Here is a 163725-nt window from a genome sequence, read left to right on the forward strand (position 1 = left end):
TTCCGCCGCTGACCGATCCCGAAGGCACGCCCGTCGGCGCGGTCTATGGCTATACGACGATGCTGTGGAAGCTGGCGCAGGACCTCGACGATGCCGACGGGCCGACGCACCTTGCGGTGATTCTCGACAAGGCGTCGCGTTCGTTCCGGCACGACCTGTTCCCCGAATACAAGGCGAACCGCCCCCCGCCGCCGGAGGACCTCGTTCCCCAGTTCCCGCTGATCCGCGATGCGACCCGCGCCTTCAGCCTGCCCTGCATCGAGGAAGAGATGCTGGAGGCCGACGACCTCATCGCCAGTTATGCCCGCGCCGCGACCCGCAAGGGCTGGGACGTGACGATCGTGTCTTCGGACAAGGACCTGATGCAGCTGGTCGGCAAGTGCGGGGATGCCGATGACGGGGTCGATGGCGGCTGTGTCGACATGCTCGACACCATGAAGAACGCGCGCATCGACATTCCAGAGGTGCAGGAAAAGTTCGGCGTCCTGCCCGAACAGCTGGGCGACGTGCTGGCGCTCATGGGTGACAGCGTCGACAACATTCCCGGCGTGCGCGGCATCGGCCCGAAGACGGCATCGAAGCTGATCAACGAATACGGCACGTTGGAAGCCGTGCTAACCGCCGCGCCGGACATGAAGAAGTCCAAGATGAAGGAAAACCTCATCGAGCATGCGGAGATGGCGCGTCTGTCCCGTGAACTCGTGCAGCTGAAGGAGGATTGCGATCTTCCCATGGAGCTGGAGGACTTCGCGCTCGACGGCATCCCGCCCGATCCGCTGGCGGCGTTCCTGTCGAAGCACGGATTTACCTCGCTGTTGAAGCGTTTGGGCAATGGCGCGGGCAGCCCTGCGCGTCCGACCGAACTCGATCCTGCCAAGGCCGAAAACGCCGCTGCCGACGCGGTCGAGGGCGCGACGCGCCAGCCACTGCCCGAATGGCCGAAGATTGATCTCGACGCGTATGAATGCGTGCAGAGCGTAGAACGCCTCGATGCATGGATCGAACGCGCCTTTGCCGCCCACGCGGTGGCCATCGATACCGAGACCAGCTCGCTCGACGCGATGCGTGCCGAACTCGCCGGTGTTTCGCTGGCGCTTGGCCCCAACGATGCCTGCTACATCCCGCTGGGCCACGGCAGCGACGACATGTTCGCCGAAAAGCCCGAGCAGATCGCGCTGGATGTGGCGCTCGAAAAGCTCAAGCCCCTGCTGGAAAGCGATGCGGTCCTCAAGGTCGGGCAGAACATCAAGTACGACATCAACGTGCTGGCCCGTCATGGCATCGCGATGGGTCCGGTTGAGGACACGATGATCCTGTCCTTCGACCTCGACGCCGGTCGCGGCGGAGGCGGGATCGGGCAGGCGCACGGCATGGATTCGCTGGCCGAAACGCACCTTGGACATACCACCCTGACGTTCAAGGACATCTGCGGAACCGGCAAGAAGCAGATCCCGTTCAGCGCCGTCCCGCTCGACAAGGCGACGCGCTATGCGGCCGAGGACGCGGACGTGACCTGGCGCTTGTGGAAAGTGCTGCGCCAGCGCGTGGCCGACGAAGGCGCGACGCGCATCTACGAGCGGGTGGACCGTCCGCTTATCCCCGTTGTCGCGGGGATGGAGCGCGAGGGCATCAAGGTCGACCGCGAGTTCCTGTCGGGGCTCTCCTCCGAATTCGGCGGCCAGATCGATGCGCTCGAAAAGCAGATCCACGAAATGGCCGGAGAGCCGTTCACCGTCGGCAGCCCGAAGCAGCTTGGCGAAATCCTTTTCGACAAGATGGGCTACAAGGGCGGCAAGAAGGGCAAGAGCGGGCAGTATTCGACCGACCAGTCGGTGCTCGAAGGATTGGCCTCGCAAGGCGTGGACCTGGCCGCGCGCGTGCTCGACTGGCGCCAGCTGTCCAAGCTGCGTTCGACCTACACCGAGGCATTGCAAGAGGCGATCAACCCGCGCACGGGCCGCGTGCACACCAGCTACAGCCTTGTCGGCGCGCAGACCGGGCGGCTTTCGTCCACCGATCCGAACCTGCAGAACATCCCGATCCGCACCGAAACCGGCCGCCGCATCCGCGAGGCTTTCGTGGCCGAGGAAGGAAATGTCCTGCTGGCCGCCGACTATAGCCAGATCGAACTGCGGCTGGCCGCGCACATGGCCGACGTCCCGCCGCTGAAAGAAGCATTCGCGAACGGTGAGGACATTCACGCGCGAACCGCACTGGAAATGTATGGCGAGGTCACGCGCGACACCCGTGCACAGGCCAAGACGATCAACTTCGCGATCCTCTATGGCATTTCGCGCTGGGGCCTTGCCGGGCGGCTGGGCACCGATGCCGACGAGGCGCAGGGCATGATCGACCGCTATTTCGAACGCTTCCCCGGCATCCAGCGCTATATCGTCGCCACGCTCGAGAAAGTGCGCGAGTGCGGGTATTCCGAAACGCTGTTCGGGCGCAAGACGCACTTCCGCAACATCAATTCGAAGAACCAGGCAGAGCGGCAGGGCGCCGAACGCGCCGCGATCAACGCGCCGATCCAGGGCACCAGCGCCGACATCATCAAGCGCGCCATGGCCCGCATGATGCCGGCGCTGCGCGATGCGGGGCTGAATGACGTGCGGATGCTTTTGCAGGTCCACGACGAACTCGTCTTCGAACTTCCCGAAGGCGACGTTGCCGCCGCCAGCCCGATCATCGAACGGGTCATGGCAGAGGCCGCGCTGCCGTCCGTCACTCTCGACGTGCCGCTGGGCATCGATATCGGCACGGGCAAGTCGTGGGGCGAGGCGCACTAAGGGGCGTGCTCCGCCGGCAAGCCGATTGACGCCGCGTCGATTGTGCCGGACAGAAGGGCGGGGCCTGTTGTAGCCTGCAAGACGGGCGTGTGGACGGTAAACACTAGAATGCCATCGCAATTTCTCAGCATGTTGCGGTCCGACGAGACCGGAGGCACGCGCCAGCGCCGTGCGCCGATCCTGCTTGTCCTGACGCTGACGGCGATCGGCCTTGTCGGCAGCCTCCTGCTCGTCTGGTCCACCATCGCGAGCGAACGGGCAGAGCGTGCGCAGGTCGAGCGCACGAACGAGATCATGATCGCGCTTCGCGACATCGACCGTGCTGCGATCAATGCCGAAGCGGGTCAGCGCGGCTATTTCATCACGCTCGACAAGCGATACCTCGCCACATACGAGTTCGGTCGCGCGCTTTACCCCCGCTCGATGGACAAGGTGAAGGCCGAGGTCGAGGCCGCCGGCATGCTCCCGCGGCAGAAAGAGCTGCTCTCTCTGATCGAGCAGCGCGCCGACACCAAGTTCGACGAGCTGGCCAAGACGGTGGCCATGATCGATCGCGGCGAAATCCGCGACGCGCAGCAGCGTATTCTTTCCGACGAAGGCCGCATCGCGATGGAGCGGCTGAGGAATTCGCTCTCCGAAATGGAAGCGCTTGAGCAAGGCATTCTCGCTTCGGCCACGCAGGAAGCGTCGGCGGCGGAAGACCGCGTGCTGCCGCTGCTTTCGATCACGCTGCTGCTGACGCTCGGCTCGCTGGGGCTGGGCCTGTGGTCCACCGTGCGCGCCACTCATGCCGAGGCGCAGGCCGCGCAGGCTGCGGAACTGGCCGAAGCGCGCGACAGGGCGGACCTTCTGGCGCACGAACTGAACCACCGGGTGAAGAACCTGTTTGCCGTCATTCTCGCCATCGTGAGGATGAGCGCGCGTGACAAGCCCGAGGCAAAACCTGTCGTCGACAGCATTTCGGCCCGCATCCACGCCCTGCTCGACGCGCACGAGGCGACGCAGGGCAAGGGCACCGACGGGACGGCGCGGATGCGCGTACTGGTCGACAAGGTGCTCGCGCCCTATTCGGACGAGGGCAACAAGTTCGAGGTATCGGGCCCCGATGTCGAACTGACCCCGCGCGAGGCGACGCCGCTGGGCCTGGTGCTCCACGAACTGGCGACGAACGCGGTCAAGTATGGCGCGTGGTCGAACGTGGGCGGCATAATCGCCATCGACTGGACTTACGAAGGCGCGGGCGATGATCGCGCCTTGCAGATCCGCTGGCGCGAAACCTCGCCTTCGCCCCAGGCGCCGACCGACCGGCAGGGCTTCGGCTCGATGCTGATGCAGTCGAGTGCCCGCCAGTTGAGCGGCAAGATCGATCGCAAGTTCGACGATCAGGGCATGACCGTGGACATCCGCTTTCCGCATACGACGGCAGGCACGATCGCCTGAAGCGGGCCGGATCGCCTGTCCTTCGGGCCAGGGGGCGTTGAATGTTGCAGTGCAGCATCGTAGGTTCGCCGACATGCAAGCGATTCAGGACCTGCTCGCCGAAACCCCCGCGTGGATGATCGACGCCGCGATTGCGCTGGGTGCAGCCGCCCTCGCTATCGTGGCCGCGCTGGCCATCCACCGGATCATCTTCAGGATACTGCGCCGGTTCGCGAAGGGCAGCGACAGCAGCACCGACGACCTCCTCGTACGCAAGCTGACGCGACCTTCGCGCTATGGCCTCATCGCGCTTGGCCTCGTGCTGGCGGCGCGGGAAATTCCGTTGCTCGAAACGGTGTGGGAGCGGTTGGCAGGCTTCGTCATGCCCGCGCTGGTGGGCTGGATCGCGCTCGCCATCTTGCATGCCTTTATTCACGCGATGACGATTCGGGCCGATATCTCGGTCGCCGACAACCAGCGCGCGCGGCGCAAGCGGACGCGGCTGGCGATCTTTTCGCGCATTGGCACGGCGCTGATCATCTTTGTCACGGTCGGGCTGATGCTCCTTTCGATCCCCGGGGTGCGGGACATTGGCGTGACGCTGATGGCGTCGGCAGGCCTGGCCGGTCTTGCCGTCGGCGCGGCGGCGCAGCCTGCGCTGAAATCGTTGATCGCGGGGCTGCAGATGGCGCTTACCGAACCGATCGCCATCGACGACGTCGTGATCGTCGACGGCGAATGGGGCCGGATCGAGGATATCAAGACGACTTACGTGGTCGTGAAGATTTGGGACGAACGTCGCCTTGTCGTGCCGACGACCAAGTTTTTGGAAGAAACCTTCCAGAACTGGACCAAGCGCGGATCGCAGCTTCTCGGCTCGGTCATGCTTTACGTCGATCCGGCGACCGACGTTGGCCCGATCCGTGCCGAGTTCGAGCGCCAGATCGCCAGCCACGAACTGTTCGACGGGCGCGTGCAGAACGTGCAGGTCACCGACCTCAAGCCCGATTCCATGGAAGTGCGCCTGCTGGTCAGCGCCGTCGCCGCGCAGGAGCTTTGGGACCTGCGCGTCGCGATCCGCGAGACGATGATGGACTGGCTCCGTCGCGAAGTGCCCGAGGCCATCGCCAGCCAGCGCCTGCGCGCAACCGAGCCGGTGCAGATCGAAGGCGCCCGGGACTTCCCCCAAGGCTGATATGAAAAGGCCCGCCGTGATGGCGGGCCTTTTGTCTACTCGTGCTTGTTGTCGCGGGTTGGGCTCAGCATCCCCGGTGTCACGAACCCGATCGGGTTCACTTCGGCTGCACGCCGTTTCAGCTCGCCGCGCATCTTGGCGTATTCGGTTTCCATGTGGTCGGTGACCGTGGGGCGCGAATCCTTCAGCGCATCGTCGAAATCGGCCTTGTTTACCGAAGAGACGGAAGACCCTTCGCGCCGGATGGCGTTGAGGCCTGCGCGGCGCACTACGTCTTCAAGGTCAGCACCGGTGTAACGCTCGGTCTGCTTGGCGATGGCGGCCAGATCGACATCTTCGGCCAAGGGCATTGCCGAGGTATGGATCTTGAGGATGTGCAGCCGACCCGGCTCGTTCGGTGCGCCGACATAGACCAGCTCGTCGAAACGGCCCGGTCGCAGCAGCGCGGGATCGACCAGCGTGGGCCGGTTGGTGGCTCCGATAACGACGATCGACTGCAGTTCCTCCAGCCCGTCCATTTCGGCAAGGATCGTGTTGACCACGCGCGCGGTAACCTGCGGCTCGTTACCGCTGGATCCGCGAGCAGGGACAAGGCTGTCGATCTCGTCGATGAAGACGACGCAGGGCGCGACCTGTCTGGCGCGGGCGAAGAGCTTGGAAATCTGCTGCTCGCTCTCGCCGTACCACTTGGACAGAAGGTCGGACGACTTCATCGAGATGAAGTTCGCCTCCGCTTCCTTGGCGACGGCCTTGGCCAACAGCGTCTTGCCGGTGCCTGGCGGGCCATAGAGCAGGAAGCCCTTGGCCGGACGGATGCCCAGACGCTTGAACGCATCGGGGTTCTTCAGCGGCAGTTCCACGCCCTCGCGCAGCATCTCGGTCGCATCGTCGAGGCCGCCGATGTCGGACCAGCCGACCGACGGGGCCTGCACCATGACTTCGCGCATGGCGCTGGGCTGAATGCGTTTTGACGCAGAGATGAAGTCGTCGCGGATGACTTTCAGGTCATCCAGCACCTCGGGCGGAATCGTGCGGGCATCGAGATCGATGCGCGGCATGATTCGGCGCACCGCGTCGATCGCGGCCTCGCGCGCAAGGGCGGCGAGGTCGGCGCCGACGAAACCGTGCGTCGTGCGCGCCAGTTCCTTTAGGTCCACGTCCTCGTCCAGCGGCATGCCGCGGGTGTGGATGGCAAGGATTTCGCGGCGGCCCTTCTCGTCCGGTACGCCGACGATGATCTCGCGGTCGAAGCGGCCGGGGCGGCGTAGAGCCTCGTCAATGGCGTCGGGCCGGTTGGTGGCCGCGATGACGACGAGGTTTGACCGCGCCTGGAGTCCGTCCATTAGCGTCAGAAGTTGTGCGACGAGGCGCTTTTCCGCCTCACCCTGCACGTTCTGGCGCTTGGGCGCTATCGAATCGATCTCGTCGATGAACACGATCGACGGACTGTTCTTCTCCGCCTCTTCGAACACCTCACGAAGCCGCTTTTCGGATTCGCCATAGGCCGAACCCATGATCTCGGGTCCGTTGATCAGGAAGAAGTTCGCGTCCGATTCGTTGGCGACCGCCTGGGCCAAGCGGGTCTTGCCGGTGCCCGGCGGGCCGTGCAGCAGGACGCCCTTCGGCGGATCGACGCCGAGGCGAGTGAACAGTTCGGGGTAACGCAGTGGCAGTTCGACCATCTCGCGAAGCTGTTGGATGGTCTCGCTCATTCCGCCGACGTCGTCGTAGTTGACTGATGCGCGCGCATCGCGCGGTTCCTCGAACTCGGCCTTCAGCTCGACTTCGGTATTTTCGTCGATGTGAACGATGCCCTTGGGGCTGGTCGACACGACGGACAGGCGGATTTGCGTCAGCGCATAGGCGGGCGCGTTGAACATGCGTGCGATTTCGGGCGGCATGTCCTGCACGCGCTGCTGCCCGCGCGTCGCGACAAGGTCGCCGGCAGTCAGCGGGCGGCCAAAGAAGTTGCGGCGCAGTGCCTCTGCCGGGCCCTGCAGGCGCATCTCGCGCTGGGCCGGGGCAAAGACGACTCGCGTGGCGGGGCGCGATTCGGCCTTGCGGACTACGACATGCTCGCCAGACCCGACTTCGGCGTTGCCGCGTTCAAGCCCGTCGAGCCGGATCACGTCCAGTCCCTCGTCTTCGGGATAAGGCAGGAGAGCGCGGGCCGGCGTCGTGCGCTTGCCCTCGACCTCGATCACGTCGCCTTCGGTAATACCCAACGTGGCCATCGCGGTGCGGGGGATACGGGCGATGCCGTGGCCCGATTCCTCCTGCTTTGCGGCTGCGACCTGCAGCTTGACCTCGTTTTCGATCGCAGCGCCTGCGTCGGCCATGAATTCGTCCTCGTCCTGTCTGGTACAGTGTCAAAGGACGAGATGGGGAGTGGTTCCGCCGTATGCAAACAGGCGTGACAGCATGCCTCGCGGATTCGAGACAAAAAAAGGCCCGGGCGGAAAGACCGACCGGGCCGTGTAAGTTTGGGAGAGGATGCCTGTAAGGCCCCCTCTGAATGCGGTTTCGGGCGGCATCTCGCAAGTGCGAAAAGGTGAAGTATGTTTGCGAAAAATGCAACCTACGATATAAATCCATGTTTTAAAGGGTAAATTACGGATGTGATCAAAATCTGTTTGTAGTGATAGTATGAATCTGCCAGGCAAATTGTGCGACGCAGCATCAAGGTTCGGTCGGGCGGGCGCATCCCCTGAGGGTCGCCTTGCCGAGCCGCAGGGTTGCGGCGAAGGGGTAGCTGCGATCGGACATTCCGTCGGAACACGGCTCTTCCGTAACGGAAAGCGTCAGTGCCTCACCCTCCAGCGTTCCCGACAGGGCAAGCTCGTCGCGCTCGGTCTGCTCGCGCTGGATCTCGATCTGCCGGCCTTCCTGATCTTCGGGAGTCATGTAGCGCAATTTCCCTTCGCTGACGTGAATGGCCCAGAACGGTTCTGTGCCGAGCACGCGAAACGACTGCGGGAAGCGCGATTCGCCCGTTAGTGGGGTGGCCGCTGCGTTTGGCGCGGGGGTAGGTTCGCTCTCCGATCCGGTTGGCTGGGGCTCGGGATCGGCGCCGCACCCCGCGATGGACAGGGCAAGGCACGCGGCGAAGAAGGGCTTGGTCGAGGTCATGGCCAAGGGGCTACCAGATGGGGAACGCAACGGCGAGCGGCCTGTTCTCGCGTGAATAGAGCCATTGCCTGCCCGCGCGGCCTCTGGCACCGGTGCCCGCCTTACCCGAACTTCAGGACGGAAAGCCCTACATGACCGACAATTCTTGGCGGATGCCGCCCGAATGGCACGCGCAGGACTGGATCTGGATCGGCTTTCCGCATGATGCGTCGGAATGGTCGGGCGTGATCGACCAGGCACAGGAGGAAATCGCCGCTTTCGCCAACGCCGTGGCGGAGACGGGGCAGGAAGTGCGCCTTCTGGTCCGCGACGGCGCGAACGAGATGCGCGCGCGCCAGTTGACGAGTGCAGCGGTCAAGCTGGAACGGCGGGTCTATGGCGATGTATGGCTGCGCGATACCGGCCCGCTGGTGCTGTCCGACGGCGCGGGCAATCGCTCGGCACGCCGGTTCGGCTTCAACGGTTGGGGCGGCAAGTACCTGATGGACGGCGACCAGACCGTGGGTGCGGAACTTGCCCGCGATGCCGGACTGCCGCTGGAAACGTCGGACTGGATCCTCGAAGGCGGAGCGATCGACGGGGATGGCACGGGGCTGGTCGTCACGACCGAACAGTGCCTGCTCAATACCAATCGCAATCCGCAGATGTCGCGCGATGATATCGAAGGCCGGCTTGCCGCCGATCTCGGCATGGAACGCGTCGTCTGGCTGGGTGAAGGGCTGCTCAACGATCACACCGATGGCCATGTCGACAATCTTGCCCGATTCGTTGCCGAAGGGACGCTGGCGCTGCCGGTGCCGACCGGACCGGACGATGCCAACCGCGCGATCTATGCCGATGCGCGTGAGAGGGCGAGGGCGGCGGGTCTGAAAGTCGTCGACGTGCCTTCGCCCGGCCTCGTCACCTCGGGCGATTTCGTCGAGCCTGCCAGCTACATGAACTTCGCGATCACTACGCACATCGTAGTCGTGCCGACTTACGGTACGGTGCACGACGCGGACGGGGTAGCGGCAGTCGACGCACTGTTCCCCGACAGGCGCGCGGTTGGCATTCCGGCACGGGCGGTTCTGGCCGGCGGCGGCAGCTTCCATTGCGCCAGCCAGCAGATGCCGTCAGTCTGACCCGGCCTCGGGGTTCTTCTGAACCGCGAGTTCGGCGAGCGCCTGCCCCATCTGTTCGGTGCCATAGGGCTTAACGATCATCGGGACGTGTTGGAACCGCTCGGGCATTACATCCTCGCCGCCATAACCGGATGCAAAGATGAAGGGGATGCCCGCGTTCATCAGCTTTTCCGCCGTCGGTGAAGAGTTCTCGCGCCCCAGGTTGAAGTCGAGCACGGCAAGATCGATCTGCCGCTCTTCCAGCACCTTTGCCGCATTGCCGTTGTTCGCAGCAAGGTAGACTTCAGCCGCGCCCAGTTCACGCAGCGAATCTTCCGCATCGAGAGCGATCAGTGCGCTGTCCTCGACCAGCAGGACATGTTTTCCGGTAATCAGGGCTTCGCCTCCTGCCTTGTTGGCGGGGACCGCCTTGTGAATTTCCTTGCCGCGCGATCGGACGACATAGCGCCCCGGAATTACGAACCGTCCTTCGAAACCGGCAGTCTTGTAGAACGTCTGCGCTTCACCGCCGAGTTCGTGGGGAATCGAATTGTCGATCACGGTCGTGCCGAAGCCGCGCCGCTTGGGCGGCATCACGGCAGGGCCGCCGATCTCGCGCCAGTCGATCGTCAGCGCGCCGTCTTCGCCCACGTCCCAATTGACGTCGACCGAGCCGCTGTCGCTCAGCGCGCCGTACTTGGCCGCGTTGGTGACGAGTTCGTGGATGACGAGAGCCAGCACAGTGAACGCATCGGGCATGATCGCGATGTCGGGCCCGTTCATGCGGACCGACTGGCGCTCTTCCTGAAAATAGGCCTTTGCCTCGGTAGCGATCAGGTCTTCCAGCCGCGCCGGCCCCCACTGGTCGGCAGTAAGCTGGTCATGCGCGCGGGCCAGTGACTGGATGCGCGAATCGAGGGTGTTGATGAAGGCGCCCACGTCGTCCACCTCGCGGCTGGTCTGCCCGACGAGCGCGCGGATCAGCGCGAGGATGTTGCGGACGCGGTGATTGAGCTCGCTGATGAGCAGCTTCTGCTGCTCGCTCGCGCGGCGGCGGTCTTCGCTCGCCGCCTCGGTCAGGCGCAGGACGACTTCGAGAAGCGTCGAACGCAGGGTATCGGCCACCCGCATCTCGGCTTCCGAGAACGGGACAGCTTCGCCGCGGACAAGTTCGGACCATTCCTCAAAGCTCTTGCGCGGGGTCAGGCGCGCGCCGTTGGGACCGTACTCGATCTCCTTTTCCTGGTTCCCCGCCCAGCGCACCGAGCGCAGGCGTTCGCCGCGGAAAAGGACGACGTAGTCGCGCGGGCGGCGCGAAATCGGCACCGCAAGAAGACCCGCGGCGCGCGAGCTGTATTCCTCTGCTTCGGGCAGGATCTCGCTGATCCGGTTGGTCGTGAAGATCTGGCTTGCCTCACCCCGGTTGAGGACATTGGCAAGGCGGCGGAACTGATCCTCGTTCGGGGTCAGTCCGCTCAGCGAGATCTTGTCCTCGACGAAGACGCCGACACCGTCTGCGGGGATCGCGTCGAGTACGAGGTCGCCCATCCACTGCGCGTCGGTCAGCCTGTCGGTGTCTCGCGCAGCGGCGGCCATAAGGCGGTCCGCGACGCGGCGGGCCTTTTCCTCGTAGGCGTTTATTTCCGACCGCAACCGGCTTTCGAGGACGAGCGAGAACATCTGGCCGAACAGTTCGGCCGCGCTACGCTCGGCAAAGCTGGGCAGCCGAGGGCTGTAGTGGTGGCATGCGAAAAGGCCCCACAGCTTGCCGTCGATGATGATCGAGATCGACAGCGAAGCGCGCACGCCCATGTTCTTCAGGTATTCGACATGGATCGGTGATACGGCGCGGAACAGAGAGAGCGAGAGGTCCAGCGGCTCGGTCTGGGTGACCGGTTCGATCGCCTTGGGCTCGTCGTTTACATCGGCGATGATGCGAAAGACATTGCGAAGGTAAAGCTGGCGCGCCTGTTTCGGGATATCGGAGGCGGGAAAGTTGAGACCAAGGAAGCTGTCGATCCCCGGCTCAAGCGCCTCTGCCACGACTTCGCCTGATCCGGTGTGGCCGAAGCGATAGACCATCACTCGGTCGAAGCCTGTCAGAAGGCGGACCTGCCGCGCGCCTTCGCGCAGTATGTTCTCAATCGTTTCGGTCGACTGGATGCGCGTTATCATGCTGCGAACGAGCGAAGAAACCTCGATCTCGTCGCCGCGGGCAGTTTCGCACTCAATAATGATCGAGCGGCCCGAGAAGTGGATCGCGACGTCGAACGACTTGGCGTCGGAGATCAGCTTTACCGAGAACAACCGTTCTACCGCATCGTCACCACGAAGGCTGCCAACGCGGGCGCGAAGCGAGTTGAGTGCATGCGGCAGGAAAATGTCATGCAACGGACGGCCCAGAAGGCCAATCGGCTCGATACCCAGATAGGGTTCGGTATTGGCCGCGCGCTGGATCATCCAGTCCGCGCCGACCGCAATCAGGAAGCCGATGGGTTGAATATTGCCGGGAATATGGATCGGTTCACGATCGCAATTGGTCAGGTCAACCGCGTCCATGCCCGTTTCGGGTCGGTTCAACGAAGGTCCTCCGTCATCGCGACCGCACCCCTGCGGAATGCGCGGAACGTATCTATAGCCGCGTCGGTGACTTCGTCCAGCCAGTCGGCGCCCGTGCAGGCATCGTCGAATGCTGCGCAAAACGATTGCCAGTTGCCGCCCATGTCGGGATCGGGCGAAAGGTAGCGGCGCGGCGTGCCTGCGGGAAGCCGATCGGACAGAACCCTGCCGCCAAGGCGCGAGCCTTCGAGCACATATTGCACGCCCCATGCCGTGACCGGGGTGACTGAAAAGGCGATCATTGGCGCAGGCAGCGGAATGCCGAGCGCGGCGAGATCGTCGGCAAGACGCGGATAGCGCGGATGCCAACCCTGCCAGCCGAGGCCCGTTACGCGCAATTCAAGACGCGGCAGCGCCATGGCATGTGCGGTCAGGAAAGCGCGGTAATGGTCGATATTCTCAAGATCGAACGGCGCGAAAGCCGCCTCTGTCGCCTCGTGCTCTTCGCGCGTGCGGTCGCGCAGCACGAAGCGCGCGGTGCGTCCGCGATTCTCAAGCTCTGTCACAATGGCTTCGGCGTCTGCCGCGCTTTCGCGGGCAGGCGCCGTGTTGCGATACTGGGTTTGGGTAAACTGCGACCCGTCCATCAATAGACGTACTTTCTGATCAGTCGGAGAGGAGGACTTTTTCGATCCTCGCAACAGGCTCGCCCGTCAGCGTCTTTGCCTCTTCGGCAACGAGCACGGCTTCAAGCGACTTGTGATAGTGGCGGCGCATTTCACCCAGCGTTTTGGGATCGGCGGCAATGGCCAGCTTGTCGATCTTGCCCTGCAGGACGGCCTGATTGAGATATTCCGCAACGGCGGCCGCATGGGCCAATTCGTTGAGATCCGTGCTGCCCTTGCGTTGGCCGATATCGTCCTGGTGACGCACGCCTGCGCTGTAGTTCGTGCCCTCCACGTCGGGACGGTCGATAGCGGTCAGGGAGGGCGAGTTGGGCGAACCGTCGTTGCGCATCAGGGTGAAGCTGGCGCCATCGACGATGGCGAGATGAGCCTTGTGCGGCAGTCGCATGAGTCGTCCTTTTCGGATTGTTCGCGTTATCGTTCCCTTTGGCAACGCGTGAAGCGGTGTAAGTGTCCCGCTGGGCGTAAAATTCGATGTTAAGTTGCCAAATCTGCCGCAGGGCGGTGCAACACCGGGGCAAGTCCGTTCAAATCACTTGCAACTCTGCCACGAAAAGGGCCGCCGGACCCGTGTCCGGCGGCCCTGTTTTTCGAGCCTTGGATGGCGCGGAGGCTTAGAAGCCGCCCATGCCGCCCATGCCGCCCATGCCGCCCATGTCGGGCATCGCCATGGCGGGCTTGTCTTCCGGAATGTCGCTGATCGCGGCTTCCGTGGTGATCAGCAGGCCGGCAACCGAGGCCGCGTCCTGCAGGGCGGTGCGAACGACCTTGGTCGGGTCGATCACGCCGGCAGCGACGAGGTTTTCGTAAGTGTCGGTGGCAGCGTTGAAGCCCTGCGTTTCATCGTTTTCGCGCAGCAGGTTGCCCGAGACGACCGCACCGTCGAAGCCGGCGTTGGTCGCGATCTGGCGAACCGGGGCCATGATGGCCTGGCGGATGATGTCGACACCGCGAGTCTGGTCGTCGTTGTCGCCCTTCAGGCCTTCGAGAGCCTTGGTGGCATAGAGCAGGGCCGTGCCGCCGCCCGGGACGATGCCTTCTTCGACGGCTGCGCGGGTTGCGTGCAGGGCGTCGTCGACGCGGTCCTTGCGCTCCTTCACTTCGACTTCCGAAGCACCGCCGACCTTGATGACTGCAACACCGCCAGCAAGCTTGGCGAGACGTTCCTGCAGCTTTTCACGGTCGTAGTCCGACGTGGTCGATTCGATCTGCGCGCGGATCTGTTCGACGCGGGCCTTGATGGCTTCTGCGTCGCCGGCACCGTCGACGATCGTGGTGTTGTCCTTGTCGATGGTGACGCGCTTGGCCTGGCCGAGCATGTTCAGCGAAACGTTCTCGAGCTTGATGCCGAGGTCTTCGCTGATCATTTCGCCGTTGGTCAGGATCGAGATGTCCTGCAGCATGGCCTTGCGGCGATCGCCGAAGCCCGGAGCCTTGACGGCAGCGATCTTCAGGCCGCCACGCAGCTTGTTGACGACGAGAGTGGCGAGCGCTTCGCCTTCGATGTCTTCCGCGATGATGAGAAGCGGACGGCCCGACTGCACGACGGCTTCCAGGATCGGGAGCATCGGCTGAAGGTTGGTGAGCTTCTTTTCGTGGATCAGGATGTACGGATCATCCAGTTCGACGGTCATCTTCTCTGCGTTGGTGACGAAATAGGGCGACAGGTAGCCGCGGTCGAACTGCATGCCTTCGACAACGTCGAGTTCGAATTCGAGACCCTTCGCCTCTTCGACGGTGATCACGCCTTCCTTGCCGACCTTTTCCATGGCTTCGGCGATCTTTTCGCCGACTTCCTTGTCGCCATTGGCCGAAATCACACCGACCTGGGCGATTTCCGAAGTGCCGGAAACGTCCTTCGAACGACCCTGCAGGTTCTCGACGACCTTGGTAACGGCGAGATCGATGCCGCGCTTCAGGTCCATCGGGTTCATGCCGGCGGCAACCGACTTCATGCCTTCGCGCACGATGGCCTGGGCCAGCACGGTGGCGGTGGTGGTGCCGTCACCGGCAGCGTCGTTCGCCTTCGAGGCGACTTCGCGCAACATCTGCGCGCCCATGTTCTCGAACTTGTCCTTCAGTTCGATTTCCTTGGCGACGGTGACGCCGTCCTTGGTGATGCGGGGTGCGCCGAAGCTCTTGTCGATCACGACGTTGCGGCCCTTGGGGCCCAGCGTGACCTTCACGGCGTTGGCGAGGGTGTCGACACCCTTCAGGATGCGTTCGCGTGCGTCACGCGAGAATTTCACGTCCTTGGCAGCCATTGTTTTCTCTCCTCTTGGGAATTTAGTGAGTCAGAAGGTTCGCGAAAATGCTCAGGCCATGACGCCGAGCAGGTCGCTTTCCTTCATGATGAGCAGGTCCTTGCCGTCGACCTTGACTTCGGTGCCCGACCACTTTCCGAAAAGGACGCGGTCGCCTTCCTTGACGTCGAGCGGGGTGACGGTGCCGTTTTCCGAACGGGTGCCGGTGCCGACTGCCACGATACGCCCCTCAGAGGGCTTTTCCTTGGCGCTGTCGGGGATGATGATCCCACCGGCGGTCTTTTCTTCGGCTTCGATGCGTTCGACCAGTACGCGGTCGTGCAGCGGACGGAATGCCATGATGATGACCTCTTCCAATTAAAGGGTTGGTTATTGCGATTGGCACTCCCGCGTGGAGAGTGCCAGCGGGGCTGGATATGGTCGGGGTGAACGTGGTCGTCAAGCGGCGTTCATCAAGTTTTTTTGAGACGGGCCGTGGTCTGCTTGCAGCCGGGCGTTCGTGGCGGATCTATCGCCCGCCACTGACAAGCCCGAGACTCTCGCGCCGGTGCCAGCGCCAGCCCAGTAGGGCCGAGGTGACGATCAGCCCGACGGCAAGACCGATCCAGACGCCCAGTCCGCCCAATTCGGTGTGGAAGCCCAGATAGTAGGCCGTTCCGAACCCGAAGATCCAATAGCCGATCACGGCAAGGATGAAGGGCACCCGCGTATCGGACAGACCGCGCAGGAGCCCTGCCAGAACCACTTGCGCGCCGTCGAACAACTGGAACGCGGCGGCGACGACCAGATAAGTTACCGCAAGCGGCACGACATCCGCATTGGCGGGCGCGTCGACATCGAAGAACAACGACAGCAGCACCTTGGGAATACCGATCATCGCCGCCGCGAACAGCCCGGCAAAACCGATCACGACCCAGACGACCGCCAGCCCGGCGCGGTGTATGCCCTCTCTCGATCCGGCGCCGTTGTGCAGTCCGACACGGATCGTAGCCGCCGTCGCGATGCCCATCGGCACCTGAAACGCCAGCGCGCCCAGTTGCAAGGCCACGGTATGCGCCGCCAGTTCCAGCATTCCGATCGCGCCCATCAGGTATGCGGCGCCGGAAAACAGCCCGCCCTCGGCCAGAGTGATCGCTCCGATCGGCAGGCCGACGCGCCACAATTCGTGCAATCGCTGCCAGTCGGGCCGCCACAGGCGCCCGAACAGGTAGTGTCGCCGCATCCTCCGGTCCGACTGGATGATCGCGACATAGGCGGCCAGCACGACCAGAGACGTGATTACGCTGGCAATCGCCGCGCCCTTCAGGCCAAGCGCCGGAAAGCCCCAGTTGCCGAAGATCAGAAGCCAGTTGCCGATGAAGTTCACGATCAGGGCCAGAACCGTCACCCAGGTCGCGATCACGGCACGGTCCATCGTCGATACGAAGATTCGCAAGGCTGCGGCCGCCAGCACCGGGATCGCCGCAGGGGACAGCCAGCGCAGGTACTCGCCCGCCATCGCGGCAATCTGTTCGCTCTGCCCGGTCAGCAGCATGAACTGTTCGGCAAGGTTGGACCCCGCCATTACCGCGATGCCCGCCAGAACCGACAGCCAAAGCGCCATGCGGAAAGACCGCCGCACTTCGCGAACCGCGTGGCGGCCCCGTCCCAGCGCGGTGGCGGCCATCGGGGCGACCGCGCTGATGAGCCCCATCGTGCACCACAGCATCAGGCCATAACTGGATACCGCCAGTGTGCTGGCTGCCAGTTCCTGTGTCCCGATCCGCGCGATGAACAGCACGTCGATGGTATAGACCGCCATCTGCAACAGGTTCGCCGCCGCCAGCGGCACGGCCAGTCGCGCCGTCGCGCCGAATTCGGCGCGCAGCGAAGCCGCATCGTGGCGAGTCGGGGAGAGGGCTGCGTCAGTCATAAAGCCGGCCCGGTTAGGCGAGGTCGGTGACGGGGGAAAGACAAATCGATTACGCTGCTTCTTTGCGCACATGGGACAAGGCAAGCGGGCAACACACCGGTCGCAGAACGCCCCTGACGGGCAGCGCCAGCGAAAGTCATGCGGCCAACCGACGTCGTCGGTTTAGATATCTGGAACCTGTTCGCGTGATCTTGCGGAACGTCATGCGCTTCATGAGGGTTTGAGAGTGAATGACCCGTTTCGCACTCATCCCGCTCTTGTCCGGTATCGTCCTTCTGGCCACTCCGGCGCAGGCCGACGAAATCTTCATCGGAGCCTACGCGCACGCCGTAGACACGCCCTTCACCTTCGAGACCGGTGAGGGTGGCGTCGACGGCGTAATCGGATATCGCTTCGACCGGATCGGGGCGCTGGACTTCGTCGGCAAGCCCGCTCCCTACGTGCTGGGCTCGGTAAACAGCGACGGCGGTACGAACTTCGCCGCAGTGGGCCTCAGCTGGAAGATCGGCAAAGGGCCGGTCTACGTGCGCCCCGCTGTCGGCATCGCCATCCACGACGGGCCGGAAGAAAAAATCGCGCCCGACGGCCGCCATCTCGAACTCGGCAGCCGTGTCCTTTTCGAACCCGAAATCGCCATCGGGACCCGGATCGACGAACGCTTCTCGATCGAGGCAAGCTGGATGCACGTCAGCCACGCGCGCCTGTTCAATTCGGGCCAGAACCCGGGAATCGACATGATGGGCGTGCGCCTTAACTACCGGCTCTGACCGGTCACTCGATCGTTAGTCGCGCGATCCAGTTGTCGCCTTCGGGTTCGTCGAAACGGTCGATCCGCGAATAGGGCGGGCCGACGGGAATGGCCTGTCCGTCGCGGGTGTGGAGGATAATGCGTTTCTGACCGTTTAGCGCAGAACTTGTTGCAGGCGCCGGGGGCGCGGGCGGTGCAGGCTGTACCATCACCACAGGTGCCGCCAAGAGCGCCACGAAAGAACCGCTGACGGGCCTGATAAGCCTGTGCATCCCATTCCCCTCGATTCTTTGGCGATGAGGCTATCACGCCCGCGCGGCGCGGCCTCTGGGCCGAAAGTGCAACGCGGCGGTGCATTTCGCCGACGCTATCCACGGCTTTGCCCCCTTTGCTGGGCGCAGGCGGTTTTCCTGCGGCCCCAAGGTCTGGCAAAGGCTCGTGCATGGCAGAGCCATCAGACGCCCCCTATTTCGACCCGTTCGACCAACACAACGACTTCGAGCGCGTGGACTATCCCGACTTCACGCCCGAACCGGTGGTCTTCGGCCCCGCGCCGGACGAGGCGACGCTGCTCGAAAGGCTACATTCCGTCTTCGGCTTCCGCGCCTTTCGCGGCGTGCAGCAGCAGGTGCTGGACCGCGTGCTGTCCGGCCAGTCGACGCTGGCCGTCATGCCGACGGGCGCGGGCAAGTCGCTGACCTACCAGTTGCCCGCAACGATGGTGGACGGCACTTGCGTCGTCATCAGCCCGCTGATCGCGTTGATGCACGACCAGTTGCGCAGCGCAGAAGCAAACGGCATCCGCGCCGCGACGCTGACCAGCGCGGACGAGAACCGCGCCGAAACCGTCGCCCGCCTTCGCGCCGGAGAGCTGGACCTGCTCTACGTCGCGCCCGAACGCGCCAGCCAGTCGCATTTCCGCGAGCTGCTGGGCCAATGCCGCATCGCGCTTTTCGCGATCGACGAGGCGCACTGCGTTTCCGAATGGGGGCACGACTTCCGCCCCGACTATCGCCTGCTGCGCCCACTGATGGAGCTGTTCCCCGGCGTACCGCGGCTGGCCCTGACCGCGACGGCGGACGCGCATACCCGCTCCGACATCCTGGCCCAGCTCGGCATTCCCGAAGAGGGCATGATCGTCGCGGGCTTTGACCGGCCCAACATCCGCTATGTCATCGGCGCCCGCGAAGGGCTGACGCAGCAGCTTCGCCGGCTGCTGGCGGCCAATCCCGGCCCTGGCATCATCTATGCCCCGACCCGTGCCGCGACCGAGCGGTTGGCCGAGGCCCTTTCCGACGGCAAGCGCGAGGTGCGCGCCTATCACGCAGGCCTGCCGCCCGAAGTCCGTGCGGCGAACCAGTCCGCCTTCGTGGCTTCCGAAGACATGGTGATGTGCGCCACGGTCGCCTTCGGCATGGGCATCGACAAGCCCGACGTGCGTTTCGTCGCCCACGCCGGCCTGCCCAAGTCGATCGAGGCCTATTATCAGGAAACCGGCCGCGCCGGCCGCGACGGCGATCCCGCCAGCGCCCACCTGTTCTGGGGTGCGGACGACTTCGCCCGCGCGCGGATGCGGGTGCAGGAAGTGGACGAGGCGCGCCAGCAGGGCGAACGCGCGCGGCTGTCCGCGCTGGGCGCGCTGGTCGAAACGGCCGGCTGCCGCCGCGCGATCTTGCTGCGCCATTTCGGCGAGAGCCCGCCCGAAACTTGCGGCAATTGCGACAACTGCCTCGAGCCGCCGAAATCGGTCGACGCAACGGTGACCGCGCAGAAATACCTCTCCGCCGTGGCGCGAACGCGGCAAATGTACGGGGCGGGCTATGTCGAGAGTATCCTGACGGGCCAGTCCAGCGAACGCGCCAACAGCCAAGGCCACGATACCCTGTCTGTGTTCGGCATCGTCGAGGGCGAGGAAGCGGCGCTTCTCAAACCCGTTCAGCGCGCGCTGCTGGTGCGCGGGGCGCTGCTTCCGACCGAGCATGGCGGGCTGATGCTGGGGCCCGAGGCGCGCACCTATCTCAAGGGTGAATTGTCGCTCGATCTCGTCCTCCCGCCCAAGCGTGAGCGGGGGCGGGGCCGCAAGGGCAGCGGGCAGGCGCTCAACCCCGTGGGCGATCCGCTGTTCGATGCGCTGCGCGTGCTGCGCCGCGACCTCGCAAAGGAAGGCGGGGTTCCGCCCTATGTCATCTTCCACGATGCGGTGCTGCGCGACATGGCAGGCTTCAAGCCGCAGACCCGCGCGGCGCTGGCCGATCTTCCCGGCATCGGGGCCAAGAAGCTCGACGCCTACGGCGACCAGTTCCTGACGGTGATCCGCCAACATTCCTGATTTGTTTGCGGGTTCCTCGTTTCTGATATAAAAGTGATATCATATTTATATCAGAACGGGGGAATCATATGGAACTCAAATCAATGGAAGCCAGCCACGAGACCGGTGCCAGCACCGCGAGTGGCTACCCGGTCCTGCTCATTATTCTGCTCGGCCTTGTGGCCATCGTCTGGGGCCTGTTCGGCAGTTACGAACCGATGCTCGTGCCGATCATCGTCGGCGCACTCGTGCTCGCGTTCTTCTCGTCCGGTTTCTATATGCTGCAGCCGAACCAGGCCGCGGTCATCACGCTGTTCGGCTCCTATCGCGGGACGGATCGCAGTCATGGCCTGCGCTGGGTCTGGCCGTGGATGGGGCGCAAGAAGATATCGGCGCGTGCGAACAACATCCATTCGGACCGCATCAAGATCAACGACTTGCGCGGCAACCCGATAGAGATCGCTTGCAATGTCGTGTGGCGCGTGCGCGATACGGCGCAGGCCAGCTTTGACGTCGACGACTATCGCGAATTCGTGAACATCCAGATCGAGGCGGGCCTGCGCACTGTCGGTTCGCGCCACCCCTATGATGACATCGAGGAAGGCGAGACGACGCTGCGCGGTGATGGCGACCAGGTGAACGCCGAACTGCTGACCGAGCTGAACGAGCGTCTGAAGGTAGCCGGTATCGTGGTGGACGAGGCGGGGCTTACCCACCTTGCCTATGCGCCCGAAATTGCCGGCGCCATGTTGCGCCGCCAGCAGGCCGAGGCAGTCATCGCCGCGCGGGCCAAGCTGGTTCTGGGTGCGGTCTCGATGGTGGAAATGGCGCTGGCCAAGCTGTCCGAAGACGGCATCGTGCATCTCGACGACGAACGCCGTGCGGCAATGGTCTCCAACCTGATGGTCGTGCTTTGCGGTGAACGCGACACGCAGCCGATCGTCAACACCGGCACGCTCTACAACCATTAAGAGCAACCGGTGCCTGCGACACGCAAACCCTTTGCCCTGCGGCTCGATCCGGCGCTCCATGCCGAGATCGAACGTATGGCCGCGCGCGACCTGCGTTCGGTCAACGCCGAGATCGAGTTTCTCTTGCGAGAGGCTCTTTCCCGTCGCGGGGTGAAGGTGGGGGTGAGCGAGCAGCCACGCCGTGGCCGCCCGCCCAAGGTTGATTAGGAAGAAGGCAACTGCGCCTCTTCCCGTGTCTTCCAGAGAGAATAGGCAACACCGCTCGCAATAAGCGCAAACGTGACGCCGAGGCTGATCGCCGGCGGGAACTTGGCCCCGCCCAGCAGGAAATCGGCCACGAAGATCTTGCCGCCGATGAACACCAGGACGGCCGCCAGCGCATACTTCAGGTACGTGAAGCGATCGATCATCGCCGCCAGCGCGAAATAAAGGGCGCGCAGGCCCAGAATGGCCATGATATTCGACGTATAGACGATGAACGTGTCGGTCGTGATCGCGAAAATCGCGGGCACGGAGTCCACGGCAAAGACAAGGTCAGCCAGGTTGATGACGACTAGGGCCAGAAACAGCGGCGTTGCGGCTCGCACCATTTTGCCGTTCGCATCGGGCACTTTCACGAAGAACTTTTGCGCGTGCAGTTCCTTTGTCACGCGCATGTGGCGGCTGATCCAGCGCACGGCAGGGTTGTTGCCGATGTCGGGATCATGGTCGGACGTGAAGAACATCTTGATGCCCGTGAACACCAGGAACGCGGCAAAGATGTAAAGCACCCAGTACGCTTCCTGCACCAGCGCCGCCCCGCCCGCGATCATCAACCCGCGCAGGACGATTACCGCCATGATGCCCCACAACAGGGCGCGGTACTGGTATTTCGCAGGGATGGCAAAGAAGGTGAAGATCAGGCTGATGACGAAGACGTTGTCGATCGACAGCGCCTTTTCGATGAAGAAGCCGGTGTAGTACTGCATCCCCGCCTCGCCGCCCTTGGCGAACCAGACCCACACCCCGAACAGCAACGCGATGCCGATGTAGAAGGCAGTGAGCTTCAGCGATTCGCCGATGCCCATCTCCCGGTCCTCCTTGTGCAGGATGCCAAGGTCAAAGGCGGTCAGCGCCGCGACGATGCCGAGGAAGGCGAGCCAGAACCACGCCGGTGTGCCGAGCCAGTCGGCGAAGAGGAATTCCATCTATTCGCTCCCTGTCAGTGTGCAGGCATGGCGCGAATGAACGCGGAACGGGCGGATAGCCGCGCTAGGCGGTGGCGCAGCGCGGACTTCATCAGCGTAAGGCGGGCGATTTCCTGCCGGTCTTTACGTTGGCGCTGGGCGCGGCGAAGCTGATCGTCGAGCTTCTGCAAACGCTCGAGCAGGCGGAAAAGGTGGTCGGACATGTATGTTCCCTTTCGAAACGGTGGTCGTTCGATCGGGTAAGGGAGCGATGGTCCGGTTGGGTTTGCGGCGCTTCGAAGAAGGCCCGGACTGGCATCGGTCTTACCCGATGCGGTCCGACATCACGTGGCGTTCGCTGGCCATTGAGCCAGGGACGCCGCGCCAGAGGGGCCCGGTCCCGCGTTTCCGAAAATGGGGGCAAAGCGGGCCGATTGCAAGCGGCAGATTGCTACAAGATGTGCCCGGTCCGGTCGCGCTTGGTGTCGAGATAGCGCGCATTGTGGGGATTGGCGGGCAACTGGTGCGGCACACGCTCTGCAACGGTGACGCCCACGGCTTCCAGCGCATCGACCTTGGCAGGGTTGTTTGTCATCAGCCGAATCGCGGGAATGCCCATCAGCTCCAGCATCCGTGCCGCGACCGGAAAATCACGTGCCTCGGTCGGCAGGCCGAGCCGGTTGTTGGCATCGACCGTGTCGAATCCCTGATCCTGAAGGCGATAGGCGCGCAGCTTGTTTATAAGCCCGATCCCGCGCCCTTCCTGCCGCAGGTAGAGGAGGACGCCGTATCCGCCCTTTGCCGACTCGTCGGCCATGGCGTGAAGCGCAGCATCGAGCTGCGGGCCGCAGTCGCACTTGAGGCTGGTGAGTACGTCGCCGGTCAGACATTCGGAATGGAGCCGGACGAGCGGAGTGCGATCCGTACGCTGTTCACCCACGATCAGCGCGACGTGTTCGCGAAGGTCGTCAGGTGCGCGGAAAGCCACGATCTCGCAAGCCTCGGCGGCAGCGGTTGGCAGGTTCGCGCGGGTCTGGATGGTCAGACGGTGCGGGTCCTGAAATGCCGTCAGGTCCGCGACGTCGCAATCGACCGCGCCTTCCGCCGGTGCCGGATCGACCAGGAAGCACGGAAGCAGCCCCGCAAGCCTTGCCAGCGTCATCGCTGCTTTCGCTGCCTCGCCCGCCATCATTGGCTCGGCAACGAACGGGCCTGCCAGCGGATGAGCCAAGTCCTGTGAAGGATCGGCCAGAGCGCGGGCGAGGGGGAGCGTGAAAGGCTCTGCCGCGCGGATCAGGACGGGCGCATCGGGCACGGCGGCTTCGCGCTGGTTGGCCAGCTTCAGCGTCGCGGCGCGGGCGGCGGATATCAGCAGGCGCGGTGCGACGGTGTTACCGCTTTCGAAGCCGGTTTCGGGGTTCAGCAGGGTCAGCACTCCGTCCGGCCCGGCCAGCCGGATCGGCCAGCCGTGGCGCAGCGCGTCGATCGCCTGCGCCGCGCGGCGGGGGTTGCCCGTGCTCACCCGTTCACACTCATAGGTCGAACTCGGTGATCAGCGGCACGTGGTCCGAAGGCTGTTCCCACTTGCGGGTTTCTTCGACGATGCGGTGCGAAACGGATTGCGCGGCCAGATCGGGCGAGGCCCACATGTGGTCCAGCCTGCGACCCTGGTCCTTCTGACGCCAGTAGGAGCGGTAGGACCACCACGAATAGTTTCGTTCGGGCGCGGGAATGTGCTTGCGCCCCAGATCGACCCAGCCGTGCGCATCGCCCAGCTTGCCAAGCGTTTCCACTTCCAGCGGAGTGTGGCTGACGACTTTCAGCAGCGCCTTGTGATCGTAGACGTCGCATTCGAGCGGCGCGATGTTGAAGTCGCCGACCAGCAGCGTCGGACGGTCAATCTTTTCCGACCAGCGCGTCATGCGTCCAAGGAAGTCGAGCTTCTGCCCGAACTTGGGATTCACCTCGCGGTCGGCGACATCGCCACCTGCGGGGATATAGACGTTCTCGAGTATCATGCCCTTGCCCGGGCCGCCCAGTTCGACGCCGACATGGCGAGCCTCACCATTGTCCTGCCAGTCGTGGCGACTGAACTCGGTAAAGGGAATCCGGCTGACCGTGGCGACGCCGTGATAGCCTTTCTGGCCGTGCACCGCGCGGTAGGTATATCCCAGCTTCTCGAAGGCCTCGTACGGAAACAGGTGCTCTGCACACTTGATCTCCTGCAGGCAGAGGACGTCGGGCGCCTGCTCCGTCAGGACACGAGCGACTTGCTCCATCCGAAGGCGGACCGAATTGATGTTCCAGGTAGCGATAGAAACCATGGCAATGGCAAATAGAGCGCCGCGCCCCAAAGTCCACCGTGTGCGCCACCCAAAAACGGAAAAACCCCCGACCCGGGGGCAATGGGTCGAGGGCTTCCATTCGCGTTCGTCACGCTCGGCAGGACACGTTCGCTTTGGTCACGAGCAACAGGGGGGAAACTCGAACCGCGTGTCCTGTGAGTTCATTTTTACGAGCGCTGTCCTGTCCATTAGATGAACGGTAACCATTGGGTTGGGGCGGTTCATCGCCATGGCGGCACGACTGGCCGCCGGATGGACGGGAAACCTGAACGATGCACCGCCCAACCTGAACAAGCCGGCCTAGCGGCGGGTTCGCGGCTTCACGTCCTTGAACATGAACGTGCCGTTCGAGACCGACATGCCGTAACGCTGGTTGTCGAGCAGGATCTTGGTGACCTTGTTCTGCGCGTCGACAGAAACCCAGCCTGCCAGCTCCATGCCGCCGGGGGCCGAAGCGTTCTTTTCGAAGATCAGCGTCAGCACGCCGTATTCGGGATGCTTGGGATCTTTCACGCGGATGCTGGTCACGTCTGCATGATTGGTGGGCATCAGGGTGCCGTACTTGTTGATATCGCCGTCCGGCTGCAGCAGCGCGCCTAGCGGGCTGTTCTTGATCGGCCAGACCTGCTTCTGGTTCACTTCATAGTCCAGCATCGTCAGGCGCGAGCCGTCGGAAACGATCAGGACCGGAACGTCGCCCGAATATTCGAAGCGGATCTTGCCGGGGCGCTTCAGCACCATCTTGCCGGTGAGTTGCTGGCCGCCACGGCCGATCTGCGTGAAGCTGGCCGTCATCGTGTTGATGGCGCGAAGCGCGGTCACGGCCTGGTCGAGTTTGTTGCCCGAAGCGGCCGCAGCCGGAACCGTCGGCGCGACAAGCGCGGCCGGTACAGCGAGAGCGAGAAGGCCGACGCCGATGGCGCGGGCGGTCTTGCGGATAGGGTTCATCGTATTCATCCCGGTTCTACTACCTTTGCGGCATTGAACCCGTTGTGAACCGGGAGTGTTCCCGCCCTTAAGGTAAAACGAAGGGCAGATCGGGCGGGATGGCGGGCGGCGCAGTGGCTGCGCCCGCCTTCGAACCGCCGGAAAGCATGCAGCAGGGCAGTGCACCCCGCTGCGCAAGATCACTTGATCTTGGCTTCCTTGAACTCGACGTGCTTGCGCACGACCGGGTCATACTTCCGCTGGACCATCTTCTCGGTCATGTTGCGGGGGTTCTTCTTCGTCACGTAGAAGAAACCGGTATCGGCGGTGGAGACCAGCCGGATCTTGACGGTTGCGGGCTTCGCCATGGCGTGTTCCTAGTAATTCCTGTAGCCGCGCGGCTGGCCGTTGAGCCTGCTACGCGAACGTTAAAACTCGCGGGTATTCGTAAGTGCGAGATTCGGAATCGCCTGACCCGTCTCGCAAAGCGTGGGCGCCTTTGCGATAAACGCCCTGCCAAGTCAACCCAAACCCGCGTTCGCAGGGCTGAAACGGCCCCTTTCGCGAGTCAGAGATGCGAACCTGCAAACGAAAACGGCGCCGGGATTTCCCGGCGCCGTTCGCAAGTTCGCTGTGAAGCGGAAACTTATTGCGGCGTGGCGTCCATGTCGTCGGCTGCCTCTTCCATGGCATCCTTCGTTTCTTCGCCCTGCTCTTCAACGGCTTCAGCCTGCTCTTCCATGCCGGCGTCTTCCAGCGCTTCAGCAGTTGCCTCAGCAGCTTCGTCGATGGCTTCGGCCTGGTCTTCCATCTGGTTTTCGGCCGGGCTGTCACATGCAGCGAGACCAAGGCCCAGGGCAGTAGCGGCCGCAACGGCGATAAGCTTCTTCATAATGTATTCCCCTTCACAAAATTCTGGGGCGACAGCAGGCTGCCGCCCCATAGGTACTTCCGTCTAAATGCCGATTTTAGCGAACGGTTCCACGACGAAACAGATTAACGATCGCAAGGAGCACGACGGCGCCAAGGAACGAGAACAGCAGGGCCGAGAGGCTGAAGCCGTTCATGATAGTGTCGCCACCGACAACGAGGCCGGCGATGAGGGCGCCGACAATGCCGACGACCACGTTCAGCAGGATGCCCTGCTGCGCATCGGTGCGCATGACGATGCTGGCGAGCCAGCCGATGATGCCACCGACGATGATCAGAATTATGATACCCATCGTTCGAATTCCTTCAGATTAGCGTTTGGTGAAGAAACGTCGATGGGTGCGCCTTGGTTCCGGCGCTTGTGGAAAAGTTGGCAAGGGCCGGCCATGACCACCCCCTTTTCAGGGCGTTAGCCGCCTGTCGCGACGCCCAGCCAGATCAGCGCGGCGATGCCGATGACGATCCGGTACCAGGCAAAGGGTGAGAAACCGGCCTTGGAGACATAGGCGACAAAGGCGCGGATAACGATCAGTGCGACGATGAACGACACTACGAAGCCGATCGCGATTTCGACCCAGCCGACCGTCATCGAACCTGCCGACAGGAGATCGCGGTACTGCCAGATTTCAAGCGTGGCGGCGCCAAGCATCGTCGGGATGGCGAGGAAGAAGCTGAATTCGGCGGCCGTGCGCCGTTCGATCCCCATGGCGAGCGCGCCCATGATCGTCGCGCCTGAACGGCTGACGCCGGGCACCATGGCAAGGCACTGGATGAAACCGACGCCCAGCGCCTGTTTTACCGGCAATTGTCCGATGCCGCTGGGCGGGCCTTCCTTGGCGACTTTCTCGATCACGAGGATCGCGATGCCGCCCGCGATCAGGGCCCACGCGACAACGGATGGGCTGCCTAGCATGATGTCGATGTAGTCCTTCATCAGCAGGCCGATCACGGCCGCGGGCATGAAGGCGACGAGCAGGTTTACGACGAACCGTATCGATTCGGGGTGGCGGTGGAGGATGCCGGTCCCGGCCGCCCAGAAAGTGCGCCGGTATTGCACCACGACCGCCAGGATCGCACCCAGCTGGATGACGACGTTGAAGACCTTCCACTCCTCCGCATCATAACCGAACAGGGCGGATGCGAGGATCAGGTGGCCGGTCGACGAGACGGGGACGAATTCGGTGAGACCCTCGACTATACCGAGGAGGATTGCGGTCAGCGTGAGATTTTCCATGCGCCGCGGGAGGTCGCCCGACGCTCGGCCTAAGTCAAGCCGAATGCGCCGGGCTGTCCATTACTTTACCAGATGCGAACGCGCTCATCCGGGGGAAGATAGAGGTCGTCGCCCGGCTTCACGTCGAATGCCTTGTACCATTCGTCGAAGTTACGGACGATGCCGTTGATGCGGTAGTGCGGCGGCGAGTGCGGATCGGTGACCAGCAGTTCACGCATGCGCTTTTCACGCATCTTCGAACGCCACACCTGTGCCCACGACATGAAGAAACGCTGGTCGCCGGTGTAACCGTCGATCACGGGTGCTTCCTCGCCGTTCAGCGAAAGCCGGTAGGCGCGATAGGCGAGCGAGAGGCCGCCGAGGTCGCCGATGTTTTCGCCCATGGTCAGGCGGCCGTTGACGCAGGTTTCGCCGTTATCGAACGGGCAGAAGGCATCGTACTGTGCGGCAAGAGCGTCCTGCAGCTTTTCAAAGTTGGCCTTGTCACCGTCGGTCCACCAGTTGCGAAGGTTGCCTTCGCCGTCGGACTTGGCGCCCTGATCGTCGAAGCCGTGGCCCATTTCGTGGCCGATGACCGCGCCGATCGCGCCGTAGTTGACGGCGGGGTCCGCCTCGACGTTGAAGAACGGCGGCTGCAGGATGGCTGCGGGGAAGACGATCTCGTTCAGCGTCGGGTTGTAGTAGGCGTTCACGGTCTGCGGGAACATGCCCCATTCGCCGCGATCGACTTCCTGGCCGACCTTCTTGATCTCGTCTGCGAAGGCCCATTGCGACGCCATCATCGCGTTGGCGAGCGGATCGTTCGCAGTCGGCATCAGGCCTTCATAGGTTTCGAACTCGTCGGGCGAACCGATCTTGGGCATGAAAGCGTTGAGCTTGGCCTTGGCCTCGACCTTGGTGTCCGCGCCCATCCACGTAAGATCGTCGAGGTTCGCATCCATCGCGGTGCGCAGGTTTGCGACCAGCGCTTCCATCTTGGCCTTCTCTTCGACCGAGTAGTACCGCTCGGTATAGATCTTGCCGAGCAGTTCGCCCATCTGGCCTTCGACGGCGTCGATGCCGCGCTTCCAACGGGGGCGCTGTTCTTCCTGGCCGCGCAGGGTGCGGCCATAGAAGTCGAAGCGCGCGTCGGCGATGTCGGTTGGCAGGACTTCGGAATGGCTCGACAGGAACTTGGCGGCGAGCCACGCCTGCCACGTTGAAACCGGAACCGTTTCCAGCATGTCGAGCACGGCCGGAACGCCGCCGCCGATGTTGGCGGCCGCTTCGGCGGCGTCGATGCCGGCCGCGTCCAGCTCTTCCTGCGTCGGCGGCATCTGCCACACTACGGCGTAGGGCAGGTCGCCAAGACCCATGTCTGCAAGGAAGCGGGTCATCAGGCCGTCGGGGCCAAGTTCTGCCAGCTCGTTCGCTTCAAGTCGGGTGTAGGTCAGGTCGCGCTGGCGGCTGACTTCCTGGCTCCAGTCTTCCTGGGCCATGCGGACTTCGAGCGAATACACCGCACGGGCCGCTTCTTCGGGGTTCTGGTAACCGGCCTTGCCGAGCAGGAAGGCAAGATATTTCTTGTACTCGGCCTGCGCCTCGAGGTTGGTCGCGGTCGGCTTGAGGTAGTAGTCGCGGTCCGGCAGGCCCAGACCCGAGGTGAAGAAGTAGATCGCGTTGACGTCGCTGTTCTTCATGTCGGCGAAGACGGCGGGCGCGATGGGCGAGGCATAGCCCGGCGTCGCGAAGAGCTTGACGAGGTCGGCGGGCGTTTTCGCGGCATAGATCGTCTGCAGATAGGGCTGCGCAGGGGCAAGGCCGGCTGCGTCGATCGCATCGGTATCCATGAACGCGGCATACGCGTTGGCAAGGCGCGCTTCGTCCGAGCCTGCTTCCCAGGTGCCTGCGGCCAGTTCCTTCAGGATCATGTGCACGCGAGCTTCGGACAGGTCGCCCAGAAGGTTGAAGGCGCCATAGCTCGTCTTGTCGGCAGGAATTTCGGTGGTCTTGATCCACTCGCCATTGACGTAGGCGTCGAAGTCGTCGCCCGGCTCAACCGATGTGTCCATGTACTGGGTCTGCACACCGAAAGCGCCCCAGTCGGCAGCCTCTGCGGCGGCGATGGTCTCTTCCGAGGTATCTTGCGCGATTGCGGGGGAGGTGAGAGCGAATGCGAGTGCCGAACAACCGGCGATAAGCAGTTTCCGTGTCATAAGGGGGTGCAGTTCCGTTCGTTGTTCCAATGCCAAGCGTCATAGCGCCGCACGCAGCGTTGCAGATGTCGTTCGTCGGTTTCTTTTGTAACTTTATCGATGAACTGCACCTGTAGATGGGTCAAGCGCCCGTTTTCGCAAGCCTGCGTTAAGGCTTGCGGGAAGGTTTCCGGCGATGTGAGGTGCTTGGTGCCGTCGAAACGTCAGGCCACGGGATCGTCGAACTGCAACCGGGCAAGGCGCGCATAGAGCCCGCCTGCAGCGGAAAGCGTGTCGTGATCGCCCGTCTCGACGATGCGGCCCTCGTCCATAACGACGATGCGATCGGCGGCGCGAACCGTGGCAAGCCGGTGCGCGATGACCAGCGTGGTGCGGTTTTCCATCAGCCGGTCGAGCGCGGACTGGACCAGCCGTTCGCTCTCGGCATCGAGCGCGCTCGTCGCCTCGTCCAGCAGCAGGATCGGCGCGTCGCGCAGCAGGGCGCGAGCAATGGCGATACGCTGACGCTGGCCGCCCGACAGACGCGCCCCGGCCTCGCCGATGAAGGTGTCGAGACCTTCGGGCAAGTCACGAAGGAAAGTCTCGGCATTGGCGGCGCGGGCCGCTTCCCAGATTTCCTCGTCGCTTGCCTCGGGCTTGCCGTAGAGGATGTTGTAGCGCGCGGTCGCCGCAAACAGCACCGATTCCTGCGGCACCAGCGCGATCCGGTCGCGTATGTCGGCGGGGTCGGCGCGGGTCAGGTCCACCCCGTCGATCCGCACGTTGCCCGCCTGAGGATCGCGGAACCGTTCGACCAACTGGAACAGGGTCGACTTGCCGGCGCCCGAAGGGCCGACGACGGCGACGGTCTCGCCCGGTTCGATGATGAGCGTGAAATCCTCAAGCGCCGCACGCTCGGGTCGGGCGGGATAGCGGAACGTGACGTTCTGGAACGAGATCTGCCCGCGCGGCGGCACCGGCAGGGCCTGCGGTCGTTCCGGCGCGGCAATGGTGGGCCGCGCGTCCAGCAGTTCGCCCATGCGCTGTGCCGCACCCGCGGCGCGCAACAGGCTGCCGTACACTTCGGTCAAGGAACCGAACGCACCGGCGACAAGGCCGACGGTGATGACGAAGGCCGCGATCGTGCCGCCGCTGATGTTGCCTGCCGTAACTTCGATCGCACCTTTCCAGAGCAGCAGCGTGATCGCGCCGAAGATCATCGTCATGACAACGAACGTCAGGACCGAGCGGACCTTGATCCTCTTGCTGGCCGCTTCGAAGCTGCGATCCACGGCACCGCGGAAGCGGTCGCGTTCGCGGTCTTCCTGATTGAAAGCCTGCACGATCTGCATCGAGGATAGCACCTCGCTGGTCATCGCGCCGACGTCGGCGATGCGGTCCTGGCTGGCGCGCGACAGGTTGCGCACCTTGCGGCCGAACCAGATGATCGGCAGGACGACGCAAGGGATCGCCAGCACCAGCCATGCGCTGAGCGTGGGGGCGAGATAGAACATGTAGGCCGTGCCGCCGATGGCCATCAGCAGGTTGCGCAGCGCGACCGAAACGGTGCTGGAAACCACCTGTTCGATGATCGCGGTATCGGCCGTCATGCGCGATGCGATTTCGGATGGGCTGTTCACTTCATAGAACGCGGGCGGCATCGCCATCAGGTGGCGGTTCACCCTCACGCGCAAGTCCGCGACGACACGTTCGCCCAGCCATGACACGAAATAGAATCGGAACGCCGTGCCCACCGCCATGATCACGACGATCAGCAGCAGGTACTGGAACCAGCGGGATATATCCCCTTCGCCCGAAAAACCCCGGTCGATGATCAGGCGGAAGCCGGAAGGGATGGCCAGCGTCGCTGCAGAAGTGATGATCAATGCGACCAGCGCGGCACCGACCACGCCCGGATACTTGCGCGCGGCATCGGCAAGCAGGCGCAAGGGTCCCAGGCTTTTCGCCTTGGGCGCGTCGTTGCCGCTGGTTTCCGCCGGTGTGTCCTGGCGCGACTTGCGCCGCCTGTTCCCGCTCATGGCGCGGGGCCTAGCCCAAAGGCGAGGCAGGGCCAAGTGCCCCTGGGGTCTAATCCTCACCGGCGTTGCCCATTACGGCAGGTCAAGTCTCTCTCGCGGCTGCAAAATAATCTTGTGCATTGCAACGAGAGGCGCAACGGTCGATATTGGTGGCGGAGGAGATACGAGGAGGACCACGTTTGCTCTACCAGATCTACGAGCTTCAGAAGGCCTGGCTGTCCAGCGCGAGCGCTGCCGCTTCGGTCGGTGCCGAATGGCTCGGCAACCCGCGCAACCCGCTTGGCTACACCGGTTTCGGCCCCGCGATTTCCTCTGCCATGGAAGTCTTTGCGCACGCCGCGTCCCCGCGCGGCAAACCCGCTTTCGGCATCACCCGCGTCGAACGTGACGGCAAATCCTTCGAGGTTGCCGAGGCCGACGTTCTGCACAAGCCGTTCGGGAACCTCAAGAAATTCACGCACGACGGCCTGCCCAAGGATCCGCCCCGATTGTTGATCGTCGCACCGATGAGCGGTCACTACGCCACGCTGCTGCGCGGCACGGTCGAGCGTATGCTCGAAAACGCGGAAGTCTACATCACCGACTGGGCCGACGCGAAGATGGTGCCTATGTCGGAAGGCACCTTCGATCTCGACGCCTATATCGACTACGTGATCGAATTCCTCGAATTCATCGGCCCCGGCGCGAACGTCATGGCCGTGTGCCAGCCTTCGGTCCCGGCCTTTGCGGCAACCGCGATCATGGCTGAGCAGGGCAATCCCTGCCGTCCGGCAACGCTGACCATGATGGGCGGCCCGATCGACACCCGCGAAGCGCCGACCGAAGTGAACGACATGGCGACCTCGCGCCCGATGGCGTGGTTCAAGCAGAACCTGATCCAGACGGTGCCGCTGCACTATCCGGGCGCCGGACGCCGGGTCTATCCCGGTTTCCTGCAGCTCGCCGGCTTCATGTCGATGAACCTGGGCAACCACATGATGAGCCATTACGCGATGTTCAAACATCTCGTCGTGGGCGACGGCGAAAGCGCCGAGGCGACGAAGATCTTCTACGACGAATATCTCGCCGTTTGCGACATGACGGCAGAGTTCTATCTCCAGACCGTGAATGCCGTGTTCAAGGAATACCTGCTGCCGCGCGGCCTGCTGACCCACAAGGGCAAGAAGGTCGATCTGGGCGCGATCACCGACACCGCGATCCTGTGCGTGGAAGGCGAGCGCGACGACATTTCGGGCGTCGGCCAGACGAAAGCGGCGCTGGACATCACGCCCAACCTTCCGGACGACAAGAAGCTCTATCACCTGGCCCCGGCAGTCGGGCACTACGGCATCTTCAACGGTTCGAAGTGGCGTTCCAGCATTGCCCCGATAGCGGAGCAGTGGATGGCACAGCACCGCCGCGGCAAGTTGCAGGCCGTCGCCTGATCCTGGCGGCCTGATGCCGCGGAGTTGAGGTGGCGGCGAAACTTGCGCCGTCACCGCGAGACCTAACCCATCGTTATCACTGCATTTACCAAGTCCGTTTAAGACATCTTCTCGCAAACCCTGCGAAAGAGGACGGATGGACGCTGTGATGAAGATTGTCGGCCTTTTGCTGCGAATCGGCGGTGCCGTTGCGGGCGTGGCCGCTGTCATGTTTATTCCCGATGCGGTTCTGACGCGCTCGATCGCCGCGCTCGGCCTTTCGGGCAGCGTCGATCTCACCATGGCCCGCGTGGCCGCGCATGGCCTGTTCGGGCTCATCGGTTTGCTCATCGGTTCACAGATCGCGGCAATGCTTCGCCACCGTCCGGTCGAGGCACCGGGTAGCCGCCATGACGCGGCCGAAGCCGTTCCGCGCCTGCGCCGCCATTTGGTCGAGGGTGAGAAGAAACAGGTTTCCGCCGTTCCCCGCTACGAAGATCCGAACGCTGCGCCGACCAAGCCGGTCGCGGTATCGTTCAAGGAGCTTGGGCTGGAGCATCCCCACGCCAGCGAATATCCCGATCCCGCAGGCGGCGAGCATGACGATCACCACGATGCCTTCGCCTACCGCGAAGAAGCGCAACGCCCCGAAAGTGCCGGCAGTGCCGATGACGAGTGGGCCGAGTTTGGCGACGTTCCGCCCCCGGTCCGTGCGCAGCCCTCTCCTGTGAATACTGCATCGGCAGGTGAGGAGCCGGTCGAAGCCGAGCCTGTCGCACAATGGACGACGCCCGAACCGTTTCCGGCCGAGCCTGAAGCCGCTCCGGTCGAGGAACCCGCAGCCGAAGTCGCCTCGGCGCAGGGCTGGGGCGACGCTCCGGCATCGGGCGATCTCGACTTCGAACCTTGGCCCGAGGAAGCAGAGGCAGAGCCCGAGTGGATGCCCGAGCCTGCCGTGGAAGCAGTGCCGGTTGAAGAAGTCTACGAGCCCGCACCTGAACCGGCCTACGAGACCGCGACCGCAGAGCCCGAACCCGCAGCGCCCCCCGAGCCGGTTGCCGAGGTGCGTCCTGCACCGGAACCCGCACCTCAAGCTGTTCCGCAGTCCGCTCCGCAGTACGCTACCATGCCCGAACCGGCCCCGATCGCGTCGATGATGCCTGCTCCGGCCCCGGCCCCGACTTCGGAGCCTGTCGGAGATGTAGGACCGGACCAGTATTCACGCGTCAGGTTCGCCGCGCCCAGTGACGAAAACTGGTACGACGGTGCTGGCGACGACGAGGAAGAGGCCGAGGACGACGGCGCCGGTTATGGCTCGCTGTCCGATATCGGCCTTGGCCGCACCCACCAGCCGCGCGGCGGCGAGGGCCAGCGCGGCGAGGCTCTGCTGCCGCCTTCGGAATTTGCCAAGACCAGTGCTCCGGGGGCGATTCCGAAAGGCAAACCGCAAGATTTCCGCCTACGCGAGGCACTCGAGGAACTGATGCGGGTCGATCCTTCGAACCGCTAAGGCCATGAAAAATATCGCCTAGGTGGTCGGGATGGGGGCCCCGGCCGCCTTTTTCGTCTACTGTGCAGTTGCAAAAATCCAAATCTATCGCCATGGGGTTCCCATGCGCCATTTCGCTGCGCGTTCGCGGCGACTGAGTCGCATTTTATTTCCGGATAATGGTTGTCCGGGCCCCGACAGGATAGGTGAAAATGGGTTTTCCGCCGGTTCAAGGCCTCTACGATGCGCGCAACGAACACGATAACTGCGGTGTGGGCTTTATTGCTCATATCAAGGGTCAGAAATCCAACGCGATTATCAAGCAGGGCCTGACCATTCTGGAAAATCTGGACCACCGCGGTGCGGTGGGCGCCGACCCGTTGCTGGGTGACGGCGCCGGTATCCTGATTCAGATGCCCGACGCGCTGTTCCGCGGCTGGGCCGAAAAGAATGGCAAGACGCTTCCGCCCGAGGGCGACTACGCAGTCGCCATGTGTTTCCTGCCGCAGGACGAAGCCGCCCGCGACTTCGTCGTGAAGCGGTTCGAGACGTTTATCGCCAAGGAAGGCCAGGATCTCATCGGCTGGCGCGACGTGCCGACCACGCTCGATGGCCTGGGCAAGACCGTTATCAAGCAGATGCCGGTCATCCGCCAGGCGATCGTCGGTCGCGGCGGCCCCTGCAAGGACCAGGACGCTTTCGAGCGCAAGATCCTCGCCATCCGCAAGCAGGTCCAGAACCCGCTGGAAGACCTTTCGATCAAGCACGGCCTTCCGGGCCTGACCGAACTGTACCTGCCCAGCTTCTCGACCCGCACGATCGTCTACAAGGGCCTGCTGCTCGCCAACCAGGTCGGCAGCTTCTACGACGACCTGCGCGATCCGGCCTGCACGTCGGCGCTGGCGCTGGTGCACCAACGTTTCTCGACCAACACGTTCCCGAGCTGGAAGCTGGCACAGCCCTTCCGTCTCATCGCGCACAACGGCGAGATCAACACCGTTCGCGGCAACGTGAACTGGATGAATGCGCGCCGCCGCACGATGGAATCGCCGCTGATGGGCGCCGATCTCGACAAGATGTGGCCGATCATCCCGCATGGTCAGTCGGACACCGCGTGCCTCGACAACGCGCTCGAACTGCTGCTCGCCGGCGGTTACTCGCTCAGCCACGCGATGATGATGCTCATCCCCGAGGCATGGGCCAAGAACCACGAGATGGATCCGGCCCGTCGCGCATTCTACGAATACCATGCCGCACTGATGGAGCCGTGGGACGGCCCCGCGGCGGTTGCCTTCACCGACGGTCGCCAGATCGCTGCCACGCTCGACCGCAACGGCCTGCGTCCGGCGCGTTACTGCACGACCAGCGACGACCTGGTCTGCATGGCGTCGGAAAGCGGCGTCCTGCCGTTCGACGACAGCACGATCACGCGCAAGTGGCGTCTGCAGCCGGGCAAGATGCTGGTCATCGACCTCGAACAGGGCCGCATCATCGAGGACGAGGAAGTCAAGGCCGAGCTCTCGAATGCAGAGCCCTATGCCGACTGGCTGAACCACTCGCAGTACAAGCTCGAGGACCTCGAGCCGCTGGAGCCCGAGGCGGAAGACACCGGCATGGCCGTGGGCGAATTGCTCGATCGCCAGCAGGCCTTCGGCTACACGCAGGAAGACGTGTCCAAGTTCCTCGAACCCATGCTGTTCAAGGGCGAGGACCCGATCGGGTCGATGGGCACCGACACGCCGATCGCCGTACTGTCCAAGCGTTCGCGCCTGCTTTACGACTATTTCAAGCAGAACTTCGCACAGGTCACCAACCCGCCGATCGACCCGATCCGCGAGGAACTGGTGATGAGCCTGCTGTCGATGATCGGGCCGCGCCCGAATCTGCTGGGCCGCGACGCGGGCACGCACAAGCGGCTCGAAATCAGCCAGCCGATCCTGACCAATGCCGATCTTGCGAAGATCCGCTCGGTCGAGGAAATGCTGGACGGCGCCTTCCGTACTGCCACCATCGACATCACCTGGGATGCCAGCACCGGGGCCGACGGCCTTGAGCAGGCGATCAAGGAAATGTGCTGGGCCGCGACCGAAGCGGTGCTGCAGGACAAGAACATTCTCATCCTGTCGGACCGCGCGCAGTCGAAGGACCGCATCGCGATGCCCGCGCTCTTGGCGACGGCGGCGGTCAACGCGCATTTGATCCGCCAGGGTCTGCGCATGCAGACCGGGCTTGTCGTCGAAACCGGCGAAGCGCGCGAAGTGCATCACTTCTGCGTGCTGGCAGGTTATGGCGCGGAAGCGGTGAACCCCTATCTCGCCTTCGAGACGCTGGAAAAGATGCGTGTCGCCAAGGAAGCCCCGCTGGAATCGTGGGAAGTCGAGAAGAATTACATCAAGGCCATCGGCAAGGGCATCCTGAAGGTCATGTCCAAGATGGGCATCTCGACCTACCAGTCCTATTGCGGTGCGCAGATCTTCGACGCGGTCGGCCTGTCCAGCCGCTTCATCGATGCGTACTTCACTGGCACCGCGACGACGATCGAAGGCGTCGGCCTGAAGGAAGTCGCCGAGGAAACCGTGCGCCGACACAAGGCTGCGTATTCCGACGACCAGATCTACAAGAACCAGCTCGATGTCGGCGGCATCTACCAGTATCGTCTGCGCGGTGAGGATCATGCCTGGACGCCGGGCACGATCAGCAACCTGCAGCACGCGGTCCGCGGCAACAACTTCGCCAATTACGAAGAGTTCGCGAAAGAGATCAACGAGCAGAGCGAACGCCTGCTGACGATCCGCGGGCTGATGGACCTGAAGAAGGCCGACAAGCCGCTCGACCTTTCCGAAGTCGAACCGGCCGAATCGATCGTGAAGCGTTTCGCCACCGGCGCGATGAGCTACGGCTCGATCAGCTGGGAAGCGCACACCACGCTCGCGCTCGCCATGAACCGGATCGGCGGCAAGTCGAACACCGGTGAAGGTGGCGAGGACCCGAAGCGTTTCGTCCCGCTCGAAAACGGCGACACGATGCGTTCGGCGATCAAGCAGGTGGCATCGGGCCGCTTCGGCGTCACGACCGAATATCTCGTCAATGCCGACGACATCCAGATCAAGATGGCGCAGGGCGCAAAGCCCGGCGAGGGCGGCCAGTTGCCCGGCCACAAGGTCGACAAGATCATCGGCAAGACCCGCCACTCGACTCCGGGTGTCGGCCTGATCTCGCCGCCGCCGCACCACGACATCTACTCGATCGAGGATCTCGCGCAGCTCATTCACGATCTCAAGAACGTGAACCCCGTCGCGCGCATCTCGGTCAAGCTCGTCTCCGAAGTGGGCGTCGGCACGGTTGCCGCGGGCGTTTCCAAGGCGCGTGCGGACCACGTCACGATCTCGGGCTACGAAGGCGGCACGGGCGCGTCCCCGCTGACTTCGCTGACCCACGCGGGATCTCCGTGGGAAATCGGCCTTGCCGAAACCCAGCAGACGCTGCTCCTCAACGACCTGCGTTCGCGCATCTCGGTCCAGGTCGACGGCGGCCTGCGCACAGGCCGCGACGTTGCCATCGGCGCACTGCTCGGTGCTGACGAATTCGGCTTTGCCACAGCTCCGCTGATCGCGGCAGGCTGCATCATGATGCGCAAGTGCCACCTCAACACCTGCCCGGTCGGCGTCGCGACGCAGAACCCGGAACTGAGGAAGCGCTTCACCGGTCAGCCGGAGCACGTCATCAACTACTTCTTCTTCGTGGCGGAAGAGCTGCGCAAGATCATGGCCGAGATGGGCTTTGCCACGCTCGACGAGATGATCGGCCGCGTGGATCGCATCGACATGAAGAAGGCCGTCACGCACTGGAAGGCGCATGGCGTCGACTTGTCGCGCCTGCTGCACAAGGTCGAGGTTCCCGAGGGCAAGGAGCTATTCTGGACCGAGACGCAGGACCACGGTCTGGAGGCAGCACTCGACCAAGATCTCATCGCCGCGTCCGCCCCTGCGCTGGAGAAGGGCGAGAGCGTCCGTCTCGACCGCGAGGTTCGCAACGTGAACCGCACCGTCGGCACCATGCTGTCGGGCGAAGTCGCGAAAAAGTATGGTCACGCCGGACTTCCCGACAACACGATCCGCGTGAACCTCACCGGCGTCGCGGGCCAGTCCTTCGCGGCCTGGCTGGCGCACGGCGTCACTCTGGACCTCGTCGGCGATGCCAACGACTATGTCGGCAAGGGCCTTTCGGGTGGCCGCGTCATCGTCCGTCCGCCCGAAGGTGCGGATCGTGATCCGTCGAACAACATCATCGTCGGCAATACCGTGCTTTATGGCGCGATTGCGGGCGAGGCCTATTTCAACGGCGTCGCGGGCGAACGTTTCGCCGTCCGCAACTCGGGCGCGGTGGCCGTTGTCGAAGGCACTGGCGACCATGGCTGCGAATATATGACCGGCGGCATGGTCCTCGTGCTGGGCCAGACCGGTCGCAACTTCGCAGCGGGCATGAGCGGGGGTATCGCCTACGTCTATGACGAGGACGGTACGTTCGAGAAACGCTGCAACACCGCGATGGTGGACCTGCGCAAGGTTGAGAACGTCCGCGACGAGGACGACGGCGCTGGCCGTCCGGCGCAGCGCGGCCGTTCGGTCGACGACATGGGCATGGGCGATCCGCTGTACCACGATGCCGAACGCATCAAGGTCCTCTTGGAACGTCACCACCTCCACACCACCAGCAGCAAGGCACGCGCTCTGCTAGACGATTTCGACAATGCGATCGGAAAGTTCGTCAAGGTGATGCCGCGCGATTACGAAAACGCGCTCAAGGCCATGGAAGCCGAGCGCATCGCCGCGCAGAGCGAAGCAGCGGAATAAGGGTCAGCAAACGATGGGCAAGGAAACGGGCTTTCTCGAACTCGACCGTGTCGACCGCACTTACGCGGATCCGGCCGAGCGTCTGCAGCACTACAAGGAATTCGTGATTCCCCACACCGAGGACGGACTGCGTTCGCAGGCCTCGCGGTGCATGAATTGCGGCATTCCCTACTGTCACAACGGCTGTCCGGTGAACAACATCATCCCGGACTGGAACCACATGACCTATGAAGGAGACTGGAAGGAGGCGCTGATCACGCTGCACTCCACCAACAACTTCCCCGAGTTCACCGGCCGCATCTGCCCCGCGCCCTGCGAGGCAGCCTGCACGCTGAACATCACGGACGAGCCGGTCACCATCAAATCGATCGAATGCGCCATCGTCGACAAGGGGTGGGAGAACGACTGGATCAAGCCGCAAGTGCCGGAAAAGCGGACTGGCAAGTCGGTTGCCGTCGTCGGCTCGGGCCCGGCGGGCATGGCATGCGCGCAGCAGCTCGCCCGTGCCGGCCACTCGGTCACCGTGTTCGAGAAGAGCGACCGCGTCGGCGGCCTGCTCCGTTACGGCATCCCGGACTTCAAGATGGAAAAGCACCTCATCAACCGCCGCGCGGCGCAGATGGAGGCTGAGGGCGTCAACTTCCGCACTTCGACCGAAGTGGGCGTCGACATTTCCATCAAGACGCTGAAGGAAAACTTCGACGCGGTGGTCCTGGCTGGCGGCGCTGAAGACGCCCGCACGCTCGACATCCCCGGTTCGGAAATGAGCGGGGTCCGCCTCGCCATGGAATTCCTGACGCAGCAGAACAAGCGCAACGCGGGCGACGACGAACAGCGCGCCGCCCCGCGCGGTACGCTGACCGCGACCGGCAAGCACGTCATCGTCATCGGCGGCGGCGACACCGGTTCGGACTGCGTCGGCACCTCGAACCGCCAGGGCGCGGCGAGCGTGACGCAGATCGAGATCATGCCCAAACCTCCCGAAAAGGAAAACAAGGCGCTGACGTGGCCGAACTGGCCGCTGAAGCTGCGGACGTCGTCCAGCCACGAGGAAGGCGTCGACCGCGACTGGGCGATCCTGACCAAGCGTGTCGTCGGCGAAAACGGCAAGGTCACCGGCCTCGAATGCGTCCGCATCGAGTGGGAAGGCCGCGAGATGAAGGAGATCGAGGGCAGCGAATTCACGCTGAAGGCAGATCTCATATTGCTCGCCATGGGCTTCGTCGGCCCGAAGAAGAGCGGTATGCTCGATCAGGCCGGTCTCGAATATGATCCGCGCGGCAACGTGAAGGCCGACACCGTGTCCTATCGCACCAGCGACGAAAACGTCTGGGCTTGTGGCGACATGCGCCGCGGGCAGAGCCTTGTCGTCTGGGCCATCCGCGAAGGCCGGCAGTGCGCCCGCTCGCTTGACGAGGCGCTGATGGGCGTGAGCGAACTCGCCCGTTAATCGGCCTAGCCGCTGAAAACAGAAAAGGCGCGTCCCATAGGGCGCGCCTTTTTCTTTTGTGCTGCGTCACTTGAAGCTACTCAAGAATAAAATCAATCTTTGGGGGTCTCAATGAACAATCCGGCAGCGTCGATCTTGAAACTTGGTGGCGCGCTCGCGTTCCTGCTCCTTGTCATCGTCGGGGGCGGGCTCGGGTCTTGCGCGGCCTATAACTCAGTCCGCGTCTGGAACGCCGAGACCGCGGGCGAAGCGGAACTCGCTCAGGCATCGCAGAACCGCAAGATCGCGGTCCTCGAGGCGCAGGCCGCACTCGATAGTGCAAAACTGAAAGCCGATGCAGAGATCGAACGCGCCAAGGGTCTGGCCGAAGCCAACCGCATCGTTGCCGACAGCCTTGGCGGGCCCGAAGGCTACTTGCGCTACCTCTATATCCAGAACCTTGAGCAATCGCGCGGGCAGATCATCTATGTGCCCACGGAGGGCGGCTTGCCCATCCTAGAAGCGGGACGGCGCGCAGTTCCGGCGAACTAGCCGGTCAATCGTCGCCCAGTTGCGCGGCGAGCCCAGCGGTGTCGAAATAGTCGCGCCATTCGGTGATCTTGCCGTCCTCTACCACGAAGATGCCCATCACGCCGATGCTCGCGACAACGCGGCCATCGGCGGCGACGACCTCGTCGATCCGCTCGTTCAGGACACGGTTGCCCTCGCTCGCGCTGGTCAGGGTTTCGACGCGGATGTGGCTGTCGGGGCCGGAGACCTCTTCGAAGCCTTCGATGAAGGCCAGCGTCTCATCAATCCCGCGCGTGTCGGACATGCCGACGTTGATGTAGCGGGTGTCGGGCGTGAAATAGAGCTGCACGGCCTCGGCGAAGCCGCCGGGCCTGCTCCACATCGACAGGAACGTGTCGACGGTTTCGGCAGGTGAGGGCATGGGTCTTCCCCGTTCGCAAGAAAGGTGCGGCGGACCCGAAGACCCGCCGCCCTTTGTCAGTACATGTGCTGACCGCCGTTGATCGACAGCGTCGAACCGGTGACGAACGTCGCATCCTCTGCCACGAAAAAGGCGACGCCGCGTGCGATTTCATCGGCATGGCCGAGGCGGCCGACCGGGATCTTGGCGATGATCTTTTCGAGGACCGGTTCCGGCACGGCGGCGACCATGTCGGTGTCAATGTAACCCGGTGCGATCGCGTTCACGGTCACGCCGTACTTTGCACCTTCCTGTGCCAGCGCTTTGGTAAATCCGTGGATGCCCGACTTTGCGGCGGCGTAGTTGACCTGTCCGTATTGACCGGCCTGGCCATTGACCGAACCGATATTGACGATGCGGCCCCACTTGCGTTCGCGCATGCCGGGAAAGGTTGCCTTCGCCATGTTGAAACAGCCGCCAAGGTTGACGCGCATGACTTCGTTCCAGTCCTCCCAGGTCATCTTGTGCAGCACGCCGTCGCGAGTGATGCCGGCGTTGTTCACCACGACATCGATCGGGCCGAGTTCATCGGCAATGCGCGCGCAGCCTTCGAGCGTCGCTTCATGGTCGCCCACGTCGAACTTGTAGGTGGGGATTCCGGTGCGGTCGGTAAACGCCTTCGCCTTCTCGTCGTTGCCTGCATAGTTCGCGGCAACGGTCATTCCCATTTCTTTGAGTGCGAGGCTGATACCCTCGCCGATGCCACGGCTTCCCCCGGTGACCACTGCAACTCGACTCATTGGATACTTCCCTTTCAGTTGCTCTCCTTGCGAGCCAGCCTATGGGCCGGTCCCGCTCTCCACAAGCGGACTTTCGTCGCACCCTGCCTTAGCGAAACTATGCTGCGGTGCAACATAACGCAATAGTCTTTTCGCAAATGCAGCATAGACGTTCGGATAAGGCGCGAGGGCACGATCCGATCAGCCGCTAACAGGACACGAATTTTGTGAAAGCGCCGCGACAGGTGCGGCGACCCGGATCAGAAGCGGAAGCGCGTTCCGACGTAGACGGACTGGCTGTCCTGCTGTCCATCGGTCAGCGGGGTCAGGCGGTCACGGTCGCTCTGGTAACGGATACCGGCAGTGACCTTGAGGTTGCCGGCTACGCGATAGGCGCCGCCGACGTCGACCGACATGTCGTTCGAACCAGAGAGCGTGCGCGGCGAGGCACCGGGCAGGTTCTGTTTCTCGTCAAGCTCGACCACGGTGCTGAAGCGGCTTTTGTCGCTGGGCGCCTTGGCGGGCGTGAAGGTGCGAAGGTCGGGCGCGCCGATTTCGCCGATCGGGCTGCCGACCGTCAGGCTGCGCTTGCCGGTCTGAAGCACGTCGTCCGACTGAACGAAGCTCTGGTAGCCGCGCGACACGCCCAAGTTGAAGGCGACCGGCGCGACACCGGTGACGCCGCGACCAGCCTTGTCGGCGGCCTTGCGGACCGAGATGGCCTGCGCGGTTTCGGAATCGACGCGGACCGCGACAGTGATCGAACGTGGGCCCGTTTTCGTGCCGGCGGGCGTAAAGCGGAAGAGCGACCCCGCATCACCGCCACTACCGCTTACGCGGCGCAGCGTGTCGACCAGCTTGGGATCGACCGAAGACGGCGTGAAGGCGCCGAGGCCGTCGGCGGCCGCGATGCTGAGATCGTGAATAGAGCTGCCGGAAACGGCGGCCACTGCGGACGACAGGCCGACCACGCAGGCAGCACCGGCGAGCAGGCCGGTGCCTGCACGCGTTACGCGCCTGAACATGGATGCTTTTCCCGTCGCCATGATGGCTTCCCGCTATCTCCGTCTCTCAACCGACCCTACGCTGTTGCGACGGGCCGGTTCCCAGCTGCGACCGGTTTTTGGCCACGTCAACCAAGCTACTATGCAATCCGTGTGCCTGCCAAGCCTTGATGTGTCGCTGAAAACCGATTCAGCGCAATATGTTGCAAGGAATCCGCAGGGTGGTTTTTCGGCCATCTCCGGTTAATCGTCACAGCGCCTTATACCGGCCCGGCGAAGTCTGCACCTGGCCTTAGTCCTATTAAGCAACGGTGGTAGTCCCGCCTCGACGCTTGCCGCCCGCCGTTGCGCGGGATAGAGCATGCCCGAGCCGGACGAAGCAGATGCTTCGCAAGACATTCATTCTGCCCAAGGATACTGAGATTCGATGATCGGCAAGACCACCACTTTCGCCAAGACGCTGTTGCTGACCGGCGCGCTGGCCGCGCTTTCCGCATGCGGCGGCAGCAAGGACGCGGTCAAGGCCGACCTTGCGGCAAGCCAGGTCACCACGATCGGCGTCAACGCCTACCTCTGGCGCGCCAGCCTCGACACGCTGAGCTTTGCACCGCTGGTCCAGACCGATTCGAACGGCGGCGTCATAGTGACCGACTGGTATACGAACCCCGCCAATCCGGGTGAGCGTATGAAGGTCACGGTCACGATCCTGGATCAGGACCTGCGCGCCGATGCACTGCGCGTTGCCGCCAGCCGCGAGGTTTCGCAGGGCGGGGCATGGGTCGCGTCGCCGGTCCAGGCCGCCACGATCCAGAAGCTGGAAGACATCATCCTCACGCGGGCGCGCGAACTGCGCCGTGACGCGCTGACCGGCTGATCGTACGCCAGGGGCATTCGAAGATGACTGAAGAGCGTTTCGATCCGTCGGTCGCCGACGGACGCTGGCAGCGCGCGTGGGACGAGGCAGAAGTCTTCCGCGCGGATTCGAACAGCGACAAGCCGAAGAGCTACGTGCTCGAGATGTTCCCCTATCCTTCGGGGCGCATACACATCGGCCACGTACGAAATTACACGATGGGGGACGTGCTGGCGCGCTTCAAGGCGATGACCGGGTGCGAAGTACTCCACCCGATGGGCTGGGACGCGTTCGGCATGCCGGCCGAAAACGCCGCCATGGAAAAGGGCGTGCACCCCGGTGGCTGGACGCGCGAGAACATCGCCAACATGAAGGCGCAATTGCAGCGCCTTGGCTTCGCGCTCGACTGGAGCCGCGAGTTCGCGACCTGCGATGCAGAATACTACGGCCACGAACAGGCGCTCTTTCTTGAATTCTACAAGCATGGCCTTGTCTATCGCCGCGAATCCGCGGTGAACTGGGACCCGGTCGACATGACCGTGCTGGCCAACGAACAGGTCATCGACGGGCGCGGCTGGCGTTCGGGCGCACTGGTCGAGAAGCGCAAGCTGTCGCAGTGGTTCCTCAAGATCACGCAGTTCGCCGACGACCTGCTCGAAGGGCTGGACGGTCTCGACAAGTGGCCGGAAAAGGTCCGGCTGATGCAGGAAAACTGGATCGGCAAGTCGACCGGCCTGCAGGCGCACTTCAAGGGTTCGAACTTCGACGAGACGATCGAGGTCTATACCACGCGCCCCGACACGATCTTTGGTGCCAGCTTCGTTGCGGTTGCCGCCGATCACCCGATCGCGCAGGCCCTTGCCGACACGAACCATGAAGCCGCCGACTTCATCAAGCTCTGCAAGGCCGGCGGCACGACCGCGGCCGAGCTGGAAACGGCGGAAAAGCTGGGCTTCGACACCGGCCTGAAAGTTACGCACCCTTTCACGGGTGAAGATCTTCCGGTGTGGATCGCGAACTTCGTGCTGATGGAATACGGCACCGGCGCGATCATGGCCGTGCCGGGCCATGACCAGCGCGACTTCGAATTCGCGACCAAATACGGCCTTCCCATCAAGCGCGTCGTCGCGGCCAGTAAGGCTGACGCCGACAAGCCTTTCGCAGGCGAGGCCGAGGCAGGTGAGGGCATAGTCGTCAATTCGGACTTCCTTACCGGCCTCTCGGTCGAGGATGCGAAGACCGCGATAATCACCCGCGCTGCTGAAGACGGCTGGGGCGTTCCCAAAACGCAGTATCGCCTGCGCGACTGGGGCGTTTCGCGTCAGCGGTACTGGGGCACGCCGATCCCGATGATCCACTGCGACGCCTGCGGCGTGGTGCCGGTGCCGAAGGACCAGCTTCCCGTCACGCTGCCCGATGACGTGGATTTCAAGACGCCGGGCAACCCGCTCGACCGTCATCCGACGTGGAAGCATGTCGATTGCCCCAAGTGCGGCGCAAAAGCGCGGCGCGAGACCGACACGCTCGACACGTTTGCCGATTCCAGCTGGTACTTCCTGCGCTTTGCCAGCCAGCCGGGCGACAAGCCGTTCGACGCGGCCGAAGTCGCCAAGTGGCTGCCGGTAAACCAGTACATCGGCGGGATCGAGCACGCGATCCTGCACTTGCTCTACGCCCGCTTCTGGACGCGCGCTCTGGCCCATTGCGGCATGATCGAGGTGAAGGAACCCTTCGCCCAGCTCTTCACGCAAGGCATGGTCACGCACGAGACCTACAGCCGCGAGGCCGATGGTCGGCCGGTCTATTTCAGTCCGAGCGAAGTCGTGCGCGACGGCAATGGCGCGACCTTGAAGGACGATGGCCAGCCCGTCGAAATCGGCCGCGTCATCAAGATGTCGAAGTCGAAGAAGAACGTCGTCGACCCGGATGAGATCGTGGCCCGGTACGGCGCGGACGCGGTGCGCTGGTTCATGCTGTCCGACAGCCCGCCCGAACGCGACCTGCCGTGGAGCGAGGCCGGCATCGAAGGTTGTGGCCGTTTCGTGCAGCGCCTGTGGCGTCTGTTCGGCCAGTACGACGCGAATGCCAAAGGCGACGACAAGGCGTTGGCGCGCAAGATGCACCAGACGATCGCCGCGGTTGCCGACGATATCGAGGCCTTGAGCTTCAACAAGGCCGTGGCGCGCATCTACGAGCTGACCAATGCCGCCGAAAAGGCCGCGCCTTCGGCCAGCCGCAGCGAGACGATCCGTGCTCTCATGCTGCTCGTCGCGCCGATGATGCCGCACTTGTCGGAAGAGGCGTGGAGCCGCGCACGGATGGACGGCCTTATCGCCGAAGCCGCATGGCCTACTTATGAAGAGGCGATGCTGGTCGAGGACGAAGTGACCATCGCCGTGCAGGTGAAGGGCAAGCTTCGCGACACGCTGACGGTGGCCAAGGGGACCGGCAAGGACGAACTGGAGGCGCTTGCGCTTGCCAGCGAGAAAGTCCAGCGTAACATTGATGGAGCGCCCGTCCGCAAGGTGATCGTGGTGCCCGACAGGCTGGTGAACATCGTCGTCTGATGCGCTTTCTCGTACTCCCTCTTGCCCTGATGCTGTCCGCCTGCGGGCTGTCGCCCATGTATGCGGGCGGTGGCGACGGGCAGGTCGCGACGGGGCTGTCCTCAGTTTCGGTGAGCGCGATCCCCGGACAGCAGGGCTGGCTGATGCGCGATGCGCTCAATGACCGGCTCGGCTCGGCCAGCGCGTCGCCGCGTTATCGGCTCGACGTGCGGCTCGACGATCAGCTCGAAGGGCTTGGTCTGCTCTCGGATGACACGATCGGGCGCGAACGCCGCACTTTGCGTGCGCGTTATCGGCTGGTCGATCTTGCGACGGGTGAAACCGTACTCGACGCCACGGCCGGTGCCGATGCGGGTATCGACGTGGTCTCCAGCGAATATGCGACGATCGCGGCCGAACAGACTGCTCTTGAAAACCTGACGGTCGAAGTCGCTAACCGCATCGTGACCAGCGTGGCCTTAAAGCTGCGCACGGCAGGGTGAAGGCGACACAACGCAACTTCGCCTCTGCCGCTGCGGGTGCGGCGCGCAAGGCGCGGATCTTCTTCTTCTGCGGTCCCGACGAGGCCGGTGCCCACGGCGCTGCGGCGCGCATCGTCTCCTTGCTCGACGCGCCGGGTGAGAAAGTCGAGATCGAGGGATCGGATCTCAAGAAGGACCCGGTCCGACTGGCGGACGAGACCCGCTCCACTTCGCTCTTCGGTGACCGCCGCCACATCATCGTGCGCGCCAATGGCGATGAAGCGCACGACGCGGTGAAGATCCTGACCGACAGCGATGCGGCGGACATTGCCGAGGGCTGGCCGGTCCTGATCGTCGCGAGCAGCGCGACCGACAAGTCGCGCACGGCAAAGCTGCTGGAAAAGCGCGACGATGCGCTCGTCGTCATGTTCTACCCGCCCGACCTCGCATCGGTTACGGGCGAAGTGCGGCGGCTGGCCGATGCGGCGGGCCTGCGTATGGGATCGGAACTGGCGCAGCGCATCGCGGGTTCGGTCGGGCTCGACATCCGAATGGCGGCATCCGAAGTCCAGAAGCTCGCGCTCTATCTCGATGCCGATGCGCAGGCCCCGCGCAGCGTGAGCGCCGAAGACCTTGACGCCATCGCGGCAGAGACAGAGGACGACGGCATGATGCCGCTGGTCGACGCTGTGCTGTCGGGCGATGCGGCAGCAGTGCCGCACGAACTGGCGCGGTTCAAGCAGCTTGGCCTCAACCCCGTCGGTACGGTCCTCGCGATGGAGCGGCGCGTGGCGCAACTGGCCCAGCTTGCCGCGCGCATGGGCGACCGCCCCGATGTTGCGGGCTTCGTTAAGGGCGAGGTCGATGCCCGCCGCCTGTTCTTCCGCGACAAGGACGCGATCGCGCGTCAGCTTCAGCTATGGCGCGGCGCGCGTCTTGCCAGACTGGGCGAAAGGCTGATCGAACTGCACCGTTCGCTGCTCGCCGACAGCCAGGCTGCACCGCTTCTTTTCGCGGCTGGCTGCACTCAGATCGCGCAAGCGGCCCGTGGACGCAGGTAACCGCATTCGACAGGTTTTATGAGGCGTTCGGCGTTGGCTTGTCCGGCGTGCGGTTCTATAAGGGTTTTCCCTTAGCCCCACTGAACGACATCGAAACAGCCACGTGAACCGGCCCTTCAGATCTGGCATATTCACCGTGTCCGAACCGCACGCCAGCCGACCACTGCGCGCCTTCACCCGATTGCAGCGTAATCTGCGTGTCACCCGCCGCAACCGGAGCGCCCAGCTCCGACATGACCGTGGGATAGGCCCACGTAGTCCAGCCCGAGGCCTGGACGCCGCGCGAGTAGCGAAATTCGAGCGTGGAGCCATTGCCGTCGAGCAGCCTCATCCCTTCAGGGACGATTACGGCAGGTTGCTGGCTCACCGTATGGGACCGGATCGGTGCCGTCGCAGAGATCCGTTCGAGCGGGTAGTAGCCGTGCGCTAGCCTGACGACGGTCTTGCCGTCGGCAAAGGCGTTTTCGAAGGCGGCGGTATTGACGTTCCTGTTGCCGTCTTCGGCAAGGCCATAGTCTTCAAGCGCCGGGACCTGCCGGGCGAACGAGCGCGCCGCGAGGCCGCGTGCGATAATGTCCTGTCCCATGGCTCAGTGCTCCAGCCGGTAGTTCAGCGTGCCGGACGTGACGGCAATTTCCAGGTAGAGCTGCACATTCGCGGTCGGCTCTTCCCAGACCTGTTCGCAGGCATTGCCGGTAAAGCGACCCCAGGGCTGGCCGCCCAGCGTAAGGGGCTGACGCGTGGCGCCGCCATCGCTGGAGCGGGTGACGGAAACGCTGCCCGTCCATGTTCCTTCGAGCACGATCGTCACCGCTTTCCCGGCAGCCGGGGAGAAGGGCGCGGACGTCGCGGTGCCGGTCGCGCTTCCGGTCAGCCGGGACGGGAGAACAACCGCGCTGCCGTCGGACGAAACGGGCAGGGGGAAATCGCTGGAAACGGGGACGACCGTACCGTCTGGGGCAAGCACGCCGATACTGTTGAGTGTTGCGTAACCACTGGGAACGCGCAGGGGCGGATTTGGCATTGGCACCTCCTAGGGATTGATTCGGAGGATGAAATAACCAAATAGGTTATTGTAGGAAAGTTCTTTGCCCCAGCGGGGTTTTGAGCCATGCACCCGCGATGTCACGGCCTCGGTTCCAGCATGCGCAAAGTTCGATACATTCGAAATTCGTTTGTGTAATCAACCGAAACCGGGACTATTATCAGGTTCCCCTCGCGCTTCACGAGATGGGAATGCTCGAACGCCTCGTGACCGATTTCTATGCGCCGCGATGGCTTGCCCGGTTCTTGCCCCCAATCCTGCGACGGCGCCGGATCGAGGGGCTGCCTGCATCGAAAGTCAGTCCTGTGGGTCGCAGCTTTGCCATGCAAGCTGCGGCAGTGCTCCTTCGCCGCCCGATTGCGCCAGTGATCGCTCGGATCAATCGAATGCATGCCGAGCGCGGAGCAAGGCTAGCGGCGAAATCCGGCGCTCATCTCTACTGCTACGGTAATTATCTTCCCGAACCGGCAGACAGGCCGCCGCATTCCGGCATCATCGATTTCGAATTCCATCCGCATCCCGGTCTTACCCGCAAGCTCCTGACCGAGGATGCAGCCCTCTTTCCCGAAGTCGCAATCTCGCACGCCGAAGAGATCGCGGCACTTGACCGAGCGGCGATCAACAACGCCTGGAGGCAGGCCGACGCGATCGTCTGTGCCAGTTCGATGACGCGCAGGACGCTCGAATTTGCGGGATGCGACGCGAACAACATCACCGTGATCCCCTACGGCTTCCAACCTTCGGAAGTGCCACCGCCCGACAGGCCGACGGGCAGATGCGAATTTCTGTTCGTGGGGCAGGGGATTCAGCGCAAGGGGCTGCATCACCTGCTCCGCGCATGGGCCGCCAATCCACCGCGAGACAGCAGGCTGACGGTCGTGGCATACAGGATCGATCCCGGTATTGCGGCGTTGGCAACGCATCCGACAATCCGCCTGCTCGGTTATCTGGACAGACCCGCACTGCAAGAAATTTACGCAGCAAGCGACGTGTTCGTCATGCCGTCGCTCGTCGAAGGGTTCGGCCTCGTCTATCTCGAAGCGCTGGCAACTGGTTGCCACGTGATCGCCACCACCAATACCGGCGTCCCCGACCTTGCGCTTGGCGGTGACGCAGCGACCGTCATTGAACCCGGCGACCTGTCACGGCTCGGCGAGGTCATGCATGACCTCGCCGAGAGGAAATGTTCAGGTCTTCTAGACCCACAAGCCATTGCCCGTCAGGCAGCCACCCGCCCGTGGTCTACTTTCCGACGGGAAATAGGGGATCACGCCGCGCAGTTCCTTCGCAGCTACAAGGTGTAACCCAATCGCTCCATCAGCGGGCGATAACCGTGGCGGTTGAGTAGGGCTTCGGCCTCTGGCCCGAACTGGGCACGCCAGCCTCCGACCGAGCCTGACCGGACGAATGGCCGGGCTTCGGGGGCGAGGTTCTGTTCCGATTTTGCCTTGGCGCGGGCAAAACTGTGCCGTTCGGCAATCATCGTAGCCCGCGCATTATCGAGAGAGACACCGGCCAAGGCGCCGACGACCCGCGCCAACTCCTCCGGCGTGTCAGCACGCAGTGCTTCGTAGCTCGTGTGAACGACATCCCGTTCGGCCCACTGCCGCGCGAAATCGGGCCAAGTGAAACGCGGGACGACCGGATTTTCATGGATGTAGGCGATGAATGCGGGAAGGTTCGCTGCGACATCGTCATAGTCTTCGAACGGCAGGGCTTGGCGCATTCCTGCTACCAGTTTGCCGTTCCCGAAAAGTTGATCGCCGTATTCGCTGATGAAGAAGCAGTGATGATAGAGCGAGACGAGCACGTCGCGCGGATCGCGCCATAGCACGACGACATTCCGCAACAGGCCCGGACGAAGGAAGTGTCCGTGCACCAACGCCTTCTCGACCCGCACGGGTTCATTACGACGAAACGGCAAGTCGAGCGCGTCGGCCAGCATCTCCGTCAGCCAGCTGCCACCGCATTTGGGAAACTCGTTCACGACGTAATAGGGCAGCACGCCCGACAACAGGTGGACAAGCACCTTGTGCCGGAAGGCGAAGATCCGGTCGCGGTTCATCGGTCGTGTCCCCTGCCAGACAGCGATTGACCTAGCGATACAGGGTTCAGCATGACCGGCCCGGCCCAGCGCTGGATCGAGTAGCCGACAGCGAGAACCATGACCGCTTCGAGCAAGAGCCCGGCGAGCGCTGCTCCGGTGATGCCTAGCGCGTGGACAAGCGGGAATGTCAAGGCGAGCGACAGGGCTGCCGACGCGGCGTAGACGGCGGTGTAGATTTCGTGTCGGTTGATCGCCAGCAGAAGGTCCGAAACAGGGGCCCACAAGCACTGGCAGAGCACCAGCACACCGAAAGCCGCGATCATGGCCTGAGGCGCATCGATCGCCCCGCTGGTCCAGACTTCGAGGATTTGCGACCCGCCAAAGCCCACAACGGTTGCGCCAGTGATCCCCACTGCCAGCGAGGCGACCAGCAAGCCGCCGGAAATACTCGATGAACGACGCGTATCGCCGCGTGCGCGAGCAGCGGCAAATTCGGGCATGAGCGGGATGGCGAGCGGCGCGAGAAGCTGCGCGGGCAGCCGCGAGATGGTACGCATCGCGGCATAGACGGGGATGACCGCGGTTCCGGCGACGGCACCTGCAGCGATGGCGATACCTTGCAGGTACCCCGCTTGCGAAATCGGGAGCAGCATCGCGGCAAGCGATGGGCGCCAAAGCTCGGCAATCCGGCGCTTCGAGGCGTTCGAAAATCCGAATCGCAGCCAGGAGGCGAACCCATTTACCCAGATGGCAAGCAGCGCGATGCCGAAAGTCCGCAAGATCATCATCGCCCCTGCCGCATAAAGCGGGCTGTACCCGGAACCCGCCAACAGGATGACGGCGATGCTTTCGACAAGATAGCAGGTGGCCATGATCGCGGTCGCACCTGCAAGACGGCCTTCGGCTTTTGCCGAGCCGACAAGCAACGGCATGAGCACGATCATCGCTGCATAGATGCCGAAGAAGCCCAGTACCCGGCGCGCTTCCCGCCCGCTCATCCCGTTGTCGATCACCATAAGGCTGTCGGGCGCCAGCATCGCGACGCACAAGCATCCGAGAGAGATCAGGACCGCGCCCGACAACACCATGACGAGTGCGGACTGGAAGGTCATACGAGCTTCTTCCGGCGCATCGATCGCAATTTCGCCGACCATCCTATTGCCCGCGACAGTGCCGAAGCCGAAGTCGGCTGCGGCGAGGAAAATCGGGATGCTGGCAAAGACCAGCCACTGGCCATAGACCTGCAGGCCCCATGCGTTTGCAAGCACGGGAATCAGCGCCAGTTGCACCAGCGCATGCACGGCCTTGGAATATCCGACCGCGAATATACCCCTGGCAAGGCGCGCTCTCATCGCGACACCAGTTCCATCGCCTTGTGCTCGAAACGGTCGATGATCGCTTTTTTCGCCCATCGATCCGCCGCGCACCGCTGCCCGTTCACGCCATATTCTCGCGCGCGGGCTGCATCGTCAGCGAGCGCGGCGATGGCTTTTGCGAATGCCGTATCGTCGCCCGGCTGTGTGACGATGCCGCAATCCGCGACTTCCATGGCAAGGCTCGTGCCCGGCGCCGCCGTGGCGACAACAGGGCGGCCCGAAGCCAGCATGTTGGTCAGTTTTGAAGGCAGAACGAGATCTGCTGCGCCCGCAATCTGGGGAAGCAGATGGATGTCGGCGGTGGTCAGCAGGTCGCCAAGGCGTTCCACCGGCTGCAGCGAGTGAAACTGGATATTTGCCGAGGTCACTGGCATGTTCCTCGAGCCGGGCACGGTTCGGTCCTTCGCCGCAGATGACGAAGACAATGTCGTCCCGGCTCTGCAACCGGCGCGCAGCATCGATGACGAGTTCAAGCCCTTGCTTTCGCGCGATATTGCCTGAATAGAGCGCGACCTTGCGGTTGCCGAGGTTCCATTCGGTTCGGTAGCGCCCGCCATCGGCATGCGCAAAAAGGTCGAGCGACTGGCTCCAGTTCCGCAGTTCGAAAAGGCGTTCGGCAGGTACGCCCTTGGCGGCGAGCTTTTCGAGCATGCGGGGACTGATCGAGGAAACGACGTCGGGCATCTCCAGGATGCGGCGCTCGACCGCGAATGCCGCGCTTGCTACCTGCCCTTCGTGGGGCAACAGGCCGGTCGCCATCGCGGCGTCGACCTCCAGGTCCTGAATGTGCAGCCAGAACGGGATGCCTGCCTGTCTGGCCACTCGCCCGGCAACGCGGGCCGCGAGAAGCGCCGGGGCCACGCTGATTACGAGGTCGGGCCGGTCCGCCTGTTTCAGCGGCTTTCGGCTGGTGGCGGCAAAGCTGAGGTAGTGGGCGATGCGTCTGGCCCCGCTCGGCTCCGCCGGGACATAGACGGGGACACGCGTGACTTTCACGCCGTTTTCGGTCCGCGTGTAGGTTCCAGAAGGCTCACCTTTGCGGAGCTTCCATTGCGGGTAGAACGGCTTTGCCGCGACGACCTCGACCGCGTGGCCGCGCGCGGCCAGCTCTTCGGCAAGTCCGCCCGAATAGACACCGATCCCGACCGCGTCGGGCAGGTATTGCAGGCTGTGCAGCAATATCTTCATGTCGGGCAGCGAGCGCCTGTCAGTCTTGCGCTTCGCGGGCGACGAAGTGGCCGTAGGCGTCCGCAATCCCTTCGCGCAGGCCGATGCGGGGCGACCAGCCCAGCGCCTGAAGGCGGCTTGAATCCATCAGCTTGCGCGGCGTACCGTCAGGTTTGGTCGCATCGAAGCTCAGTTGGCCTTCGAAGCCCACGACATCGCACACGGTCCGGGCAAGGTCTGCGATCGCGATGTCTTCGCCAAAACCGACATTGACGTGATCCTCGCCCGAATAATTCTTCAGCAGGAAGACGCAGGCATCGGCCAGATCGTCGACGTGGAGGAACTCTCTCAGCGGCGTACCGCTGCCCCAGACGGTGATTTCCCCGTCGCCCCGCTCTTTTGCCTCGTGCGCCTTGCGTAACAGGGCGGGCAGGACATGGCTGTTCTTCAGGTCGAAGTTGTCGCCGGGCCCATAGAGATTGGTTGGCATCGCCGAAATGAAATCGCAGCCATATTCGCGGCGATAGGCCTGGCATAGCTTGATGCCGGCGATCTTCGCGATCGCGTACCATTCGTTCGTGGATTCGAGTGGTCCCGTCAGCAGTGCGTCTTCCGAAATCGGCTGAGGGGCCATTTTCGGATAGATACAGGAGGAACCGAGAAACAGCAGCTTTTCCGCCCCGTTCTGTGCCGCGGCATCGATGACGTTAGCCTCGATCATGAGGTTGTCGTAGAGGAACTGCGCCGGATAGGTGTCGTTCGCAAGGATGCCGCCCACCTTGGCGGCGGCGAGGACCACGACATCGGGCTGCTCGCTTGCAAACCAGTCACGCACCGCACTCTGCTCTCGCAGGTCCAGTGCGCGGTCGGTCGTCAGGACCTCGCACCCCTCGGCGGCCAGCCGCCGCACGATGGCGGAACCGACCATGCCCTTGTGCCCGGCGACATAGATGCGCTTGCCGGTGAGACTGAATGTGGCTGCGCTCATAACTGTCCCGTGCCTCGCTCACGCGCTTCCTGTTCCAGGACACCCTGTTCGGGAAACGGCGTTTCGGCAAGAATTGTGCGATTGATGGTGACGGTCTTTTGCGCCGGGTTCAGCAGGCGCGAAATCGAAGAAAGGTACGACGACGTTCTGAAGACGCGCGTGGCCCGGGAAATCAGCCAGATATTGACCAAAGCCTCGCGCGCCTTGTCTTCGGGCGCAAGCGAGGAAAAATGACGGGGCATTCCTTCGGGAACTTCGCCGATATCGTAGCTCGCGAAAGTGACGCCGCCGTGCCGTTTGCGTAGCGCGTCTGCCAAGCCCGGATCATCGGTTGCGAGGAATACGGTTTCGCCCTCGCACTGGCGCAAGGCATCGTCGGACGCTGCAAACATCTGCCGATAGTCGACCTTGCCGGAATCGAGCACCTTGTCAGTGCCGCGAAAGTGAATCGCGGTGTCGTAGGGCCCGATCGACGCCGCAGCCGCTTCGATGGCATCGGACAGGATTGCCGAAGGCCGGAAATGCGCAGCCATTAGCGCGTACGCCCGGTCCAACGGAACATGCTGCGGCGCGCGGTGACGGATCAGGTACTCGCTGGCAAAAAGGCCCAGCGGTGCCGTCTGATTACCGGTTCCGCGTTCGAACCAGTGCCGGAAGACATCCGCGCGGCCATCGCCATAGAGCGGGCTCGACGCCCTGATTTCAAGCTGTGTCCCCGCATCTTCCGCCCACGCATGGAGTAGGAGAGCATGGGCGATGAGTCCCCCCATGCCGACAGGCCGGTCAAGGTCGATCGCAAGCGATCGGCGTCGCCGCTCTGCCAACGCAAAGGCGCGGGCGCCCAGGGCCGCCTTCGCCACGCGCGCGACACGCGTCCGCCCCCGCACCAGCGTCGGCCAGAGCGGTCCGGCAATATCGCGGATTCGGTTCTTCAATATGGGCTCGTCGCTTTGGCGGTTCGTCGGCAGGCTAGTTCTAGTCCGCCTTGGCGATCGGGGCGTTTTGCATCACGGCAAGATCGGCCTCGAGCATTTCGCGGGCCAGTTCGCGCACGCTGGTCTCGTGGCTCCAGCCGAGACGCTGCTTTGCCTTGGACGGATCGCCGATCAGCAGGTCGACCTCGGTCGGGCGGAAATAGCGGGGGTCGACTTCGATCAGGACTTTGCCGGTGGACTGGCAATAGCCTTTCTCGTCGATACCCTCGCCGCGGAAATCGACCGGGATGCCCGCATCCTCGAAGACCCAGCGCGCGAATTCGCGCACTTCCACCGTTTCGCCGGTGGCCAGCACATAGTCGTCCGCCTCGTCCTGCTGGAGCATCATCCACATGCCCCGCGCGTATTCCTTCGCATGGCCCCAGTCGCGCTTGGCGTCGAGGTTGCCGAGATAGAGCTTTTCCTGACGGCCCAGCTTGATCGCGGCGGCGGCGCGCGTGATCTTGCGCGTCACGAAAGTCTCGCCGCGAAGCGGGCTTTCGTGGTTGAACAGGATGCCGTTCGACGCGTGCATGCCATAGGCCTCACGATAGTTGATCGTGATCCAGTAGGCATACATCTTGGCCGCGCCATAAGGGCTGCGCGGATAGAACGGTGTCGTCTCGCGCTGCGGGACTTCCTGCACCATGCCAAACATTTCCGACGTCGAGGCCTGGTAGAAGCGGGTTTCCTTCTCCAGCCCCAGAATACGGATCGCCTCCAGCAGGCGCAGCGTGCCGATACCGTCGGCGTTCGCGGTATATTCGGGCGTCTCGAAGCTGACCTGAACGTGGCTCTGCGCGGCAAGGTTGTAGAGCTCTGTAGGGCGGGTTTCCTGCACGATGCGGATCAGGTTCGTGCTGTCCGTCAGGTCGCCATAATGCAGGTGGAAACGTTGATGCGGGGTATGCGGATCCTCGTAGATATCCTCGATCCGGCCCGTGTTGAAACTGGACGAGCGGCGCTTGATGCCGTGGACCTCGTATCCCTTCTCAAGCAGAAGCCGCGACAGATAAGCCCCGTCCTGGCCGGTGACGCCGGTGATCAGGGCTACTTTGCGATCTTGGGGCAAGGGAGACGCTCCGAAAAAGGGTATGCTTGGAAACGCCGCGCACCATAAGTTGCGCGCCGCGCTATGCAATGTTGCCAGCGGCGTAATCGACGGGCGACACGCCTTGGATCGGCAGGTTTACTCGGGTACCGAGAAGCTTCCGCTGACCCGGCCGTTCGACGAAGTCTCGCCGCCGGCAGAGGACGACGAACCCGCGCTGCGTCCATCGACGCTCGACACGCCGGTGTTGAGGTCGATCACAAGGCGGCCTCCGTTCAGCGTGTCGGACCCGCGGCGCAGGCGCACATCGCCGACCAGCGTGATGATCCGGCGGTTGAAATCGTAGACCCCGACGTTGCCGCGTGCCGTTTCGTTGCCGCGCGCAACCTGCACGCCGCCGGTGGCGGTGATGCGCTGGATCTTGAGCGCGCCGGCATCGGTATAGTTCACGATCGTGCGACCGGCATTGAGCCGCAGGTCGCCCTGCTTGATCGCGACGTCACCTGAAAGCACGACGCGGTTTTCGCGGTCCTGCAGCTCGATCCGGTTTGCGGCATAGTCCACCGGCTGGTTCGAGTTGAACCCGGCGATAGACTGAGCGGAAAGCTGTTGAGCGCCGAGCATGACGGCGGCGGTGAGGCCGAAACCTGCAAGGCCTGCGCGAAGCGAGCGGGATTTCAGAATGGTCTTCAAAGTCATCGGGGCATCCTGAGTGAGCCGGGTTCCATGCGGAGCCGGGCGTCTCCGATAAGCGATACGGTGCGGGCCTGCAAATCAGCCTCGAGCCGGTCGGCGCTGAAGGTGCCGGCAGGGATGCGACCTTCGACCCGGCCGGTGCCGACCAGCTTCTTTTCCGACAGGTCGAGCGAGACGTTGCGCGCGATCATGCGATAGCCGTCGGCCGCCATGAAATTGACGGCGCCGGGCACCGAAACGGTATCGTCGCCGAAATCGTATATGCCGTTCTGCGCGCTCAATTCCGCAGGTCCATTGTCCAGCAGAATGCGCGCGGTCAGGTCGTCCATTTCGATCTTGCGGACCTCGCGGGTCTTCTGGACGGCATTGCCCGCCATGATGGCAAAGGGCCGCCCCTCGGCGTCGAGGCCGCGGTACATCGCCTTGTTCACCGAGATGCGGTTGGGCGTGACCTGCACCTTGTCCCGGTCGAGCAGGAAGCTGATTTCCCCGCGCGGCGACAGCGGCGCAAGGATCATCAGCGCAAAGAGCACGCCGATCGCGACCGGCAGGACCAGTACGAGAAAACGCACGAGCTTGTCATGCGCGCCGCCGGGCGCCGCCATGTGCTGGCGCTTGTCGCGGATAATGTCGGCTTCGGCGGTCATGGCTCGTTATATGGGGTCCGATCCTCTCGGGCGAAGGGCTTATCAGGCCTCGTGGCTGAACAGGTCCTTGTCTTCCCAGCCAGCAAGGTCGAGCAGCGCGCGCGTCGGCAGGAAATCGAAGCAGGCCTGCGCGATTTCGGTGCGGCCTTCGCGTTCGAGGCGCACCCGGAAAATCTCAACCATCTCGTGCAGGAAGCGCACGTCACTGGCGGCGTATTCCTTCTGCGCCTCGATCAGCGTTGGCGCGCCCCAGTCGCTCGACTGCTGCTGCTTGCTCATGTCCTTGCCCAGAAGCTCGGTGACCAGATTTTTAAGGCCATGGCGGTCGGTGTAGGTGCGGGTCAGCTTGCTGGCGATCTTCGTGCAGAACACCGGCCCTGCCATAACGCCGAGGTAATGCTGGATCGCGGCAAGATCGAAGCGGGCGAAGTGATAGTACTTCTCCCGCGAAGGATCGGCGAGCACGGCCTTGAGATTGGGCGCATCGTAATCGCTGCCGACCTTGAAGCGGACGAGGTGTTCGTCGCCCTTGCCGTCGCTGATCTGTACGACGCACAGCCTGTCGCGCCGCGTGACGAGGCCCATCGTTTCCGTATCGACGGCCACGGGGCCGGGTGCGAGCACGCCTTCGGGAAGGTCTTCTTCGTGGAGGTAAACTGCCATGAATGGCCCTTAGGCCGAATGGGGAAAGAGGGAAAGGGGCGGCTGGCGGCAGAAAGGCAAAAAGCCTAATCCCTTGCACGATGAATGGTGAGGCGATCCCGCAATCCTGGGCCCCGGTGCTCGAACCCGTGCTTGCGTCGGACGAGGCGCGCAAGCTGGGCGGCTGGCTGCGCGGGGAGGAAGCGGGCGGCAAGACCGTCTATCCGCCGCGGGGAGAGCGGCTGCGCGCGCTGGACCTGACACCGCTGAATGAAGTGAAAGTGGTGATCCTGGGGCAGGATCCCTATCATGGGCCGGGACAGGCGCACGGGCTGGCGTTCTCGGTGCCTGACGGGGTGAAACTGCCGCCCTCGCTGCGCAATATCTTCAAGGAACTGGAAGCTGACTGCGGCACCCCGCCTTCGGGCAATGGGGACCTCACCCGCTGGGCCAAGCAGGGCGTGCTCCTGCTCAACAACGCGCTGACGGTAGAGGCGGCCAATGCGGGGTCGCACCAGAAACGCGGCTGGGATGCGATCACCGATGCCTGCGTTGCCGCAGTCGCAAGGCGCGAGGAACCGAGCGTCTTCATACTTTGGGGCAGTCACGCGCAGGGCAAGGCGCGGCGTATTCCCGAACTGTCCGGCGACACCCGCCACTGCGTGATCGAAAGCCCGCACCCCAGCCCTCTTTCGGCCCATCGCGGGTTCTTCGGATCGAAACCCTTCAGCCGCGCCAATGCCTTCCTGAAGGCGAACGGGCGCGAGCCGGTGGCGTGGTGACATGAAAATCGAGCTTTTCCCGCTGACCGAGGCCGACGGGCCCGAAATGATCGCGGCGAATCGCGCCGCGCGCGGGCACCACGGCGATTTTGCGTCGCCCTGCATCGATGCAGAAAGTTTTGCCGCATGGCTGGAAGTCGCCACGGCGCCCGCCAATCGCACTCGCATCGCGCGGACCACAGCGGGCGAACTGGTAGGCGTTTTCAACGTGACGCAAATCGCGCTGGGCAACTTTCGCAGCGCCTATCTCGGCTATCACGGCTATCCGGCGACGGCAGGCCGCGGGTTGATGACCGAGGCGATGGGCGAAGTGCTGCGCTTTGCCTTCACCGAGGTCGGGCTGCACCGGATCGAGGCGAACATCCAGCCGGAGAACACCCGGTCCATCGCGCTCGTGAAGCGGGCCGGTTTTCGCAAGGAGGGTTACAGCCCGCGATACCTGATGATCGGCGGGCAGTGGCGCGATCACGAACGCTGGGCGATCACGGTAGAGGACTGGCACGGTCGATGACTGGACCGGATGAGGGCGGTTCGGGCATCATGCACGAAGTGACTCAGTGACCTGCGCTTACGGAGCTTGTGCGATGGAACTGGTGCGCCCAACACTGGCGATGCTGCCCGAATACCGTGACGCGCTTAAGCGCGGGTTCTCGCCGCACAACATCAACACCGAACGCGTCCGTCAGCAGCAACTGGAGCAGATTGAGGAAGATCCCGAGGGGCTGATTGCCGTGATGCACGATCCCGACGGGAAAGGCCCGCCGATCGAGATGCCCGACGGAACGCTCAAACCGCGCCTTCCCGGCATTACCCGCTGGATGTGGGAGGATGGCACCTTCATCGGCGCGATCAACTTGCGCTGGGCCAAGGGGACGAGCGCGCTTCCCGAAGGTGTGCCGGGCCATATCGGCTACACGGTCGCCGAATGGCACCGCGGCAAGGGCTATGCGACGCGTGCGCTGATCCAGATTTGCAAGGAAGCGCGCGACATCGGTCTTGAATACGTCGAACTGACCACGGATCAGGACAACATCGCCTCGCAGCGTACGATCGAGAAAGTCGGCGGGCGCGTCGTCGGGACTTTTGACGCGGGCGACATGCACCACCCCTGCCACGAAACGCTGCTGTGGCGGATCGACCTGTGAGCGATCCCTATCACCCACCGGTAAAGCGTTCTGTCGAGATCGCGGGTCACAAGACCTCGATCAGTCTCGAACCGATTTTCTGGGACATGCTGAAGGATGCCGCCGCGGCGTCGGACATGTCGATCAACGCGCTGGTCGCGAAGATCGATGCCGAGCGGATCAGGAGCGAAACGCCGCCGGGGTTGGCCAGCGCCATCCGCGTATGGCTGGTGAAGGCGCGGCTGCCCTGACGGTCAGTGGATCGGGGCGGGTTCGCCCTCGGCATCGCCGTTCGCCTCGATATCGGCGATCAGCGCCTCCATCTCGCCGATTTCCCTAACCTGAGCATCGATGATGCCATTGGCGAGATCGCGCACGCGCGGGTCGGAGATGTGGGCCCGGCGGCTTGTCATGATCGCGATCGAATGGTGTGGGATCATCGCTTTCATGTAGCTGACATCGTCCACCGTTTCCTGGCTACGCACGAGCCAGAGCGATCCTGCGAAAACGGCGACGCTTGCGCCCATGATCAGGAACTTGACCGGCGGACGGTCGTACATCTTCCACATGAAGCCGAGCATGATGACGGCCATGACCGCCCCCATCAGCAGAGCCATCCACGCACGCGTCTGGCTGAACCAGATGTGCGACATCTCATAGGTGTTGAGATACATCAGGCCGTACATCACCACGGTCGATGTCGCGATCATCGCGAAAAAACGCTTATAGGTCATGGCGGTGCGGGCCTTTCAAAGCAGAAGGGGCAGGTTTCCCCGCCCCTCGCTTCGTTTTTCAGGCGATCAGTACGTCGCTGCCGGATCGCTTGCCGGGAAACTCTCGTCGAGCGTCTCGTCGGTCTTCGACCAGGTCTTCGGCTTGTCGCGCATGGCATCGGGACCAGCGTCGCGGACCGGGGTGACCTCGTTCGAGGGCGTGGCCTTCGGGCCTTCGTCGTCGTAGGCGGCGGGAACGCCGTTGCGGTTGGTGTAATAGCGATACCCGGCATAACCGAGCGCGCCGAGGGCGGCCATCTTGATGAGACCCATGATGTTTCTCCTTGGTTCTTTTGCCATCAGAACGCACGAGGCGGGTCATTTGTTTCGATAAATTCGCGGGGCCTATAGCCCAACGGCCTTGAGCGCCGCGTCCATCGCGCCTTCCAGCCCGCCGCGCGCGCCCGCGCCCTTGCGGCCCGCCATCGGTGCTTCCTCGACGATAAGCATTCCTTCGCCGTCGAGCACGCGGTCTTTCAGCAATTGTTCGCGGCCAAGGAAATAGGGCCAGAACGTTTCCGTCCGGGCTACGGAATAGTCAAGTTCGGCGCTGAAGCCGACGAGCTGGTCCTGCCCGAAGATGCGCCCCGCGCCCGCCGGCTCGACCCGCACTCCGCGCCCGCCCTTGATGACGAGGCGGGCAGGGCCGTGGAATACGAGGAAGCGAAGCTGCATCGTAAGCCAGGCGTTGAGCGAGAAGAGCCGCCAATGGCTGGTGATCCGCATCGGGTGGCCCTGCTTCTGAACGACGGCCGCCAGCGCGCGGGGGTGAAGGACCGCCGCGCCGCCTTCGGGCAGCGTGACTTCGGTGACTTCGGCAAAGGGATCGTGGACGGCGGAAATCGTCGTAACTTCGCCCACGCCCCGGATCCGGGTGAGGAACCAGAGCCCGCTGGCCAGGCTGGAAAGCGGGTGCTTGACGTCGAGCATCCACTGCGTTTCCTTCGCCCCGCTGACCGAGCTGCTCTGCAGATAGTCCTGCCGCACCAGCAGTTCCTCGCCCGCGCCGAGCTGGACCGCGATCGAGGTGCGGCTGGCCCCGGCAGGCGGCATGGGCGCGCCGATGCCGCCGGGCACGGCGATGCGGATTGAGGGGCGGCGCTCTGCCATCGGCGCAAGGACGAACCAGAACAGCAGGCGGATGAGGTAAGGCATCGCAATGATCAACAGCAGCGCGATGAACGCCTGCCAAAGGATCGCGGTCATGCCCCAGTCGGCCCATTTCTTGCGGATCTGCGCGCGGGCCGATCCTTCCGCGCCTTCACGTTCACGGGCGACTGCTTCGCGCAGCATGGTGTCGGCGCTTTCCAGACGGTCTTCGGACCATGCTCCTGCACGGGCGACGGCGGCACCACCCTTGCGCGTTTCGTCGAGGATTTCCTTCACGCGTTCGCTGCGGGCGGCGAGTGCGGCAACGCCCGAACACTGGTCATCGCGATAGGCCCGAAGCCGCCTGCCTTCGCCGGTAATGCTGCCGAAGATGCGGCCCAGACCGCGCCGCGCTTCGTACTGCTCCACCGCGGTCTTGGCGGCGTCGCAGGCACGCACGGCATTGCGCCACTTGGTATCCGCGTCGCGCCAGGCCTTGATCGCGGCGGTCATCATGGCCGCACGGTCGATCTGCGCCTCTGTCGCCGCGATCGAGCGTTCGAGCCCCGCGATCTTGCGCGTGGCGACCGCGATTTCGAGTTCGAGCGTCTGATCCGCGATGATCGCGTCGCTGTCGGCCAGCGCGATGCTGGCGCGGCGCCTGAGGTCCGAACGGCGTTTGCTGACCAGCGCAGCCCGCTCGGCCTTTGCGTCGGCCAGCATGGCCTCGAGCACTTCGACCGACCGCCCGCGCGCATCGGCTTCGGCTTGTTGCAGGGCTTCCTCGCCCGCATCGCGCTGCACTTCTATCGCGGCGAGCGTTTCTTCCAGCTTTGCCGCGCGCAGTTCCTGTTCCGCGCCGACTTGCCACGCATTCCAGACCAGCAGCGCGCCGATCAGCAGGACCCACAGCACGAAGTGCCGCGCGATCCAGCCGATGACGAGTTTGACGATCTGCACGCGGGCCAGACTAACCGGTCAGGCGCGGGCGTAAAGCGCGGCCCGCGCCCAGAGGGATCAGTCGCCGCCGACGCGCTGGATGTTCGCGCCGACGAGGCCCAGTTTTTCTTCGAGCCGCTCGTACCCGCGGTCGAGGTGGTAGAGGCGGTGGACCACCGTTTCGCCCTCTGCCCGCAGCCCTGCGATCACCAGGCTCATCGAGGCACGAAGGTCGGTCGCCATGACTTCGGCGCCGGTCAGCTTCTCGACCCCGTGGACGATGGCGGTGCGGCCCTGCGTCTCGATATGCGCGCCCATGCGGTTCAGTTCGGGAACGTGCATGTAGCGGTTCTCGAAGATCGTCTCGGTCAGGACGCTGGTGCCCTGCGCCATGCAGAGCAGCGCCATCATCTGGGCCTGCATGTCGGTGGGGAAGCCCGGGAAAGGCGCGGTCGACAGGTTCACGGCCTTGAGCGGACCGTCGGCATAGACGCGGATGCCGTTCTTCACTTCCTCGACATGGACACCGGCATTGCGCAGCGCGTGGTTGGTCGCGCTCATGTCCTTCATGTTCGCGCCGGTCAGCGTGACGTCGCCGCCCGTGATCGCGGCGGCACAGGCGTAGGAGCCGGCCTCGATACGATCAGGCATGACGCGGTAGGTCGCGCCGTGAAGGCGCTTCACGCCGTGAACGGTGATCAGCGATTCGCCGATGCCCTCGATCTCGGCGCCCATTGCGACGAGGAGGTTGCACAAGTCCACGATCTCGGGCTCGCGCGCGGCATTGTCGAGGCGGCTGGTGCCGTTGGCGAGGACTGCCGCCATCAACGCGTTCTCGGTCGCGCCCACAGATACGACAGGGAAGGAGTAGTCACCGCCGGGAAGGCCGCCATCGGGCGCATGGGCGCGGACATAGCCGCTGGTGAGTTCGATGGTCGCGCCGAACGCTTCCAGGGCCTTCAGGTGGAGGTCGATCGGGCGATTGCCGATGGCGCAGCCGCCGGGCAGCGACACCGTCGCCTCGCCCGCACGGCCCAGCAGCGGGCCGAGCACGAGGATCGAGGCGCGCATCTTGCGGACCAGTTCATAAGGCGCGGTCGTGTTGGTGAGGCGCGGGGCCTGCAGCGTCATGACGCGGCCGAAATCTTCGGGGCGCGAACCGGCTATAGTGGTCGACACGCCGAACTGGTTCATCAGGTGCTGGAAGCCGTCGATGTCGGCAAGCCGCGGCAGGTTGCGCAGGGTCAGCGGTTCTTCGGTGAGCAGCGCGCAAGGCACAAGCGTAAGTGCCGCATTCTTCGCGCCGGAGATCGGAAGCGCTCCTTCAAGGCGCTTGCCGCCTTCAATGATGATCTTGTCCATTCCCCGCCTTTACCCCGTTTTGCGTAATGGGCAAGCAACCGCGCGGGAGACATGCGGTTCCCCCATGTTTCGAACGGCAGTTCCATCCGCCCTTGAACCCGGCCCCCTGCCATGCCTAGGTTGCAGTGCACCATTCGCGAACGAACACAGGGACGTCTGCCGACCTCATGAGCTCTTCTGAACGCAAGCCGATCCGCAAGGCCGTTTTCCCCGTTGCCGGTCTCGGCACCCGATTCCTGCCTGCGACGAAGGCAATTCCGAAAGAGCTTCTTCCCGTCGTCGACCGCCCGCTGATCCAGTACGCCATCGACGAAGCGCGCGAGGCGGGGATCGAGCAGATGATCTTCGTCACCGGCCGCGGCAAGACCGCGCTGGTCGAGAATTTCGACATCGCCTACGAGCTTGAGCAGACCATGCGGGAACGCGGCAAGGACATGAGCCCGCTTGACGATACGCGCTTTACGCCGGGCGATCTCATTACCGTGCGCCAGCAGGTCCCGATGGGCCTTGGCCATGCGATCTGGTGTGCGCGTGCCGTGGTGGGCGATGAACCCTTCGCCATCCTGCTTCCCGATGAACTGATGTGGGGCAAGCCCAACTGCATGAAGCAGATGGTCGATGCCTATAACGAGGTTGGCGGCAACCTGATCTCGGTGCTCGAAGTCCCGCACGAGGAAGTCTACAAGTACGGCGTCATCACGCCGGGCGAGACGAGTGGCAATTTGACCGAAGTGAAGGGCCTGGTCGAAAAACCTGCGGTGGAAGACGCGCCGTCGAACAAGATCGTGTCGGGCCGCTACATCCTCCAGCCCGAGGTCATGCGTACGCTCGAAACGCAGGAAAAGGGCGCGGGCGGCGAGATCCAGCTGACCGATGCCATGGCCAAGATGATCGGCAGCCAGCCGTTCCATGCCGTGACCTTCGAAGGCGAACGGTTCGACTGCGGCTCGAAACTCGGCTTTGTCGAGGCGACGCTGAAGCTCGCCCTTGAACGCGAGGACATGGGCAAGGACGTGCGCGCCATCGCGGAGCGTCTGCTGGCGCAGTGATCACCCAATGACGGGCTGGGCTGGCGGTATCGACTATAGCCCGCATTCCGGTTTCCGGAAAAATACCTAACGCCCTGTTTGCCATGGTTTTGTTGCCCCGCGCCTAGGCAAGCTGTCTGAACATGACAGCAAAGGGCGCAAAGGCATGACGAACGACGCGGTCTGGGAAGAAAAGCCCTCGGTACCTGGCGCGGTCGCGCATCTGGCGATGGGTGCCGCAATGGCGGCAACGGCGCTTCTGCTCGCGGTTGCATCCCTCTCGGTCCCGCATGACGGCGGGTTGGCGGCGTTGTGGCTGCCCAATGCCGTCGTGCTAGGCGCTATCCTTTCGGTACGCCGCCAGTTGCTATCCGCAGCTCTTGCAGGCGCAGGGGCCGGTCTGTTCCTTGGAGAGATTGCAGGCAAAATCCAGCCCGATGTGGCCGCGGCCCTGACGGCAGCGAATATTGCCGAGATCGCGATTGCCGTTCTGCTCACGCGCAAGGTCTGCGGCGATACGGTCGACTTCACCGATCCCACCGCGTTCTTCCGATTTATCGCTGCAATGCTTGCAGGCGCCGCTGTATCGGGGGTGCTGGTGCTGGCCCTCGTCTCTGATGCGCCCGTGCTGTTCGCGGCGCGCCATGCCAGCGGGCTGGTCTTCATCGCGCCGCTCACGATTGTCGCCATCGGTGCATGGCGGACGCGAGGGCAGGGCGGGATGCTCGTGCCGGTTCCGGTGCTGGGTATTGTTGTTCTCGGCTCGCTCGCGATCTTCTTGCAGTCGAGCTTTCCCTTCCTGTTCCTCGTGACCCCGCTCGTCGTGCTGGCGGGGATCAGTTCGGGCATTGGCGGCACGGCTTTCGTGCTGGTGCTCATCGCGACGATCGGTACGGCGGCGACGGCCTTCGGCAGTGGCCCGATCACGTTGACACGCGGCGATCCGGCCTTGCAGTTCGTGACGCTGCAACTTTTCCTCGGCTCTCTGACGCTGGTCGGCCTGCCGCTTGCCGGGTTGATCGAGCGCGGGATCCGCGACCGCGAGGCCCTTCGCAAGAGCCGCGATGACAAGCGCCGCCTGCTCGACAATATCGACGAGGTATTCTTTTCTATTGGCAACGACGGGACATGGCAGACCCTCAACGCCGCGTGGGACCGGATCACGGGGCGCCAGAGCGAGATGTCGATCGGGCAACCCTACGACCTGTTCCTGCCGCCCGCAGAGCGCGAGCGGATTGCGCCGGAAATGGCGCGTCTTCGCGCAGGCCTGATCTCGGTGTTGCAGATCGAACTCGCCTTCGAACGCCCCGATGGAGAAGAGCGTCATGTAGAGATGCGGATGCGCTGCACACGGGATGCATCCGGGCGTGCGCAGGGCGTGATGGGGCACATGCTCGATGTATCGGACAAGGCGACGGGCCGCATGGCGCTGGAGGCGAGCGAGCGGAAATTCGCCACGCTGGCCGAGTTGGCACCTGCAGGCCTGTTCCTTACCAATGCGCGCGGCGAATGTACCTGGGTGAACCGCGCGTGGCAGGAATCGACCGGGATGCTGGGCGAACAGTGGCGTGGGCATGGCTGGGCCGACGCAATCCATCCCGACGATTTCGACAGGGTCTTTTACGCCTGGATGGCTGCGACTGCCGCGCGCAGCACTTTTGCCGACACGTGGCGGTGGCTGCGCCCCGACGGTTCGGTCGTCTGGCTGACGTGCGCCGCCGCGCCCCAATTCGATGGGGAAGGGCGTCTTACGGGCCATATCGGCATCAACATGGACATCACCGACTTGCGCGTGGCCGAAGCCGAACTGGCCGAGCGTGAGCGGCGGATCAAGACGATCACCGATAATGTGCGCGATGCGCTGTTCATGGTGCAGGCCGATGGCACTTGCACTTATGCCTCCCCTTACGCGGGTTCGATGCTCGATCGCGAACCCGATACGCTTGTCGACCGACCTTTCGCCGCGCTGTTCGGGCGCGATGCACAATTGGCGATAGACCGGCGCCTGCGCCCGCTCTGGAGCGGGGAAGAGCGGAACTGTACATTGCAGTTCCGCATGGACGACGCGGCGGGCGGCCGCTGGATGGACGCGCACTTGTCCGCGGTTCCGGGCGAGCATGGCGTGGCCTCGATCGTGGCATCGGTGCGCGACATTTCGGATGCCAAGCAGCTGGAAGCGGATCTTACCAAGGCACGGCAGAAGGCAGAGCACGCCGCAAAGGCCAAGGCGACGTTTCTTGCAAACATGAGCCACGAGATTCGCACCCCGATGAACGGGGTAATCGGTTTTACCGATCTGCTGCTCGATTCAGGGTTGAACGATACGCAGCGCCGCCACGCGCAGCTTATCGCCGATTCCGGTCGTGCGATGATGCGGTTGCTGAACGACATTCTCGATATGTCGAAGATCGATTCCGGGAAGCTCACCATCGTGCCCGCTACGGTCGATTTGCGTGCCAAGATCGATGCGTGCGTCAGGCTGTTGCAACCCGTCGCTGACCGCGCGGGCATTTTGCTTGAAGCGAAAGTCGAAGACGACGTGCCCTTGCGCCTCGTCGGCGATCCGTTGCGGCTGCGCCAGATCCTGCTCAATCTCATTGGCAATGCCGTGAAGTTCACTGAACACGGCAGCGTATCGGTCCACGCCAGAGCGAAAGCCGACTTCCTGGAAATCAGCATCGCCGACACCGGCATCGGCATTTCGCCCGGACGGCTGAACGATATTTTCGACCAGTTCCGACAGGCAGACGGCTCGATCGCGAGGAAGTACGGCGGGACGGGGCTGGGGCTTGCGATCTCGAGCCAGTTGGCCCGTCTGATGGGTGGGAAGATCGTCGTTGAATCGCGTCTCGATCATGGGACGACTTTCACAGTTCGTATCCCGCTTATCGCCGTTTCCGATGTTTCGGAACCGCGGGACGATGCGTTTCTGTCTCCTTTGCCGGATATCTTGCCGCCTGCCCCATCCAGACCGGCATTGCCGCAGATAGGGCCACAAACGGGAGACGCCGCTCGCGTGCTCGTGGCCGAGGACAACGATATAAACCAGGAACTGGTCCTGGCTATGGCGCGCAGCGCCGGCCTCGATCCCGATCTGGCGGTGGACGGGACAGAAGCAATCGCCATGGTTGAGGCGACTCATGCCGAGGGGCGGCCCTACCGCCTTGTCCTGATGGATATGCAGATGCCGGAGATGGACGGGCTGGAGGCTACGCGCCGACTGCGACGTGCAGGGTTTGAGCCCGAAATGTTGCCGATCGTTGCTTTGACGGCCAACTGCTTTGCCGAAGACATTGCCGCTTGCCGTGAGGCGGGAATGCAGGGGCATCTCGCCAAACCGCTCCAGATGGCTGCGATGAAAGAGGCGATTGCGACCTATCTGGCACCGGTCAGTCAGCCCGGGTCGGAGTCCGAGGTCGCGATCATCGAGCCCATAGTCGGGTCGATAGTCGGCGAAGCCGATTCGCTTGCCGTGCGGTATCGCGAACGAAAGGCCAAGTTGCTGTCCGACCTGGCCGAAGTCGCCGCCGGGCAGGGCGAGGCGCAGTGGGACGTACTTGCCATGCAACTTCACAAGCTGGCCGGAACCGCGGGCTATTTCGGCGAGCCACAGCTGGGCGAACTCGCCCGCGCCCTGGAAGACCGGCTGCGCTATGCAGAGGACGGGGCGGCCCGGCTCGAACTGATCAGGTCTGAGTGGGAAACGATGCAGAAGGTCGCCTGAAACGGCAGCGGCCCGGCACTCTGATGCGAGTGCCGGGCCGCTTGAACCCGATTGCCGGGGCGCTGCTTAGTCTTCCGGACCGCCTGCGCCGAGGCCGTTGGCATCGGCAAACGCCTGCTGGAAGGTGTCGCGGTTCAGGTAAGGTTCGGGGTCGACCGGCTCGCCTGCGATGCGGACTTCGTAGTGAAGGTGCGGGCCGGTGGAACGACCGGTCGAACCGACCCAGCCGATCAGGTCGCCCTTTTTCACTTCCTGATCGGGGCGCACGTTCATGCGCGACATGTGGCCATAGCGGGTCTCGATGTCGCCGCCGTGTTCGATCTGGACGTAATTGCCGTAGCCGCCGTACCACTGCGCCATTTCAACACGGCCATCGGCGGTTGCGTAGATCGGCGTACCGGTGGGCGCAGCCATGTCGAGACCGTCGTGGTTCCTGCGGCGACCCGTGACCGGGTGAATGCGCGAACCGAACGAACTGGAGTAGCGCGAACCTTCGACCGGAAGGCGCGACGGGATCGAAGCGACGCCGGTGGTCTTGGCGATGCCGACCTTGGCTTCTTCGGCTTCGGCCTTTTTCCAGGTCGCGAAAAGCTGCTTGAACTTGGCGTCGCTCTCAGTCTTTTCGGCATTGTCACGAACCGGAGCCTTGACGTCCGCACTGGCCGAGGCGCTGGCGTTGGCAAGGGCGGGAGCGGGGGCCATCGCCATCGCGGCGATACCGACCGTTCCGAGCGCGAGTGCCCGTCCAGCCTTCAGTGCAGAAATCCGAATTGCGTCCGTCATGCCAAGTCCTTCGTTATCTCGGCGCCTCCGACCCCTTTAAAGGTACGAAATGCGCCGGGTGACCCCCTCGGCACGGCAGGCGTGATGTCCGTCACATCCCTGCCGCGATAAAAAATGTAGAGAACGTCGGAACCCTCCCGTCGTCTCGTGAGTATTGGTTACGGGCGTAAAGGTTAATTAGACAATACCGGTGCGGTAGTCCCGCGACAGACCGGCTGCCTCACGCGCTGAGTCGTTGAACGGTGGCTTCAAACGACCTCGAAAATGCCTTTCGACCAGATTTCTCCAGTTTTTTTGCGGATTTTCGTCTCTCGCACGGCTCACTTCGTCGAAGTGCTTTGTCCCGAAGCGAACGTGGCGAATCTCGTCGTCAAGGATTCGTTCGAGGATTCGCGCCCCGTTCTCGTCCCCCTGCGACCGCACACGTTCCAACGTCGCCGGCGTCACGTCGAGGCCGCGCGCCTCCAGCACCATCGGTACGACCGCCAGCCTTGCCGCAACGTCGTGTCGCGTCTCCTGTGCGGCCTGCCACAGCCCGGCGTGGGCGGGCAGAGCGCCGTAATGGCTGCCCAGCGTCTGCAGCTTCCGGTCGAGCAGCGCGTAGTGCATGGCTTCGTCCGCGGCGACCGACAGGAAGTCGGCGACGAACCCCTCTCCCATCGATTCGCCGAACCGCCCCGCCATGTCGAGAGCGAGGTCGATAGCGACGAATTCGATATGCGCCAGCGCGTGCCACAGGGCGATTCGTCCGCGTTCTGAACCGCCCTTGCCGCGTTTCGGCATCTGGCTGGGCGCCAGCAGCTCAGGCCTCTCGGGCCGCGCCGGTTCGTCCGGCATCGCGCAGTCGAATACGAACGCCAGCCGCCCCTGTCGCCAGTCGCGCACCAGCTTGCGCGTCGCCATGACCTTGGCGCGCGGATCGCCCGTCAGCAGCGCATCGCGGATGACCGACGAAAGGGAAGGAAGGGTATCGGGCATTCGCGTGGTCAGAGCGCCTTTGCGGCCTCCAGCACGGCCTCGGCATGGCCTTTCACGCGAACCTTGCGCCAGACCTGCGCGACCTTGCCGTCGGGGCCGACAAGGAAGGTCGAACGCTCGATCCCCATGTAAGTGCGGCCGTAGTTCTTTTTCTCGGTCCAGACGCCCAGCGCGTCGGTGACGCCGTTCTCCACCGGATCGGACGCGATCGGAACGGTCAGTTCCTGCTTGTCGATGAACTTCTGCTGCGCTGCGGGCTTGTCCTTGCTTGCGCCCAGCACTGCGACACCGGCTTTCTCGAACTCGGGCAGCAGGGCGGAGAAGTCCTTCGCTTCGGTCGTGCAGCCCGGCGTATTGGCCTTGGGATAGAAGAATACGACGACTTTCTGGCCCGCAAAATCCTTGATCGAGACCGATCCGCCATCGGGCGTTTCCATCGCGATGTCGGGGAAGGCGTCGCCAGCGTCGGGGCGCGTGTCGGTCATGGTCAAAGCTCCAGTGTCTGGTCGAATGTCTCGGCCCAGGCCCCTGCCACTTCGGCGCGGGCCTTGTCGAGGGCGGATAGCAGCGCTTCCCAGCTATCCTGCCGGCAGGCCGCGGCCAGCACGTCGCGCGCTGCGGGCGGGGGCAGGTTGGTGTCGGGAGAAACAAGACGCAGCGTAACGAGCATCCGTGTCAGAAGGTCGCGCGCCTCGCCCAGCGTGTCGGGCACGTGGCCAGCCGCGCCAAGGCAGCGCACCGCTTTGCCGAGGTTCGGATCATGGCAGGTTCCAGTGCGAAGCTGGTGGAAATGGGTCAGGAACTCCAGATCGACCAGTCCGCCGCGCTGAAGCTTGATGTCCAGCGGCCCGCGCGGCGGTTTGTGTGTCGCCATGTCGCCACGCATCTTCAGTACGTCGGCGCGCAAGGCATCTTCATCGCGCGGGCGCGTGAGGACCGAGCGCACAACCTCGTACACGGCATCGTGCGCGGCTGGCGGCCCGTGAAGAACCCGTGCGCGCATCAGGGCCATGTGCTCCCACGTCCAGGCGGATTCCGCCTGGTAGCGGGCGAAGCTGTCGATGCTGACCGCCAGAAGCCCTTGCGTGCCCGATGGGCGCAGCCGGGTGTCGACTTCGAACAACGCGCCCTCGGCGGTCGGCACGATCAGCGCACCGGTCACGCGCTGGGCGAGACGGTTGAAATATTGCGTTGCGCCCAAGGGTCGTTCGCCGTCGCTCTCGCCTTCGAAATCGCCGGTGAAGAGATAGACGATGTCGAGGTCCGAGGCATGGGTCAGCGCCCCGCCGCCGAGCCTTCCGAGGCCGAGTACGACCAGTTCTTCGTCTGCGATCCGCCCGTGGGCGCGAGAAAATTCGCGCGATGCAGCCTCTGCGCAGACCGAAATCGCGGCTTCGGCCACGCGCGACAGGGCGGCGGCGACGTCGAGAGGGTCCTGCGCGTTGTCGATCAGTTGCATGCCAAGCGCGAACCGCAAGTCGCCGACGACGCGGCGCACGCGGTCGAGCACGGCTTCGTAGTCGTCGTCCTCGCCGCGCATATCGGCGATCAGCGTGTCGACATCGCCGGGCAGGTCATACGCCGTCCGGTCGATCAGCGTGTCGAGCAGGTCCCCGCGCCGTCCCAGCGCATCGGCAAGGCTGGGTGACAAAGCCAGCACGCGGGCCAGCGTTTCGAGCAGGGCAGGGCGCGCTTCCAGCAAGTGGAAGATGTTGATGGCCGAGGGCAGCCGCGCCAGCATCTGTTCCCAGCGGGTCAGCGCGCGTTCGGGTTCGGGCGCCTTGGCGAGCGCCTCCAGCAATTGCGGGCGGATCGCGCTGAACGCCTGCCGCGCCGCATCCGACCGCAGGCACTTTACGCGCCCTGCTTCCCAGCCGCCGATGCGTTCGGCCAGCGCGCCGGGATCGGCAAAACCGAGTTCCTCCAGCCGCTCCTCGGCAACGGGCTGCGGCTTGGGGGCTGAGACCTTGCCGCCATGCGCTTCGACCAGCCTATCGAAGCGGGTCCGCACCTTTTCGCAGATGGTTTCGAGTTCGGCGACAAGCGCCGAACCATCGGTCAGCCCGTCGAGCTGCGCCACGTTGTCCAGCGCCTCTCCTGCGGGCAGCGAGTGGGTCTGCCGGTCGTTCACCATCTGTAACCGGTGCTCGATCTCGCGCAGGCGGTCATAGCTTTCGCCCATCACCACCGCGTCTTCGGCCGGGATGATCTGCGCCGCCGCCAGCGCGTCGAGTGCGGCTCTTGTGCCCGAACAGCGCAATGAAGGATCGCGTCCGCCGTGGATCAGCTGGTGCGTTTGCGCGAAGAATTCCACTTCGCGGATTCCGCCGCGGCCCTTCTTCACGTCGAAGCCGGGGCCGGGGCGCTGCGGGCCTGAATGGTCGTCGCGGATGCGGTGGACGAGGCGACCGACTTCCGAAATCGCGCCAAAGTCCAGTGATTTGCGCCAGACGAAGGGGCGAATGTGGGCGAGAAATTCGCACCCTGCCTCGATATCGCCAGCTACCGACCTGGCACGGATGAAGGCCGCTCGCTCCCACGCGAGCGCCGAGCTTTCGTAGTGAGTCAGCGCCGCATCGAAGCTGATCGCCAGCGGGCTGACTTCGCTTGCCGGGCGCAGGCGCAGATCGGTGCGAAATACGTATCCTTCGGCCGTCTGCGCGCCCATCGTCTGGACGACGCGGCGGGCGGCCATCTGCGCGGCCTCGCCGGGTTCGTCCCGCTCCCTCCGGGGCAGGCGGGCCGGGTCGTAAAGCAGGATCGGATCGATGTCGGAGGAATAGTTCAGCTCCCCCGCCCCATGTTTGCCGAGCGCCAGCGCGGTCATGCCGGTATTTTCTGCCCCAGGCATCCGGTGCGCGATCGCCTCGCCAATCGCGGCGTGAAGCGCGCGGCTGGCGAAATCGGACAGTTCGCCCGTGACTTTCAGCAGCGGGAACGCGCCGGCGAGGTCCCCAATGCCCAGAACCAGCGCGAGAGCGCGCTTTTCGCGCCGTAGGGCAGAGCCGACATCGGGCGCGCCTTCGCCTGCCTGTTTTGCCAGGGCCAGCGCGGCATCGCCTTCGCCAGACGCGAGCATTTCTTCCAGATCGGGCCTGCGCGCCAGCAGGTCTGCCAGAAATGGCGCATGAGCCTTTGCGCGCGTTATCGCGCTGGCCCAGTCGCCGGTCAATTTTGGGGTCTGCCTCTCCATGATTCATGGGATGGCGGCGCGTAGCCGCGATGGCAAGGCGGCACGTTGAAGTTACGGCGCTGCAACACTGGTGACAGGCACCCCTGCTAAATGTAATAGGCCGTCATACCCGAACCGACATTCAGGAAAGGCCTGTCCGCGATGCAGAAGCTCTACCCCGACGCCAAGACCGCACTCGAAGGTTTGCTGAAGGACGACATGCTTGTCGCAAGCGGAGGTTTCGGCCTTTGCGGTATTCCCGAACGCCTGATCGACGCCGTGGTTGCAAGCGGGGTGAAGAATCTGACCGTCGCGTCGAACAATGCCGGCATCGACAACGAAGGCCTCGGCAAGCTGCTGCGCACCAAGCAGATCAAGAAGATGATCAGTTCCTACGTCGGCGAGAACAAGGAATTCGAGCGCCAGTTCCTTGCAGGCGAGCTCGAGGTCGAATTCTGCCCTCAGGGAACGCTGGCCGAACGCATGCGCGCCGGCGGTGCGGGCATTCCCGGTTTTTACACCAAGACGGGCGTCGGCACGCAAGTCGCCGAGGGCAAGGAAGTGAAGACCTTCGATGGCCCGAACGGACCTGCTGACTACATCCTTGAAAAGGGCATTTTCGCCGATCTCTCGCTGGTGAAGGCGTGGAAGGCGGATGAAAGCGGCAACCTCGTGTTCCGCAAGACCGCCCGCAACTTCAACCTGCCCGCCGCGACTTGCGGCAAGGTCTGCGTGGTCGAAGTGGAAGAAATCGTGCCGACCGGCTCGCTCGATCCCGACTGCATCCACCTGCCGGGCGTTTACGTCCAGCGCATGATCGTCGGCGCGCCTTACGAAAAGAAGATCGAGTTCAAGACCACGCGCCAGCGCGAAACCGCGTAAGCGCACGATGCGCGCCGCGCGCTTCAGCCGGACGTTGGGCCTGTGCGGGTTGATGCTCGCGGCGACGGGCCTCTCCGGCTGTGTCGCGGCAATACCGCTTGCGGCCAGCGGCATGCTGGCCAAGCGCACGGTGCTGGACGAAGGCGAGGCTGAATTGGCTGCTTCGGTCCAGATTGCCGCGCCCGCCACGGCTGAGACGGCCCCGAACCTTACCGAAAAGTGGTTTGCTGCCGCGCTGTTTGCCGGTGACCGTGCAGGGAAAGGCCTTTCGGTCCTGCCCGATCCGGCAGCTTCGAACGATGACGAGCCGGTCCTGCCTTGCAAAGGCGGGAAGCCTGCGATCCTGATCGATCTCGATCCCGGCAATACGGCGTTCCGGCCCGATACGGGGCCTTTCGTCGCGCAACCGGGTCTCGCACCGGCGCTTGCCACCGCGCGCGCAGCGGGGACCGAGGTTCTCTGGATCAGTGTACTGGGCGAAGCTCGCGAAGCTGACCTGCGCGCCGTGCTGGCCGACACCGGCCTCGATCCGGCGGGCGAAGATACCGTCCTGCTGATCCGCGATCCGGCAGAGACCAAGACCCAGCGCCGCAATGCTGCCGCAGGCGAATGGTGCATCACGGCCATCGTCGGTGACCGCAAGGGCGACTTCGACGAATTCATGGATTACTTGCGCGATCCCGACGCGCCGACACCGTTCGATCCGCTGCTGGATAGCGGCTGGTTCGAATTGCCACCTCCGATCAAGGCCGCCGCCTGACGGCGTCCGCACAACAGACAATCTCGCCAAGGAGTAACGCAAATGCCCTGGACCCGTGACGAAATGGCCGCCCGTGCCGCGAGGGAGCTGGAAGACGGTTTCTACGTGAATCTCGGCATCGGCATCCCGACGTTGGTGGCCAACCACATTCCCGAAGGCGTGGAAGTCACGCTGCAGTCGGAAAACGGCATGCTGGGTATCGGACCCTTCCCTTACGAGGGCGAGGAAGACGCCGATCTCATCAATGCCGGCAAGCAGACGATCAGCGAACTGGACAAGAGCGCCTATTTCGACAGCGCGGCCAGCTTTGCCATGATCCGCGGTGGGCATATCGACCTTACCGTCCTGGGCGCGATGGAAGTCGACCAGAACGGCGACATCGCGAATTGGATGATCCCGGGCAAGATGATCAAGGGCATGGGAGGCGCGATGGATCTTGTTGCGGGCGTGAAGAAGATTATCGTCGTGATGGAGCATACCAGCAAGAATGGCAGCCCCAAGTTCATCCCGGAATGCACGCTGCCGTTGACGGGTAAAAACGTCGTCGACATGATCGTCACCGATCTCGCGGTGTTCCAGCGCCCCGACCATGACAGCCCGTTCAAGCTGGTCGAACTGGCCCCCGGCGTCACGGCCGAGGAAGTGGCGGAAAAGACGACCGCGCACTACGTTTCGTAAGGTCGACACCTGATAGAGAGGATTTCCACGATGGCCCTGTCCGATATCGCGCTGACCCGCAATGATGGCAGCCAAGACAGCCTTGCCGCTCACAAGGGCAAGGTTCTGCTGATCGTCAACGTCGCTTCGCAGTGCGGCCTGACGCCGCAATACGCGGGGCTCCAGGCGCTGCAGGAAAAGTACGGCGAACAGGGCCTTGAAGTGCTTGGCTTTCCGGCCAACGACTTCGGCGCGCAGGAGCCGGGCACAGATGCGGAAATCGCCACGTTCTGCGAAACCAGCTTCGGCGTAAACTTCCCGCTGTTCGCCAAGGCCAGCGTGATCGGCGCTGACAAACAGCCGCTCTATGCCGAGCTGGTCGAGGCGGCTCCGACGAAGCAGGGCGATGCCGAAGCCTTCCGCGACAAGCTGCGCGGTTTCGGCATGACCCCGACCGAAGATCCCGAAGTGCTCTGGAACTTCGAGAAGTTCCTCGTCGGCCGCGACGGTGAGGTCATCGCGCGCTTTTCACCGACCACGGCCCCCGACGATGCGGAACTCGTCTCCGCGATCGAGGCCGCGCTCTGATCTAGCGCGGAGTCAGGTTCGTCACGCGGTCCGTTCGGGGCAGCTGGCGAACCGGCACTGCGCCCAGCCACGCCTCGAATGCATCGAGGTCGTTACCGCCCGTCGTCGTCTGCGTCCCTTCGGTGAACACGGTGAACCCGTCGCCGCCCGCGGCGAGGAAGCTATTCATCGTGATGCGATAGGACTTCAGCGGATTGATCGGATCGCCGTTCAGCGTCGCCTTTACGATCCGGTCGCCCACGGGACGTGAGCGATCGTAAGTGAAGGCGAATCCCTCGCTGGGCGCGAGGATCTGCTTCTTGTCGGCGCTGTCGAACTGCTGCTCCAGCAGGGCCATGACCTGGTCGCCGGTAAAGGTCCGCGTGATCAGCGAATTGCCGAACGGCTGCACGGCGTAGAGATCGCCAAACGTGACCGTGCCGTCTGCTGCGGGGACGAGGCTGGCGCGGACGCCCGAATTGTTCATGAAGGCGATCTGCGCGCCTGCTTCGCGCGTTGCGGCAAGCTGGCCGTCGGCGATCATGTCGCCCAGCGCGGTTTCCAGTTCGTCGTCATCGGTGATGATCGCCTCACCCGAGACCTTGCCCGAGGCGCGCTTGGCAACTTCGGCCACGGCATCGACATACTGCCCGACATAGGCGGCGATCCCGGCATCGGGGACGATCGCGGCAAAGGCGGTGCTGGTGGGAAGCGGTGATCCGTCCTTGGCCTTGCCCTCGCTCTGCACCGTGACGTTGTGGGCGGTTTTCGCCGTTACCTCGTTCGTCGCCGGATCGATGGTGACTGCGATGTCGGTGACCTGCGAAGCGCCATATCCCGCGCTGGTGACGAGGAACGGGCGGGCTGCATCGATGTCGCCGTAGTTGCAGACATAGCTGCGATGCGTATGGCCCGAAATCACCAGATCGACGCGAGGGTCCAGCCTTTCGAGGATGGGCAGAAGCTCGCCCGATATGCCGCCGCAGCCGTTCGAATCCTCGCGCGGGACATTGTAGAGGCCCTGGTGGATCGACACGACGATGGCATCGACGCCCTTGGAGGCCAGTTCCTCGACGTAGATGTTGATCGCGTTCGCCTCGTCCCCGAAATAGAGGTCCTCGACCCCGCTCGGCGTGACGAGATTGGGTACGTCGCGCAGCGGCAACCCGATGACTCCGACGGTGACTTGTGCGTCGCCTTCACCGAACGTCTTGGTGCCGAAGGCCGGGAACAGCGTCTCGCCGTTGCGGGTGACGACATTGGCCGACAGGAACGGGAAGTTCGCGCCGGCAAAGTCCTTTTCGACCGCGCAGGGTTCGCGCAGCGTGTATTTCTCGCACCCGCCGTCGGCGATGCGCTTAAGCTCCTGCCAGCCCTTGTCGAATTCGTGGTTTCCGACCGCGTTGAAGTCCACGCCCACGCGGTTCATCACGCCGATCGCCGGTTCGTCGAGGAAGGCGGCAGAGGCGAGCGGGCTGGCCCCGATCATGTCGCCCGCCGAAATCACCATCGTATATTCGTCCTGCGCGCGGATCGTGGCGATGGCCGATGCCATCCACGCCGCTCCGCCCACTGGAATACTCACAATCTCGCCATCGGGCGTCATCACGTCCTTGGGCGCCGGCAGCGGCATCAGGTTGCCGTGGAAGTCGTTGATGCCGATGATGCGGACGGTAACCGGCTCGGTCGGGCCCTGGGGCTCAGGCGGCGCGGCGGGAACCGTGGCGCAGGCAGAGAGGAGGAGCAGGGCGGCGGGGGTGAGGATGCGACGAATCATTGCGCTGACAGGCAATAAAGACCTCGCCGCCCTGCGTCAGCAAAGTTCGCCCCTCAGCAGGTGAAAAGGCGCGCGAACCAGTTGTCGGCGGCGCGCTGGGGCGGGGCGTGGACTTTTACGTCCTGTGTCTCCACATCGCGCGCGGGGCCGCCGGTGAGCAGCAGTTCGAGCGTATCCATGACTGGCGTACGCTTGCCCTTTACTGGGCGGTAGGAGGGCTTGGCGACCGAATAGGCCAAAGCGGTTCCGTCGCCATGCCAGCGGCCGTCGAAGAACAGCGCCTGTTCACGCTTGCGCCTGATGGCGAGGGAGGCGGGACGGCACCAGTTGAGCATCGCCTTCTTCGCGGCCTTGCGGTCGCCTTCGCGGACATGGCGCATCCATTCGGCCCGCCCAACCGCACCGGTGTTCCAGTGGAACGACAGCGCGGCGGCCAGTTCGTGTTCCTGCGGTGCAACCGGACCGAATGCTTCCAGCACGGCGGGGAGGTAGCGATTCTGCAGGACCCAGACGAAGATTTCCAGGCAGCGGTGCAAAGGCTGCGGCTGGTCGCGATAGCGCAGAACGCGGTGCCCGCAGGCGTCGGTCAGCCCGACGCTCCACGTCCAGACCCCTACCGAATCGCGGTAGGCTTCGCGCACGATCCCTTCATGCGCGATCAGTTCGGCGGCGATGCGCGGTGTCAGCGTGGGGCGGGCGGGGTCGTAGGCGATGGACATCGGGCGGGTCTCCGGCAAATGGAAACCCGCCTCATGATGCGCGGTCAGTGCTGTAGGAAAATAAAAACCGTACGGCTCAGCGGCCGAGCGCGGTCTTCAGTTCCTCGACCAGGTCGGTCGCTTCCCAAGGGAACATGCCGTCGTTCGCCGGGCGGCCGAAGTGACCATAGGCGGCGGTCGGGCGATAGATCGGGCGGTTGAGGTTGAGCCGGGTGCGGATGCCGCGCGGGGTCAGGCCGCCAAGGCTGTCGATCGAACGGATCGCATCTTCAAGCTGCGGGTCGGTTACGCCCTCGGCGCAAGTGCCGTGTGTGTCGACATAGAGCGAGAGCGGGTGCGAAACGCCAATGGCATAGGACAGCTGGATCGTACACTTTCTGGCAAGGCCTGCCGCGACGATGTTCTTGGCCAGATAGCGTGCGATGTAGGCTGCCGAACGGTCCACTTTCGTCGGGTCCTTGCCCGAAAACGCGCCGCCCCCGTGCGGGGCTGCGCCGCCGTAAGTATCGACGATGATCTTGCGGCCGGTCAGGCCGGCATCGCCATCGGGGCCGCCGATCTCGAACGAGCCGGTCGGGTTGATGTGATACACTGTTTCGTCCGACAGCAGGTTGTGCGGCAGGATGTCGGCGACGACGCTCTTCACATAGTTCTTGAGCTGCGCCTCGCGCTCACCCGTGTCGTAGCCCGGCTTGTGCTGGGTGGAGACGACGACGGCGGTGCAGGCGGCGGGCTTGCCGTCCTCGAAGCGCAAGGTCACCTGGCTCTTCGCGTCGGGTTCGAGGAACGCGGCCTCGCCCGAGTGGCGGTCGTCCGACAGGCGCTGCAGGATCTTGTGGCTGTAATCGAGCGTCGCGGGCATGAGGTCCGGCGTCTCGTCGCAGGCAAAGCCGAACATGATGCCCTGATCGCCCGCACCTTCGTCCTTGGCGCTTTCCGCGTTCGAATCGACGCCCTGCGCGATGTGCACGGACTGTCCGTGAAGGAAGTTTTCAAACCGCAGGCGTTCCCAGTGGAAGCCGTCCTGTTCGTACCCGATGTCGCGCACGACGGCGCGGGCGGTCTGCTCGATCTCTTCCTTCGCGCCGGGGGCCCAGTAACCGTTCTCGGCCCAGTCCTCGCGCGTGGTGTCGTACATCGGCTTGCAGCGGATTTCGCCCGACAAGACGACAAGCTGTGTTGTCGTCATCGTTTCGCAAGCGACGCGCGCCTCTGGGTCCTTGGACAGCATCAGATCGACGATGGCGTCCGAAATCTGGTCGGAAACCTTGTCGGGGTGTCCCTCGGAAACCGATTCCGAGGTGAAGAGGTAGTTGCGACGCATGGGAGATCCTGACGGCGTATAAAGCTTTCTTTATATCTGCTCTAACGACGCGCGCGGCGGCTTGCAACCGCTGCGACGACGATCAGCAGCAGGCCCAGGGCGACCGGAAGCCAGTTGCCGGTGCGAGAGAACAGCGTGGGCATGGCAGCCGGCGGGACAAAGCCCGAAAGCCGCGAGGCCTGATGCTTGGGGACGTGCTGGCGAACGACGCCGCCGGCATCGATCACCGCGCTGATCCCCGTGGTGGTCGAGCGCAGGACCGGAAGACCTTCCTCGATCGCACGTATACGGGCCTGCGCCAGATGCTGGGGCGGGCCCCACGCGCCGAACCAGCCGTCGTTCGACGGGTTGAAGATATAGTCGGGGCGATCGCTGCGATCGGCGACCTGGCCCGAGAACACGATCTCGTAGCAGATCTGGATGCCTGCCCTGCCCCATTTCTCCAGGTCCAGCGTACGCGGTCCGGGACCGGGGCGGAAATCGAGCGATCCGGCAACGAGGCGCGAAAGGCCGAGCGGTTCAAGTATCGAACGCATGGGCAGGTATTCGCCATAAGGCACGAGATGCGCCTTGGCGTAGCCGCCCGCGATCTCGCCATCGGGTCCGACTGCGGTGACCACGTTCTCTGCCGCCGCGGCGCGGGTGCCTTCGGCGTTCAGGACTATATCGACGCTGCCGGTCAGCAGCATCCCGCCGGGGCCGACCATCGCGGCAATGCGTTCGCGCGCCATCGCCGGGTCGGCGCCATAAGTCGTCGCGAGGTAATAGCGCCGCGGATAACCGGGGCGCAGGTAGTCCGGCACACCCGATTCCGGCCAGAGGAACAGTGTGGTTTCGTCCGCAGCCACGGGAGGTCCGCTCAAGAGGGCAGTCTTCACGAAGTTTGCTTCGTACTGGCGCGGATCGTTCAGCACGTCCTGACGCACGTCGGGCTGAACGAGGCGGAAGGGCAAGGTGCCTTCGCCCCGCGCCGCAGTGGGGAAGGGGATGAGAAGCAACGTGACGGGCACGAGCGCGGCAAGGGCAGGCTGCCATTTTGCCGTCGCGGAGCGCCAGGCGTCGAACGCCCAAAGCCATGCGGCGGCCAATAGGACGACGACACCCGAAAGCGCATAGGTGCCGATCCAGGGCAGTATCACGGCCAGCCCCGGCCTGTCGAAACCGCCCAGCGCCACCGCGCCCAGCGGGTTCCACGCAAAGCCGCTGAAGACCCACGAACGCAGCCATTCGCTGACGATCCATGTGCCCGCGAAAGCCACTGGCATGAGCCAGCCCTGCGGCGTGCGGCGCGCGATCAGCCATGCGCCAAGCGCGGCCAGCAGCGGGTAAACCGCGAGGTAGAGCGAAAGGAGAAAGACCGCGATCCAGCCCAGCCACGCGGGCATTTCGGCCTGATAGGTAAAGGCCGTCGCGATCCAGTTGTTGCCTAGCCAGAAGTGCCCGACCCCGAACAACCAGCCGAGGAAGGCGGCCTGCTTTCCGCTTTGCGCGCTGCGCAGCAGGTGCATCAGCAGCGCAAGGGCTGCGAGCGTCACGGGCCAGAGGGATAGAGGCTCGAACCCCGTCGCCGCGCCCGCGCCGGCCACGAAGGCCAGCAGCGGTGCGGAGAGTTTCAGGGTTTTATCGGACAGGGTGGGGCGACCAGACAGCAAAGGCATATCGGCCAAGTAGGGCCAGTCGCCTCGATTGTCAGCCGTTAACGGCCTGCTTCACATCATCGTCATCCGAAGTTTCGGCCTTCACCTTGCGCGGGCGACCGCGACGCTTGGGCTTTTCCTCGGTTTCGCCGATTGCGGGCGGCAGTGCCTGCGGATCGAGACCGCCGTCGTTCTCGACCGCCTTCTCGGTTTCGCTGTTGCCGCCATCGGACGATTCCTCGTCGTCGCGGCTGCGGCGCTGGCGACGCTGACGACTGTCGCGCGTGAAGGGATTTTCTTCCCCGCCGTCCTTGCGACGGCGCTGGCGGCGGTTCGAGGTTTCTTCCTCTTCCTCACCGTCATTTTCGCTGTCGCTGTCGTTGTCGTTGTTCTGGCCGCGGGTGTCGTCGTCCGACTGGCGGTCGTCGTCACGCTTCTGGCGCTGTTCGTCCTGACGGGCCTTGCCGTCGGCGATCACGCGGAAATAGTGATCCGCGAACTGCAGGTAGTATTCAGCCTGCACGCGGTCGCCGTTGCGGTGCGCTTCTTCTGCCAGCTTCTTGTACTTTTCCAAAAGCTGGGGCGCATTGCCGCGCGCCCGGCTGTCGATCCGGTTTAGATGCTGACCGCCACCTTGCGACCGATTGTTACGGCCGCGCCGGCGATTGTTGCCACGATTGTTATTCAAAGTAAGACTGTTCCCTTGTCCGGCGCGGGTGAACCATTTTCACCACAGCGCGCACCCAGTCGGAAACGCCCGGAGCCTCATTACCACGGGCAAGCCCTTGTTCGGTCCGCCGTCCTCTTTGCAAATCAATGGGGACGGCAAACCAGCCCTACGGTCCAGCACCGACCCTGCCTGTCGCAGGCACCGAAGCGTTCGGAACGGAAGGATAGACGATCGCGCGGGAATCTACGTCCGTCGTTCGTCTGATTACAGGGTTATCTGTAAAAACCGGGCCTGCCAACCCCTTTTCACGAAAAGCCTGTTCCCCCTGCGCGAAACAACAGCGCGCGGGGATTACTTGCAAGGTCGCGGTACATCGTGCCGCAAAGCCCCGAGTTTTCACCGATTGCCAGCACCGCATTTGCCTGGCGAGAGCCGATTTCGATTATCGCGATACCGCCAGGCGCCAGCAATTCGGGCAGCGCAGGGACAACAATGCGATAGTCATCAAGGCCGTCATCGCCCGCAAACAGCGCCTCTGCCGGTTCATGTTCGCGCACGTCGGGGGCAAGGTCGGGATCGGTCGTTTCGACATAGGGCGGATTTGACAGGACGAGATCGAAACGGCCGAGGCCGTCAAGCCAGTCGGTCTGTGTCCAGTCACCGGCCTGCATCGTCGCGCGCCCTGTCATGCCGGTGCGGTCGGCATTTTCGCGGGCGACTGCGAGGGCAGCGGGGCTGCGTTCGATACCGATCCCTTGCGCCTCGGGCCAGACCGACAGCGCGGCGAGCAGCAGTGCGCCGGTCCCTGTGCCGCAGTCGAGCACGCGGGAAGGCGCGCGACCATCGAAAGCGGTGATCGCGGTTTCGATCAGCGTTTCGGTATCGGGGCGCGGGGTCAGAACGTCGGGCGTGACTTTCATGGACAGCCCGTAGAACTCATGCTCTCCCGTGATCTGCGAAACCGGTTTGCCGGTCAGCCGTTCGCCCAGAAGCATCTCGAACCGCGCCGGAACCGTGTCGCGGGCATGGCGAAGCAGCATGTCGGAGCGGCTGGCCCCGAACGCATGCGCCATCAGCAGTTCGGCGTCGAGGCGGGGCGACGTGCTGACCGCCTCCAGCAAGCGGGCGGCATCGCGCAGGGCTTCCGCCACGCGGGTCACGATCAGGCGGCTTCGTTTTGCGCGGAGAGGCGCGCGGCCTGGTCTTCGGCGATCAGCGCGTCGACCAGTTCGGCAAGGCCGGGGCCTTCGAGAATCTCGGGCAGCTTGTGCAGCGTCAGGCCGATGCGGTGATCGGTCACGCGGCCTTGCGGATAATTGTAGGTGCGGATGCGTTCGGACCGGTCGCCGCTGCCGACCATGGCCTTGCGGGCCTCGGCCTCTGCGCCCTGAGCCTTGTCGCGCGTCTGCTCATAAAGCCGCGCGCGCAGCACCTGCATCGCCTTTTCCTTGTTCTTGTGCTGGCTGCGACCGTCCTGACAGGTCACGACAATGCCGGTCGGCTCATGCGTGATGCGTACCGCGCTGTCGGTCGTGTTGACGTGCTGCCCGCCCGCGCCGCTTGCGCGATAGACGTCGATCTTGATGTCCTTGTCCTCGATCCGCACGTCGACCTCGTCGGGTTCGGGCAGGACCGCGACGGTCGCCGCGCTGGTGTGGATGCGCCCGCCGCTTTCGGTGACGGGCACGCGCTGGACGCGGTGGACGCCGCTTTCGAACTTCAATTTGGCGAAGACGCCCTGGCCCGACACGTTGGCGACGATTTCCTTGAAGCCGCCGACATCGGATGCGTTCATCGAGATCGTCTCGACCCGCCAGCCCTGTTCGGCAGCATAACGTTCGTACATGCGGAACAGGTCGCCTGCGAACAGAGCGGCCTCGTCCCCGCCGGTGCCGGCGCGGATTTCGAGCATCGCGGGCCGCGCATCGGCAGCGTCACGTGGCAGGAGCGCGATGGCGAGGCGTTCTTCCGCTTCGGGCAGTTCCGCCTCGATCCGGTCGATCTCGTCGGCGGCCATCGCCTTCATTTCGGGGTCGGCCAGCATCTCGCGCAGTTCGGCCAGTTCGGCCCGCATCGCGGAAGCGCGTGCAGCCTCGCGCGCGACGGGTTCCAGTTCCGCATAGTCGCGGCTGGCCTTTACGAAGTCGTCGCCTTCCAGCGTGCCCGAGGCCAGCCGCGCTTCCAGTTCGGAAAAGCGCTGCGCGATCTGGGCAAGGCGTTCATCTGAGACGTTCATCGTAGAAAGACGGCGAAATCCGCTGCATATTGCTCTCGATGCGTCATGCGCTCGAGCTGTCCAACAGTTTCGAGAAGCTTTCGGCCGAGATTTTCGACAACTTGGGGGTCTGCGATTATCGATCCCTTACCCCTCTTTACATCCACGAGGATTGGTTGGGGACCGTTTCGGATTTCGATCATGGGGCGGACAAGGAACAACATTTCCGGGTTCAAAGCCTGCGCTTTATCGAAACGTTTCTTTTTCGATCCGCTCGCAACGATTTCAGTCACAATTCCGGCGCGCCGCAGTGCCATTGTTAGAGATAGAGCATCAGACTCGGCCCCGTTATCTTCAGCCACAACTGTAACGGTAAGAACGGACCCCTCGCGCTCCCCCACCAGCATGGCGAGACGTTCGATGCCTGCTGCCCAGCCGACCGCGGGCGTTACCGGACCGCCCAGCGCTTCCATCAGCCCGTCATAGCGCCCGCCGCCCAGCACCGTACCTTGCGCGCCGAGGCGGTCGGTCACGAATTCGAACGCGGTGTGGCGATAGTAGTCGAGCCCGCGCACGAGCGAATCCATGCGGTTCCACTTCACGCCCGCGGCATCGAGGCCGCTGGTGACCGCGCCGAAGAAGTCCTGCGCTTCGCCCGAAAGAAACTGGTCGATCCTGGGTGCATCGGGAAGGAATGCCCGGTCGCGCGGGTCCTTGGAATCGAGGATGCGAAGCGGGTTGCGTTCCAGCCGGTCCTGCGAATCCTCGGACAGCGACGACACGTGATCGCGGAAATATTCGACAAGCGCGGCACGCCATGCCTCGCGGCTGTCGCCATCGCCCAGAGTGTTGAGCTGCAACGTAACACCATCCGCGATGCCCAGTTCATGCAGCAACTGGTCGGCCATGACGAGCAGTTCGACATCGGCCTGCGGTTCCGCCGCGCCGATCACTTCTGCGTCGATCTGGTGGAACTGGCGATATCGGCCCTTCTGCGGGCGTTCGTAACGGAACAGCGGCCCGTGCGTCGCGATCTTCAGCGGGGCGTACTGCTTCCACCCGTCGGTGATGTAGGCGCGGGCAAGGCCAGCGGTGAATTCGGGCCGCAGGGTCAGCGATTCACCGCCGCGATCCTCGAACGAATACATCTCCTTCGAGACCACGTCGGTCGTCTCGCCAAGGCTGCGCGAGAAGACGGCGGTCTTTTCGAACACCGGCATTTCGACCCGGCGGAAACGGTAGAGTTTGCGTACCCGCTCGAACGTTTCGACGACGTGTGCAAAAGCCTCGGCCTCTGCGCCGAAAATGTCCTGGGTGCCTCGGATGGCCTGTGGTGTGTCGATCTTGCCGCTCATGCCGCGCGCCTTAGCGATGTTCGTGCGGGCTGAAAAGCGTAGCTATCGGGCCATGCAGTTGCATCGCGCGGAACCCCTCGCCATGTAGTAGGCGATGAAACCTTTTTCGATGATCGCGCTGCTCGCCGCCAGCGCACTTGCCTCCCCCGCAGTCGCCCAGACCCAGACTCAATCCGGGGCTGAAGCCGTCCGCAGCCTTCCCGCAGCGGGCCTGACGCTTTCGCAGGCCGTGCCCAACCCGGTCGACACGCCGTTTCCGGGCGGGACGATCAAGATCGATGTCGATGCGACCGACCTTGCACGCGGCCTGTTCCGTACGACCGAGACGATCCCCGTCGCCGCCGGCACCGACAAGCTGACGTTGCTTTACCCGCAATGGCTGCCGGGTAGGCACGCGGGGCTTGCGAAGATCCGCAATCTTACCGGTATCCGCTTCACCGTCGACGGCAAGGACGTCGCGTGGGAGCGTGATCCGGTCGAAGTCTATGCCTTCCATCTCGATCTTCCCGCAGGGGCGAGCGAGGTCGTGGCGCATCTCGTCTATACCTCGGCGCTACGGTCGTCGGAGGGGCGCGTCGTGATGACGCCCGAGATGATGAACCTGAAGTTCGAAGAAATGACGCTCTACCCCGCGGGCCACTACGTCCGGCGCATCGCGGTGAAGCCGACCGTGACTTTCCCCGCAGGCTGGGACGTTGCCACCGCGCTCGACGGCATGGCGCGCAGCGGCGACACCGTGACGTGGGCGCAGACCGATTACCAGACGCTGGTGGACAGCCCGATCTTTGCGGGTGAACACCACCGCGAATGGGATCTGGGCCACGACGCGCAGCTTCAGGTCTTTGCGCACAGCCCCGAGTATCTCGACGCGACCGACGAACAGATCGGCAGCGTGCGCGCCCTGATGGACGAGGCCGTGATCCTGTTCGGCAATCAGCAGTGGGATCACTACGACTTCCTGCTGGGTCTGACCGACACATTGGGCGGAATCGGGCTGGAACATCACCGCTCGTCCGAGAACACCCTGCCACCCGACACGTTCGAGGACTGGGAAAAGAACGAATACCGCGTCGACCTGCTGCCGCATGAACTGACGCACAGCTGGAACGGGAAGTTCCGCCGTCCGGTCGGTTCGTGGACGCCCGATTATCGTCAGCCGATGCAGAATGAGCTGCTCTGGGTCTATGAAGGCCAGACGCAGTACTGGGACCTGCCGCTGTCCGCGCGTTCGGGGATGCAGAGCAAGGAAATGGTCCTTGGAGAGATTGCCCGTTCGGCTGCCGAGTATGCGAGCGAGCCGGGACGTAGCTGGCGTTCACTGGTCGATACGACCAACGACCCGCAAGTCGGCCAGCGCGCGTCGAAGCCTTACTACAGCTACGCCCGCGGCGAGGAATACTACAACGAAGGCGCGCTCGTCTGGCTCGAAGCCGACATGCTGATCCGCAGCGAGACGAATGGCCGCAAGTCGCTCGACGATTTCGCCAAGCTGTTCTTCGGCGGCCACCCCGGCGATTGGGGCGAAATCACGTATGATTTCGACGACGTGGTCGAGACTCTGAACACCATCCACCCGCACGACTGGGCGACGTTCCTGCGCGAACGCGTATATGCAGCGGGCGCACCGGCTCCGATCAAGGGCATCGAGCTTGGCGGTTACAAGCTGGTCTTCAAGGAAGAGCCGAATCCGTTCGACAAAAGCCTGATGGCCAAGGGCGCCCTTCGCCTGGAACACTCGCTGGGCATGGTGCTGAGCGAAACGGGCGCGGTAACTTCGGTGATCTGGGACGGCGTCGCCTTCAAGGCGGGCATCGTCAGCGGGGCCGAGATCGTGGCCGTGAACGGCGAGGAATATTCGGCCGACAAGCTGAAGAAAGCGATCACCGCGGCAAAGGCAGGCGGCTCGATCGACCTCCTCGTCAAGCGTGGCGGCCGCTATACGACCGTGCCGGTTGCCTATGACGGGGGCCTGCGCTGGCCGTGGATCGAAAAGGCGGTGAAGGGCAAGGCGCACATCGACCGCTGGCTCGAACCGCGGCGCTGACCGGGTGCGCCTTCGCAGGCGCGATACATCTGGCGCATCAGACCAAAGGAAGCCTTGGCGAAGGGGCGTCGGCGCGCTAGAGGCTCCGGCGTTCCATCTGCTTGCTGCACTGCGGCAAGCTTCACCGATACCGTGATACGACAGGAAATCCGATGCGCATCGACATGATCCCGACCGGCGACAATCCGCCCGAAAGCCTCAACGTCATCATCGAGGTCCCGACCGGCGGCGAGCCCGTGAAGTACGAGTTCGACAAGGCCTCTGGCGCTCTTTTCGTCGACCGCATCCTCCACACGCCGATGCGCTATCCGGCAAACTACGGATTCGTCCCGCATACGCTTTCGCCCGACGGCGACCCGCTCGACGCGCTGGTCGTGGCGCGCAGCCCCTTCGTCCCCGGTTCGGTCGTGCGTGCGCGCCCGATCGCGGTCCTCAACCTCGAGGACGAACATGGCGGCGATGAAAAGCTGGTCTGCGTGCCGGTGGATTCGACGTTCCCGTACTATTCCAATGTCGCGGAAAAGGCCGACCTGCCCGAAATCGTGATGCAGCAGATCGAGCACTTCTTCACCCACTACAAGGATCTCGAAGCCGAGAAGTGGGTCCGCATCGGCAACTGGGGCGGCGCAGAAGAAGCCCGCCAGATCGTGCTCGAAGCGATCGAACGTGCCAAGGAAGCCGAAAAGGCCTGATCCTAAGTCAAGGACCGGGAGCCGCTCACTCGACGGGGCGGCTCTCGTCCAGCAGGTCCTTTTCGCGAGTGACCTGCCTTTCCCGCGCGACCAGGTCCGCAACGTGGGTCTCGGGCGCGGTATCCACCTTCTCTTCGACGACTGCGGCGCGCGAAACCTTGGCGGGCTTCGCACCCTCTTCGCTTGTAGCGGGCAGTGGCATCGGGGCCGAACGCGGATCGATGCGCAGGCGGTAGATCGGTTCGGGAAGGCCGAAGCCTGCACCTTCCAGCGCGCCCTTCGCAGCCTGTATCGCCAGCGAGCGTGCCTTGTAGAAATCGGTGTCGGTCTGGTCGATCCAGCCGAGGAAGCGCACAACGACGTTCGAATCGCCCACTTCCATCACCCGCGCATTCGGGGCAGGTTCGTCGATCACGAAATCGAGCGCCGCGATTGCCGCCGTGCCCGTCGCCATCGCCTCGACCGGATCGTCGTCGGCATCGACGCCAAGGTCGAATTCGAAGCGGCGCTGCGGGTTGGTGGTGTAGTTCAGGATCACCGCCTTGAAGACGGTGGAGTTCGGGATGCGCAAGTGATTGCCGTCCAGCGTCATCAGCACGGTGGCGCGGCTGGTCAGGCGGATGACGCGCCCTTCGTTGCCTTCGATCACCACGTGATCGTTCGCCCGGAACGGCTGACGCAGCGAGAGCATGATCGACGAGATGTAGTTGTCGATCGTGTCGCGCACGGCAAAGCCGATGGCGATGCCTATCACGCCGCCGATACCCAGCAACGCCCCCAGCAACGCGGTGGCGCCAAGGATCTTCAGTGCGATGTAGAGGCCTAGCAACACCCCGAAGAACCTGATCGCGCTGCCCAGCAGTTCGGCGATGAAGGGATTGGGTGTGAGGCGCAGCCAGAGCGATTCCCGGTCGGCCAGCCAGCGTAGCGCGACCATGACGAACGCTGCGAGCAGCACCGCCACCCCGAACAGCGGCAGCATCCGCCACAGGTTGCGGGCCTGATCCCCGATGGCAGAAACGGTGGGGGCAAGGTTGCGGTCGACGGCAAGGTCGCGCTCGATCTCGTTGTTTACGGTGACCACGCCCGCGACGCGGCCCGCGATCGTTTCGGCCTGTTCGGCCTTGGTCGCGCTGGCGACGTTGCCCGACAGGGTGACGACGCCTTCCTGCACTTCGACTTCGACTGCATCGAGCGCGTCGATGGCCGCGAAGATGGCTTTGATGCGCTCGGCAATGCGGGCGTCGGCATCGTCGGCCCGCTCGGTCTCGATCGCGGCGGGTTCGGGGGCGCTCGTCCCTTCCGTCGCAGGTTCGCCGGTCAGTTCGGCAATAGCCCCATGGGCCGCGACCGGGGAGACAAGCGCGAAGAGAAGCGCGCAGAGCAGGTGTTGCAGGGTCTTCAGTTCAGGCACCGGCAACCATCATCCCGTCGACGCGTAGCGTCGGCACGTTGACTGCGTAGAAGTTTTCCAGATCATTCGCCGCGCGAAGCGAGCGGAACATTTCCAGCAGGTTGCCAGCGATCGTAATGCCCGAAACTGGACCCATGATCTCGCCCCCGCGAATGCGGAAGCCCGATGCGCCGCGGCTGTAATCGCCGGTAACGCCGTTGACGCCCTGTCCGATCAATTCGGTTACCAGAACGCCTTCCTCGATGTCGGCGATCAGTTCCTCGACGCTCTGCTGCCCTGGGGACAGCACGACATTCGAACACGAGGCGCTAGGCGATCCGCCGCCGTGACGCACGGCATGTCCGGTCGGCCGACGTCCCAGCTTGTTTGCCGAGGCCGTGTCGAGCAGCCAGCCCGACAGCACGCCGTTTGCGATGATGGTCGAGGGGCGGGCGGGCAGGCCTTCGCCGTCGAAGGGGTGCGAGCTGAGCCCGCGCGGGCGAAGCGGATCGTCGACGATCGTCACGGCGCTGTCGAAGACTTGCTTGCCTTCGTGCTCCATCAGGAAACTTGCGCCGCGCGCGATCGATGGACCGGAAATCGCCCCGACGAGGTGGCCGACTAGGCTACGCCCGACCATCGGGTCGAACACCACCGGCATGGCGCCGCTGCGCATCGTTTCGGGGCCGAGGCGGGCGACCGCGCGGTCTGCGGCCTTGCGGCCGATCTCGGCAGCGTCGGGAAGTTCGCCGCGATGACGGGCGACGCGCCATTCCGACCCCCGCTCCATCCCGCTGCCCTGTCCGGCAACGACCGCTGCGGAGATCGAGTGGCGCGACTGGCAGTAGCTGCCGGCAAAGCCGTGGCTGGTGGCGATCGCGATGGTGTTGCCGCCGCTTCCGGCAGAGGCACCTTCACTATTGGTGATGCCCTGGACCTCACGGGCGCATTCCTCGGCCTCTCGCGCGGATTCGCGCAGGATGTCGGCATCGGGATTGGGTGAGACGAGGTCGAGATCGGGGATCGGCCCCTTCATCAGCATGTCTTCAGGTGCGAGGCCCGAAAATTCGTCCTGCGGCGCGGCGCGGGCCATGGCGATGGCGCGGCTGGCCAGTTCGTCCAGGCTTGCCGCGTCCAGTGCGCTCGATCCGATCGTTGCGCTGCGCTTGCCGACGAAGACACGCAGGCCGAAATGCTCGGTCTCCGACCGGTCGACGGCTTCGAGTTCGCCGAGGCGGACTTCCACGCTTTCCGAATGATTTCCGACATATACCGCATCGGCAGCGTCTGCGCCCAGTTCCTTTGCGCGGTTGATCAGGTCGGCGCAGCGGCCGAGCGCGCCCTCTTCGTTCAGCATGGGCTCTCGATCGTATGGAGGGGGCTCGTATTCAAGGCTTCAGTCGCTCGCTTGTCCTGCAGCATATCGGCAAGGGATAGGCGCAGGATCGCAGCGCGGCAAGCCGCGCGACCGGTCTGCCTCTTTTGTGCGCCTCAGAACGCAGCAATCAGGCGTGCGATACCGGCAAGGACAAAAGGCGTGCCGATGGCAAAAGCCCATATGATGATGCGGTCACGCTTGAACCGCGAAGCCTGTGCCGGGTCGAACGCTTCGGCATCGGTCAGCTCGCTCCAGTGCTTTTCCAGCATGCGGGCGGCGGGGATGATCATGGCGACAAGAACGATGAGCGCGAGATAGGGCAGCGTCGTGCTGGTCATCTCTTTCAGCTGCTTCATCGTCACGAAGATCTGCAGTGCGGTATAGACCAGCAACGCATAGGCGAGATGGTCGCTGATGCGGCGGCGCCAGTCCTTCACGACGACCTGTTCATGATCCCGGATCGCGGAATCCTTCCGGCTATTCACCATCATTGCCCCAGTCCCTTCGTCTGCCCGTAGACCATGGGAGTATTCATCTGCGGCAGATGCGCGTCAAGCGTGGGTATTGCTGGCCACCGATGCCCGGTGGCGGGCCGCCGCATATCCGAAACGGCCCGCCATGCAGGAATCTTGCCAATTGGCGGTCGAGGGGCTTCAAAGGCGCGGCGCAGATGCTATGTGATGGTGCAAGAGAATGACGCGGGTCTTCCTTTCGCTTCGCACGACGGGATGCCTGCCGACGAGGAGCAGTACCATCGACAGCCATACCCTCGATCCGTCCGTGGACCCGGCCGCAACGGCCTCGCCCCCGGTGCCTCAGGGCGGGCTGGAAGTCGTCTCTATCGCCAAAAGCTACGACAAGCGCGCGGTCCTGACCGATATTTCGCTCTCGGTCGCCAAGGGCGAAGTGCTCGGTCTGCTCGGCCCGAACGGTGCGGGCAAGACGACGTGTTTCTATTCTATCATGGGGCTCGTCCGCCCCGATTCGGGCCGCATCCTGATGGATGGCGAGGACGTGACGAAGCTGCCGATGTATCGCCGTGCGATCCTTGGCCTCGGTTATCTGCCGCAGGAAACCTCGATCTTCCGCGGCATGACGGTCGAACAGAACATCAACAGCGTCTTGGAAATGGTGGAGCCTGACGCCGACGTTCGCGCATCCGAACTGGAACGCCTGCTCGACGAATTCGGCCTGACGCGCCTGCGCGAAAGCCCTGCGATGGCGCTGTCGGGCGGTGAACGTCGGCGCTGCGAGATTGCCCGCGCGCTGGCGGCAAAACCTTCGATCATGCTGCTCGACGAACCGTTCGCCGGTATCGACCCGCTTTCGATCGGCGACATCCGCGATCTCGTGATCGAGCTGAAGACGCGCGGTATCGGTGTGCTGATCACCGATCACAACGTGCGCGAGACGCTGGAGATCGTGGACCGGGCCTGCATCATTTATGGCGGACAGGTCCTGTTTGCCGGTTCTCCGCAAGATCTCGTCGCGAACGAAGACGTGCGCCGCCTCTACCTGGGCGAAGCCTTCACGCTTTGATCGCGCGGTAGCTGCTGACCGATGGCATTGGGCCCCCGCCTCGACCTACGGCAGACGCAATCGCTGGTGATGACGCCGCAGCTGCAGCAAGCGATCCGCTTGCTTGCGCTGTCCAACCTCGAGCTTGAATCGTTCATTGCCGACGCGGTGGCCGACAATCCTCTGGTCGACCTGGCGAACGGCGAAGGTGAACGCGCCGCCCCTGCCGAAAGCGGCGAGTTGGCTGAAGCCGTGCCCACTGAGGGGCAGGGCGACGGGGAGTCCGCGCTCGACATAGCGGGCGAGATGCTGGACCGCGATTTCGACACCGGCTCCTCGCGCAGCAGCGGTTCGGGCGGAGCGGGCGAGGACATGCCCGACATCGGCGAGCGTGCTTCGGGCGATGAAACGCTGGCCGAATATCTCCACGCACAACTGGGCGCGGCGGGCGGGACCGAGGCGGAGCAGTTCATCGCGCGCCAAATCATCGACCAGCTGGACGAGGCGGGGTACCTGACGCTCGACCTTGGAGAGATCGCCGAATTGCTCGGCGTATCGATGCAGCTTGCGGAGGCGGGGCTGGCTCTGGTCCAGTCGCTCGACCCGACCGGCGTGGGTGCGCGCTCGCTGTCCGAATGCCTTGCACTGCAGGCGAAGGAGGCGGACCGCTACGACCCGTGCATGCAGGCGCTGATCGCGAACCTCGACCTGCTGGCGCGGGGCAATTTCGCGCAGTTGAAGCGCATGTGCCGTGTCGACGACGAGGACCTGACCGACATGATCGCGGAACTGCGCAGTTACGATCCCAAGCCCGGCTGCCGGATCGGCGGCGATGCCGCCCCGCCGGTCGTGCCAGATGTCTTCGTGAAGCCCGACCGCACAGGCGGCTGGGCAATCGCGCTCAACCGCGACACGCTTCCCCGACTGGTGATCGACCGGCAGTACTATGCCACGCTGAAGGCCGGATGCGGCAAGGACAAGTCGTCGGGCGGCTGGCTGGGCGAGAAGCTTGCCGATGCCAACTGGCTGGTTAAAGCGCTGGACCAGCGGCAGAAAACGATCCTGAAAGTGGCGAAGGAAATCGTGCGGCGGCAGGAAGGCTTCTTCCGGCGCGGCGTCTCCGCGCTCGTCCCGCTGACGCTGCGCGATGTCGCCGAGGCGGTCGAGATGCACGAATCGACGATCAGTCGGGTGACTTCGAACAAGTTCCTCAACTGCGGGCTCGGCACGTTCGAGCTGAAATACTTCTTCTCCTCCGGCGTCGCGTCGGATGGCGACGAAGGCGCGGCATCGGCAGAGGCGGTGAAGGCTGCGATCAAGGCGCTGATTGACGACGAAAAGCCCGACGCGATCCTGTCGGACGATACGCTGGTCGATCTGCTCAAGGCCAAGGGATATACGCTGGCCCGACGGACCGTGGCTAAATACCGCGAGGCGGTCGGGCTTGGCAGTTCGGTCCAGCGCCGCCGCCAGAAAAAGCTTCAGGGCGTGCGTTAGGCGCCGGGGCGTTCCTCGAACATGTGCGCGATCATCGACTGAAGGTTCTGGTCGTAACGGGCCAGCACGGTACGGTCTTCGGCCGTGTCCCAGTGCGTCACCAGTTCGCGCCCGTTCCAGAAATGCAGCGCATAGGCCGGCGGGTCGGCGACGATCAGCGGGCGCTGATCCGGCACTTCGGTATCGATCTCGGCGAATTCCAGTGCGACTTGCGGCGCGGTGGACGGCGTCGTCACCACTTCCAGCCCCTGCCATGTGCTGGCCGAGGCGCGGTGGATATGGCCGCAGACCATAGTGTGCACGTTGTCGCGGTCTTTCAGGCACGCGCCAAGCCGCTTCACCCACGGCTCTTCCGGCACCGTGTTCATCCACGGGATGCCGCATTCGAATGGCGGGTGATGCTGGACGATGATCGTCGGAGTATCCGCGTCCTCGTCCAGCCGCTCTGTCAGCCATCGCGCGCGCGTGTCGCAAAAACCGCCGCCGTGGCGGCCGACTTCCAGCGTGTCGAGCACCAGCAGCCGCATCGGGTCGGTACGCAACTCATATTGCAGGAAGCCGTCGGCCCATTCGTGTTCGGGGAACACTTCGGCAAAGTTCGCGCGGTCGTCGTGATTGCCCAGTGCCATGTGCCAGGGGGCGGGGAAATCCTCCAGCGCCTCGCGCAGGCGGCGATAAGAATCGATGTCGCCCCGATCGATCAGGTCGCCCGTCAAAAGAAGCATCGCGGGCAGGGGATTGAGCGCCGCCAGATGTGCCAGCGTGCGGTCCAGCCGCTGGCGGTTGAACTCGCCGGGCGAGTCCGGCTCGAAGCCGAGATGGATGTCGGTGATCTGGGCAATCAGCATCGCATCACCTCATCGACACCTGCTTGCGACGGTTGGCATCGGCTTTGGCGATTGTCTTCGGTGCCTTCGACATCCAGGGCGGGCCGTCGTCGGCGTGATAGTCGTGGCACATCGCGCAATCGCTCTCGACCGGGTGCTTCACTTCGGTCAGCGAAGCGCCGGTGCCGCCGACATGGCAGGTCCGGCAACCGCCTTCGCCGCCAAGTCCGGGGATGAGCACGCGGCTGGCATCGTTGCTGCGCGTCGCGTCGACGTGGCATTCGGTGCACGCGTACTTCGTGTGTGCGTCGTGGGTGAACCAGCCCATCGCGAGATAGCGGTTGTTCTGGACGGCGGGGACGATGTCGAAGCCGTTGGTGACCGCCGGACCGTCGCGCGTGATGACGTGGCAGTCATAGCAGGCCCCGCCTTTCGAGAAGACACGCGTGACCGCCCCGTCGGCGCGGGTCGGGTAGAACTGCACCGCGCGGGCGAAATCGCGGGCGGTGCGCTGCGATGCGCCGTCGCCGGGCGAGCGGCGCGCCATGCCCGACAGGCTGGCGGGACGCGGCGGATTGCCGGAACGATAGAAGGCTCGCAGGTCCGCGGCGACCAGTTCGGGCTCACCATGGCGCAGCGTGCGGGTTGTGCCGTCGATCATTTCCAGCCCCAGCGCGTGGCAGGACTGGCAGCTGTCTTCCATCTTTACCGGCTCGAACCGGACCTTCGTGGAATCGAGCGTATGGCAATCGGCGCACTGCATCGCGTCGCGGCCGTCGTATTCGCCCGGACGGCGGCGGACCATCTGGGCGACGCCGCCGGTCTTGCTCATGTGTTCGGCATGCGTGAACTTGAGGCCATTGTCCTCACGCGCGGTCTTGGTCAGCGTCATGCGCTGGAACACCGGCTTGTCACCCGGCTGGACGACGAGCGCGGGGTGGAACTCGGGATGGCCGGTTCCAAAGTCGCTCGCATCTGGCAGTTTCGTGTCCGGCAATCTCTTGCTCATCCCGTCATGGCAATCGGTACAGAACTTCTGGGGTGTGTCCTCCATAGCGCCAGCGCCGGTATGCTCGATGTGACATTCGACACACCTGCCTGCGGGACGGTTGAAACCTTCGGCCACGGCGCGCTGGAACTGGCCGAACGCGCCGGGTTCGCCGCGCGCCGCGACGAGGCGGGCGGTGGCGTCGTTGGCGGCGAGCCCCGAGATATGCGCGTGGGCGTCATCCTCGTGGCAGGTCGTGCAGGCATTGTCGCGCACCGCGACGAAGGCATCGACGTGACAGGCCTGGCAATCGTCCTTGAGTCCGGCGTGCGCGAGCGTCAGGTCGCCCGAGGACCAGATCTCGTCCCCGTGATAGCCCGATCCGCGCTCCTTCTCGCCCTTGTGCGTCATGTAGGCGCCGATAGGCCACGCAAGGCAGGCAATGAGCACGAGGATCGCAAAGCCCCATGCCGACATGCGCTTGCCGGGCATCAGGCCCTTCAGTGTATAGACGCTGCCGAGGTCCTTTTCTTCCGAAACGTCGGAGATCGCCTCGACCCGGCGGACGGTGAAGACCGGCACTCCGCCATCGCCACGTTCGACGTTTATGCGGTGGCCGCCGAAGGTCAGCTCCGCACCGCGCGAAAGGTCTATGGCGCGGCGGTTCACGCTGCGTCCGTTCATCCCGAACGGCTGGTCGGCGATGGATTCGACGAAAAGTTCGCCGTCCTTCATCACCGCGCGCGCATGGCGCGGGTCGACGGCAAGGTCGGGCAAGTGAATGTCGCACGACGCATCGCGCCCGATGGTGATTGTGTCGCCATCTACGGTCGTGGGGCGGACGATTTCCTCCCCACTGGCCTTGAGCGCGATCTGGCGGATAAGAAAGGTCATCTTGCCGCCCTCACCAGTAGAAGAACACGGAAACGATATGGGCGGACAGCGCGGCCAGCAGCGCGAAAGTCACCGGCACATGGACATAGAGCCAAAGCTGCAAGAGCGACTTCAGCCGCAAGTGACGGCGCAGGCGCGCGAGCATCGCTTCCTTGCGGGTCAGCAGGGCATCGACGCGGTCCAGCGGATCATCGGCCACTCGCGGGCGGAAGGCGCGCGCCTCGCGCAAGGTCGCCGCGGCGCGGCGGGTGGCGCAGTTCGGATAGCGCGCCGTCACGCGGTTCCAGATCGAACCGTCGAAGGGGTCCTGCTCTAGGCTCTTTTCGACGACCGCGGCGTCTTCTGCCGTCAGCGGCTGGGCGGCATCGTGGATCTGGCGGTCGAGGCTGCGCAGCTGTTCGATCATCTGTTTTTCGGTGACCGCGCCGTCTTCGTCATAGCGGTTTTCGGACAGCGCTTGCGGCAAGGTCCAGTAGAACCAGATGCCGAACATGCCCGATACGATGACTATCATCATCAGCGCCCAGGCAAGCGTGTGAACGTTCCAGCCAAGATCGAAGCCGGTGTGCAGCGTGGCGACGACGATCAGCGAGAGGCCGAGATAGACGTGCGCGCTGGTCCACGCCTTCAGGCTCCACGTCCCCGGCGTCATTGCACGCTTACGCACGCCCAGCAGCGTCAGCCACACGATCAGCCCCGCGCTGATGGTGCCAAGCGTATAGCCGAGCCACGTCCCGCCGAAATGCTGTGCGGGCAGGGGCGCGAAAATGTACGCAAGCAGCGAGACGAGGCAGAGCACCCCTGCAACCTTCCACCAGCGACCGTTCGCATAAGACAGGAAGCTGTCGTGGCTCGTCACTTTGTTGCGGCGGGTGCACCGGCGCAGGCCAAGCTTGCGCTTGCGCGTGTCGGTGCTCGTCGTGTCCTCGGCAGTTGCCGCGGTTTCGGTCGGTTCAAGTCCCGGAAGGCTCGCCATCACGCGCCCTCCGTTTCGGACTTGAGGCGTGCAACAGTCAGGAACTCGTCCGGCGCGACGCGGATCGCGGCTCCGGTCGGGCAGGCGCGGACGCAGGCCGGGCCGCCGTCGATGCCGGCGCACATGTCGCACTTGATCGCCTTCTTGCGGTCCAGCGCCTCGTCATGCGCAGGATCGCCGTTGTAGGGCATGTTCTTCTTCGACCACTTGTAGGGCGGCTCGCCCGGCCCCGGCCCCTTGCCGAAGAACAGCCACGACAGCAGCGAGGGTTTCTTCGGCGGCACCTTGTCCATGCGGATCACGCCATAAGGGCAATTGCGCTGGCAATTGCCGCAACCGATGCAGGTATCGTCGATGAAGACTTCGCCGTCCGGCCCGCGGTGGATCGCGTTGGGCGGACAGTCGGCCATGCAGTGCGGATGCTCGCAGTGGCGGCACGATGTCGGCACGTGGAGATGCGCGAAGCTCTTGCCCGCCTCCCGGTCCAGCCGCGACAGCCCTTCGTGCGCGTCGGCGCAGGCCTTTTCGCAGTTGTCGCAGCCAACACACAGCTTCTCGTCGATCAGCAGGACGTCGGTCGCTTCGCCAAGGCCTTGCGACACGAGGAACTTTGCCTGTTCGGAATAGAGATCGACGACGCCCGAAAAGCTGTCCTTCTTCGATTCGATCAATGCATTGGTGCGGCGGCGCACGTCCATCTCGCGCCGGGCCTTGTCCATCAACGCGGGCTTTGCGGCGAGGACGCGCTCGAACGCCTCACCGTCGATCTCGATGACCTCGCTCTTGATCGCGGCTCGGACCGTGGCGGTGCGCTGGCCGCCGTCGATCAGCGCCATTTCGCCGACATAACTACCGGCAGGAAGGTAGGAGAGAAAGACCGGTTTGCCGCCGACTTCCTTTTCCACAACCATCGATCCGACGCGGATGACGAAGATGTTTTTTCCGTCCTCGCCCTCGTTGATGATCGCCTGCCCCGCGAGCACGGTGCGGATCTTCGCGGTTTCGACCACTTCGGCAATGTCGGCGGGCGTCAGGCCCGATCCGAACATCTGGAGCAGCTGGCGCTCGGTACTGATACGCTCGATCTCGCGCTTGGCGGGCGGGACCTGGCTCATCAGTTTCAACGCGGCGTTGCGGCTGATCTCGACGCAGATCGTGGGCTCTGCCGCCACGATCGTCGCGCCGCGACGGCGTCCGGAAATCAGGCCGACTTCGCCGAAGATCGTTCCGGCAGGGATCGGCACGACTTTCGATGCATCGTTCGGGTCGATCTGCACGTGGACCTTGCCCTCGGCAATCGCGAAGAGCGAGGACCCCGGCGCGTTCTTCTCGAACACGACTTCGCCCGGCGCATAGCTTCGCACGTCGGAATCGAGCATGAACTCGCGCATCTGCAGCGGGCTCATGTCCTTGAGGATCGAGATGCTGGTGCGCAGGACTTCGAGCCATTCGTCGACCGAGCGGCCCTTGGGCAGACCTGCGAACTTTTCGGCCAGAAGCGGCTCGTCCGCCGGTTTCAGCTCGGTATTGCCGTTGATGAACTCGACGACGTCATAGCCCTGGTTCATGCAGTGCTTGATGAGCGGATAGCCGGCCAGCGCGCCGATCACGAAGATGCCGGGGGCGGTCGTTTCGAACACCGGCGACAGTTGGGGGAAGGCCAGCCGGTCGTCGCTGGTAAAGGCGATGCCGCAGTTTTCGACGAATGCGCGGGGCGGGGCTGAGCCGATACGCGCGATCACGCGGTCGCAGCGGATCTTCTCCTCGCCGTCGCGGGTCGACAGCGTCGCCCAGCCGGGTTCGAGTTCCTTGACCTCGGTCTCGTACCGGATGGTCAGCTTGCCGTCGGCATCGTCCTCGACCAGCGCCTTGGCGTTGGGTTCTTTCGCGTTGGCAAAGCTTTCACGAACGTTCGTGGACTTCGGTTTGCGGTTGAGGATCGAGACGACGTTGCCCTGCGCCGAATCCTCGGCAAGTCCGCGCGCATTCTCGATACCGGCATCGCCCACGCCGACGACGATAACGTGTTCGTCCAGAACCTCGGTCGGATCGTCCAGCTGGTAGGTCACGTGCGGCAGATCGCCGCCCGGACAGCGCATCAGGTTGGGGTTGCCCTGCGTGCCGATGGCAAGGATCACCGTATCGGCGATCAGCTTCTCGCCACTGGTCAGTTCAAGCTCGTAAGGGCCTTCGTGGCGCTGCAGTTCCTTGACGTCTTTCGTGCCGTCGCGGTTGCGCTTCACGATCTGCTGCACACTGTCGGGGATGGCGGGACCGGTTCCGCGGATCGCCTTCACCTCGGCGTTGTACTTGACGTTGATGCCCAGTTCGGACGTGCGCGCGTTCCACTTGGCGAGGATGTCCTCGCGCTTGCCCGCGTCGAATTCCTGGTCGGATCGCAGGATAAGCTGCGACGGCGTGGCCATCACGTGCTTGCCCTTCTGGTACTTGTAGATCGTGTCCGACAGGTGGTCGGTCTTTTCCAGCAGGACGTGGCTCAGCCCAAGCGCGGCGGCGCGGCTGGCCGCGCTCATCCCCGCCGGGCCAGACCCGATTATCGCTACCCGGAACGTGTCGGTCACCGTTCCCATTCCCCCTGTACAAGGGTGGTGTCGGCGGCCCCTCAGCCGGATCCCACCCCCTGACGATCCGAAAACGAGCCTATAGAGGGTTTCTGAACGAATAAAGCGCGCGGGTAAAAAAATGCACGGTGCGGGGTTCCCGATCGGGGTCTTGCGGGTAAACGAACGACTTCAAGGACTATTGCGGGGATTGCGTGGTGACGGGAATGGATGGCGTGGCATCGAGCAAGGGTAGAACGATCGCGCGCTGGGTGCTGGGCGGCGCGGCGCTGATCGCGGCGGGCGCTGTGGGCTATTCCATCGTGCGCAACGACACCATGCCGGTGCAGCAGGTGGCGGACGAAGCGGGGGAACAGGCATCCGTCGCCCAGATGATCGCAAAGCTGGAAGCCCGGCTGGCCCAAAGCCCCGACGATGCCGAAGGCTGGCGGATGCTCGGCTGGTCCTATTTCCAGACCGGCCGCTATGCCGAGGCGGCAACCGCCTTCAAGCGCGCGACCACGCTCGACCCCGACAATGCCGAAAACCATTCGATGTTGGGCGAAGCGCTGGTTCTGGCCAGCCGCGATGGCAAAGGCCTGCCCGCCGATGCCCGCTCCGCGTTCGATCGCGCGCTTGCGCTGGACCCGGCCGATCCGCGCGCCCGTTATTTCCGCGCCGTCGCGATCGATCTGGAGGGCAAGCACGAGGAAGCGATCGAAGCCTGGTTCGACCTGCTGGAGGACACCCCCGCCGACGCGCCCTATGCCGCCGATGTGCGGCAGGTCATCGCCGAAGTCGCGAAGGCCAACAACATCGACGTTGCCGAGCGCCTTGAAAATGCCAGCTTCGCCCCGCCCAGCGGCGGTCTGAAGACCGACGGCGCGGCAACCGCCACGGCGGGCATTCCGGGGCCGAGCGCATCGGACATCGAAGCGGCGAAGTCGATGTCGGCCAGCCAGCAGCAGGAAATGATCCGCGGAATGGTCGACCGGCTGGCGGCCAAGCTTGAGGAAGACCCGCTCAACCCCGATGGCTGGATCATGCTGATGCGCAGTCGCGTACAGATTGGCGACATAGCCGGTGCACGAGAGGCGCGGGACGAATCGCTTCGTCTTTTCCGCAACGACGGGACGACGACGCGCCGCCTGCGCGAGGCCGCGGGCGCGCTAGGCCTTTAGAAAGGTTTGCGAAACTTGGGCGGAAAGTTTGCGAGATTCGCTTTTCCACACCCCGAAAAGCACGAAAATCCGCCCTTAAAGTGTTGCAATTAAGACTCTATTTGCAATCGTTAACCTTTTTCAGAACTTATTAACCTTTCTAAACGACTCTGCTCATGGTTAATGATTCACGGCACGGACTTCGGGGGAATTGAGCGAAGCCGGTCGACGGAAACGGACTAAGGGGGCACTTTCAATGCGTATCCTGTTGATCGAAGACGAACCGACCACTGCCAAGGCGATCGAGCTTATGCTCACGACCGAAGGCTTCAACGTCTACCAGACCGATCTCGGCGAAGAGGGTCTCGATCTGGGCAAGCTCTACGACTACGACATCATCCTTCTCGACCTCAACCTGCCCGACATGCATGGTTACGACGTCCTGAAGAAGCTGCGCGTCGCCAAGGTGCAGACGCCGGTCCTGATCCTCTCGGGCATCTCGGAAATGGACTCGAAAGTCCGTTCCTTCGGCTTCGGCGCCGACGACTATGTCACCAAGCCGTTCCACAAGGACGAACTGGTCGCCCGCATCCACGCCGTGGTCCGTCGTTCGAAGGGCCACTCGCAGTCCGTCATCAAGACGGGCAAGCTCTCGGTCAATCTCGACACCAAGACGGTCGAAGTCGATGGCGCCCGCGTCCACCTGACCGGCAAGGAATACGCGATGCTGGAGCTGCTTTCGCTTCGCAAGGGCACGACGTTGACCAAGGAAATGTTCCTCAACCATCTCTATAACGGGATGGACGAGCCGGAACTGAAGATCATCGACGTCTTCATCTGCAAGCTGCGCAAGAAGCTGGCGACGGCATGCGGCGGCGACAACTACATCGAGACCGTCTGGGGCCGCGGCTACGTGCTGCGCGATCCGGGCGCGGAGGCCCAGGCGGCCTGATCCAGCCGGATTACAAGTCCACCCCCTGTTCGTGGTGGACATTCCCCCAAAAAGGGCAGGCGCCCCACCGCCTGCCCTTTTTTCGTCTCCGCAATCTTCAGTCGCGCGATCCGAAAAGCGCGATGGCGCCGATGAGCCATGTCGCTGCGACGGCTGGCCAAAGGGCGTAAAGATCCAGCGCTCCGAAGGCCAGCCCGCCCAGTGTCCCGCCGCCTGCCAGCGCCAGCCAGAGCAGGAGGAGCGCAAGCCAGTCAGCTCGCGGCGCACCGGCGATGGCGTCGGCCAGCCGCGTGCCCAGCTTGATGAGCGTGCCGGTGATGTAGGTAAGGCCGAAGCGGACCTCGCCCTCGCTCTCCAGCACGAGATTGATGCCGCCCATGGCGAAGGCGAGGAGCGCGATCGGCACAAGCCCTTCGACAGACTCCGCTGCCAGCGCCGCCACCGTCAGCATGGCCGCGCAAAAGACGAGGGTGAGGCCGATCCGGCGGCTGCCGGGCACTCTGCGGCGAAGCAGGGAGGTCACTGTGACACCCGCGACGAAGCTGGCGATCAGGCTGGCGGCGACCAGTGCGGCAGCGCCGTCGCCCGCGATGCCGACGCCGAGGCGCGTCGTATTCCCGCTCATGAAAGAGACGAAGAACTGGCCCGATCCGAGGAAGCCGACCGCATCCACATAGCCCGCGACCGCCGCAATCGCGAAAGCGAGCAATCTGGCCGGGCGGGAGTGCATGAGCATGGAAACCGGGCTAGCGCCGGGACGCGGGAGCGGCAAGTGGCCCTCTTGACCCGGGGGCATATCCCCGCCATCGGCGCCTCCTTGTTAGGAAGGTAGGGCCATGACGGCACACAAGGAAGGCGATCCGACAACGCTCAACCGGCTCTACGGCCGCGCCAAGGGCAAGCCCCTGCGCGCGGGCCAGCAGGAGCTGGTCGATACCCTTCTGCCGCAGATCGCAGTGCCCGATGAAGGGCCGGTCACGGCTGAGGCGCTGTTCGGATACGACCGCCCGATGCATTTCGAGATCGGCTTCGGCGGGGGCGAACACATGGCCTTCCGCGCCGACATGCTGCCCGATCACGGCTTCGTCGGAGCAGAGCCTTTCGTGAACGGCGTCGCGCAGGCGCTGGTCCACGTGAAGGAAGGCAAGCTTGCCAACGTCCGCATCCACCACGGCGATGCGCTGGAAGTGCTGTCGCGCGTGCCCGATGGTTCGCTGTCCTTCGCCTATCTGCTGCATCCCGATCCCTGGCCCAAGGCGCGCCACGCCAAGCGGCGCATGATGAACGACGGTCCGGTCGAGATTATCGCGGCGAAGCTGAAGCCGGGCGGCGAATTCCGGTTCGGCACCGATCACCCGGTCTATGTCCGCCATGCCCTGATGGTCATGCAGCGCCATACCGACAAGTTCGACTGGCTCTGCGAAAAGCCCGACGATTTCCTGATCCGCCCCGGCGGCTGGCCGGAAACGCGCTACGAGGCCAAGGCCCGCCGGCTGGGTCACGAGGTCTGGTACTTCCGCTACCGCCGCAAGTAAGCGGCCAGGCCGCGCGAAAGCTGGACTTTGCGCGCGCGATGTAAAACTGCCTTCGTTCAGGACCGGCTCCGGTAATACGAGCTTTCACGGCAATTCCGCCCGTGAGATTTCGGCCCATGGACTACGCGTTCGTCGAACAGCTTCTGCCCTACATCGCGATCGGCTTCGCCGCGCAGCTTGTCGATGGCGCGCTGGGCATGGCTTTCGGGGTCATCTGCAACACGCTGCTGGTCGGCGTTCTGGGCCTGCCGCCTGCGCTGGCATCGGCGAAAGTCCATGTCGTCGAATGCTTCACGACGGCCAGTTCGGGCATCAGCCATCTCTTCCACCGCAACATCGACAAAGCGCTGTTCTTCAAGCTGTTGCTACCCGGCATGGCGGGCGGGGTGACGGGGGCGTACCTGTTAACCAACATCGACGCCTCGGTCGTGAAGCCCTTCGTGCTGGGCTATCTCGCGCTCATCGGGCTCTACATCTTCGTGCGCGGCGTGTTCTGGCCGCCCAAACCGCGCGAGGCGAAACATGTCGCACCGCTCGGCCTCTTGGGCGGGTTCCTCGATGCCGCAGGCGGGGGCGGCTGGGGGCCTGTCGTCACCTCGAACCTGCTTGTGCAGGGGGTGGAGCCGCGCCGCGTGATCGGCACGGTCAACTCGGTCGAATTCTTCCTGACGATCGCGGTCTCGGCGACATTCATCGCGCATCTGGGCATTGCGGACCTGCTGGGTGCGACGCTGGGCCTCATCATCGGCGGGGTCGCGGCGGCGCCCTTCGGGGCATGGGCGGCAAAGCGCATCCCGTTGAAACCGATGTTGATTTTCGTGGGCTTCGTACTGGCGGCGACGAGCTCGTTCGGGATCTGGAGCGCGCTGCGCTGAGGTTCAGGCGATGATGTCGGGGATCAGCGCGTCCCGGATCATCGCGATCTGGTCCTTCAGAACAAGCTTGCGCTTTTTCAGGCGGGCCACCTGAAGCTGGGCCGAGGCGTTTTCCGCCAGCGCGGCAATCGCGGCGTCAAGGTCGCGGTGCTCGACCTTCAGGATCTCAAGCCGCTTGCGCATCTCGTCTTCGGTCATGCGAGCGCTGCCCTCAAGGATTGTCGTTCGAACCACCCGCTCCCGTGCGGGCGAGCGCTCTTTCGCACGAGCTGCCGCCGCGCGCAATCGCCCCGTCGCGGCGCATTTCGGCTCATCCTTTGATCTTGCCCGATTTATCGAAATATTACTCCAACACTCTTCGCATTCGAGAAACTTTGTGTTCCATTATCCGCGTCGGAAGCGAAGGCGACGCGAGTCGCACTGCCGACAGGAATTGGACGAAAGAAGGTTCAGGGGAACAACGTCAACCAACGCAGGAGAAAGCCATGGAATCGACGCACATCACCGCTCTTCAAACCAAGCACGCCGGTCTCGACCGTGAGCTTCGTAACGAGCAGGCGCGCCCCGCGCCGGATAGTGCAAGAATCCAGAAGCTGAAGCGGGCCAAGCTGAAGATCAAGGAGGCCATGTCGCTTCACTGAGTTCAGCCTGAACTAAAGGAACCGAACGCCCCTGTGCCGCATGGCCGGGGGCGTTTCCTTTTTTGATCGCTTTCCATTTCGCAAAAGCGGCGCGCATGTGCTTTAACGCAAGGCACGATGGAATCCGCCGTAACAGCAGCCCGCTCGATCCTCACCAACCTGCACGAGGTCATGGCCTCGCGCGCGAACGCGCAGGCCAAGCTGAACCAGGTCGTCGACATCATCGGCGAAAATCTCGATAGCGAGGTCTGCTCGATCTACCTGCTGCGCGAAGGGATGCTCGAACTCTTCGCGACGCGCGGCCTTGAACAAAGCGCAGTCCACGTCACCCGCCTTGCCATCGGCGAAGGCCTTGTCGGCACGATCGCGAAGAACGTGGAAATGCTGAACCTGGCCGAAGCGGCGGCCCACCCGGACTTCCTCTACCGCCCGGAAACGGGCGAAGAAAAGTTCCACTCCTTCGCGGGCGTCCCGATCGTGCGCCGCGAACGCGCGGTGGGCGCGCTTATCGTCCAGCACGCCGATCCGCGCCGCTATGCCGATGTTGAGATCGAGGCGCTGCAGACGGTGGCGATGGTGCTGGCCGAACTGATCAGTAACGCGGACCTCATTGACGAACACGATTCGCTGTCGGCCAGCCCGCATTTCGTCGATCCGCAGCAGCTGTCGGGCTTGCCGCTTGTGAAGGGGCTGGCCGCGGGCCATGCCGTCTTCCACCAGCCGCGGATCAACATCGAACACGTCGTCGCCGAAGATACCGAGGCGGAGCGGCAGCGCGTCTATCTCGCCTTCGACAAGATGCGCGAACAGATCGACAAGATGGCGAGTCAGGCCGAATTCGGCGTGGGGGGAGAGCACGAGGCCGTGCTCGAGACCTACAAGATGTTCGCCTACGACGAAGGTTGGGCACGCCGCATCAACGAGGCGATCGATTCCGGCCTGACGGCCGAGGCCGCGATCGAACGCGTGCAGCAGCGCACCCGCATGCGTATGCGCCAGATCGACGATCCGCTGCTGGCCGAACGCATGCACGATCTCGAAGACCTGTCGAACCGGCTGCTGCGCATGGTTTCGGGGCAGGTCGGTACGGCGGCGACGATGGGACTTCGCGGCGATGCCATCCTGATCGCCCGCAACCTAGGCCCTGCGGAACTTCTCGAATATGACCGGCGGCGGCTGAAGGGGGTGATCCTGGAGGAAGGCTCGCTTACCGCGCACGTCGTCATCGTCGCGCGCGCGATGGGCGTGCCGGTGCTGGGCCGTGTGCATGGTCTTCGCGGGTTCGTGCGCGAAGGCGACGAAATCCTGCTCGACGCATCGCAGGGCATTGCCAACATCCGTCCCGGTCCCGCCGTGATCGAGGCTTTCGAGGCGCGCTCGGCCAAGAACCGGGAACGGCAGGCCGCCTATGCCGCGCTGCGCGAGGTCGAGCCGCGCACCAAGGACGGCGAGCGCATCACGATCATGGTCAATGCAGGCCTGCGCGACGACGTACCGATGCTCAACATGACTGGCGCGGACGGAATCGGCCTGTTCCGGACCGAGTTCCAGTTCCTCGTTTCCGCCACTCTGCCGCAACGCGACCGCCAGACCCGGCTATACCGCGACGTGCTGGAGGCGGCGGGCGACAAGCCGGTGGTGTTCCGCACCGTCGACATCGGCGGCGACAAGTCGCTGCCTTACTTGCGCGGCGACGATGACGGGCTCGACGACGAAAACCCCGCGATGGGCTGGCGGGCGCTGCGCCTCGCGCTCGAACGCGAAGGGCTGATGAAGGCGCAGGCCCGCTCTTTGTTGGAGGCGGCGGCAGGCCGCACGCTAAACGTCATGTTCCCGATGGTGTCCGAACCGTGGGAGTTCGACGCGGCGAAGGAGGTCTTCGAAAGCCAGCTCGAATTCCTGCGCTCGCGCCGCAAGATGCTGCCCGAACAGATCCGCTATGGCGCAATGCTCGAAGTGCCGGCGCTGGCCGAAGTGCTCGACGTGCTCGCGCCCAAGCTGTCGTTCCTGTCGATCGGCACGAACGACCTCACGCAGTTCCTCTTCGCTGCCGACCGGTCGAACCCGAAGCTTGCCGAACGCTACGACTGGCTCAGCCCGTCGATCATGCGCTTCATGCGCCGCGTCATCCGCAGCATCGACGTCCACGCCATCGACGTCACCGTATGCGGCGAAATGGGCGGGCGCAGGCTTGAAGCTCTGGCGCTGATCGGACTTGGCCTCAGGCGCCTGTCGATTACGCCTGCCGCGGTTGGACCGCTCAAGGAAATGGTCTGCAAGATCGACACGCGCGAGATTACCGCCGCGATGGAGCGGTGGCTGGCCGACCCGGTGCCCGATCTTCGCGGCTCGCTGATATCGTGGGCCGAGGAACGCGGGATCGAGTGGGAGTAAGACTCTTTTCCGGTGCGGGAACGCTGCGGCTGTCATCCGGTTGGATAATCGAGGCGAGTAAAGAGGGGAAATCCTCGGGGGTTGCTTGACTTGCGCCCCCCGGCGCGCTTGCCTCACGCACGGGGCGACACAAGCAAGAGGCGACTAATCGAGTGGACGAGATCGAAGACGGACCGGAGCCTGAAATCCAGACGACCGAACCCGAAACGGCCGCCCCGATCAATGTCGGCGCCCGCCTGAAGGCGGAGCGTGAGAAACAGGGCCTCTCACGCGAGGAAGTCGGCGAGAAGACCAAGATTGCCGAGCGCCATCTGACCTCGATCGAAGAGGGACGTTTTTCGGATCTCCCGGGCCGGACTTACGCGATCGGCTTTGCGCGCAGCTATGCCCGCGCACTGGGCCTCGACGAAAAGGACGTCGTGGAAGGCGTTCGCGATGAAATGGGCGTCGCCGCGCCGCAAGTGTCCGAACGCAAGCTCGACTACATGGAGCCGGGCGATCCCGCGCGTGTCCCCTCATCGAAACTGGCCTGGGGCGTTGCCGCCCTTTTGATCGTCCTGCTGGTCATCGGTGCGTTCACCTGGAAGGGCTTTTTCGTGCCCGCCGCCGACCTGCCGACGATCAAGGATGAAACCGAAGCTGTCGCGACCGCGCCCACCGCCGCGCCGACGACGACGCAAACTGCACTTCCGACGGGCGAGGTTGTCTTTACCGCGACGGTCGAAGGTGTCTGGGTCAAGTTCTACAACCGCAACGGAAGCCAGCTTTTCCAGAAGCAGATGGCCAAGGGCGAAACCTTCACCATTCCAGCCGATGCCGACGGTCCGCAGATCTGGACCGGTCGTCCCGATGCCTTCACGATCAGCGTCGGCGGACAGCAGGTCGCCCCGCTCGCCACGGAACAGCGCACGATCCGCGACGTGCCGGTCGATGCCGCATCTCTCACTTCGCGCCCTGCAGGGCCGGGAATTCCGACGCACGGGAACTGAACATTTTTCACGCGATTCACCAACGTCGTTAAGCGCCCGTTTGGCATGACCTTGTCACCTAGGCCTGCGACGAACACGAAATACGAAAAGGTCTTTCAGATCATGCTATCCATTCGCCGCCGCACCTGTCGCTCCTCCGCCCTGCTGATGGGCACGGTCCTGTCCGCCGCGCTGCTGTCGCCGATGCCGGCGATGGCTCAGCAGGACGATGCGAGCCGTATCAAGAAGCTGGAATCCGAAGTCCGCGCATTGCAGCGCAAGGTGTTCCCCGGTGGCGACGGCAAGTATTTCGAGCCCGAGATCACCGCGCAGCAGCCTTCGCAGCCCGCGATGACGGCCGGCCCTGCCAGCGGCCCCGTCACCGACCTTCTCGCTCGTATGGACGCAGTCGAATCCGCGCTCGCCAGCCTGACCGCTCAGGTCGAGGTCCAATCGAACGCGATGCGCCTTATGAATTCGCGCCTGGACGAGATCGAGCGTAAGACGATCACGTCGATGCCCATGCCCGTCGAACCCAACGGCGGCATCGGCGACGGTGCAGGTCCGCTTCCGGCAACGCCTGCGCCGCGTCCGGCGACTGGTACGCCAACCCCTGCGCCCGCGCCTTCGGCCGGTGCAGCATCGGTCGAACGTCCCAGCACGGGTGATGCGGGCGACGATGCCTATGTCTATGGCTACCGCCTCTGGAACGAGGGGTACTATGCCCCTGCGCGCGCCGCGCTTCAGCAGATGTTGAAGGACTATCCAACTCACAGTCGCGCGTCCTATGCGCGCAACTTGCTGGGCCGCGCCTATCTCGATGACGGCCAGGCGCGTCCGGCGGCAGAGGCGTTCCTCAAGAACTACCTCGACAACCGCGGCGGCGCGCGTGCGCCCGACAGCCTCGTGTACCTCTCGATCGCCACGCTGCAGCTAGGCAACAAGGCCAAGGCGTGCGAGGCGCTCGAGGAATTCCGCCTCGTCTATCCCCAGGAAGCCACGGGTCGCCTTTCGTCGCTTTCAGCCGAAACCGCGGCGAAGGCCGGCTGCAAGTAACGACACGGAGGGGGCATGAATCTTGCGGTCCACTTTGCGCAGGAATGCGCGCGGTTGGGACTGGGTGAGGGCCAAACGCTAGGCCTCGCCGTTTCGGGAGGATCGGACAGCCTTGCGCTGCTGGTACTCGCGCAGCAGCTCATGCCGACCTCGATCCACGTCGCGACAGTCGACCACGGGCTGAGGCCCGAAGCCGCGCAGGAAGCGGCAATGGTGGCCGAGGTCTGCAACGACCTCGGCGTTCCGCACGACACCCTGCCTATCGAACTGGAAGAAGGGGGCAATGTCCAGGCCCGCGCCCGCGCCGCGCGCTACAAGGCGCTGGGCAACTGGGCGCAGCGGCGCGAGATCCGCATCGTCGCGACCGCTCACCACGCCGATGATATGGCCGAAACGCTGCTTATGCGGCTCAACCGCGGATCGGGTCTGCGGGGGCTGGGTGCCATGCGTGACCGTTCGCCGATGCCCGGCCGCAGCGATATCGTCCTCATTCGCCCGCTGCTGACACTGCCCCGCGCCGAACTTGCCGAAGTGGTCGAACGGGCAGGGCTGACCGCGGTAGACGATCCTTCCAATTCGGACCCGGCCTATGACCGCGCCCGCATCCGCATGGGGTTGGCGAGCGCCGAATGGCTGGACCCGATGCGCCTTGCGACCAGCGCGCTGCACTTGCGCGATGCCGCCGATATCCTAGAATTTGCGGCAAGGCACGAATTCGCCGCACAAGTGACGATGAGCGAGGACGGAACCCAGTTTGCCTACAACCCCGCAGGCCCGCGCGCCGTCCGTTTCCGGGTGCTGGAGGAACTCGTCGCGCGTCTAGCCACCGAGGGCACACCCCGCGGCGAACAGGTGGCGCGCCTGATGGATGCGCTGGAAAGCGGGCAGAAAGCCACGCTTTCGGGGGTCATGTGCACCCCGCGCGCCGGATCGTGGCATTTCACCGCCGCGCCGCCCCGCAGCGAGAGCGAAAACTAGCTGGAAACCCGACTTTCGTTTGCTTGTCATTCACCATGCAGAACCTACATTGGCCGGTGAAAGGACGATTCTTCGCTCATGAACGACAACGACCAGCAGCCCAACGGCAATCCTTGGCTCAAGAGCCTCATGATCTGGGGCGGCATCTTCCTTGGCCTGCTTCTCGTGGTTTCCATGATCGGAGACCGCTCGCAACCGGCCGGAACGCAGATCGCCTACAGCGATTTCCGCGACAAGGTGGCCGAAGGTTCGGTCGCCGAAGTGCAGATCGCGCCTGACCGGATCACCGGTAAGCTGAAGAACGACCAGACGTTCAGCACGATTCCCGTTGGCTCAGACCCGCAGCTCACCACGCTGCTGGCTGAAAACGACGTCCAGTACGAAGGCGTCGCCGCGGAAGAGCCGAACCTGCTGCTCTATATCCTTGCACAGTCGCTGCCGTTCCTGCTCATCCTCGGCATCGCGTTCTTTGCCCTGCGCCAGGTCCAGAAGGGCGGCGGCGCGGGCGGTGCGATGGGCTTTGGCAAGTCCAAGGCCAAGATGCTCACTGAAAAGCAGGGCCGCGTGACGTTTGACGATGTCGCCGGCATCGACGAGGCTCGCGAGGAACTCGAAGAAATCGTTGAGTTCCTGAAGGACCCGTCGCGCTTTTCGAAGCTGGGCGGCCAGATCCCCAAGGGCGCGCTGCTCGTCGGCTCGCCCGGTACCGGCAAGACGCTGCTCGCCCGCGCCATCGCGGGTGAGGCTGGCGTTCCGTTCTTCACCATTTCCGGTTCGGACTTCGTTGAAATGTTCGTCGGCGTCGGTGCAAGCCGCGTGCGCGACATGTTCGAACAGGCCAAGAAGAACGCGCCGTGCATCGTCTTCATCGACGAAATCGACGCCGTCGGCCGCCATCGTGGCCACGGCCTCGGCAATTCGAACGACGAGCGCGAGCAGACGCTGAACCAGCTTCTGGTCGAGATGGACGGTTTCGAAGCGAACGAGGGCATCATCATCATCGCGGCGACCAACCGCCCCGACGTGCTTGACCCCGCGCTGCTGCGTCCGGGCCGGTTCGACCGCCAGGTCGTCGTGCCCGTGCCCGATATCGACGGCCGCGAGAAAATCCTCTCGGTCCACATGAAGAAGGTGCCGCTGGCGCCCGACGTCAATTCCCGCACGATCGCGCGCGGCACGCCCGGCTTCTCGGGCGCGGACCTTGCCAACCTCGTGAACGAGGCTGCCCTGCTGGCCGCGCGCCGCAACAAGCGCCTTGTCGCCATGCAGGAGTTCGAGGACGCGAAGGACAAGGTCATGATGGGCGCGGAACGCCGCTCCATGGTCATGACAGACGATGAAAAGAAGATGACTGCCTATCATGAGGCCGGCCACGCGCTCGTCTCTTTGAACGAGGAAGCGTCGGACCCGATCCACAAGGCGACGATCATTCCGCGTGGCCGCGCGCTGGGCATGGTCATGCGTTTGCCGGAACGTGACAACTATTCGTACCACCGCGACAAGATGCATGCGAACCTCTCGGTCGCGATGGGCGGCCGCGTGGCCGAGGAAATCATCTTCGGTTACGACAAGGTTTCGTCCGGCGCGTCGAGCGATATTCAGTACGCCACCGATCTGGCCCGCAACATGGTCACCAAATGGGGCATGTCCGACAAGCTCGGCCCGCTCCAGTACGAGGCAAGCCAGGAGGGCTATCTCGGCATGGGGCAGACCAGCCGCACGATGGCCAGCGACGAGACCAACAAGCTTATCGACGCGGAAATCCGCAAGCTGGTGGACGACGCCCACGCGCGGGCGACCGACATCCTGAAGACGCAGGAGGACAAGCTCCACCTGCTGGCCCAAGCGATGCTCGAATACGAGACGCTGACCGGCGAGGAGATCAGCCACTTGCTCGAAAACGGTGCGATCGACCGCCCCGATGAGCCGAAGGGGCCTAGCCGTCCGCTCAGCACGGGCAGCATTGGCGTTCCCAAGGCCGGTCGTCGTTTTGGTGGGGGTGCGGCGCCCCAAGGCGCCTGAGCCCAAGCGCGGTTTCGGAACCGGTGCGCATCGCCGGTGGTTGCCTAGAAAACAACCACGACGTGACGACGATGCGCACGACCCTGATTGCCCTTTCCGCCGTAGCCCTGTTGGGCCTTGGCGCCTGTTCGGAAGAAACCGAGCAGAACGCCGCCGAAACGCTAGACCGCGCGGCGGCCGATACGGCCGACAATGCAGAAGTGGTCGAGAATGCGGTTCGAGAAAAGACCATCGAGGCAGCCGACAAGATCAGCGCTGAACTGAAGCAGGACGAGCGGACCGATCCCGATCAGGGTGACGGCGCCCTCGACGGGACCGACTGAAACATCAGGTGACGATGATCTCTGGATAGAGGTCATCGACGGCAACACAGTTGTTCGCCGGATCTGCAACTTTCTCGCGCAGGTCCGCCAGAGTTTCGGCCAGGATATCCGCGCCCATCATTATTTCGTCCTTGGGCAACGCCAGCGAAGCGGTCGCACCGTCCTTGCCGCGCCGTACCGCATAAAGCGGCGCTGTTTCCCTGGCGAGTGCGACCAGTCGATCCCAGTCCAGCTTCACGTTGCCATCGCCCGGCGCGCCCGTTTCGATGGCGCTGGCGAATGCCGTTTCGCCTTCGACATGCGACAGGACCACCTGAGTAGCTCCAGACGCACCGAACGTGAAAATGCCCACTTCCGTCGGTCCGTCCAGGGGAACAGGCTCGCCGCGCCGGTAATGGCCGTCACCGGCATAGGCGCGCAGGGACCAGCCTTGACTGTCATTGCGCCAGTTCCAGTACCAGCTCGTTTCCAGAAGCTTTCCGTCCAAGGCGACGTTCGCGAACGCTTCGGAGTATTCGCCATATGGCGCCGCGCGGCATTGCCAACCCGGCGTCGGTTCGTGCGGAAGGGTGATGCACCCGCCGACCGCAAACGACGCGAGCGCCATCAAGACCTTCACCCTCACGCCGATCTCCTTCGCAATCCTGATGCAAGATTAGCGCCAGGAAAACTGCAGGCAATATCAGATGTTTGTCACATCGATCCCAAGAGCACGATAGAGGCCATGAACAACAGGACCGTGAAGTTGACGAAAAGCAACAGCACCGCCGTCCGCCACAGGGCCGAAAAGCGCCGCAGCTCATACGCGCCTTTCACATGCCGGTAGAGGTGCAGCACCGGAACCGTCACGGCCAGCAGGATGATCAGCGACTCCGGCCCGCCCAGCAGCGCGATCACGCTGACGAGGATGAACCACAACGACATGAACGCGATCGAATAGGTGACGAAGACCGTGTGGTCGTAAAGCCCGATGCCGCGTTTCCAGAAGAACAGCAGCCACACGAAGGGAAGCGACAAGGGGATCAGCAACCAAGAGAACTTGTACCCGTTCGACTGCAGCTTGTAGATCATCAGCTTCGGGTTCTGCTGCCACTTCCTGATGATGTGATCGTCGAGCCACGCATTGCCCGATTCGTAAACCGCGACATCCGCGCCGCCGACGGAGGTGATCTTTTTCGCGCTCTGCAACGTGACGAGGTCTTCCTCGGCCTTGGCAAGCGCCGCTTCCGCAGCCGCACGGCCCGGTGCATCGGGCGCCATGCCCTCAAGCTCTGCGACTGCCGCGTCGCGTTTATTCTCGGTCTCCTCCTGCAGCTTCGCGACCGACGACACGACGTCGATCCGGCCCGGTTCGGCTGCATCGCCCGGACCTGACTTGCCCGCTATCTGGACGAGCGCGAACATGATGAAGACCGAGAACAGAAACAGGCCCATCGGCGATACGAACCGCGCACGCTTGCCGTCGATGTAGTCGCGGGTCAGGCGTCCCGGGCGGAAGGCCAGCATCGGCAGCGTGCGCCAGGTTTTGCCTTCGAAGTGCAGGACGCCGTGGAGCAGGTCGTGCAGGAAAGCACCCAGCGTGCGGTGCAAATGGGCAGGCTGTCCGCAATGGGCGCAGTAATTGCCTGTCAGCGGGGTGTCGCAGTTGAGGCACGCGGTTTCGTGGAAATGGCCCTTGCCGCCGCGGCTGACCGCGCCGGTCTCCGGCTCAACCACGCGGCCCAGCGCCGTGCCGGTAACCGCCGTACCCAGACCTTCAAGGTCGCTCATGCCCTAAACCCCCGTGTTCGCCCCGGGGGGTATCCTATGCTGCAATCGCGCAATGAAAAAGGGCCGCCCCGCGTTGAGGCAGCCCCTTTTTCACAAGCCGTGAGCCCCTTCAGGCCCGAAGGCGATCAGCCGGCGTCGTAATCGCCGCCAAGCGAGGTGTTGCGCGTCGGCGCAGCGGCCGTGAGGCGAAGTGCCTCTGCCGAACGGGACAGCGAGCCGATTTCATCGACTTCGTCGTCATCGTCGACGGCAACCTTCTGAAGACCCTGAATGAGGGTTTCCTTCAGGTCCTTGGGCTTTACATTCTCTTCCGCGATCTCGCGCAGGGCAACGACCGGGTTCTTGTCGCGGTCGCGGTCGACGGTCAGTTCCGCGCCGGCGGAAATCTCGCGCGCACGCTGGGCAGCCAGCAGGACGAGATCGAAGCGGTTCGGGATCTTGTCGACGCAATCTTCGACGGTAACGCGCGCCATGGGGCACTCCCACAAGAAACTAAGTTGACGGGAAAGGGCCGCAATTAGGGCGTGACTGCCCGAGAGTCAAGGATTGCGGCGCGCCCCGCTTGCCCCCAAATGGTAGCCGATGGACAAGCCGGCAAACCTCGAACCCGCAAAGATGGATGAGCCGGACTACCGCGATCCGCCCCCCTTCACGGTCGAGGCGCAGGGCCAGACCCTGACGTTCTATCCTTCCGGGCAGGACCGTCTGGACGCGCTGGTCGAGCTTATCGATTCGGCGACGAACAGCCTGTCGGTCTGCTTTTACATCTTCGCCGAGGATGCCGCCTCCGTGCGCGTTCGCGACGCGATGGCGAATGCGGCGCGCCGCGGCGTTACCGTGAAGCTTGTGGTGGACGGGTTTGGCGCTGCGGCGACCGATGCGTTCTTCGAACCGCTGGCGGCGGCTGGCGGGCAGTACTGGCGCTTTTCCGCGCGCTGGTCGCAGCGATACCTCATCCGCAACCACCAGAAGATGGTGATCGTCGATGAAGAGCGGGCGATGATCGGCGGCTTCAACGTCGAGGACAGCTATTTCGATCCGCCGCAGAAGAACGGGTGGAACGACCTGGGCCTGATCGTCACCGGATCGGTCGTCGGCGATCTCGTGCGCTGGTTCGAGAAGATGGAAGGCTGGGTGTCGGATCCCAAGGCCAACTGGCGTGCGATCCGGCGGATCCTGCGTGAATGGGATCCGGGCAAGGGGCCCGTGCGCCTGCTGGTGGGCGGGCCGACGCGGGGCCTGTCGTCATGGTCGCGATGCGTGTCGGAGGACCTGATCCACGGCACCCGCCTCGACATGATGATGGCCTATTTCTCGCCGCCCAAGCGGCTGGTGCGGCGTATCGGGCGCATCGCGCAGAAAGGCAGTGCGCGGCTGGTGATGGCGGGCAAGTCCGACAACGGCGCGACCATCGGAGCGACCCGCGCGCTCTATCGCTATTTGCTGAAGCGCGGCGCGAAGATCTGGGAATTCGTGCCCTGCAAGCTGCACACCAAGCTGATCGTGCTGGACGATCGCACCTATGTCGGCAGCGCGAACTTCGACATGCGCAGCCTTTACCTCAATCTCGAGCTCATGCTGGTGATCGACGATGAAGGTCTTGCCGAAAAGATGCGCGATTTCGTTGGGCAGCATCTGCCCGCCTCGCTAGCAATCACGCCCGCAGTGCACAAGCAGCGTGCGACGATATGGAACCGGGTGCGGTGGCGCGCATCATGGTTCCTCGTCGCCGTGCTCGACTACACCGTCAGCCGCAGGCTGAACCTCGGACTCTAGTAATAGTGCCGCGGGTGACAAAGGTGACACCCTGTCACCCACTGCATTCACGGGCAAAGGCCGCGGGAAAGCTGGTATTTTGCCGGCCGGTCACAGGGTGACAGATCAGCGGACAAAGACGACGATGGCAAAGATCGGGCGCATGATGACGCCGTGCTGCGGTGTAGGAAAACGGTTTCTTCGGCAGGGTCCGGGCGTCCGCTTTTGAGAGCGTCCGGCGAAAGAGCGAATGGCCGGAATGGGGTGGATAGCGGACATTAGCTTGGCGGCTAAACTCTAACGTTCTCCGTAAAAGTTCCAGCTATCCCAATCAAAACCGACATGACGAAGGTGCCAACGGCCATCCCGCTCATCGTGAACTCAACCCCAAATACGGCATCTATGACCATCATGAATGGAAAGATGATCCATCCGAGAAAAAAATACAGAATACCGCGCTTGGGATTGAAGTCCCAAACCTTCTCGGGAAAGTTTTTCCGGTCGTAGAAGACCATGATTAACGCGACGCATAAACCCAAGACATAAGCGAAGCTCCACAAAGGGTTCCATGCATCTTGGGGAATGTCCGCCATGTAGCGGACGGCGAACGCCAATAGCAGGAGGAGGCTCAGCGCGACGGCCCCAATCAACTTACGTGGGTTCAAGCTCATGTGATCCAGTTGAGCCGATTGTCGTAATGTCCGCAACCGGGTCGTTTGCAGAAAGTCGGCTCGTGGATCAGAAGGCGCGAAAGCTGCCTGACGGCTTCCGGCGAGCGCCAAGTCATGAGCGAATCACCGGCTATGGGGTGGAAATCAGTCGTAGGCCAACTTGACATCGGATGGTGGTCCAGACCCCACATTGATTGCTGGATAGAGTTGGTTGTCGTCAAAGTCTGGCACGACCTTACACCATTCCCAACGAGCTTCGCTTGAGATGGCATATCCGTTGATCGTCATAAGATCGACTATGTTCTCACCGTCAGAACGGACCAAATTACCCTCCAATCTTCCTGAACGGTCGTCGACGTCACGAAGCTCCCAAACAGTTTCACCGAAGTTGTGAAGTTCACCCGCCAGATGCTGCATCGCCAAGCCACCTAGGGCAGCCTCCGCAAGACACGACGCGTTTGTTCCAACTTCTGGGGCATCCAGGCCCCTAATCTTTATGATTTGGCCATCGATTAGGATTGTATCGCCATCCAGAGCTTTTTCTATCGCGGGTTTAGGCGCCTCGCGGTAGAGCACATCCGAAGTTGGGCTGCTCCCGACCCCGACTAGAAACCCTCCAAAGGCGCAAAGAGTTGCGACGGGCAAGAGCCAGTAAATCCCTATCCTCATCCTCCGCTCCCCACCCTCAAACTAGCGCTTCGCGGCAACGTAACGAAATAAGTCCACGGTCCGCAATCGGGTCGAAAGCTGAAAAGTCCGCTTTCGGTCGGGAATGGCGCAAAGCAGCCCGTCCTTGTACGGCAAAGCGTCATTCGCGGAAGATCACCACCTCGTCATGGTCCAGGGTCGCCAGCGATTCCTGCCAGGGAACGCCGGCTGCAACGTCGCGGCGCGAGGCAGGGAATTCCTCGGTTTAGACATCTCCGCGATAGACCCTGACGAGCAGCCCGGCGTAGGGAAGGTTCAACTCGCTCCGCAGGTCATGCAGAACCGCATGCCATAATTCGAGACTGTCCGGGCCGGGTCTGTCGGGCTTGGCATAGGACTTGCGCTTATCGCCCATGGCCCGCGCGATCTTGGCGTCGGACCAGCCTTTGCGCCTCATTCGGCGGTCGCATCATCGGTTGGCACGATCAGGATGATGAAGTGACACATAGCAGCAGTCTGGCGCGCCGGCGGTGGGATCGCCACGGGTCACTCACCACCCCGGCATCCACAGGCCGGCATCCACAGGCCCGATCTATGCCTGCGCTCCATACCCCGCTAAAGCGTGACGTTCGAATTATTCGGATGATTGCAAACTCATGGCCTTGCTGGTCTTTTACGTCGCGCTTGCACTTTGCGTCTCGTTCCTGTGCTCGCTTCTTGAATCCTCTCTGCTGACGATCACCCCGTCGCAGGTTCGCACCGCGCAGGAACAGGGCGCGGGCTGGGCAAAGTCGATGAAGCGGTTGAAGGACGACATCGAACGGCCATTGGCCGCGATCCTCACACTCAACACGATTGCCCATACGATGGGCGCGGCAGGGGCGGGCGCGCAGTATGCCGCGCTTTACGGCGACGGCGGCGAGGCGGTCTTTGCCGCGGTGCTGACGTTGGCCATCCTCGTGGTGACGGAGATCATTCCCAAGACGCTGGGCGCGCGATACGCGCTGGCGCTCTCGCCGTTCAGTGCACGTCTGCTGCCATTCCTGATTTCCGCGCTGGCCCCACTCGTCTGGGCATCGCGGCAGGTCACGAAGCTGATCACCTTCGGCAAGACGTCGCACGTGCCGCAGCACCGTGAGGAACTGCTGGCAGTCGCCAGTCTCGGGCAGGCGTCGGGCCAGCTCGACAGCAGCGAGGTCCGCTTCGTGAAGAACATGCTTCAGCTGAACGCGATCAAGACCGGCGACGTGATGACGCCGCGCACGGTTGCCTTCTGCCTGTCGCTGGACACTGCGTTCGAGGAGTTCGCCCGCGCGGTCCGCGAAAGTTCGCACACGCGCATTCCGGTCTATCGCGGCCATGTCGACCAGATCACCGGCTTTGTCCTGAAAAGCGAGGTGCTGGCGATGATGACGCAGGAGGATGCGGCGGATAAGTCGCTGGAAAGCCTGGTAAGGCCGCTACCCAGCGTACTCGACGAATTTTCGGTCGACCGCCTGTTCCACCGCCTGATCGCCGAACGCCATCACATCATGGCGGTCGTCGACGAATACGGCACGTTTCTCGGCCTCGTCACGCTGGAGGACGTGCTGGAGACGATCTTCGGGTTCGAGATCGTCGACGAATTCGACAAGGTCGCCGACATGCAGGCCTATGCCCGCGAACTGTCGCGCAAGCGGACCGCATCGGCGGGGCGCAGCGCAGAGCAGTAGAGGAAGTCTCGGGCGCTTATTCCGGATTGTATCCGTAGTCGTCGTCGACGAGGTCCGAGAACTTCGTGATCCGCGATTCGAAGCGCATGCGCACGCGGCCGGTGGAGCCGTGGCGCTGCTTGGCGACGATCAGCTCGGCAATGCCGGTCACCTGCTCCATCTTGGCGCGCCAAGCTTCCCACTTTTCGTGGACGTCGGCGGGATCATTCTCGTCCGGCAGCTTGGGTTCTACCGCCTTCACGTAGTAGTCCTCGCGGTAGACGAAGAGCACGATGTCGGCGTCCTGTTCGATCGAGCCGGATTCGCGAAGGTCGGACAGCATCGGTTTCTTGTCTTCGCGCTGTTCGACGGCACGCGACAGCTGCGACAGGGCCAGCACCGGCAGGTCGAGTTCCTTGGCCAGCGTTTTCAGACCGCGCGAAATTTCCGAAATTTCGTTCACGCGGTTGTCGTTGGCGCGGCCCGAGCCTTGCAGCAGCTGCAGGTAGTCGACCACGATGAAGCCGATATTGTGGCGGCGTTTCAACCGGCGCGCACGCGCACGCAGCGCCGCGATGGTGAGCGCGGGCGTGTCGTCGATGTAGAGCGGCAGTTCGGCCAGTTCCTGCGAAGCGCGCGACAAGGCCTGGAAATCCTCGCGGCTGATCTTGCCGGTACGCAAGTCGCCCGATGAAATGCCCGACTGTTCGGCAAGGATACGCGTGGCCAGCTGGTCCGCGCTCATTTCGAGGGAAAAGAACGCGGTCGCCGCGCCCACCGATTCCTCTTCGCTGATGCCGTCGGCAAGGTCGCGGCGCAGGCGGTTCGCCGCGTTGAACGCGAAGTTGGTGGCAAGCGATGTCTTGCCCATGCCCGGACGGCCGGCAAGGATGAGAAGGTCCGAATTCTTGAGGCCGCCCAGCTTCTGGTTGACCGAGGAAAGGCCGGTCGTGACGCCCGCGACGTGGCCGCCCGAATTCAGCGCCTGTTCGATCAGCTTGATCGAGGTGCGCGTGGCCTGCGCAAAGCTTTGCGTTTCGGTGCCGGTCGTGGTCCCTTCGGCGACCTTGTAGAGCGCGGATTCCGCATGCTCGATCTGCTGCATCGGGTCGACCGCTTCGGACGTATCCATCGCGTCGGTGACGAGCTGACGACCGACCGAGACAAGCTGGCGCAGCAGGGCAAGGTCGTAGATCTGTTCGGCCAGTTCGCGCGGGGCGATAAGGCCTTGGCTATCGGCGGTCAGGCGGGCGAGGTAGTTGATCCCGCCCAGTTCCTTCATCGCCTCGTCCGTTTCGAAGTACGGCTTGAGCGTAACCGGCGTGACCACGGCCTTGCGATCGATCAGGGTCAGGATCTTTTCGTAGATCCGCTTGTGCAGCGGTTCGAAGAAGTGATCGGGCGAGAGGTGGGTGTTCAGTTCCTCGATCACCCGGTTGTCGATCAGGATCGCGCCGAGAAACGCTGCCTCCGCCTCTACGTTGGCGGGCAGTTTCTGACCTTCGTCGTCGTTAGAAGGGTGGAGCGGAATCGGATCGTTGAGTGCCATGGGGCAGCGTAATGCTCCCCCGTGTGCCGCCTATCAAGCGGCGAATTTTTCCACACCCTGTGGGTAGCGGGTATCAGTCCCGCGTGACGAGAAAGACCGCGTGTTCGGCGGTCAGATTCGCGAACCGCTGGCGCGAGGGCTGGCCACCTGTGAAGTACCATGACCGTTCGGCCCGGATGCCCCGTTCGGCCAGCAATGCGCGGAAGTCCGCGATCGTCAGGTGGTGGATGTTGGGCGTTTCGTACCATGCCACGGGAATCAGCTTCGTCACCGGCATCTTCCCGCCCAGCATCAGCGACGCGCGTACGCGCCAGTGGGCGAAGTTGGGAAACGATACGAACCCGCGTGGTGCGATGCGGAGCAGGTTTTCAAGGATCAGGTCGGGCCGCCGCGTCGTCTGCAGCGTCTGCGACAGGACAGCGTAGTCGACGGATTTGTCGGGATAATAGGCAAGGTCGGTGTCGGCATCGCCCTGCATCACCGAAAGTCCGCGCCCGACGCAGGCCGCGACGTTCGTGGGATCGATTTCCAGCCCGCGTGCATCACATCCCTTGGCGGTCAGCGCGGCCAAAAGCTCGCCGTCGCCGCACCCGATGTCGAGCACGCGCGCGCCAGGTTCGACATGGTCCGCGATCACGGCAAGATCGGGGCGCAGCTGGCCGGGCGTTGCTTCCACTGTTGCGGGGGGACTCATCGGATGAAGCCTTTCACCACGCGGTCGAGATCGTCGTTGTCGAGCAGGAAGGAATCGTGCCCGAAAGGCGAGGACAATTCCATGAAGCTGACCGGATGGCCCGCCGCGTTCAGCGCGTGCGCGATCGTGCGCGATTCGCTTGTGGGGTACAGCCAGTCGGTATCGAAGCTGACGAGGCAGAAACGCGCCTTCGTGCCCCGGAACGCATCGGCCAGCTTGCCACCGTGTTCTTCGGCGAGGTCGAAGTAGTCCATTGCCCGCGTGATGTAGAGGTACGAGTTCGCGTCGAACCGGTCGGTGAACGACAGGCCCTGGTACCTGAGGTACGATTCGATCTGGAAGTCTGCGTCGAAGCCGAAAGTCTTGGCATCACGGTCCTGCAACCGGCGGCCGAACTTTTCGGTCAGGCCCTGTTCCGACAGGTACGTGATGTGGGCGGCCATGCGCGCCACGGCGAGGCCGGATTCAGGGCCGCCCTTGCGCGGATCTTCGCCGCCTTCGCTGTAATAGTCGCCGCCGTTCCACTTGGGATCGGCCATGATCGCCTGGCGCCCCACTTCGTGGAACGCGATGTTCTGGGCCGAATGACGTGAGGTGCTGGCGATGATCAACGCTGCATCGATGCGGTCGCCGAAATTGGCGGCCCAGCTAAGCGCCTGCATCCCGCCCATCGACCCGCCGACGACGGCGTGAAGTTTCCCGATGCCCAGCGCGTCGACGAGCGCGACTTGCGCGCGGACCATGTCGCGAATCGTGATGACTGGAAACGTCATGCCATAGGGCGCACCGCTTTCGGCCATGCTGGCAGGGCCGGACGAGCCCATGCACGAGCCGATGACGTTGGAACAGATGACGAAGAAGCGGTCGGTGTCGATCGGCATGCCGGGGCCGACCATGCGAATCCACCAGCCCGGCTTTCCCGTGATGGGGTGGGGCGATGCGACGTGCTGATCGCCTGTAAGGGCGTGGCAGATCAGGATCGCGTTAGACTTGTCGGCGTTCAAATTGCCGTAAGTTTCATAGGCGATTTGCACGCCCGCAAGGCTGCGCCCGCTGTCCAGCGGCAGCGGCTGCGCCAGTTTCAGAACGGGGCCGGCAGGGGTATTTTCGGGCGTCGGTGCCATGGGGCGCCGGGATTGGGACCAAGCGGCATCCGTGTCAACGATTGTGAGCGCTGAGAAGATCGCCCCAATACCCGAAACGATGGTTGCAAAAGTTACATTTGATATTGGCTGCACTGGGGTTAGAGCGCCGTTGCATGACCGGTCGCCGCACTGCTCCGAGCCCGAAGCCCTGGATTGAGGGTATTCACGCCTACGTTCCGGGCAAGTCCGCTGGCGCCGATGGGCGCCCGCTGGTGAAGCTGTCCGCCAACGAAAACCCGCTGGGGTCGAGCACGCTGGCAATCGCCGCGCGGCGTGAGGCGAACCGCCCCGCGGTCTATCCCGACCCCGACAGCCGCGCGCTGCGCGAGGCGCTGGGCGAACTGCACGGCATCGATCCGGCGCGCATCGTGTGCGGCACGGGCAGCGACGAACTGCTGAATCTGGCCGCGCAAGGCTATGCAGGGCCTGGCGATGACGTGATCTACGTCCGTTACGGCTTTGCGGTCTACGATATCGCGGCGCGCCGCTGCGGGGCCGTGCCCGTCGTCGCGCCCGACAAGGATTACGGCACCGACGTCGATGCGCTGCTGGCCTGCGTGACCGACAAGACCCGCGTCGTGTTCGTCGCAAACCCCAACAACCCGACCGGAAGCTATATCCCCGCATCCGAACTGGCGCGGCTTCACGCGGGGCTGCCCGATGGCGTCTTGCTGGTCGTCGATCAGGCTTATGGCGAATACCTGACGGCCGAAGAGGACGATGGCGGCATGGCGCTGGCCGCTGCACACGACAATGTCTTCGTCACGCGCACGTTCAGCAAGATCTACGGCCTTGCCGGTGACCGGATCGGCTGGGGCACGGGTTCGCCTACGATCATCAACGTGATGAACCGCATCCGCGGCCCCTTCAACGTCGGGCTGACCGGACAGGCCGCCGCGCTTGCCGCCGTGCGCGATGAAGACTTCGTGCGCGCCAGCCGCGAACACAACCTTGCCGAACGCACCCGTTTCGAGGGTGCGATCGCCAACCTCGGCAATTATGGCATTCGCGCCGTGCCCAGCAAGGCGAACTTCGTGCTCGTCCTGTTCGAAGGCGCGCTCTCGGCAGAGCGCGCGCTGAACGCCATTGGCGAGGCGGGCTATGCCGTGCGGCACTTGCCGGGCCAGGGGCTGCCCGATGCCCTGCGGATCACCATCGGCACGGCGTCGCAGATGGACGACATCGCCACCGTCATCGCGCGCGAGGCGGAGGCCGCATCGTGAACGAGCCCGAAGCACCTTTCGCAAACGTCGCGATCATCGGCCTTGGCCTCATCGGCGGGTCGGTCGGGCTTGCCGTGCATGAAACGATGCCGAAGGTGCGCACTTACGGCTGGGACGCCGACGCGCATGTCCGCGAAGTCGCGGCGGAGCGGAACCTTGCCCACGCGATCCCGGCGAACATCGACGACGCGGTGGCCGATGCCGACCTTGTCGTCCTGTGCGTTCCCGTCCGCGCAATGGAAAGCGTCGCTGCGCAACTTAAGGGAAAGCTGAAGCCCACTTGCGTCATCAGCGACGTGGGTTCGTGCAAGAAGTCGGTGGCCGATGCCATCGCCCGCCAGCTTCCCGGCCAGCCCATCGTTCCCGCACACCCCGTGGCAGGGACCGAACATTCGGGGCCGGAGGCAGGTTTTGCCTCGCTGTTCCAGAACCGCTGGTGCATCGTGACCCCGGCTGAGGGTGTGGATCAGGCCCATGTCGACAAGGTCATCGCCTTCTGGCGCGCGATGGGCGCGACGGTGGAAACGATGGCGCCCGATCACCACGACCGCGTTCTCGCCGTGACCAGCCACGTGCCCCACCTCATTGCCTATACTATCGTCGGCACGGCCTCTGACCTTGAGGAAGTGACCCGCAGCGAAGTCATCAAGTATTCGGCTGGCGGTTTCCGCGACTTTACCCGCATCGCCGCATCCGACCCGACGATGTGGCGCGATGTCTTCCTGTCGAACAAGGACGCGGTGCTCGAAATCCTTCAGCGGTTTTCGGAGGACCTGACCGCGCTGCAGCGGGCGATCCGCTGGGGCGACGGCGATGCGCTGTTCGACCGTTTCAGCAAGACCCGCGAAGTGCGCCGCTCGATCATCGAGGAGGGGCAGGACGACGCGCGACCCGATTTCGGCCGCCACGATCATGGCGATGCCCCGGGCGCAGGAATGCCCGGGGATGATTCGGACTGATTATTCCTGCGGGTTGAGCGCGTTGATCGCCTCGAACACGCGGGCCTCGACTTCATCGCGCGACAGACCCGGCGGGATCGTTTCGCCCACCTTGTAGGTGATCGTGCCGCGCCGCTTGGGGCTGGGCTGATACAGCGGCCCGCTGTTCACCGCGATCGGCACGATGGGCAGGCCCAGCAACTTGTAGATGCCGTAAAGCCCGCTCTGGATCTTGCCGCGCTCGCCATGGCCGACGCGCGTGCCTTCGGGGAAGAGCAGGAAGTCGCGGCCTTCCTTTTTCAGGCCCGCCGCCTGCCTGCCCATCGAACGCAGCGCCTTGGCCCCGGCCTCACGGTCCACCCCGATGACGCCGTAATGCCGCGCCGCCTGACCCCAGAGCGGGATCGACAGAAGCTGGATCTTTCCGAAGGGCACGATCGGTCCGCCAGACAAGTGCGGACTGTCGATGGCCTCGAAAAAGCTCTCGTGTTTGACGGCATAAAGCTTTTGTCCGGCGGGGATCTCGCCATCGACGACGATCTTGATGCCAAGGATGCCGGTGACGCACCAGCGGTGCCACGTCGACCACCACTGCGGCGGATACTTGACCCCGCCGGGGAATATAAGCGCCGGAAAGCACAGCAGCACGAGGAACAGCGAGCCGACATAGAAGAAGACATTGAAGACGAGCGTACGCAGCCAGGCCATCGTCGCGCCTTTTACAGGTCAAGCCAGCGGGCGACGTGGCCCAGCAGGAACTTGTGATATTCAAGGAAAAGCATCGCAAACGAAGGCTCGCTCGTTACCGCGTCGCGCAGGATCTCGATGTCAGGGTCGATCGACGTTTCCAGCTCGAACGCGGCGCGGCGCATATGCCAGTCGCTGGTGACGAGGCGGACGGTCTTCATCTTGTTGTTGATCGCCCATTGCGCGGTTTCCGCCGCATTCGTGCGCGTGTCGACCGCGTCGTAACCCAGCGTTATGCAGCATTCCATGAGAGACGCGGGAATGTCGTATTCGACCGCCAGTTCCTCAGGTCTAACCTCGCGGTCGACGCCCGACACCAGCATCTTGCGCGACCAGCCTTCGCGCACGGCCTCTATCCCCCGCTCGATCCGGCCGCCCGCACCGGTCAACACCACGACCCCGTCCGTCTTGGTGGCGTCGGCAGGCTGCGGCAACAACACGGCGAACCATGCGAAGCCGAGTAGCCATGCAAGCAGGAGAAAGGCGAATATCCGTCGGAACATCTGTAGTGTCTTGTTAGGCGCAGCAATCGCGCGCCGCAACGATCCTCACGGCATTCTGCGCAACGTTGCGAGCACGGTGATGCGCGCCGTGAAGGCCGCCAGCGCCACGCCCGCGATCGGGATCAGCGCCAGCGCGATCCAGTCGTACCAGTGCAGCCCCGCCGCCGTATTGCCGGGGCCAAGATCGGCAAACCGGCGGCCCAGCGCGATGATCGTCGCCTGCGCCACCGCAAAGCCTGCCGCGCCGCCTGCCGCCGCGCTCAATCCCGCGGCCTTCTGAAACATCTGCGCCACCTGCCGGTCGTGCGCGCCAAGCAGGTGCATGATCTCGATCGTATCGTGATTGGCAGCTAGGGCGCTGCGGCTTGCCAGAAGGACCGAAGCCGCCGTTGCCGTCACCAGCAGCGCGACGAGCGCCACCGCGAGCCACTGCAACGCCGAAATCGCGCCTTCCAGCGGGGCGAGCCACTCCATATCCGCGCTGACCGTCGCATCGGGCGCGGGTTCGGCCAGCGCCTCGCGAATGCTTTCTATCCCTGTATCCTGCGCATCCGCGGCAAGGCGCAGTTCGATCAGTTCGGGCAGGACGAGAAGGCTGTCCTCGCCCGGCTCGCCATCCTCCATCGCCGCATCGCCCAGCCACGGGCGCAACAGCGCCTCACGCTCGGCATCGGGCAACCGGCGCACATCGGTAACCCCCGGAAGGTTACGCAGCGCATCGACGGCCGCGCTCGCCTGTTTGCGCGTCTCTGCCTGTGCCGGCCCCGCGATCTGCACGGTGACGCCGCCTGCAAGATCCGCCTCTGCCGTGCGCGCGATGGAGCCCAGCGCCAGCCCGCCCGCTGCCGCCACGACGGTCAGCGCGGTCATGATCGCGATCACCCATGGCACGGGGCCCGCAACCGCTTTCTGGCTAAGCAGCGGCGCGCTGGCCGGTTCGGGGAACCAGCGGTCGCGCAGCGCGCCTGCGCCGCGCTTCACCGCGATCCACGCCCTTTCGCGGCGGGTCATGATCATCGCATGCCCTTCCGGTCGGGCGGATTGCGCAACACGCCGGTCGGATCGTCGAGGCGGCCCTTTTCAAGCCGCATCACGGCCGCATCACCCTGCCGGTGCATCAGCGTGGAATCGTGCGTGGCCAGCACGACGGTCGTGCCCATCTTGTTCATCGCCGTGAACAGATGAAGCAGGCGCAGCGCCATCTGCGGATCGACGTTGCCGGTCGGCTCGTCCGCAACCAGCAGGTCGGGGCGGGTAATAACGGCACGGGCAATGGCAACTCGCTGCTGCTCACCACCAGAAAGCGTGGAGGGCCGCTGGTTTGTCGCGCGGCTCAGGCCCACCCATTCGATCATGTCGGTAACGGGTCCGACCAGTTCTTCCTCTGCCGTACCCGCCAACCGCAAGGGCAGGGCGACATTGTCGAAAACGGTCAGGTGCGGGACCAGCCTGAAGTTTTGAAACACCACCCCGATGCGGCGACGCAGTTCGGTCCGCCTTTCGCGCGACAGCACGCTGGCATCCTCGCCAAACATCGAAATCGCGCCGCGCGACGGGCTCTGCGCCAAATAGAGCAGCTTCAGCAGCGTCGTCTTGCCCGCGCCCGACGGGCCGGTCAGGAAATAGAAACGCCCCGGATGCAGCTTGAACGTAATGTCGGACAGCACCTCGCGCCCCGCGCCATAGCGCAGGCCCACGTTCTCGAACCGCACGATCGGGCCGGTCGGATTGCCGAAACCGGGGGCGGCAAGGTCAAGGGGAGAAGGGTCGAGGCTCACAAGTCCAGCGCATCACCTGCCGGGAAAACCGGCGCGAATAGGGGCCGGATCGCTTCTAGCGCCCGCCAAGGCGTTATTTCCAGCCCTATTGATGTGGATAAACAGCCTTTGATCGGGGTGCGGGGGCACCAAGGTATTGCTCCCGATTCGCCGCCGTTGTTTAGTCCTGCCCATGCAAATAGCCTGCCCTGCCTGCCAGACGCGCTATTCTCTCCCGGACGGAGCGATCGGACCGGAAGGGCGCACGGTTCGCTGTGCCAAGTGCCGCCATAGCTGGTTCGAAGCGGGGCCGGGGGCAGAGGAAGCACCTGCCGCTCCCGAAGCGCCGCAACCGGAAGTGCCTGCCCGCGAAGCTCCACCGGTACCGCCCGCGCCGACGACCGGCGGCTGGGACGACGCGCCCGAACAGCCGGTTTCCGCGTCGGCGCCGCCCTCTTACGACGCACCGCCGACGTACGACGCGCCTGCCTATGATGCTCGGGCCTACGATGCGCCGGACTATGCCAGGCCGCCCGAACCTCCGGTGCCGCCTGCGCCCAGCTTCGACGGCGGAATGCGCTACGAGCCTGCGGCCGAGGCGACTTTCGAGCGGCCCGAAACGCCCCCGCAACCGATGCCCGGTACGCCCGAGCCTTATGCGGAGAATGCGGACGAGGCATGGTCCGACGTCCCCGAATTCGACGGCCCTGCCGACACACCGATGCCCGCAACGGCGGAACATGTTCCTTCGCCGCCCGCACCGGAAATGCCCGCCGCCGCCTATGAAGAGAGCGAGTGGAGCGAGTATCAGGAGCCTGCTTCGCGCAAATCGAAGCTGCGGCTGATCCTCGTGATCCTGCTGGTTCTGGCCGCTGTGGCTGCCGCTGCCTTCTTCGCCGTGCGTCACTACGGCGCGCCTGCGTGGCTGCCGATGGGGCAGGTGGCGTTCGCGCCGGCGTCAAAGGATCTGCAGCTCGAATTTCCGGTCGAAGACCAGGATCGCCGCAAGCTCGAAAACGGGCTTCAGTACTTTGCCGCCAGCGGCACGGTCACGAATACGGGCCGCCAGACCCAATATGTTCCCGACGTGCAGGTCGTGCTGCGCGACGCGCAGGAACGCGTCGTTTATTCGTGGGAACTCGAACCGCCCAAGCGCAAGCTTGCCCCTGGCGAGACGCTGACCATCAATGAAGCCGTGACTGACGTTCCCGCCTCTGCCCGCGTGGTCGAGATCGGCTGGAAGGCGGGCTGATCCGAACCTTTTTACAGGTTCGTGAAATTTCCTTTCATAGCCTGTTGCGCGGTGTCGCAACCGTTGCTAATGGCTCGCCCCTACCCGGCGGCGGTACCCGATTCCGATCGGTCCGCCGCTTGCTACAGGTGCGGTCGTGGCGGAATTGGTAGACGCGCAACGTTGAGGTCGTTGTGGACGAAAGTCCGTGGAAGTTCGAGTCTTCTCGACCGCACCAGAAGTAGCCCGACCCATGCATCACCGGGCATCGTGATCATCCGCCGCGCGGATGGCCTGATGTGGTGATCGTGAACGGGCTGCGCCGGACAGGACAGGCGATTTTTCGTTTGTGCGATTTCCGGTTATTGACAAGACAAGGCAACGCTCGCTATCGGCGCTGCCCTACCCGCACGATGCAACATGGCATCGCGCATGTGTGCCCAGATGGCGGAATTGGTAGACGCACCGTCTTCAGGTGGCGGCGCTGGCAACGGCGTGGAGGTTCGAGTCCTCTTCTGGGCACCATTTGTTCTTCTCACGTTCTCCCAAATAATCTATAAAACCCGCAGAAATCCTAGGGATTTGGCCCTTGGATCGTTCCGGATCGTCCCGCCTGTTCTCGGGGGTTCCAGACACTTTTGTGGGCCTTTTGAGGCCATTTCGCAAAGGCCCAGATGAAAAGGCCCCCACGTGCCGCTGACAGATACTCGCCTCCGCGCACTCAAGCCCAAGGATAAGCCGTACAAGGTAACCGATGAGCGCGGCCTATATGTTGAGGTCACGCCGACCGGCGGCAAACTTTGGCGATTCCGATACCGGATCGGCGGAGCGCAAAAGAAGCTCTGCATCGGCAGCTATCCCGACATCAGCCTCAAGCAAGCGCGAGACGCGGCCTACGAGGCACGACGAGCTGTTGCTTCTGGGGGCGACCCGGCCTTTGAGAAGCGGAAGCGGAAAATCCGCGCAGAGTTCCTTTCTGCACAGACGTTCGAGGCAGTCGCACGTGAGTATATTGAACAGATGATGGTCCAGAATGGCCGCGCCGATGGCACGATCGTCAAGGCCAATTATTTCCTCGACAAGCTTGCGCCTGCCATCGGGAACCGACCCATCGACGAGATCGAGCCGTTCGAAGTCCTGGCTCCCCTCAAACGACTGGAAGCCACTGGTAAGCACGAGACTGCGAAGAAATGCCGCTCGTTCGCAGGCCGCGTGTTTCGCTACGGTGTTGCTACCACCCGCTGCAAATCCGATCCGACCAGTATGCTGAAGGGCGCTCTCGTAACGCCGAGAGTCACGCATTATGCAGCAATCCTCGAGCCCACCGAGCTAGGCGGGCTGCTGCGCGCAATCGACGACTTCACTGGCTACATGGTGACGAAGTTGGCTTTGCAGATAGCGCCGCACGTGTTCGTACGCCCCGGCGAACTCCGGCACGCCGAATGGCATGAGATCGACCTCGTCGATGGGGTCTGGAAGATCCCTGCCGGTAAAATGAAAGCGCGCCGAGCGCATGCCGTCCCGCTTTCCAAGCAGGTTAGAGGCTATCTCACTGATCTGGCCGAGATGCTCGGCCGCGAAGGATATGTTTTCCCATCTGCGCGCAGCTCCAAGCGTCCCATGAGTGAAAACACGCTCAATGCCGCATTCCGTCGCATGGGATACTCGAAGGAAGAAGTCACCGCGCATGGACTCCGGGCGACAGCATCGACATTCCTCAACGAGTCGGGCCTTTGGAATCCCGATGCGATCGAGCGTGCCCTGGCACATGGCGACAGCAATGTTGTGCGTGGCATCTACCATCGCGGCAAACATTGGGAAGAGCGCGTGCGCATGGCTCAATGGTGGAGCGACTACCTCGATGAGCTCCGGACAGGAGGAAAGGTCATCATGGGAAAGTTTGCGAATGGTTGATCGGAAGAACGAATTTCTTCTCAGCCAGTGCAGGATTGAAGGCTCAGGACCAGCCCTGTCAGGAACACTGACGCGAGCAGGGCGAACTCAATTCTGATGCCCCATACCTTAAGCCACTTCCGCATCGTGCCGAGCCTCAGTTCGTAGAGCTTTGGCAGCTAAGCTGATCGAAGCGCTCAGCAACAGTCTTCCACGTTGCTATGCCTGCCTCGTCCCCTTCGTTGGATAGCCGCTGGATTTGCTGCGCGATATACGCGGTTCCCTTTTTGCCATGGTTCTTTTCGACCCAGAGTGCGACGGCCCACAATTCCTGATCGCGGTTCAGCACCATGGTTCACGCCTCCCGGTCCAGGTTCGCGCCAGGCCTTCGCTGACCAGCTGATCGCCAAGCGAGCGGCCGCCGCGCGTTACAACCCGCAATTTGCGACCGTACTGATCCTCATCTCTGCTCCCGATAGTCCTCAGTTCAAAGGGCCCGTCATTGAGCAATTCGACAAGGCGGTGCGTCGCGCGCATGCCGAGCTGGTATTCATAGTCGCAACGAGGCTCGCTGATCTCGGGAGTGTCGATGTCGGCAATCCGGATCTTCACGCCATCAAGCCACAAAGTATCTCCATCCACGACGCATGTGCGTCGGATGGATCCGCAGATGTTGAATTGTGGGGAGCTTGCTTGCTGGAATAAAGCCTGAGGCTGCTGATCGTCGTTAGCAAGGCTGGCATCATGGACTGGCCAGTTGAGTGCCAGCATCCCTCCAGCAAATACGATCGCGAATGCTCCCAAACCCAACGCGATCTCCTTTCTCAGCTTCCGGCGCTTCTGTGTCTTCAACGCCTTGCGAAAGTCGAACGGCTCACCGGGGGTCTCATTCACTGGCGTTGTCCGTCTTCATTCCGGCACATGATTTCAGACAATAGCCGGAAATCAGGTAGTTTCGTCAATTGTACGTACCAATTGCTTGCCAACGTCCCAACACAGACCGGACATATTGCGGCGTTTCACCATTGTTGGGAATGCCGCGTGATCGGGAGACGGCACCTGGGCCAGCATTGTAAGCAGCCAAGGCCAGGTGGACCGCGTCGAACCGGTCCAACATATCGCGAAGGTACCTGGCGCCACCGTCGATCGATGCAAGAGGGTCATGACGGTTCCGGACGCCCAGTTCTCTCGCCGTGGCCGGCATAAGCTGAGCCAGCCCGGCAGCACCGGCCGGACTCACAGCCATCGGATTGAAGCGGGACTCAGCCCAGATAAGAGCACGAAGCAGGTTGGTCGGAAGCCCGTAACGGCGTTCAGCCTCGGCTATCGCCGCCATATACAAGCCTTCCCGGTAGGATACGTTTGCTGGCTCGGCCTGGTAGATTGCAGGAAGATATTCCCTTGCCGGCTGCTGGTCCGCCTTCGGCGGAACGATCGCGTGCTCGAACAAGGTGAAATCCTGGGCGCGAACTTGCTGTGAGGAGGTCGCGATCATCCCCAGACAGGCGACCGCTAGCGCGGTCAGACAATTGAGGCAGGTCATCTCGACTTGTGCTCCATTGATTCGAATCGAAAGAGAACATAAAAAGAACATGTGCCTGTAGGAAAGCCGCGAATGCCTGCCTTTGGGAGAGGAGAGGAACGCTGATGAGGGGGCCATTTTGCATGCTGAGGAGCTCGCATGTCCCTGTCAGTCCAAACTCATCCCAACCGGTCGCTTGCCGAGACCGCCCGTCGTATCTGCGAAGCGCGAGGGGGCAAATGGTCCGGCACAAAGGGCATGGCTTGTTGCCCCGCGCATGATGACCGCACGCCGTCCCTTGGTGTGACGCTCGGCCAAAAGGCCATCCTCTTCCACTGTTTCGCGGGATGCGATCAGCAGAGCGTGCTGGCTGCTTTGGCGCGTGAAGGTTTCGAAGCACCGGCGCTTTTTTCAGCTTCTGCGACCACCAACGAACCCGAATCGACCAGCACCCGCAAACCCTCGGCGGCAGCGCTGAGGATCTGGCGCGATGCGCAGCCACTGCGTGCCAGTCCGGCAAAGGCATATCTTGAGAGCCGCGGCATCCTCGCCGTATCGCCGGCGCTCCGCTTCCACCCACGAACGCCGCTTGGTCCGAAGGGACGCACTCGCTTTTTGCCCGCCATGATTGCGGCAGTCAGCCTCGACGAGGGGCCGATCGCCATCCATCGCACATTCCTTTCGGGCGACGCCAAGGCCGACTTCGAAAAACCGAAGCGCGCGCTCGGCGCGCTCGATGAAGCTGCTGCCCGTCTCTTCGCTCCGGTTTCCGGCAAGCTCGGCCTTGCTGAGGGAATCGAGAGCGCGATGTCGGCCTATGCTCTCACCGGTATTCCCGTCTGGGCGACCCTGGGCAATGAGCGCTTCGGCCTCGTCAGCGTGCCCGAGAGTGTGGCCGAGCTTCATCTCTTCGTCGATCATGATGCTGGCGGCGAGCTGGCCGCGTCGCGTGGCCTGGCCGCTTATGCCCGCGATGGGCGAACGATCCACGTTCGCAAACCCTCATCACACGACACCGACTGGAACGATGAACTGACAGCATGGCTGCGCCGCAAAGCGGCGCGGTAGAGGAGAGAGAGCTTCTCGAATTCCTGATCCGGCAGAGGGCGTGTCCCAATGCCCCCATCAGGAGGACGAATTGCCATGTTTCAATCAGACCTGTTTCCAGCTGGCGAGCAGTTGTCGTCAGTGCCATTGGCCTACGCCATCGGCACCAGGATTGCCGAGCTTCTTGCTTCGGGACGTCATCTTGCCCGTGCGGACATTTCCGGCTTGTTTGCCCAAGAGACTGGCGTCTTAGACTGGGGAAGCGCCTGGACGATCGACGACTACAACAACGCGGTCGAGATCGGCGCGCTGCTCTGGCTTCGAGAGTCCTCACGGATCGATCTGGCGACGAATGTACACGAAGCCGAAGCGCGGTTCGACTGGCTCGAAGCAGCCTTGCCGCCGCGGCACGTTCGCAGCGAAGCACAGGTCGAGCTCCAGCAGTTCTCGACCCCGCCAATGCTGGCCTGGCTGATGGCGAAGGCCGCAGCTGTCTCGGCGCAAGACACGCTCCTCGAACCGTCCGCAGGCAATGGTGCCCTTGCTCTCTGGAGTTGCCTCCAGAACGCTTCGCTGCTCCTCAACGAGATCGATCCGGCAAGACGAGACGGTCTGGCCCACGTCTTCCCTTCGGCCACCATCGCTGCGCATGACGGGGAACTTATCGCCGACCTGCTTCGCGGCCCTGTTCCGTCTGCCGTGCTGATGAACCCGCCGTTCGCTCACAGCCTGGAACGCGGCAAGGACGGCGGCACGGCGCAGCGCCACCTGCGCAGCGCGATCCGGGCCGCTGCCGATGGGGCGAGGATTGTCGCCATCATGCCCGAAGGCTTCGATGCTTCCACCTTCGCCGAGGCACAGGACGAAGCGTCGCTTCTCCTCGATGTGCGGCTGCAGCAGATGTTTCGCCGAACTGGGACAGGTATCGCCGTTCGCCTGGTCGTGTTCGACAAGACGCCGACTGCGCCTGCGTCAGCGATCACCGGAGATACCGCCGACCTGATCGGACTCCACGAGCTTATCACTGCGCTTCGGCCCCGCGCGCAGACATCAGGCAACATTCATCGTCTGCCAGTCGGCAAACCTATGCGCCTTGTGGGCAAGGCTTCGACCCAACGCACGCCGGTCCGGCCGGTGGCGCCGTTCGCAGCGACACCAGAAGCCACAACAAATACAATCGATCTTGCCTATTCGGTCCTCGCCGACCCCGCACCGGTGCCTGAACAGGCAGGCATCTACCTGCCTTACCGGCCCAGCCGCATCGCGTTCGAGGATGCGCCGGTCCATCCTACCCCGCTCGTGGAATCGGTCGCCATGGGTTCGGTCACGGCACCGCAGCCCGAAGTGCGGCCGCTTCTCCCTGCAGGCTGGCAAGCCGATGGCCTTTTATCCGAGGCTCAGTGCGAGACACTGGTCTACGCTGCCCAGGCATTTGCGCGCGATCTTCCGGGCCTGTTCAAGGTCAGCCAGGAAGGTACCGCGCTCCAACTGTCCGAAGACGGGCACGCATACCGCCAAGGCTTCTTCCTTGGCGACGGAACCGGAGCGGGCAAGGGACGACAGATCGCCGCGGTCATCATGGACCGCTGGCTCGCAGGTGAGCGCCGCCATATCTGGATCACCAAGAACGAGGCGCTGCTCGAAGATGCGCGCCGCGATTGGGAAGCGCTTGGCGGGCTGCCGCTCGATCTCCAGCCACTCTCACGCTGGAAACTTGGCCACCCTGCAACGATGTCCGAAGGCATTCTCTTCGTCACCTATCCGACGCTGCGCTCGTGCCGCGCCGAGGATACGCGGCTCGACCAGATCCTTGCCTGGGCGGGCGAGGATTACGATGGCGTGATCGCTTTCGACGAAGCCCACGCCATGGCCAATGCGCTCGGGGGCTCTTCAATCCGCGGCAAGGTCAAGGGCTCCGAACAAGGAATGGCGGGCCTCAGGCTGCAGAACCATCTCCCGCGCGCCCGCGTGCTCTACGCGTCTGCCACTGGCGCTTCGGATATCGCCAACCTCGGTTACACCTCACGGCTTGGTCTCTGGGGACCCGAGACCGCTTTTCCGACCCACGAGGCGTTCATGACCGAGATCCGCGCTGGCGGCGTCGCGGCGATGGAGCTTGTCGCCCGCGACCTAAAGGCTCAGGGTCTCTATCTCGCCCGTGCGCTGTCCTTCGCCGGGATAGAGTACGAGATCCTCGAACACAGCCTGACCGACGCGCAGGTGAAAATCTATGATGCCTATGCCGAGGCCTGGGCAATCATTCACCGCAACCTCGAAGCTGCACTCGAAGCAACCCGCGTGGTCGACGAGGACAGCGGCGATACACTCAATCGCAACGCCAAGGCTGCGGCGCTCTCAATCTTCGAAGGTACCAAGCAGCGCTTCTTTGCCCAGCTCCTGCTCTCGATGAAATTGCCTAGCCTGATCCCTGCAATGGAAGCGGCGCTTGGCGAGGATCATTCGGTTGTCGTGCAGCTGGTCTCGACCGCAGAGGCCATGCTCGACCGGCGCCTTGCCGACCTTACCGTGGAAGAACGCGAAGCGCTCGATATCGATCTCTCACCGCGTGAATATGTCATCGACTACCTCACGAAGAGCTTCCCGGTACGATTGATGCAGGTCTTCGCCGACGAGGACGGCAATCTTCGCTCCGAGGCGATGAGCGACGGAGAGGGCAATCCCGTTTTCTGCCCGCGCGCCATTGCTGCGCGCGATGCGCTGATCGAACAGCTTTGCGCACTGCCGCCCATCGCCACTGCGCTCGATGCGATTATTGAACATTTCGGAACCGACGCCGTGGCCGAAGTCACGGGCCGGACCCGCAGGCTTGTCCTGGGCCGCGATGGTGAGCAGCGCCTCGAACGGCGTAGCCCCAGCGCCAATGTTGCCGAAGCCCAAAGCTTCATGGAAGGGACCAAGCGCATCCTGGTCTTCTCGGATGCGGGCGGCACCGGGCGTTCCTATCATGCCGACTTGGGCGCCAGGAACCAGCAGCGCCGGGTTCACTTCCTGCTTGAACCGGGATGGCGCGCCGACAACGCCATCCAGGGTCTTGGTCGCACGAACCGCACCAATCAGGCCTCGGCCCCGCTGTTCCGCCCGGTCACCACAGATGTGAAGGGCGAGCGCCGGTTCATCTCGACTATTGCGCGAAGGCTCGACGCTTTGGGCGCGCTTACGCGCGGCCAGCGCCAGACGGGCGGACAGAACCTGTTCGACCCGGCAGACAATCTCGAAAGCGATTACGCGCGCGATGCGCTCAGCCGCTGGTTCCAGCTGCTCTATGACGGCAAGCTCGAGGCCACGAGCTTCAGTAACTTTGTCGAGCGCACCGGCCTCCGGCTCGAAAACCCCGATGGCGGGCTGACCGACAATCTCCCCACGATCCAGCGCTGGCTCAACCGCATCCTCGCCCTGCCGATCGCGCTCCAGAACGGAATCTTCGACGAATATCTCGGGTTGGTAGAGGCGCGGATCGAAGCCGCACGCGAAGCCGGAACGCTCGACCAGGGACTGGAAACCGTCAGGGTCGATCGCTTCACGGTCCTTGCCGACGAACTTCTCCGCACGGACCCCGTGACCGGAGCCGAGACCCGCCTCGTCTCGCTCGAAGTAACGAGGCACCTTCGGCCTCTACGCTTGCAGCGCCTCGTACGCATGCACGAGATCGGCGGCCCGCGCGCGATCCCGATGCGCAATGCGCGCTCTGGCATGGTCGCACTGTCGGTTCCGGCCCGACGCCTCATTGCTGACGACGGGGCCGTGATCGAACGCCGCCGCCTGCTGCGCCCGCTCAAGTCCGCGAACTGGACACTTGAGGCACTCGGTGAGAGCCACTGGGAAGAAATTGGCGTCACCGCGTTCACGAGCGCTTGGCGGGCCGAGGAAGAGGAAGCGGCCAAGTCGCCGGTGACCGAGCGCGTCCATCTCGCCACCGGGCTGCTACTGCCAGTGTGGAAGCGCCTGTCTGGCGATCATGTCCGCGTCACTCGGCTCGTTGCCGAGGACGGCCAGTCGATCATTGGGCGTGAAGTGCTCGATATCGATCTCGCCGCAATCGCCGAGACCTTTGGCCTCTCCAGAGTTACCGCTCCGGCGCCGGACCAGATCGGCGACCTAGTCCTGGCCAGCGGCAAACCGCTGGGCCTTGCCAGCCACGATCCACTCACGGTGAAACGCTCGCTGGTCGGCGGCGAACAGCGCCTTGAACTGACCGGGTTCTCGCCCGATCGGCTCGACTGGTACAAGAACAAGGGCTGCTTCACCGAGATCATCCGCTACCGCACGCGGCTGTTCGTGCCGGTGTCGAGAGCCTCGTCGGTCCTCCCCGCGCTTGCCGCCTGATCCTTAGGGCAGACCCCAATCTCAGAATGAGAGTGGAGGGAGCCCTTTGGGCTTGTGGGCCTCGTGATCCTCACCTGCGCCTTCCTTCCATCAGGAGAACACCCATGATCCAGTCGATTCCCTTGAAGAAGCTCGTCCCGAGCCCGCGCAACGTTCGCAAGTCGAACGACGTGCTGGCCGACCTCCAGCTGCGGGCAGACATTGCTGCGCGCGGTCTGCTGCAGAACCTCGTCGTGCGCAAAGGAAAGCGCGGCAAGTTCGAGGTCGAGGCCGGCGGTCGCCGCCTCGCCGCGCTGCAGGCGCTGGCCGAAGAGGGCACCTTGCCGGAGAACCAAGAGGTTACCTGCCTCGTCATCGAAGGCGAGGAAAGCGAAGTGCGCGAAGCCAGCCTTGCCGAGAACTTCCAGCGTCTCGCGATGAACCCGGCCGACGAGGCGCAGGCTTTCGCGGCGATCATCGAGGCAGGCGCTACCGCCGAAGACGTGGCACGCCGCTTCGGCCTCACCGTCCGTTTCGTCGAAGGGCGCCTGCGTTTGGCAAGTCTTGCACCCTGTGTCTTCGAAGCGCTCGCCGAAGGCACGATCACGCTCGACATGGCCAAGGCCTATGGCGCGATTTCGGACGTCGAGCGCCAGGCGCATGTCTATGCCGAGCTGCAGGACGCCTGGTACCAGATCACGCCCGACACGATCCGCCGCATGGTGCTTGATGCCACGGTGCGTGGTTCCGATCCGCGAGCTGTGCTCGTCGGACGCGATACCTATCTCGACGCAGGTGGCCGGATCGAGCGCGAACTGTTCGACGACGATGCCAGCGAGAGCTGGATCGATGTCGCGCTGCTCGAAGACCTCGCGCACAAGACCATGGAAGAATCCGCAGAAAAGGTCGCGCTTGAATATGGCCTTGCCTGGGTGCGCGCGACGCTTGGCACCTATGTCAGCCATGACCTTGTCGAAGGTCTGAGCCGTCTGCCCTGCGAGCCTGCACCAATGACCGAACAGGAAGTGCAGGAGCTCGGCGAGCTCGAGGCCGACTATGACCGCGTCGCCGCTGTGCTAGAAGATGAAGACAGCGACGAAGATGAGGTCGCTAAGGCCGAGAAGGAACTGGTGGTGATCGACCGCGCCATGCGCGCGCTCAATGATCGTCCCCCCGTGCTTGCCGACGAGCTGAAATCGGGGGCAGGTGCCTTCCTCGTCCTCTCGCGCAATGGCGAGCCAACACTGGTCCCGCAGTACTACACCCAGACCGAGGTCATCACCGACGAAGGCGTGGTCGAACCCATTGAAGAGAGTGGTGCGGCGAAGCCCAAGGGAAGCTCATTGTCGCAGCGCCTACTCGACGAGCTCGCGATGCAACGCCGCGATATCCTGGCGATCCATCTCGCCAACGATCCGGCACTGGCGCTCGACTTTATGGTCTTCACGCTTGCCGATGCCGATGGGCACGATTGGCGCGCGAAGAAAGCGTCTACGCTTGTCGGCTCTGTCGCGACCGGCCCCGCCGCCGGGTTCGAGGCCAAGGATGCACCGGCGAGCGCTGCCTTGGCCGAGTTTGCCGGGTCGCTCGATGAAAGCTGGCGTGCTGGGACAAGCGAGGTCGAGCGGTTCGCCAACTTCCAGGCGCTTTCCGACGAGGCGCGCTCGGCCTGGCTTGGTCATGTCGTCTCGCGCACACTCATTGCCAGTCTTGCCTGCGAACGCGAGCGTTCGGTGCCACTGCACGAGATCCTCGGGTCGCTGCTCGAGATCGAGACGGCGCATTGGTGGCGGCCAACGGCGGCGAACTACTTCGACCGAGTGGCTAAGGCCCGCACGCTCGAGGCGCTCGATGCCGCCGGAGGTCCCGAACTGGTCAGTCGGTACGCTGCTTCGAAGAAGGCTGAGCTTTCGAGCGCTGCCGAACGCATCTTCTCGGGCAACTTCATTGGCGAGCCCGAGGTCAAGGAACGGGCGCAGGCTTGGGTTCCGCCGATCATGCGTTTCGCCGGTTCTGAAGGAGCCGAACTGGCGGATCACGGAGGCGACGAGGCGGTCAACGCCGAAGCAACTGGCGAAATTGCCGAGCAGGCTGCCTGACCCCTCCTGACAGGTCCAGATCACTCGGCGGGCGGTCCGTCCCAATCGGGACGGGCCGCCTTTTCCGTGTCAAATTGTGGGCCGCAAGCCGACTGTCCGATGTTAGCGGCGTGAGCGCACAAGGCTGCCATTCAGCTAATGACCCAACCGAAATTCGACGGGCTCGCCGACCACGGCTTAATAAAACCAGGGCGCTATCGCCATGATCACGGCGCCTGAGACGATTGCAGCTGCAACCCAGCGAATGTCGGCACTCGCGCGGCTGCGATCCGAAGGCGATGAAGCCGGCGGCGTTCTGTCTTGCTCCAACCGGCGGATCGCTGTCCGGATCAGGCGCGGCGCATCATCTCCGATCTTGAGCAATTCCCAGGCGACGCCCTGTAGAACGGGAGCCCAGTGCTCGGGCGACAACCGCGCTTGCGCGATTCGAAACGAAGAGCGTCGCATGGCATGCGTCAGGTCGAAATCCGGTTCAATTTTCGACAACACGCCGTCCATCGTGATCAGCGCCTTGAAGATCAGGAGAAGATCGGGTGGTAACGTCATGCGCTCGTCGCGCATCAGCCCCAGAAAGTCGGTTACCATGGCGCCCAGAACCAATCGACCGCTGCCATGGCGCGCGATCAGCCGTTCGGATGCGGAGAGCACGCGGTCGGCCGGAACGTCGTCGCCCACTGACCACCGCGTCAGCACGTCGGCGAGCTGCGCGGGGCTGCCAGTGCTGAGCGCCTGCACGAAGCTGACGAATTCCTCTCTCCTGCGCGGAGATACATAACCAACCATGCCCAGGTCCAGCAGAGCTATATGGTTGCCCGGCAGGCAGAGAAGGTTCCCCGGGTGCGGATCGCCGTGGAACCGGCCGTTCACCAATATCATGTCGAGCACCATGTCGGCGCCCAGCGCTGCTACTCTGGTCGGATCGAGCCCTGCAGCGACCAGAGCCTGCGCATTGCTCGGCGGCACACCGTTTATGTAATCCATGACGAGCAACGTCTCGGACGTCCATTCCCAGTGGATTTCGGGCACAACGACGCTCGGCTCGTTCGCGAAATCCGTCCGCAGACGATCAGCATTGCGCGCTTCATTCGTGAAGTCGAGTTCCTCGACCATCGCGTCCGCAAGCTGCCGCATCATCCGGCTCGGTCCGAAGCGCTTGGCTTCGGTGCTGCCGCGTTCCGCAAGGGTCGCAATATGCGCAAGGAGCCGGATATCAGCCTCCACCCTCGGACGAATGCCGGGCCGGCGGATTTTGATCACCACCGCGCGCCCGTCGTGCAGCGTCGCACGATGGACCTGCGCCATGGAGGCCGCCGCCAGCGGTTCTGTATCGAATTCCGCAAAGGTGCATTCGGGCGCCTCACCAAGCGCCTCCTCGACAATCGGTCGCAACTCCTCGAAGGGAAGCGTCGGCGCCTTGCTATGCAATTGCTCGAGTTCGGCGATCCATTCCGGAGATAGAAGATCGGCGCGTGTCGCCAGGATCTGGCCGAGCTTCACGAAGGTTGGCCCAAGCTCTTCCATGGCAAGGCGGGTGCGCCGAGGCAGGCTATGTGACGACCCGTCGCCGGCATCGTCGCTGCCCGTCCGGTCCAGTCCTATCCGCGCCAGCAGAAGGCCGAGTCCATAGCGGGAAGTGACGCTGAATATTTCCTCCAGGCGCTTCCGGTCCCGGCGTGCGATACGAAGGGTCTTTAACATGGCTTAGCATATGGGCACGCTGCAGCTTCTGTTCCACAGCTAACTTGCTTGGGTGATCGCGCCCAATTGTCCAAGCGGAGAAAATCTGGCGTAGCTTATCCCACGTGGGGGTTGCGTTGCGGCCATGTTGTCCGCTGCACTGAAAGGCTATTTAAGGTCCAGCGACGTCGGCTTTCCACGCTAATTTTCGGGCGTCATCAATACGATATTGACTTCCCGAGTTCGACCGTCAGCACGCCTGCACTCGATGACAAATCATGGGCCGTTAGCTGCCAGTCTGAAATGGAGCGACTCCAGGCGATAGCCGACGGTCCGCTTCGCGTCCCGCTAACATCGCGCTCGCCTCATCATTAGCGAGGACGTTGTCAGTTTCCGGCATTCCAGCCCGCGTTTTGCCTCCTCTACCTCAAGCGGCACATGCTAGGCTGCCCTCGCTGTCTGCGCTGCCCGCCAATTCAGCCAGAACCCGGCTGCAAGGGCGGCGGCCGTGAGTATTTGCGCAATCACCGTTTCCCTCGTCGGGATCAGGCCAAGCATGTCGACGTGTGGAACGGCGAGGAACGGGGTGACATCGATGATCCCGCCTTCCTGCAGTCCCCCGATGCCCTTCCCGGCGAGCACCACGGCGAGGATCGCAATGAGGATCGAGCTGTAGGTGAAGAACGTCGAGATCGGCAGCTGCCGGCTGTAGCGCAGCATGGCGACCGCAATGATGGCCAGAAGAACGGTCGCCGCCACCGCGCCGCCGGCAACGGCGCCGCCGTTTCCGTCTGTCCAGAGCGCGGTGTAGAAGAGGATGGTCTCAAACACCTCGCGATAGACCACGACGAACGTCAGGCCGAACAGGAACCACAATGACCGCTGGGATAGGGCGGCGCTCATGCGTTCGGCAATGTAGCGCTGCCATGCACCCGCCTGTGCCTTGCCGTGCATCCAGATGCCCACCGAGAGGAGGACAATGGCCGCGAACAGGGAGCCGAACCCTTCCGTGAGCTCCCGGCTCGCCCCGCTGATGCTGATCAGGTAGGTCGCTGCGAGCCAGGTGGCGGCGCCCGCCAAGAGAGCAGCGATCCACCCGCCATGAACGTAGCGCATGGCGTCCTGCCGCTCGGCCTTCCTGAGGAAGGCCATCATGGCGATGACGATGAGCAAGGCCTCGAGACCTTCGCGAAGCAAAACCGTGAAGGCCCCGATGAAGGACGACGCCGAACTGGCGTTTTCCGGCGCCATTTCCGTCTCGGCGTCGTCTAGCAGCCGCAGGACTTCGTCCACCTGCTGACGCACATTGCTCACCGGCTGCTGATCGTCGATCCTCGAGCGCAGCTCGGCCATTGCGGCTTCGATCGAGCGCATCAGTGCCCCGTTGCGCGCGGTCAGGATCGGCTCCACCGGCTCGAAGCCGTCGAGATACGCGGCGAGGGCGAGATCCTCGGCGCTGGAGAAATGACCCACTTCGTATGCAGCCAAGGTCTCTTGCAGCCGGTCCCGCGCAATACCGAGTGAGCGTTCCGCGCCGCTGCCAAGGACTTGCGGCTTTCCGCGAAGGAATGCCGTGAGGGCAGTGCCCTCAGCCGAACCGAGGCTTTGCTCGAGTTGCGCTGTTGTGAGGCTGACGAGCGCTCGCATGTCAGGCACGGCCGCTTGCGCCCGAGGGTTGGCCCAGACCTGCTGGCCACGGGCGGCGAGTTGCTCGGGGTAGGCATACCGCCCCACGTGGAAGGCCAAAGCCCAGCGGTCCTCCACCGGAAGATGGGCAAAGGACTCCATGGCGGTGCCCTCAAGCCCCTGTTCGATCACCTGGTAGAGCGCGAACACGCTCCGCTCTCGCGCCCGCGCCCGATCTGTAAAGTCGATCGGCGGCGGGTCCATGCCTGCCGACTCCAGCCCGCGGCCGTTCCCGCTTGCACCATGGCAACTCGAGCAGTGCTCCGCATAAAGGGCCGCGCCCCGGGCGAGATCTGGCGCCCCGGGAGGGGCAAGGGGCACCGGATAAGCTGCGAGGAGATCGCGCCCGAGCGCGCGTGCCGAGATGGCCACCTGAAGTGGAGGCGCTTTGGCGGCGATGATGTCCTGTAGTGTCTCGGCCTCGCTGACGAGCGACGCACGTGCTGTCGTGGGCGGGAGTTGCGCCAGCCGCTGCCGCACACTGGCCGAGAACTCGACCATCTCGACATACTCGGCCTCGTTGATGACACGGCCCTGCGCAACGGCTCCGGAGTAATCGACCGCGATGTAGTCGAGCAGCCGCCAGATGGTTTGCGCAGGGGCGGTCTGTGCATGGGCCGGCGAGACTGCGGCAAACGCAAGCAGAACCATCAGGAACGCCTGGCGCAGGAAGCTCGCCGGCTTCATCGCGGCTCGCTCAGCTCCTTGCGAGCATCGCCGATGATCTCCCAGGCCGAATGGAGGAACACGACCGCGATCGCGGCCGCAACGAGGAGGTCCGGCCAGGCGCTTTCGAGCCAGAACACCAGCCCGGCCGCGATGATCACGGCCACGTTGTTGATCGCGTCATTGCGCGAGAACAGCCAGATCGCCCGCGCCTGTGCGTCGCCGCCTTCACGAAACTTCGCGAGGACCAGCGCCGCTGTGACGTTCACGGCCAGAGCCGCGATGCCGATGCCCCCCATCAGTTCGGCTTCCGGCGGCACCGCGTTCATCGCCCGCCACACGGCCATGCCAAGCACCCACACGCCGAGTAGCGCCAGGAAGATGCCCTGGGTGAGCGCGACCTTGGCCCGGGTCCTTTCAGCCCACGAGAGCGCGAGCAGACCGACGAAGGTGATCGAGCCGTCGCCGAGGAAGTCGAGGGAATCTGCCTTCAGCGCCTGACTGTCGGCGAGGAAGCCGCCGACCAGCTCGATCAGGCCGAAGCCCACATTGAGGATGACGACGATCCATAGCGCCCGGCGATAGGCCGGATCTTTCGCTGCTTTCTGCGTGTCGCCATGACAGCCGCAGCCGGATTCCTGGTTCGAATCACTCATGCGGGAGCCTATAGAACCTCCAGTCACTGGAGGATCAAGGGCGAGGCGATGGCGAGGCTGATGATTGGGGACCTGGCACGGCGGACGGGGACCAAGATCAACACGATCCGTTTCTACGAAGAGATTGCGCTGATGCCTCGGGCAACCCGGACCGATTCTGGCCGCCGCACCTATGATGAAGACGATGTCCGGCGGCTCGGCTTCATTCGCAATGGGCGGGAGCTCGGCTTCTCGACCGACGAGCTGCGGTCCCTGATCTCACTATCCGAGCAACCGGAGAGGGACTGCGGCGCCGCTGCTGCGATCGCTCGAAACCACCTCGCCGACGTCGACGCGCGGATTGCAAGGCTCCTCCGACTGCGGGAGGAGCTGCAGCAAGTCGCGACCACCTGCGAGGGGGGCCGAATGGCCGATTGCCGTGTTATCGATGGGATCGCTGATGGTGGCGTCTCTTGAGCTCGCCGCGGGTTCAGGAGAACGGGCGAGTATGATCGTTCTGCTGCGACTGGGCGCAGACCTGCCTCAACGGGACGACCACTTACCCACAGCAGACACTCACAGCTTTCGTTGTCGGCTGCTTCTGAACCGCGCGATTTAGCGACCGAATGTCGCACTTTAAGGCGCATAACGGTCATCATTGAACGAGAGGAGAGGGAGCTTTGCTCTTCCTGAGCCGGGACATTTTCGCCCCGGTCATCAGGAGAACTCCCATGACCAAGTCCCGCCGCATTGCTTCGACATCGCCAGCCCAGCGAATTACCGCCGCAATTATCGAGAAACTCGAGCACGGCACAAAGCCCTGGGTCAAGCCATGGCGCGGTGTGCCCGTCTCGCGGCCGTTGCGCTCTTGCGGGACGCCCTATCGCGGCATGAACACCTTCTGGTTGTGGATGGTGGCCGATGGCTGTGGCTACGCCTCGCCCTACTGGATGACGTACCGTCAGTGTCAGCAGCTCGGCGGACAGGTCCGCAAGGGTGAGAAATCGACCATCGCGATCTTCTACAAGAGCTACACCAAGGAGGTCGAGAACGCCGAAGGCGAGGCCGAGACCGAGAACCGGCGCGTGCTCAAGGCCTATGCCGTGTTCAACGCCGACCAGTGCGATGGCCTCCCCGAGTTCTATCATCCCAAGCCGCTGGTTGCCGCGCTGGAGCCCGAAGGGCGCGAAGAGCGGCTTGATGTCTTCTTTGCCCAAGTGGGCGCCAACCTGCGCCATCATGGTGCGCAGGCCTATTACGAACCGCTGCCCGACCGCGTCACCATGCCGCCAGCCGAACTCTTCGAAGCCTACGACCACTACTACGCGACACTCGCGCACGAGCTGTCGCACTGGACGGGGCATTCCTCGCGGCTCGACCGCGATCTCAAGAACCGCTTCGGCAGCGAGGCCTATGCTGCCGAGGAGTTGATCGCCGAACTGTCCTCGGCTATTCTCGGCGCTGAACTGGGGCTTCCGGTCACCCACCTCGACCATCACGCCAGCTACATCGCGTCCTGGCTCAAGATCCTCAAATCGGACGAGCGCGCGATCCTCACCGCCGCGGCCAAGGCCGAAGAAGCGGCCAGCCTGCTGCTCGGACTGGGCGGATACCAATCAAGCGAAAGCGAGGCCGACATCGATCTCGCTGATGCAGCCTGAGGAGCAGTGAGATGGGACGTTCCGTCAGCTATCCGACCGGCTCCACGGTGGCGTTTCGCCTGCTTGATGAGAGCGAAGACGAAGATATTGACTGGGCCTACGAATGCCTCGTCGAAGAGGTCATCGATACCACGAAGGCGGCCTTTCCTTCCTTTGAACGCATCGAAGGATGGCGCGGCCGCGAGGACCGCATCCTCCTTCGAAATGCCTTCGCTGATTGCGGCATATCGACCTATTGCGGGCTCGCCGCGATCTGGCTCGCCGAACGCGACGATGCCCGATACTGGGAGGCGGATTTCTACATCCCACGAACGGCAAGGGCACGGCACTGGCTCGCCCAGGTGTCAGGAACGTTCATCGACCTGTTCGGCGAGCTGCGCATGGTCGGTCGCTTCTCGAATGGTGAAGCGATCTTCGAGCGCTCCCGATCCGCCTGCGACACCGGGTGCTGATCCTGCCTCATCCCTGACCGCCGGCAGAGGCCCTTGGGCCGGTCGGGGCGTGCCGCAACCTGCGGCCCGTCGGCCCGTGTTGCCCGCGCCAGCCTAGGGCCGCAGGTTTCCCGCTACGCGGTGCGGCACGCCCCTTGTCCCGGCCCTGATCGGGCTCCGGCGGACAAGGCCGAGGCAATGGTGCCTCCTCTCCTTGTCCCAGCGATCAGGAGACACCCCATGTACGACAGCTTCATCGACCAATTGAACGGTCTCGATCTCTCAGGCCTCAGCATCAGGCCAGCCCCATTCAACTCAACCGACTTTCCCTGCGAGGATGCAATCGACCAGACGCTTGGCGCCGTCTGGTCCGACCTTTTCGCGATGTATTCCGACACGGCCCTGGAGGCTGATGCCGAGGACATAGCCTGGGGCGTGGTCAATCTCTTCCACCGCGCTGCAAGCCGCAAGTCAGCTCAGCTTGATCGGGCCGGCGACGAGATCCGGGCCCTCCTCGCATCCGCCGATGGATCCGAGGTACATTCGAGCAATCTGGAAGAACAGATCGAGCGCGCGCAGGCTGCCGAAGCCAGCATGCTGGCCTTTGAGCAGATGCGCGAGGCGGCGGCAGCACTCTACCGCGACGAGACCGGGTCTTCGTGGAAGCCTGTTTCTGGCTCGCGCACGAGCCATTCGCGCCACCTTACCTCGGCTGTGATTGATGCCCGCGATTTCCTCCGCGCACGCGCCGAGAACCGGCGTCATGCCCTCATCCCGGAGGGAACTCCAATCGTCTTCGCCGGTGGTCGCCAGAGCTTCGAGAGCGCCGAGGACGCGCGCACCTATGCGGACAACATCTGGGCGACGCTGGACAAGGTTCGCGATGTGGTTCCCGATCTCTTTCTGGTCCATGGCGGCGACGGCAAGGGAGCTGATCGCCTGGCAGCGAGTTGGGCTGAACGTCGCGAAGTGCAGCAACTGACCTACTCGCTTGATCGTCGGCTTGGTGCCCGCGCCGGGTTCAAGCGCAACGAGCAGATGCTCTCACTCAATCCGCGTTATGTCGTCGCCTTTCCGGGCAATGGCGTCACCGAACGACTGGTGATCGATGCCAAGACGCGCCGGATCACCGTGGTCGATCGTCGCGGCCTCTTGGGCACTTCTCCCGGGTCCTGAGGGGCCCTTCATCATCTGCATCTGAATTGCCTGGATGTGCATTCGGCGCCGACCCGACTATGGACCGGTCATGCAACTTGACGATCTGCTGCAGCGCTACTTTGCCACAACCGACCTCTCCGGGGTTTCTCCCGACACCTTTGCAGCCGGCATCGAGTATTGCCGGGTCGATCTCGGCCTTGAGGAGGACCGGGGCAAGCGCTTTGCGCTGTGGTCGTTCCTGCACATGTTCGGGTCCGCCCCCGATCTCGATGTGGCGTTCGAGAACGAGGAGGATCGGGAAGCAGCCCGCAACTTCATGGATCTCCTGGCAGCATCGGAGGGTGATGGGGCAGGCTGATTGCATCAGGGTCTTGGCACCTTCAGACCCACACCCGACACCCATCCGGCTTTCTTCGCGAACAGTCCTGAACCAGGTCAGCTGAGGACAGCAACCCGTTCCTTTCCGGCCGTGTGGTCGCGCTTCGCGCGCCTGCCCGCACCACCCGTCATGAACAGGTTTCCCTTGGAGCTTCGCTCCTGCGGTGCAGTCCTCCCATGCCCTGCTTCTTAGGCAAGTTCGCAAGCCGGAGATGGTCTCCGGTTTGAGGAACCGAAGGACTTACACCATGACCAATATCGCAATCCTCACCGGCCGCATCGCTCGCGATCCCGACACCCGCGAGACCAAGGGCGGCACCAATGTCACCGGGATTACCGTCGTCACCGATCGCCCCGCACGCGACAAGGATGGCAAGACCTACAAGGACGAGAACGGCTACACCGCCAAGGAAAGCGAGTTCCACCGGGTGACCTGCTTCAACGGCCTCGCCAAGACCGTCGGCCAGTATTGCTCCAAGGGCCAGCTGGTCAGCGTCCAGGGCCGCATCCACTACACCCAGTGGGAGGACAAGGACGGGGTCACGCGTTACGGCACCGAGATCCTCGCCGACAAGATCGACTTCCTCTCCCGCGGTAACGGCCAAGGAGACGACACCGGCGACGACAACGACAACACCGACGCTCCCGATATCGACTGACATCGATCCCGGCCGTGCCCCCTACGAAGAGGCTCTGCCGCAAGCGGCAGGGCCTCTTCTTCTGTGCTTACTGGGTTCCCGGCTCTGCATTCGAGGCACGGGTTGAACCGCGCCCCGTCAGTTTCTCGATCGCGGCATCCTCGCCGAGTTTCCCGAGTTCTTCGGCAACCTTCCTCAGGCCCTTCTTCGAGAAGCTTTCAAGGCCGCTTCCCAGGATGATTTCGCCGAGTTCTCTCGCCGCTTGCACTTCGAGCTCGCGTTGTTTGGCGTCGAGCGCCTCGCGGTCTGCTTCGAGCTTTTGCAGGGCTGCAATCGCGCTCCTGTTTCGGGGCATGTTACCTGTCCTTTTGTCCCCCTCGGATTTGCTCCCTGGTTGTCTCCATGCCTGCGTCATCGGGGTGTAGGAAAGGCAATTCGCATGCAGCAGGCGTTCGATATTGGGGCGGAGGTGGTGGGTCCTGGCTCACGGTTCTCCAAGCATGATGGCCTTGCGCCTCCCGCCTCAAGGACGGCGGGGCCCCACCATTTTGTTCGCCACCGGATTGCATCCGGCAGCGAACAAAATCGTTACCCCCACCGCCGCTATCGCGGTCGCCCATTCGGGCGATCCCTGACCCGGGATGCACAAGACCATCGCGCGCACCTCCTGTCGTCTCACGACAGAAATCAGGAGGATTATCATGGCTTATTCGATGCATTGCGCCGTTGCGTCCCGGAGCTATTTCGAGGCTCTGGAAACAGCCGAGAAGAGAGCGTTGCACAGCTTCTTCGATCAGCACGTTATCGAGGATGACGAGCTCGGGTATTTTGCCCTCGACGAGGGTGACTACAACATATTGCCAGCACATCTCGCAGCGCGGGTGGTCCACACGGTCCACGGCGGCATGCTCGACGAGTTCTGAGACTACCGACAGGGCGGGAACCGGGAACGGTTCCTGCCCTTTTTTCTCGTTCGCCGGCTAGTCCAATCAAGCACAAAACCCGGTTCGGTCGGTTGCTCTGACGGTCGCCCACCGCAATGCGGCGGCGCCCGATAAATGGAGCGGGGCTGTGGACGCACTCTGTCCCGCGCATCTTGCGATGCGCTCCTGAGGGTGCGGCGTAATTGGTTCTTGGGCCCCGCGCGCACTTGCGAACCGGCACCGGGTCGGGCGGCGGGAAGCTGGGCACGCGACATGCCCCGCTTGCCTTGCTTCCCACGCGCCCTTAGCCGCTGCCTCTTTCGCAGGTGCTTTCTTTGGCTGGAGGCGTCGAAATGCTCTCGATCTGCATCCGAGGAGGTACCAGGCCTGGTTGCTCGCGCTCCAACATGGAGATCGGGAAAGGTCGTCCTTGATCAATCCCGCTTATTGCCTGGACCACCTCGCGCACCTGGGAACGAGGGAGCACACCCTACCCCGCGATTTCGGGATTTATCCCTCTGGTATTGCTGAAGAATGCGGCTTTGGGCGAAATCAACCCGTCTGCGAGTAGAGCGGCTTTGCGCTGATCCGCAGACAACTCGCATCTCTCTACAACGCTGAAATATAGTCTGAATCTTTCGATTGACTGCGAGTTGTTCACGATTTATTCTCATCGGCACCTTCCGCAAGGTGAGCCAGGTTCCGTCGGCCCGACAAGGAACCTGTTTCATGACCCGACAAGATCGGCTTCAGACATTCGTATCTCTCTCCGTTGGTAACTGGGTTCGCCAGTGTGCCGCGGACCATGGCGTCAGTGTCAGCATCTTCATCCGCGACCTCATCGTCGCGGCGTGGCAGCGCGATAACGAGGCGAAGGACCGGCCCGCAGGGCTCGATCCCGCGCGCCAGGCTATCTTCATTTCGGTGGCGCTCGATGCGCTTCTGGCCAGCCATTCTGACGCGAGTTTGCGCGACCGTACTCACGAGGCGTACCGGCGACGCCTCGAGCGTCTTGGCCTCCTCGTCAACGCGAACATGGGAGGCCATTCCCATGAAGCATAATCTACTGAACTTCACCCGCGGGAGCCAGCTGCTCGGCCACTTCGGTTTCATGTTTGCAGCGGGGCTGAAGGGCCCTCTGATTGTCACCGGCCTTGTTGCGGTCGGCACCTGTTACTGGGAAGTGCGGTCGGCTCTGAGCGATCACCAGATCTACCTGGTCTGGATGCATATCTACGCCAGTCTCTATGCCTTCATGGAGTTCGATCCGGCCAAGCTGGTCAACCTTGAATTGCTTGACGGCGAAAGGGTCGGCCTCCCGTTTGGCATCGTTCGCGAGTTCCCGCCGATGCGCGAGGCGGTCGCGGAATTTCGTTCGGCAGTGAAGCAGGGATTGCTCGTCTCGGCGGTGCTGTTGATCCCGGCATTCGTGTTCTTCTGGTGGTTCGCCGAGCGCTTTGGCGGGCGGTCGAAGGAGCGCAAGCACGAGCGCGGTGCAATGCTTGTTTCGCTCGACGAACTCGAAGAAGAAATCGAGCGTCACAACAAGGCATTCCGGGCCGAGGAACTGGGACGCAAGTTTGGCTGGAAGTGGCGGCTTGCGAGCTCGTCGGCGCTCGCCGAAGCGGGCCACTACCAACCCGCACATCTCGCCGGTGTAAGCTGGCCCTGGCGGCTCGAGCAGAGCCACGCCATGCTCATTGGCACGACCGGAACCGGTAAGACCGTGGCGCTCACCGAACTTGTTGCCGAAGCGCGTGAACGCGGCCAGCGCGCGGTCATTTTCGACCTCACAGGGGCTTTCATTGAGGCCTTCTACGATCCTGCACGCGACATCATTCTCAATCCTGTCGATGTGCGGTGCCCGCTTTGGAGCGTGTTCAACGACTGCACAACGGAAGCCGAGTTTCATGCTGCCGCTGAAGCGCTCGTGCCCCATGACGGGGGTGGTTCAGAACAATTCTGGGTGCTTGCGGCGCGCATGCTGTTTGTCGAGATGTGTCTCCATCTTGCCCGTACCGGCACGGGAACCAACGAGGCGTTGGCACGGCGGCTGATGACCGCTGACCTGTCCGAAGTTCACAAGCTGATGCGCGGTACCATGGCCGATCCGCTGACCGCCCCGGAAGCGGCCCGCATGGCGGAATCGATCCGCGCGGTATTCAATGCGAATGCGAAAGTGCTCAAGCTCTTGCCCTCATCCGGACCGCGTTTTTCGGTCCGTGACTGGGTCAAAGGCGACTGCCAGGCAGGCTCGATCCTGTTCCTCTCTGCCCGCTATGTCGACATGAGCATCTCCTCGCAATTGCTCACGCTGTGGCTCGACACGGCGATGAATACGCTGATGACGCTCGAGCGCACGCAGGACCTGCGGATGTGGTTTCTGATCGACGAACTCGGCGCCCTTCACCGACTACCGGCCCTCGAAAAGGGGCTGCAAACCGCGCGCAACTTCGGCGGAGCGATCGTCACCGGCGTGCATGCGTTTGCCAAGCTCAAGGAAGTCTACGGTGAGAACATGGCCATGACCCTGTCCTCGCTTGCGCGCACCAAGCTCATCCTGGCGACAGCCGATCGCGAAACGGCGACCTGGTGCTCCGATTTCATCGGCCACCGGCAGGTGCGCGACATGGAAGAAGGCTACAGCTACGGGTACAACAATGCGCGCGACGCAGTCAGCCTGACCCCCCGGCGGCAGATCGAGCCGTTGCTCCTGCCCGACCAGTTCATGAACCTTCCGCGGCTGTCAGCCTACATCAAGTTTCCCGACGGATTCCCCGCTGCGCCGGTCTCGCTCATTCCGCGCACACGTGGTCGTATTGCCGAGGGATTCATCGCCCGCGAGAAACGGCTCGTAAAGCCTGGCCAGGGTCCGGCGGCAACGACGCTCCAAGCAAAACCGGGTTCGAAACCGAATGACGAGCATCCCGCCTCGAACGATGACGGTGCTGGTAAGCCTGTCGATTTAAGGCAGCTCAAACTCGACCTGGAGGGGCAGCGCCGCGTCGCCGATCAACTGCAGGATCGGCAGGAGCTTGTGCCGCTTGAAAAGTTGAACGCAGGGCGCGCTTCTGGTGATCTCGGTGCCGAAACCCGCTCCGATGCTCATCTGGATGCAGGTCCAACGCTACCTCTCGCCGCATTAAGAACCGGTGAGGATGCACCAGCAGTAGACGCGGAACAGCATCTGTCCGAACCAGGAACCGCCAGTGATGACGCAGGTGAAAAGGATGGTTCGAAGCCTCAAGCCCGTTCGGCTGCAAACGGGCGCCAGCCTCTCACACCGGTCGAAAAAGACCTACGCGAAGGCGCGGTCGCAGATCCTCCCGAAAAGGATTTCGGCGAGTTCGAGCCCGACATGTGAAGACGAAATGGGGAGGGGTTTACCGGCCGCGGGGGGAGCCGTGACGAGGACCAGGCAAAATGCTTTCAGTCGCCAATGTGCGCTCCCCTTCGGCTGCTGCGAGCTATTTCGCGGCAGACAATTACTACACCGGCGCCGATGCCGATCGTTCCGGAACCTGGGTCGGGAAGGGAGCGGAACGACTTGGTCTCGAGGGCCGCGTCAGCGCCGAGCGGTTCGATGCCTTGCTGCGGGGAGAACTTCCCGGTGGTATCCAGGTCGGCAATGCGGGCCAAGCCCACAGGCCGGGAACCGACCTCACATTCTCACTCCCGAAAAGCTGGTCGTTGCTTGCGCTGGTGGGTGGCGACCAGCGGATAATCGATGCCTATCGCGAGGCCGTCATCGAGACCTTGCGCTGGGCAGAAAATAACGCGGCGCAGACCCGGATGGGCAGTCAGGCTGGCTACGGGAAGGTCGCGACAGATAACCTGACGATTGGTCTTTTCCAGCACGACACCAACCGCAACCAGGAGCCGAACCTGCATTTTCATGCGGTCGTGGCAAATGTCACGCAAGGCAGCGACGGGAAGTGGCGCGCGCTTCGCAATGACAAGCTTTGGTCGTTCAACACCCTGCTCAACTCGATGACCATGGCGCGCTTTCGTCTGGCGGTCGAGAAAATGGGCTACGAAGCAGGGCCGGTTGGAAAGCATGGCAATTTCGAAGCAGCGGCCATTGCTCGCGGGCAGGTCATGGCCTTTTCAACGCGGCGCGAAGAAGTCCTCGACGCGGTACGCCAGCTGGGCGAGAACACCCCGAAAACTCGCGACATCGCCGTGCTCGATACAAGGAAAAGCAAGGCGCCCGTCAGGGACCGGGACGGCCTTCTCGATGCATGGCGGCAGAAAGCCCAGGAAGTCGGAATTGACCTTGCCGGCTTGATCGATGCGTCGCAGATGCGGGCTGCAACGAAGGACATTCCCAGCTCGAAAGAAGGAAGCCTCCTTCAGCGCGGGATTGCGAAGCTGAGGGAGTTCGCGCAGCGGATTAAGGGCGATCCGGCTGATCCACTGATCCCTGCCCATGTCCTCAAGCAGGATGCGCCGACCATTGCGGCTGCACAGGCCGTGGCCTCTGCGGTGCGTCATCTCTCGCAGCGCGAGGCTGCCTTTCCTCGTGAGGGATTGCTGAAGGCGGCGCTCGATTTTGGGCTACCGACGACGGTGGGCCACGTCGAAACCCGTGTGAACGCACTCGTCAGAAGCGGTGCTCTCGAGCCCGGCAAAGGCGAGCACAGAGGCTGGCTGGCGAGCCGGGAGGCGCTAGACCTTGAAAGCACCATTCTTGCGAATGTCGACCAGGGACGAGGTGCGGTGTCGCCCATCCTGGATCGGACGGACGCTGCAGAACGGGTTCAGGCTGTTGCTGCGATCAACCACGGAATTTCGCTCAACGAAGGGCAGGAGGATGCGGCGAGCCTTGTGCTCTCATCGCGTGACAGGATTGTAGCGATCCAGGGCATTGCCGGGGCGGGCAAGAGCAGCGTGATGAAGCCTGTTGCCCAGCTGCTTCGCGAGGAAGGCAAGCAGGTACTGGGGCTCGCCGTGCAGAACACGCTCGTCCAGATGCTCGAGCGCGACACCGGCATCCGTTCGATGACCATCGCCCGCTTTCTCGCGCATTGGGGCAGGCTTCTGCACGAGCCGGGAAATGCCACGTTGCTGAGTGAGGTTCGGAGCGCGCTCGGAGACCATGTCCTGGTGCTCGACGAGGCGTCGATGGTATCGAACGAGGACAAGGCCAAGCTGGTACGGCTGGCTAACCTTGCCGAAGTCCATCGTCTGGTTCTCGTCGGCGACAAGCGACAGCTAGGCGCCGTCGACGCCGGTAAGCCCTTCGACCTCGTCCAACAGGCCGGGATCGAGCGCGCCAAGATGGATGTGAATCTGCGCGGCCGCGATCCCATCCTCCGGCGAGCCCAGGCCGCCGCGCAGGAGGGACGCATCGACGATGCGCTCCGGGTGCTTGCTCCTTCAACCATCGAGGCACGCGGCGACAGTGCGATTGTTGCTGCCGAAAAGTGGCTTTCGCTCAGCCCGGCGGATCGGGATCGGACGTCGATCTACGCGTCGGGACGGGCCTTACGGTCTGCGGTCAACGAGGCTGTCCAGCGCGGACTTAGGGCCAACGGCGAGCTCGGCCCACGATCGGGCCGGATGACCGTTCATTCGCGGGTGAATGTGACACACGAGGAGCTGCGATACCTTCGCACTTACCAACAAGGCATGGTCCTCAACTTTCGCTCGCGCGACAGCACCCAGAAACTCTCCAAAGGCGACTACACCGTCAAATCCATCGACCATGCGCGCAAGCAGCTCGTGCTTGAGGACAGGAAGGGGCGGATTCGTAAGTTCAATCCCGCGCGTTTGCGGCCGGGCGCAGACGAAAGCCGGCTGTCGCTCTTCGAACGCAAATCGCTGTCCATCATCGAGGGTGACAAGATCCGCTGGACCGACAGCGACCACAAGCGCGGGCTGTTCAACGCCGACCAGGCGAGGATCGTGGCCATCGACACAAAGGGCGTCTTGGTAGAGACATCAGCGAGCAAGGAGCTCCGCCTGAGCCGCGGCGACCCCATGCTCAAACGCATGGACCTCGCCTATGCCCTCAATGCACATATGGCGCAGGGACTGACCTCTGATCGCGGGATCGCGGTGATGGACAGCCGCGAGCGCAATCTCGCCAACCGGCAGACTTTCCTGGTCACGATCACGCGGCTTCGCGACGGCCTTACGCTGATTGCAGATAATGCCGAGAAACTCGGCCGGGCCATCAAGTCCAACAGCGGCGAGAAAGCTTCGGCACTTGAAGTAACGAAAAGGCTCAAGGCGGCAGCGGCCAAGGGGCTTTCGCAAGACAAGGATGTTGGCAGCGCTTCGCCTCAAAGTGACAAGCCCGAACTGACAAAGGAAAGGGTAAAGCCTTTCGAAATCGGCATTTGATCACCGACAGCCTGGACGATTTCAGCGTTACCAGGCACGATACGTGTTCGATAGAAGTGCGGAGCGTTGCCGGTGAAGGGTGTTTTCGAGATCAGCGGCAACTCGCGCTACGACGACCTCATCACCGAGCGGTATCATTTCCCCTCACAGTATCTATCCGAAGCACGCCAGCTCGAGAACGATTGGATCCTCTACCGCGAAACTCGCGTATCGGGCGGCCGGATGGCCTACATCGCGACTGCTTTCGTTGAGCGGATCGATCCCGATGAGGCCGATCCAACCCATTACTATGCGCGAGTCAGGGACTATCTACCCTTCGATGATGCGGTCTCCTACCGCGATAAGGACGGACGCTTTGCCGAACGCTTCCTTCGCGAGATGGCCCGTCCGGGCGATGCCGGAAGGACGCTGCGCGGCAAATCGGTGCGCACGCTCGATGGCGATGATTTCGTCGCCATCGTCAATCAGGGCCTGAGCGAGACGCTCGACCCGGACAACCGGATCAGGCTCGAGCTCGACGAGCGGTACATCGACGATGCAACTGCCGCGCTCCTTGCCGATGATTTTGGCGAACGCCGTATCGAGCAGATCCTGGTGAACAAGAAAATCCGTGCCGCCAGTTTCCGCAATCATGTTCTCGACGCTTATGACAGCACCTGCGCCGTCACGGGATTGCGGATCATCAATGGTGGCGGGAAAGCGGAGGCACAGGCGGCCCATATCTGGTCTGTCGCAGATGGCGGACCTGACGTTGTACCCAACGGCGTGGCGCTCTCTGCTACGGCCCATTGGCTGTTCGACCGACATCTCATCACCTTCGATGACAACCTGTGCCTGCTCGTATCGCACAACAAGGTGCCGTCCGACCTGTTGAAGCTCTTCCCGCCTTCAGGACAGAAGATCAGGCTTCCGGTCGATCCGCGGGATCACCCCCGTCCGGACTTCGTTGCCAAGCATCGCGCGCGTTTTGCGGGGTTCTGATCCGGTAGGATCAGACAGCGCGTCCGAACCAGATGACACGGCCGACCACCTGGATCTCGGACCGGTCGACATCGTCCCAGCTAGGATAGGCCGAATTGTCGCTGCTGATGGTGATCTTGCGACCACCGGGCTTGAGTGTCACGCGCTTGACCACCAGCGCGTCGTCGGCGCGCAGGACGTAGATACCGTCGCGTAGCCGCGAGCCCTGGTCAGACGCATCGACCAGCACTTCGTCGCCATCGCTGAGTGTCGGCTCCATGGAGTCGCCCAGGACGTGGATGATCGAAAGGCTGGCGCTCTTTGCCCGGGTCAACCGGCCAAGCCAGCGTTCGTCGAAACCAAAGCGGGTATGGGCGGTCTCGCTTTCGGCAATCGCTCCGAAGCCTGCCGACGCATCGACATTGAGCACGGGTATCTCGATTAACCCGTCACGCATTGGCACAGGCGGTCCGCCAAGCACTTGCTCGTCGACCCCGAAGAAGCTGGCAAGCGTGCGCCGGTCATCGTCATCCAGTTTGCGAGGCGAGCCGCGCTTGATGAACTGCTGAATGTAGGACGAGTTTCGTCCGATCATCCGCGAGATCGAGGAATATCCGAGCCGTCGCTGCTGGATCAGGCGATCGAGCTCCTCTCTGACATGTTCCATCGTGTCGTTCCTTCTGACGGTCTCAGGAGAGAAGGAAATCTCCTAGACTCGATGGAACCTTCCTACTAAGAACAAAACAGGAACACAAGTGCTGAGTGATTCGAGGAAGGCCATGAAATTGCTGGATCGCATTGAGCGTCATTTGAAGGAATCGCACATGTCGGCGACACGGTTCGGTCGTCGGGCGGTTGGCGATCCGCGCTTCGTGCTTGACCTACGAGCTGGTCGCAGGCCGCGTAGAAGGACTATCGAGAAGGTGGAGTACTACCTGAAAACAAGAAATCCGCTTCAATAGATCTTCGAAATTCACGAAATTCTCATGGGTTTGTCGCAACCTGCCTTGGCGCGAGCTCTGCGGTCCGATACCGTCTGGCTCATTCAGGGTTTCTCCGTCCGGTTGCATTTCGCAAGCTTGGCCAGCTTCCGCACCGGTTCGCAGGAGCCCGTTACCTTTACGGGCTTCTGGGGGCTGCATGGAAATTACCGAATGGCTTGGCCATGGGCTGATCTACTTCTTCACGGAAATCCCCCTCATCGGCGATGCGATGGCGGCATTTCTGGCGATCGTGCTGATCGGAACAGCATTCGCAATCGCGTACCGTTACAAGCGGCAATATCATGCCCCTCTTGCTGATGCGATCGACGCCCGCGTTCGCCTGCTCGACGAGATAACCGGCGGCAGCACCGCCGATGTCGATCAGGCGCGCCTCGAGTTCGCGCGCCGCTTCAATGATATCGACGCCCAGATGATGGAGGCGAATGACGCTGAGGCGCTTCCGCTGCGCAGAACCTGGGAGGAATATCGCGAAACGATCGTCGATCCCTCTGCCGATGTTCTCCAGAACTCCGCTCGTCCCGAACACTTCTTCGTCAATCTTGGCGACCGTCATCGGGGGCTGATGAGAACGGCGGTGCAAAATTAGGCCACGGTAGCGGCGGCGCAGTGCTGCTGCGGGCGGCGTAAAAGTCGTCCACTTTTCCCTTTTCGCGAAGCTGGCGAGGAGGGATGAGGGATTTACACCGTGGAACTTTACCTGAGGGTTCGTCTGGCGTGTTCTGAAGGGATGAGCCAGCGCGAGGCAGCGAAGCATTTCAACATATCGCGCGACACGGTTCGCAAGATGCTGTCGTATTCGGTGCCGCCCGGTTACCGTCGCAGCGCCCCGGTGCGGCGACCGAAGCTGGAAGCGTTCATACCGATCATCGATGGCTGGCTGGAAGGGGACCGGTCGGTTCCGCGCAAGCAGCGCCATACGGCGAAGCGTGTGTTCGACCGCCTTCGCGCAGAGCATGGCTTCACCGGCGGTTACACGATCATCAAGGATTACATCCGGGAGCGGGTTCAGCGCAGCCGGGAGATGTTCGTGCCGTTGGCGCACGCCCCCGGCCACGCACAGGCTGATTTCGGCGAGGCTCTGGTTGAGATCGGCGGTGTGGAGCAGAAGGCGCACTTCTTCGTGCTCGATCTGCCGCACAGCGATGCCTGCTACGTGCGGGCCTATCCGGCGGCCGTTGCCGAGGCGTGGATGGACGGCCACGTTCATGCCTTCGCGTTCTTCGGCGCGGTACCGCTCTCGATCGTCTACGACAACGATCGCTGCCTGGTCTCTAAGATCCTTCCTGACAGCACGCGGCGGCGCGCGAGGCTGTTCAGCGCCTTTCTGTCGCACTACCTGATCCGCGATCGTTACGGCCGCCCTGGCAAGGGGAACGACAAGGGCAGCGTGGAAGGTCTGGTCGGCTATGCCCGCCGCAACTTCATGGTCCCGATCCCCCGGTTCGCGACATGGGAGGCGTTCAACCTGTGGCTCGAGGAGCAATGCCGCAAACGGCAGAACGATCGGCTGCGCGGCGAGAACGAGACGATCGGCGAGAGACTGCAACGCGATCTGGCGGCGATGCAGGACCTTCCGGCATCGCCGTTCGAGGCCTGTGACCAGACCAGCGGCCAGGTCTCGTCGCAGGCGCTGGTGCGCTACCGGACCAATGATTACTCGGTACCGGTACGCTTCGGCCACCAGGAAGTATGGATCAGGGGCTATGTCGGCGAGGTGGTGATCGGCTGCCGGGGCGAGGTCATTGCCCGTCATCCCCGCAGCTATAGCCGCGAAGACGTGACCTTCGATCCGGTCCATTACCTTCCCCTGATCGAACAGAAGATCAATGCCCTCGATCAGGCCGCGCCCTTGCAAGGCTGGAACCTGCCCGAGGCGTTTGTGACGCTGCGCCGGCTGATGGAAGCGCGCCTGAACCGTCATGGGGGCAAGCATGGCCGGCGCGAGTATGTGCAGGTGCTGCGCCTGCTGGAAAGCTTCACGCTTGCCGATCTGCATGCCGCGGTGAAGCAGGCCCTTGATATGGGCGCGATCGGCTTCGATGCGGTGAAGCACCTTGTATTGTGCCGGGTTGAACGCCGGGTGCCCAGACTGGATATGGCGATCTATCCCTACCTGCCCAGGACGAGGGTGGAGACGACATCGGCGCGCTCGTACATGCGGCTGTTGTCGGGCGAGACGAAGGACGCGGCATGAGCAGCCCGGCTCCCGAACTGCTGCTCACCAATCACCTCAAGACGCTCAAGCTGCCGACGTTCCTGCGTGAGCATGACAAGCTGGCCCGGCAATGCGCGGCAGAGGGCGTGGATCATGTCCGCTATCTTGCCCGGCTTGTCGAACTGGAACTGATCGACCGGGAACGGCGGATGGTCGAGCGCCGGATCAAGGCCGCGCGGTTCCCGGCGGCCAAGAGCCTCGACAGCTTCGATTTTACCGCCATCCCGAAGCTCAACAAGATGCAGGTGCTCGAACTGGCGCGCTGCGAATGGATCATCCGGCGCGAGAACGTCATCGCCCTTGGCCCGTCAGGAACCGGCAAGACCCATGTCGCGATCGGCCTGGGCCTCGCGGCCTGCCAGAAGGGTCTGACAGTCGGTTTTACCACCGCGTCCGCGCTGGTCAGCGAAATGATGGAAGCACGCGACGAACGCCGCCTGCTGCGCCTGCAAAAGCAGATGGCCGGATACAAGCTCCTCATCATCGACGAGCTGGGGTTCGTTCCCCTGTCAAAGACCGGCGCGGAACTGCTGTTCGAACTGATCTCGCAGCGTTACGAGCGTGGCTCGACGCTGATCACCAGCAACCTGCCGTTCGACGAATGGACCGAAACGTTCGGTTCCGAGCGCCTGACCGGCGCGCTTCTCGACCGGCTTACCCACCACGTCAGCATCCTGGAAATGAATGGCGAGAGCTATCGTCTGGCCCAGAGCCAGGCACGAAAAGCACGCCCCAACCCCTGACAGAAATGACAATCCGGGTGTTGGCGACCCCCGCTCGGGCTACGCCCTC

At 63.5% G+C, this 163725-nt stretch carries 145 protein-coding genes, 2 tRNA genes and 1 pseudogene (1 of these 148 cut by a window edge); 68 read left to right on the forward strand and 80 right to left on the reverse strand.

Features of this window, described 5'->3' with window-relative positions; all coding sequences use genetic code 11:
* From polA to A9D15_RS10515, 3 genes are all read left to right on the forward strand, one after another.
* Nucleotides 1-2789, forward strand: the 3' portion of a protein-coding gene (polA, locus tag A9D15_RS10505; RefSeq protein ID WP_066764674.1) for a DNA polymerase I. It extends 115 nt beyond the left edge of the window; 2789 of the gene's 2904 nt are visible here — the last part of the coding sequence; its start codon lies off the left edge, out of view; the stop codon is at nucleotides 2787-2789.
* A 129-nt stretch (nucleotides 2790-2918) separates the two neighbouring features.
* Entirely contained in the window at nucleotides 2919-4229 is a 1311-nt protein-coding gene (locus A9D15_RS10510; protein ID WP_066764675.1) for a sensor histidine kinase, read from the forward strand.
* Between the two features lie 73 nt (nucleotides 4230-4302).
* Nucleotides 4303-5403 carry a mechanosensitive ion channel family protein gene (locus tag A9D15_RS10515; RefSeq protein WP_066764677.1) on the forward strand — a complete coding sequence of 367 codons (1101 nt, stop codon included), beginning with the start codon at nucleotides 4303-4305 and terminating at the stop codon, nucleotides 5401-5403.
* 35 nt (nucleotides 5404-5438) lie between these two features.
* On the opposite strand, the gene A9D15_RS10520 is transcribed toward A9D15_RS10515, so the two are convergent.
* Together A9D15_RS10520 and A9D15_RS10525 are read right to left on the reverse strand one after the other, a co-directional pair.
* Nucleotides 5439-7742 carry a CDC48 family AAA ATPase gene (locus tag A9D15_RS10520; protein ID WP_066764678.1) on the reverse strand — a complete coding sequence of 768 codons (2304 nt, stop codon included), beginning with the start codon at nucleotides 7740-7742 and terminating at the stop codon, nucleotides 5439-5441.
* A 340-nt stretch (nucleotides 7743-8082) separates the two neighbouring features.
* Nucleotides 8083-8532, reverse strand: coding sequence for a COG3650 family protein (locus A9D15_RS10525; protein WP_066764679.1), 450 nt, complete (start codon nucleotides 8530-8532; stop codon nucleotides 8083-8085).
* Nucleotides 8533-8663: 131 nt separating this feature from the next.
* Between A9D15_RS10525 and A9D15_RS10530 the strand changes: the two genes are divergently transcribed.
* On the forward strand, nucleotides 8664-9653 hold the full coding sequence (locus tag A9D15_RS10530) for an agmatine deiminase family protein (RefSeq protein WP_082924430.1): 990 nt from the start codon (nucleotides 8664-8666) through the stop codon (nucleotides 9651-9653).
* Here the strand turns inward: A9D15_RS10530 and A9D15_RS10535 are convergent.
* The 6 genes from A9D15_RS10535 to A9D15_RS10560 all read right to left on the reverse strand — a co-directional run bounded on the left by A9D15_RS10535 (nucleotide 9645) and on the right by A9D15_RS10560 (nucleotide 17053).
* A complete protein-coding gene (locus tag A9D15_RS10535) occupies nucleotides 9645-12191 on the reverse strand; it encodes an HWE histidine kinase domain-containing protein (protein ID WP_066764682.1) in 2547 nt (848 codons plus the stop codon). The two genes, A9D15_RS10530 and A9D15_RS10535, sit on opposite strands and share 9 nt — an antisense overlap.
* Nucleotides 12192-12208: 17 nt before the next feature.
* Nucleotides 12209-12838: a biliverdin-producing heme oxygenase gene (locus tag A9D15_RS10540; protein ID WP_066764686.1), complete on the reverse strand. Its 630-nt coding sequence runs from the start codon at nucleotides 12836-12838 to the stop codon at nucleotides 12209-12211.
* Nucleotides 12839-12857: 19 nt separating this feature from the next.
* The gene (locus tag A9D15_RS10545) at nucleotides 12858-13265 is read right to left on the reverse strand and encodes a baeRF12 domain-containing protein (protein ID WP_066764691.1); all 408 of its coding nucleotides are present in this window, start codon (nucleotides 13263-13265) and stop codon (nucleotides 12858-12860) included.
* A 226-nt stretch (nucleotides 13266-13491) separates the two neighbouring features.
* Nucleotides 13492-15141: a chaperonin GroEL gene (gene groL / locus A9D15_RS10550; RefSeq protein ID WP_066764692.1), complete on the reverse strand. Its 1650-nt coding sequence runs from the start codon at nucleotides 15139-15141 to the stop codon at nucleotides 13492-13494.
* A 51-nt stretch (nucleotides 15142-15192) separates the two neighbouring features.
* The gene (groES, locus tag A9D15_RS10555) at nucleotides 15193-15480 is read right to left on the reverse strand and encodes a co-chaperone GroES (protein WP_066765051.1); all 288 of its coding nucleotides are present in this window, start codon (nucleotides 15478-15480) and stop codon (nucleotides 15193-15195) included.
* 169 nt (nucleotides 15481-15649) lie between these two features.
* A complete protein-coding gene (locus A9D15_RS10560; protein WP_066764694.1) occupies nucleotides 15650-17053 on the reverse strand; it encodes an MATE family efflux transporter in 1404 nt (467 codons plus the stop codon).
* A gap of 230 nt (nucleotides 17054-17283) precedes the next feature.
* Here A9D15_RS10560 and A9D15_RS10565 point away from each other — a divergent pair, with 230 nt between their 5' ends.
* Nucleotides 17284-17820: an acyloxyacyl hydrolase gene (locus A9D15_RS10565; protein WP_066764696.1), complete on the forward strand. Its 537-nt coding sequence runs from the start codon at nucleotides 17284-17286 to the stop codon at nucleotides 17818-17820.
* Nucleotides 17821-17824: 4 nt separating this feature from the next.
* On the opposite strand, the gene A9D15_RS10570 is transcribed toward A9D15_RS10565, so the two are convergent.
* On the reverse strand, nucleotides 17825-18073 hold the full coding sequence (locus A9D15_RS10570) for a hypothetical protein (RefSeq protein WP_156521742.1): 249 nt from the start codon (nucleotides 18071-18073) through the stop codon (nucleotides 17825-17827).
* A gap of 170 nt (nucleotides 18074-18243) precedes the next feature.
* Here A9D15_RS10570 and recQ point away from each other — a divergent pair, with 170 nt between their 5' ends.
* The 3 genes from recQ to A9D15_RS10585 all read left to right on the forward strand — a co-directional run bounded on the left by recQ (nucleotide 18244) and on the right by A9D15_RS10585 (nucleotide 21287).
* A complete protein-coding gene (recQ, locus tag A9D15_RS10575) occupies nucleotides 18244-20130 on the forward strand; it encodes a DNA helicase RecQ (protein ID WP_082924410.1) in 1887 nt (628 codons plus the stop codon).
* Nucleotides 20131-20198: 68 nt separating this feature from the next.
* Nucleotides 20199-21080 carry an SPFH domain-containing protein gene (locus tag A9D15_RS10580; protein WP_066764698.1) on the forward strand — a complete coding sequence of 294 codons (882 nt, stop codon included), beginning with the start codon at nucleotides 20199-20201 and terminating at the stop codon, nucleotides 21078-21080.
* Nucleotides 21081-21089: 9 nt separating this feature from the next.
* Nucleotides 21090-21287, forward strand: a complete 198-nt coding sequence (locus A9D15_RS10585) for a type II toxin-antitoxin system antitoxin (protein ID WP_066764704.1) — start codon at nucleotides 21090-21092, stop codon at nucleotides 21285-21287.
* Here the strand turns inward: A9D15_RS10585 and A9D15_RS10590 are convergent.
* From A9D15_RS10590 to A9D15_RS10640, 11 genes are all read right to left on the reverse strand, one after another.
* The gene (locus A9D15_RS10590; RefSeq protein WP_066764707.1) at nucleotides 21284-22267 is read right to left on the reverse strand and encodes a TerC family protein; all 984 of its coding nucleotides are present in this window, start codon (nucleotides 22265-22267) and stop codon (nucleotides 21284-21286) included. The two genes, A9D15_RS10585 and A9D15_RS10590, sit on opposite strands and share 4 nt — an antisense overlap.
* Before the next feature lie 14 nt (nucleotides 22268-22281).
* Nucleotides 22282-22470, reverse strand: a complete 189-nt coding sequence (locus tag A9D15_RS10595) for a hypothetical protein (protein WP_066764709.1) — start codon at nucleotides 22468-22470, stop codon at nucleotides 22282-22284.
* A 227-nt stretch (nucleotides 22471-22697) separates the two neighbouring features.
* Complete coding sequence (gene ribA / locus A9D15_RS10600) at nucleotides 22698-23768, reverse strand: GTP cyclohydrolase II (protein ID WP_066764712.1); 1071 nt, start codon at nucleotides 23766-23768, stop codon at nucleotides 22698-22700.
* Between the two features lie 10 nt (nucleotides 23769-23778).
* Nucleotides 23779-24570, reverse strand: a complete 792-nt coding sequence (locus tag A9D15_RS10605; RefSeq protein WP_066764715.1) for an exodeoxyribonuclease III — start codon at nucleotides 24568-24570, stop codon at nucleotides 23779-23781.
* 321 nt (nucleotides 24571-24891) lie between these two features.
* The gene (locus A9D15_RS10610) at nucleotides 24892-25548 is read right to left on the reverse strand and encodes a LolA family protein (protein ID WP_066764717.1); all 657 of its coding nucleotides are present in this window, start codon (nucleotides 25546-25548) and stop codon (nucleotides 24892-24894) included.
* 170 nt (nucleotides 25549-25718) lie between these two features.
* Nucleotides 25719-25886, reverse strand: coding sequence for a 50S ribosomal protein L33 (gene rpmG, locus A9D15_RS10615; RefSeq protein WP_066764720.1), 168 nt, complete (start codon nucleotides 25884-25886; stop codon nucleotides 25719-25721).
* A gap of 278 nt (nucleotides 25887-26164) precedes the next feature.
* A complete protein-coding gene (locus A9D15_RS10620; protein WP_066764726.1) occupies nucleotides 26165-26410 on the reverse strand; it encodes a hypothetical protein in 246 nt (81 codons plus the stop codon).
* Nucleotides 26411-26486: 76 nt separating this feature from the next.
* Nucleotides 26487-26741, reverse strand: coding sequence for a GlsB/YeaQ/YmgE family stress response membrane protein (locus A9D15_RS10625; RefSeq protein WP_066764729.1), 255 nt, complete (start codon nucleotides 26739-26741; stop codon nucleotides 26487-26489).
* A gap of 116 nt (nucleotides 26742-26857) precedes the next feature.
* Nucleotides 26858-27682 (reverse strand): undecaprenyl-diphosphate phosphatase, encoded by an 825-nt coding sequence (locus A9D15_RS10630; protein ID WP_066764732.1) that lies wholly within the window; start codon nucleotides 27680-27682, stop codon nucleotides 26858-26860.
* A gap of 65 nt (nucleotides 27683-27747) precedes the next feature.
* Nucleotides 27748-29877, reverse strand: coding sequence for a M13 family metallopeptidase (locus A9D15_RS10635; protein WP_066764734.1), 2130 nt, complete (start codon nucleotides 29875-29877; stop codon nucleotides 27748-27750).
* Between the two features lie 203 nt (nucleotides 29878-30080).
* The gene (locus tag A9D15_RS10640; protein ID WP_066764737.1) at nucleotides 30081-31895 is read right to left on the reverse strand and encodes an ABC transporter transmembrane domain-containing protein; all 1815 of its coding nucleotides are present in this window, start codon (nucleotides 31893-31895) and stop codon (nucleotides 30081-30083) included.
* A 179-nt stretch (nucleotides 31896-32074) separates the two neighbouring features.
* On the opposite strand from A9D15_RS10640, the gene A9D15_RS10645 reads away from it, so the two are divergent.
* From A9D15_RS10645 to A9D15_RS10665, 5 genes are all read left to right on the forward strand, one after another.
* On the forward strand, nucleotides 32075-33319 hold the full coding sequence (locus A9D15_RS10645) for a polyhydroxyalkanoate depolymerase (RefSeq protein ID WP_066764740.1): 1245 nt from the start codon (nucleotides 32075-32077) through the stop codon (nucleotides 33317-33319).
* A 148-nt stretch (nucleotides 33320-33467) separates the two neighbouring features.
* Nucleotides 33468-34808 carry a hypothetical protein gene (locus A9D15_RS10650; RefSeq protein ID WP_156521743.1) on the forward strand — a complete coding sequence of 447 codons (1341 nt, stop codon included), beginning with the start codon at nucleotides 33468-33470 and terminating at the stop codon, nucleotides 34806-34808.
* Between the two features lie 191 nt (nucleotides 34809-34999).
* Nucleotides 35000-39640, forward strand: a complete 4641-nt coding sequence (gene gltB / locus A9D15_RS10655) for a glutamate synthase large subunit (RefSeq protein WP_066765055.1) — start codon at nucleotides 35000-35002, stop codon at nucleotides 39638-39640.
* A 13-nt stretch (nucleotides 39641-39653) separates the two neighbouring features.
* The gene (locus tag A9D15_RS10660) at nucleotides 39654-41090 is read left to right on the forward strand and encodes a glutamate synthase subunit beta (RefSeq protein WP_066764746.1); all 1437 of its coding nucleotides are present in this window, start codon (nucleotides 39654-39656) and stop codon (nucleotides 41088-41090) included.
* Nucleotides 41091-41201: 111 nt separating this feature from the next.
* Complete coding sequence (locus tag A9D15_RS10665; protein WP_066764749.1) at nucleotides 41202-41621, forward strand: SPFH domain-containing protein; 420 nt, start codon at nucleotides 41202-41204, stop codon at nucleotides 41619-41621.
* 4 nt (nucleotides 41622-41625) lie between these two features.
* Here the strand turns inward: A9D15_RS10665 and A9D15_RS10670 are convergent, their stop codons facing one another.
* From A9D15_RS10670 to A9D15_RS10680, 3 genes are all read right to left on the reverse strand, one after another.
* Complete coding sequence (locus A9D15_RS10670; protein ID WP_066764751.1) at nucleotides 41626-42021, reverse strand: limonene-1,2-epoxide hydrolase family protein; 396 nt, start codon at nucleotides 42019-42021, stop codon at nucleotides 41626-41628.
* A 56-nt stretch (nucleotides 42022-42077) separates the two neighbouring features.
* Nucleotides 42078-42800 carry an acetoacetyl-CoA reductase gene (gene phbB / locus A9D15_RS10675; protein WP_066764758.1) on the reverse strand — a complete coding sequence of 241 codons (723 nt, stop codon included), beginning with the start codon at nucleotides 42798-42800 and terminating at the stop codon, nucleotides 42078-42080.
* Between the two features lie 239 nt (nucleotides 42801-43039).
* Nucleotides 43040-43804, reverse strand: coding sequence for a Rho GTPase-activating protein (locus A9D15_RS10680; RefSeq protein WP_082924434.1), 765 nt, complete (start codon nucleotides 43802-43804; stop codon nucleotides 43040-43042).
* Between the two features lie 406 nt (nucleotides 43805-44210).
* On the opposite strand from A9D15_RS10680, the gene A9D15_RS10685 reads away from it, so the two are divergent.
* From A9D15_RS10685 to holA, 4 genes are read left to right on the forward strand one after another with little or no spacing between them, the layout of a single operon-like run.
* Complete coding sequence (locus A9D15_RS10685; RefSeq protein ID WP_066764766.1) at nucleotides 44211-44657, forward strand: DUF3576 domain-containing protein; 447 nt, start codon at nucleotides 44211-44213, stop codon at nucleotides 44655-44657.
* 23 nt (nucleotides 44658-44680) lie between these two features.
* The gene (gene leuS / locus A9D15_RS10690; RefSeq protein ID WP_066764773.1) at nucleotides 44681-47203 is read left to right on the forward strand and encodes a leucine--tRNA ligase; all 2523 of its coding nucleotides are present in this window, start codon (nucleotides 44681-44683) and stop codon (nucleotides 47201-47203) included.
* Nucleotides 47203-47685, forward strand: a complete 483-nt coding sequence (lptE, locus tag A9D15_RS10695; RefSeq protein ID WP_066764776.1) for an LPS assembly lipoprotein LptE — start codon at nucleotides 47203-47205, stop codon at nucleotides 47683-47685. The genes leuS and lptE overlap by 1 nt, the downstream gene beginning before the upstream one ends.
* Nucleotides 47682-48725 (forward strand): DNA polymerase III subunit delta, encoded by a 1044-nt coding sequence (gene holA / locus A9D15_RS10700; RefSeq protein ID WP_066764779.1) that lies wholly within the window; start codon nucleotides 47682-47684, stop codon nucleotides 48723-48725. The genes lptE and holA overlap by 4 nt, the downstream gene beginning before the upstream one ends.
* Nucleotides 48726-48780: 55 nt before the next feature.
* Here holA and A9D15_RS10705 read toward each other — a convergent pair whose 3' ends face one another.
* Together A9D15_RS10705 and A9D15_RS10710 are read right to left on the reverse strand one after the other, a co-directional pair.
* The gene (locus A9D15_RS10705; protein ID WP_066764781.1) at nucleotides 48781-49311 is read right to left on the reverse strand and encodes a hypothetical protein; all 531 of its coding nucleotides are present in this window, start codon (nucleotides 49309-49311) and stop codon (nucleotides 48781-48783) included.
* Nucleotides 49312-49314: 3 nt separating this feature from the next.
* Complete coding sequence (locus tag A9D15_RS10710; RefSeq protein WP_066764783.1) at nucleotides 49315-49749, reverse strand: hypothetical protein; 435 nt, start codon at nucleotides 49747-49749, stop codon at nucleotides 49315-49317.
* Between the two features lie 407 nt (nucleotides 49750-50156).
* On the opposite strand from A9D15_RS10710, the gene A9D15_RS10715 reads away from it, so the two are divergent.
* Nucleotides 50157-51074, forward strand: a complete 918-nt coding sequence (locus A9D15_RS10715; RefSeq protein WP_172807516.1) for a glycosyltransferase family 4 protein — start codon at nucleotides 50157-50159, stop codon at nucleotides 51072-51074.
* Here the strand turns inward: A9D15_RS10715 and A9D15_RS10720 are convergent.
* The 9 genes and pseudogenes from A9D15_RS10720 to A9D15_RS10760 form a co-directional block, all read right to left on the reverse strand.
* Complete coding sequence (locus A9D15_RS10720; protein WP_066764790.1) at nucleotides 51062-51835, reverse strand: sulfotransferase domain-containing protein; 774 nt, start codon at nucleotides 51833-51835, stop codon at nucleotides 51062-51064. The genes A9D15_RS10715 and A9D15_RS10720 overlap by 13 nt on opposite strands.
* A complete protein-coding gene (locus A9D15_RS10725; protein ID WP_066764793.1) occupies nucleotides 51832-53169 on the reverse strand; it encodes a lipopolysaccharide biosynthesis protein in 1338 nt (445 codons plus the stop codon). Before A9D15_RS10725 ends, A9D15_RS10720 begins: the two co-directional genes overlap by 4 nt.
* Nucleotides 53166-54381 (reverse strand): annotated as a pseudogene (locus A9D15_RS10730) (WcaI family glycosyltransferase). Before A9D15_RS10730 ends, A9D15_RS10725 begins: the two are co-directional and overlap by 4 nt.
* A 19-nt stretch (nucleotides 54382-54400) precedes the next feature.
* Complete coding sequence (fcl, locus tag A9D15_RS10735; RefSeq protein ID WP_066764795.1) at nucleotides 54401-55348, reverse strand: GDP-L-fucose synthase; 948 nt, start codon at nucleotides 55346-55348, stop codon at nucleotides 54401-54403.
* Nucleotides 55345-56283 carry an O-fucosyltransferase family protein gene (locus A9D15_RS10740; protein WP_066764796.1) on the reverse strand — a complete coding sequence of 313 codons (939 nt, stop codon included), beginning with the start codon at nucleotides 56281-56283 and terminating at the stop codon, nucleotides 55345-55347. Before A9D15_RS10740 ends, fcl begins: the two co-directional genes overlap by 4 nt.
* Before the next feature lie 40 nt (nucleotides 56284-56323).
* The gene (gmd, locus tag A9D15_RS10745; protein WP_066764802.1) at nucleotides 56324-57394 is read right to left on the reverse strand and encodes a GDP-mannose 4,6-dehydratase; all 1071 of its coding nucleotides are present in this window, start codon (nucleotides 57392-57394) and stop codon (nucleotides 56324-56326) included.
* A 117-nt stretch (nucleotides 57395-57511) separates the two neighbouring features.
* Entirely contained in the window at nucleotides 57512-58072 is a 561-nt protein-coding gene (locus A9D15_RS10750) for an LptA/OstA family protein (RefSeq protein WP_082924413.1), read from the reverse strand.
* A complete protein-coding gene (gene lptC / locus A9D15_RS10755) occupies nucleotides 58069-58716 on the reverse strand; it encodes an LPS export ABC transporter periplasmic protein LptC (RefSeq protein ID WP_066764805.1) in 648 nt (215 codons plus the stop codon). The genes A9D15_RS10750 and lptC overlap by 4 nt, the downstream gene beginning before the upstream one ends.
* Nucleotides 58717-58758: 42 nt before the next feature.
* A complete protein-coding gene (locus A9D15_RS10760) occupies nucleotides 58759-59379 on the reverse strand; it encodes a ribonuclease D (protein ID WP_066764807.1) in 621 nt (206 codons plus the stop codon).
* A gap of 80 nt (nucleotides 59380-59459) precedes the next feature.
* Between A9D15_RS10760 and A9D15_RS10765 the strand changes: the two genes are divergently transcribed.
* From A9D15_RS10765 to A9D15_RS10780, 4 genes are all read left to right on the forward strand, one after another.
* On the forward strand, nucleotides 59460-60140 hold the full coding sequence (locus tag A9D15_RS10765) for a uracil-DNA glycosylase (RefSeq protein ID WP_066764814.1): 681 nt from the start codon (nucleotides 59460-59462) through the stop codon (nucleotides 60138-60140).
* Between the two features lies 1 nt (nucleotide 60141).
* Nucleotides 60142-60651, forward strand: coding sequence for a GNAT family N-acetyltransferase (locus tag A9D15_RS10770; protein WP_066764818.1), 510 nt, complete (start codon nucleotides 60142-60144; stop codon nucleotides 60649-60651).
* Between the two features lie 73 nt (nucleotides 60652-60724).
* A complete protein-coding gene (locus tag A9D15_RS10775; protein ID WP_066764821.1) occupies nucleotides 60725-61285 on the forward strand; it encodes a GNAT family N-acetyltransferase in 561 nt (186 codons plus the stop codon).
* On the forward strand, nucleotides 61282-61515 hold the full coding sequence (locus tag A9D15_RS10780; RefSeq protein WP_066764824.1) for a ribbon-helix-helix domain-containing protein: 234 nt from the start codon (nucleotides 61282-61284) through the stop codon (nucleotides 61513-61515). The genes A9D15_RS10775 and A9D15_RS10780 overlap by 4 nt, the downstream gene beginning before the upstream one ends.
* A gap of 3 nt (nucleotides 61516-61518) precedes the next feature.
* Here A9D15_RS10780 and A9D15_RS10785 read toward each other — a convergent pair whose 3' ends face one another.
* From A9D15_RS10785 to murA, 4 genes are all read right to left on the reverse strand, one after another.
* Complete coding sequence (locus A9D15_RS10785) at nucleotides 61519-61998, reverse strand: DUF305 domain-containing protein (RefSeq protein WP_066764826.1); 480 nt, start codon at nucleotides 61996-61998, stop codon at nucleotides 61519-61521.
* Nucleotides 61999-62064: 66 nt separating this feature from the next.
* On the reverse strand, nucleotides 62065-62310 hold the full coding sequence (locus A9D15_RS10790; RefSeq protein WP_066764830.1) for a hypothetical protein: 246 nt from the start codon (nucleotides 62308-62310) through the stop codon (nucleotides 62065-62067).
* A gap of 72 nt (nucleotides 62311-62382) precedes the next feature.
* Nucleotides 62383-64086 (reverse strand): coiled-coil domain-containing protein, encoded by a 1704-nt coding sequence (locus tag A9D15_RS10795; protein ID WP_066764833.1) that lies wholly within the window; start codon nucleotides 64084-64086, stop codon nucleotides 62383-62385.
* Between the two features lie 57 nt (nucleotides 64087-64143).
* On the reverse strand, nucleotides 64144-65427 hold the full coding sequence (murA, locus tag A9D15_RS10800; protein WP_066764836.1) for a UDP-N-acetylglucosamine 1-carboxyvinyltransferase: 1284 nt from the start codon (nucleotides 65425-65427) through the stop codon (nucleotides 64144-64146).
* 167 nt (nucleotides 65428-65594) lie between these two features.
* Here murA and galU point away from each other — a divergent pair, with 167 nt between their 5' ends.
* Both galU and A9D15_RS10810 read left to right on the forward strand, forming a co-directional pair.
* Nucleotides 65595-66476, forward strand: coding sequence for a UTP--glucose-1-phosphate uridylyltransferase GalU (gene galU / locus A9D15_RS10805; protein ID WP_066764840.1), 882 nt, complete (start codon nucleotides 65595-65597; stop codon nucleotides 66474-66476).
* Nucleotides 66477-66621: 145 nt separating this feature from the next.
* Nucleotides 66622-70179 (forward strand): PAS domain S-box protein, encoded by a 3558-nt coding sequence (locus tag A9D15_RS10810; RefSeq protein ID WP_066764842.1) that lies wholly within the window; start codon nucleotides 66622-66624, stop codon nucleotides 70177-70179.
* Between the two features lie 66 nt (nucleotides 70180-70245).
* Here the strand turns inward: A9D15_RS10810 and A9D15_RS10815 are convergent, their stop codons facing one another.
* The 4 genes from A9D15_RS10815 to glnE all read right to left on the reverse strand — a co-directional run bounded on the left by A9D15_RS10815 (nucleotide 70246) and on the right by glnE (nucleotide 75133).
* The gene (locus tag A9D15_RS10815; RefSeq protein ID WP_066764849.1) at nucleotides 70246-70962 is read right to left on the reverse strand and encodes a M23 family metallopeptidase; all 717 of its coding nucleotides are present in this window, start codon (nucleotides 70960-70962) and stop codon (nucleotides 70246-70248) included.
* Nucleotides 70963-71139: 177 nt separating this feature from the next.
* Nucleotides 71140-71940, reverse strand: coding sequence for a ferritin-like domain-containing protein (locus A9D15_RS10820; protein ID WP_066764851.1), 801 nt, complete (start codon nucleotides 71938-71940; stop codon nucleotides 71140-71142).
* 8 nt (nucleotides 71941-71948) lie between these two features.
* Nucleotides 71949-72425: a peroxiredoxin gene (locus A9D15_RS10825; protein WP_066764853.1), complete on the reverse strand. Its 477-nt coding sequence runs from the start codon at nucleotides 72423-72425 to the stop codon at nucleotides 71949-71951.
* A 2-nt stretch (nucleotides 72426-72427) separates the two neighbouring features.
* Complete coding sequence (gene glnE, locus A9D15_RS10830; RefSeq protein WP_066764856.1) at nucleotides 72428-75133, reverse strand: bifunctional [glutamate--ammonia ligase]-adenylyl-L-tyrosine phosphorylase/[glutamate--ammonia-ligase] adenylyltransferase; 2706 nt, start codon at nucleotides 75131-75133, stop codon at nucleotides 72428-72430.
* A 141-nt stretch (nucleotides 75134-75274) separates the two neighbouring features.
* On the opposite strand from glnE, the gene A9D15_RS10835 reads away from it, so the two are divergent.
* The 4 genes from A9D15_RS10835 to A9D15_RS10850 are packed head-to-tail and all read left to right on the forward strand — an operon-like array spanning nucleotide 75275 to nucleotide 77999.
* Nucleotides 75275-75994, forward strand: coding sequence for a CoA transferase subunit A (locus A9D15_RS10835; protein ID WP_066764858.1), 720 nt, complete (start codon nucleotides 75275-75277; stop codon nucleotides 75992-75994).
* Nucleotides 75995-76001: 7 nt separating this feature from the next.
* Nucleotides 76002-76754, forward strand: coding sequence for an HAD family hydrolase (locus A9D15_RS10840; RefSeq protein ID WP_066764860.1), 753 nt, complete (start codon nucleotides 76002-76004; stop codon nucleotides 76752-76754).
* 42 nt (nucleotides 76755-76796) lie between these two features.
* A complete protein-coding gene (locus tag A9D15_RS10845) occupies nucleotides 76797-77432 on the forward strand; it encodes a CoA transferase subunit B (RefSeq protein WP_066764862.1) in 636 nt (211 codons plus the stop codon).
* 30 nt (nucleotides 77433-77462) lie between these two features.
* Complete coding sequence (locus A9D15_RS10850; RefSeq protein WP_066764864.1) at nucleotides 77463-77999, forward strand: glutathione peroxidase; 537 nt, start codon at nucleotides 77463-77465, stop codon at nucleotides 77997-77999.
* Between the two features lies 1 nt (nucleotide 78000).
* On the opposite strand, the gene A9D15_RS10855 is transcribed toward A9D15_RS10850, so the two are convergent.
* From A9D15_RS10855 to hisS, 8 genes are all read right to left on the reverse strand, one after another.
* Entirely contained in the window at nucleotides 78001-79755 is a 1755-nt protein-coding gene (locus A9D15_RS10855; RefSeq protein WP_082924414.1) for a bifunctional metallophosphatase/5'-nucleotidase, read from the reverse strand.
* A gap of 53 nt (nucleotides 79756-79808) precedes the next feature.
* Nucleotides 79809-80474 (reverse strand): lysozyme, encoded by a 666-nt coding sequence (locus tag A9D15_RS10860; RefSeq protein ID WP_066764867.1) that lies wholly within the window; start codon nucleotides 80472-80474, stop codon nucleotides 79809-79811.
* Between the two features lie 76 nt (nucleotides 80475-80550).
* Complete coding sequence (metK, locus tag A9D15_RS10865) at nucleotides 80551-81798, reverse strand: methionine adenosyltransferase (RefSeq protein ID WP_066764872.1); 1248 nt, start codon at nucleotides 81796-81798, stop codon at nucleotides 80551-80553.
* Between the two features lie 41 nt (nucleotides 81799-81839).
* Nucleotides 81840-83456, reverse strand: a complete 1617-nt coding sequence (gene lnt / locus A9D15_RS10870; protein WP_066764874.1) for an apolipoprotein N-acyltransferase — start codon at nucleotides 83454-83456, stop codon at nucleotides 81840-81842.
* Nucleotides 83457-83487: 31 nt separating this feature from the next.
* Nucleotides 83488-84123 (reverse strand): DUF4167 domain-containing protein, encoded by a 636-nt coding sequence (locus A9D15_RS10875; protein ID WP_066764877.1) that lies wholly within the window; start codon nucleotides 84121-84123, stop codon nucleotides 83488-83490.
* 287 nt (nucleotides 84124-84410) lie between these two features.
* Nucleotides 84411-85265 carry a peptide chain release factor N(5)-glutamine methyltransferase gene (prmC, locus tag A9D15_RS10880; RefSeq protein WP_229660287.1) on the reverse strand — a complete coding sequence of 285 codons (855 nt, stop codon included), beginning with the start codon at nucleotides 85263-85265 and terminating at the stop codon, nucleotides 84411-84413.
* 2 nt (nucleotides 85266-85267) lie between these two features.
* The gene (gene prfA / locus A9D15_RS10885) at nucleotides 85268-86341 is read right to left on the reverse strand and encodes a peptide chain release factor 1 (protein WP_066764882.1); all 1074 of its coding nucleotides are present in this window, start codon (nucleotides 86339-86341) and stop codon (nucleotides 85268-85270) included.
* Nucleotides 86338-87675, reverse strand: a complete 1338-nt coding sequence (gene hisS, locus A9D15_RS10890; protein ID WP_082924415.1) for a histidine--tRNA ligase — start codon at nucleotides 87673-87675, stop codon at nucleotides 86338-86340. The genes prfA and hisS overlap by 4 nt, the downstream gene beginning before the upstream one ends.
* A gap of 94 nt (nucleotides 87676-87769) precedes the next feature.
* Here hisS and A9D15_RS10895 point away from each other — a divergent pair, with 94 nt between their 5' ends.
* A complete protein-coding gene (locus tag A9D15_RS10895; RefSeq protein ID WP_066764885.1) occupies nucleotides 87770-89719 on the forward strand; it encodes a M61 family metallopeptidase in 1950 nt (649 codons plus the stop codon).
* A gap of 152 nt (nucleotides 89720-89871) precedes the next feature.
* Nucleotides 89872-90411, forward strand: coding sequence for an inorganic diphosphatase (ppa, locus tag A9D15_RS10900; RefSeq protein ID WP_066764888.1), 540 nt, complete (start codon nucleotides 89872-89874; stop codon nucleotides 90409-90411).
* A 25-nt stretch (nucleotides 90412-90436) separates the two neighbouring features.
* Here ppa and A9D15_RS10905 read toward each other — a convergent pair whose 3' ends face one another.
* From A9D15_RS10905 to A9D15_RS10915, 3 genes are all read right to left on the reverse strand, one after another.
* Complete coding sequence (locus A9D15_RS10905; protein ID WP_229660288.1) at nucleotides 90437-91825, reverse strand: mechanosensitive ion channel family protein; 1389 nt, start codon at nucleotides 91823-91825, stop codon at nucleotides 90437-90439.
* Nucleotides 91818-93161: a TldD/PmbA family protein gene (locus A9D15_RS10910; RefSeq protein ID WP_066764893.1), complete on the reverse strand. Its 1344-nt coding sequence runs from the start codon at nucleotides 93159-93161 to the stop codon at nucleotides 91818-91820. The genes A9D15_RS10905 and A9D15_RS10910 overlap by 8 nt, the downstream gene beginning before the upstream one ends.
* Nucleotides 93162-93295: 134 nt before the next feature.
* Nucleotides 93296-93673 carry a hypothetical protein gene (locus A9D15_RS10915; protein WP_156521744.1) on the reverse strand — a complete coding sequence of 126 codons (378 nt, stop codon included), beginning with the start codon at nucleotides 93671-93673 and terminating at the stop codon, nucleotides 93296-93298.
* Between the two features lie 202 nt (nucleotides 93674-93875).
* Between A9D15_RS10915 and lptB the strand changes: the two genes are divergently transcribed.
* On the forward strand, nucleotides 93876-94721 hold the full coding sequence (lptB, locus tag A9D15_RS10920; RefSeq protein ID WP_229660289.1) for an LPS export ABC transporter ATP-binding protein: 846 nt from the start codon (nucleotides 93876-93878) through the stop codon (nucleotides 94719-94721).
* Between the two features lie 21 nt (nucleotides 94722-94742).
* Nucleotides 94743-96197, forward strand: a complete 1455-nt coding sequence (rpoN, locus tag A9D15_RS10925; protein WP_066764895.1) for an RNA polymerase factor sigma-54 — start codon at nucleotides 94743-94745, stop codon at nucleotides 96195-96197.
* On the opposite strand, the gene A9D15_RS10930 is transcribed toward rpoN, so the two are convergent.
* Genes A9D15_RS10930 through A9D15_RS10945 form a run of 4 tightly spaced genes read right to left on the reverse strand, consistent with a single transcriptional unit; the run spans nucleotide 96194 to nucleotide 102464 of the window.
* A complete protein-coding gene (locus A9D15_RS10930; RefSeq protein ID WP_066764897.1) occupies nucleotides 96194-97045 on the reverse strand; it encodes a phosphodiesterase in 852 nt (283 codons plus the stop codon). The two genes, rpoN and A9D15_RS10930, sit on opposite strands and share 4 nt — an antisense overlap.
* A gap of 4 nt (nucleotides 97046-97049) precedes the next feature.
* Nucleotides 97050-98906, reverse strand: coding sequence for a cytochrome c3 family protein (locus A9D15_RS10935; RefSeq protein ID WP_066764900.1), 1857 nt, complete (start codon nucleotides 98904-98906; stop codon nucleotides 97050-97052).
* A 10-nt stretch (nucleotides 98907-98916) separates the two neighbouring features.
* Nucleotides 98917-99882, reverse strand: coding sequence for a cytochrome b family protein (locus A9D15_RS10940; RefSeq protein WP_229660290.1), 966 nt, complete (start codon nucleotides 99880-99882; stop codon nucleotides 98917-98919).
* Nucleotides 99882-102464 carry a cyclic nucleotide-binding domain-containing protein gene (locus A9D15_RS10945; RefSeq protein ID WP_268237072.1) on the reverse strand — a complete coding sequence of 861 codons (2583 nt, stop codon included), beginning with the start codon at nucleotides 102462-102464 and terminating at the stop codon, nucleotides 99882-99884. The genes A9D15_RS10940 and A9D15_RS10945 overlap by 1 nt, the downstream gene beginning before the upstream one ends.
* Nucleotides 102465-102670: 206 nt before the next feature.
* Between A9D15_RS10945 and A9D15_RS10950 the strand changes: the two genes are divergently transcribed.
* Nucleotides 102671-103624, forward strand: a complete 954-nt coding sequence (locus A9D15_RS10950) for a tetratricopeptide repeat protein (RefSeq protein WP_066764905.1) — start codon at nucleotides 102671-102673, stop codon at nucleotides 103622-103624.
* A 235-nt stretch (nucleotides 103625-103859) separates the two neighbouring features.
* Nucleotides 103860-104555, forward strand: coding sequence for a response regulator transcription factor CtrA (ctrA, locus tag A9D15_RS10955; RefSeq protein ID WP_066764913.1), 696 nt, complete (start codon nucleotides 103860-103862; stop codon nucleotides 104553-104555).
* A 97-nt stretch (nucleotides 104556-104652) separates the two neighbouring features.
* On the opposite strand, the gene A9D15_RS10960 is transcribed toward ctrA, so the two are convergent.
* Nucleotides 104653-105291 carry a YoaK family protein gene (locus tag A9D15_RS10960; protein WP_066764917.1) on the reverse strand — a complete coding sequence of 213 codons (639 nt, stop codon included), beginning with the start codon at nucleotides 105289-105291 and terminating at the stop codon, nucleotides 104653-104655.
* Between the two features lie 100 nt (nucleotides 105292-105391).
* Between A9D15_RS10960 and trmB the strand changes: the two genes are divergently transcribed.
* The gene (gene trmB, locus A9D15_RS10965) at nucleotides 105392-106090 is read left to right on the forward strand and encodes a tRNA (guanine(46)-N(7))-methyltransferase TrmB (protein WP_066764918.1); all 699 of its coding nucleotides are present in this window, start codon (nucleotides 105392-105394) and stop codon (nucleotides 106088-106090) included.
* 116 nt (nucleotides 106091-106206) lie between these two features.
* Nucleotides 106207-106965 (forward strand): sulfite exporter TauE/SafE family protein, encoded by a 759-nt coding sequence (locus A9D15_RS10970; protein ID WP_066764920.1) that lies wholly within the window; start codon nucleotides 106207-106209, stop codon nucleotides 106963-106965.
* Between the two features lie 3 nt (nucleotides 106966-106968).
* Here A9D15_RS10970 and A9D15_RS10975 read toward each other — a convergent pair whose 3' ends face one another.
* On the reverse strand, nucleotides 106969-107163 hold the full coding sequence (locus A9D15_RS10975) for a YdcH family protein (RefSeq protein ID WP_066764922.1): 195 nt from the start codon (nucleotides 107161-107163) through the stop codon (nucleotides 106969-106971).
* A 287-nt stretch (nucleotides 107164-107450) separates the two neighbouring features.
* Between A9D15_RS10975 and A9D15_RS16265 the strand changes: the two genes are divergently transcribed.
* From A9D15_RS16265 to A9D15_RS11005, 7 genes are all read left to right on the forward strand, one after another.
* Entirely contained in the window at nucleotides 107451-107606 is a 156-nt protein-coding gene (locus A9D15_RS16265; protein WP_082924417.1) for a YdcH family protein, read from the forward strand.
* 117 nt (nucleotides 107607-107723) lie between these two features.
* Nucleotides 107724-110000, forward strand: coding sequence for a phosphoenolpyruvate--protein phosphotransferase (ptsP, locus tag A9D15_RS10980; protein ID WP_066764924.1), 2277 nt, complete (start codon nucleotides 107724-107726; stop codon nucleotides 109998-110000).
* A gap of 152 nt (nucleotides 110001-110152) precedes the next feature.
* Nucleotides 110153-110989, forward strand: a complete 837-nt coding sequence (locus A9D15_RS10985) for a helix-turn-helix domain-containing protein (protein ID WP_082924418.1) — start codon at nucleotides 110153-110155, stop codon at nucleotides 110987-110989.
* 45 nt (nucleotides 110990-111034) lie between these two features.
* Nucleotides 111035-112024, forward strand: a complete 990-nt coding sequence (locus A9D15_RS10990) for a tetratricopeptide repeat protein (protein ID WP_229660291.1) — start codon at nucleotides 111035-111037, stop codon at nucleotides 112022-112024.
* Nucleotides 112025-112039: 15 nt separating this feature from the next.
* Nucleotides 112040-113002 (forward strand): tRNA lysidine(34) synthetase TilS, encoded by a 963-nt coding sequence (gene tilS, locus A9D15_RS10995; protein ID WP_066764929.1) that lies wholly within the window; start codon nucleotides 112040-112042, stop codon nucleotides 113000-113002.
* A 78-nt stretch (nucleotides 113003-113080) separates the two neighbouring features.
* Nucleotides 113081-115024: an ATP-dependent zinc metalloprotease FtsH gene (ftsH, locus tag A9D15_RS11000; protein ID WP_066764930.1), complete on the forward strand. Its 1944-nt coding sequence runs from the start codon at nucleotides 113081-113083 to the stop codon at nucleotides 115022-115024.
* A 71-nt stretch (nucleotides 115025-115095) separates the two neighbouring features.
* A complete protein-coding gene (locus tag A9D15_RS11005) occupies nucleotides 115096-115347 on the forward strand; it encodes a hypothetical protein (RefSeq protein WP_066765070.1) in 252 nt (83 codons plus the stop codon).
* A 4-nt stretch (nucleotides 115348-115351) separates the two neighbouring features.
* Here the strand turns inward: A9D15_RS11005 and A9D15_RS11010 are convergent, their stop codons facing one another.
* The 3 genes from A9D15_RS11010 to rpoZ all read right to left on the reverse strand — a co-directional run bounded on the left by A9D15_RS11010 (nucleotide 115352) and on the right by rpoZ (nucleotide 117590).
* A complete protein-coding gene (locus tag A9D15_RS11010) occupies nucleotides 115352-115972 on the reverse strand; it encodes a hypothetical protein (RefSeq protein WP_172807517.1) in 621 nt (206 codons plus the stop codon).
* Nucleotides 115973-116040: 68 nt separating this feature from the next.
* A complete protein-coding gene (locus A9D15_RS11015; RefSeq protein ID WP_066764933.1) occupies nucleotides 116041-117117 on the reverse strand; it encodes a DUF3667 domain-containing protein in 1077 nt (358 codons plus the stop codon).
* A gap of 125 nt (nucleotides 117118-117242) precedes the next feature.
* Nucleotides 117243-117590 (reverse strand): DNA-directed RNA polymerase subunit omega, encoded by a 348-nt coding sequence (rpoZ, locus tag A9D15_RS11020; protein ID WP_066764935.1) that lies wholly within the window; start codon nucleotides 117588-117590, stop codon nucleotides 117243-117245.
* Between the two features lie 109 nt (nucleotides 117591-117699).
* Here rpoZ and A9D15_RS11025 point away from each other — a divergent pair, with 109 nt between their 5' ends.
* Nucleotides 117700-118893 (forward strand): phospholipase D-like domain-containing protein, encoded by a 1194-nt coding sequence (locus A9D15_RS11025; RefSeq protein ID WP_066764937.1) that lies wholly within the window; start codon nucleotides 117700-117702, stop codon nucleotides 118891-118893.
* 269 nt (nucleotides 118894-119162) lie between these two features.
* On the opposite strand, the gene A9D15_RS11030 is transcribed toward A9D15_RS11025, so the two are convergent.
* From A9D15_RS11030 to A9D15_RS16565, 3 genes are all read right to left on the reverse strand, one after another.
* Nucleotides 119163-119654 (reverse strand): hypothetical protein, encoded by a 492-nt coding sequence (locus tag A9D15_RS11030; protein ID WP_156521745.1) that lies wholly within the window; start codon nucleotides 119652-119654, stop codon nucleotides 119163-119165.
* A 33-nt stretch (nucleotides 119655-119687) separates the two neighbouring features.
* The gene (locus tag A9D15_RS11035; RefSeq protein WP_066764944.1) at nucleotides 119688-120212 is read right to left on the reverse strand and encodes a thermonuclease family protein; all 525 of its coding nucleotides are present in this window, start codon (nucleotides 120210-120212) and stop codon (nucleotides 119688-119690) included.
* A gap of 244 nt (nucleotides 120213-120456) precedes the next feature.
* Nucleotides 120457-120648, reverse strand: coding sequence for a hypothetical protein (locus A9D15_RS16565; RefSeq protein WP_156521746.1), 192 nt, complete (start codon nucleotides 120646-120648; stop codon nucleotides 120457-120459).
* 199 nt (nucleotides 120649-120847) lie between these two features.
* On the opposite strand from A9D15_RS16565, the gene A9D15_RS11045 reads away from it, so the two are divergent.
* Nucleotides 120848-121903, forward strand: a complete 1056-nt coding sequence (locus A9D15_RS11045; RefSeq protein ID WP_066764947.1) for a CNNM domain-containing protein — start codon at nucleotides 120848-120850, stop codon at nucleotides 121901-121903.
* Between the two features lie 16 nt (nucleotides 121904-121919).
* Here A9D15_RS11045 and A9D15_RS11050 read toward each other — a convergent pair whose 3' ends face one another.
* From A9D15_RS11050 to metX, 3 genes are all read right to left on the reverse strand, one after another.
* On the reverse strand, nucleotides 121920-123431 hold the full coding sequence (locus A9D15_RS11050) for a replicative DNA helicase (RefSeq protein WP_066764948.1): 1512 nt from the start codon (nucleotides 123429-123431) through the stop codon (nucleotides 121920-121922).
* A 73-nt stretch (nucleotides 123432-123504) separates the two neighbouring features.
* Nucleotides 123505-124125, reverse strand: coding sequence for a methionine biosynthesis protein MetW (gene metW / locus A9D15_RS11055; RefSeq protein ID WP_066764950.1), 621 nt, complete (start codon nucleotides 124123-124125; stop codon nucleotides 123505-123507).
* Nucleotides 124122-125249 carry a homoserine O-acetyltransferase MetX gene (gene metX / locus A9D15_RS11060; protein ID WP_066764952.1) on the reverse strand — a complete coding sequence of 376 codons (1128 nt, stop codon included), beginning with the start codon at nucleotides 125247-125249 and terminating at the stop codon, nucleotides 124122-124124. Before metX ends, metW begins: the two co-directional genes overlap by 4 nt.
* A gap of 134 nt (nucleotides 125250-125383) precedes the next feature.
* Here metX and A9D15_RS11065 point away from each other — a divergent pair, with 134 nt between their 5' ends.
* Entirely contained in the window at nucleotides 125384-126493 is a 1110-nt protein-coding gene (locus A9D15_RS11065) for a pyridoxal phosphate-dependent aminotransferase (RefSeq protein ID WP_066764954.1), read from the forward strand.
* Nucleotides 126490-127452: a prephenate/arogenate dehydrogenase family protein gene (locus A9D15_RS11070; protein WP_066764956.1), complete on the forward strand. Its 963-nt coding sequence runs from the start codon at nucleotides 126490-126492 to the stop codon at nucleotides 127450-127452. The genes A9D15_RS11065 and A9D15_RS11070 overlap by 4 nt, the downstream gene beginning before the upstream one ends.
* On the opposite strand, the gene A9D15_RS11075 is transcribed toward A9D15_RS11070, so the two are convergent.
* Genes A9D15_RS11075 through ftsE form a run of 4 tightly spaced genes read right to left on the reverse strand, consistent with a single transcriptional unit; the run spans nucleotide 127453 to nucleotide 130459 of the window.
* On the reverse strand, nucleotides 127453-128139 hold the full coding sequence (locus tag A9D15_RS11075; protein ID WP_066764957.1) for a lysophospholipid acyltransferase family protein: 687 nt from the start codon (nucleotides 128137-128139) through the stop codon (nucleotides 127453-127455).
* Between the two features lie 11 nt (nucleotides 128140-128150).
* Nucleotides 128151-128681, reverse strand: a complete 531-nt coding sequence (locus A9D15_RS11080) for a YdcF family protein (RefSeq protein WP_066764958.1) — start codon at nucleotides 128679-128681, stop codon at nucleotides 128151-128153.
* A 45-nt stretch (nucleotides 128682-128726) separates the two neighbouring features.
* Nucleotides 128727-129692 (reverse strand): cell division protein FtsX, encoded by a 966-nt coding sequence (locus A9D15_RS11085; RefSeq protein WP_156521747.1) that lies wholly within the window; start codon nucleotides 129690-129692, stop codon nucleotides 128727-128729.
* Nucleotides 129693-129694: 2 nt separating this feature from the next.
* Nucleotides 129695-130459 (reverse strand): cell division ATP-binding protein FtsE, encoded by a 765-nt coding sequence (gene ftsE, locus A9D15_RS11090; RefSeq protein ID WP_172807518.1) that lies wholly within the window; start codon nucleotides 130457-130459, stop codon nucleotides 129695-129697.
* Between the two features lie 172 nt (nucleotides 130460-130631).
* Between ftsE and A9D15_RS16955 the strand changes: the two genes are divergently transcribed.
* The 4 genes from A9D15_RS16955 (at nucleotide 130632) to A9D15_RS11110 (ending at nucleotide 133583) form a co-directional block, all read left to right on the forward strand.
* Nucleotides 130632-131690, forward strand: a complete 1059-nt coding sequence (locus tag A9D15_RS16955) for a zinc-ribbon domain-containing protein (RefSeq protein ID WP_066764960.1) — start codon at nucleotides 130632-130634, stop codon at nucleotides 131688-131690.
* A gap of 130 nt (nucleotides 131691-131820) precedes the next feature.
* Nucleotides 131821-131907 (forward strand) — tRNA-Leu (locus tag A9D15_RS11100).
* Nucleotides 131908-132107: 200 nt separating this feature from the next.
* Nucleotides 132108-132194 (forward strand) — tRNA-Leu (locus A9D15_RS11105).
* A gap of 165 nt (nucleotides 132195-132359) precedes the next feature.
* Nucleotides 132360-133583 (forward strand): tyrosine-type recombinase/integrase, encoded by a 1224-nt coding sequence (locus tag A9D15_RS11110; protein WP_066764965.1) that lies wholly within the window; start codon nucleotides 132360-132362, stop codon nucleotides 133581-133583.
* Between the two features lie 136 nt (nucleotides 133584-133719).
* Here A9D15_RS11110 and A9D15_RS11115 read toward each other — a convergent pair whose 3' ends face one another.
* The 3 genes from A9D15_RS11115 to A9D15_RS11125 all read right to left on the reverse strand — a co-directional run bounded on the left by A9D15_RS11115 (nucleotide 133720) and on the right by A9D15_RS11125 (nucleotide 135156).
* Nucleotides 133720-133914 carry a DUF6961 family protein gene (locus tag A9D15_RS11115; protein ID WP_082924421.1) on the reverse strand — a complete coding sequence of 65 codons (195 nt, stop codon included), beginning with the start codon at nucleotides 133912-133914 and terminating at the stop codon, nucleotides 133720-133722.
* Nucleotides 133905-134456, reverse strand: coding sequence for a thermonuclease family protein (locus tag A9D15_RS16960; protein ID WP_229660292.1), 552 nt, complete (start codon nucleotides 134454-134456; stop codon nucleotides 133905-133907). Before A9D15_RS16960 ends, A9D15_RS11115 begins: the two co-directional genes overlap by 10 nt.
* A gap of 64 nt (nucleotides 134457-134520) precedes the next feature.
* Entirely contained in the window at nucleotides 134521-135156 is a 636-nt protein-coding gene (locus A9D15_RS11125) for a lytic transglycosylase domain-containing protein (protein ID WP_229660293.1), read from the reverse strand.
* A gap of 87 nt (nucleotides 135157-135243) precedes the next feature.
* Here A9D15_RS11125 and A9D15_RS16270 point away from each other — a divergent pair, with 87 nt between their 5' ends.
* The 3 genes from A9D15_RS16270 (at nucleotide 135244) to A9D15_RS11140 (ending at nucleotide 142553) form a co-directional block, all read left to right on the forward strand.
* Nucleotides 135244-136152 carry a DUF7146 domain-containing protein gene (locus tag A9D15_RS16270; protein WP_141521488.1) on the forward strand — a complete coding sequence of 303 codons (909 nt, stop codon included), beginning with the start codon at nucleotides 135244-135246 and terminating at the stop codon, nucleotides 136150-136152.
* Nucleotides 136153-136227: 75 nt separating this feature from the next.
* Complete coding sequence (locus tag A9D15_RS11135; RefSeq protein WP_066764969.1) at nucleotides 136228-140475, forward strand: strawberry notch family protein; 4248 nt, start codon at nucleotides 136228-136230, stop codon at nucleotides 140473-140475.
* A 104-nt stretch (nucleotides 140476-140579) separates the two neighbouring features.
* Entirely contained in the window at nucleotides 140580-142553 is a 1974-nt protein-coding gene (locus tag A9D15_RS11140; protein WP_066764970.1) for a ParB/RepB/Spo0J family partition protein, read from the forward strand.
* Nucleotides 142554-142730: 177 nt separating this feature from the next.
* On the opposite strand, the gene A9D15_RS11145 is transcribed toward A9D15_RS11140, so the two are convergent.
* From A9D15_RS11145 to A9D15_RS11155, 3 genes are all read right to left on the reverse strand, one after another.
* Nucleotides 142731-144251 (reverse strand): ABC1 kinase family protein, encoded by a 1521-nt coding sequence (locus A9D15_RS11145; protein ID WP_066764971.1) that lies wholly within the window; start codon nucleotides 144249-144251, stop codon nucleotides 142731-142733.
* Between the two features lie 420 nt (nucleotides 144252-144671).
* Nucleotides 144672-146603 carry a cytochrome c/FTR1 family iron permease gene (locus tag A9D15_RS11150; RefSeq protein ID WP_066764973.1) on the reverse strand — a complete coding sequence of 644 codons (1932 nt, stop codon included), beginning with the start codon at nucleotides 146601-146603 and terminating at the stop codon, nucleotides 144672-144674.
* A complete protein-coding gene (locus A9D15_RS11155; RefSeq protein ID WP_066764976.1) occupies nucleotides 146600-147238 on the reverse strand; it encodes a cation efflux transmembrane domain-containing protein in 639 nt (212 codons plus the stop codon). The genes A9D15_RS11150 and A9D15_RS11155 overlap by 4 nt, the downstream gene beginning before the upstream one ends.
* Before the next feature lie 48 nt (nucleotides 147239-147286).
* Here A9D15_RS11155 and A9D15_RS11160 point away from each other — a divergent pair, with 48 nt between their 5' ends.
* The 6 genes from A9D15_RS11160 (at nucleotide 147287) to A9D15_RS11185 (ending at nucleotide 151504) form a co-directional block, all read left to right on the forward strand.
* On the forward strand, nucleotides 147287-147694 hold the full coding sequence (locus A9D15_RS11160) for a MerR family transcriptional regulator (protein WP_066764977.1): 408 nt from the start codon (nucleotides 147287-147289) through the stop codon (nucleotides 147692-147694).
* Between the two features lie 254 nt (nucleotides 147695-147948).
* Entirely contained in the window at nucleotides 147949-148878 is a 930-nt protein-coding gene (locus A9D15_RS11165) for an ArdC family protein (protein WP_066764979.1), read from the forward strand.
* 11 nt (nucleotides 148879-148889) lie between these two features.
* Nucleotides 148890-149330 (forward strand): hypothetical protein, encoded by a 441-nt coding sequence (locus A9D15_RS11170; RefSeq protein WP_066764980.1) that lies wholly within the window; start codon nucleotides 148890-148892, stop codon nucleotides 149328-149330.
* 219 nt (nucleotides 149331-149549) lie between these two features.
* Nucleotides 149550-150485 carry a DUF2493 domain-containing protein gene (locus tag A9D15_RS11175; protein WP_066764981.1) on the forward strand — a complete coding sequence of 312 codons (936 nt, stop codon included), beginning with the start codon at nucleotides 149550-149552 and terminating at the stop codon, nucleotides 150483-150485.
* 70 nt (nucleotides 150486-150555) lie between these two features.
* Nucleotides 150556-150825, forward strand: coding sequence for a hypothetical protein (locus tag A9D15_RS11180; protein WP_066764986.1), 270 nt, complete (start codon nucleotides 150556-150558; stop codon nucleotides 150823-150825).
* Nucleotides 150826-151093: 268 nt separating this feature from the next.
* Nucleotides 151094-151504: a single-stranded DNA-binding protein gene (locus A9D15_RS11185; RefSeq protein WP_066764988.1), complete on the forward strand. Its 411-nt coding sequence runs from the start codon at nucleotides 151094-151096 to the stop codon at nucleotides 151502-151504.
* Between the two features lie 67 nt (nucleotides 151505-151571).
* On the opposite strand, the gene A9D15_RS11190 is transcribed toward A9D15_RS11185, so the two are convergent.
* Nucleotides 151572-151898, reverse strand: coding sequence for a DUF6437 family protein (locus A9D15_RS11190; protein WP_244881976.1), 327 nt, complete (start codon nucleotides 151896-151898; stop codon nucleotides 151572-151574).
* Between the two features lie 286 nt (nucleotides 151899-152184).
* Between A9D15_RS11190 and A9D15_RS11195 the strand changes: the two genes are divergently transcribed.
* The 5 genes from A9D15_RS11195 to A9D15_RS11215 all read left to right on the forward strand — a co-directional run bounded on the left by A9D15_RS11195 (nucleotide 152185) and on the right by A9D15_RS11215 (nucleotide 159735).
* The gene (locus A9D15_RS11195) at nucleotides 152185-152406 is read left to right on the forward strand and encodes a hypothetical protein (protein ID WP_034921513.1); all 222 of its coding nucleotides are present in this window, start codon (nucleotides 152185-152187) and stop codon (nucleotides 152404-152406) included.
* Nucleotides 152407-153135: 729 nt separating this feature from the next.
* Nucleotides 153136-153468 (forward strand): hypothetical protein, encoded by a 333-nt coding sequence (locus tag A9D15_RS16275; RefSeq protein ID WP_082924436.1) that lies wholly within the window; start codon nucleotides 153136-153138, stop codon nucleotides 153466-153468.
* A complete protein-coding gene (locus tag A9D15_RS11205; protein WP_066764996.1) occupies nucleotides 153458-155770 on the forward strand; it encodes a type IV secretion system DNA-binding domain-containing protein in 2313 nt (770 codons plus the stop codon). Before A9D15_RS16275 ends, A9D15_RS11205 begins: the two co-directional genes overlap by 11 nt.
* Before the next feature lie 59 nt (nucleotides 155771-155829).
* Nucleotides 155830-158754, forward strand: coding sequence for a MobF family relaxase (mobF, locus tag A9D15_RS11210; protein WP_066764998.1), 2925 nt, complete (start codon nucleotides 155830-155832; stop codon nucleotides 158752-158754).
* A 72-nt stretch (nucleotides 158755-158826) separates the two neighbouring features.
* Nucleotides 158827-159735 (forward strand): HNH endonuclease, encoded by a 909-nt coding sequence (locus tag A9D15_RS11215; protein WP_066764999.1) that lies wholly within the window; start codon nucleotides 158827-158829, stop codon nucleotides 159733-159735.
* Between the two features lie 10 nt (nucleotides 159736-159745).
* Here A9D15_RS11215 and A9D15_RS11220 read toward each other — a convergent pair whose 3' ends face one another.
* On the reverse strand, nucleotides 159746-160381 hold the full coding sequence (locus tag A9D15_RS11220) for a S24 family peptidase (RefSeq protein ID WP_066765000.1): 636 nt from the start codon (nucleotides 160379-160381) through the stop codon (nucleotides 159746-159748).
* A gap of 473 nt (nucleotides 160382-160854) precedes the next feature.
* Between A9D15_RS11220 and A9D15_RS11225 the strand changes: the two genes are divergently transcribed.
* The 3 genes from A9D15_RS11225 (at nucleotide 160855) to istB (ending at nucleotide 163676) form a co-directional block, all read left to right on the forward strand.
* Nucleotides 160855-161304 (forward strand): hypothetical protein, encoded by a 450-nt coding sequence (locus A9D15_RS11225; protein ID WP_066765001.1) that lies wholly within the window; start codon nucleotides 160855-160857, stop codon nucleotides 161302-161304.
* A gap of 99 nt (nucleotides 161305-161403) precedes the next feature.
* Nucleotides 161404-162912: an IS21 family transposase gene (gene istA, locus A9D15_RS11230; protein WP_082924210.1), complete on the forward strand. Its 1509-nt coding sequence runs from the start codon at nucleotides 161404-161406 to the stop codon at nucleotides 162910-162912.
* Nucleotides 162909-163676 carry an IS21-like element helper ATPase IstB gene (gene istB / locus A9D15_RS11235; protein WP_066761576.1) on the forward strand — a complete coding sequence of 256 codons (768 nt, stop codon included), beginning with the start codon at nucleotides 162909-162911 and terminating at the stop codon, nucleotides 163674-163676. The genes istA and istB overlap by 4 nt, the downstream gene beginning before the upstream one ends.
* Nucleotides 163677-163725: the final 49 nt, after the last annotated feature.

It is taken from the genome of Croceicoccus pelagius, from assembly GCF_001661915.1.
Classification (GTDB): Bacteria; Pseudomonadota; Alphaproteobacteria; order Sphingomonadales; family Sphingomonadaceae; genus Croceicoccus; species Croceicoccus pelagius.

What these genes read in the sequence shown, in the direction of transcription:
- A9D15_RS10720 (WP_066764790.1), bottom strand. Translation starts at nt 51,835, where the DNA reads ATGAACCGCGACCGGATCTTCGCCTTCCGGCACAAGGTGCTTGTCCAC.
- A9D15_RS10610 (WP_066764717.1), bottom strand. Translation starts at nt 25,548, where the DNA reads ATGAATACGATGAACCCTATCCGCAAGACCGCCCGCGCCATCGGCGTC.
- ftsH (WP_066764930.1), top strand. Translation starts at nt 113,081, where the DNA reads ATGAACGACAACGACCAGCAGCCCAACGGCAATCCTTGGCTCAAGAGC.
- A9D15_RS11035 (WP_066764944.1), bottom strand. Translation starts at nt 120,212, where the DNA reads ATGAGGATAGGGATTTACTGGCTCTTGCCCGTCGCAACTCTTTGCGCC.
- A9D15_RS10595 (WP_066764709.1), bottom strand. Translation starts at nt 22,470, where the DNA reads ATGTCCGACCACCTTTTCCGCCTGCTCGAGCGTTTGCAGAAGCTCGAC.
- A9D15_RS16275 (WP_082924436.1), top strand. Translation starts at nt 153,136, where the DNA reads ATGACCCGACAAGATCGGCTTCAGACATTCGTATCTCTCTCCGTTGGT.
- A9D15_RS10935 (WP_066764900.1), bottom strand. Translation starts at nt 98,906, where the DNA reads ATGACCTTTCTTATCCGCCAGATCGCGCTCAAGGCCAGTGGGGAGGAA.
- A9D15_RS10940 (WP_229660290.1), bottom strand. Translation starts at nt 99,882, where the DNA reads ATGGCGAGCCTTCCGGGACTTGAACCGACCGAAACCGCGGCAACTGCC.
- A9D15_RS11005 (WP_066765070.1), top strand. Translation starts at nt 115,096, where the DNA reads ATGCGCACGACCCTGATTGCCCTTTCCGCCGTAGCCCTGTTGGGCCTT.
- A9D15_RS10515 (WP_066764677.1), top strand. Translation starts at nt 4,303, where the DNA reads ATGCAAGCGATTCAGGACCTGCTCGCCGAAACCCCCGCGTGGATGATC.
- A9D15_RS10535 (WP_066764682.1), bottom strand. Translation starts at nt 12,191, where the DNA reads ATGGACGCGGTTGACCTGACCAATTGCGATCGTGAACCGATCCATATT.
- A9D15_RS10750 (WP_082924413.1), bottom strand. Translation starts at nt 58,072, where the DNA reads ATGACTTTGAAGACCATTCTGAAATCCCGCTCGCTTCGCGCAGGCCTT.
- A9D15_RS10625 (WP_066764729.1), bottom strand. Translation starts at nt 26,741, where the DNA reads ATGGGTATCATAATTCTGATCATCGTCGGTGGCATCATCGGCTGGCTC.
- tilS (WP_066764929.1), top strand. Translation starts at nt 112,040, where the DNA reads ATGAATCTTGCGGTCCACTTTGCGCAGGAATGCGCGCGGTTGGGACTG.
- ptsP (WP_066764924.1), top strand. Translation starts at nt 107,724, where the DNA reads ATGGAATCCGCCGTAACAGCAGCCCGCTCGATCCTCACCAACCTGCAC.
- A9D15_RS11135 (WP_066764969.1), top strand. Translation starts at nt 136,228, where the DNA reads ATGTTTCAATCAGACCTGTTTCCAGCTGGCGAGCAGTTGTCGTCAGTG.
- recQ (WP_082924410.1), top strand. Translation starts at nt 18,244, where the DNA reads ATGGCAGAGCCATCAGACGCCCCCTATTTCGACCCGTTCGACCAACAC.
- A9D15_RS10680 (WP_082924434.1), bottom strand. Translation starts at nt 43,804, where the DNA reads ATGTTCAGGCGCGTAACGCGTGCAGGCACCGGCCTGCTCGCCGGTGCT.
- A9D15_RS11220 (WP_066765000.1), bottom strand. Translation starts at nt 160,381, where the DNA reads ATGGAACATGTCAGAGAGGAGCTCGATCGCCTGATCCAGCAGCGACGG.
- A9D15_RS10590 (WP_066764707.1), bottom strand. Translation starts at nt 22,267, where the DNA reads ATGGAATTCCTCTTCGCCGACTGGCTCGGCACACCGGCGTGGTTCTGG.
- rpoZ (WP_066764935.1), bottom strand. Translation starts at nt 117,590, where the DNA reads ATGGCGCGCGTTACCGTCGAAGATTGCGTCGACAAGATCCCGAACCGC.
- A9D15_RS11085 (WP_156521747.1), bottom strand. Translation starts at nt 129,692, where the DNA reads ATGACCCGCCGCGAAAGGGCGTGGATCGCGGTGAAGCGCGGCGCAGGC.
- A9D15_RS10975 (WP_066764922.1), bottom strand. Translation starts at nt 107,163, where the DNA reads ATGACCGAAGACGAGATGCGCAAGCGGCTTGAGATCCTGAAGGTCGAG.
- A9D15_RS11050 (WP_066764948.1), bottom strand. Translation starts at nt 123,431, where the DNA reads ATGGCACTCAACGATCCGATTCCGCTCCACCCTTCTAACGACGACGAA.
- ctrA (WP_066764913.1), top strand. Translation starts at nt 103,860, where the DNA reads ATGCGTATCCTGTTGATCGAAGACGAACCGACCACTGCCAAGGCGATC.
- lptC (WP_066764805.1), bottom strand. Translation starts at nt 58,716, where the DNA reads ATGACCGCCGAAGCCGACATTATCCGCGACAAGCGCCAGCACATGGCG.
- metK (WP_066764872.1), bottom strand. Translation starts at nt 81,798, where the DNA reads ATGCGTCGCAACTACCTCTTCACCTCGGAATCGGTTTCCGAGGGACAC.
- A9D15_RS11150 (WP_066764973.1), bottom strand. Translation starts at nt 146,603, where the DNA reads ATGAAGCCGGCGAGCTTCCTGCGCCAGGCGTTCCTGATGGTTCTGCTT.
- A9D15_RS10860 (WP_066764867.1), bottom strand. Translation starts at nt 80,474, where the DNA reads ATGTCCATCGCCTACGACCCCGCCCGCCCCACGCTGACACCGCGCATC.
- A9D15_RS11075 (WP_066764957.1), bottom strand. Translation starts at nt 128,139, where the DNA reads ATGGCCTGGCTGCGTACGCTCGTCTTCAATGTCTTCTTCTATGTCGGC.
- A9D15_RS11225 (WP_066765001.1), top strand. Translation starts at nt 160,855, where the DNA reads ATGGAAATTACCGAATGGCTTGGCCATGGGCTGATCTACTTCTTCACG.
- A9D15_RS10820 (WP_066764851.1), bottom strand. Translation starts at nt 71,940, where the DNA reads ATGCCCGATACCCTTCCTTCCCTTTCGTCGGTCATCCGCGATGCGCTG.
- A9D15_RS10725 (WP_066764793.1), bottom strand. Translation starts at nt 53,169, where the DNA reads ATGAGAGCGCGCCTTGCCAGGGGTATATTCGCGGTCGGATATTCCAAG.
- A9D15_RS10560 (WP_066764694.1), bottom strand. Translation starts at nt 17,053, where the DNA reads ATGACTGACGCAGCCCTCTCCCCGACTCGCCACGATGCGGCTTCGCTG.
- A9D15_RS11145 (WP_066764971.1), bottom strand. Translation starts at nt 144,251, where the DNA reads ATGTTAAAGACCCTTCGTATCGCACGCCGGGACCGGAAGCGCCTGGAG.
- A9D15_RS10530 (WP_082924430.1), top strand. Translation starts at nt 8,664, where the DNA reads ATGACCGACAATTCTTGGCGGATGCCGCCCGAATGGCACGCGCAGGAC.
- A9D15_RS10665 (WP_066764749.1), top strand. Translation starts at nt 41,202, where the DNA reads ATGAACAATCCGGCAGCGTCGATCTTGAAACTTGGTGGCGCGCTCGCG.
- rpoN (WP_066764895.1), top strand. Translation starts at nt 94,743, where the DNA reads ATGGCATTGGGCCCCCGCCTCGACCTACGGCAGACGCAATCGCTGGTG.
- A9D15_RS16955 (WP_066764960.1), top strand. Translation starts at nt 130,632, where the DNA reads ATGCAAATAGCCTGCCCTGCCTGCCAGACGCGCTATTCTCTCCCGGAC.
- A9D15_RS10910 (WP_066764893.1), bottom strand. Translation starts at nt 93,161, where the DNA reads ATGCTGAACGAAGAGGGCGCGCTCGGCCGCTGCGCCGACCTGATCAAC.
- A9D15_RS11175 (WP_066764981.1), top strand. Translation starts at nt 149,550, where the DNA reads ATGTACGACAGCTTCATCGACCAATTGAACGGTCTCGATCTCTCAGGC.
- gltB (WP_066765055.1), top strand. Translation starts at nt 35,000, where the DNA reads ATGGGTTTTCCGCCGGTTCAAGGCCTCTACGATGCGCGCAACGAACAC.
- murA (WP_066764836.1), bottom strand. Translation starts at nt 65,427, where the DNA reads ATGGACAAGATCATCATTGAAGGCGGCAAGCGCCTTGAAGGAGCGCTT.
- phbB (WP_066764758.1), bottom strand. Translation starts at nt 42,800, where the DNA reads ATGAGTCGAGTTGCAGTGGTCACCGGGGGAAGCCGTGGCATCGGCGAG.
- A9D15_RS11180 (WP_066764986.1), top strand. Translation starts at nt 150,556, where the DNA reads ATGCAACTTGACGATCTGCTGCAGCGCTACTTTGCCACAACCGACCTC.
- A9D15_RS10705 (WP_066764781.1), bottom strand. Translation starts at nt 49,311, where the DNA reads ATGGGACAGGACATTATCGCACGCGGCCTCGCGGCGCGCTCGTTCGCC.
- A9D15_RS11140 (WP_066764970.1), top strand. Translation starts at nt 140,580, where the DNA reads ATGATCCAGTCGATTCCCTTGAAGAAGCTCGTCCCGAGCCCGCGCAAC.
- galU (WP_066764840.1), top strand. Translation starts at nt 65,595, where the DNA reads ATGAGCTCTTCTGAACGCAAGCCGATCCGCAAGGCCGTTTTCCCCGTT.
- A9D15_RS10640 (WP_066764737.1), bottom strand. Translation starts at nt 31,895, where the DNA reads ATGAGCGGGAACAGGCGGCGCAAGTCGCGCCAGGACACACCGGCGGAA.
- A9D15_RS10775 (WP_066764821.1), top strand. Translation starts at nt 60,725, where the DNA reads ATGGAACTGGTGCGCCCAACACTGGCGATGCTGCCCGAATACCGTGAC.
- A9D15_RS11115 (WP_082924421.1), bottom strand. Translation starts at nt 133,914, where the DNA reads ATGGTGCTGAACCGCGATCAGGAATTGTGGGCCGTCGCACTCTGGGTC.
- A9D15_RS11045 (WP_066764947.1), top strand. Translation starts at nt 120,848, where the DNA reads ATGGCCTTGCTGGTCTTTTACGTCGCGCTTGCACTTTGCGTCTCGTTC.
- A9D15_RS11025 (WP_066764937.1), top strand. Translation starts at nt 117,700, where the DNA reads ATGGACAAGCCGGCAAACCTCGAACCCGCAAAGATGGATGAGCCGGAC.
- A9D15_RS10710 (WP_066764783.1), bottom strand. Translation starts at nt 49,749, where the DNA reads ATGCCAAATCCGCCCCTGCGCGTTCCCAGTGGTTACGCAACACTCAAC.
- metX (WP_066764952.1), bottom strand. Translation starts at nt 125,249, where the DNA reads ATGGCACCGACGCCCGAAAATACCCCTGCCGGCCCCGTTCTGAAACTG.
- lptE (WP_066764776.1), top strand. Translation starts at nt 47,203, where the DNA reads ATGCGCTTTCTCGTACTCCCTCTTGCCCTGATGCTGTCCGCCTGCGGG.
- A9D15_RS10660 (WP_066764746.1), top strand. Translation starts at nt 39,654, where the DNA reads ATGGGCAAGGAAACGGGCTTTCTCGAACTCGACCGTGTCGACCGCACT.
- A9D15_RS11125 (WP_229660293.1), bottom strand. Translation starts at nt 135,156, where the DNA reads ATGTTCTTTTTATGTTCTCTTTCGATTCGAATCAATGGAGCACAAGTC.
- trmB (WP_066764918.1), top strand. Translation starts at nt 105,392, where the DNA reads ATGACGGCACACAAGGAAGGCGATCCGACAACGCTCAACCGGCTCTAC.
- metW (WP_066764950.1), bottom strand. Translation starts at nt 124,125, where the DNA reads ATGAGTCCCCCCGCAACAGTGGAAGCAACGCCCGGCCAGCTGCGCCCC.
- A9D15_RS10540 (WP_066764686.1), bottom strand. Translation starts at nt 12,838, where the DNA reads ATGGACGGGTCGCAGTTTACCCAAACCCAGTATCGCAACACGGCGCCT.
- rpmG (WP_066764720.1), bottom strand. Translation starts at nt 25,886, where the DNA reads ATGGCGAAGCCCGCAACCGTCAAGATCCGGCTGGTCTCCACCGCCGAT.
- A9D15_RS11185 (WP_066764988.1), top strand. Translation starts at nt 151,094, where the DNA reads ATGACCAATATCGCAATCCTCACCGGCCGCATCGCTCGCGATCCCGAC.
- A9D15_RS10785 (WP_066764826.1), bottom strand. Translation starts at nt 61,998, where the DNA reads ATGACCTATAAGCGTTTTTTCGCGATGATCGCGACATCGACCGTGGTG.
- fcl (WP_066764795.1), bottom strand. Translation starts at nt 55,348, where the DNA reads ATGAGCGCAGCCACATTCAGTCTCACCGGCAAGCGCATCTATGTCGCC.
- A9D15_RS10525 (WP_066764679.1), bottom strand. Translation starts at nt 8,532, where the DNA reads ATGACCTCGACCAAGCCCTTCTTCGCCGCGTGCCTTGCCCTGTCCATC.
- A9D15_RS10635 (WP_066764734.1), bottom strand. Translation starts at nt 29,877, where the DNA reads ATGACACGGAAACTGCTTATCGCCGGTTGTTCGGCACTCGCATTCGCT.
- A9D15_RS10790 (WP_066764830.1), bottom strand. Translation starts at nt 62,310, where the DNA reads ATGGGTCTCATCAAGATGGCCGCCCTCGGCGCGCTCGGTTATGCCGGG.
- istB (WP_066761576.1), top strand. Translation starts at nt 162,909, where the DNA reads ATGAGCAGCCCGGCTCCCGAACTGCTGCTCACCAATCACCTCAAGACG.
- A9D15_RS10570 (WP_156521742.1), bottom strand. Translation starts at nt 18,073, where the DNA reads ATGCACAGGCTTATCAGGCCCGTCAGCGGTTCTTTCGTGGCGCTCTTG.
- A9D15_RS11015 (WP_066764933.1), bottom strand. Translation starts at nt 117,117, where the DNA reads ATGAGCGACCTTGAAGGTCTGGGTACGGCGGTTACCGGCACGGCGCTG.
- A9D15_RS11065 (WP_066764954.1), top strand. Translation starts at nt 125,384, where the DNA reads ATGACCGGTCGCCGCACTGCTCCGAGCCCGAAGCCCTGGATTGAGGGT.
- A9D15_RS11170 (WP_066764980.1), top strand. Translation starts at nt 148,890, where the DNA reads ATGGGACGTTCCGTCAGCTATCCGACCGGCTCCACGGTGGCGTTTCGC.
- A9D15_RS10850 (WP_066764864.1), top strand. Translation starts at nt 77,463, where the DNA reads ATGGCCCTGTCCGATATCGCGCTGACCCGCAATGATGGCAGCCAAGAC.
- A9D15_RS10815 (WP_066764849.1), bottom strand. Translation starts at nt 70,962, where the DNA reads ATGACGGACGCAATTCGGATTTCTGCACTGAAGGCTGGACGGGCACTC.
- A9D15_RS10715 (WP_172807516.1), top strand. Translation starts at nt 50,157, where the DNA reads ATGCATGCCGAGCGCGGAGCAAGGCTAGCGGCGAAATCCGGCGCTCAT.
- A9D15_RS10845 (WP_066764862.1), top strand. Translation starts at nt 76,797, where the DNA reads ATGCCCTGGACCCGTGACGAAATGGCCGCCCGTGCCGCGAGGGAGCTG.
- A9D15_RS10855 (WP_082924414.1), bottom strand. Translation starts at nt 79,755, where the DNA reads ATGATTCGTCGCATCCTCACCCCCGCCGCCCTGCTCCTCCTCTCTGCC.
- A9D15_RS10565 (WP_066764696.1), top strand. Translation starts at nt 17,284, where the DNA reads ATGACCCGTTTCGCACTCATCCCGCTCTTGTCCGGTATCGTCCTTCTG.
- A9D15_RS10990 (WP_229660291.1), top strand. Translation starts at nt 111,035, where the DNA reads ATGACCTTGTCACCTAGGCCTGCGACGAACACGAAATACGAAAAGGTC.
- A9D15_RS16565 (WP_156521746.1), bottom strand. Translation starts at nt 120,648, where the DNA reads ATGAGGCGCAAAGGCTGGTCCGACGCCAAGATCGCGCGGGCCATGGGC.
- A9D15_RS10510 (WP_066764675.1), top strand. Translation starts at nt 2,919, where the DNA reads ATGTTGCGGTCCGACGAGACCGGAGGCACGCGCCAGCGCCGTGCGCCG.
- A9D15_RS10960 (WP_066764917.1), bottom strand. Translation starts at nt 105,291, where the DNA reads ATGCTCATGCACTCCCGCCCGGCCAGATTGCTCGCTTTCGCGATTGCG.
- A9D15_RS10950 (WP_066764905.1), top strand. Translation starts at nt 102,671, where the DNA reads ATGGATGGCGTGGCATCGAGCAAGGGTAGAACGATCGCGCGCTGGGTG.
- A9D15_RS10825 (WP_066764853.1), bottom strand. Translation starts at nt 72,425, where the DNA reads ATGACCGACACGCGCCCCGACGCTGGCGACGCCTTCCCCGACATCGCG.
- leuS (WP_066764773.1), top strand. Translation starts at nt 44,681, where the DNA reads ATGACTGAAGAGCGTTTCGATCCGTCGGTCGCCGACGGACGCTGGCAG.
- lnt (WP_066764874.1), bottom strand. Translation starts at nt 83,456, where the DNA reads ATGCCTTTGCTGTCTGGTCGCCCCACCCTGTCCGATAAAACCCTGAAA.
- A9D15_RS10545 (WP_066764691.1), bottom strand. Translation starts at nt 13,265, where the DNA reads ATGCGACTGCCGCACAAGGCTCATCTCGCCATCGTCGATGGCGCCAGC.
- groL (WP_066764692.1), bottom strand. Translation starts at nt 15,141, where the DNA reads ATGGCTGCCAAGGACGTGAAATTCTCGCGTGACGCACGCGAACGCATC.
- glnE (WP_066764856.1), bottom strand. Translation starts at nt 75,133, where the DNA reads ATGGAGAGGCAGACCCCAAAATTGACCGGCGACTGGGCCAGCGCGATA.
- A9D15_RS10810 (WP_066764842.1), top strand. Translation starts at nt 66,622, where the DNA reads ATGACGAACGACGCGGTCTGGGAAGAAAAGCCCTCGGTACCTGGCGCG.
- A9D15_RS10650 (WP_156521743.1), top strand. Translation starts at nt 33,468, where the DNA reads ATGAAGATTGTCGGCCTTTTGCTGCGAATCGGCGGTGCCGTTGCGGGC.
- A9D15_RS10895 (WP_066764885.1), top strand. Translation starts at nt 87,770, where the DNA reads ATGAAACCTTTTTCGATGATCGCGCTGCTCGCCGCCAGCGCACTTGCC.
- A9D15_RS10930 (WP_066764897.1), bottom strand. Translation starts at nt 97,045, where the DNA reads ATGCTGATTGCCCAGATCACCGACATCCATCTCGGCTTCGAGCCGGAC.
- A9D15_RS10620 (WP_066764726.1), bottom strand. Translation starts at nt 26,410, where the DNA reads ATGAAGAAGCTTATCGCCGTTGCGGCCGCTACTGCCCTGGGCCTTGGT.
- A9D15_RS10630 (WP_066764732.1), bottom strand. Translation starts at nt 27,682, where the DNA reads ATGGAAAATCTCACGCTGACCGCAATCCTCCTCGGTATAGTCGAGGGT.
- A9D15_RS10840 (WP_066764860.1), top strand. Translation starts at nt 76,002, where the DNA reads ATGCGCGCCGCGCGCTTCAGCCGGACGTTGGGCCTGTGCGGGTTGATG.
- A9D15_RS10670 (WP_066764751.1), bottom strand. Translation starts at nt 42,021, where the DNA reads ATGCCCTCACCTGCCGAAACCGTCGACACGTTCCTGTCGATGTGGAGC.
- A9D15_RS11080 (WP_066764958.1), bottom strand. Translation starts at nt 128,681, where the DNA reads ATGTTCCGACGGATATTCGCCTTTCTCCTGCTTGCATGGCTACTCGGC.
- mobF (WP_066764998.1), top strand. Translation starts at nt 155,830, where the DNA reads ATGCTTTCAGTCGCCAATGTGCGCTCCCCTTCGGCTGCTGCGAGCTAT.
- A9D15_RS10915 (WP_156521744.1), bottom strand. Translation starts at nt 93,673, where the DNA reads ATGATGGTGAATAGCCGGAAGGATTCCGCGATCCGGGATCATGAACAG.
- A9D15_RS10765 (WP_066764814.1), top strand. Translation starts at nt 59,460, where the DNA reads ATGAATGGTGAGGCGATCCCGCAATCCTGGGCCCCGGTGCTCGAACCC.
- A9D15_RS10685 (WP_066764766.1), top strand. Translation starts at nt 44,211, where the DNA reads ATGATCGGCAAGACCACCACTTTCGCCAAGACGCTGTTGCTGACCGGC.
- A9D15_RS11165 (WP_066764979.1), top strand. Translation starts at nt 147,949, where the DNA reads ATGACCAAGTCCCGCCGCATTGCTTCGACATCGCCAGCCCAGCGAATT.
- groES (WP_066765051.1), bottom strand. Translation starts at nt 15,480, where the DNA reads ATGGCATTCCGTCCGCTGCACGACCGCGTACTGGTCGAACGCATCGAA.
- A9D15_RS11195 (WP_034921513.1), top strand. Translation starts at nt 152,185, where the DNA reads ATGGCTTATTCGATGCATTGCGCCGTTGCGTCCCGGAGCTATTTCGAG.
- A9D15_RS10580 (WP_066764698.1), top strand. Translation starts at nt 20,199, where the DNA reads ATGGAACTCAAATCAATGGAAGCCAGCCACGAGACCGGTGCCAGCACC.
- A9D15_RS10760 (WP_066764807.1), bottom strand. Translation starts at nt 59,379, where the DNA reads ATGGCAGTTTACCTCCACGAAGAAGACCTTCCCGAAGGCGTGCTCGCA.
- A9D15_RS10520 (WP_066764678.1), bottom strand. Translation starts at nt 7,742, where the DNA reads ATGGCCGACGCAGGCGCTGCGATCGAAAACGAGGTCAAGCTGCAGGTC.
- ppa (WP_066764888.1), top strand. Translation starts at nt 89,872, where the DNA reads ATGCGCATCGACATGATCCCGACCGGCGACAATCCGCCCGAAAGCCTC.
- A9D15_RS11205 (WP_066764996.1), top strand. Translation starts at nt 153,458, where the DNA reads ATGAAGCATAATCTACTGAACTTCACCCGCGGGAGCCAGCTGCTCGGC.
- lptB (WP_229660289.1), top strand. Translation starts at nt 93,876, where the DNA reads ATGACGCGGGTCTTCCTTTCGCTTCGCACGACGGGATGCCTGCCGACG.
- A9D15_RS10605 (WP_066764715.1), bottom strand. Translation starts at nt 24,570, where the DNA reads ATGGTTTCTATCGCTACCTGGAACATCAATTCGGTCCGCCTTCGGATG.
- A9D15_RS10835 (WP_066764858.1), top strand. Translation starts at nt 75,275, where the DNA reads ATGCAGAAGCTCTACCCCGACGCCAAGACCGCACTCGAAGGTTTGCTG.
- A9D15_RS11190 (WP_244881976.1), bottom strand. Translation starts at nt 151,898, where the DNA reads ATGACGCAGGCATGGAGACAACCAGGGAGCAAATCCGAGGGGGACAAA.
- A9D15_RS10770 (WP_066764818.1), top strand. Translation starts at nt 60,142, where the DNA reads ATGAAAATCGAGCTTTTCCCGCTGACCGAGGCCGACGGGCCCGAAATG.
- hisS (WP_082924415.1), bottom strand. Translation starts at nt 87,675, where the DNA reads ATGAGCGGCAAGATCGACACACCACAGGCCATCCGAGGCACCCAGGAC.
- prfA (WP_066764882.1), bottom strand. Translation starts at nt 86,341, where the DNA reads ATGAACGTCTCAGATGAACGCCTTGCCCAGATCGCGCAGCGCTTTTCC.
- A9D15_RS11160 (WP_066764977.1), top strand. Translation starts at nt 147,287, where the DNA reads ATGGCGAGGCTGATGATTGGGGACCTGGCACGGCGGACGGGGACCAAG.
- A9D15_RS10970 (WP_066764920.1), top strand. Translation starts at nt 106,207, where the DNA reads ATGGACTACGCGTTCGTCGAACAGCTTCTGCCCTACATCGCGATCGGC.
- A9D15_RS16265 (WP_082924417.1), top strand. Translation starts at nt 107,451, where the DNA reads ATGGAATCGACGCACATCACCGCTCTTCAAACCAAGCACGCCGGTCTC.
- A9D15_RS11155 (WP_066764976.1), bottom strand. Translation starts at nt 147,238, where the DNA reads ATGAGTGATTCGAACCAGGAATCCGGCTGCGGCTGTCATGGCGACACG.
- A9D15_RS16270 (WP_141521488.1), top strand. Translation starts at nt 135,244, where the DNA reads ATGTCCCTGTCAGTCCAAACTCATCCCAACCGGTCGCTTGCCGAGACC.